The organism is Variovorax beijingensis, from assembly GCF_007828835.1.
Classification (GTDB): domain Bacteria; phylum Pseudomonadota; class Gammaproteobacteria; order Burkholderiales; family Burkholderiaceae_C; genus Variovorax; species Variovorax beijingensis_A.
On record NZ_VIVL01000009.1, the window covers coordinates 1 to 221,249 of the forward strand.

Annotated in this window: 207 protein-coding genes and 4 tRNA genes (1 of these 211 running past the window's edge); 111 read left to right on the forward strand and 100 right to left on the reverse strand. The window is 67.6% G+C overall.

Annotated elements, in window-relative coordinates; all coding sequences use genetic code 11:
* Nucleotides 1–372 precede the first annotated feature (372 nt).
* Nucleotides 373–1,257, reverse strand: a complete 885-nt coding sequence (locus FB547_RS23155) for a hypothetical protein (protein ID WP_145746005.1) — start codon at nt 1,255–1,257, stop codon at nt 373–375.
* Nucleotides 1,258–1,679: 422 nt separating this feature from the next.
* On the opposite strand from FB547_RS23155, the gene FB547_RS23160 reads away from it, so the two are divergent.
* The 6 genes from FB547_RS23160 (at nt 1,680) to FB547_RS23185 (ending at nt 5,930) form a co-directional block, all read left to right on the forward strand.
* A complete protein-coding gene (locus FB547_RS23160) occupies nt 1,680–1,928 on the forward strand; it encodes a hypothetical protein (RefSeq protein ID WP_145746006.1) in 249 nt (82 codons plus the stop codon).
* On the forward strand, nt 1,929–2,180 hold the full coding sequence (locus FB547_RS23165) for a hypothetical protein (protein ID WP_145746007.1): 252 nt from the start codon (nt 1,929–1,931) through the stop codon (nt 2,178–2,180).
* A gap of 184 nt (nt 2,181–2,364) precedes the next feature.
* Nucleotides 2,365–3,213, forward strand: coding sequence for a helix-turn-helix domain-containing protein (locus tag FB547_RS23170; protein ID WP_145746008.1), 849 nt, complete (start codon nt 2,365–2,367; stop codon nt 3,211–3,213).
* Nucleotides 3,210–4,571, forward strand: coding sequence for a replicative DNA helicase (locus FB547_RS23175; RefSeq protein ID WP_261380370.1), 1,362 nt, complete (start codon nt 3,210–3,212; stop codon nt 4,569–4,571). The genes FB547_RS23170 and FB547_RS23175 overlap by 4 nt, the downstream gene beginning before the upstream one ends.
* Before the next feature lie 145 nt (nt 4,572–4,716).
* Nucleotides 4,717–5,238, forward strand: coding sequence for a hypothetical protein (locus FB547_RS23180; RefSeq protein ID WP_145746009.1), 522 nt, complete (start codon nt 4,717–4,719; stop codon nt 5,236–5,238).
* Nucleotides 5,238–5,930 carry a hypothetical protein gene (locus FB547_RS23185; RefSeq protein ID WP_145746010.1) on the forward strand — a complete coding sequence of 231 codons (693 nt, stop codon included), beginning with the start codon at nt 5,238–5,240 and terminating at the stop codon, nt 5,928–5,930. Before FB547_RS23180 ends, FB547_RS23185 begins: the two co-directional genes overlap by 1 nt.
* Before the next feature lie 148 nt (nt 5,931–6,078).
* Here FB547_RS23185 and FB547_RS23190 read toward each other — a convergent pair whose 3' ends face one another.
* Together FB547_RS23190 and FB547_RS23195 are read right to left on the reverse strand one after the other, a co-directional pair.
* Nucleotides 6,079–6,543 carry a hypothetical protein gene (locus tag FB547_RS23190; protein WP_145746011.1) on the reverse strand — a complete coding sequence of 155 codons (465 nt, stop codon included), beginning with the start codon at nt 6,541–6,543 and terminating at the stop codon, nt 6,079–6,081.
* Between the two features lie 359 nt (nt 6,544–6,902).
* Nucleotides 6,903–7,568 (reverse strand): DUF4124 domain-containing protein, encoded by a 666-nt coding sequence (locus FB547_RS23195; protein WP_145746012.1) that lies wholly within the window; start codon nt 7,566–7,568, stop codon nt 6,903–6,905.
* A gap of 488 nt (nt 7,569–8,056) precedes the next feature.
* Between FB547_RS23195 and FB547_RS23200 the strand changes: the two genes are divergently transcribed.
* The 8 genes from FB547_RS23200 (at nt 8,057) to FB547_RS23235 (ending at nt 18,827) form a co-directional block, all read left to right on the forward strand.
* Nucleotides 8,057–8,398, forward strand: a complete 342-nt coding sequence (locus tag FB547_RS23200; protein ID WP_145746013.1) for a hypothetical protein — start codon at nt 8,057–8,059, stop codon at nt 8,396–8,398.
* Nucleotides 8,399–8,488: 90 nt separating this feature from the next.
* Nucleotides 8,489–9,202 (forward strand): DUF6988 family protein, encoded by a 714-nt coding sequence (locus FB547_RS23205; protein ID WP_145746014.1) that lies wholly within the window; start codon nt 8,489–8,491, stop codon nt 9,200–9,202.
* 195 nt (nt 9,203–9,397) lie between these two features.
* Nucleotides 9,398–11,317 carry a hypothetical protein gene (locus tag FB547_RS23210; protein ID WP_145746015.1) on the forward strand — a complete coding sequence of 640 codons (1,920 nt, stop codon included), beginning with the start codon at nt 9,398–9,400 and terminating at the stop codon, nt 11,315–11,317.
* A 313-nt stretch (nt 11,318–11,630) separates the two neighbouring features.
* Complete coding sequence (locus FB547_RS23215) at nt 11,631–14,390, forward strand: class I SAM-dependent DNA methyltransferase (RefSeq protein WP_145746016.1); 2,760 nt, start codon at nt 11,631–11,633, stop codon at nt 14,388–14,390.
* A complete protein-coding gene (locus FB547_RS23220) occupies nt 14,387–15,154 on the forward strand; it encodes a hypothetical protein (RefSeq protein ID WP_145746017.1) in 768 nt (255 codons plus the stop codon). Before FB547_RS23215 ends, FB547_RS23220 begins: the two co-directional genes overlap by 4 nt.
* A complete protein-coding gene (locus FB547_RS23225; protein ID WP_145746018.1) occupies nt 15,141–17,246 on the forward strand; it encodes a DEAD/DEAH box helicase in 2,106 nt (701 codons plus the stop codon). Before FB547_RS23220 ends, FB547_RS23225 begins: the two co-directional genes overlap by 14 nt.
* Nucleotides 17,239–18,426 carry a GIY-YIG nuclease family protein gene (locus tag FB547_RS23230; protein WP_145746019.1) on the forward strand — a complete coding sequence of 396 codons (1,188 nt, stop codon included), beginning with the start codon at nt 17,239–17,241 and terminating at the stop codon, nt 18,424–18,426. Before FB547_RS23225 ends, FB547_RS23230 begins: the two co-directional genes overlap by 8 nt.
* 74 nt (nt 18,427–18,500) lie before the next feature.
* Entirely contained in the window at nt 18,501–18,827 is a 327-nt protein-coding gene (locus FB547_RS23235; protein WP_145746020.1) for a hypothetical protein, read from the forward strand.
* A 135-nt stretch (nt 18,828–18,962) separates the two neighbouring features.
* Here the strand turns inward: FB547_RS23235 and FB547_RS23240 are convergent, their stop codons facing one another.
* From FB547_RS23240 to FB547_RS23275, 8 genes are all read right to left on the reverse strand, one after another.
* A complete protein-coding gene (locus tag FB547_RS23240) occupies nt 18,963–19,808 on the reverse strand; it encodes a hypothetical protein (protein WP_145746021.1) in 846 nt (281 codons plus the stop codon).
* Nucleotides 19,805–20,533 (reverse strand): hypothetical protein, encoded by a 729-nt coding sequence (locus FB547_RS23245; protein WP_145746022.1) that lies wholly within the window; start codon nt 20,531–20,533, stop codon nt 19,805–19,807. Before FB547_RS23245 ends, FB547_RS23240 begins: the two co-directional genes overlap by 4 nt.
* A gap of 487 nt (nt 20,534–21,020) precedes the next feature.
* A tRNA-Thr gene (locus tag FB547_RS23250) sits at nt 21,021–21,096 on the reverse strand.
* Nucleotides 21,097–21,121: 25 nt separating this feature from the next.
* Nucleotides 21,122–22,135 carry a class 1 fructose-bisphosphatase gene (locus FB547_RS23255; RefSeq protein ID WP_145746023.1) on the reverse strand — a complete coding sequence of 338 codons (1,014 nt, stop codon included), beginning with the start codon at nt 22,133–22,135 and terminating at the stop codon, nt 21,122–21,124.
* Nucleotides 22,136–22,159: 24 nt separating this feature from the next.
* Entirely contained in the window at nt 22,160–24,856 is a 2,697-nt protein-coding gene (pepN, locus tag FB547_RS23260) for an aminopeptidase N (RefSeq protein WP_145746024.1), read from the reverse strand.
* Complete coding sequence (locus tag FB547_RS23265; protein ID WP_145746025.1) at nt 24,840–25,529, reverse strand: HAD family hydrolase; 690 nt, start codon at nt 25,527–25,529, stop codon at nt 24,840–24,842. The genes pepN and FB547_RS23265 overlap by 17 nt, the downstream gene beginning before the upstream one ends.
* A 3-nt stretch (nt 25,530–25,532) precedes the next feature.
* Nucleotides 25,533–26,637, reverse strand: a protein-coding gene (gene prfB / locus FB547_RS23270; RefSeq protein WP_145746026.1) for a peptide chain release factor 2 whose coding sequence is annotated in 2 segments (ribosomal slippage) — nt 25,533–26,555 and nt 26,557–26,637 — 1,104 coding nt in all. Because the reading frame shifts where the segments join, the coding sequence is not laid out codon by codon here.
* 191 nt (nt 26,638–26,828) lie between these two features.
* A complete protein-coding gene (locus FB547_RS23275) occupies nt 26,829–27,641 on the reverse strand; it encodes a MetQ/NlpA family ABC transporter substrate-binding protein (protein ID WP_145746027.1) in 813 nt (270 codons plus the stop codon).
* Nucleotides 27,642–27,876: 235 nt separating this feature from the next.
* Between FB547_RS23275 and FB547_RS23280 the strand changes: the two genes are divergently transcribed.
* The 4 genes from FB547_RS23280 to FB547_RS23295 all read left to right on the forward strand — a co-directional run bounded on the left by FB547_RS23280 (nt 27,877) and on the right by FB547_RS23295 (nt 31,069).
* Complete coding sequence (locus tag FB547_RS23280; RefSeq protein ID WP_145746028.1) at nt 27,877–28,749, forward strand: methionine ABC transporter ATP-binding protein; 873 nt, start codon at nt 27,877–27,879, stop codon at nt 28,747–28,749.
* On the forward strand, nt 28,742–29,404 hold the full coding sequence (locus FB547_RS23285; RefSeq protein ID WP_055803217.1) for a methionine ABC transporter permease: 663 nt from the start codon (nt 28,742–28,744) through the stop codon (nt 29,402–29,404). Before FB547_RS23280 ends, FB547_RS23285 begins: the two co-directional genes overlap by 8 nt.
* Before the next feature lie 35 nt (nt 29,405–29,439).
* Entirely contained in the window at nt 29,440–30,261 is an 822-nt protein-coding gene (locus FB547_RS23290) for a MetQ/NlpA family ABC transporter substrate-binding protein (RefSeq protein WP_145746029.1), read from the forward strand.
* Between the two features lie 115 nt (nt 30,262–30,376).
* Nucleotides 30,377–31,069, forward strand: a complete 693-nt coding sequence (locus tag FB547_RS23295) for an aspartate/glutamate racemase family protein (RefSeq protein ID WP_145746030.1) — start codon at nt 30,377–30,379, stop codon at nt 31,067–31,069.
* Between the two features lie 13 nt (nt 31,070–31,082).
* On the opposite strand, the gene FB547_RS23300 is transcribed toward FB547_RS23295, so the two are convergent.
* Nucleotides 31,083–32,012, reverse strand: a complete 930-nt coding sequence (locus FB547_RS23300) for an alpha/beta fold hydrolase (RefSeq protein WP_145746031.1) — start codon at nt 32,010–32,012, stop codon at nt 31,083–31,085.
* Nucleotides 32,013–32,127: 115 nt separating this feature from the next.
* Between FB547_RS23300 and FB547_RS23305 the strand changes: the two genes are divergently transcribed.
* The 4 genes from FB547_RS23305 (at nt 32,128) to FB547_RS23320 (ending at nt 34,743) form a co-directional block, all read left to right on the forward strand.
* Nucleotides 32,128–33,189 carry an aldo/keto reductase gene (locus FB547_RS23305; protein WP_145746032.1) on the forward strand — a complete coding sequence of 354 codons (1,062 nt, stop codon included), beginning with the start codon at nt 32,128–32,130 and terminating at the stop codon, nt 33,187–33,189.
* On the forward strand, nt 33,186–33,677 hold the full coding sequence (locus tag FB547_RS23310) for an aminoacyl-tRNA deacylase (protein ID WP_145746033.1): 492 nt from the start codon (nt 33,186–33,188) through the stop codon (nt 33,675–33,677). Before FB547_RS23305 ends, FB547_RS23310 begins: the two co-directional genes overlap by 4 nt.
* A gap of 71 nt (nt 33,678–33,748) precedes the next feature.
* The gene (plsY, locus tag FB547_RS23315) at nt 33,749–34,384 is read left to right on the forward strand and encodes a glycerol-3-phosphate 1-O-acyltransferase PlsY (protein ID WP_145746034.1); all 636 of its coding nucleotides are present in this window, start codon (nt 33,749–33,751) and stop codon (nt 34,382–34,384) included.
* A gap of 5 nt (nt 34,385–34,389) precedes the next feature.
* Complete coding sequence (locus FB547_RS23320) at nt 34,390–34,743, forward strand: RidA family protein (protein ID WP_145746035.1); 354 nt, start codon at nt 34,390–34,392, stop codon at nt 34,741–34,743.
* A 9-nt stretch (nt 34,744–34,752) separates the two neighbouring features.
* On the opposite strand, the gene FB547_RS23325 is transcribed toward FB547_RS23320, so the two are convergent.
* Nucleotides 34,753–35,397, reverse strand: coding sequence for a TIGR02281 family clan AA aspartic protease (locus tag FB547_RS23325; RefSeq protein WP_145746036.1), 645 nt, complete (start codon nt 35,395–35,397; stop codon nt 34,753–34,755).
* Nucleotides 35,398–35,404: 7 nt separating this feature from the next.
* Complete coding sequence (locus FB547_RS23330; protein ID WP_015866547.1) at nt 35,405–35,890, reverse strand: YajQ family cyclic di-GMP-binding protein; 486 nt, start codon at nt 35,888–35,890, stop codon at nt 35,405–35,407.
* Nucleotides 35,891–35,933: 43 nt separating this feature from the next.
* Between FB547_RS23330 and murB the strand changes: the two genes are divergently transcribed.
* Nucleotides 35,934–36,986 (forward strand): UDP-N-acetylmuramate dehydrogenase, encoded by a 1,053-nt coding sequence (gene murB / locus FB547_RS23335; protein ID WP_145746037.1) that lies wholly within the window; start codon nt 35,934–35,936, stop codon nt 36,984–36,986.
* Nucleotides 36,986–37,825 (forward strand): glycine-rich domain-containing protein, encoded by an 840-nt coding sequence (locus FB547_RS33365; RefSeq protein ID WP_186454234.1) that lies wholly within the window; start codon nt 36,986–36,988, stop codon nt 37,823–37,825. Before murB ends, FB547_RS33365 begins: the two co-directional genes overlap by 1 nt.
* 84 nt (nt 37,826–37,909) lie before the next feature.
* Here FB547_RS33365 and argG read toward each other — a convergent pair whose 3' ends face one another.
* The 4 genes from argG to FB547_RS23360 all read right to left on the reverse strand — a co-directional run bounded on the left by argG (nt 37,910) and on the right by FB547_RS23360 (nt 40,738).
* The gene (argG, locus tag FB547_RS23345) at nt 37,910–39,250 is read right to left on the reverse strand and encodes an argininosuccinate synthase (protein WP_145746038.1); all 1,341 of its coding nucleotides are present in this window, start codon (nt 39,248–39,250) and stop codon (nt 37,910–37,912) included.
* Nucleotides 39,251–39,270: 20 nt separating this feature from the next.
* The gene (locus FB547_RS23350; RefSeq protein WP_015866543.1) at nt 39,271–39,597 is read right to left on the reverse strand and encodes a pyrimidine/purine nucleoside phosphorylase; all 327 of its coding nucleotides are present in this window, start codon (nt 39,595–39,597) and stop codon (nt 39,271–39,273) included.
* A gap of 135 nt (nt 39,598–39,732) precedes the next feature.
* On the reverse strand, nt 39,733–40,323 hold the full coding sequence (locus FB547_RS23355) for a hypothetical protein (RefSeq protein WP_145746039.1): 591 nt from the start codon (nt 40,321–40,323) through the stop codon (nt 39,733–39,735).
* 58 nt (nt 40,324–40,381) lie between these two features.
* Complete coding sequence (locus FB547_RS23360; RefSeq protein WP_145746040.1) at nt 40,382–40,738, reverse strand: ArsC family reductase; 357 nt, start codon at nt 40,736–40,738, stop codon at nt 40,382–40,384.
* Nucleotides 40,739–40,795: 57 nt separating this feature from the next.
* On the opposite strand from FB547_RS23360, the gene folC reads away from it, so the two are divergent.
* From folC to FB547_RS23405, 9 genes are all read left to right on the forward strand, one after another.
* The gene (gene folC / locus FB547_RS23365) at nt 40,796–42,103 is read left to right on the forward strand and encodes a bifunctional tetrahydrofolate synthase/dihydrofolate synthase (RefSeq protein ID WP_145746041.1); all 1,308 of its coding nucleotides are present in this window, start codon (nt 40,796–40,798) and stop codon (nt 42,101–42,103) included.
* A gap of 62 nt (nt 42,104–42,165) precedes the next feature.
* Nucleotides 42,166–43,026: an SPOR domain-containing protein gene (locus FB547_RS23370; RefSeq protein WP_145746042.1), complete on the forward strand. Its 861-nt coding sequence runs from the start codon at nt 42,166–42,168 to the stop codon at nt 43,024–43,026.
* 18 nt (nt 43,027–43,044) lie between these two features.
* Nucleotides 43,045–43,530 carry a CvpA family protein gene (locus FB547_RS23375; protein WP_145746043.1) on the forward strand — a complete coding sequence of 162 codons (486 nt, stop codon included), beginning with the start codon at nt 43,045–43,047 and terminating at the stop codon, nt 43,528–43,530.
* Nucleotides 43,531–43,542: 12 nt separating this feature from the next.
* Nucleotides 43,543–45,045 carry an amidophosphoribosyltransferase gene (gene purF, locus FB547_RS23380; protein WP_145746044.1) on the forward strand — a complete coding sequence of 501 codons (1,503 nt, stop codon included), beginning with the start codon at nt 43,543–43,545 and terminating at the stop codon, nt 45,043–45,045.
* 11 nt (nt 45,046–45,056) lie between these two features.
* Nucleotides 45,057–46,283, forward strand: coding sequence for an O-succinylhomoserine sulfhydrylase (locus tag FB547_RS23385; RefSeq protein WP_145746262.1), 1,227 nt, complete (start codon nt 45,057–45,059; stop codon nt 46,281–46,283).
* A gap of 4 nt (nt 46,284–46,287) precedes the next feature.
* A complete protein-coding gene (gene gltX / locus FB547_RS23390; protein ID WP_145746045.1) occupies nt 46,288–47,676 on the forward strand; it encodes a glutamate--tRNA ligase in 1,389 nt (462 codons plus the stop codon).
* Nucleotides 47,677–47,748: 72 nt separating this feature from the next.
* Nucleotides 47,749–47,824 (forward strand) — tRNA-Ala (locus FB547_RS23395).
* 52 nt (nt 47,825–47,876) lie between these two features.
* Nucleotides 47,877–47,952: transfer RNA gene (locus FB547_RS23400), tRNA-Glu, on the forward strand.
* Nucleotides 47,953–48,021: 69 nt separating this feature from the next.
* A tRNA-Asp gene (locus FB547_RS23405) sits at nt 48,022–48,098 on the forward strand.
* A 59-nt stretch (nt 48,099–48,157) separates the two neighbouring features.
* On the opposite strand, the gene FB547_RS23410 is transcribed toward FB547_RS23405, so the two are convergent.
* Together FB547_RS23410 and FB547_RS23415 are read right to left on the reverse strand one after the other, a co-directional pair.
* Entirely contained in the window at nt 48,158–49,396 is a 1,239-nt protein-coding gene (locus FB547_RS23410; protein ID WP_145746046.1) for a phosphatase PAP2 family protein, read from the reverse strand.
* Nucleotides 49,397–49,507: 111 nt separating this feature from the next.
* Complete coding sequence (locus tag FB547_RS23415; RefSeq protein ID WP_261380371.1) at nt 49,508–50,962, reverse strand: ArgE/DapE family deacylase; 1,455 nt, start codon at nt 50,960–50,962, stop codon at nt 49,508–49,510.
* Between the two features lie 175 nt (nt 50,963–51,137).
* Between FB547_RS23415 and FB547_RS23420 the strand changes: the two genes are divergently transcribed.
* Nucleotides 51,138–51,722 carry a YSC84-related protein gene (locus tag FB547_RS23420; protein ID WP_145746047.1) on the forward strand — a complete coding sequence of 195 codons (585 nt, stop codon included), beginning with the start codon at nt 51,138–51,140 and terminating at the stop codon, nt 51,720–51,722.
* Here FB547_RS23420 and FB547_RS23425 read toward each other — a convergent pair.
* A complete protein-coding gene (locus tag FB547_RS23425) occupies nt 51,703–52,557 on the reverse strand; it encodes a plasmid replication/partition related protein (RefSeq protein ID WP_145746048.1) in 855 nt (284 codons plus the stop codon). The two genes, FB547_RS23420 and FB547_RS23425, sit on opposite strands and share 20 nt — an antisense overlap.
* A gap of 304 nt (nt 52,558–52,861) precedes the next feature.
* On the opposite strand from FB547_RS23425, the gene FB547_RS23430 reads away from it, so the two are divergent.
* The 11 genes from FB547_RS23430 (at nt 52,862) to FB547_RS23480 (ending at nt 81,645) form a co-directional block, all read left to right on the forward strand.
* Complete coding sequence (locus FB547_RS23430) at nt 52,862–53,407, forward strand: sigma-70 family RNA polymerase sigma factor (protein WP_145746049.1); 546 nt, start codon at nt 52,862–52,864, stop codon at nt 53,405–53,407.
* 96 nt (nt 53,408–53,503) lie between these two features.
* Nucleotides 53,504–53,707, forward strand: coding sequence for a DUF4880 domain-containing protein (locus tag FB547_RS23435; protein ID WP_145746050.1), 204 nt, complete (start codon nt 53,504–53,506; stop codon nt 53,705–53,707).
* A 101-nt stretch (nt 53,708–53,808) separates the two neighbouring features.
* Complete coding sequence (locus FB547_RS23440; RefSeq protein ID WP_145746051.1) at nt 53,809–54,069, forward strand: MbtH family protein; 261 nt, start codon at nt 53,809–53,811, stop codon at nt 54,067–54,069.
* Between the two features lie 5 nt (nt 54,070–54,074).
* A complete protein-coding gene (locus tag FB547_RS23445; RefSeq protein WP_145746052.1) occupies nt 54,075–54,812 on the forward strand; it encodes a thioesterase II family protein in 738 nt (245 codons plus the stop codon).
* Nucleotides 54,790–55,479, forward strand: coding sequence for a 4'-phosphopantetheinyl transferase family protein (locus FB547_RS23450; RefSeq protein WP_145746053.1), 690 nt, complete (start codon nt 54,790–54,792; stop codon nt 55,477–55,479). Before FB547_RS23445 ends, FB547_RS23450 begins: the two co-directional genes overlap by 23 nt.
* The gene (locus tag FB547_RS23455) at nt 55,476–56,468 is read left to right on the forward strand and encodes a TauD/TfdA family dioxygenase (protein ID WP_145746054.1); all 993 of its coding nucleotides are present in this window, start codon (nt 55,476–55,478) and stop codon (nt 56,466–56,468) included. Before FB547_RS23450 ends, FB547_RS23455 begins: the two co-directional genes overlap by 4 nt.
* Nucleotides 56,469–56,488: 20 nt before the next feature.
* A complete protein-coding gene (locus FB547_RS23460) occupies nt 56,489–61,804 on the forward strand; it encodes a non-ribosomal peptide synthetase (protein ID WP_145746055.1) in 5,316 nt (1,771 codons plus the stop codon).
* Nucleotides 61,804–66,366: a beta-ketoacyl synthase N-terminal-like domain-containing protein gene (locus FB547_RS23465; protein WP_145746056.1), complete on the forward strand. Its 4,563-nt coding sequence runs from the start codon at nt 61,804–61,806 to the stop codon at nt 66,364–66,366. Before FB547_RS23460 ends, FB547_RS23465 begins: the two co-directional genes overlap by 1 nt.
* Nucleotides 66,363–69,704 (forward strand): non-ribosomal peptide synthetase, encoded by a 3,342-nt coding sequence (locus FB547_RS23470; RefSeq protein WP_145746057.1) that lies wholly within the window; start codon nt 66,363–66,365, stop codon nt 69,702–69,704. Before FB547_RS23465 ends, FB547_RS23470 begins: the two co-directional genes overlap by 4 nt.
* A complete protein-coding gene (locus tag FB547_RS23475; RefSeq protein ID WP_145746058.1) occupies nt 69,704–77,575 on the forward strand; it encodes a non-ribosomal peptide synthetase in 7,872 nt (2,623 codons plus the stop codon). The genes FB547_RS23470 and FB547_RS23475 overlap by 1 nt, the downstream gene beginning before the upstream one ends.
* Nucleotides 77,572–81,645: a non-ribosomal peptide synthetase gene (locus tag FB547_RS23480; protein ID WP_145746059.1), complete on the forward strand. Its 4,074-nt coding sequence runs from the start codon at nt 77,572–77,574 to the stop codon at nt 81,643–81,645. Before FB547_RS23475 ends, FB547_RS23480 begins: the two co-directional genes overlap by 4 nt.
* Before the next feature lie 77 nt (nt 81,646–81,722).
* Here the strand turns inward: FB547_RS23480 and FB547_RS23485 are convergent, their stop codons facing one another.
* From FB547_RS23485 to fhuF, 5 genes are all read right to left on the reverse strand, one after another.
* On the reverse strand, nt 81,723–83,891 hold the full coding sequence (locus tag FB547_RS23485; protein WP_145746060.1) for a TonB-dependent siderophore receptor: 2,169 nt from the start codon (nt 83,889–83,891) through the stop codon (nt 81,723–81,725).
* Nucleotides 83,892–84,073: 182 nt separating this feature from the next.
* Complete coding sequence (locus tag FB547_RS23490; RefSeq protein WP_145746061.1) at nt 84,074–85,405, reverse strand: lysine N(6)-hydroxylase/L-ornithine N(5)-oxygenase family protein; 1,332 nt, start codon at nt 85,403–85,405, stop codon at nt 84,074–84,076.
* A gap of 36 nt (nt 85,406–85,441) precedes the next feature.
* Complete coding sequence (locus FB547_RS23495; RefSeq protein WP_145746062.1) at nt 85,442–86,482, reverse strand: GNAT family N-acetyltransferase; 1,041 nt, start codon at nt 86,480–86,482, stop codon at nt 85,442–85,444.
* A complete protein-coding gene (locus FB547_RS23500) occupies nt 86,479–87,324 on the reverse strand; it encodes a formyltransferase family protein (RefSeq protein ID WP_145746063.1) in 846 nt (281 codons plus the stop codon). The genes FB547_RS23495 and FB547_RS23500 overlap by 4 nt, the downstream gene beginning before the upstream one ends.
* Nucleotides 87,325–87,418: 94 nt before the next feature.
* Nucleotides 87,419–88,264 carry a siderophore-iron reductase FhuF gene (gene fhuF, locus FB547_RS23505; protein ID WP_145746064.1) on the reverse strand — a complete coding sequence of 282 codons (846 nt, stop codon included), beginning with the start codon at nt 88,262–88,264 and terminating at the stop codon, nt 87,419–87,421.
* Between the two features lie 133 nt (nt 88,265–88,397).
* On the opposite strand from fhuF, the gene FB547_RS23510 reads away from it, so the two are divergent.
* A complete protein-coding gene (locus FB547_RS23510; protein WP_145746065.1) occupies nt 88,398–90,089 on the forward strand; it encodes a cyclic peptide export ABC transporter in 1,692 nt (563 codons plus the stop codon).
* Nucleotides 90,086–90,322 (forward strand): hypothetical protein, encoded by a 237-nt coding sequence (locus FB547_RS23515; RefSeq protein ID WP_145746066.1) that lies wholly within the window; start codon nt 90,086–90,088, stop codon nt 90,320–90,322. Before FB547_RS23510 ends, FB547_RS23515 begins: the two co-directional genes overlap by 4 nt.
* Nucleotides 90,323–90,339: 17 nt before the next feature.
* On the opposite strand, the gene FB547_RS23520 is transcribed toward FB547_RS23515, so the two are convergent.
* From FB547_RS23520 to FB547_RS23540, 5 genes are all read right to left on the reverse strand, one after another.
* Complete coding sequence (locus tag FB547_RS23520) at nt 90,340–90,555, reverse strand: iron dicitrate transport regulator FecR (RefSeq protein ID WP_145746067.1); 216 nt, start codon at nt 90,553–90,555, stop codon at nt 90,340–90,342.
* A 15-nt stretch (nt 90,556–90,570) separates the two neighbouring features.
* Nucleotides 90,571–91,188 (reverse strand): RNA polymerase sigma factor, encoded by a 618-nt coding sequence (locus FB547_RS23525; protein WP_145746068.1) that lies wholly within the window; start codon nt 91,186–91,188, stop codon nt 90,571–90,573.
* A 237-nt stretch (nt 91,189–91,425) separates the two neighbouring features.
* Complete coding sequence (locus tag FB547_RS23530; protein ID WP_145746069.1) at nt 91,426–92,130, reverse strand: glutathione S-transferase N-terminal domain-containing protein; 705 nt, start codon at nt 92,128–92,130, stop codon at nt 91,426–91,428.
* Nucleotides 92,131–92,176: 46 nt separating this feature from the next.
* Complete coding sequence (locus FB547_RS23535; RefSeq protein WP_145746070.1) at nt 92,177–93,067, reverse strand: phosphate/phosphite/phosphonate ABC transporter substrate-binding protein; 891 nt, start codon at nt 93,065–93,067, stop codon at nt 92,177–92,179.
* Nucleotides 93,068–93,164: 97 nt separating this feature from the next.
* Nucleotides 93,165–94,004, reverse strand: coding sequence for a hypothetical protein (locus FB547_RS23540; protein ID WP_145746071.1), 840 nt, complete (start codon nt 94,002–94,004; stop codon nt 93,165–93,167).
* Between the two features lie 228 nt (nt 94,005–94,232).
* On the opposite strand from FB547_RS23540, the gene FB547_RS23545 reads away from it, so the two are divergent.
* Nucleotides 94,233–94,886 carry a DUF1345 domain-containing protein gene (locus FB547_RS23545; RefSeq protein WP_145746072.1) on the forward strand — a complete coding sequence of 218 codons (654 nt, stop codon included), beginning with the start codon at nt 94,233–94,235 and terminating at the stop codon, nt 94,884–94,886.
* Here the strand turns inward: FB547_RS23545 and FB547_RS23550 are convergent.
* Genes FB547_RS23550 through FB547_RS23560 form a run of 3 tightly spaced genes read right to left on the reverse strand, consistent with a single transcriptional unit; the run spans nt 94,861 to nt 97,950 of the window.
* Nucleotides 94,861–95,829 (reverse strand): DMT family transporter, encoded by a 969-nt coding sequence (locus FB547_RS23550; protein WP_145746073.1) that lies wholly within the window; start codon nt 95,827–95,829, stop codon nt 94,861–94,863. The two genes, FB547_RS23545 and FB547_RS23550, sit on opposite strands and share 26 nt — an antisense overlap.
* Nucleotides 95,830–95,856: 27 nt before the next feature.
* Entirely contained in the window at nt 95,857–96,351 is a 495-nt protein-coding gene (locus tag FB547_RS23555) for a methylated-DNA--[protein]-cysteine S-methyltransferase (RefSeq protein WP_145746074.1), read from the reverse strand.
* Between the two features lie 6 nt (nt 96,352–96,357).
* Nucleotides 96,358–97,950 (reverse strand): DNA-3-methyladenine glycosylase 2 family protein, encoded by a 1,593-nt coding sequence (locus FB547_RS23560; RefSeq protein WP_145746075.1) that lies wholly within the window; start codon nt 97,948–97,950, stop codon nt 96,358–96,360.
* A 112-nt stretch (nt 97,951–98,062) separates the two neighbouring features.
* On the opposite strand from FB547_RS23560, the gene FB547_RS23565 reads away from it, so the two are divergent.
* Both FB547_RS23565 and FB547_RS23570 read left to right on the forward strand, forming a co-directional pair.
* Nucleotides 98,063–99,445 (forward strand): phosphomannomutase/phosphoglucomutase, encoded by a 1,383-nt coding sequence (locus FB547_RS23565; protein WP_145746076.1) that lies wholly within the window; start codon nt 98,063–98,065, stop codon nt 99,443–99,445.
* 5 nt (nt 99,446–99,450) lie between these two features.
* Nucleotides 99,451–100,833: a 3-deoxy-D-manno-octulosonic acid transferase gene (locus FB547_RS23570; RefSeq protein WP_145746077.1), complete on the forward strand. Its 1,383-nt coding sequence runs from the start codon at nt 99,451–99,453 to the stop codon at nt 100,831–100,833.
* Between the two features lie 31 nt (nt 100,834–100,864).
* Here FB547_RS23570 and FB547_RS23575 read toward each other — a convergent pair whose 3' ends face one another.
* The 4 genes from FB547_RS23575 to FB547_RS23590 form a co-directional block, all read right to left on the reverse strand.
* A complete protein-coding gene (locus FB547_RS23575) occupies nt 100,865–102,400 on the reverse strand; it encodes a TolC family outer membrane protein (RefSeq protein ID WP_145746078.1) in 1,536 nt (511 codons plus the stop codon).
* 21 nt (nt 102,401–102,421) lie between these two features.
* Nucleotides 102,422–102,760: a rhodanese-like domain-containing protein gene (locus tag FB547_RS23580; protein ID WP_145746079.1), complete on the reverse strand. Its 339-nt coding sequence runs from the start codon at nt 102,758–102,760 to the stop codon at nt 102,422–102,424.
* Nucleotides 102,761–102,774: 14 nt separating this feature from the next.
* Entirely contained in the window at nt 102,775–103,452 is a 678-nt protein-coding gene (locus tag FB547_RS23585; protein WP_145746080.1) for a protein-L-isoaspartate O-methyltransferase family protein, read from the reverse strand.
* Nucleotides 103,453–103,542: 90 nt separating this feature from the next.
* Nucleotides 103,543–104,220 (reverse strand): TetR/AcrR family transcriptional regulator, encoded by a 678-nt coding sequence (locus FB547_RS23590; protein ID WP_145746081.1) that lies wholly within the window; start codon nt 104,218–104,220, stop codon nt 103,543–103,545.
* A gap of 99 nt (nt 104,221–104,319) precedes the next feature.
* Between FB547_RS23590 and msrA the strand changes: the two genes are divergently transcribed.
* From msrA to FB547_RS23610, 4 genes are all read left to right on the forward strand, one after another.
* Nucleotides 104,320–104,871, forward strand: a complete 552-nt coding sequence (gene msrA / locus FB547_RS23595) for a peptide-methionine (S)-S-oxide reductase MsrA (protein WP_145746082.1) — start codon at nt 104,320–104,322, stop codon at nt 104,869–104,871.
* A gap of 24 nt (nt 104,872–104,895) precedes the next feature.
* Nucleotides 104,896–105,294: a hypothetical protein gene (locus FB547_RS23600; protein WP_145746083.1), complete on the forward strand. Its 399-nt coding sequence runs from the start codon at nt 104,896–104,898 to the stop codon at nt 105,292–105,294.
* Between the two features lie 78 nt (nt 105,295–105,372).
* Nucleotides 105,373–107,481: a TonB-dependent receptor gene (locus FB547_RS23605; protein WP_145746084.1), complete on the forward strand. Its 2,109-nt coding sequence runs from the start codon at nt 105,373–105,375 to the stop codon at nt 107,479–107,481.
* A 46-nt stretch (nt 107,482–107,527) separates the two neighbouring features.
* Entirely contained in the window at nt 107,528–108,478 is a 951-nt protein-coding gene (locus FB547_RS23610) for an AEC family transporter (RefSeq protein ID WP_145746085.1), read from the forward strand.
* A 68-nt stretch (nt 108,479–108,546) separates the two neighbouring features.
* Here FB547_RS23610 and FB547_RS23615 read toward each other — a convergent pair whose 3' ends face one another.
* The gene (locus tag FB547_RS23615; RefSeq protein WP_145746086.1) at nt 108,547–108,930 is read right to left on the reverse strand and encodes a hypothetical protein; all 384 of its coding nucleotides are present in this window, start codon (nt 108,928–108,930) and stop codon (nt 108,547–108,549) included.
* Between the two features lie 18 nt (nt 108,931–108,948).
* On the opposite strand from FB547_RS23615, the gene FB547_RS23620 reads away from it, so the two are divergent.
* Nucleotides 108,949–110,160 (forward strand): OmpA family protein, encoded by a 1,212-nt coding sequence (locus tag FB547_RS23620; RefSeq protein ID WP_145746087.1) that lies wholly within the window; start codon nt 108,949–108,951, stop codon nt 110,158–110,160.
* Between the two features lie 115 nt (nt 110,161–110,275).
* On the opposite strand, the gene pdxH is transcribed toward FB547_RS23620, so the two are convergent.
* Complete coding sequence (gene pdxH / locus FB547_RS23625; RefSeq protein WP_145746088.1) at nt 110,276–110,956, reverse strand: pyridoxamine 5'-phosphate oxidase; 681 nt, start codon at nt 110,954–110,956, stop codon at nt 110,276–110,278.
* A gap of 50 nt (nt 110,957–111,006) precedes the next feature.
* Here pdxH and FB547_RS23630 point away from each other — a divergent pair, with 50 nt between their 5' ends.
* Nucleotides 111,007–111,579 (forward strand): NTP transferase domain-containing protein, encoded by a 573-nt coding sequence (locus FB547_RS23630; protein ID WP_145746089.1) that lies wholly within the window; start codon nt 111,007–111,009, stop codon nt 111,577–111,579.
* A gap of 4 nt (nt 111,580–111,583) precedes the next feature.
* Here the strand turns inward: FB547_RS23630 and FB547_RS23635 are convergent, their stop codons facing one another.
* Both FB547_RS23635 and FB547_RS23640 read right to left on the reverse strand, forming a co-directional pair.
* Nucleotides 111,584–112,126 (reverse strand): superoxide dismutase family protein, encoded by a 543-nt coding sequence (locus tag FB547_RS23635; RefSeq protein ID WP_145746090.1) that lies wholly within the window; start codon nt 112,124–112,126, stop codon nt 111,584–111,586.
* On the reverse strand, nt 112,123–112,851 hold the full coding sequence (locus tag FB547_RS23640) for a gamma-glutamylcyclotransferase (protein WP_145746091.1): 729 nt from the start codon (nt 112,849–112,851) through the stop codon (nt 112,123–112,125). Before FB547_RS23640 ends, FB547_RS23635 begins: the two co-directional genes overlap by 4 nt.
* Nucleotides 112,852–112,977: 126 nt before the next feature.
* On the opposite strand from FB547_RS23640, the gene FB547_RS23645 reads away from it, so the two are divergent.
* From FB547_RS23645 to FB547_RS23660, 4 genes are all read left to right on the forward strand, one after another.
* Complete coding sequence (locus FB547_RS23645; protein ID WP_145746092.1) at nt 112,978–113,529, forward strand: OmpA family protein; 552 nt, start codon at nt 112,978–112,980, stop codon at nt 113,527–113,529.
* A gap of 170 nt (nt 113,530–113,699) precedes the next feature.
* A complete protein-coding gene (edd, locus tag FB547_RS23650) occupies nt 113,700–115,526 on the forward strand; it encodes a phosphogluconate dehydratase (RefSeq protein ID WP_145746093.1) in 1,827 nt (608 codons plus the stop codon).
* A gap of 16 nt (nt 115,527–115,542) precedes the next feature.
* On the forward strand, nt 115,543–116,178 hold the full coding sequence (gene eda, locus FB547_RS23655) for a bifunctional 4-hydroxy-2-oxoglutarate aldolase/2-dehydro-3-deoxy-phosphogluconate aldolase (RefSeq protein WP_145746094.1): 636 nt from the start codon (nt 115,543–115,545) through the stop codon (nt 116,176–116,178).
* Nucleotides 116,179–116,185: 7 nt separating this feature from the next.
* A complete protein-coding gene (locus FB547_RS23660; protein ID WP_145746095.1) occupies nt 116,186–116,914 on the forward strand; it encodes a haloacid dehalogenase type II in 729 nt (242 codons plus the stop codon).
* A gap of 28 nt (nt 116,915–116,942) precedes the next feature.
* Here FB547_RS23660 and FB547_RS23665 read toward each other — a convergent pair whose 3' ends face one another.
* From FB547_RS23665 to FB547_RS23695, 7 genes are all read right to left on the reverse strand, one after another.
* On the reverse strand, nt 116,943–118,004 hold the full coding sequence (locus FB547_RS23665) for an acyltransferase family protein (RefSeq protein ID WP_145746096.1): 1,062 nt from the start codon (nt 118,002–118,004) through the stop codon (nt 116,943–116,945).
* Nucleotides 118,001–119,158 (reverse strand): hypothetical protein, encoded by a 1,158-nt coding sequence (locus FB547_RS23670; protein WP_145746097.1) that lies wholly within the window; start codon nt 119,156–119,158, stop codon nt 118,001–118,003. Before FB547_RS23670 ends, FB547_RS23665 begins: the two co-directional genes overlap by 4 nt.
* A gap of 279 nt (nt 119,159–119,437) precedes the next feature.
* Complete coding sequence (gloA, locus tag FB547_RS23675; RefSeq protein WP_145746098.1) at nt 119,438–119,878, reverse strand: lactoylglutathione lyase; 441 nt, start codon at nt 119,876–119,878, stop codon at nt 119,438–119,440.
* 279 nt (nt 119,879–120,157) lie between these two features.
* Entirely contained in the window at nt 120,158–120,838 is a 681-nt protein-coding gene (locus FB547_RS23680) for a glutathione S-transferase family protein (protein WP_145746099.1), read from the reverse strand.
* A gap of 103 nt (nt 120,839–120,941) precedes the next feature.
* Nucleotides 120,942–121,625, reverse strand: coding sequence for an ABC transporter ATP-binding protein (locus FB547_RS23685; protein ID WP_145746100.1), 684 nt, complete (start codon nt 121,623–121,625; stop codon nt 120,942–120,944).
* Nucleotides 121,622–123,289, reverse strand: coding sequence for an ABC transporter permease (locus FB547_RS23690; protein WP_145746101.1), 1,668 nt, complete (start codon nt 123,287–123,289; stop codon nt 121,622–121,624). The genes FB547_RS23685 and FB547_RS23690 overlap by 4 nt, the downstream gene beginning before the upstream one ends.
* A gap of 34 nt (nt 123,290–123,323) precedes the next feature.
* A complete protein-coding gene (locus FB547_RS23695; protein WP_145746102.1) occupies nt 123,324–124,385 on the reverse strand; it encodes a Fe(3+) ABC transporter substrate-binding protein in 1,062 nt (353 codons plus the stop codon).
* A 324-nt stretch (nt 124,386–124,709) separates the two neighbouring features.
* Between FB547_RS23695 and FB547_RS23700 the strand changes: the two genes are divergently transcribed.
* Entirely contained in the window at nt 124,710–125,087 is a 378-nt protein-coding gene (locus FB547_RS23700) for a hypothetical protein (protein ID WP_186454235.1), read from the forward strand.
* Here the strand turns inward: FB547_RS23700 and FB547_RS23705 are convergent, their stop codons facing one another.
* From FB547_RS23705 to FB547_RS23715, 3 genes are read right to left on the reverse strand one after another with little or no spacing between them, the layout of a single operon-like run.
* The gene (locus tag FB547_RS23705) at nt 125,088–125,657 is read right to left on the reverse strand and encodes a hypothetical protein (RefSeq protein WP_145746104.1); all 570 of its coding nucleotides are present in this window, start codon (nt 125,655–125,657) and stop codon (nt 125,088–125,090) included.
* Nucleotides 125,658–125,696: 39 nt separating this feature from the next.
* Nucleotides 125,697–126,392 (reverse strand): nitroreductase, encoded by a 696-nt coding sequence (locus tag FB547_RS23710; protein WP_145746105.1) that lies wholly within the window; start codon nt 126,390–126,392, stop codon nt 125,697–125,699.
* Between the two features lie 17 nt (nt 126,393–126,409).
* Nucleotides 126,410–126,958: a PaaI family thioesterase gene (locus tag FB547_RS23715; RefSeq protein WP_145746106.1), complete on the reverse strand. Its 549-nt coding sequence runs from the start codon at nt 126,956–126,958 to the stop codon at nt 126,410–126,412.
* Nucleotides 126,959–127,011: 53 nt separating this feature from the next.
* Here FB547_RS23715 and FB547_RS23720 point away from each other — a divergent pair, with 53 nt between their 5' ends.
* Genes FB547_RS23720 through FB547_RS23730 form a run of 3 tightly spaced genes read left to right on the forward strand, consistent with a single transcriptional unit; the run spans nt 127,012 to nt 130,140 of the window.
* Nucleotides 127,012–127,509 (forward strand): MarR family winged helix-turn-helix transcriptional regulator, encoded by a 498-nt coding sequence (locus FB547_RS23720; RefSeq protein ID WP_145746107.1) that lies wholly within the window; start codon nt 127,012–127,014, stop codon nt 127,507–127,509.
* Nucleotides 127,502–128,737: an MFS transporter gene (locus tag FB547_RS23725; RefSeq protein WP_145746108.1), complete on the forward strand. Its 1,236-nt coding sequence runs from the start codon at nt 127,502–127,504 to the stop codon at nt 128,735–128,737. The genes FB547_RS23720 and FB547_RS23725 overlap by 8 nt, the downstream gene beginning before the upstream one ends.
* Nucleotides 128,734–130,140, forward strand: coding sequence for an MATE family efflux transporter (locus FB547_RS23730; protein WP_145746109.1), 1,407 nt, complete (start codon nt 128,734–128,736; stop codon nt 130,138–130,140). The genes FB547_RS23725 and FB547_RS23730 overlap by 4 nt, the downstream gene beginning before the upstream one ends.
* A gap of 25 nt (nt 130,141–130,165) precedes the next feature.
* Here the strand turns inward: FB547_RS23730 and FB547_RS23735 are convergent, their stop codons facing one another.
* The 5 genes from FB547_RS23735 to FB547_RS23755 all read right to left on the reverse strand — a co-directional run bounded on the left by FB547_RS23735 (nt 130,166) and on the right by FB547_RS23755 (nt 134,707).
* Entirely contained in the window at nt 130,166–130,492 is a 327-nt protein-coding gene (locus tag FB547_RS23735; RefSeq protein ID WP_145746110.1) for a hypothetical protein, read from the reverse strand.
* A gap of 158 nt (nt 130,493–130,650) precedes the next feature.
* Complete coding sequence (locus tag FB547_RS23740) at nt 130,651–131,388, reverse strand: aldolase (protein ID WP_145746111.1); 738 nt, start codon at nt 131,386–131,388, stop codon at nt 130,651–130,653.
* A gap of 34 nt (nt 131,389–131,422) precedes the next feature.
* Nucleotides 131,423–132,064 carry a 2-dehydro-3-deoxy-6-phosphogalactonate aldolase gene (locus FB547_RS23745; protein WP_145746112.1) on the reverse strand — a complete coding sequence of 214 codons (642 nt, stop codon included), beginning with the start codon at nt 132,062–132,064 and terminating at the stop codon, nt 131,423–131,425.
* Complete coding sequence (locus FB547_RS23750) at nt 132,061–132,969, reverse strand: 2-dehydro-3-deoxygalactonokinase (RefSeq protein ID WP_145746113.1); 909 nt, start codon at nt 132,967–132,969, stop codon at nt 132,061–132,063. The genes FB547_RS23745 and FB547_RS23750 overlap by 4 nt, the downstream gene beginning before the upstream one ends.
* Nucleotide 132,970: 1 nt before the next feature.
* Complete coding sequence (locus tag FB547_RS23755) at nt 132,971–134,707, reverse strand: IlvD/Edd family dehydratase (RefSeq protein WP_145746114.1); 1,737 nt, start codon at nt 134,705–134,707, stop codon at nt 132,971–132,973.
* Nucleotides 134,708–134,858: 151 nt separating this feature from the next.
* Between FB547_RS23755 and FB547_RS23760 the strand changes: the two genes are divergently transcribed.
* The 5 genes from FB547_RS23760 to FB547_RS23780 all read left to right on the forward strand — a co-directional run bounded on the left by FB547_RS23760 (nt 134,859) and on the right by FB547_RS23780 (nt 139,942).
* On the forward strand, nt 134,859–135,602 hold the full coding sequence (locus FB547_RS23760) for a FadR/GntR family transcriptional regulator (RefSeq protein ID WP_145746115.1): 744 nt from the start codon (nt 134,859–134,861) through the stop codon (nt 135,600–135,602).
* A gap of 97 nt (nt 135,603–135,699) precedes the next feature.
* Nucleotides 135,700–137,085 (forward strand): ABC transporter substrate-binding protein, encoded by a 1,386-nt coding sequence (locus FB547_RS23765; RefSeq protein ID WP_145746116.1) that lies wholly within the window; start codon nt 135,700–135,702, stop codon nt 137,083–137,085.
* A gap of 43 nt (nt 137,086–137,128) precedes the next feature.
* Entirely contained in the window at nt 137,129–138,007 is an 879-nt protein-coding gene (locus tag FB547_RS23770) for a carbohydrate ABC transporter permease (RefSeq protein WP_145746117.1), read from the forward strand.
* Complete coding sequence (locus FB547_RS23775) at nt 138,004–138,855, forward strand: carbohydrate ABC transporter permease (RefSeq protein ID WP_145746118.1); 852 nt, start codon at nt 138,004–138,006, stop codon at nt 138,853–138,855. Before FB547_RS23770 ends, FB547_RS23775 begins: the two co-directional genes overlap by 4 nt.
* Nucleotides 138,856–138,874: 19 nt before the next feature.
* Nucleotides 138,875–139,942: an ABC transporter ATP-binding protein gene (locus FB547_RS23780; RefSeq protein WP_145746119.1), complete on the forward strand. Its 1,068-nt coding sequence runs from the start codon at nt 138,875–138,877 to the stop codon at nt 139,940–139,942.
* A 10-nt stretch (nt 139,943–139,952) separates the two neighbouring features.
* Here FB547_RS23780 and FB547_RS23785 read toward each other — a convergent pair whose 3' ends face one another.
* Nucleotides 139,953–140,966: an endonuclease/exonuclease/phosphatase family protein gene (locus tag FB547_RS23785; protein ID WP_145746120.1), complete on the reverse strand. Its 1,014-nt coding sequence runs from the start codon at nt 140,964–140,966 to the stop codon at nt 139,953–139,955.
* 128 nt (nt 140,967–141,094) lie between these two features.
* Nucleotides 141,095–142,888 carry a DEAD/DEAH box helicase gene (locus FB547_RS23790; RefSeq protein WP_145746121.1) on the reverse strand — a complete coding sequence of 598 codons (1,794 nt, stop codon included), beginning with the start codon at nt 142,886–142,888 and terminating at the stop codon, nt 141,095–141,097.
* A 299-nt stretch (nt 142,889–143,187) separates the two neighbouring features.
* Here FB547_RS23790 and ettA point away from each other — a divergent pair, with 299 nt between their 5' ends.
* A complete protein-coding gene (gene ettA / locus FB547_RS23795) occupies nt 143,188–144,849 on the forward strand; it encodes an energy-dependent translational throttle protein EttA (RefSeq protein WP_015866459.1) in 1,662 nt (553 codons plus the stop codon).
* Nucleotides 144,850–145,032: 183 nt separating this feature from the next.
* Here the strand turns inward: ettA and FB547_RS23800 are convergent, their stop codons facing one another.
* From FB547_RS23800 to FB547_RS23820, 5 genes are read right to left on the reverse strand one after another with little or no spacing between them, the layout of a single operon-like run.
* Complete coding sequence (locus tag FB547_RS23800) at nt 145,033–145,872, reverse strand: hypothetical protein (RefSeq protein ID WP_145746122.1); 840 nt, start codon at nt 145,870–145,872, stop codon at nt 145,033–145,035.
* Nucleotides 145,869–146,288 carry a carboxymuconolactone decarboxylase family protein gene (locus tag FB547_RS23805; protein ID WP_145746123.1) on the reverse strand — a complete coding sequence of 140 codons (420 nt, stop codon included), beginning with the start codon at nt 146,286–146,288 and terminating at the stop codon, nt 145,869–145,871. The genes FB547_RS23800 and FB547_RS23805 overlap by 4 nt, the downstream gene beginning before the upstream one ends.
* Nucleotides 146,206–146,697 (reverse strand): MerR family transcriptional regulator, encoded by a 492-nt coding sequence (locus FB547_RS23810; RefSeq protein ID WP_145746124.1) that lies wholly within the window; start codon nt 146,695–146,697, stop codon nt 146,206–146,208. The genes FB547_RS23805 and FB547_RS23810 overlap by 83 nt, the downstream gene beginning before the upstream one ends.
* Before the next feature lie 34 nt (nt 146,698–146,731).
* Nucleotides 146,732–148,126, reverse strand: coding sequence for a TAXI family TRAP transporter solute-binding subunit (locus FB547_RS23815; protein ID WP_145746125.1), 1,395 nt, complete (start codon nt 148,124–148,126; stop codon nt 146,732–146,734).
* Nucleotides 148,127–148,133: 7 nt separating this feature from the next.
* Nucleotides 148,134–149,183 carry a P1 family peptidase gene (locus FB547_RS23820; RefSeq protein ID WP_145746126.1) on the reverse strand — a complete coding sequence of 350 codons (1,050 nt, stop codon included), beginning with the start codon at nt 149,181–149,183 and terminating at the stop codon, nt 148,134–148,136.
* Between the two features lie 41 nt (nt 149,184–149,224).
* Between FB547_RS23820 and FB547_RS23825 the strand changes: the two genes are divergently transcribed.
* The gene (locus tag FB547_RS23825; protein ID WP_145746127.1) at nt 149,225–150,523 is read left to right on the forward strand and encodes an NAD(P)/FAD-dependent oxidoreductase; all 1,299 of its coding nucleotides are present in this window, start codon (nt 149,225–149,227) and stop codon (nt 150,521–150,523) included.
* Nucleotides 150,524–150,541: 18 nt separating this feature from the next.
* Here the strand turns inward: FB547_RS23825 and FB547_RS23830 are convergent, their stop codons facing one another.
* From FB547_RS23830 to FB547_RS23845, 4 genes are all read right to left on the reverse strand, one after another.
* On the reverse strand, nt 150,542–151,009 hold the full coding sequence (locus FB547_RS23830) for a DUF411 domain-containing protein (RefSeq protein ID WP_145746128.1): 468 nt from the start codon (nt 151,007–151,009) through the stop codon (nt 150,542–150,544).
* Between the two features lie 13 nt (nt 151,010–151,022).
* Nucleotides 151,023–151,301, reverse strand: coding sequence for a hypothetical protein (locus FB547_RS23835; protein ID WP_145746129.1), 279 nt, complete (start codon nt 151,299–151,301; stop codon nt 151,023–151,025).
* A 61-nt stretch (nt 151,302–151,362) separates the two neighbouring features.
* Complete coding sequence (locus tag FB547_RS23840) at nt 151,363–152,355, reverse strand: glycerophosphodiester phosphodiesterase (protein ID WP_145746130.1); 993 nt, start codon at nt 152,353–152,355, stop codon at nt 151,363–151,365.
* Nucleotides 152,352–152,936 carry a DUF1439 domain-containing protein gene (locus FB547_RS23845; RefSeq protein ID WP_145746131.1) on the reverse strand — a complete coding sequence of 195 codons (585 nt, stop codon included), beginning with the start codon at nt 152,934–152,936 and terminating at the stop codon, nt 152,352–152,354. The genes FB547_RS23840 and FB547_RS23845 overlap by 4 nt, the downstream gene beginning before the upstream one ends.
* A gap of 154 nt (nt 152,937–153,090) precedes the next feature.
* On the opposite strand from FB547_RS23845, the gene FB547_RS23850 reads away from it, so the two are divergent.
* Nucleotides 153,091–154,056 (forward strand): DUF72 domain-containing protein, encoded by a 966-nt coding sequence (locus FB547_RS23850; protein ID WP_145746132.1) that lies wholly within the window; start codon nt 153,091–153,093, stop codon nt 154,054–154,056.
* Nucleotides 154,057–154,075: 19 nt separating this feature from the next.
* Here FB547_RS23850 and FB547_RS23855 read toward each other — a convergent pair whose 3' ends face one another.
* The 7 genes from FB547_RS23855 to FB547_RS23885 form a co-directional block, all read right to left on the reverse strand.
* Nucleotides 154,076–154,846 (reverse strand): amino acid ABC transporter ATP-binding protein, encoded by a 771-nt coding sequence (locus tag FB547_RS23855; protein WP_145746133.1) that lies wholly within the window; start codon nt 154,844–154,846, stop codon nt 154,076–154,078.
* Nucleotides 154,830–155,483 (reverse strand): amino acid ABC transporter permease, encoded by a 654-nt coding sequence (locus FB547_RS23860; protein WP_145746134.1) that lies wholly within the window; start codon nt 155,481–155,483, stop codon nt 154,830–154,832. The genes FB547_RS23855 and FB547_RS23860 overlap by 17 nt, the downstream gene beginning before the upstream one ends.
* A gap of 18 nt (nt 155,484–155,501) precedes the next feature.
* Entirely contained in the window at nt 155,502–156,158 is a 657-nt protein-coding gene (locus tag FB547_RS23865; RefSeq protein ID WP_145746135.1) for an amino acid ABC transporter permease, read from the reverse strand.
* 31 nt (nt 156,159–156,189) lie between these two features.
* Nucleotides 156,190–156,990, reverse strand: coding sequence for a transporter substrate-binding domain-containing protein (locus tag FB547_RS23870; RefSeq protein WP_145746136.1), 801 nt, complete (start codon nt 156,988–156,990; stop codon nt 156,190–156,192).
* Nucleotides 156,987–157,760: a GntR family transcriptional regulator gene (locus FB547_RS23875; protein WP_145746137.1), complete on the reverse strand. Its 774-nt coding sequence runs from the start codon at nt 157,758–157,760 to the stop codon at nt 156,987–156,989. Before FB547_RS23875 ends, FB547_RS23870 begins: the two co-directional genes overlap by 4 nt.
* Before the next feature lie 170 nt (nt 157,761–157,930).
* Complete coding sequence (locus tag FB547_RS23880) at nt 157,931–158,908, reverse strand: Bug family tripartite tricarboxylate transporter substrate binding protein (protein WP_145746138.1); 978 nt, start codon at nt 158,906–158,908, stop codon at nt 157,931–157,933.
* A 45-nt stretch (nt 158,909–158,953) separates the two neighbouring features.
* Complete coding sequence (locus FB547_RS23885) at nt 158,954–159,394, reverse strand: OsmC family protein (protein WP_145746139.1); 441 nt, start codon at nt 159,392–159,394, stop codon at nt 158,954–158,956.
* A gap of 228 nt (nt 159,395–159,622) precedes the next feature.
* Between FB547_RS23885 and FB547_RS23890 the strand changes: the two genes are divergently transcribed.
* From FB547_RS23890 to FB547_RS23900, 3 genes are all read left to right on the forward strand, one after another.
* Complete coding sequence (locus FB547_RS23890) at nt 159,623–161,314, forward strand: long-chain fatty acid--CoA ligase (RefSeq protein ID WP_145746140.1); 1,692 nt, start codon at nt 159,623–159,625, stop codon at nt 161,312–161,314.
* 75 nt (nt 161,315–161,389) lie between these two features.
* Nucleotides 161,390–161,917 (forward strand): thermonuclease family protein, encoded by a 528-nt coding sequence (locus FB547_RS23895; RefSeq protein WP_145746141.1) that lies wholly within the window; start codon nt 161,390–161,392, stop codon nt 161,915–161,917.
* 77 nt (nt 161,918–161,994) lie between these two features.
* On the forward strand, nt 161,995–163,920 hold the full coding sequence (locus FB547_RS23900) for a PhoX family protein (RefSeq protein ID WP_145746142.1): 1,926 nt from the start codon (nt 161,995–161,997) through the stop codon (nt 163,918–163,920).
* A gap of 24 nt (nt 163,921–163,944) precedes the next feature.
* Here the strand turns inward: FB547_RS23900 and FB547_RS23905 are convergent, their stop codons facing one another.
* Nucleotides 163,945–165,291 carry an NAD(P)/FAD-dependent oxidoreductase gene (locus tag FB547_RS23905; protein WP_145746143.1) on the reverse strand — a complete coding sequence of 449 codons (1,347 nt, stop codon included), beginning with the start codon at nt 165,289–165,291 and terminating at the stop codon, nt 163,945–163,947.
* A 178-nt stretch (nt 165,292–165,469) separates the two neighbouring features.
* Between FB547_RS23905 and egtB the strand changes: the two genes are divergently transcribed.
* The 5 genes from egtB (at nt 165,470) to FB547_RS23930 (ending at nt 169,487) form a co-directional block, all read left to right on the forward strand.
* Nucleotides 165,470–166,726, forward strand: a complete 1,257-nt coding sequence (gene egtB, locus FB547_RS23910) for an ergothioneine biosynthesis protein EgtB (protein WP_145746144.1) — start codon at nt 165,470–165,472, stop codon at nt 166,724–166,726.
* Nucleotides 166,727–166,729: 3 nt separating this feature from the next.
* Nucleotides 166,730–167,743, forward strand: coding sequence for an L-histidine N(alpha)-methyltransferase (gene egtD / locus FB547_RS23915; protein WP_145746145.1), 1,014 nt, complete (start codon nt 166,730–166,732; stop codon nt 167,741–167,743).
* 159 nt (nt 167,744–167,902) lie between these two features.
* Complete coding sequence (locus FB547_RS23920; RefSeq protein ID WP_145746146.1) at nt 167,903–168,187, forward strand: DUF427 domain-containing protein; 285 nt, start codon at nt 167,903–167,905, stop codon at nt 168,185–168,187.
* The gene (locus FB547_RS23925) at nt 168,184–168,936 is read left to right on the forward strand and encodes a 2OG-Fe dioxygenase family protein (RefSeq protein ID WP_145746147.1); all 753 of its coding nucleotides are present in this window, start codon (nt 168,184–168,186) and stop codon (nt 168,934–168,936) included. The genes FB547_RS23920 and FB547_RS23925 overlap by 4 nt, the downstream gene beginning before the upstream one ends.
* 107 nt (nt 168,937–169,043) lie before the next feature.
* On the forward strand, nt 169,044–169,487 hold the full coding sequence (locus FB547_RS23930; protein WP_015866434.1) for a universal stress protein: 444 nt from the start codon (nt 169,044–169,046) through the stop codon (nt 169,485–169,487).
* Here FB547_RS23930 and FB547_RS23935 read toward each other — a convergent pair.
* Nucleotides 169,471–170,148, reverse strand: a complete 678-nt coding sequence (locus tag FB547_RS23935; protein ID WP_145746148.1) for an RluA family pseudouridine synthase — start codon at nt 170,146–170,148, stop codon at nt 169,471–169,473. The genes FB547_RS23930 and FB547_RS23935 overlap by 17 nt on opposite strands.
* Nucleotides 170,149–170,321: 173 nt before the next feature.
* Here FB547_RS23935 and FB547_RS23940 point away from each other — a divergent pair, with 173 nt between their 5' ends.
* A complete protein-coding gene (locus FB547_RS23940; protein WP_145746264.1) occupies nt 170,322–171,515 on the forward strand; it encodes an MFS transporter in 1,194 nt (397 codons plus the stop codon).
* 18 nt (nt 171,516–171,533) lie between these two features.
* Here the strand turns inward: FB547_RS23940 and FB547_RS23945 are convergent, their stop codons facing one another.
* The 3 genes from FB547_RS23945 to FB547_RS33370 are packed head-to-tail and all read right to left on the reverse strand — an operon-like array spanning nt 171,534 to nt 172,272.
* Nucleotides 171,534–171,815 (reverse strand): 2Fe-2S iron-sulfur cluster-binding protein, encoded by a 282-nt coding sequence (locus tag FB547_RS23945; RefSeq protein WP_145746149.1) that lies wholly within the window; start codon nt 171,813–171,815, stop codon nt 171,534–171,536.
* Complete coding sequence (locus tag FB547_RS23950; protein WP_145746150.1) at nt 171,812–172,126, reverse strand: VF530 family DNA-binding protein; 315 nt, start codon at nt 172,124–172,126, stop codon at nt 171,812–171,814. The genes FB547_RS23945 and FB547_RS23950 overlap by 4 nt, the downstream gene beginning before the upstream one ends.
* Complete coding sequence (locus FB547_RS33370) at nt 172,123–172,272, reverse strand: hypothetical protein (protein ID WP_015866429.1); 150 nt, start codon at nt 172,270–172,272, stop codon at nt 172,123–172,125. Before FB547_RS33370 ends, FB547_RS23950 begins: the two co-directional genes overlap by 4 nt.
* A 93-nt stretch (nt 172,273–172,365) precedes the next feature.
* On the opposite strand from FB547_RS33370, the gene FB547_RS23955 reads away from it, so the two are divergent.
* Complete coding sequence (locus FB547_RS23955; RefSeq protein WP_145746151.1) at nt 172,366–172,884, forward strand: GNAT family N-acetyltransferase; 519 nt, start codon at nt 172,366–172,368, stop codon at nt 172,882–172,884.
* A 100-nt stretch (nt 172,885–172,984) separates the two neighbouring features.
* Nucleotides 172,985–173,893 carry a DUF808 domain-containing protein gene (locus FB547_RS23960; protein WP_145746152.1) on the forward strand — a complete coding sequence of 303 codons (909 nt, stop codon included), beginning with the start codon at nt 172,985–172,987 and terminating at the stop codon, nt 173,891–173,893.
* 34 nt (nt 173,894–173,927) lie between these two features.
* On the opposite strand, the gene FB547_RS23965 is transcribed toward FB547_RS23960, so the two are convergent.
* Together FB547_RS23965 and FB547_RS23970 are read right to left on the reverse strand one after the other, a co-directional pair.
* The gene (locus tag FB547_RS23965; protein ID WP_145746153.1) at nt 173,928–174,131 is read right to left on the reverse strand and encodes a hypothetical protein; all 204 of its coding nucleotides are present in this window, start codon (nt 174,129–174,131) and stop codon (nt 173,928–173,930) included.
* Nucleotides 174,132–174,161: 30 nt separating this feature from the next.
* Nucleotides 174,162–175,349 carry a YncE family protein gene (locus FB547_RS23970; RefSeq protein ID WP_145746154.1) on the reverse strand — a complete coding sequence of 396 codons (1,188 nt, stop codon included), beginning with the start codon at nt 175,347–175,349 and terminating at the stop codon, nt 174,162–174,164.
* A 101-nt stretch (nt 175,350–175,450) separates the two neighbouring features.
* On the opposite strand from FB547_RS23970, the gene FB547_RS23975 reads away from it, so the two are divergent.
* From FB547_RS23975 to FB547_RS23985, 3 genes are all read left to right on the forward strand, one after another.
* The gene (locus tag FB547_RS23975) at nt 175,451–175,723 is read left to right on the forward strand and encodes a DUF2164 domain-containing protein (RefSeq protein ID WP_145746155.1); all 273 of its coding nucleotides are present in this window, start codon (nt 175,451–175,453) and stop codon (nt 175,721–175,723) included.
* Nucleotides 175,724–175,796: 73 nt separating this feature from the next.
* The gene (locus tag FB547_RS23980) at nt 175,797–176,222 is read left to right on the forward strand and encodes a hypothetical protein (protein WP_145746156.1); all 426 of its coding nucleotides are present in this window, start codon (nt 175,797–175,799) and stop codon (nt 176,220–176,222) included.
* Between the two features lie 58 nt (nt 176,223–176,280).
* The gene (locus FB547_RS23985) at nt 176,281–177,078 is read left to right on the forward strand and encodes an enoyl-CoA hydratase/isomerase family protein (RefSeq protein ID WP_145746157.1); all 798 of its coding nucleotides are present in this window, start codon (nt 176,281–176,283) and stop codon (nt 177,076–177,078) included.
* A 16-nt stretch (nt 177,079–177,094) separates the two neighbouring features.
* On the opposite strand, the gene FB547_RS23990 is transcribed toward FB547_RS23985, so the two are convergent.
* Together FB547_RS23990 and FB547_RS23995 are read right to left on the reverse strand one after the other, a co-directional pair.
* On the reverse strand, nt 177,095–178,198 hold the full coding sequence (locus tag FB547_RS23990; protein WP_145746158.1) for a M14 family metallopeptidase: 1,104 nt from the start codon (nt 178,196–178,198) through the stop codon (nt 177,095–177,097).
* A gap of 37 nt (nt 178,199–178,235) precedes the next feature.
* Complete coding sequence (locus FB547_RS23995) at nt 178,236–179,567, reverse strand: MFS transporter (RefSeq protein WP_145746159.1); 1,332 nt, start codon at nt 179,565–179,567, stop codon at nt 178,236–178,238.
* Between the two features lie 133 nt (nt 179,568–179,700).
* On the opposite strand from FB547_RS23995, the gene FB547_RS24000 reads away from it, so the two are divergent.
* On the forward strand, nt 179,701–180,606 hold the full coding sequence (locus FB547_RS24000; RefSeq protein WP_145746160.1) for a LysR substrate-binding domain-containing protein: 906 nt from the start codon (nt 179,701–179,703) through the stop codon (nt 180,604–180,606).
* Here the strand turns inward: FB547_RS24000 and FB547_RS24005 are convergent, their stop codons facing one another.
* Nucleotides 180,607–181,269 (reverse strand): glutathione S-transferase, encoded by a 663-nt coding sequence (locus FB547_RS24005; protein ID WP_145746161.1) that lies wholly within the window; start codon nt 181,267–181,269, stop codon nt 180,607–180,609.
* A 114-nt stretch (nt 181,270–181,383) separates the two neighbouring features.
* Between FB547_RS24005 and zigA the strand changes: the two genes are divergently transcribed.
* Entirely contained in the window at nt 181,384–182,577 is a 1,194-nt protein-coding gene (gene zigA / locus FB547_RS24010; protein WP_145746162.1) for a zinc metallochaperone GTPase ZigA, read from the forward strand.
* Between the two features lie 12 nt (nt 182,578–182,589).
* On the opposite strand, the gene FB547_RS24015 is transcribed toward zigA, so the two are convergent.
* A complete protein-coding gene (locus FB547_RS24015; RefSeq protein ID WP_145746163.1) occupies nt 182,590–183,057 on the reverse strand; it encodes a Fur family transcriptional regulator in 468 nt (155 codons plus the stop codon).
* A 108-nt stretch (nt 183,058–183,165) separates the two neighbouring features.
* On the opposite strand from FB547_RS24015, the gene FB547_RS24020 reads away from it, so the two are divergent.
* From FB547_RS24020 to FB547_RS24050, 7 genes are all read left to right on the forward strand, one after another.
* On the forward strand, nt 183,166–183,837 hold the full coding sequence (locus FB547_RS24020; RefSeq protein WP_145746164.1) for an alpha/beta hydrolase: 672 nt from the start codon (nt 183,166–183,168) through the stop codon (nt 183,835–183,837).
* Nucleotides 183,834–184,133 (forward strand): putative quinol monooxygenase, encoded by a 300-nt coding sequence (locus FB547_RS24025; RefSeq protein WP_015866417.1) that lies wholly within the window; start codon nt 183,834–183,836, stop codon nt 184,131–184,133. The genes FB547_RS24020 and FB547_RS24025 overlap by 4 nt, the downstream gene beginning before the upstream one ends.
* 120 nt (nt 184,134–184,253) lie before the next feature.
* Nucleotides 184,254–185,810, forward strand: coding sequence for a glutamate--cysteine ligase (gene gshA / locus FB547_RS24030; protein ID WP_145746165.1), 1,557 nt, complete (start codon nt 184,254–184,256; stop codon nt 185,808–185,810).
* Between the two features lie 180 nt (nt 185,811–185,990).
* The gene (locus FB547_RS24035) at nt 185,991–186,371 is read left to right on the forward strand and encodes a response regulator transcription factor (RefSeq protein WP_145746166.1); all 381 of its coding nucleotides are present in this window, start codon (nt 185,991–185,993) and stop codon (nt 186,369–186,371) included.
* Between the two features lie 106 nt (nt 186,372–186,477).
* On the forward strand, nt 186,478–187,428 hold the full coding sequence (locus FB547_RS24040) for an SDR family NAD(P)-dependent oxidoreductase (RefSeq protein WP_145746167.1): 951 nt from the start codon (nt 186,478–186,480) through the stop codon (nt 187,426–187,428).
* A gap of 74 nt (nt 187,429–187,502) precedes the next feature.
* A complete protein-coding gene (locus FB547_RS24045; RefSeq protein ID WP_145746168.1) occupies nt 187,503–187,934 on the forward strand; it encodes a nuclear transport factor 2 family protein in 432 nt (143 codons plus the stop codon).
* Entirely contained in the window at nt 187,924–188,370 is a 447-nt protein-coding gene (locus FB547_RS24050; protein WP_145746169.1) for a MerR family transcriptional regulator, read from the forward strand. The genes FB547_RS24045 and FB547_RS24050 overlap by 11 nt, the downstream gene beginning before the upstream one ends.
* Before the next feature lie 9 nt (nt 188,371–188,379).
* Here FB547_RS24050 and FB547_RS24055 read toward each other — a convergent pair whose 3' ends face one another.
* From FB547_RS24055 to bamE, 3 genes are all read right to left on the reverse strand, one after another.
* Nucleotides 188,380–188,739 (reverse strand): HPF/RaiA family ribosome-associated protein, encoded by a 360-nt coding sequence (locus FB547_RS24055; RefSeq protein WP_145746170.1) that lies wholly within the window; start codon nt 188,737–188,739, stop codon nt 188,380–188,382.
* 99 nt (nt 188,740–188,838) lie between these two features.
* On the reverse strand, nt 188,839–189,267 hold the full coding sequence (locus FB547_RS24060; RefSeq protein WP_145746171.1) for a CBS domain-containing protein: 429 nt from the start codon (nt 189,265–189,267) through the stop codon (nt 188,839–188,841).
* A 145-nt stretch (nt 189,268–189,412) separates the two neighbouring features.
* Nucleotides 189,413–190,012 (reverse strand): outer membrane protein assembly factor BamE, encoded by a 600-nt coding sequence (gene bamE, locus FB547_RS24065; RefSeq protein ID WP_145746172.1) that lies wholly within the window; start codon nt 190,010–190,012, stop codon nt 189,413–189,415.
* Between the two features lie 205 nt (nt 190,013–190,217).
* Here bamE and ylqF point away from each other — a divergent pair, with 205 nt between their 5' ends.
* Together ylqF and FB547_RS24075 are read left to right on the forward strand one after the other, a co-directional pair.
* The gene (ylqF, locus tag FB547_RS24070; protein WP_145746173.1) at nt 190,218–191,189 is read left to right on the forward strand and encodes a ribosome biogenesis GTPase YlqF; all 972 of its coding nucleotides are present in this window, start codon (nt 190,218–190,220) and stop codon (nt 191,187–191,189) included.
* Nucleotides 191,190–191,224: 35 nt separating this feature from the next.
* The gene (locus tag FB547_RS24075) at nt 191,225–191,674 is read left to right on the forward strand and encodes a Fur family transcriptional regulator (RefSeq protein ID WP_145746174.1); all 450 of its coding nucleotides are present in this window, start codon (nt 191,225–191,227) and stop codon (nt 191,672–191,674) included.
* 14 nt (nt 191,675–191,688) lie between these two features.
* Here the strand turns inward: FB547_RS24075 and FB547_RS24080 are convergent, their stop codons facing one another.
* The gene (locus tag FB547_RS24080; protein ID WP_145746175.1) at nt 191,689–193,311 is read right to left on the reverse strand and encodes a DUF4139 domain-containing protein; all 1,623 of its coding nucleotides are present in this window, start codon (nt 193,309–193,311) and stop codon (nt 191,689–191,691) included.
* 220 nt (nt 193,312–193,531) lie between these two features.
* Between FB547_RS24080 and FB547_RS24085 the strand changes: the two genes are divergently transcribed.
* Nucleotides 193,532–193,951, forward strand: a complete 420-nt coding sequence (locus tag FB547_RS24085) for a PaaI family thioesterase (protein WP_145746176.1) — start codon at nt 193,532–193,534, stop codon at nt 193,949–193,951.
* On the opposite strand, the gene FB547_RS24090 is transcribed toward FB547_RS24085, so the two are convergent.
* Nucleotides 193,887–195,134 carry an acyltransferase family protein gene (locus FB547_RS24090; RefSeq protein ID WP_145746177.1) on the reverse strand — a complete coding sequence of 416 codons (1,248 nt, stop codon included), beginning with the start codon at nt 195,132–195,134 and terminating at the stop codon, nt 193,887–193,889. The two genes, FB547_RS24085 and FB547_RS24090, sit on opposite strands and share 65 nt — an antisense overlap.
* Nucleotides 195,135–195,292: 158 nt before the next feature.
* Between FB547_RS24090 and FB547_RS24095 the strand changes: the two genes are divergently transcribed.
* The 4 genes from FB547_RS24095 (at nt 195,293) to FB547_RS24110 (ending at nt 199,658) form a co-directional block, all read left to right on the forward strand.
* On the forward strand, nt 195,293–196,198 hold the full coding sequence (locus tag FB547_RS24095) for a LytTR family DNA-binding domain-containing protein (RefSeq protein WP_145746178.1): 906 nt from the start codon (nt 195,293–195,295) through the stop codon (nt 196,196–196,198).
* Nucleotides 196,199–196,369: 171 nt separating this feature from the next.
* A complete protein-coding gene (locus tag FB547_RS24100; protein ID WP_145746179.1) occupies nt 196,370–197,572 on the forward strand; it encodes an ammonium transporter in 1,203 nt (400 codons plus the stop codon).
* 67 nt (nt 197,573–197,639) lie between these two features.
* Nucleotides 197,640–198,608: an MBL fold metallo-hydrolase gene (locus FB547_RS24105; RefSeq protein WP_145746180.1), complete on the forward strand. Its 969-nt coding sequence runs from the start codon at nt 197,640–197,642 to the stop codon at nt 198,606–198,608.
* Nucleotides 198,609–198,722: 114 nt separating this feature from the next.
* The gene (locus FB547_RS24110) at nt 198,723–199,658 is read left to right on the forward strand and encodes a succinylglutamate desuccinylase/aspartoacylase family protein (RefSeq protein WP_145746181.1); all 936 of its coding nucleotides are present in this window, start codon (nt 198,723–198,725) and stop codon (nt 199,656–199,658) included.
* A 39-nt stretch (nt 199,659–199,697) separates the two neighbouring features.
* Here the strand turns inward: FB547_RS24110 and FB547_RS24115 are convergent, their stop codons facing one another.
* Nucleotides 199,698–200,591: a M23 family metallopeptidase gene (locus FB547_RS24115; protein ID WP_186454236.1), complete on the reverse strand. Its 894-nt coding sequence runs from the start codon at nt 200,589–200,591 to the stop codon at nt 199,698–199,700.
* A 64-nt stretch (nt 200,592–200,655) separates the two neighbouring features.
* Between FB547_RS24115 and FB547_RS24120 the strand changes: the two genes are divergently transcribed.
* Entirely contained in the window at nt 200,656–200,958 is a 303-nt protein-coding gene (locus tag FB547_RS24120; RefSeq protein WP_225612871.1) for a hypothetical protein, read from the forward strand.
* 55 nt (nt 200,959–201,013) lie between these two features.
* On the opposite strand, the gene FB547_RS24125 is transcribed toward FB547_RS24120, so the two are convergent.
* The gene (locus tag FB547_RS24125; protein WP_145746183.1) at nt 201,014–202,828 is read right to left on the reverse strand and encodes a glutamine--tRNA ligase/YqeY domain fusion protein; all 1,815 of its coding nucleotides are present in this window, start codon (nt 202,826–202,828) and stop codon (nt 201,014–201,016) included.
* Nucleotides 202,829–202,962: 134 nt separating this feature from the next.
* On the opposite strand from FB547_RS24125, the gene FB547_RS24130 reads away from it, so the two are divergent.
* Entirely contained in the window at nt 202,963–203,313 is a 351-nt protein-coding gene (locus FB547_RS24130) for a hypothetical protein (protein ID WP_145746184.1), read from the forward strand.
* A 91-nt stretch (nt 203,314–203,404) separates the two neighbouring features.
* On the opposite strand, the gene FB547_RS24135 is transcribed toward FB547_RS24130, so the two are convergent.
* From FB547_RS24135 to FB547_RS24155, 5 genes are read right to left on the reverse strand one after another with little or no spacing between them, the layout of a single operon-like run.
* Nucleotides 203,405–204,250: a LytR/AlgR family response regulator transcription factor gene (locus tag FB547_RS24135; RefSeq protein WP_145746185.1), complete on the reverse strand. Its 846-nt coding sequence runs from the start codon at nt 204,248–204,250 to the stop codon at nt 203,405–203,407.
* The gene (locus tag FB547_RS24140; protein WP_145746186.1) at nt 204,247–205,314 is read right to left on the reverse strand and encodes a sensor histidine kinase; all 1,068 of its coding nucleotides are present in this window, start codon (nt 205,312–205,314) and stop codon (nt 204,247–204,249) included. The genes FB547_RS24135 and FB547_RS24140 overlap by 4 nt, the downstream gene beginning before the upstream one ends.
* A complete protein-coding gene (locus tag FB547_RS24145; protein ID WP_145746187.1) occupies nt 205,311–205,613 on the reverse strand; it encodes a 2TM domain-containing protein in 303 nt (100 codons plus the stop codon). The genes FB547_RS24140 and FB547_RS24145 overlap by 4 nt, the downstream gene beginning before the upstream one ends.
* Entirely contained in the window at nt 205,610–206,563 is a 954-nt protein-coding gene (locus tag FB547_RS24150) for a sterol desaturase family protein (RefSeq protein ID WP_145746188.1), read from the reverse strand. The genes FB547_RS24145 and FB547_RS24150 overlap by 4 nt, the downstream gene beginning before the upstream one ends.
* Nucleotides 206,564–206,594: 31 nt before the next feature.
* Nucleotides 206,595–207,116: a DUF6622 family protein gene (locus tag FB547_RS24155; protein WP_145746189.1), complete on the reverse strand. Its 522-nt coding sequence runs from the start codon at nt 207,114–207,116 to the stop codon at nt 206,595–206,597.
* A 227-nt stretch (nt 207,117–207,343) separates the two neighbouring features.
* On the opposite strand from FB547_RS24155, the gene FB547_RS24160 reads away from it, so the two are divergent.
* From FB547_RS24160 to FB547_RS24175, 4 genes are all read left to right on the forward strand, one after another.
* The gene (locus FB547_RS24160; RefSeq protein ID WP_145746190.1) at nt 207,344–208,681 is read left to right on the forward strand and encodes an efflux RND transporter periplasmic adaptor subunit; all 1,338 of its coding nucleotides are present in this window, start codon (nt 207,344–207,346) and stop codon (nt 208,679–208,681) included.
* A gap of 49 nt (nt 208,682–208,730) precedes the next feature.
* Nucleotides 208,731–211,838 (forward strand): efflux RND transporter permease subunit, encoded by a 3,108-nt coding sequence (locus tag FB547_RS24165; RefSeq protein WP_145746191.1) that lies wholly within the window; start codon nt 208,731–208,733, stop codon nt 211,836–211,838.
* Nucleotides 211,835–215,071, forward strand: coding sequence for an efflux RND transporter permease subunit (locus tag FB547_RS24170; RefSeq protein WP_145746192.1), 3,237 nt, complete (start codon nt 211,835–211,837; stop codon nt 215,069–215,071). The genes FB547_RS24165 and FB547_RS24170 overlap by 4 nt, the downstream gene beginning before the upstream one ends.
* A 159-nt stretch (nt 215,072–215,230) precedes the next feature.
* On the forward strand, nt 215,231–216,739 hold the full coding sequence (locus FB547_RS24175) for an efflux transporter outer membrane subunit (RefSeq protein WP_145746193.1): 1,509 nt from the start codon (nt 215,231–215,233) through the stop codon (nt 216,737–216,739).
* A 90-nt stretch (nt 216,740–216,829) separates the two neighbouring features.
* Here the strand turns inward: FB547_RS24175 and FB547_RS24180 are convergent, their stop codons facing one another.
* The gene (locus tag FB547_RS24180) at nt 216,830–217,195 is read right to left on the reverse strand and encodes an SPW repeat protein (RefSeq protein ID WP_021008268.1); all 366 of its coding nucleotides are present in this window, start codon (nt 217,193–217,195) and stop codon (nt 216,830–216,832) included.
* Nucleotides 217,196–217,304: 109 nt separating this feature from the next.
* Nucleotides 217,305–218,171 (reverse strand): MurR/RpiR family transcriptional regulator, encoded by an 867-nt coding sequence (locus FB547_RS24185; protein ID WP_145746194.1) that lies wholly within the window; start codon nt 218,169–218,171, stop codon nt 217,305–217,307.
* Nucleotides 218,172–218,308: 137 nt separating this feature from the next.
* On the opposite strand from FB547_RS24185, the gene FB547_RS24190 reads away from it, so the two are divergent.
* The 3 genes from FB547_RS24190 to FB547_RS24200 form a co-directional block, all read left to right on the forward strand.
* Complete coding sequence (locus FB547_RS24190) at nt 218,309–219,643, forward strand: aspartate aminotransferase family protein (RefSeq protein ID WP_145746195.1); 1,335 nt, start codon at nt 218,309–218,311, stop codon at nt 219,641–219,643.
* Nucleotides 219,644–219,704: 61 nt separating this feature from the next.
* Nucleotides 219,705–220,619, forward strand: coding sequence for an amino acid ABC transporter substrate-binding protein (locus FB547_RS24195; RefSeq protein WP_145746196.1), 915 nt, complete (start codon nt 219,705–219,707; stop codon nt 220,617–220,619).
* A gap of 13 nt (nt 220,620–220,632) precedes the next feature.
* Nucleotides 220,633–221,249, forward strand: the 5' portion of a protein-coding gene (locus FB547_RS24200) for an aspartate/glutamate racemase family protein (protein WP_145746197.1). It continues 37 nt past the right edge of the window; the window shows 617 of its 654 coding nt (coding positions 1–617); its start codon is at nt 220,633–220,635; the stop codon falls past the right edge of the window.

Below are 221,249 nucleotides of genomic sequence, written 5' to 3' on the forward strand. Positions count from 1 at the left end.
TCTGTCATCTCTACATGTCCATGTTGCTCTACATGGACACGTAGCCTCACAGCTCATCGTTCACTCAACAAGGGCGTGGTTAATTGACCGCATACGCAAGCCACGCTATGAAGGATGTCAAATGAGCACCGAGGAAAACAAAGGATATGATTGTTGCTCGACTCCCGGGCTCTCCACCACTAGCTCATCGTGGATTCACTGTGAGGTAGTGATGGAGAGATAGGCGGCAATTGGGACTCCTCCGGCTCGTAAAGCCGGGGGCGCCGGGTGAATCGATTGAATCGACAGTCGCAAACTCGCTGTGCTGGGGTATCCCAGGTCTCTGGTCGATGGAAGGGCTTTGCTTAAAGTTCTGCTGTTGGCGATCAGTTTTCAGTCTGCCGCAACCAAGCTCTGGTAGTGCGCGTAGCAGGAACTGCACAAGTAGTCGGATCGGCCATCCTCATCGTTCCACAGAGTTGCGTCGGAGACCAACTCGTCGGCCCCGCAGCGCAAGCAGTCGACCGTGTAGTTCGACTCGCCGCAGTACTGGCACTTGACCTCGCCGTCGATCCTTGCGCCAGTGTCCCGCTCTCCGCAGAACTCACAGTCATGAGTCTCCCCATCCTGAGTAGACGCTGCCGCCTTGGCCCTTGCCTCACCTAGCGACCGCCTGTACTCGTCGGATAGCTCTTCAAAGAGCGGTAAATTGCCCTTGGTGACGAATGCAGAGAGGTCGTCATCGAAGTGATCGTGGAAGTCTTTGATCGCTTCAACCAGCCGACCCATAGTTGCCCGAACTGTTGCGACATCCATGTCGAATCGACTGTGCTCGATTTCGTTCCTGAGCTTCTTCAACCAGAGCAGGTCAGCCTCGAAGTCCTTGCCGATCGGATCGCCTGAGTTCTTCAGGAATTGCACCGCATCCCAGAGCCCAATGGTCATCTCGCGGTCCAGCGGTTTCGCGGTGAACGGGTTCTTGTAGATAAGGAGCGGGTGCATCTGCGCGATGTGTGACTTAAAGAGCAACTCGATCGAGTGCGACAAGTGCTGGATCGCGAACTTGTAGGCCTTGACGTTTCCGCCAGTCCCCTCCTTGAACCGCGTGAGCGCCTCGTTAAAGCTGTCCAGGGCGTTTTCATGTAGGTCTAGCTTGTGGCTTGCGGGTGCTTGCACTTTCGGCCCGTCTTCCTCAATCCACCGCTTAGTAAAGCTCATCTTCGCGCCCTTCTTTCGTTGATGGCGATCATCGTACAGTCCGCAGGCCTCGGATGACATCACCACGGACGCCTACGGGTCGGCCGGGCGCGCACACGTAGTGATTGGCCTGTAGTGAGTCAGCGACGAAGGTCTGATAGCTTTTTTGACTTTGTCTGCGTACTGAAATCACTTGTCGGAGGCAGCGCACACGTTGTCCCGCGGCTCCGATAGCGCGAGCGCCTCAGGCGCATAAAGACAGCATATCGCGATCGCGCACCAACTCACCACTTGCGCGATCGACATCGATCGATTGAGCCTCATCGTTCGGTTCCTCCTGCTGGCTGAAGGTTGTTGTCTTCCGGAGTGCTGTCTATGCATCAACGAGGATCAATAAACACCGCAAGCTGCACCAACACCCCCTTAGTGTTTTGTGATTCTCTGCGCATGCGAATACTCGGCAACCATCACGACTACGCCTTAGGGCAGAAAGATGGTTCCGAATGGAGACCGCAACCCACCACAGCGCCGGCACCCGGCGCGCGAGAACGGAATGCAAGCTGTACCCGCCGCTGGAAACTGTGACACGCCCGACGGTGCCGACCGAACAGGCCGGCTATTACCTGGACCGCCGCCCGCAGACGATGCGCGGCTGGGCTTGCTTGGAGAATGGTCCGATTCGCCCGATCCGCGTGCATGGCCGTCTGGCCTGGCCGGTAGCGGAAATCAAGCGCGCGCTCGGGGTGGCTTAGATGTCGGCACCCCACAAGAGCGCAAGCCCCGTTGCAGCGGGGCTTGTCGCACCGAGCGCCGCCACCGCAAAGGACTTCGCAACGGTCACGGCGAAGTTCGCCATCAAGGGCCACGTCCTGCAGCGCAACGTCCGCGCCGACGATGGCTGCGTGATGTTCACTGTGAGCCGCTGGGGCCAGTCTCGGAGCTTCACCCACTGGAATGACGTTTACGCCTTCCTGGCCCAGATCCAGATCGGGGGTGCGACGTGAACCTGCCCACCTATCGCCAGATCGCTCGCCGCACGCGCCTGATCTCTCATTTCCGCGATGGTCTTACTCGCGCAACGGTGTTGGACGACGCCGAGTTGGCCGCGGCCTGGGCCCGTGCGATAGCGCGAGCGGGGCGCCTCTCGGCCCAGTTCGCGACGCATGCGGCACCAGCGGGAGGTCATAAATGAGCATCCTCGTGATGAGCCGCGTTTGGCAGGAATCCAGCCACTCCGGCGCGCACTTGCTGATGATGCTCGCCATCGCGGACTTCGCCGACGACCAGGGCCGCGCGTACCCCAGCGTGTCCACGCTGGCGCAGAAATGCCGCGTGAAGCCGCGCGCCGCGAACTACTCCCTCGCAGACCTCAAGGAAAGCGGCGAGCTGGAGATCAAGATCGGCCGCGGCCCGCGCGGCGCCAACCTCTATCGCATCGCGCTCGACCGTCTTGGCGCTGGTCGCGAGGATCGCCGACCCTTGCAACACGTTGCACCCATGCAGCCGGGTGCACCCCTGCAATCTATTGCACCCCCGCAATGCGCTGCACCCCTGCAACCGGGTGCGCAGACCCCTGCAACCGGGTGCATGTTCCCCCTGCACCCCGTTGCACCCAAACCGTCATTGAACCATCAGGAACCGTCAGTAGAGGCTACCGCCTCGGTCGGCAGTGGGCTGCCGCCGTGCCAGACGCAGGCGCTGCCCGACTGTCCGCACCTTCGGATGATCGACCTCTTTGCCAAGCATCTGCCCGAGTTGCCCCAGCCGAGGCCCGAGCTTTGGCAGGGGAAGAACGCAGAGGCGATGCGGGCCCGGTGGAAGTGGGTAATGACCGCAAAGCGCACCAACGGCGAGCGGTACGCGACCACCGCGAATGAGGCCCTGGACTGGTTCGATCGCTTCTTCCAGAACGTCGCCGGCTCCGCCTTCCTCACTGGCCGCAACGGAAAGTGGGCCTGCAACCTGGGCTGGCTCATGAAGGCTGACAACTTCACCAAGGTCGTGCAGGGCAACTACGAGAACAAGGAGGCGGCTTGAACCACGACCATCAAGCCATCGACGCCATGGCCGTGCTGGAGGCCGAGCACAGCCTGATCGGCGGGCTGCTGCTGGACAACGGCGCTTGGGATCGCATCGGCGACACGGTGAAGACGGAGCACTTCTACTCCGACCGCAACCGCATCTTCTTCGCCGAAATCTCGCGCCAGATCATCGCTGGCAAGCACTGCGACGTGGTGACGACCGGCACGGCGCTCAACGACCCTGAGGCGTTCGCCGATCTGAACGCGATGGCGCAGTACGTGCCGAGCTCGGCCAATGTCCGGCGATATGCGGCGCTGATCGTGGAGCGCTACCAGAGTCGGCAGTTGATGGCCGTGAGCAATGAGATCACGGAACTGGCGCAGGACCATGGGCGCAGCATCGAGGAACGCATCGAGGCCGCTCAAGGCCAACTTGCGAAGCTGATCGGCGAGGCGCCGCGGGACGAGTGGATCGGCGTCGCTGAGGGCATGGCGCTGCACGCGTCGTTGCTGGAGGACCGGGCCGAGGGCAAGACGACCGCGATGTCGACCGGCTTGGCCGACTTGGACGAATACCTCGAAGGTGGGATCCGCCCCGGCGAGCTGGTCATCATCGGCGCGCGGCCGAGCCAGGGCAAGACAGCGTTGGCCATGACCATCGGCATCAACATGGCCGAGCGCTACGCGGTGGCGATGCTGTCGATGGAAATGCCGCACATGGAGGTGCGCGACCGCCTGACGGCCATGATCGGCCGCGTCAGCCTGTCGGCTGTGAAGCGCCCGAACCGTGGCGCCGGCTTGCAGTGGGATCGGGTGGTGGAGGGTGTGGAGCGCGCCCGCAGCCTGAAATTCGTGGTGTCCGACCAAGGTGGCCTGAACATCAATCAGGTGCGCGCGAAGGCCCGGAACGTGAAGCGCCTGCACGGCTTGAACGTGATGATCGTGGACTACATCGGTCTGATGTCGGGCCTGGACGGCAAGCAGTCGCGCGCCTACCAGCTCGAGGAAATCAGCCGCGGCCTGAAGACGCTGGCCAAGGAGCTCGACATTGCAGTGGTGTGCCTGGCACAGGTGAATCGCAAGGTTGAGGAACGCGTGGACCAGACCGCGGGTCTCAGCGATCTGCGCGACTCCGGCGCGATCGAGCAGGACGCCGACATCATCCTGTTCATCAACCGACCGGTCCAGGCCAAGCCCGACCTCGGGCCGGAGTGGCAGTACTACGCCAAGCTCAGCGTGGCGAAGAACCGGCAGGGGCGCTGCGGCGCGCTGAGCTTGAGCTACATCGGCGATCAGACCCGGTTCGATAGCTGGGAAGGGCCGGTGCCAACGTCGGCCGCCGGCGGCGTGCGGCGCGGGAGGGTGGAACTTTGACCAGGATCGTCCCTGGTCGACCTGCAGAGCATCAAGCGCCCCCATGTGGATTGCCAATCACCAACGTTTTCAAGAGCATGACCTAATGACCGACGCACCCCCAATCTCCGGCTCGCTTCCTTCTTCTTCTCAAGGAGATTCACCCATGACGATCGAGCTGCTTAAGCGCGCGGGCGAAGTCGGCGGCGAGGCCGCTCTCGTTCTCCTGTTCCGATCAGAGGCTTCGACCGGAAAGATGTTTGAAGACCGGATCCCGCCGCTCAATCCGGCGATCGACACCTTGGAATGCGACTTCCATCTCCTGTATGGTCGCGCCGACCTCGTCATCAGCCATGCCGACCACAGCATCACGGTGATCATTGCCCGTGACGGGGCTCGCGGTCATGAGCACGTCGCCGCCGGGATCGGCGTGGCGTCGCTCTGCGCAGCCCAACTCGCCCTGATGCGACCGACCGCCGAGATCCGCAAGGCTTTGCTTTGGGCTTCGGCCGGGCAACCACTGCTCGACGGTGTGGTCGAGGCCGCCTGCGAGGCCGCGAACGTGATCCCGCTGTCCTGGTCGACGATGGCGGTACACCTTGCGGACGCTGAGAAATCCGTCAACCAGTTCCTCTCCGGCGCCGCGCATCGCGCCGATGTGCACCTGGACGCGAAGGGAATTCACTGATGGGCCGCGCCACGATCGAACCTAAGAAGACGGGCACCGACTGGCCAGTCATCGAGGCGGACTACCGCGCGGGCATCAAGTCGTTGCGCCAGATCGCCTCTCAGCAAGGCGTGAGTGAAGGTGCGATCCGCAAGCGTGCCAAGAAGGAAGACTGGCAACGCGACCTCGCCGCCAAGATCCAAGCCAAGGCCGAGGCTTTGGTACGCAACGAAGCGGTACGCAGTGAGGTACGCAGCGCAACCCGCGTACCGGAACACGTCGTGATCGAGGCCAATGCCGTCGGAGTGTTCGAGGTCCGGATCAGCCAACGCACCGACATTCAGCGCGCCGGCCGCCTTTTCCGCTCGCTCCTGGCCGAGTTGGAAGCCCAGACCGACAACCTCGCCCTGTTCCAGCAGCTCGGCGAACTGCTCGACCAATCTGGACCCGACGACAACGGCAAACACCGTCGCGACCTGCTCAACGAGCTCTACCAGAAGATCATCAGCACCGTCGGCCGCGTCGACTCGTCCAAGAAGCTCGTCGAAATGCTCGAGAAGCTGGTGCGCATGGAGCGCGAGGCATTCGGCATCGAAGGCGCCGGCTCCAACGGCGATGACCCGCTGACCTCGCTACTGGCCAGGATCGGGCGCAGTGCCATGCCTGTCGTTCAAGAAGTGCCGAACGATGACGACCAGGCGTCCGCACCATGAGCGAAGCAGTAGCGAGCTGCTGTGAGCCGGGGACTGATCAGCGCCGCGGGCCCAGCTAGCGCCGCGCACCGGCGCGCGGAATCATCACCCGGGGCAACGCCCGCAACGACGAGAGCAGCACGGCGGCATGGCGCAACTGCTGTGCCGCTCACTCTCCAGGTTGGTTCAGGTCTTGCGCTCCCCTGGTCGAAAAGCGAAGCGACTGGACGATTGCCTTTCCCCGAACCAGTGCGTCGAACGACGCCCTGACGCTCGCGAGTTGCCCTGATGTCGTCAGTGTCAGCAAGGTGGTCCACTCGTCGTCATTGACCACCGCATGAATCTCCACGCCGGTTTTCTTGAAAACCGAGATCTTGGCAACTCCAGCGCTCTCCTCCGCATTGACGACCTTCACCCAGTTCGGGGGATAGCAACTGACATTTAGTTTTGCAGACCGCTCGCCGTTGATGGGCTCAAGGAGCTCCACTGAAAAGATGATTTCTCGAGTACGAAACTCGGCGAACTTGCCATTCGTAGAGGTGAAGGTACTGAAGTCGATGTCGGACTCCCATCCCGTAAACCTTCCGGTCCGGGTGAGTCCGGCCTTGCGGGCTGGCTTGTGTCTGTTCGACATGGAGAGCTCCTGGAGGATGAGGTGCAATGCTGCACCCGCTGGGAGCCCTGCGTCTACTGGCGTCGGCTGGTGAATGCCGCCCCAGGGACGCGCTTCTTCATCGCGTCGGTCTTGCCACGGCGTGAGCGCCACGGGTCCGACTGATCGTCCGCAGGCGCAAGGCCTCGCTCAAGCAGCATGGCCACGCAGCCGGGGCAGAGTTGCATTACGCCGTGTGTGGTCTGTGCTGTTGCTAGAGAGGCGACCCGGCTGCAGCGACAGCGGCCCAACGGGCCAGGAGCTGACACCTCTCCTGTGAGCATCAACGGCTTCATGATTGTTGCAGGCAGAACCTCGGTGGCAGGTGGCAGGTGAATAGATTAGTTGCAAGTCACCCAGCCACTCTTCGACGAGGTGCAGAACTTCCCATCCGACCGCCAAAACTTGCTGCCATCGCCAGTGCGGTTGTATCGGTTCCCGGCTCCATCCGAGCAGCCGGAGGCAGTGCAGTTAGTGAGCCGACCTGGCGCTCTACTTGCGGCTGCCGCAGCATCCTGGCGCGCGCGTTCTGCTTCAACCTCGTGGCGCTGATCGGCGGGACCTCCGCCACCATAGTAGCCGCGGCGCGCTGACCAGTTCGGATTACGGGCTCGCTCGCCCCCGATGCAGCCTTTGCGCGTGGAGTGGGTCTCGCAACCTTCCATGTCCTCAATCGCTTCCTGGTGCGACTCCTTCGGCGGGGCTTCGATCCCCCTTCGCCGCTCTACGGTCGGCTGGCGCTCTTGGGCTGGACCATCGAACATTTCTTGGTGCTGCTGTAGCGTGCGCGCCAGGCTCGCCCTGTTGCGCTGGGCTTGGTAGGCCTCTTCTTCCTCCGTTCGCCGCATCGTGGCCCCATCACCGAGCACCTGCCCGCCACGCTGCGAGGCCATGCATGGCTGCTGGGAATAGCTGATCTTGCCGGTGGCATCGACGCACTTGTGAACCTGAGCATCGGCACCAAAGCACGCGCCCAGGATGCCGACCGCAACCAACCATTTGTGCATGCTTCTTCTCCTCGCTGTTCCATCGCTCACGTGCGGAGGCCCGATTCTTTGACTTGGCCCCTCTGGCGCTACTGTAGCCGTAGCGTGGCGTTGTCCGACGGCACTATGCGGCCAGCAGCAATGCACTCTTGCGTCAGATTGATTTGCGATTTACATTAATCAAATGATGGAACCAAAGCAAACCCGAGGAGGCCCGCGACCTGGCAGCGGAAGGAAGCCGCTACCCGAGGGCGAATCCATGATCCCGGTGATGGTGCGGATGAAGCCGACACAGAAAGAAAAGCTCGACCGGCTCGGCGGCGCGGCTTGGGTCCGCGATCGCATCGACAAGGCGAAAGAACCACCGAAGAAGGAGTGACTGCCGCGCCTCAGAGGTGTCCCGAATTTTCAGGGCACCTCTGAGGCACAAAAAGCGACGGCCCAAGGTGCTGGACACACCGAGGACCGTCTAACCAAAACCGTGCAACCCCTGAAAGGAAACGCACACCATGGCTACTTCAATTATCACAAGAATCGATAAATCCGCGAGCTCAACGACCAACGTTTTGCCTTTTGCGCGCCGGACAGCGCTGGCTTCACCGGACCAGCAAGAGATCATCGACCTCTTAGCCGCCGAGTTGGCGCGCGCCCAGCGAGGGGAGATCGGTGGCGTCATGCTGATCACCTCGACGAGTATTAATGGTGACGATCACATCGACATCCGCGGCCTGTTCTCGCACCGGCTCGAACGCGCCTCTTGCGCACTCACGAAGAGTCTGGATGCATTGATGGCCCATATCCTGGGCGGCGGCACGGACTTCGCTGATCTCGGAAAGACGGGGCGATCGTGAGCGCCGTCGTCAGCAATCCCAAGGCACCTAAGCAGAACGCGCGCGGGCCCGATCATCGTGGAGGTGACGGGGCTTTTCATCTTCCACCAGATGATTGCCCTGGCCATCGAAAATGCGCGCAAGCACACTCCAATCTTTGTAGCCATGCCTATCGAACGAATCCTCCGACGCTCCGAAGAACTCGATGACGCCATCGTCCAATTGCTGGATCTCGACGACTACCCCGTCTACGGTGAAGATGCACCGCGCATGGGCCTGAGCGTCACCGCAGCGTCGCTGGCAATGGAACATGCGCGAGCGCTGCGCAACCTGGTCGCGGGTGGGTTCGTGTCGTCCGCGGTACCGCTCATGCGCCTGCAGTACGAAGCTACCGCCCGCTCGGCGTGGCTGCTGTTCGCCGCCAGCGATGAGCACGTTACCCTTGCGGCGGCACCACTCACCGCCGAGGCCGACGAGGCGGCACGGAAGCTGCCACTTGCACGGGACATGATCAAGCAGCTACGGAACGCCTCGGTTGCGGTGCCCGCCGCCGCAGCACCTGCTGCGATGCTGGGAAGGTTCGATGACATGCAGCGCCACGCGCTGAACTCATTCGTGCACGGCGGCATCCACGCGCTGCACCGTCACCAGGACGGCTTCCCGGTACAGATCGTCCGGCAGTTGATCGAGTGTTCGAACGGCCTGGTCACGATCAGCGCCATGATGCTGGCCATCCTCACCGGCGACCGACTCTTGGCGACCCGGATGAACAGGGTCCACGTCGGCTTCGAAGACTGCCTCACGCCGATCCTGTCGTCGTACTGACGGCTCGTTGGCGGCGGCCCAGCGTCGTTGATGCAACGACCTCGCTGTATGCAGCATGGCACGCACTGGCAGCAGTCAATCTGATGCGGTTCTGCAACGATGCGGCACTACGCCCCCCCTTCGTGTTTGATGTGGTCGTGCGCTCGGGCTGAAATGCCGTAGGCATTTCAAACACCCGAAACTCGAAGGGCACCCATGACCATCACTCAACAACCAACGCGCAAGCACATTCCAGCTCCAAAGGCCCCTGGCCTCGGCTTTCGGGTCCGCAAGGATGGTGCCGCCAATGAGGTTCCGGCCTCGCACCGGGACGCCAAGTCGTTCGTGCATGGCGGTGCGATTCGTGGCCCAGGCACGCGCACCAGCGACTCGGTGCCGATCTGGGCATCCAATGGAGAATTCATGCTGCCCGCTGACACGACCGCGGCGGTTGGCAAGCAGAAGCTGCAGGCACTCGTCGATGCCACCCATACGCCTGTCGGCGGCGCGGTTCGCAAGAACGGCATGGTGGCCAAAGCGAACGGGGGCTTGATCGACCCGATCAAGCAAGAACCTGTCGGCATCGCACCCGCAGGGCTCGATATTCAGAATCGAGCTGCTTCGGAAGTCGCCGCCGCACCCGATATGGCTCCAGGTGGCTTCCATGCTGTTGCGGCCGCGTCCCCAGGCCTTGGCGTGAAGCAGATCGGCAGCGTCAGCATTCCGGCACCCCTGCCGATGTTGACCGCTTCGCTGCCGCCGAGTCCCCAGGCCGTGCAGTTGGCGGCCAATGAAACGGCTGCCGCGAAGCCCGCGCCCGCCACGTCGCCAGTCTCTGCCATGGCGCCGCAGCAAACCGGTGCGGCGTTCGGGATCTACCCGAACCCCAACAGTCGCTTCTCATCGCACGCGAACGACAAAGCCCTCGCACGCGGTGTGATGGCCACGGGCCCGTCCGCCTTCCAGCCTGCGACACCGCTGTCTGTGGCGCCGCTGCGCCTGAACAACCTCACCGACCCGCGCAGCACGCAATTCGCCGGGGCGCCTGGCGCACGTGCTCCAGGCTTGCCCGATGTGCCGCGCGTAGACAACGCGATGGCGCCTCCCGCCGTCGGCGGTGCAGCAGCGTCGGCCGTGCCAGTCGCGCCGACCGATGCTTCTGCCGCGGGCGCAGCGGCGGCCGGACCCGTGGGCGCGCAGCCCAGCGCCGTGGCCTCCGGTGCTGTGCGGCGCGCGGGCACCGCGTACTCCGGCATCAACGTGTCGGGCGATGTCTCGATCAACGGCCGCGAGGCCGGCGGCGGTTCGATGTCGATGCCCACTGCGAACTTCGTTGGTGGCGCGCCTGGCGTGGCGGCCACTGCCGCGCAGGTCGAGCCCGGCGCTGGCCTTTCCGTGATCGGCACGGGCCCGGCAGAGAACGGCATGGGCAGCGCGGCGCGCGAGAAGTTCTTCGAAGACGCGAACCTGCGCACCGCCGCGGCACGCAGCAGCTGGTCGCCGCGCGCCGGCTACCAAGGCGACCCGATCGTGGTCAAGGCAGCGCTCGCGCCGATCGAGAACCGCCAGCGCACGGCGGAAGGCGCGATGCGCGAAGCTGGCGAGTCGGCTCGCGCCACCCAGCGCGACGCCGGCGAGACCGCGCGGCTCGGCATCCGCGAAGCGGGTGACGACCGACGCGCCGCCGCCACGAACGCGCGCTTGGGCGTTCGCGATGCGATCAACCGCGACGAATTCGGCCTGAAGAAGACGGCGGCCGAGTTCGACAACCGCGGCCGGGCGCGTCTCGAGGCCGCACAGCTCGAGCTCCAGAAGGCGACCACGCCCGAAGCCGTCCGCACCGCCACGCAGAAGGTGCTGGCGCTCGGCGGGAAAGAGGCGAACGCCAACCGCTACACGGTCATCCCTGGTGGCCAGACCGTCGATCCCGCCACCGGGCAGGCTGTGCGTGAGGCGTCGACCGTGCTGGACAACCAGACGGGACAACTCATTCAGCCGAGCGGCGCACCCACCGCAGTGCGCACTGTCCCGCCCGAAGCTATCGCCCGCCTGAAGGCCAACCCCAACCAGGCCGCGCTGTTCGATCAGAAATACGGCGCCGGTGCATCTGCTCGCGTGCTCGGCCAACAGAAGTAAGCATGTATGTCCAATCCCTTCGGTTAGTTCGACGCGTAGCCTGCGGTCATGGGTCGCCGGACCTCTACGTCGTCGGGTGCAGCGTTATCAATAGGCTCGATGCGGCAACCCTTCCCGGGCTTTGTCTTTTCCCCGCCAGGGCGCGGGTGACATAGCTAGGGCTGCAAGCGCCGATCCTCGCCGTAGCGGCGTCGGCCAAGTCCTCCTGCGCCTTGATCGATACTGCAGGTTGTGAGGGGGATCGTTCGATGCCTCTAATATCCCGCTGCAACCGCGGCGCCGGCAGATCGGTGTCGCCCCAGAATTCGAGTGCATGAACGCTGTAGAGATCGAAGAGGCCTTATCGACCCTGGCCGTGGAACCATTTGATGGCGCGGAGTTTCCGTTCGCCTTCCTGACAGCCTTTGGCAACAAGGAAACGACCATCAAGAGGCTGCGCAAAGGCGACACCAACGCCTCGGACGTGCCGGGCGGGGTGCTCCAGCGCAACAACATCCACATTGCTACGTGCGCGCCCGGCGCCGTCCACGCCACTTTGCAGGCGTTGCGGGCCAGCGCGAAGACCCAACAAGCCAAGGCCAAGTTCCTCCTGGCCACCGACGGACAGACGCTCGAAGCCGAAGACCTGACCAGCGGCGAGGCTCTGGCGTGCGAGTTTCCGCAGTTCCCCGACCACTTTGGCTTTTTCCTGCCGCTGGCCGGCATTTCCACCATCAAGGAAATCAAGGACAACCCCGTCGATGTCCGCGCGACCGGACGCCTGAACAAGCTGTACGTCGAACTGCTGCAGAACAACAAGGACTGGGCCACCGACGAGCGGCAGGTGGATATGAACCACTTCATGGCCCGCCTAGTGTTCTGCTTCTTCGCCGAAGACACCGACATTTTTCAAGGCTCACGCCTGTTCACGCGAACCTTGGAGCAGATGACCGAGCGCGACGGGTCGAACACCCACAACGTGCTCGAAGCTGTCTTCCGCGCCATGAACATCCACGTAGACGACCGCCCTGCGGCCCAGCTTCCCCGTTGGGCGGAGCAGTTCCCCTACGTTAACGGCGGCTTGTTCTCGGGCAACACCGATGTGCCCAAGTTCACCCGCACGGCCCGCTCCTACCTGCTGCGCGCCGGCGAGTTGAACTGGAAGGAGATTAACCCCGACATTTTCGGGTCGATGATTCAGGCGGTGGCCGACGACGAAGAGCGCGGCGCCCTGGGCATGCATTACACGAGCGTGCCGAACATCTTGAAGGTGCTCAACCCGCTGTTCCTCGACGACCTTCGCGCCCAGTTGGAGGCCGCCGGGGACAACAAGGTGAAGCTGTTGAACCTGCGCAAGCGCATGTCGCGCATCCGCGTGTTCGACCCGGCCTGCGGCAGCGGCAACTTCTTGGTGATTGCCTACAAGCAGATGCGCGCGATTGAGGCGGTAGTCAATCAGCGTCGGGGCGAGTCCGATCTGCGGACGGAGATCCCATTGACCAACTTTCGCGGCATTGAGCTGCGTGACTTCCCAGCGGAAATCGCGCGATTGGCGCTGATCATCGCCGAGTTCCAGTGCGACATGCTTTACCGCGGCCAGAAGGAAGCCCTAGCCGAGGTTTTGCCTTTGGACTCACAGAATTGGATCACCTGCGACAACGCGCTGCGGTTGGATTGGCTGGCTATCTGTCCCCCCACGGGAACGACCGTCAAGCTCGTAGGGGATGACCTCTTTGATACACCGACTGACCAAGCGGAGATCGATTTTAAAAACGAGGGCGGAGAAACTTATATTTGCGGCAATCCACCCTACAAGGGAAGGAATAAAAAAGGCGAATCGGAAAAGGCCGATGCCGCCTATGTTTTCTCGGCTTTTCGTGGCTCATACGCATCGTTGGACTATGTCGCAAACTGGGTCTTTAAAGCGGCACAGTACTGCAACGCCACCAGCGCGTCTGCTGGTCTCGTTGCAACGAAGACCATTTGCGAGGGAGAACAAGTTGCTCTCTTATGGCCCCTGGTATTTGATCTCGATATGCGAATCTCATTCGCCCATACCTCTTTTCACTGGTCTAATCTCGCGGCCAATAAGGCTGGCGTAAGCGTTGTTATCGTCGGGATTTCACCAAAAGACCAAGGCACGCCTTGTCTATTGATCTCGGATAATGTGGCTAGAGAAGTTGAGGCAATAGGTCCTTACCTAGTTCCTAATACGACTGTAGTTGTCTCCGGTAGGAGCGAGCCGATCTCAGCAATCGGTCAGATGTACTTGGGAAATATGTCTAAAGACGGTGGAAATCTGATCTTTAGCAAGGATGAAGCGCGACGATTAGTGGCCCAAGATGGCGTGAATCCTTCACTCGTTCGAGACTATTTTGGCTCGGAAGAGTTAATTCATTCAAAGCCGAGAGCCTGCCTTTGGGTGGAGGATGAATCACTTGAATTGGCAATGAAGAGCGGAGCCGTAGTTAAAATTCTGGACAAGGTTCGAGAGTTCCGTCTTGCAAGTGATGCGCCTTCGACTAGGGCTAAAGCTACGGTCCCTCATCGTTTCATCCAAAAGTCTGCCAAAAATGGCGATCGGGCTATTGTAGTTCCCAGTATTTCCTCTGTAAATCGACCATACCTCCCTGTTGACTATTTTCAGGCCGGTCCAGTTATAAGTCACAAATGCTTTGCGCTCTATGATGAGCCGCTTTGGAATTTGGCATTAATTGCTTCAAAGATGCATTTGGTGTGGATTGATGCCGTTTGTTCAAAGCTTAGAGCGGACTATTCATATGGCAACAAACTTGGATGGAATACATTTCCAATCCCGTTGTTGACCGAGCAGAATAGGATGGATTTGTCTCGCTGTGCGGAGGAAATTCTCTTGGCTCGCGAAGTGCACTTCCCGGCAACTATTGCCGACCTATATAACGCAGAAAAGATGCCGGAAAACCTTCGTCAGGCCCATGATCGGAACGACGAAGTGCTCGAGCGCATCTATATCGGCCGGCGTTTTCGAAACGACACCGAGCGGCTGGAAAAGCTGTTCGACCTCTACACCAAGATGATTGCTCAGGCTGGGCCGAAGACTGGAAGAGCCAAATGAGCCTGCTTGCTTTTCAAATGTGGGAGCCAACGCGGCAAACCTGGATGGCGGAGCATCGCTTCTATTTCGAGCAGGCCCGCAAACGCCTGCTGACCCAATTCGACAACATCGAAGCAGAAGCCAACAAGGCAGCCGAGGAATATCTAAAGCAAACTTCGAGGTTCTTCAACCCTGACTCCGACGATGTAGGCGACTTTTACGAATCAGCCAACGACAAGGGTATTGAGTTCTACCTGTTGTTGAGGGACATGCTGGAACGGACCCGACTGAGTGTCATTGCGGGGATGTATCACGAATGGGACAAGAAGCTGCGAGAGTGGCTTACTAAAGAACTGCGCAGTTGGCACCATGGCGACAATCTCGTGAGGGCCATTTGGAAGGCCGACATTTCTTCAGTGTTCGACCTGCTTCTCGTGCTCGATTTCGATGCCAGCGCCGTCACCGGATACGAGCGACTGGACGCAATGCGGCTGGTGGTGAACGTGTTCAAGCATGGAGACGGGACTTCACTCGATCAACTGAAGGAAAAGTATCCGGAATTCGTTCTCGACCCGATTGGCGGGGACGACGAATATCGATCCCACTTCCTCGATCACACCAACATGAAGGTCACGGAAGGACATCTCGAGGAGTTTTCGGCCGCCATTTTGGGATTTTGGCAAGCAGTTCCCAAGGAAATGTGGGTCAAGCAGGAAGAGGTTGAAGTCCCCATGTGGTTCGAGAAGGCATATCTAAAGGACAGAGCAGAACATGAGCGCGCCTGAAAATCCGACCAACCAATATACCGTCCCCTCTGTTTCAATTGCTACGGCGCGCACGGGGGCGTCCGGGAAGGTCAACGCCCTGGGCATGCGCCCGATGCAAGAGCGCGCTTACGCCAAGCGCGGCGAGCAATACCTGCTTATCAAGTCGCCGCCGGCGTCGGGCAAGTCCCGGGCACTGATGTTCATTGCCCTGGACAAGATCCAGAACCAGGGCTTGAAGCAGGCCATCATCGTCGTGCCCGAGCGCTCCATTGGGGGCAGCTTCGCCGACGAAAAACTGACCGAGCATGGATTCTGGGCGGACTGGGTAGTGCGGCCGCAATGGAACCTGTGCAACGCGCCCGGCGAAGACAACGGCAAGGTGGCGCCATCCAAGGTCAAAGCCTTGGGCGCGTTCCTGGCCAGCGCAGACACAGTGCTGGTGTGCACCCACGCTACGTTCCGGTTTGCTGTGGACGAATTCGGCATTGAGGCCTTCGACGGCCGGCTGATCGCCATCGACGAATTTCATCATGTCAGCAGCAACCCGGACAACAAGCTGGGTAGCCAGTTGGGCCAGCTCATCACCCGCAACCAGGTTAACGTGGTGGCCATGACCGGCTCCTACTTCCGCGGCGATACCGTGGCAGTGCTGGCGCCCGAAGACGAGGCGCGGTTCGAGACAGTGTCCTATACCTACTACGAACAGCTCAACGGCTACACCTATTTGAAGTGGTTGGACATCGGCTATTTCTTCTACACGGGCCGGTATCTGGACGCCATCATGAAGGTGCTGGACCCGTCGCAGAAAACCATCGTCCACATCCCGAACGTCAATGCACGAGAGAGCCTGAAAGACAAGCACAAGGAAGTTGACGAGATTTTGGGAGCCTTGGGGGAGTGGAAGGGCCGGGATGAAACCACGGGGTTTCACCTGATCGAGCTTAAGGACGGTCGAACAATCCACGTGGCCGACCTGGTCGACGACAGCGACGCGTCCCGCCGCTCCAAGGTGCTGTCCGCATTGAAGGACCCCGCGCAAAAAGATAACCGGGACAACGTCGACATCATCATTGCCTTAGGGATGGCCAAGGAAGGGTTCGACTGGATCTGGTGCGAGCACGCGCTGACCATCGGCTACCGCAGCAGCCTGACCGAAATCGTGCAGATCATCGGCCGGGCCACCCGCGATGCGCCAGGCAAGGAGCGCTCACGCTTCACCAACCTCATCGCCGAGCCGGCCGCGGACGAGGCAGTGGTGGTGGATGCGGTGAACGACACCTTGAAGGCGATCGCGGCCAGCCTGCTTATGGAGCAGGTATTGGCTCCGCGTTTTGAGTTCACACCGAAGAACCAAGGCCCGAAGGACGGGTTCGACTACGGCGAAGGCGGCTACCAGGAAGACAAGTCCAACCTGGGCGTGAACGCCAAGACCGGCGAGGTCCACGTGGAGATCAACGGACTGGCCGTGCCCAGGTCCGCTGAAGCGGCACGCATCTGCCGCGAGGACTTGAACGAAGTCATCACTGGGTTCATCCAGGACAAGACCGTCCTGGAGCGCGGTCTGTTCGACAAGGACAACACGCTGCCGGAAGAATTGACCCAGGTGCAGTTGGGCAAGATCGTGCGCGACCGCTATCCCGACCTGAGCGAGGAAGACCGGGAGGCAGTGCGCCAGCACGCTATCGCCGTGCTCAACATCACCCAGCAGGCCAAACAGAAGTTGGCCGAAATGGACGCCAAGGGTGAGCAGGGAAACACCTCGCTCATCGACGGTGTGCGCAAGTTCGTCAACGTGCGGGATCTGGACATCGACCTCATCGACCGGATCAATCCGTTCGACGCGGCCTACGCGGTGCTGGCCAAAGCCATGGACGAGAAGGTGCTGCGCCAGGTTCAGGCCAGCATCGCCGCCAAGCGCGTGGCCATTCCCCTCGACGAGGCCCGCGACCTAGCCAAGCGGGCGCTGCTGTTCAAGAACGAGCGGGGCCGGGCGCCGGACATCAATTCGTCTGACGCCTGGGAGCGCAAGATGGCCGAGGGCGTGGCCGCGCTGGCGCGCCACCTGGCCCAGCAGAAGGCGGCCGATGCGCGAGGAGGCACGAATGGTTGATATGGAAGACGAAGACCTATTGGCCGCGCTAGGCGTCGAAGTCGCGCCCCTCAACACTGGCAGTCACACACCGCAGGAAGAACGCCTCATCGCTGGGTTCGAAGACATCCTGCGCTTCGTCAAGACTCACGGCCGGGCTCCGGAGCACGGCGAAGAGCGCGACATTTTCGAACGGCTCTACGCGGTGCGGCTCGACCGCCTGCGCGCCCTCACGTCCGCGCACCCGCTGCTCGCGCCCTTGGACACACACGGCCTGCTAGCGGCATCGTCCAGCCGGACCACGCCCGAAGTGGCCGATGGGCTGGACGACGAAGCTTTGCTGGCCGAACTGAGCCTGGCTGGCGACGGTGGCAGCGACGACATCACCCAATTGCGACACGTCCGTTCCTTCGAAGAGCGCAAGGCTGCCGAGGACATCGCCAACCGCACAAAGTGCGAAGACTTCGAGCGCTTCCAGCCGTTGTTCGAGCGGGTGGAGAACGACCTCAAATCGGGGGTACGAAGGACGCTGCGATTCGGGCGCGACGCCAGCGTGGCAGAGGGCAATTTTTTCATCTTGGGCGGGCAGGTGGTTTACGTCGCCGAGATGGGGGAGACGTTCCGCACGCCCAACGGCGAGCCCGACGCCCGCCTGCGCGTGATCTTTTCCAATGGGACCGAAAGCAACCTGTTGCAGCGCTCCCTCCAGCGGGCGCTCTACAAGGACGAAACGGGACGCCGCATCACCGATGCGGACGCTGGTCCCCTATTCGCCGACAAGATGGAGCCGGACGACATCGTCCATGGCACCATCTACGTCCTTCGCAGTCTGTCCGACCACCCGTTCGTGGCCGAGCACCGTGAGTTAATCCACAAGATTGGCATCACCGGCGGCAAGGTCGAGACTCGCATCGCTAACGCCGCCACGGATGCCACCTACCTGCTGGCCAAGGTCGAGATCGTGGCCACCTATGTGCTGTCGAACCTCAACCGCACCCGCTTGGAGAACCTGTTTCACCGCATCTTCCAAGAGGCGCGGCTGGACCTGACGATCGAGGATCGGTTCGGCAACCCGGTCCAGCCGCGTGAGTGGTTCTTGGTGCCGCTCCATGTCATCGATGAGGCGGTGCGGCGGATCCAGGATGGGTCGATTACCGATTACGTCTATGCCGCATCGCAAGCGGCGCTGGTGCGTCGCTGACGCGAAGCATAAGGGCGATGTCGCAAAGCACTGCGACGCATCAAGCGCGGCATCCTGCCGTAGGAGGATCGAGCATGGCATTCATGACGTTGTTGGCAATCGATGAGTGGGTGACGGAAAAGGGCGGAGGCGAGACCGGCGAGGCAGCGCTCCGCACTTCGCTCGCTCGCGGCGACTTCAATGACAACCGAACCATAGGCCTCGTGAAGGAATGGTTGCGGTGCGAGGAAGAAAAGCGCCTCGACGAGTACTCGCGTAGCGCCGTTGGCGCGGCCGTGCGGTCGGCCGTGGCTTCGGAGCGGTCAGCCAAGTACACCCTGTGGGCGGCTGTTGCGGCGCTCGTCGCTGCTGCTGTTGCAATTGTCCCAGTCGTGAGCGGTTGGTTTCGAACTTGCGGGTGAGGGCGGTTGAGCTGGTTTCGTGTTACACGGACGGTCAATCGGTCGAATAGACGCGGTGCCTTCCATGGAAAGCGCTAATGAAAAAGCCCGCGCGCGGCGGGCCAAGTCCAGAGGTGAGCAATACTCAGAGGTCGCTCAGGCGCTTGCTACTTCAATAACTCGATCCGCACCCTCGAGGGCGGTGTGCACCGCATACCACTGCATGTGCATGGCATCGACCTCATCCTCGATTTCCTTTCGATTGATGCCAAGCTGATCCCTTTGCTTGCTGCCAAGGGTTGCATCATCCGGGCGCGGCACCGCAGCAATCAGTGCAGCTTGCACTATTCCCGAAATCTCTCGGGCACGCTGTAGTTCAAAGATGCGCGCTCTCGCATCGCGCACGCTTGGATTTTGGCGGACCGGGTGCAGAACTACGAAGTGCATCACGATCTTGGGCGACAGGAAGCCAAACCGAACGGGCTGACCGCCTTCGATTAGCGTGCTCGGACGGCCGAAATATCGCAGCAAGTCGGGCCGGCGCAGCGCAACGGTGTCGCGCACCTCGGTGCTAAATCGCCGATTGACTTCTTCGTTCTGAGGCGCATCGGCCTCGTCTGCGTCGTCGAGCTTGTCGAGGTTCGCTAAGCTGCTGTACAGCAAGGCGGCAGTGCGTAGCAAATCAGCGGCCGACGAGGCGCTCGTCTCCCGCAATGGTCCCGGATGCAAGCCGCCCAGCGAAACATTCAACGACTCGGCACCGTCCACCGTTGCGGCCGCGGCCTGATATAGCCCCAGGCCGTAATCGATCAAGCGCCGCGCAGCGGCCGACGAGGCGCCGTAAAGTGAATCGAGCACGTCATCGCGAATGATCCGCGCGCTGGACCATCTACCGCCGTATCGATGCAGCACGCCAACCATGATGCGCTCGCCCGTACCCGCGACGGGCTCCCAGAAGAGTGGACGCCACGGCGTGAGTGCGGGTGAAAGTGCTTGCATCAAGGTGATAGTAAGTCGTGCGGCTGGGGAAAGCGAGCTAGCACCAGCATTCCCAAGCGCGCAACGCGGTCAGCTACGAAGTTCGCCTTTTCGAAGCTCCCGACGGCATCCGACGTGGCCAGTGCGGCGGTCTCGATATGGGAACGATCGAGAGCCAAGGACTGAGCGATGGCTGAAGCCTGAACCATGTCCGCACTGCCCACCATTACGGCCATCGTCGCTAGCTTGTTCAGGTCATCCATGTGCGCGCCCTCGCCAAGTGCCATGGCGTGGTCTATCCAAGTCTCTGCCGCGCCATCCCACAGGATGTTGCCGAGATTGCGGTCTCGATTGTCGATCGCCTCGTCGGCAGCCAGCGCCAAAGGCGTGCTCGCGAAGCTGCTCGTAAGCTCCGCTGCCAGCTTGATGGCAGCGTCGCGCAGCGGCCCTTCAGGCAGCGCGTTGATGCCGAGGCGCTGCTTGAGGCTTGGATAGCCGGCATCGGCGCTGGCGAAAGCGATCCCGCCGTCAACCTGCACGACATACGGGGTCGGCACATCCAATCCCCACGCCTTCAGCAGCAGTGCGCTGAAACACTCCGCAGCGACATGCCCGAGAGGTGCGCGCTTGAGAACAGCGGCGTGCAACGTGCCGTCTGGCAGAGTAAGGACGCAGCGCTTCGCATCGGTGATGCCGTCGCCGGCGTCTGACTCGCTGCCTTCCACCAAGGTGGCCACCTCGATTTTCATTCGCTATCTCCTGACGGTTGGCCGTCGCGATGATTTAATTGGTCGTCTGGCTCGCCATCATCTCGACCAGCCGCAGCCGGTCAAGTTTCTCCCCTTACAGACGACCTCGCCGAAAGTGTCATTTTCGATGCGCGAGTGACCGTCGTGGACGTGGGCATGAATGCCAAGCTCTTGAGGCCGCTCGGCGGTCCAGACCGCGGCCGGAGTGGACGCCCACGCCTCCTTAGCGATACGGCTGATGAAAACATTTTTGGGAATCCGTGCAGCCAGGGGTGGGCGGCCCAGTCGCACCATCAAGTCTCCACAGCTTGCGTCGCGGTGTTGATTCGTCGATCTACAAACATGCCGCTCCTCGCGTTGTTCTGACCCGAAGTGCAAGTGCGCAGAAAACTCGGAACCAATAGCCCCGTGGCTACATGGTGGCTACATGACACCACAAAGCAAAAAGCCCGCTATCTTTTCGATAGCGGGCTTTCCTTACTGCGATTGGTGCCGGAGAGATGAATCGAACACCCGACCTTCTCATTACGAATGAGCTGCTCTACCGACTGAGCTACACCGGCGAAGCCTCGGATTATAGCAACACCGTCAGGCCTTTTCGGCGTGGTACTTGGTCAAACGCTCGACTTCGTTACGCGAACCCAACATCACGCTCACGCGCTCGTGCAGTTTGGTGGGCTTCAGGTCGAGGATGCGCTGCTTGCCGTTGGTGGCCGCGCCGCCGGCCTGCTCGACCAGCCAGCTCATCGGGTTGGCCTCGTACATCAGGCGCAGCTTGCCGGCCTTTTCGGGCTCGCGCTTGTCCCACGGGTACATGAACACGCCGCCGCGCATCAGGATGCGGTGCACGTCGGCCACCATGCTGGCAATCCAGCGCATGTTGAAGTCCTTGCCGCGTGGGCCTTCCTTGCCGGCCAGGCATTCGTCGATGTAGCGCTTCATGGGATCGTCCCAGTGGCGCATGTTGCTCATGTTGATCGCAAATTCCTTGGTGTCGGCCGGAATCTGGATGTCCTCCTGCGTGAGCACGAAGCTGCCTTGCTCGCGGTCGAGCGTGAACATGGCCACGCCGTTGCCCACGGTGAGCACCAGGGTGGTCTGTGGGCCGTAGATGCAGTAGCCGGCCGCCACCTGCTGGGTGCCGGGCTGCAGGAAGTCGGCTTCCTGCACGCCGGGGGTGTCATCGGGCTTCTTCAGCACGCTGAAGATGGTGCCGATGCTCACGTTCACGTCGATGTTGCTGCTGCCGTCGAGCGGGTCGAACATGAGCAGGTATTCGCCCTGCGGGTAGCGGTTGGGCACCACGTAGATGCTGTCCATTTCCTCGCTGGCCATGGCCGCGAGGTGGCCGCCCCATTCGTTGGCCTCGATCAGCACTTCGTTGGCGATGATGTCCAGCTTCTTCTGGATCTCGCCCTGCACGTTCTCGCTCTCGGCAGTGCCTAGCACTCCCCCCAGCGCGCCCTTGTTGACGGCCTGGCTGATGCTCTTGCAGGCGCGGGCCACCACTTCGAGCAAGAGGCGCAGCTGGCCGGGAATAAGGCCGTCGGCGCGCTGCTTTTCGACGAGGTAGCGGGTGAGGGAGATCTTTTGTTGAGCCATGTGCTTTCTGTGTTCCTTGCTTGTTCAGTTACCGGCCAGGGCGCGGGTCACCACTTCGTGGGTGTCTTTGCTGAGGTCGGGCTTGGCCGCCACGCGGGCGATGGCTTCACGCGCGGCGCTGCGGTAGGGTTCGGCCAGCTTGCTCCAGCGGTCGAGCGCGCGGGCGAGGCGGGCGGCCACCTGGGGGTTGATGGCGTCCAGCTCGATGACGCGCTCGCTCCAGTACACGTAGCCGGCGGCGTCGGGGCGGTGGAAGGCGCCGGGGTTGGCGCTGCAATAGCTGAAGATCACGCTGCGGGCGCGGTTGGGATTCTTGATGGAGAAGTCGGGGTGCTTCATCAGCTGCCTGACCAGCGGCAGGATGTCGCCGCCGCGGTCGGGCGCGCCGGCCTGCAGCGAGAACCACTTGTCGATGACCAGGGCCTCGTCCTTGAAGAGAGCGTGGAAGCGCGCCAGCGCCTGCGCGGCCAGGGTGTGGCCGGACGACACCAGCGCGTTGAGCGCGTTGAAGCGGTCGGTCATGTTGCCGGCGTCCTTGAAGCGCTGCAGCGTCTTGCCGGGCCACACGGTGTCGCCCGAGGAGCGCGCCGCCAGGCACAGGAAGTTGAGCGCCATGCCGGCCAGCGCGCGGCGGCCCGACGAGGTCGGGTCGGGCGTGTAGGCGCCGGTGTCGTGGTTCTCTTCATACGCCCACTGCCAGTCGGCGAAGAGGGCGGTGGCCAGCTGGGCGCGCATGGCTTCGCGCACCAGGTGCACGCGCTGCGGATCGACCACGTCGAGCTGCTCGGCAATGTAGGTTTCCGACGGCAGCGTGAGCACCAGTTCCTTGAAGGCGGCGTCGAGCTGGGGGTTGCGCAGCACGCTGCGCATGGCGTCGATGTAGGCGTCGTTCAGCACCGGGGTGGTTTCGGTCGCCCGCGCCGCAATGCCCTGCAGCGCGGCGCGCAGGCCCAGGCGCTGGCCGGCTTCCCAGCGGTTGAACGGGTCGGGGTCGTTGGCCAGCAGGGTGAGCAGCTGGGCGTCGGTGTACTCGAAGTCCAGGATCACCGGCGCGCTGAAGCCGCGCAGGATGGAAGGCACGGGCTCGGCGTCGAGGCCCACGAAGGTGATCTGCTCGCCGGCGCGCGAGAGCACCAGCGTGCGGGTGCCGCGCGTGACTTCGTTTTCGCCCTGGAGCTGCAGCGGCAGTTCGCGGCCGCTCGCATCGAGCAGGCCGATGTTCACCGGAATGACGAAGGGTTCCTTGGTCGCCTGGCCCGGCGTGGGCGGGCAGCTTTGCACCACGCTCAGGGTGTAGCTGCGGTTCTGCGCGTCGTACACGCCGTGCGCGGCCAGGCGCGGCGTGCCGGCCTGGCTGTACCAGCGCTTGAACTGGGGCAGCAGGCGGGCGAGTTCCGAATCGGGGTTGGCGTCGGCAATGGCCTGGGCGAAGTCGTCGCAGGTCACGGCCTGGCCGTCGTGGCGTTCGAAGTAGAGCGTGATGCCGCGCTCGAAGCCCTTGCGGCCGACCAGCGTCTGCATCATGCGCACCACCTCGGCACCCTTTTCGTAGATGGTGACGGTGTAGAAGTTGCTGATCTCGATGTAGCTGTCGGGCCGCACCGGGTGGGCCATGGGGCCGGCGTCTTCGGGGAACTGGGCGGTGCGCAGCACGCGCACGTCCTCGATGCGCTTGACGGCGCGGGCCGAGGGGTCGGCGCACAGGTCCTGGCTGAACTCCTGGTCGCGGAAGACGGTGAGGCCTTCCTTCAGCGACAGCTGGAACCAGTCGCGGCAGGTGACGCGGTCGCCGCTCCAGTTGTGGAAGTACTCGTGGCCGACCACGCTTTCGATGTTGCTGTAGTCGGCGTCGGTGGCGGTGGCCTGGTTGGCCAGGACGTACTTCGTGTTGAAGATGTTCAGGCCCTTGTTTTCCATGGCGCCCATGTTGAAGTCGCTGGTGGCGACGATCATGAAGCGGTCCAGGTCCAGCGGCAGGCCGAAGCGGGCCTCGTCCCAGAGCACGGAGTTGACCAGCGAGTTCATCGCATGCTCGGTCTTGTCGAGGTCGCCGGCGCGCACGTACACCTGCAGCAGGTGCTCCTTGCCGTTGCGCGCGGTGATGCGCTGCTCGCGCGCCACCAGCTTGCCGGCCACCAGCGCGAACAGGTAGCAGGGCTTCCTGAAGGGGTCGACCCACTTGGCGAAGTGGCGGCCTTCGGGCAGCTCGCCTTGCTCGACGAGGTTGCCGTTCGACAGCAGCACCGGGTAGGCGGCCTTGGCGGCGCGCAGCGTCACGGTGTACATCGCCATCACGTCCGGACGGTCGAGAAAGTAGGTGATGCGGCGGAAGCCCTCGGCCTCGCACTGCGTGAAGAAGGTGTCTTCGCTCACGAACAGGCCCATCAGCTTGGTGTTCTTGATGGGGCAGCAGGTGGTGAAGATTTCGAGCTCGAAAGCGTCGGGCAAACCGTCGATCACGAGCTGGTCGCCTTCCATGCGGAACGATGCGCCCTGGCCGTTGACCAGCACGCGCGCCAGGTTCAGCTCGTCGCCGTCCAGGCGCAGGGGCTGGGCCGGCGCGTCGGGGTTGCGGCGCAGTTGCATGCGGTTGAGCACGCGGGTCTTGGCGGGGTCGAGGTCGAAGGTGAGGTCGACGGTGTCGATCCAGAATGCCGGGGCGGCATAGTCTTCGCGGCGAATGGCAATCGGTTGCCCTTGGGCGTCACGCTGCAGCAGCATCGAGTGTCTCCAGAAAATTCGAATGGGCGAGTTCGTCGTAGTCGCGAACGGCGGCAATCACATGGGGGCCGGCAAGCTCGGCGGCGGTATGGGTGCTGCACACGGCCACGGCACGCATGCCGCCGCGGCGCGCGGCCTCGATGCCGAAGGGGGCGTCTTCAAAGACGATGCAGCGCTCGGGCGCCACGCCGATGCGGCGCGCGGCTTCCAGAAAGATCTCGGGCGTGGGCTTGCCGGCAAAGCCTTCGTCGCCGCCGACGATGGCCAGCGGCAGCGGGTCCATCTTCAGGCGCGACATCGCAAACTCGATGTTGTGCCGGTCGCCGGCCGTGCCCACGGCCACCTTCAGGCCGCGTGCCACGGCGGCCCTCGCAAAGGCGGTGAAGCCGGCCACTTCGGTGAAGTTGTCGTGGAAGAGGGCGCGGTAGATCTCTTCCTTCTCGTGCACCAGGCCCAGGCACTCGTCGTCGGAAAGTTCGCGCTCGAACAGCTGCCGCATGCTCTCGGTACCGGTGCGGCCCGTGGTGCGCGCGAGGATCTCGCTCACGTCAAGCTTCACGCCGTGGCGCTCTGCAAACTCCACCCACGAGCGCGCATGCCAGGGCATGGAGTCGATCATGGTGCCATCCATGTCGAAGATCAGGGCTTCGACCTTCCCGTGCGTCAGGCTCATCGGTTACACGCCTTGCTTGAGGGAGGCTTCGATGAACACGTCGAGGTCGCCGTCGAGCACCTTCTGCGTGGCCGAGACTTCGACGTTGGTGCGCAGGTCCTTGATGCGGCTGTTGTCCAGCACGTAGCTGCGGATCTGGTGGCCCCAGCCCACGTCGGTCTTGCTGTCCTCGAGCTTTTGCTGCTCTTCCTGGCGCTTGCGCATCTCGTGGTCGTACAGGCGCGAGCGCAGGCGCTTCCACGCCACGTCGCGGTTGCTGTGCTGGCTGCGGCCGTCCTGGCACTGCACCACGATGCCGGTGGGGATGTGCGTGAGGCGCACGGCCGAGTCGGTCTTGTTGATGTGCTGGCCGCCCGCGCCGCTGGCGCGGAAGGTGTCGGTGCGAACGTCGGCCGGGTTGATCTCGATCTCGATGGAGTCGTCGATTTCCGGGTACACGAAGATGCTCGCAAAGCTGGTGTGGCGCCCGCCCGACGAGTCGAACGGCGACTTGCGCACCAGGCGGTGCACACCGGTCTCGGTACGCAAGAGGCCGAAGGCGTAGTCGCCCTCGACCTTGATGGTCGCGCCCTTGATGCCGGCGGTGTCGCCCGGGGTTTCGTCCTCGATCTGCGTCTTGAAGCCCTTGCGTTCGGCGTACTTCAGGTACTGGCGCAGCAGCATGCTGGCCCAGTCGCAGGCCTCGGTGCCGCCGGCGCCGGCCTGGATGTCGACGAAGGCGTTGAGCGGGTCGGCCGGGTTGTTGAACATCCGGCGGAATTCGAGCTGCTTGATGTCGGCTTCGAGCGCGGCGGCGTCATCGGCGATGGACTGCAAGCCGTCCAGGTCGCCTTCTTCCTTCGACATCTCGTAGAGCTCGGTGTTGTCCGACAGGCCGCTGGTGAGGCGGTCGAGCGTGACGACCACGTCGTCGAGCGACTTCTTCTCGCGGCCCAGTTCCTGGGCCTTTTTGGGGTCGTTCCAGACGTTGGGATCTTCGAGCGATGCGTTGACTGTCCTCAGTCGTTCAGCTTTGGCATCGTAGTCAAAGATACCTCCGTAAATCCGCAGTCCGGGCGCTCAGGTCTGCAAGCGTTGCGCCGATCTGGTTGATTTGTTCTGCGTCCATGGGGTGTCCTGACTGTGTTCGGGGGAAACCGGGCATTTTCTCATGGACCGATAACCCACCCAGGAACGGCGCTGTATTGCTCCTTCCCTCTTTGGGGGAAGGCTGGGATGGGGGCGCGCAGGGCGCCCATTGCGAGTGCCGCTTGCCCCACCCCAACCCTCCCCCCGGGGGGAGGGAGAAGAGAAAGAAAGTCAGAACGCCGGGACCAGCGAGCCCTTGAACTGCGTCTCGATGAAGCTCTTCACCTCCGGCGACTGGTAGGCCGCCACCAGCCGCCTGGCCCAGGGCTTGTCCTTGTCGGCGCGGCGCACGGCGATCAGGTTGGCATAGGGGCTCTTCGCGGCCTCCTTGATCACGGCGTCCTTGTTGAGCGACAGGCCTGCCTTCTCGGCATAGTCGTTGTTGATGGCGGCAATGGTCAGGTCGTCGAGCGAGCGCGGCAGCTGGGCGGCATCGAGCGGCACCAGCTTGAGCTTCTTTGGGTTCGAAACCACGTCCAGCGGCGTGGCCGTGTTGTTCTTCACCGCCTCGGGTTTCAGCGTGATGAGGCCGGCCGACTGCAACAGCAACAGGGCGCGGTTACCGTTCGACGGGTCGTTCTGGATGCCGACCGAGGCGCCCTCGGGCAACTGGTCGATCGTCTTGATCTTGCGCGAGTAGAAGCCCAGCGGCGCGGTGATGGTGAGGCCCACGGGCACGATGTCGAAGCCGCGTGCCTTGTTCTGGTTGTCCAGGAAGGGCTGGTGCTGGAAGGCATTGGCATCGAGGTCGCCCGAGGCCAGGGCCGCGTTGGGCAGCTGGTAGTCGTTGAACACCACGACCTGGATGTTCAGGCCGTCCTTGGCGGCGACCTTCCTGACCACTTCGAAGACCTGCTCGGCGCTGCCGACGGAAACGCCGACCTTGACGGTGTTCTTGTCTTGCGCAAGCGCGGCGTTGCCGGCAAGAAGGGCGGCGGCCAGCGTGGCAAGGGCGAGGGTGCGGCGGCGGAAAGTGGTGTGCATGTTGTTGCGCGAAATCAAAAAAGGAGGGCGCGAATGTGGCATTGCCCGGCGCATTTGGGAACGAACCAATGGGCATATCGATATGGCGTCTGCGCCGGGCAATTCGGGCGTCTTATGCGTTTTCATGCATATGCATGAGACGATTTGTTCGTTCCCTTTTGGCGCCTTTGTTTTCATACTCGGCCCCTTTTCGCGAACCTTTGTGGCCGGCTCCGCGCCCGCCGCTGCCTTTTTCATGAGCAACCTTTCTTCCGATGCGGGCCGCGGCAACGCGCAGCCCGTGATCCGTCTTCAATCCGTGCAGAAGTCCTTCGCACTGCCCAGCGGCGAGGTGTTCGACGCCGTACAGTCGCTCTCGCTCGACATCCACCCCGGCGACGTGTTCGGCCTGATCGGCAAGAGCGGCGCGGGCAAGTCGACCTTGCTGCGCCTCATCAACCTGCTGGAGCGGCCCGATGCGGGCCGGGTCTTCGTGGGCGGGCGCGACCTCACGACGCTCTCGCGCCGCGAGCTGCGCGACACGCGCCAGAACATCGGCATGATCTTCCAGCAGTTCAACCTGCTGCAGAACGCCACGGTGTTCGACAACGTGGCCTTCCCGCTGAAGATCCATGGCCGCCATTCCAGGGCCGAGATCGATGCGCGGGTCCGCGAATGCCTGGCCCTGGTGGGCCTGGCCGAGAAGATCGACACCTACCCGGCGCAGCTCTCGGGCGGGCAAAAGCAGCGCGTGGCCATTGCGCGTGCGCTGGCGCCGCGGCCGCAGGTGCTGCTGTGCGACGAGCCCACCTCGGCGCTGGACACCGAAACCACGCGCGCGCTGCTCGAAACGCTGCGCGACATCAACCAGAAGATCGGCGTGACCATCGTGATCGTCACGCACGAGCTCTCGGTGGTCGAGGTGCTGTGCCGCAATGTGGCCATTCTGGAGAAGGGCCGGCTGGTGGAGCAGTTCGCGGTGGTCGATGCGCCGAGCGAAGAGCGCAAGACGGCGCTGGGCCGCGAGATCGACGCGCTGGTGCGCCGCCGCGAACGCGAGGCGCGCGAACCCATCGAGCCTCACCCGCCGTCGCTGCAGCGCAGCCCGCAGGAGGTGGCCTATGTTTGAGAACATCGCGCCCATCCTCCCCGAGCTGTGGACCGCCACGGGCCAGACCTTCCTGATGCTGGCCATCGGCCTCTCGGCCGCGGTGCTCATCGGCGGGCCGCTGGGCATCCTGCTGTTCCTGCTGGGGCCGGGCCAGTCGCTCGAGAACAAGCCGGCGTTCCTGGTGCTCAACTGGATCGTGAACACCGTGCGCTCGTTTCCTTTCATCATCCTGCTGGTGGCGCTGGTGCCGTTCACGCGGGTGATCGCGGGCACGTCCATCGGCCCGCTGGCGGCCGCGGTGCCGCTGTCGTTCGCGGCCATTCCGTACTTTGCGCGGCTGGTCGACCAGTGCCTGCGCGAAGTGCCGCGCGGCGTGATCGAGGCGGCGCATGCCATGGGCGCCTCGGAGCTGCAGATCGTCTGGCGCGTGCTGGTGGTCGAGGCGCGCTCGGGCCTGGTGCTCGCGCTCACGGTGCTGGCGGTGAGCTTTCTCTCCTACTCGGCGATTGCCGGCGTGGTGGGCGGCGGCGGCATCGGCGACCTGGCGATCCGCTATGGCTACTACCGCTTCCAGACCGACGTGATGGTGCTCACCGTGGCGCTGCTCGTGGTGCTGGTGCAGATCCTGCAGTTCGTGGGCAACACCACGGCGCGCAGGCTGGACAAGCGTTGAATCTTTTTTCTCTCGTTCCTTCCTTTTTTGATTTCATGAAAACCGCTCTGCTACGCCGCTCCGTCCTTGCCCTGTCCCTGCTTGCCCTGTCGTTCGGCGGCCTTTCACCGGCGCAGGCCCAGGAAGCCAAGAAGAACCTCGTGATCGGCGGCACCGCCGGCTCCAACTACGACCAGCTCAAGTTCGGCATCGTGCCCATCCTCGAAAAGAAGGGCTACAAGGTGAAGCTGGTCGAGTTCAACGACTACGTGCAGCCCAACCTCGCGCTCGCGCAGGGTTCGCTCGATGCCAACTTCTTCCAGCACCAGGTCTATTTGAAGAAGTTCTCGGCCGACCAGAAGCTCGACCTTGCCGAACTGGTGCAGGGCCCGATCGCGCCGCTGGGCGTGTACTCCACCAAGCGCAAGACGCTGGCCGAGGTGAAGGAGGGCGACCGCTTCACGCTGCCCAATGACCCGAGCAACCTGGCCCGCGCATTGGTGCTGCTGGAGCAGAACAAGCTGATCACCATCAAGCCCGGCGTCGATCCGCTGCGCGCATCCGAGAAGGACGTAGCCGAGAACCCGAAGAAGCTCAAGTTCATTCCGCTCGAGGCCGCGCAGCTGCCGCGCTCGCTGGGCGATACCGAATACGCCATCGTCAACGGCAACTTCGCGATCTCGTCGGGCCTGAAGCTCAACGAAGCCGTGGTGCTCGAGAAGACGCCCGACTACTACCTGAACGTGGTGGCCGTGAAGAGCGCGGACAAGAACGCGCCCTGGGCCAGGGACATCGCCGAGGCCTACCGCTCGAAGGAATTCAAGGCCGTGGTCGACAGCAAGTTTCAGGGCTATGCCAAGCCCAGCTTCCTGCAGTAATTCTTCTTAGGCAATCGAGGGGGCCGATGCTCACGGGCAACGGCGCCGCCGAAGAAAACCGGGTTTTCCGGGCCGGCCCGGCGCGCTCCGGCCGTCGGGCTTGTAGCATGTGCGGATGACCCAGCACATCGGAATCGTCGGGTGTTCCGCCGAAGGCGCGGCGCTCTGCTACCAGACCATCTGCGTGGAGGGGGCCGAGCTGCTCGGCCCGCATGCGCATCCCGAAGTGGCTATGCACACGCCCTCGCTTTCCGACTACATGGCGCACATCTACCGCGGCGACTGGCATGGCGTGGGCGAGGTGATGCTTGCCTCGGCGAGCAAGCTGGCCAAGATCGGCGCTGACTTCCTGGTCTGCCCTGACAACACCATTCACCAGGCGCTGCCCTTCATCGAGGCGCGCTCGCCGCTGCCCTGGCTGCACATCGCCGAGTGCGTGGCCGACGAAGCGGTGCAGCGCGGTTTCCGGCGCCTCGCCATCACCGGCACGCGCTGGCTGGTGGACAGCGAGGTCTATCCCGAGAAGCTCTCGGCCAGGGGGCTCGAATACGTCCGGCCCACGGCCCTGGAGCGCGAGGAAATCAACCGCATCATCATGGACGAGCTGGTCCGCGGCGTCTTCACGCCCGACGCGGTCCTCGCGTTCCGGCGCGTGATCCAGCGCATGAAGGACGAAGACGGCTGCGATGCCGTGGTGCTCGGCTGCACCGAGATTCCACTCATCATGAACGACGTGAATTCGCCGCTGCCCACGCTCGACTCCACACGACTGCTGGCGCGCGCGGCGCTGCGGCGCGCCACGGCCTGACGCGCCGGCCGGCTCAGCCGGCCAGGAACTGCTCGATCAATCCGGCCACGCGCTGCGGCTGGTCGTGGTGCAGCATGTGGCCCGCCTCGGCCACCTGCTCGATGCGCACCGAAGGCACGGACTTCAGCCGCTCGTGGAATTCTTCGAGCGTGTAGCGGTTCTTCCACCAGCCCTGCAGGCTGTCGTCGGCAGCCTCGACCATCAGCGTGGGGGCCGAGATCCGCGCATAGAGCGCCAGCGTTTCGTCGACCCTGAAGATGTTGGCATTGATGATCTTGTGCGCGGCGTCGCCGAGGATCTGCCAGCGCTCGCTGCCGTCGGCCTGCACCTGGAGCGCGGACCAATGGCTCGCGAGCCAGCCGGCCTTGTTGGGCGTGAGGCGCGGGTTGGTCTTCATGAGCCGCCGCGCCACGCCGTCCACGCCCGAGTAGCCCGCCAGCGCCATCTCGCCGCGGTGCAGGCGCTTGAGCTCGTCGATCCACTGGCCGTAGCGCGCGGGCGCTTCCTCGGGCTTGCGCGCCGGCATGCCGAAGCCTTCGAGGTTGACGAGGCGCCGGATGCGCCCGGGCCGGGCGCCCGCGTAGTGCATGGCGACATTGCCGCCCATGCTGTGGCCGACCAGGTCGACCGGCCGCGCCGCGTCGCCTTCGCCCGCGTAGTGGTCGAGCAGCCATTCGAGATCGGCCAGGTAGTCGGGCAGCCAGTAGTTGTCGACACCGCCGCCGTCGGTGAGGCCGAAGCCGCGCCAGTCGGGCGCGACGATGAAGCGCTCTTCGGCCAGTGCGTCGACCACGAACTGCCAGGAGGCGGCCACGTCCATCCAGCCGTGCAGCAGCACCAGCGGCGGCCGTGCGGCCGAGGGCTCGCCCCAGAGGCGCACGTGGTAGCGGAGGTTGCGCACGGGCACGAATTCGCTGCGCGAGGGACGAAGGGCTTGGTACATGGGCGCCGATGATAAGGAGCCCGGCGATGGGGCGCAGTCCGGCACAGGACAGCGCCCGCTCGGGTTTTAGGCCCTCGGCCAGCGTATCGGGGAGGAGGGCGGTAGCATCCCGCGCATGAAAAAAATCCAACTCGGCCAGAGCGACCTGCACGTCACCCCGATCTGCCTGGGCACCATGACCTTCGGCGAACAGGTGGACGAGCCCACGTCCCACGCCATCCTGAGCCGCTCGCTCGAGCGCGGCGTCGATTTCATCGATACGGCCGAGATGTACTCGGTGCCCACGCGCCAGGAAACCTACAGCGTCACCGAAACCATCATCGGCAACTGGTTCGCGGCCAACCCCGGTGCGCGGCAGAAGATCACGCTCGCCACCAAGGTGGCCGGTCCGCTGCGCAACACGCCATGGGTGCGCGAAGGCGTGGGCATGACGGCGGCCGACATCGTGGCCTCGTGCAACGCGAGCCTGAAGCGGCTGAAGACGGACGTCATCGACCTGTACCAGATCCACTGGCCCGAGCGCCACGTGCCGGCCTTCGGCAATGTCTACTACGACCCGGCCAAGGAGGTCTCGCAGACACCGATCCGCGAGCAGCTCGAAGCCCTCGGCGGGCTGGTGAAGGCCGGCAAGGTGCGCGCGATCGGCCTGTCGAACGAGACGCCCTACGGCGTGCACGAGTTCGTGCGGCTGGCCGAGCAGCACGGGCTGCCGCGCGTGGCCACGGTGCAGAACGTCTACAACCTGGCGAGCCGCGGCGTGGAGAACGGCCTGGACGAGACGATGCACCGGCTGGGCGTGTCGCTGCTGGCGTATTCGCCGCTGGCCTACGGCTTGCTCACCGGCAAGTACGACCGGAGCGGCATCACCGGGCCCGATGCGCCCGAGGCCGCGCGCATCACGCGCTACGAGTCGGTGCGCAAGCTGCGCTGGGGCCGCCCCGATGCGCTGAAGGCCGCGCGCCTGTACAACCAGCTCGCGCGAGACAACGGCCTCACGCCGGTGCAGCTTGCGCTGGGGTTCTGCTACACCAAGTGGCAGGTGGCGAGCACCATCATCGGCGTGACGACGCTGGCGCAGCTCGACGAAGACATCGATGCCTACGGCACCACGCTCTCGCCCGAGGTGCTGGCCGAGATCGACAGGATCCGTTGGGAGATCCGGGATCCGGCGGCGTGAGCAAGAAGGCCCACGTTTCCGAAACCCCCGCGACGCAGCTGCTGCGCGCGAACAAGGTCGCCTTCACCGAGCATCCGTACGAGTACCTGGAGCACGGCGGCGCGCAGCACAGCGCTGCCGTGCTGGGCTTCGATCCCTTCACGGTGGTGAAGACGCTCGTGATGCAGGACCAGGACGCCAAACCGCTGATCGTGCTGATGCACGGCAACCGCACCGTGTCGACCAAGAACCTCGCGCGGCAGATCGGCGCCAAGTCGGTCGAGCCCTGCAAGCCCGAGGTCGCGCAGCGCCACAGCGGCTACATGGTGGGCGGCACCTCGCCCTTCGGCACGCGGCGCCGGATGCCGGTCTACATCGAGTCGACCATCCTCGAACTGCCGAGGATCGCGATCAACGGCGGGCGGCGCGGCTACCTGGTGGGCATCGACCCGCAGGTGTGCATCGCCTTGCTGGGCGCCACGCCGGTGCAGTGCGCGCTGGCAGAATAGCCGGCGCGGCGCAGCCCGGCCCGGGCCGGCGCCGCTGAACAAGAACAACCATTCCCCCGCGGAGCGCCGCCTTGAGCTTTCACCTGCCGTCCCTCATCGCCATCGTGGCCTCGTACCTGATCGGCTCGCTGTCCTTTGCGGTCATCGTGAGCAGGGCGCTCGGCATGGCCGATCCGCGCAGCTACGGCAGCGGGAACCCCGGTGCCACCAACGTGCTGCGCTCGGGGAACAAGGGCGCGGCGCTGGCCACGCTGCTGCTCGATGCGCTCAAGGGCTGGCTGCCGGTGTTCCTGATCCGGCATTTCGGCGCGCAGTGGGGCCTGGGCGAGGGCGTGGCCGCGCTGGCGGGCCTGGCGGCCTTCCTGGGCCACCTCTATCCCGTGTTCTTCGGCTTCCAGGGAGGCAAGGGCGTGGCCACCGCGGCGGGCGTGCTGGTGGGCATCGCACCCTGGCTGGGGCTGGCCACTGGCGCCACCTGGCTGATCATTGCGGTGTTCTTCCGCTATTCGTCGCTGTCGTCGCTGGTGGCGGCCTTCTTTGCACCGGCCTATTACCTTTTGGGCGGAAACATTGCGTGGCCGCTCGACCGCACGGTGCTGATTGCGATCATCATCATGAGTCTGCTGCTGATCTGGCGGCACCGCGAAAACATCCGCCGGCTCGCGGCCGGCACGGAGTCGAAACTCGGCTCGAAGAAAAAGGCTTGAACATCATGGCATCCATCACCCGCTTCCACGTCGGCCCGCGCCTGTCCGAGACGGCTGTGCACAACGGCACCATCTACCTTGCGGGCCAGGTGCCCGACGACACCACGCAGGACATCCGCGGCCAGACCTCCCAGGTGCTGGCGATGGTCGACCGCCTGCTGGCCGAGGCCGGCAGCGACAAGTCGCGCATCCTCATGACGCAGATCTTCCTGGCCGACATCAGCGACATCACGGCCATGAACGAGGTGTGGGACGCTTGGATTCCCGCCGGCAACACCCCGCCGCGCGCAACGGTGCAGGCCAAGATGGCCAATGCGGCCTACAAGATCGAGATCGTCGTCACGGCCGCCCAGGCCTGACGCGGACGGTCAATAGCGTTTTTCCAGGACCATCTGGTCCGCGTCGCGGCGCATCGAGAAGCGGTTGATGAAGCTGTTGCCCAGCAGCACGAAGGGCATGGGCTGCGGCGAGACGATGGCGTCGATGTCGTACACCTCGACATCGCCCACGCGCACCGATTGCAGGCGCAGCCGATAGCCCGCCGCCTGCCCATTGGCGGTGTTCATCACGACGCGCTGGCCCTTGCTGTAGTCCAGGCCGATGCGCTGGGCGTCGTCGGCCGACAGGGCGATCGACGTGGCACCCGTGTCGAGCATGAAGGTGACGGGGCGGCCGTTGATGGCGCCCTGCGTCATGAAATGGCCGCGGCTGTCGGCCGGCAGCACGATGCGGCTGCCCCCGCCGCCCGAACCGCCCCCGCCGCCGATGCTGACCGGCGTGTCCATGCGCAGGTTGACGCGCTTGCCCTCGAGCTCGACCACCGCCTGCTCGGCCTGCAGCGACACCAGCTTCACGCCCTGGAAGGTCTCGCCGACCGCCACGGTCTTGGGAGGTGCGCCGTTCACGATCAGGATTGCGCGGCTGCCGATGGTGCCGGTCAGCATCACGGAGCCGGCCGCATGCGCCCCGGCAGCGGCAGCCAGGAGCTGCGCTGCGACGACGAGGGCTTTCATCCGCGGCTCAGTCGCGGAAGTTGTTGAAAGACAGCGGCATGTCGGGCACGTCCTTCTTGATGAGTGCCATGGCAGCCTGCAGGTCGTCGCGCTTGGCGCCGGTGATGCGCACCGCGTCGCCCTGGATCGCGGCCTGCACCTTGAGCTTGCTGTCCTTGATGATGCGGGTGATCTTCTTGGCCTGCTCGGACTCGATGCCGCTCTTGACCTTGATGACCTGCTTGACCTTGTCGCCGCCGATCTTCTGCACGTCGCCCTTGTCGAGGAAGCGCACGTCGACGCTGCGCTTGGTGAGCTTGGCGCGCAGGATGTCCTCGACCTGCACGAGCTGGAACTCGGCGTCGCCGATCATGGTGATTTCCTTGTCCTTGAGCTCGACGGCGGCGGCCGTGCCCTTGAAATCGAAGCGCGTTGCGATTTCCTTGGCGGTGTTTTCGACCGCATTCTTCACTTCGGGCAGATTCGGTTCGCAGACGGTATCGAACGACGGCATGGGCTCTCCTGAATTCACGGGTGCTGGATGCGACAATTCTCCCATGATCGTGGAGAACAACGTCCCGCTGCAGCCGTACAACAGCTTCGGCATCGTCGCGCGCGCGCAGAACCTGGCGCGCATCGCCAGCGAGGCGGACGTGGCCGAGCTGCGGGCCGACCCCCGCTGGCGCGACGCGCCCCGCTTCGTGCTGGGCGGCGGCAGCAACATCGTGCTCACCGGCGACGTCAAGCCGCTGGTGCTGAAGGTCGAGATCAAGGGGCTGCGGCTGGTCGAAGAGACCCCGCGCGCCTGGATCGTGGAGGCCGGCGCGGGCGAAATCTGGCACGACGCGGTGCAATGGATGCTCGAGCATGGCTATCCGGGGCTCGAGAACCTGGCGCTCATTCCAGGCACGGTGGGCGGCGCGCCGGTGCAGAACATCGGCGCCTACGGCGTCGAACTGCAGGACCGCTTCGATTCGCTCGATGCCATCGACCTGGACACCGGGCGCAGTTTCACGCTCGATGCCGCCCAGTGTGCCTTCGGCTACCGCGACTCGGTGTTCAAGCACGTGCGCAGCGGCCCCAACGACTTCGGCCTGTCGGGCCGGGCGCTCATCACCCGCGTGCGCTTTCGCCTGCCCAAGCCCTGGAAAGCCGTGGTGGGCTACCTCGACCTCGAGCGCAAGATGGCCGAAACCGGCAACTTCACGCCCAGCGCCACCGACGTGTTCGACTGGGTCTGCGCCATCCGCCGCGCCAAGCTGCCCGACTGGCGCGTGCTCGGCAATGCCGGCAGCTTCTTCAAGAACCCCACGGTCACGCCCGAGCAGTGCGCCGACATCATCGCGCGCGACCCCAAGATCGTGCACTACCCGATGGACGACGGCAGCATCAAGCTCGCGGCCGGCTGGCTCATCGACGCCTGCGGCTGGAAGGGCAAGTCGGTCGGCAATGCCGGCGTCTACGAGAAGCAGGCGCTGGTGCTGGTGAACCGCGGCGGCCTCGAGAACCCGGTCACGGGCGGCGAGGTCATGACCCTGGCCAAGGCCATCCAGACCAGCGTGTACGAGCGCTTCGGCATCCGGCTGGAACCGGAGCCGGTGGTCGTCTGATGGACCTCGACTTCCTGCACCTGAACTACCGGCGGCGCATTGCCGCTTTGATCTGGACCCGGCGGGCCGTGGTGGTGGGAGCCTTCGTTTCGGTGTTCTTCGCCTTGCGCCACGGCCGGCTGGCGCTGGTGCCGTTGATCCTGGCCGCCTGGGCGCTGGCAGCCGCGCTCGGTTTCATGGAAACCAGCCTGCGCCGCCAGTTCATCCGCGAGGCCCGGCTGCCGCCCTTCCTGGCCCGCAAGCTGCGCGCGGCCCACCCCGGGCTCAGCCAGCGCGACGCCGAACTGGTGCTGCGCGGGCTGCGCCAGTTCTTCATGGCGCATCTGCGCAGCGGCCGCAAGTTCGTCGCCATGCCGTCCAAGGTGGTCGACACGGCCTGGCACGAATTCATCCTGCACACGCAGGGCTACCAGAACTGGTGCAAGGCGGCCTTCGGCGGCATGCTGCACCACAGCCCGGCCGAGGTGCTGGGCAAGGACCCGAAGCGCAACGACGGCCTGCGCCGCAGCTGGTACTGGGCCTGCAAGGAGGAAAGCATCGATCCGCGCACGCCGGCGCGCCTGCCGCTCTTGTTTGCACTCGACGTGAAGTTCGGCATTCCGGGCGGCTTCGACTACGTGCCCGACTGCAAGGCCGTCGACCGGCATGCCGGCTCGGATGCCCACTGCGGCAGCAGCTTCGGCGAGTCGTCGTCGGATGGCGGCAGTTCGGGCGATGCCGGCGGCTTCGGCGGCAGCGAATCGAGCAGCGGCAGCGGCGATGGCGGCGGGGGAGGGGATTCGTCCGGCGGCGACGGCGGCGGTTGTGGCGGCGGCTGCGGAGGCGGCGGCGGCGATTGACCGGCGGGCGCGCACCCCAGCGCACCAATGCAAACGGGCCCGCGAGGGCCCGTTCGTCATTGGAAGAGAAAAAAGCGCGTTGGCTTACTTGGTCTCGTCGTCGTTCGAAAGCCGCGGCACGGCGGTGCCCTGGCCCGGCGACAGCAGCCCGGTACGGGTGTAGATGGCCAGCTTCTCGCGCGTGTCGACGATGTCAAGATTGCGCATCGTGAGCTGGCCGATGCGGTCCAGCGGCGTGAACGCGCCCTCGACCTTTTCCATGCTCAGGCGCTCGGGCTTGTAGGTGAGGTTGGGCGAGACGGTGTTGAGAATCGAGTAGTCGTTGCCGCGGCGCAGCTCGATCGTCACTTCGCCGGTGATGGCGCGCGCCACCCAGCGCTGTGCGGTCTCGCGCAGCATGATGGCCTGCGGGTCGAACCAGCGGCCCTGGTAGAGCAGGCGGCCGAGCTTGCGGCCGTGGTCGCGGTACTGCTCGATCGTGTCTTCGTTGTGGATGCCGGTGACCAGGCGCTCGTAGGCGATGAACAGCAGCGCGAGGCCGGGCGCCTCGTAGATGCCGCGGCTCTTGGCTTCGATGATGCGGTTCTCGATCTGGTCGCTCATGCCCAGGCCGTGGCGGCCGCCGATGCGGTTGGCTTCCAGGATCAGCTCGACGAGGTTCGCGTGCTCGACGCCGTTCAGGGCGACCGGGCGGCCTTCCTCGAAGCGCACGCTGACGGTTTCGCGCTTGACCTCGACTTCGTCCTTCCAGAACGCCACGCCCATGATCGGCTGCACGATCTGGATGCCGCTGTCGAGGTTCTCCAGGTCCTTGGCCTCGTGCGTGGCGCCGAGCATGTTGGAGTCGGTGCTGTAGGCCTTCTCGGCCGACATCTTGTAGCCGAAGCCGGCCTTCGTCATGAAGGCCGACATCTCGGCGCGGCCGCCGAGCTCGTCGATGAACAGCTGGTCGAGCCAGGGCTTGTAGATCTTGAGGTTCGGGTTGGTGAGCAGGCCGTAGCGGTAGAAGCGCTCGATGTCGTTGCCCTTGTAGGTGCTGCCGTCGCCCCAGATGTGGACGTCGTCTTCCTTCATGGCCGACACCAGCATGGTGCCGGTCACTGCGCGGCCGAGCGGCGTGGTGTTGAAGTAGGTGACGCCGGCGGTGGTGACGTGGAAGGCACCGGCCTGCAGCGCGGCGATGCCTTCGTTGGCGAGCTGCGCGCGGCAGTCGATCAGGCGCGCGTTCTCGGCGCCATAGAGCATCGCCTTGCGCGGGATCTCGTCGTAGTCGGGCTCGTCGGGCTGGCCGAGGTTGGCGGTGTAGGCGTAGGGGATCGCGCCCTTCAGCTTCATCCAGTGCAGTGCCGCGCTGGTGTCCAGGCCGCCCGAAAAGGCAATGCCGACCTTCTGGCCGGCGGGAACGTTTTGGAGAATGGTCGACATGTGGGTGTCCGGTTCGCGGTTCAGCCGAAGTGGCAGATGTAGCTGTAGGGCTCGCCAGTGACCCGGATCTGGAAGCTCGAATTGCCCGGCACGCTGAACTTCTGTCCGGCGCCCGAGGCGATCCATTCGGTGGTTCCCGCCAACTGGTATTCGCAGCTGCCGGCGGTGCCTTCCATGATTTCGGGCGCGCCGGTGTTGAAGGTCAGGGTGGACGGAAGGATCACGCCGACCGATTTCCTGGTGCCGTCGGCCAGCGTGAGACTGTGGCTCACGCACTTGCCGTCGAAATACACATTGGCCTTGGTCGCCACTGCGGCGCTGTTGAGAGTGTCGGTAGTCGTCGTCATTGGAGGGCGCCGGCGCATGCGCGGTCGGCTGGTCGAGGACGCGCCACCACGGCGGCGCACCCCTTGGGGGTTGGAAAAGTCCTCGATTTTAGGGCTTGGCCGGCACGGCCGGCCGGCCGTACCGCTGCGGGCGGCTCAGCGCCAGTGGCGGTAGCCGTATCCGCGATAGCCGCCCCAGCCCCGCGAGTAGCCGAGATTCAGCGAAATGCCGACCGGCGGGTATGCGTAGGGATAGGCATAGGGATAGGTGTAGGCAGGCTGCACGTAGACCGGCGGCGCGTAGACCGGGGCCGGCTGTACATAGACCGGCGCCGGTGCATTGGAGACCACCACGCCAGGTTCGGGCACGACGTTGTCCCAGGCCGAGCCGCCTGGTTGCGCGTATTGCGGCTGCTGCTGGTACTGCTGCTGGCCGCTGTTGTTGGCCTCGACCGGGTAGGGCTGCAACTGCGGCTGCGGCGCGACCGGCGAGGTCGTCACGCCATAGGCGCTGACCTCGACCGGGATGGTCGCGCCCGGCCGGCTGTTGGTGCGGGTGGTGTACTGGCGGCCGTTGTATTCGTAGGTGACGTTGTAGCTGACGTCGCTGCCGGTCGTTTCGCGGACCGGGGTCGCGGAAATCACCCGGGCCTGGACCACCTGCTGGGCCTGCGCGACACCGGCGCCCGTCGCCAGCAGGCCGGCCACGGAAAGACCCGCGAGGGTGCGAAAAACGTGCTTGTTCATGGTGTGCTCTCCTGCAGATCGGGGTTGGAGGCCGGCCGGCGAGGCGGGGTTCCGGCGTTTACACGGCGTTCACGGTGGCCCAGGTTTCGGCATCGAACCCTGCCGTAACGCCGGTTTTCGGCCCCCAGTTGACCACCGGCCGCTTGATCAGGCTGGGGTTGGCCAGCAGCACGGCCCGCGCCGAAGCGGCGTCGACCACCGCGTTGCGGGTGGCTTCGTCGAGCTGGCGCCAGGTGGTGCCGCGGCGGTTCACCAGCGCCTCCCAGCCGGGCTTCCTGAGCCACTGGTCGAGCTCGGCCTCGGGCACGCCCTGCTTCTTGAAATCATGGAAGGTGTAGGCGACGCCGTGGTCGTCGAGCCAGGCGCGGGCGCGCTTGACGGTGTCGCAATTCGGAATGCCGTAGAGGGTTGTCATGGATGCCAATGATGCCGATAAAACGTGGGGCGCCGGGCGCTTTCCGGGTCGGCGACAATGCCGGGCTCCATGGAAACCCTTAACGACTGGCTCGCGCGCGCCGAGCAACTCCATCCGAAGAACATCGAGCTCGGCCTCGACCGCGCCAAGGAGATGGCCGCCCGCATGGGCCTGCGCTTCGACTGCCCGGTGATCACCGTGGCCGGCACCAACGGCAAAGGTTCGACCTGCGCCATGCTCGAATCGATCCTCACGCATGCCGGCTATCGCACGGCGGTTTTCACGTCGCCGCACCTGGTGCGCTTCGAGGAGCGGCTGCGGCTGGCGGGCGAGGCGGTCGATGCTTCCAAACTGATAGCAAGCTTCGAGGCGGTGGAAGTGGCCCGGGGCGACATGCCCCTGACGTACTTCGAGTTCACCACCCTGGGCATCCTGCGCTGCATGATCGAAGAGAAGCCCGACGTGGCCATTCTCGAGGTCGGGCTCGGCGGCCGGCTCGACGCGGTCAACATCATCGACACCGATTGCGCGGTCATCACCAGCATCGACCTCGACCACATGGACTATCTCGGCCCCGACCGCGAAAGCATCGGCTTCGAGAAGGCCGGCATCATGCGCCCGGGCAAGCCCGCCATCGTGAGCGACCCGATGCCGCCGCAAAGCGTGGTCGACCATGCGGCGGCCATCGGCGCCGACCTCTGGCGCTTCGGGCACGATTTCAATCTGTCGGGCGACAAGCAGCAGTGGGGCTGGTCGGGCCGCGGCCGGCGCTACAGCGGGCTGGCCTATCCGGCGCTGCGCGGCGCCAACCAGCTGCTCAATGCCGCGGGCGTGCTTGCGGCGCTCGAAGCACTGCGGCCCCGGCTGCCGATCACCGCGCAGGCGGTGCGCACGGGGCTCGCGATGGTCGAGCTGCCCGGCCGCTTCCAGATCGTTCCGGGCGAGCCCGCGCTGGTGCTCGACGTGGCGCACAACGCCCATGCGGTGGCGGCGCTGGCCGAGAACCTCGACGCGATGGGTTTCTACCCCACCACGCACGGCGTGTTCGGCGTCATGGCCGACAAGGACCTGGCCCCGATCCTCGCGCGCGTCGGGCCGATGATCGACCGCTGGTACTTCACCGATCTGCCGACGCCGCGCGCCGCCAAGGCGAGCGATCTGCTCGCGCGCTGGCAGGCGCAGAACACCCGCACCGACGTCTCCGGCAGCGTGCATGCGAGCCCGATGGAAGCACTGCGCGCAGCCATCGAGCACGCGGACCCCGCTGATAGAATCGTGGTCTTCGGATCGTTCTTCACCGTGGGTGGCGTGCTGGAGCATGGCACTCCGCGGCTGCAAGCCAAACACCTGCTGCCCGGCGGCTGATCGCCGGCCCGTCCGCACCATCTGGCACACACCTCGCTGCACTCCTTCAGGGATCGAACTTCATGGCGTTTTTCAAGTTCCGCACGCGCGGCCCGCAAGGCAACGAAGGACGCAGCGCACCGGCCGCCGTCCCCGCGGAAAGTGTCGAAACCATGCGTCGCCGTGCGCGCCACCGGCTGGTGGGCGCGGCGGTCCTGGTGCTGCTTGGCGTGATCGGATTTCCGCTGCTGTTCGACACCCAGCCGCGCCCCATTGCGGTCGACATTCCGATCGAGATTCCCGATCGCAACAAGGTCAAGCCATTGCCGGTGCCCGCCACGCCTGCGCCCGCCGCACCGGCGACCGGCGCGGCCGACCCCGGCACCCGCGTGGCCACGGCACCGTCCGGGAGCGGCGGCATGATCACCGAGCGTGCCGACGGCACCGAAATCACCGACTCCGGCAAGCCGGCGGCCAGCACGCCTGCGGCCGAGACGCGGCCCGCGGCCGAAGCCAAGCCGGAGCGCAAGCCCGAGCCAAAACCCGAGCCGAAGCCGGAACCCAAACCCGAGCCGAAGCCCAAGCCGGAAGCCAAACCCGAACCCAAGCCCGCAGCCCCCAAGCCGGCCTCGGCCGACGACGGCAACCGCGCGCGCGCCCTGCTCGAAGGCAAGCCGTCCAACACCAGCACCAAGCCCGCCGCGTCCGAAGACGGCGGCCGCTTCGTGGTGCAGGTCGGCGCCTTTGCCGATGCCGACAAGGCCCGCGAAGTGCGGCAGAAACTCGAGAAGGCCGGTCTCAAGACCTATGTGCACGTGGCCAAGACGGCCGATGGCGAGCGCACGCGTGTGCGTGTCGGCCCGTTCGGCTCGCGTGCCGAGGCGGACAAGGCCGCCGAGAAGGTCAAGGGCTTGTCTTTGTCGGCCGCGATCCTCACGTTGTAGTAGCCATCGCCCGCCGCCGTGGCCCTGCTCGACTGGATTGCTGTCACGCTCGTTCTCGTGTCGATGCTGTTCGGCCTGGTGCGGGGCCTGGTGTTCGAGGTGATTTCGCTGGCGGGCTGGGTGGCTGCATTCATTGCCGCCCAGTGGCTGGCGTCGGATGTGGCGGCCTGGCTGCCCTTCGGCGACCCGCAGGCCACCTGGCGCTATCCGCTGGCCTTTGTGCTGGTGTTTGTTGGCGTGGTATTCGGCGTGGGCCTGGTGGCGGCGCTGACGCGCAAGCTGATTGCGGCTGTCGGCCTCAGGCCGGTGGACCGGATATTGGGTGGGGCCTTCGGAGCGGCGCGGGGCGTGGTTGCCCTGCTCGTGCTGGCGGTCATTGTTCATTTGCTGGCGTTGAGCGACAGTGCCTGGTGGCACGAATCGCACAGCGCCAATGTTCTCGATGCGGCATTGCAGGGCCTGAAACCCGCGCTGCCTGAAAAGTTGGCAAGCTACCTGCCCTGAGAGGAATCGTTCATGTGTGGAATCGTCGGCGTTGTCAGCAACGCACCCGTCAATCAGCTGCTCTATGACGCCTTGCTGCTGCTGCAGCACCGCGGCCAGGATGCGGCCGGCATCGTCACCCTGCTGGAGCGCAAGTTCTTCATGCACAAGGCCAAGGGCATGGTGCGCGACGTGTTCCGCACGCGCAACATGCGCGCGCTGCCGGGCAGCGTGGGCCTGGGCCAGGTGCGCTACCCGACCGCGGGCAACGCCTACAGCGAGGAAGAGGCACAGCCCTTCTACGTGAACGCGCCCTTCGGCATCGTGCTGGTGCACAACGGCAACCTGACCAACGCGCATGCGTTGCGCTCGGAGCTGTTCTCCACCGACCACCGCCACACCAATACCGAGAGCGATTCGGAAGTGCTGCTCAACGTGCTCGCGCACGAGCTCGAGCGCGCGTCGCGCGGCGTGCCGCTGAATCCGGCCGAGGTGTTTGCCGCGGTCAAGAACATGCACAAGCGCCTGCGCGGCTCCTATGCCGTGGTCTCGCTGATCGCCGGCCACGGGCTGCTGGCCTTCCGCGACCCGTACGGCATTCGTCCGCTCTGCATGGGCCGCAGTGCCGACGGCACCGTGATGGTGGCCAGCGAATCGGTGGCGCTCGAGGGTTCGGGCCACGTGTTCGAGCGCAACATCGCGCCGGGCGAAGCCGTGTTCATCGACCTGCAGGGCAATGTGCATTCGATGCAGTGCGCCGAGGCACCCACGCTCAACCCCTGCATCTTCGAGTTCGTCTACCTGGCAAGGCCCGACTCGGTGCTCGACGGCATCTCGGTGTACCAGGCGCGGCTCAACCTGGGCGAAACGCTGGCCAAGCGCGTGGTGTCCACCGTGCCGCCGAACCAGATCGACGTGATCATTCCCATCCCTGAATCGAGCCGCCCGAGCGCCACGCAGCTCGCACACCTGCTGGGCATTCCGTACCGCGAAGGCTTCGTGAAGAACCGCTATGTCGGCCGCACTTTCATCATGCCGGGGCAGGGCGTGCGCAAGAAGTCGGTGCGCCAGAAGCTCAACGTGATCGCCAGCGAGTTCAAGGGCCGCAACGTGCTGCTGGTCGACGACTCCATCGTGCGCGGCACCACCAGCCGCGAGATCGTGCAGATGGCGCGCGACGCCGGTGCGCGCAAGGTCTACCTGGCCAGCGCGGCACCGCCCGTGCGCTACCCCAACGTCTACGGCATCGACATGCCCACCAAGGACGAACTGGTGGCGCACGACCGCACGGTCGAGCAGATCCGCGAACTGATCGGCTGCGACGCGCTGATCTACCAGGACGTCGACGCCATGAAGCGTGCCATCGGCTCGCTCAACCCCAAGCTCGACGGCTTCGATGCCTCCTGCTTCGACGGCGTGTACGTGACCGGCGACATCGACACCGAAGCCATCTCGCGCATGAACGGCAACCGCCCGCGCGTCGAAGAGACCGAAGAGGATTCTTCGCGCCTGGCGCTTCCCAACCACAGCGAGTGAGAGCAGACGAAGTGACCGACGAAGAACGAACACTGCCGCCCGGGTTGCATCCGGAGACGCTCGCGCTGCGCACCGGGCTCGCGCCGAGCCAGTACGGCGAGCATTCCGACGCGCTTTTCCTGACCAGCGGCTTCGTACAGCCCGACGCCGAAACCTCGATGCGCCGTTTCGCTGGCACAGAGCCGGGCTTCACCTACTCGCGCACCTCGAATCCGACCGTGACCAGTTTCGAGCAGCGTATCGCGGCGCTCGAAGGTACGGAAGCGGCGATCGGCGCCTCCACCGGCATGGGCGCGATCCTCATGATGTGCATGGGCCTGCTCAAGGCCGGCGACCACGTGGTCTGCTCGCGCTCGGTGTTCGGCTCCACGCTGAACCTGTTCGGCAAGGAGTTCGCCAAGTTCGGCGTCGAGACCACCTTCGTGTCGCAGACCGACGTGGCCGAATGGCGCGCAGCCGTGAAGCCCAATACCAAGCTGCTGTTTGCCGAGACGCCGACCAACCCGCTGACCGAGGTCTGCGACATTCGCGCGCTGGCCGATGTGGCGCATGCGGCGGGCGCGCTGCTGGCGGTCGACAACTGCTTCTGCACGCCGATCCTGCAGCGTCCGGCGGCGCTGGGCGCCGATCTCGTCATCCACTCGGGCACCAAGCACCTCGACGGCCAGGGCCGCGTGATGGCGGGCGCGATCTGCGGTCCCTCGAAGCTCATCGTCGACGTGTTCGGGCCCATTGTGCGCACCGCCGGCATGGCGCTGGCACCGTTCAATGCGTGGGTCGTGCTCAAGGGCATCGAGACGCTCGGCATCCGCATGAGGGCGCATTGCGCGAACGCGATGGACATTGCTCAATGGCTCGAGAAGCAGCCGGGCATCGCACGCGTCTACTACCCCGGGCTCGCCTCGCATGCGCAGCACGAACTGGCGATGCAGCAGCAGTCGGGGCAGGGCGGCGCGGTGGTGTCGTTCGACGTGGTCGGCGACTCGCCAGAGATGGCGCGCGCCAATGCCTTCCATGTCATGAACAGCACGCGCGTGGTGAGCCTTGCCACCAACCTCGGCGACGTGAAGACCATCATCACGCACCCGGGCACCACCTCGCATGGCCGCCTCACCGAGGCGCAGCGCCAGGCGGCTGGCATCGGCCAGGGGCTGATCCGCCTCGCGGTCGGCCTCGAGCACGCCGACGACATCAAGGCCGACATTGCGCGCGGTCTGAGCACCCTGAATCCACGATAACGAAATGACCGGCAAAGTTCGCACCCGCATCGCTCCGTCTCCCACCGGCTTCCTCCACCTGGGCACGGCACGCACCGCGCTCTACTCATGGGCCTATGCGCGCCACCATGGCGGCGAGTTCGTGCTGCGCATCGAGGACACCGACGTGGCCCGCTCCACGCAGGACTCGACCGACCAGATCCTCGCCTCGATGCACTGGCTCGGCCTGGACTACGACGAAGGCCCGATCTACCAGATGCAGCGCCTCGAGCGCTACCGCGAAGTCATCGCGCAGATGCTCGCGGCCGGCACGGCCTACCACTGCTACTGCACGCCGGCCGAGCTCGACGAGATGCGCGAGGCGCAGCGCGCGCGCGGCGAGAAGACGCTGTACGACCGCCGCTGGCGCCCCGAGCCCGGCAAGGTGCTGCCGCCCGTGCCAGAAGGCGTGCCGCCCGTGGTGCGCTTTTGCAACCCGCCCGAAGGCGACGTGAGCTGGAACGACCTCGTCAAGGGCGAGATCACCATCAACAACCGCGAGATCGACGACCTCATCATCCTGCGGCCCGACGGTGTGCCCACCTACAACTTCGCGGTGGTGGTCGACGACTGGGACATGGCCATCACGCATGTGTTCCGCGGCGACGAGCACATCAACAACACGCCGTGGCAGATCAACATCTTCCGCGCGCTTGGTGCGCCGCTGCCTGCGTTCGGCCATGTGCCGGTCATCCTGGGCGACGATGGGCAGAAGCTCTCCAAGCGCCGCGGCGCGGTGAGCGTCACCGCCTATGAAGAGAACGGCTACCTGCCCGAGGCCATGCTCAACTACCTTGCGCGCCTGGGCTGGAGCCACGGTGACGACGAGCTCTTCACGCGCGAGCAGATGGTGAGCTGGTTCGACGGCTCGCACCTTTCGAAGAGCCCCGCGCAATGGGACGCCGCGAAGCTCGCATGGGTCAACGCGCAGTACATCAAGGCCAAGGCCGACGCGGAGCTCGCGCCGCTGGTGGCCGCGCAGCTGAAAAAGCGCGGCATCGAGGCCGACGATCGCCTGCCCGCCATCTGCGCGCTTTTCAAGGACCGCTGCGAAACCACGGTCGCGCTGGCCGACTGGGCCGCCGCGTTCTACGCGGACGTGACGCCGGGCGAAGCCGACCTCGCGCAGCACGTGACCGATGCGGTGAAGCCCGTCATCGCCGCGCTCGCCGAGAAGCTCGCGAGCGTTGCGTGGGAAAAAGCTTCGATCGCTGCGGCCATCAAGGAAGTTTTGGCCGCGCATTCGGTGAAAATGCCCGTGTTGGCCATGCCGGTTCGCGTCCTCGTGATGGGAACACCGCAGACGCCATCCCTCGATTCGGTGCTCGCAATCTTTTCTCGTGAAAAAGTTGTCGAGCGTTTGAAAAGGGCCTGATTTTTCGGTCTATAATTTGAGGCTCGACAGCGACGCAGGGTGATTCTGAAAAGAAAAGCCTGAAAGTCAAATGGGGGTATAGCTCAGCTGGGAGAGCGCTTGCATGGCATGCAAGAGGTCATCGGTTCGATCCCGTTTACCTCCACCATCAAAAGTGTCGAGAAGATAAGTGCTGATCGCAGCACGGTTCCTAAGGTTTTGACCCTATCGTCTAGAGGCCTAGGACACCACCCTTTCACGGTGGCTACCGGGGTTCGAATCCCCGTAGGGTCGCCAGTTTCGCGCAAGTGAAGCAGGCACAAGTCGTCAGCACTTGGCTCCGCAAGGAGTGAACGTTGTCTACCAGGAGTGGTAGTTCAGTTGGTTAGAATACCGGCCTGTCACGCCGGGGGTCGCGGGTTCGAGTCCCGTCCACTCCGCCAGTCAAAGAGCGGGTTGCATCAGAAATGGTGCAACCCGTTTTTCTTTGGGCTTCTTCGCGCTATGCGTACGAGCGCTTGATGCCGCCGGGAGCCGAATCCCGGCTCCCACCCAGTCTCGCCTGCAGGAGGGCCAGGAGCGCGAGCACCGGCAGGGCCAGTTCCAGGATTTCCTCGAAGCTGAGCATCAGGTAGCTGCGAAAGGCCGCTGCTGAAGAGCCGGCGGTGAACAGGTCTGGGTGCTGTCCTGCGAGGAAAGCGGGCAGCTGATCGAGGATGATCGCAGCCCCGATGACCGCGACGAAGGTCAGCGAGGTCGTGGCTTCGGGCCGCCATTGCCGCCAGGCGCGCATCGCACGGCTTGCGGACCAGGCGCGTCCGGCCAGCCACCCGGCTGCAATGGCGACGGGCGCGAGGGCGGCCATTGCCGCAAGAACGTGCGAGCGCGGTGCTTCCAGCAAGCTGGTGCCCCAATGCGCCAGATGCCAATCCGCCTCCCGGGCAGCGAACGCAAGAAGCAGGACGCAGATGGCCACGCGGTCCGGCCGCGAGAGAAACGCCACGCGAACCATCAAGACGCACAGCACCGCGGCCAGGTGCAGGAGAACCGTGCTTTTCTCGACGGGCCCGTTTTCCTCCAGCACCGCCGGTCCGATCGCCTGCGGCGTGTTCAGGCCGACCCAGGCAGCGGCGAAGACGAACACCAGCACCAGGCATGGCCCGGCCCTGCCGTCGGCCAGGACGCGCAACGGCCGCGCCAGGGTTGCTGCAACGTGGGGAGCGAGCTTGGGCGCAATCGCCTGCATCGCAAACAGCGCCGCGGCAATGGCCGCACCCAGCAGCGCACCTGCCGCGACATCGAACGGAAAATGAATGCCGACATGGATGCGAGCCCAGCCCGTGGCCACGGCCGCGCCAAGAGTGACGAGCCCGACGTCGCGCGTCGAGCGCTGCCGCAGCAGCATGAAGGCCATGGTGAACATCACCGAGGCATGCGTGCTGGGCAGCCCCGCGCGCAGGCCGTGGGGAACGTGCGCAGGGCTCAGCCCCATCATGAAGGGACGGGGCATGCCCACGGAGGCAGCGATCTCCTGCGAGATCAGTGAAGCCGCACCGCCGGCGGCCAGCACCGCCAGCACGCAAGGCCGCTGCGCGACCCGCCGCCACGCGACCCAGGCAAGAACCACTGCACACGCCCACGACGAACCCAGCGCGATGGCCGACGCCAGCTGAAGCATTGCGGGCGAGGGAGCGAAGCCCGCCGCAAGTGCATCGAAGAGTGCGAGATTCAGCGGATGCATCCTTTTTGATTCACTTTCCTTGCGGGTTCGGGTCGTCCACGCGAACGACGTGGCTGCATCGTAAAACGAGCTTCGCCACGCGGCTATGACACAACACTTCTTCGGTCTCGATCAATCGATGCGGTCGACGCCGCACCAGCGCGCCATGAACACCGCCAGCACGGCGCTCACCTGCACCAGGCTGTCGATGGAAACCCACTCGTCGATGCCGTGGATGCTGGAGCCCGTGGGGCCATAGCAGACCGCGGGCGTCTGCCCATAGATGTTGAAGAACTTCGCGTCCGTCGTGCCCGTGAAGGCCGTGGGTTCGAGTGCCTGCCCGACGATGTCCTGGTGGCACTTCGAGAGCTCGGTGACGATCGGCGAATCCAGGTCGAGGTCGAAGCCGTCGGCCTGGAAGCCTTCGTAGATCAGCCGGTAGCGCAGGCTCTCGCGAGCCGGATGCGCGGCGTAGGCGGCAGCCAGCACGGCCTCGACTTCGGCCTTGGCGCGGGCCACGTTCATGTCGGGATAAAAGCCGATGCGGATGTTGCTGCGGCATGCCGAGGGCACCGACGAAGCCCATTCGCCGCCCTGGATCTTCCCGAGGTTGAAGTTGATCGGATGCGCGTGATGCGCGTAGCTGCGATAGCGATTGGCAGGCTCGTTCCAGCGCTGCTCGAGCTTCTTGAGTTCCGAGAAAAGGTACAGCGAGAAGTCGATTGCGCCGACACCGGTCTGGGCCACCGAGGCGTGCACCGGCTTGCCCAGCACCTCGAGCGCGAACCACAGCACGCCCATCTGGCAGGTCATCACGCCGCCGAGCGGCTCGGGGATGATGGCCGCGTCGGCACGGTAGCCCTCGACCAGACAGGCCAGCGCGCCGTTGCCCGTGCACTCCTCTTCCACCACCGACTGAAAGTACACCGGCGATGCCGGTTCGAGCCCGAGCGATTGCAGCGCCGCATACGCCATCGTGTAGGCCGCAATGCCGGCCTTCATGTCGGCTGCGCCGCGGCCGTAGAGCCGGTCGCCCTCGATCACGGGTTGGAAAGGCGGGTGCGTCCAGAGCAGCTCGGCGCCGGTCGGCACCACGTCGATGTGGCCGTTGAAGATCAGCGAGCGGCCCTTCTGCGGCCCGCGGGGCTGATGAATGCCCACCACGTTGGTGCGCCCTTCGTACGAGGCGATGGAGGGCGAGTAGCCCGGATGCCGGCGGATCTTTTGCTCGTCGATCTCGAACTGGTGGACGCGCAGGCCCAGCTTCGCGAAGGACTGGGCCATGAAGGCCTGTGCATCTTGCTCGTGCCCCAGCAGCGAAGGATGCGCAACGAGCTGCTCGAGCATTCGAACGGCCGGCGCGCGCAGCGCGTGGGCGGCCTCCACGATGGCGGCTTCGCTGATCCGGTCTTCGGCGGGCTGGGGCATGGCGTCGGGGCCGCCTGCGTTGGCGGCGCTGGAAGAAGGAGCTTCATTCTTCCACGCCGCGCAGGCGCGTGACGGAACCATGTTGGCTGCGCCCTGGTAATTCTCGCGCGCATGGCCAGGCGGCGCCCAAGGGCTCCAGCCGCCAATCGGCCCAGTCATGGGGCGGCCGATCGGGCCCATCGTTCCTGGATGGCTCGACTTCGCGTAGGCCGTTTTCCCAAGTCGGCTTCAGCGGTATTTTGCGGTCTTAGCATGAGTGTTCGAACAGGCTGCCGAGGCCGCGAAAGAAAGCGCCTCGGCCTTTCCATCGTTCCAGCCAGCAAAGGAGAGCGTCATGCGATCCATCCAGTTCCGAAGCCTTGCGCTTGCGTGTGCCGTTGCAGTGGGCGGTGCCGCGGTGGTGGGCTGCACCACCACGCGGCCCCAGGACCAGGCCAGCAGCGCTTCCACGCGTGCATCGATCGATGCCCAGGTCGACGCCGCATTGTCCAAGTTGTACGACACGGTCAAGGGCTCGCGCGAGGTTGTTTCCTCATCCAGCGGCGTGCTGGTGTTTCCCGCCGTGGTCGGCGCCAGCATGGGCATCGGCGCCGAATACGGCCGGGGCGCGCTGCGCGTGAACGGCCGCACGCAGGCCTACTACAGCACCACCGCCGGCTCGATCGGCTTCCAGGCCGGCGCCCAGTCGAAGGCCGTGATCTACGTGTTCACCACGCAGGCCGCGCTCGACAAGTTCCGCAACAGCAAGGGATGGACGGCCGGGGCCGATGCCACCGTGGCCGCCGCAACCATGGGCGCGAACGGCAGCATCGACACCAACACGCTGCGCCAGCCGGTGGTCGGCTTCGTCTTGACCAATGTGGGGCTGGAAGCGGGCGTTTCGCTGTCGGGCGCGAAGATCACCGAGATCCGGCTGTAGCCAGCTGCGCCTGCAGTTCGGCGACTTGCTGGCGCAGGCCCTCGTTCTCGGCCGTGAGTTCGGCTACGCGCTGTTCCAGCAGCTGAACAGTGTCGGGCTGCCTGGCGGATGGATCGGCCGGATCCGATTCGGCCGACTCCTCGCGCGGCTTGCGCTTGGCCTCGCGAACCCGCTTGGCGGCCTGCCTGAGTTCGTCCTTGCCCGCATTCGCCGCCGACACCTGCTCTTCGGCAGGCAGGCTCGCCACGGCCGCCGCCGTGTTGATGGAGATCACGCCCGACTTCACGGCCGCCACCAGTTCAGGCGCGGCCTGCTTCTGGATCTTCTCGATCATCACGACCTGGTTGCTGCTCAGCCGCGCGGCCCTCGCGATGGCTTCGCGGCTGCTCAAGGGGGCAGGCGGGGGCAGGACCGCGGCGCTGCCGGCAGACGCCTCGGCAGCGGGCGCATCGGCATCGAAGGGCGCGCCGTCGCCGTCCGACGGCGCCGTCTCGGCCAAGGCGCGCGCACGGCGCTCGTCGACGATGTCTTTCTTCCTGAGTGCCAGCACGCCGCGCAGGAAGTCCGAGATGCTGCGCCGCCCGAGGTGCTGGTCGATCATCCACAGGTGCACGTCCTCGATGGTCTTGAAGCGCGTGTTCTGCACCGTCTGGAACGGCAGCCCGTGCTTCTGGCAGATGCCATAGCGGTTGTGGCCGTCCACCAGCACGTCGCCCCACAGCACCAGTGCGTCGCGGCAGCCTTCGGTGAGGATGCTGCGTTCCAGCGCCTCGTGCTCCTCCGGAGTCAATGGATCGATATAGGCTTTGAGTTCTTCGTTGACGACGATGTTCATGGGGCAGGGATCGGGGAAAGGGGCGGAATTCTAGTTGCGCGGTGGACCCGATCATCCTGCCGTCATGCAGGCGCTCCACCATCGATGAGCGGACCGGCCGATTTCCGGCGCTCGCCTGTCTCGCTTTTGCGTGCTCAAACGTCTAACGGATATGGGACACGAAGAGGGCGGGATATCGGGTTTTTTTGTACCCACAAGTAGTAATAGTTCTCATTTGCATTGAATACTTCAGGAGTAGCGCCTTCATGTTCACCTGTCTGCATCCTCGCCGACGTTCTCTTGGGCGATCCGTGCCCCGCCTCGCATGATGCGAGAGCCGATCGACAGCGCGCTGCACCTTTCGGAGCCCACGCTCGCGGAGGTCTTCATCGCGAATCGTGCTCAGCTCCTGCGCGTGGCGCGAAGAATCGTTCGCACCGCGGAGCTGGCCGACGATGTCGTGCAGGACGCCTACCTCAAGATCACCGACGGCCCTTGCGTACGCAAGGCCGATCGGCCGATCGGCTATTGCTGCCAGGTCGTGCGCAATGTCGCGCTCGACTGCTGCCGGCGCCACACCGTCGAGGCCACCTACCGCACCTTCGATGTCGATGTCGAAGTGCTCGATGTCGCCGGCGCGCCCACCCCCGATCGCCTGATGCGCGAACGCCAGGCGATCCAGGCCATCGACAAGGTGCTCGCCGGGCTCCCAGCGCGCACGCGCCTGGTGTTCGAGCTCTACCGGCTCGAAGGGCTCACCCAGCGCGACATCGCGCAGCGCCTGGGATGCGCGCTTGGACTGGTGAACGGCCTGATTGCCGAGGCGGCGCAGGCGATCAGGGAATGCGGCCGCCTGCTCGAGGACGACTGAGCCTTTGCACGCCCGTGGGCTTGGTGTAGGGTAAAAGCCTTAACCCCCGCGCGACGTGCCGATGTACTGTCGCGTGATGCCTCACACCCTTCACGCATGACACAAGAACAGGACGACCCCATCTGGAGCACCGCTTGGCAGTGGGTGCAGCGCGAGTACGACCACGAGAGCTTCGATGCCCGCGCGCGGGCCGAGATGACGGCCTGGCTTCTTGCCGATCCCCTGCACCGCAAGGCCTACGACAGAGCCGCCCGGCTGTGGCTGCTGGCCGGACTGGTGCCGCCGGCAGCAGCGGAGTGAACAGATCGTGTCCTGAAACGTCTTGTTGATCAGGAGCGACGAGATGGCCAGCCGGCCGTCGACTCGCCTTTCATCCTGTTCAACCGCATAAGGACGCACCCATGTCGACGAGTTGCTTCGATCGCGAAGACGAGACCTTCATCGTTCTGGTCAACCACGAAGACCAGTATTCCATCTGGCCCCACTGGAAGGCCGTACCGAAGGGCTGGACGGCGGTAGAAGGCGTCAAGGGCGACAAGAAGACCGTGCTTGCCCACGTCGAGCAGAACTGGACCGACATGCGTCCGCGTTCGCTGCGCGAGTGGATGGCGCAGCAGAACCCGGCGACTGGAGGAATCGCAGCCCAAGCCGCGGCGGGTTGACGCGCGTGGACGCGAGCGTCTCGCTGCTGTGCCTGCCTTGTGCGGGCGCCAGCGCAACGATGTACCTGCGCTGGCGGCGGCTGCTGCCGCGCTGGCTCCGCATCGTGCCCGTGGAGTTGCCCGGCCGCGGGGGCCGGCTGTCCGAGCGCCTGGTCCGGAACTTCGATGAGCTCGTTGCGCAGGTCTGCGCGGAGCAGGCCGAGGCGCTGCGCGGCGAGTTCGCGATCTTCGGCCACAGCATGGGATCGTTGCTGGCCTACGGCATCACCCGCCGGCTGCAATCGTTGGGGCGCCCATTGCCGCTTGCGCTGCTGGCTTCCGGCAGCTGTGCGCCTTCGCGGCGCGATCCTGCGCGCTTCGCAGGCAAGACCGACGACGCATCGCTCACGGCTGAGTTGCGCAGGCAGGGCGGAACGCCCGAGGAAGTGTTCGCGAGCGCGGAGCTCATGCGCATCACGCTCGACATGCTCGGCGCCGACTACCGCGTGTGCGAGAGCTTCCGGTACCGCGAAGATGCGCCGCTGCCCATGCCCGTGCATGTCTTTGCCGGGCGCGAGGACGACATCGACGCGGCTTCCGTCCATGCATGGTCGGCCGAGGCGGGGGGTGTCTTCACGCTCGATTGGTTCGACGGCGGCCACTTCTTCATCCGGCAGCGCGAAACAGCATTCCTGGCCGCGCTCACAGAGCGACTCGGCCAGGCCGTTGCAGGAGAGCGCCATGCGTCCCGTGTCCTGGCCTGACCCGCGTCCCGCAGGCATCGAGGTCTACCGCCTCGACTTCGACCTGGACGCCGATGTCTCGGCCGAGCGCCAACTGCTGGCATTCGCCGAGCGCGCGCAGGCCGACAGATATGCGCGCACCGCCGACCGCGTGCGCTTCACGGCCACGCGCGCGGCCCTTCGCGGCCTGCTTGCGCGGCGCGTGGGCTGCCAGCCGGCCGACGTACGGTTCGCGGCGGGCCTGTACCGCAAGCCCTTCCTCGACGTGGCCGGTGGCGATGCGACGCTCTTCAACGTCTCGCACTCGGGCGCTCATGCACTCATCGCGCTCGCCGATCCCCGCGTGGTCAGCGCGGTGGGCATCGACATCGAGGCCTGCAGGAGCGACGTCGACGCCGAGGCCGTCGCTTCGCTCGCCTTCACCGGCAGCGAACGCCGCGCGCTGCAGGAAGCTGGCGATCCGCTGCAGGCCCTCTACAGCCGCTGGGTGGGCAAGGAGGCGGTGCTGAAGGCCGTCGGCGTCGGCGTGGCCGAGCACCTTCAATCCATCGGCATCCACTCCGGTGCGAACGGGCGATACGTCCTCGAATGCGCCGTTGCCGAATGGTCCGGTCTTCAAGCCGTGGCGCTCGATGCGCCCACGGGCTATGCCGCCGCGCTCGCGTGGCGTGCCAAGGAATCGACATGAATGAAACGCTCACACGGTTCGTGCGCAGCAAGGCGCCCGCCGGCTCCGACCTCCCGGTCCTCATGACACCCGCGCATGCCGGCGAAAACCTGCTCTCGGCGGTGCAACGCCTGCGTCCGCAGATCGAGGAGTCGCTCCTTGTCGCCGGCGGCGTGCTGCTGCGCGGCTTCTCGGTGCCGGCGGTGGAAACTTTCCAGCAGTTCGCCTCGTCGTTCGGCCATCCGCTGCTGAAGTACGAGTTCGCCTCCACGCCGCGCTCCGCGGTGTCGGCCTCCACCGGCGCAGGTGTCTACACCTCGACCGAATACCCGGCGCACCAGAGCATCCCGCTGCACAACGAGCAGGCCTACACGCGCGAGTGGCCGATGAAGATCTGGTTCCACTGCGTGACCGCCTCGCCCGAGGGCGGCGAGACACCCATTGCCGACAGCCGCGCCGTCTACCGCCGCATGCCCGGGCACATCCGCAAGCGCTTCGAGCCCGGCATCCTGTACGTGCGTAACTTCGGCGAGATGGACGTGCCATGGCAGAAGGTGTTCAACACCGAAAGCCGCGTCGAAGTCCAGGCCTTCTGCGAGCGCTCGGGCATCTCGTGGGAATGGAAGGACGACGGCGGCCTGCGCACCCGGCAGCTTTGCCAGGCCGTGGAGACGCATCCCGTGACCGGCGAGCAGGTGTGGTTCAACCAGGCCCACCTGTTCCACGTCTCTGCGCGCGAGGCCGAGGAGCGCGAAGTGCTCGAAGAAATCTACGGCATCGAGAACGTGCCGCGGAACACCTTCTTTGCCGACGGCTCGACCATCAGCGATGAGATCTTCGCCGAGGTGCGCGCCGTGCTCGATGCGGAGACGGTGGCCTTCCCGTGGGAGGAGGGCGACGTGCTGATGCTCGACAACATGCTGGTGGCGCATGCGCGCTCGCCGTTCAAGGGGCCGCGCAAGGTGATCGTGGCCATGGCCGAGCCGCACGGCAATCTGGGCCGCTTCTAGAAAAGCAGGGAGTCCGCAGGATGGAAAAGAAAACGCAGGCGCTGCAGGCGCCGATCTCGCCGCGCCCGAAGAACTTCGTGGCGCACCTCCACACACTGGCCGACACGCGGCACGACGACGTCTGGCTCACCGTTGTGAGCGCGGCGGATGGCGAGGACCACGCGGAGCCGATCAGCTACGGCGCCTTCGAGCGCCGCGTGCGCGCACTCGCGGCCCGGCTGCAGCAGCAGTTCGCCAGGGGCGAGCGCGCCCTGGTCATGCTGGACAACGGCGACCACTACGCGGTGAGCATGCTGGCCTGCTTCTACGCGGGCGTGATCGCGGTGCCGGTGTTCCCGCCGGAATCGGCGCGCCCGCAGCACCTCGCACGGCTGAGCGGCATCGCCGCCGATTCGCAGGCGCGCTGCGTGCTGACCTCCGACGCCATGGCACGCGCGATGAATGCAGCGAGCGCGGGCTCGCGCCAGTTCGGCGATGCGGACATCGTCGCCGTCGACACCGTGGACATCGCGCTGGCCGAGGGATGGGCCCCCTTCGAGCCGGCCGGCGGCGACGTCGCCTTCCTGCAATACACCTCGGGCTCCACCGCGGCGCCCAAGGGCGTGATCGTGACGCACGGCAACCTGATGGCCAATGAGGAGGCGATCCAGCGCAGCATGGGTGTCGGGCCGGGCGACAGCTTCGTCTCCTGGGCGCCTCTCTATCACGACATGGGTCTGATCGGCGGACTGTTGCAGCCGCTCTACAGCGGCATTCCGCTGGTGCTCAGCTCTCCAGGTTATTTCCTGGAGCGCCCGGTGCGCTGGCTCGAACTGATCTCGCGCCATCGCGCGACGCTCAGCGGCGGCCCCGACTTTGCCTACCGCCTGTGCCTGGAGCGCGTGAAGGACGCGCAACTGGCCCGGCTGGACCTGTCGAGCTGGCGCGTGGCCTACACCGGCGCCGAACCCGTGCGCGCCGATACCGAAATCGAGTTCATCTCGCGCTTCGCACCCGCGGGTTTCGACCCGGCGGCCGTCTATCCCTGCTACGGCCTCGCCGAAGCGACGCTCTTCGTCACCGGCGGCCGCCGGGGCGGCGGACTGGTTGCGCCCACGTTTTCCGCCGCCGGCCTCGCCAGCGGCGCAGGAACACCGGCGGACGATGGCACGACGCTGGTCGGCTGCGGCGATGTTGCGCCCGGCCATCGCCTCGAGATCGTCGATACCGAATCGCTCTCGGCCGCGGCCCCCGGAAAGATCGGCGAGATCTGGACCTGCGGCCCGAGCATCGGCCACGGCTACTGGGGCAAGGAGCGCGAGACGCGCGAGACCTTCGTCGAGCGGGACGGCCAGCGCTGGCTGCGCACTGGCGACCTCGGCTTCATGCACGAGGGCCAGCTCTACGTCACCGGCCGCATCAAGGACCTGATCATCGTCCGCGGCCACAACATCTACCCGCAGGACATCGAGCGGCTCATCGAGGCCGAGGTCGATGCCGTGCGCAAGGGCCGCGTCGCGGTCTTCGCCACGCAGGGGCCGGGAGGCGAGGGCATCGGCGTGGCCGCCGAAGTGTCGCGCAGCATGCAGAAGCTGGTGCCGGCCGCGGCGCTGGTCGATGCGCTGAGTGCCACCGTGGGCGAAGTGTTCGGCGAGACGCTGTCGGCCGTGCTGTTGCTCAATCCGGGGGGCATGCCCAAGACCACCAGCGGCAAGCTGCAGCGCAGTGCCTGCCGTGCGGGCTGGCTCGACGGCAGTGCCGACGCGTATGCCGTCTACCAGCACGGCGCCTTTGTGCGCGGAGGCCCGGTCGAGGCCGTTGCCGAGGCGCCGCTCGACGAAGTCGAGCAGGCCGTCGCCGCCATCTGGCGCGAGGTCTGCAGGTATGGCGACGACCGTGCGCTCGGCCGCGATGCCCACTTCTTCAACTGCGGCGGTAGTTCCCTCACCGCCACGCAGGCGGCTGCGCGCATCGGCGCGCGCTGGCAGATCGGCTTTCCCGCGCGCAGGCTCTTCGAGCAGCCGCGCCTTCGCGATTGCGCGGCGGCCATCCGCGAACTGCAGCTGCAGGGCGTGCACCCGCAGCCCGCGCCGATCGCCGTTCTCTCCGCGGAGCGGCGGCTGTTGCCGCTGCCGCTCTCGCACGCGCAGGAGCGCCAGTGGTTCCTCTGGCAGATCGATCCCTCGAGTGCGGCCTACCACGTGAGCGGCGCGCTGCGCCTCACTGGCGCCTTGCGGGTCGATGCGCTGCAGTCGGCCTTTGATGATCTCGTGGCGCGACATGAATCGCTGCGCACGGTGTTCAACGCCGGCGTCGATGGCAGCGTGGAGCAATGGATCAAGCCGGCCGGCTCGGTGCCGCTGTCGCTGGTCGACCTGCGCGGCCCCGAGGCCGAAGCCGATGCGCAACTGGAAGAAGCCATGCGGCGCCTCAAGGCCCAGCCCTTCGACCTCACGCAAGGCCCGCTGCTGCGCGCCGCGTTGATCCGCATCGCCGACGAGGTGCATGTGCTCGCCGTGGTGATGCATCACATCGTGTCCGACGGCGCCTCGATGCAGTTGCTGATCGACGAACTGGCCGCAGGCTACGCCGCGCACCTGAAGGGCAATGCCGTGCGCGTGCCCGCGCCGCGAATCCAGTACGCCGACTACGCGCTCTGGCAGCGCGAGTGGCTGGCGGCAGGCGAGGGCGAGCGGCAGCTGGCCTGGTGGCGCGCGCAACTCGGCGACACGCACGCCGTGCTCGACCTGCGCACCGACCACCCGCGCAAGCCGCAGGCCGGCTACAGCGCCGCGCGCCATGCCTTCGAACTCCCGGCGAGCCTGCTCGCGCAGTTGCGCAAGACCGCGGATGGCGGCAACGCCACGCTCTTCATGGTGCTGCTGGCGGGCTTCCAGGCGCTGCTGCACCGCTACACGGGGCAGGAAGAAATCCGCATCGGCGCGCCGATTGCCAACCGCAACCGCGTGGAATCCGAAGGCGTGGTCGGCCTGTTCGTCAACACGCTGGTGCTGCGCAATCCGATCCATGGCCGCCTCGGCGCATCGCGCGTGCTCGCGCAGGCACGCGATGCAGTGCTGGGCGCACAGGCGCACCAGGATCTGCCCTTCGAGCAGCTCGTGCAGATGCTGCAGCCCGAGCGCAGCCTGAGCCGCACGCCGCTGTTCCAGGTGATGTTCAACCACCTGTTCGAGGACTACCGCGCGCTCGGCCAGTTGCCCGGCATCGCCGCGCAAGACCATGCGCTGCCCGATCTCGCGGCCCAATTCGAGCTCACGCTCGAGGCGCGCGAGCGGCCCAGCGGCCAGCTCTCGCTCGCCGTGATCTACGCGGCCGAGCTGTTCGAGCCCGACACCATTGCGCGCATGGCCGGCCACTACGTCGCGGTCCTGCAGGCGCTGGCCGATCGTCCTGATCAACCCGTCGGCGACATCGCGCTGCTCGGCGCGCCGGAGCAGGCACGGCTCGCGCAGTGGGGCGTGAATGAGCATCGCGAGCCGCAGCCCGAGCCCGTGCACCGCATGATCGAGCGGCAGGCCCGCACGCAACCTGATGCCACCGCGCTGCTCTACGCCGACGAGTCGCTCGGCTTCGCGGAACTGAACCGCCGCGCCAACCGGCTGGCGCATCGGCTGATCGCGCTGGGCGTGAAGCCCGAGGTGCTCGTGGGCATCGCGATGGGGCGCTCAATCGAAATGGTCGTCGCCATCCTGGGCGTGCTGAAGGCGGGCGGCGCCTATGTGCCGCTGGACCCCGAATACCCCGCAGAGCGCCTAGCCTACATGGTGCAGGACAGCGGCATCGGCCTGCTGCTCACGCAGAGCAGCCTCGCCGATTGCGTGCCCGACCGTCGTGGACTCACGGTGCTGGAGGTGGACGCCGCCGATTTCAGCGCCGAGCCCGAGAGCGATCCGCAGGTCGGCCTGCACATCGAGAACCTCGCCTACGTGATCTACACCTCCGGCTCCACCGGCAAGCCCAAGGGCGCGGCCATCCGCCACAGCGCGCTGCACAGCTGCATGGCGTGGATGCAGGGCATCTACAAGCTCACGCGCGCCGACACCGTGCTGCACAAGGCGCCGTTCGGTTTCGACGTGTCGGTGTGGGAGCTGTTCTGGCCGATGACCGCGGGCGCAAGGCTGGTGGTGGCCAACCCCGGCGATCACCGCGACCCTGCGCGCCTGGTCGAACTGATCCAGCGCCACCAGGTCACCACGCTCAACTTCGTGCCCTCGATGCTGCAGGCCTTTCTTGCGCACGAGGGCATCGAGACCAGCACGCGCCTGCGCCACATCATCTGCGGCGGGGAAGCGATGCCGGCCGAGACGCAGAAGGAAACGCTCGAGCGCCTGCACGGCGCGGGCCTGCAGAACCTCTACGGCCCCACCGAGACCACGATCCACGTGACGCACTGGGCCTGCCGCAACGACGGCCGGAGCCAGGTGCCCATCGGCAAGCCGATCAGCCACACCAGCACCCACGTGCTGGATGCCGATCTCAATCTGGTGCCGCAAGGCGTGGCGGGCGAGCTGTACCTGGGCGGCGTCAGCCTCGCGCGCGGCTACCTGAAGCGGGCCGGCCTGAGCGCCGAGCGCTTCGTGGCCGATCCGTTCGACAGCGCCGGCGGCGGGCGGCTCTACCGCACCGGCGACCTCGTGCGCTGGAACGGCGAAGGGCAGCTGGAGTATCTGGGCCGCATCGACCACCAGGTGAAGATCCGGGGCTTTCGCATCGAGCTCGGCGAGATCGAGGCGCAGCTGCTTGCACAGCCCGCCGTGCGCGAAGCCGTTGTAATCGCCAAGGAAGGCCCCGCCGGTGCGCGGCTGGTTGCCTACCTCGCGCCGCATGCGGGCGAGGCCATCGACACCGCGGTGCTGAAAGACCGGCTTGCGCAGGCGCTGCCCGACTACATGGTCCCGCGCGCCTTCGCGGTGCTCGATGCATTGCCGCTGAACGCCAACGGCAAGGTGGACCGCAAGGCACTGCCCGAGCCGGCTATTGCCGGCGGCCAGGCCTACGAGGCGCCGCAAGGCCATGTTGCGCAGACGGTGGCCGCGGTGTGGTCCGAGGTGCTGCAGGTCGCGCAGGTCGGCTTGCACGACAACTTCTTCGACCTGGGCGGCCACTCGCTGCTGCTGATCCGCGCGCACCGGCTGCTGGAAGACCGGCTGCACACCGCCATCCCCGTGGTCAATCTCTTCAAGTACCCCACCGTCCAATCCTTGGTCCAGTGGCTGGAGCAGGCCCCCGCGCGCGCCGCCGCATCGGCCACCGCGGCCGCGGCCGGCGACGACCGGGCCCTGCGCCAGCGCGCCGCCATGCTTCAACGCCGCAAAGCGGCAGAGAGAGTCAACTGATGTCCCAACCCTTCGAACCCTCCGAGCCGAGCGGCATCGAGATCGCCATCGTCGGCATGACCGGGCGCTTTCCCGGCGCCGACGACGTGGACGCCTTCTGGCGCAACATCCGGGACGGCGTGGCCTCGGTCTCCCGTTTCACCGACGAGCAGCTGCGCGCGCAAGGCGTGCCACAGTCGCTGCTGGACGATCCCGACTACGTGAAGGCCGGCGTGATGTTCGAGGGCTTCGACAAGTTCGATGCCGGCTTCTTCGGCTACTCGCCGCGCGAGGCCGAAACCCTCGATCCGCAGCAGCGCATCTTCCTGGAGTGCGCCTGGGCCTCGCTGGAGCACGCGGGCTGCGATGCCGCCCGCTGGCCGGGCAAGGTCGGCGTGTATGCGGGCGAGGGCGCCAACGTGTACCTCATCCGCAACCTGCTGCCGTCGTTCGGCCTCGGGGCGGCAAGCGGCATCGCCGATCTGCTGGGCCTCATGAGCGGCAACTCGGGCGGCTCGCTGTGCACCCGCGTGTCGTACAAGCTCGACCTGCGCGGTCCCGCGGTCACGGTGCAGACCGCCTGCTCCACATCGCTCGTCGCGGTTCACACGGCCTGCCAGGCGCTGTTGAGCCACGACTGCGACATGGCCCTGGCCGGCGGCGTGTGGCTCAACCTGCTGCAGGAAGGTGGCTACCGCTACCAGGCTGGCGCCATCCTTTCGCCCGACGGCCACTGCCGCGCCTTCGACGCCAAGGCGGCCGGCACCGTCATCGGCAGCGGCGCGGGCATCGTGGTGCTCAAGCGGCTGGACGACGCGCTGCGCGACGGCGACACCATCCATGCGGTCATCAAGGGCACCGCAGCCAACAACGACGGCTCCGCCAAGGTCGGCTTCACCGCGCCCAGCGTGGACGGTCAGGCCGAGGTGATCCGCGCGGCACAGCTCATCGCGGGCGTGCCTGCCGACACCATCGGCTACATCGAGGCGCATGGCACCGCGACCACGCTCGGCGACCCCATCGAGTTCGCCGCGCTCACGCAGGCATTCCGCGCCGAGACCGCGCGCCGCGGCTTCTGCGCCGTGGGTTCGGTGAAGACCAACATCGGCCATCTGGACGCCGCAGCCGGCGTGGCCGGGCTCATCAAGACGGTGATGGCGCTCAAGCACCGCATGCTGCCGCCCAGCCTGCACTACGAAAACCCCAATCCGCAGATCGATTTCGCCTCCAGCCCGTTCTACCTCAATGCGCAGCTGCGCCCGTGGCCCGAGGGCGAGGCACCGCGCCGTGCGGGCGTGAGCTCGTTCGGCATCGGCGGCACCAACGTGCACGTGGTGCTCGAAGAGGCGCCGGCAGTTCCCGCGGCACGGACCGCTTCCGGCTGGCAGGTGCTGCCCGTGTCGGCAAAGGACGAAGCAGCGCTGGTACAGGGCCGATCGCAACTCGCGGCGCATCTGCAAGCCCATCCGGAACTGGCGCTGGGCGATGTGGCCCACACGCTGCAGAGCGGACGCCGCCCCTTCGCGTGGCGCAGTGCCGTGGTGGCCAGCCAGCCGGCGACGGCCTCGGAAATGCTGGCTTCGCCGATGACACCCTTGTCGCGCGTGCCCGCCGCCGCGCCCGAGGTGGTGTTTCTGTTTCCGGGCGGCGGTACGCAGCATGCACGCATGGGCGAGGCGCTCTATCGGGACAGCGCCGTGTTCCGCGAAGAGTTCGACCGCTGCGCGGCGTTGCTGAAGGCCGGCACCGGCATCGACCTGCTCGCGCTGGTGTTCCCGGCCGACGGCGACGAAGCCGCAGCGAACGAGCGGCTGTTCCGCATCGAATACGCGCAGCCCGCGCTGTTCGCCGTCGAGTACGCGATGGCGCGCTGGTGGATGAGCTGCGGCGTACAGCCCGCGCTGATGCTTGGACACAGCCTTGGCGAATACGTGGCGGCCTGCCTGTCGGGCGTGTTCTCGCTCGAAGACGCGCTGCGCATCGTCGCCGCGCGCGGCCGCCTGATGCGGACGCTCGCAGCGGGTGCGATGACGGCGGTGTCGCTGCCCGAATCGGCGCTGGCCGAATTCCTTCGCGACGGCTGCGACCTGGCGGCGGTGAACGGCGAGCAGCTCTGCGTGCTGGCCGGCCCGGTGGACGCCATCGAGCGCGCGGAGGAGGCCTTGCGCGCGCGCCAGCAACTGCCGCGCCGCCTGCATGTGGCCATCGCCTCGCATTCGAGCCTGGTCGATCCCATCGTGGCCGAGCTGGAGCAGCTGATCGCTTCGCTGCCGCGCCATGCGCCGCGCATTCCCTTCCTGTCGAACGCGACCGGCCAGCCGATCACCGAAGCAGAGGCAACCAGCCCGGCGTATTGGGGCCGCCATCTGCGCGGAACCGTGCGCTTCGCGGACGGCCTGCGCGAGATCTTCGCCGCGCCCGGCCGCGTGGTGCTCGAGGTGGGCCCCGGCGAGACGCTTGCGGGCCTCGCGCGCCAGCATCCGCAAAGCCGCGAGGCCGCGGGCATCTGGGCGAGCCAGGCCCACCCGCAGCAAACGGCGCGCAACGCCCAGCAACTGGCCATTGCCGTGGCCGGGCTTTGGACCGCGGGCGTCGACATCGACTGGGCGGCATGCCGCGCGGAGGGCGCAAGCCGTCGCCGCGTGCCGTTGCCCACCTATGCCTTCCAGCGCAAGCGCTTCTGGATCGAGGCGGACGAGGCCGCGCAGCCTGCGAAGAGCACCTCGCCGAGCCTCTTCTACACGCCCCGCTGGGAGCGCAGCGCACCGCTTGTACCCGCAGAAAAGCAGGGCGCGCGCGCAGGTTGCACGCTGGTGCTGGGCGATGCAAACAGCTTCACCGACCGGCTCTCGCGCACCCTGCGCGAGCGCGGTGAAAAAGTGGTGCTGGCCTTGCGCGGGCCGCGCTTTGCCCGCACCGCGCCGGGCCAGTACGCCCTGCGCGCAGCCGAGCGCTCCGACCACGAAGCACTGCTGCGCGAGGTCGAAGCCGAAGCCGGGCCGGTGCTGCGCCTGCATCACCTGTGGAGCCTGGACGGCGACCGGCCCGCGGCATCGCACGCGCAAGTCTTCGAGGCCGGCTACTTCAGCCTGCTCGCACTCGCGCACGGGCTCGATGCGGTAGGCGCAGCGGGCCGCGAAACCATTGCGCTCAATGTGGTGACCGACCGGGTCGAAGACGTTGCCGGCACCGAGCCGCTCGCACCCGAGAAGGCCACGCTGCTCGGCCTCGCGAAGATCCTGGGCCAGGAGTACCCGTCGATTGCCTGCCGCGTCGTGGACGTGGTGCTGCCCGCAGCCGAGAGTGCAGCCGAGGCCGAGCTCGCGCGCCGCGTGGCCGACGAGGCATGGGCGGCGCCCGACGAATTCCTGGTGGCCTACCGCGGCCCGCATCGCTGGCTCAAGCGCTATTTGCCGCTGTCCGATGTGCCCGCGCCCGCCGCAAGGCAGCGCCTGCGCGAAGGCGGCGTCTATCTCATCACCGGCGGCATGGGCGGTGTCGGCCTTGCGATGGCACGCTACCTGAGCCGCACCTGGAAAGCGAAGCTCGTGCTGCTCGGCCGCACGCCCCTGCCCGGGCGCGGCGATTGGGAGCGCCTCGTCGCGGATGCTGCCCAGCCCGTGGTGCTGCGGCGCAAGCTGCAGCAGCTGATCGATCTCGAAGCGGACGGCGCCGAGGTGCTGCCGCTCGCGGCCGACGTGAACGATGCCGCGCAGCTGCGCACCGCGCTCGCGGCCGTGCACGCACGCTTTGGCGCAGTCCACGGCGTGGTGCATGCCGTCGTGCACCCCGACCGCGGCATGATCGCCCAGCGCACGCCGGCACTGGTCGAAGCGGCCTTCGCGCCCAAGATCGCGGGCACGCTCGCGCTGCTCGATGCGCTGCGCGCCGAGCCGCTGGACTTCGTGCTGTTCTGCTCGTCGATCTCGGTGCTCATCGGCGGCCTCGGCCGCAGCGACTACGCCGCTGCCAATGCCTACCTGGACGCACTTGCCACGGCAAGCCGCCGCAGTTCGCCGCTGCCGCTCTTCTCGGTCAACTGGGACGCGTGGCGCGACGTTGGCGTGGCCGTGGACATGGACCTGCCCGAGGGCGTGGGCCTGGACGAACGCACCGGCGTGCTCGCTTTCGAGCGCATCGCCAACGGCCCCGACCTGCCGCAGACCATCGTGTCCGCCTCGCCGCTGGCACAGCGGCTCAGGCCGCTCGACGACCTGTTCGATTCCCTCGACGACGCGCCCGCAGCCGAGCTGCGCACCGGCCATTCGCGCCCCGTGCTGCAGACGCCGTATGCCGCCCCTGAAGGCGAGCTGGAAGGCGTGCTTGCCGGCTTCTGGAGCGATGCGCTGGGCATCGTGCCCGTGGGCGTGCACGACAACCTGTTCGAGCTGGGTGGCGATTCGCTGCTCGCCATTCGCCTGCTGGCCCGCGTACGCAAGGCCTACGGCGTGGAGCTGCATCCCGCCGCGTTCTTCAAGGCGCCGACCATCGCCGAGCTGGCGACCCTGGTCGAGCTGCGCCTGATCGAGGACATCGAACGCGAAGCCGAAACCGCAGAAACCACCGAAGGCAGCGCACCATGAGCGAGACCCAGAACCTTTCCGAACGACGCGCCCGGCTCACGCCGGCGCAACTGAGCCTGCTGCAGCAGCGCCTGAAGCGCGATGCGGCCCCGGCGCCTGCGCGCGCGGCAATCGCGCGCGGCCAGGACGATGGCGCCGGGGCCGTCGCGCCCGTGTCCTTCGCGCAGCAAGGGCAGTGGTTCCTGTGGCAGTTGAACCCGGGCAACACCGCCTATCACGTCGGCGGCGGGCTTGGCTTCTCGGGGCCGCTCGACATCGCTGCCTTGCGCGATGCCATGCAGGCGCTCGCGGCGCGGCACGAGGCGCTGCGCACCGTCTTCCGGTCGGGGGCGGGGGGACTGCCCGAGCAATGCATTCAGGCGGCGGTCGAGATCGCAATTCCCTTCATCGACCTGGCCGCACTCGACGCAGCGGCGCGCGAATCGCGCTACGCCGAAGTGGTGGCGGACGTCTGCCGCACACCTTTCGACCTGAGGGCCGGGCCCTTGCTGCGCGGCACGCTGCTGAAGATGGCGGAGGGCGAACACCAGTTGCTATTGATGATGCATCACATCATTTCCGATGCCTGGTCGGTCGAACTGATGCTCGACGAGCTGGCCCAGCTTTATGCGATGCGCGTTCAGGGCCTGCCGGCATCGCTGCCGCAACCGGAAATCCGCTACGTCGACTTCGCCCGTTGGCAGCGCAAATGGCTGGACGACGGCGAGGGCGAGCGCCAGCTCGCCTACTGGCGCGGCCGGCTCGGAGAGAGCCACCCGGTGCTCGCGCTCGCCACCGACCGGCCGCGCGCCGCGGACGTGGACTACAGCGCGGCGCAGCACACGCTGGACATACCCGCCCAGCTCGTGGAGGCGCTGAAGCGCCAGTCCCGCGAGCAGGGCGGCACGCTGTTCATGGCCTTGCTCACCGCGTTCCATGCCTTGCTGTTTCGCCACACCGGGCAGCCGGAGATCCGCGTCGGCGTGCCCGTGGCGGGGCGCGGCCGGCCGGAGACCTCGGGCGTCATCGGCGCCTTCATCAACACCGTGGTGCTCGATGCGCGCATGCACGGACAGCTGCGCCTGGCCGACCTGTTGCAGCAGGTGCAAGGCGTGTCGCTCGAAGCGCAGGCGCACCAGGACCTGCCGTTCGAGCGGCTGGTGCAGGCCCTGCGGCCCGAGCGGGGGCATGCGGGCTCGCCGCTGTTCCAGGTGATGTTCAACCACCTGGGCCAGGGCGATCGGCCGTTGCAAGGCTGGCCCGCACTGCGCGTGCGCCGGATCGATCTCGCCCAGCGTGCCGCGCCGTTCGAGCTCACGCTGGAAACCATCGAGCGCGCAGATGGTGGCATCCAGGCCAGCTTCCGCTATGCGGCGGAGCTTTTCGAGCCGCAGACCATGGAGCGGCTTGCAGGCCACTATTGCCGCGTGCTCGAAGCCTTGGCCACGCGCCCCGCATCGACGCTGAACGAGCTCGATCTGCTGGGCGATGCGGAAAAAGTGCAGCTTGGCCGGTGGAGCGTCAACACGCACAGCCACGGCGAGGCCGTGCCGGTGCACCGCCTCATCGAACGGCAGGCGGCCCGGCGTCCGGATGCGGTCGCGGTGCTGTTCGGCGACGTGTCGCTCAGCTACGGCGAACTCAACCGCCGCGCCAACCAGCTCGCGCACCGGCTGATCGAAGAGGGCGTGGGCCCCGAAGTCAAGGTAGGCATTGCGCTGGAGCGCAGCCTGGAGCTGGTGACAGGCCTGCTCGCGGTCCTGAAGGCCGGTGGCGCTTACGTGCCGCTGGACCCCGAGTACCCGGCGGAGCGCATCGCCTACATGGTCGAAGACAGCAAGCTCGGCCTCGTGCTCGCGCACAGCAGCCTGGCCGATCGCCTTGCGCTGCCGGCCGGCGTCCCGGCGCTCGCGCTCGACAAGCTGGACCTCGGGAGCATGGCGCAGACCGACCCCGTGGTCGCGCTCAACGGCGAAAACCTCGCCTACGTGATCTATACCTCGGGCTCCACCGGCCGTCCCAAGGGTGCGGCCAACCGGCACGCCGCATTGCACAACCGGCTGGCATGGATGCAGGCGGCCTATCCCATCGACGGCGCGGACACCGTGCTGCAGAAAACACCGTTCAGCTTCGACGTGTCGGTGTGGGAGTTCTTCTGGCCGCTCATGGCCGGCGCGCGGCTGGCCGTGGCGGCGCCCGGCGATCATCGCGAACCCGCACGCCTTGCACATCTGATTCAGCGCCACAGCGTGAGCACGCTGCACTTTGTGCCCTCGATGCTGCAGGCCTTCCTGGCGCACGACGGCATCGAGGCCTGCACGAGTCTGCGGCAGATCGTCTGCAGCGGCGAGGCATTGCCTGTCGAGGCGCAACTGGGCGTCTTCAAGCGGTTGCCGCAAGCAGCGCTGCACAACCTCTACGGTCCTACCGAGGCGGCCATCGACGTCACGCACTGGACCTGCCGCAGCGACGGCCGCAGCCAGGTGCCGATCGGCCGGCCCATTGCCGGCACGCAGGCCTTCGTTCTCGATGCCGACCTCAACCTTGCAGCGCCGGGTGTGGCGGGCGAGCTCTATCTGGGCGGCATCGGGCTTGCACGCGGCTATGTGGAACGCGCGGGGCTCACGTCCGAGCGCTTCGTGGCCGACCCTTTCGGCACGGCCGAGGGCGCCCGCCTGTACCGCACAGGCGATCTCGTACGATGGAACAGCGAAGGGCAGCTCGACTACCTCGGGCGCATCGACCACCAGGTGAAGATCCGCGGCTTTCGCATCGAGCTCGGCGAGATCGAGGCCCAGCTGCTCGCGCAGCCCGAAGTGCGCGAGGCTGTCGTCGTTGCGAGCCAGGGTTCGGGTGGCGCGCGGCTCGTGGCGCATGTCTCGGCGCAGGCCGGCCAGGCCGTCGACGCCGCGCAGCTGCGCGAGCGCCTCGGCCGCGTGCTGCCGGACTACATGGTGCCGGCCCTCGTCGTCGTGCTGGACAGCCTGCCGCTCAACCCGAACGGCAAGGTGGACCGCAAGGCGCTGCCGCAGCCCGAGCTGGCGAGCGCGCGCGCCTACGAAGCGCCGCAGGGCGAGGTGGAAGAAGCGCTGGCCGCCATCTGGGCCGAAGTGCTCGGCGTGGCGCGCATCGGCCGCCACGACAACTTCTTCGAGCTCGGCGGCCATTCGCTGATGTCGGTGCAGCTGGTGGCCCGCGTACAGCGCGCAATGCATGCGGAGCTCTGCGTGAAAGACGTCTTCCAGCATCCGGTGCTCGCCGCCATGGCGGGGCTCGTTGCCGCAGCGGCGGCCAGAAAGCCCGTCGCCCAATCCCTTTCGGACATTGATTCCTTCATCGACAGTTTGGAGATCGCTTGATGGAAATCACGGCAACCCACCTTCACATCGGCAAACGCTTCTCGGGCCTCGCCCCCGCGCAGCGCCGCGCGGTCTACCAGAAGATCCGCGCGGAGGGCCTGGCCATCGGGCAGTTTCCGATTCTTGCGCGCGATGCGGCTGCGCAGGCGCAGTGCCCCGCCTCGTATGCGCAACTGCGCCAATGGTTCCTGTGGCAGCTGGAGCCCGGCAGTTCGGCCTATCACATCTCGGGCGGTCTCAAGCTCAAGGGCCGGCTCGACCGGCAGGCGCTGCAGGCCAGCTTCGACGCCTTGCTCGAACGCCATGAGTCGCTGCGCACGGTGTTCCAGGCGGATGCCGGCGGCCATGTCGAACAGCGGATACGGGGGGGCGCGACGCTGGAGATTCCGCTGACCGATCTTTCGGGCCTGGAGGCTGAGGCCTGCGACGCCCGCGCGCGGGAAGAGGCCGTGCGCCTGGCCGAAACGCCCTTCGATCTCACGGCCGGGCCGCTGCTGCGCGTCGCACTCATCCGCCTGGCCGCCGACGAGCACCTGCTGGTCGTCGTCATGCATCACATCGTGTCGGACGGCTGGTCGATGCAGATCCTGGTCGACGAATTCGTCGCGCAATACCGTGCGCGCGCGGCCGGGCAGGCGCCGCGGCTCGCCCCCCTGCCGATCCAGTATGCCGACTACGCGCTGTGGCAGCGCCACTGGCTCGAAGCCGGCGAGAAGGATCGCCAGCTCGGCTACTGGAAGGCGCAGCTGGGCGCGGCGCATCCGGTGCTGCAGCTGCCCACGGACCACGCGCGGCGCAGCGACGGCAAGTACAGCGTTGCCCGCCACGAGTTGGCGCTGCCGCAGCCCCTGGCCGATGCGCTGCACCGGCGCGCGCAGGCCGAGGGCAGCACGCTCTTCATGGTGCTGCTCACTGCGCTGCAGGTGCTGCTGCACCGCTACACCGCGCAGCAGGACATCCGCGTCGGCGTGCCCGTGGCCAACCGGCACCGGGTGGAGTCGGAGCGCGTCATCGGCTTCTTCGTCAACACGCAGGTGCTGCGCAATGTGCTCGACAGCCGCACCAGCCTGCGGCAGGCACTGCAGCAAACCCGCGAGGCGGCACTCGGCGCACAGGCCCATCAGGACCTGCCGTTCGAGCAGCTGGTCGAAGCCCTGCAGCCCGAACGCAGCCTGGGCACGGCACCGCTGTTCCAGGTGATGTTCAACCACCAGCGCCGCGACAACGCGGCGCTTGCCACGCTGCCTGGCCTCACGCTGGAAGACTATGAGATCGGCACGCAGGTGGCCCAATTCGAGCTGACCCTGAGCACCGTCGAAGATGCGCAGGGCCACCTGCAGGCGAGCTTTCATGTGGCGCAGGAGCTGTTCGACCCCGAGACCGCCGCCCGCATGGCCGCGCATTACCTGGGCGTGCTGCGCGCGCTTGCCGAACGGCCCGAGCAAGCGGTGGGAGACATCGACCTGCTCACCGCGGGTGAAAAGGAACGGCTCGCGAACTGGGGCGTGAACGGTTCCGGTGATCGCAGCACCGAGCCTGTGCACCACCTGATGGCCCGGCACGCGAAGACCAACCCGGATGCGCCCGCGCTGCTCTTCGGCGACGAGGTGCTGAGCTACGGCGAACTCGACCGGCGCGCCAATCGCCTGGCGCACCGGCTGATCGCGATGGGCGTGAAGCCCGAGACGCGCGTCGGCATCGCGGTGGAGCGTTCGCCCGATATCGTGGTCGGCCTGCTCGGCATCCTGAAGGCCGGCGGCGCCTATGTGCCGCTCGATCCGGAGTATCCCGCCGACCGCCTGGCCTACATGGTGGAGGACAGCGGTATTGCGCTGCTCGTCACGCAAAGCCATGTGATGGCGGGCCTGCCGCTGCGGGACGGCCTTCGCGTGCTGCAGCTGGACACCGCCGACCTGGCCGGCGAGCCCGACAACGCACCCGATGTGCCCGTGCATGCGGGCAACCTCGCCTACATCATCTACACCTCGGGTTCGACCGGCATGCCCAAGGGCGTGATGGTGTCGCACGGACCGTTCGCCGCGCACTGCGTGGAAACCGCGGTGCTCTATGAAATGGGCCGGCAGTCGCGCGAGCTGCACTTCCTGTCGTTCTCGTTCGACGGGGCGCACGAGCGGCTTTTTACGGCGCTGTGCTGCGGCGCATCGCTGCTCCTGCGCGATGCCTCGCTCTGGAGCGCCGAGCAGACGCTCGACGCCATGCAGCGCCACGGCGTGACCAATGCCGGCTTCCCGCCGGCCTACCTGCGGCAACTGGCCAACTGGGCGCGCGACACCGGCCGCTGCCCACCGGTGCACCTGTACTCCTTCGGCGGCGAGGCAATGTCGCGCGAAGGTTTCGACGCCGTGTGCCGGCACCTGAAGCCCGCGCTGCTGATCAACGGCTACGGCCCGACCGAGGCGGTCGTCACGCCGATGCTGTGGAAGGTCGCAGGCACCGCGACTTTCTCCGAGGGCTATGCGCCCATCGGCCGGCCCGTGGGCAACCGCAGCGCCTACGTGCTCGACGCGGACCTGAACCTGGTGCCGCGCAACGTGGCTGGCGAGCTGTACCTCGGCGGGGAGGGGCTGGCGCGCGGCTACCTGCACCGCGCGCCGCTCACGGCCGAGCGCTTCGTGGCGAATCCCTTCGATGCGCAAGGCGGGCGCCTCTACCGCACCGGCGACTGGGTGCGATGGCGCGACGACGGGCAGCTCGAATACCTGGGGCGCATCGACCATCAAGTGAAGATCCGGGGCTTTCGCATCGAGCTCGGCGAGATCGAGGCGCAACTGCTGGCCCAGCCCGAAGTGCGCGAAGCGGTGGTGGTCGCAAGGCCCGGGCCGAGCGGTGCGCGGCTGGTGGCTTATGTGTCGCCGCGGGACGGCCGGCTCGCCGACGCGGCCGTGCTGAAGGAGCGGCTTGCCCGCGCGCTGCCCGACTACATGGTGCCGGGCACGCTGGTGGTGGTCGATGCGCTGCCGCTCGCCCCGAGCGGCAAGGTCGACCGCAAGGCGCTGCCGGAGCCGACCGCCGAACACGGCAAGGCTTTCGAGCCGCCGCAGGGCGCAGCCGAAGAGGCCATTGCGGCGGTATGGACCGATGTGCTGGGTCTCTCGCGCGTGGGCCGCGACGACAACTTCTTCGAGCTCGGCGGCGATTCGATCCTGAGCCTGCAGATCGTGGCGCGCCTGCGGCTGGCGGGCTGGAAGGTCGCGCCCAGGCAGATCTTCGAGCGGCAGACGGTGGCGCAGCTCGCGGCTGTCATGGCACCGGCCGATGCGTTGCTTGCCCCGGTGGGCGATGTGCAGGGTGAAGCCCCGCTGTTGCCGTTCCAGCATGCGTTCTTCGGGATGGACATGCCGGTGCGCGCGCATTGGAACCAGGCAGTGCTGCTGAAGAACCGCGAGCCGCTGCAATTGCCGGCCTTCAGGCAGGCGCTGCGCGCGGTGGTGCAGCAACACGACAGCTTGCGCCTGCGCTACCGGCAGGACGCCGGCGGGCTGTGGCACCAAAGCTATGAGACCGTGCCCGAAGACCAGTTCGCGGAGCTGGTGTGGGTGCGGCGCGCGGCGGATGCCGCGCAGGTGGCGCCGCTGTGCGAAGAGGCGCAGCGCAGCCTGGACCTGGCGCACGGCCCGCTGGTCCGCGCGCTCGCCGTCGAGCTGCCGGATGGCGACTCGCGGCTGTTGCTGGTCGTTCACCATCTGGTGGTCGATGGCGTGTCGTGGCGCATCCTGCTCGAAGACCTGCAGGCCGCGTACCGGCAGAGCCTTGCGGGCCAGGCCATTGCGCTGCCCGCTGCGGGCAGCAGCTGCAAGGACTGGGCCGTCGCGTTGCAGGGTTATGCAAAGGCCCATGGCGGCGAGCTCGCCCACTGGCAGGCGCTGGCCGACGTGCCGGCTGCGCTGCCATGCATGCGTCCGCATGGATCGAACACCGCGGCCGACCAGGAGAGCGTCGAGTGGCGGCTCGACAAGGCCACCACGGAGGCGTTCCTGAAGGATGCACCCGCGGCCTACCGCACGCAGGCCAACGACCTCCTGCTGACGGCACTGGGCCGCGCGCTGTGCGCGTGGAGCGGGCACGACAGGCTGCTGGTCGACCTGGAAGGCCACGGCCGTGAAGACCTGTTCGCGCACATCGACCTGTCGCGCACGGTCGGCTGGTTCACCGCGCTGTTCCCTGTGGCGCTCGATCCGCTCGGCGCAGAAGGCGAGGCGCTCAAGCGCGTGAAAGAAAACCTGCGCCGCGTTCCGTGCAAGGGCGTGGGGCATGGTGTCTTCAAGCACCTCGGCGATGCCGCGCAGCGCGAGGCGGTGCGCGCGCTGCCCAAGGCGCAGGTGGTCTTCAACTATCTGGGCCAGTTCGACAACAGCGGTGCCGATGCGCAGGCGCAATGGAGCCTCGCGCAGGAGCCCAGCGGCGCGCCGGTGGATGGCGCCGCGCCGCTCACGCACGAGTTCTCGATCAACGGCCAGGTCTACGGCGGCGAGCTCTCGCTGCGCGCGAGCTACAGCCGCGCACGCCACGACCGCGACGCGGTCGTGGGCTGGATGCAGCGCTTCCGAGAGGAACTCGAAGCGCTGGTGCGGCATTGCACAAGCGGCGCCGAAGGGGTGACGCCGGCGGATTTTCCGCTGGCCGCCATCGACCAGCCGCAGCTCGACGCGCTGGCGCTGCCGGTGGCAAACCTTGCGGACCTGTACCCGCTCTCGCCGATGCAGGCCGGCATGCTGTTCCACAGCCTGTTCGCGCCCGGCGGCAGCGCTTACCTGAACCAATTGCGCGTGGACATCGACGGGCTCGATGCCGAGCGCTTCAAGGCGGCTTGGCGCGCAGTGCTCGAGCGGCACGAGGTGCTGCGCACCGGATTCGTCCAGGGCGAAGCTGGGTGGCAATGGGTGGCAAGGCAGGTCGAGGTGCCGCTGGCCGAACACGACTGGCGGGGGCGCGTCGATGCGCCCAGGGCCCTGGACGCGCTGGCCAACGAGCAGCTTGCGCAGGGTTTCGACCTCGCGCGGCCGCCGCTGATGCGGCTCGTGCTGGTGCGCGTTCGCGATGACCGGCACCACTTCGTCTGGACCATGCACCACCTGCTGCTCGACGGCTGGAGCACGTCGCAGCTCATGGGCGAGGTGCTGCGGCACTACGCGGGCGAAGCACCCGCGGCCCCCGGCGGGCGCTATGCCGACTACATCGCGTGGCTGCAAGGGCGCGACGGCGCTGCCGACGAGCACCACTGGCGCCAGGAACTCGCCTGCCTCGAAGGTCCCACCTGGTTGGCCAACACCTTGCCCAAGCCAGTGGTCGAACAGGGCGGGCACGGCATGCACCGCCACGAGATCGACGCGCCGCGCACGCGCACGCTGCTCGAAGCGGCCCGGCGCGAACGCGTGACCCTCAACACGCTGGTGCAGGCCGCGTGGGCGCTTCTGCTGGCACGCCATACGGGACAGCGCAGCGTGAGCTTCGGTGCCACCGTGGCGGGCCGGCCGGTGGATCTTCCCGGCGCGCAGCAGATGCTGGGCCTGTTCATCAACACGCTGCCGGTGATCGCCACGTTGCAGCCGGACCAGCGCGTGGGCGATTGGCTGCGGGCGCTGCAGGCGCGCAACCTCGCGGCGCAAGACCACGAGCACACGCCGCTCTACGAAGTGCAGCGCTGGGCGGGGCAGGGCGGACAGGACCTGTTCGACAGCCTGGTGGTGTTCGAGAACTATCCGCTCGATCAGGCGCTGAAACAGCAGGCGCCCGGCGGCCTGCGCTTCGGCGAGGTGCGCAACCGCGAGGAAACGAACTATCCGCTGACCCTTTCCGTGCACCAGGGCGACACGCTGGTGCTGAGCTACAGCCACGCGCGCAGCCAGTTCGACGAGGCAGCGGTGGGCGCGCTGGCCGCGCACATGGACAGGCTGCTCGGGCTGCTGGCCCACGCGCCGGACGCGCGGCTGGGGGACATGGGGCTTGCGGACACGCTGCCGCCGCCGGGTGAGGCGATGCGCAATACAAGGGGCGATGTCGAACCCGTGCACCGCTGGATCGAGCGCCAGGCCAAGGCAAATCCGCAGGCCATTGCGCTCGTGCTCGGCGATGAGACGCTCGGCTACGGCGAGCTCGACGCCCGTGCGAACCGGCTGGTGCACCGGCTGGTCGCGCTCGGCGTGAAGCCCGAGGTGAAAGTCGGCATCGCGGTCGAGCGCTCCATCGAGATGGTGGTGGGCCTGCTCGCCATCCTGAAGGCCGGCGGCGCCTATGTGCCGCTGGACCCCGAGTACCCGGCCGACCGGCTGGCCTACATGATCGAGGACAGCGCGATCCGCCTGCTGCTCACGCAAAGCCATGTGAAGGCGAAGCTCCCGGCGGGCGATGCCCTGCAGGTGCTGGAGCTCGACACGCTCGACCTGCGCGCCGAACCGGCGCACGCACCCGAAGTGGCGGTGCACGCCGACCACCTCGCCTACGTGATCTACACCTCGGGATCGACCGGCCGCCCCAAGGGCGCGCAGCTCACGCATCGCAACGTGGCGCGCCTGCTGGGTGCCACCGACGGCTGGTTTCGCTTCGGCGCACAGGACGTGTGGACGAATTTCCATTCCTACGCGTTCGACTTCTCGGTGTGGGAAATCTTCGGTGCGCTGTGCACTGGCGGCAAGCTGGTGATCGTGCCGTACTGGGTGAGCCGCTCGCCCGACGACTTCGTGGCCTTGCTGCGCGCACAGCGCGTGACCGTGCTGAACCAGACGCCATCGGCCTTCCGCCAGCTGACCCACAGCCCGGCGCTGGAGGATGGCGAACGCCTTTCGCTGCGTTGTGTGATCTTTGGCGGCGAGGCGCTGGAGCCGGAGAGCCTGCGGCCCTGGATCGATCGCTTCGGCGATGCGCAGCCGCAGCTGGTCAACATGTACGGCATCACCGAGACGACGGTGCACGTGACCTACCGGCCCATCGTGCGGTCCGATCTCGACCAGAAGCGCAGTCCCGTGGGCGTGTGCATCCCGGACCTCGGGCTGTGGGTGCTGGACAGCGACCTCAACCCGCTGCCCGTGGGCGTGCCGGGCGAGTTGCACGTGTCCGGCGCAGGCCTGGCGCGGGGCTATCTCAACCGCGCCGGCCTCAGTTCGGAGCGCTTCATCGCCGCACCCTTCGGTGAGCCGGGCAGCCGGCTGTACCGCACCGGCGACCTGGTGCGCTGGCGTGCAGACGGCCAGCTCGACTACCTCGGGCGCATCGACCACCAGGTGAAGATCCGGGGCTTTCGCATCGAACTCGGCGAGATCGAGGCGCAGCTGCAGGCCCAGCCCGAGGTGCGCGAAGCGGTGGTCCTGGCCAAGGACGGCCCGGCGGGGGCGCGGCTCGTCGCGTATGTGTCGCCGCGGGCCGGCCGGGAGGTGGATGTCGCGGTGCTGCGCGAGCGGCTCTTGCAGCACCTGCCCGACTACATGGTGCCCTCGGCCATCGTGCGGCTCGACGCGGTGCCGCTCAACGCGAACGGCAAGGCCGACCGCAAGGCGCTGCCCGATCCGGAACTCGCGAGCGACACGGCCTATGCCGAGCCGCAGGGCGAGGCCGAGACCGCGCTCGCGGCGATCTGGTCCGAGGTGCTGGGCGTGGAGCGCGTCGGGCGCCACGACAACTTCTTCGAGCTCGGCGGCCATTCGCTGCTGGCGGTGCAACTGGTATCGGGCGCCAAGCGGCGCTTCGGCATCGAGCTGCCGCTGCGCACGGTGTTCGAGCAACCCTCGCTGATGGCATTCGCCGCCGCCGTGGCCGCGGTGGCCACTGAACCGCCAGCCGGCGCCACGGTCTCCCAGGACCGCGGCGTCGAGCGCATCGATGCCCTCCTGGGCGAACTGGAGATGGAAGACCTATGAGCCTGGAAATGACCGCGCTCTCGCGCCGCTTCGCTGCCTTGCCTGCGGCCAGGCAGCGCGTGTTTCTCGAGAAGCTGCGCGCGAGCGGCGTGGGTTTCGACGCGCTGCCCATCGTGCCGCGCGATCCCGCGGCGCCGGTGCCGGTGGCCTATGCGCAGCGCGCCCTGTGGCTGGTGTGGCAGCGCGCGCCGCAGTCGCCCGCGTACAACCTGTCGGGGCGGCTGGCGCTGCCCCTGTCGTGCACGCCGCAGCAGGTGCAAGCCTGCCTCGCCCAACTGGTGGCGCGGCACGAGGTGCTCTGCACCACCTACCCGGCCGGCGCCGAAGGGCAGCCGCTGCAGCACATCGACCCCGGGCATCGCTTCGGCTGGGCGGTGCGCGAATGGACTGGCTCGCGCGCGGACAGCGAGCGCGAGCTTGCGGCTGCCGCCACCGAGTTCGGCGCGCGGCCGTTCGATCTGGAGCATGGCCCCGTGTTCCGCGGCCAGCTGAATGTCTTTGCCGACGGCGCGCCCGAACTCTTTCTCGCGGTGCATCACATCGCGGCCGACGGCCAATCGGTGGCGCTGCTCGTCGCCGAGCTGCAGGCGCTGCTCGCCGCGCCCGCGGGGAGTGCACAGCCTGCGGCGCCGGCCCTGCAGTACGCCGACTACGCCGTGTGGCAACGCCAGTGGCTCGAAGCCGGCGAACTCGAAAGACAAACCGCGTACTGGCGCGAACAACTGCGGGGTGCGCCGCAAAGCACGCCGCTGCCGCTGGACCGTCCGCGCCAAAGGGCGCGCGATGCGCGCGGCGGGCAGATCAGCTTCGCGCTGCCGCCGGATGTGTCGCAGCGCCTGAAGGAGCTGGCGCGCAAGCAGGCCGCATCGCCGTACATGGTGGCGATCGCGCTGCTCGGCCTCCTGGTCTACCGCTACAGCGGCGAGCGTGACGTGTGCATCGGCTCGCCGTCGACCACGCGCGACCGCCCCGAGCTGGCTGCCCTGGTGGGCCACTTCACCAACGTGCTGGTGCTGCGCATGAAGGTGGACCCCGCGGCCGACTTCGTCGCGCTGCTGTCGCAGGTGCGCGAGCGCGTGCTCGAAGCCAAGAGCCACCAGGACCTGCCGTTGGACATGCTCGTCGAGGCGTTGGCGCTGGAGCGTACGCCGGGGTTGCATCCGCTGTTCCAGATCAAGTCGACGCAGCAGGCGGCGGGGGCTGTGCCCGCCGATCCGGCGGCTGCCGCGCACGGCATCGGCGTGGACGAAGTGCACTTCGACCTGAGCTTCGACCTGGTTGACGCCGGCGGTGCACTGTCCTTCGTTCTGGCGTATGCCGTGGACATCTTCGACCATGCGACCATCGAGCGGCTGGCCGATGCGCTGCGCAGCCTGGCGGCGCAGGTTGCGGCCGATCCGGCGCGCGCGTTGAGCGGCATGCAATTGGCCGGCGATTCGAGCCTGCGCGGGGAACGCGCCTGCTGGCCCGCCGACAACGTGCTGGCCCTGTTCGACCAGGCGGCCGCAAGGCGCCGCGGCGCGACGGCGCTCACCTTCGGCGACCGCGCGCACAGCTTCGATGAACTGGCGCGCGCTGCCGGCCACTGGGCCGCCGAGCTCGAAAGCCGCGGCATCGGTACCGAGCAGCGCGTGGCCGTCTGCATCGAGCGCACGCCCGAATTCGTGCTGGCGGCGCTGTCGGTGCTGAAGGCCGGGGGCGTCTACGTGCCCATCGACCCGGCGCTGCCACAGCAGCGCATCGACGAGCTGCTGGCCGATTGCGGCGCTGTGCTGGTGCTGGTGTCCGGCGGCAAGCCGCGGCAGGCCGCGCTGCCGTGCCTGCAGGTGGGCTTCGACGTGCCGGGCGGCTTCGTGCCGCACCGTGCACGTGCGGTGCATCCTGCGCAGGCCGCCTACCTGATCTACACCTCGGGATCGACCGGCCGGCCCAAGGGCGTGGTCGTTCACCACGGCGCGCTGGCCAACTACGTGCAGGGCGTGCTCGAGCGGCTGGCGCTGCCCGAGGACGAGAGCTTCGCGATGGTGTCCACCGTCGCGGCGGACCTGGGCCACACCTCGCTGTTCGGTGCGCTGTGCTCGGGCGGTGCGCTGCACCTCGTCTCGAGCGACGCGGCCTTCGATCCCGATGCATTTGCGGACGGCATGGCGAAGACGCGCGCCGGCGTGCTGAAGATCGTGCCCAGCCATCTGAAGGGCCTGCTGAACGCGCAGCGCGCGGCCGCGGTGCTGCCGTCGCATACGCTCGTGCTGGGCGGCGAGGCGACGGACGCCGCGACGCTGCAGGCCATTCGGGCGCTGCGGCCGGACCTGCGCATCTTCAACCACTACGGGCCGACCGAGACCTCGGTCGGCATGCTGACGCATGCGGCGCCGGCGCAGGCCGACGGAGCCGGCAGCCTGCCGCTGGGCAAACCCATTGCGAACATGGACGCCTGGGTGCTCGACGACGCATTGCAGCCCGTGCAGCCCGGCATGGCGGGCGAGCTCTACATCGGCGGTGCCGGCGTGGCGCGCGGCTATCTTTCACGCGCCGGTCTTTGCGCCGACCGCTTCGTTGCTTCCCCCTTCGGCGACGGCCAACGCCTGTATCGTGCGGGGGACCGCGTGCGCCAGCGCAGCGACGGCACGCTGGAGTTTCTGGGCCGCAGCGACGACCAGGTGAAGATTCGCGGCTACCGCGTCGAGCCGGGCGAAGTGGCGGGCCGCATCCGCGAACTCGATGGCGTGGCCGATGCAGTGGTCGTTGCAGAGCAGGGCGCGCAGGAGAGCACAGTGCTGCGCGCCTACGTGGTTGCCGGACCGGGCGGTTCGCCCGACGTGGAACAGCTGAGGCACGCGCTGGCGGACAGCCTGCCGGCGTGGATGGTGCCCGAGCGCATCGTGCTGCTCGACGCGCTGCCGCTCACGGCCAACGGCAAGATCGATCGCAAGGCGCTGCCGCGCCCGGCGCAGCCCGAGCCCGCGCGGCTTTTCGACGCCCCGCGGGGCGCGACCGAAGAGGCGCTGGCCCGCATCTGGAGCCAGGTGCTCGGCGTGGACCGCATTGCACGCGGCGACAACTTCTTTGCGCTGGGCGGCGACTCCATCCTGAGCTTGAAGCTGGTGGCGCGCATCCGCAAGCAGTTGCCCGGCGGCGGCCAGCTGAGCCTGCCGGATGTGATGCAGGCCAGCAGCCTCGGCAGCCTCGCCGAGCGGCTGCGGCAGAAGTTCGAGGGTTCGCATGATGCCGTCTGCCTGAGCGCGAGCGGCACCGGCGTGCCGCTGTTCTGCCTGCCGGGACTCATCGTGAACACGCGCGAGTTCCTGCCGCTCGCGCAGGCGCTGCAGGGCGAGCGCGTGGTGTACGGCTTCGTGAGCCACGTCTACACGCGCAAGCGCTGGCGCGGGTTCGATCTGCAGGCGCTGGCCGCCGAGTACGCGAGCTTCATCCTCGCCACGGCCACCGAGGGGCGCTGCGCGCTGCTGGGCTGGTCGTCGGGTGGCGACCTGGCCTTCGAGCTCGCGCGGCAACTGCAGGGACGCATCGAGATCGTGTTCACCGGCATGCTGGACGTGTTCGAGACCGCGCCGCTGCGCGCCTCGACGCCGCTCGATGCTGCCCGGCGCGCCCAGGCCGACGAGGTGCTCTCGGAGTGGCTGGGCCGCTCGGAAATGGCCGGGCACTGGAAGGCGCTCTTCGCCCGCATGGACGACGAGGAACTTGCCTGGGTGGCCGAGCAGGTGCTGGATCCGGCGCAGCCGCTGCCGCTCGACGGCACCGGCGACGAGGCGGCCGAGTACCTGTTGTGGACGACGCTCGACAAGCGCGTGCAGGCCGCGCGCTACACCTATGCGCGCTCACCGCTGCCGCTGCACGTGTTCCTCGCGGACAGCTCGCTGCGCCGCGAGGAGACGCTGCGCAACTGGGCCGACCACGCGCCGGTGGTCTCGGCCGAAGTGCTGCCGCAGGCCGATCACCTGGACATCGTTCGCCATCCCGCGCTGTGCGCTGCGCTGAAGGGACTGCTGCGCGAGGCCGATGCGGCGCATGGCGCCGTGCAGGCAGGCCTGGCCGCGCAATCGGCCTGAGCCGAAAGGAACCACGCAAAAAAGGGGCGCAGCGCCAGCTGCGTCCCTTTTTTTGCGTTTGGAGGCCGCTGCGCGGCTTACCAGCGGTAGGTGGCCGTGGCCGTGACCTTGCGCTGGTCGCCGTAATAGCAATTGCCGTACTGGTCGCAGTTCGCGAAGTAGGTCTTGTCGGTCAGGTTGCGCACGTTCAGCGCAAGGCTCCAGCGGTCGATGTCGTAGCCGATCATCGCGTCGAACAAGGTGTACGAAGGCACCTGGATCGGCGCCTTGTTCAGGTCGCCGCGGTTCGAGCCGTTGAAGCGTGCGCCCAGCCCGACCTTGATGCCGTTGTCGAAGCGGTAGTCCGCCCAGAGCGCGGCGCGGTGCCTGGACACCGCGAGCAGCGGCGTGCCGATCTCGCTCGGCGTGCTGCTGGCCGTGATCTCCACCTTGGGCGTGTAGGCGTAGGACACCGTCACGTTCATGCGCTTGACGGGCTGGAAGGCCGCTTCGAGCTCCAGGCCGCGTACCAGCACCTCGCCGGTCTGGCGCGGGCGGAAGTTGGCATCGGCGGTGATGTAGTTCTGGCGGCGCAGGTCGAAGATGGCGGCGCTGTAGCTGTCGGTGGTGCCCACGGGCTGGTAGCGCACGCCGGCTTCGTACTGGCGGCCGGTCTCGGGCTTGAACGGGCTCTTGGTGTCCGGGTTCAGACGCGCCGAGGGCGAGAACGATTCGGAGTAGCTCAGGTAGGGCGCCCAGCCGCTCGGGAAGGTGTAGACCAGGCCGCCGCGCTTGGTGAACTTGTGCTCGGGGATGTCGCTGCGCGTGCCGTCCAGGTTGCTGTGGATGATCGTGGAGGCGCGGTCGTAGCGGCCGCCGAGCGTGAGGCTCCAGCGCTCGCCCCACTTGATCTGGTCCTGGATGTACAGGCCGGTCTGCGTCAGGCGGGTGTTGGCGTCCACATAGGGCGCGGGCACGAAGAACGGACCGCCGTACACGGGCGCGTAGATGTTGATGCTCGGTGCGCTGCCGCCGCTGTAGCTGGCCTGCTCGATGCCGGTGCGCTGGTGGTCCAGGCCGATCAGCACCTTGTGCTTCCAGTCGCCCGAGACGAAGTTGGCTTCGAGCTGGTTGTCCAGCGTGAAGGTCGAGACGCTCTCGCGGCTGCCCGAGATGCTTCGGCGCAGCATCTGGTAGTTGCGCGGATCGGAGACATTGCTGTTGAGCGGCACGATCGCGCGGCCCTGCACGGCGCCGTAGTCGACGTCGAGCCGGCCGTAGCGCAGGTTCTGGCGCGCGGTGAACGTGTCGTTGAAGCGGTGCTCGAACTCGTAGCCGACCATCCACTGGTTCACGTCGAAGTGGTTGAAGTTGGGGTCGCCCACGAAGAGCGAGTCGGGAATGTAGTTGCCGAAACGCGTGGGAATCAGCGAGCCGACCGTCGGGCGCCCGCGCGTGTACACGCCGCCACGCACGCGGTTGAAGTGCGACAGCAGCGTGAGCGTGGTGTCCGCGGAGGGGCGCCAGGTGAGCGAGGGCGCGATGTAGAAGCGGTCGTCGTCCATGCTGGCGGCCGGCAGCTTGCTGTCGCGGCCGACGGCCGTGAGGCGGTAGCTGAGCTTGCCTTCGGCATCGATGGGGCCGGAGAAGTCGGCGGCGATCTGGGTGCGGTGGTTGCTGCCCAGTTGCAGCTGCACTTCGCGCAGCGGCTCGGTGGTGGGGCGCTTGCTCACCACGTTGACCACGCCGCCGGGGCTGGCCTGGCCGTAGAGCACCGAGGCCGGTCCGCGCAGCACTTCGATGCGCTCCATGCCGTAGGGTTCGATCTGCCAGACGCCCCAGTTGCCGTTGTTGCGCAGGGGCATGCCGTCCAGGTAGAAGCCCGGCGCGTAGCCGTCGAAGCCGCGGATCGAGATCCAGTCGTAGCGCGAGTCGGCGCCGAAGACGGTGGTGCTCACGCCGGGGGTGTAGCCCAGCGCGTCCTTCACGGTGGTGGCGCCGATGGCGGCCGCGCGGTCGGCCGTGACCACCGAGATCGACTGGGGGGTTTCCAGGATCGGGGTGTCGGTCTTGGTGCCGGTGGCGCTGCGCTTGGCCACGTAGCCGCTCACATGGCCCTTGGCCGATGCTTCCGTATCGGCCGTGACGGTCACCGCCGGCAGGTTGCTGTCCTGCGAGAAGGCGGGGGCCGCCCAGAGGGTGCAGGCGGTTCCGAAGGCCGAGGCAAGCGCGGCGCTCAGCAGGCGGGGTCGGGGCAGGGGACGCATAGGTTGAGGTACTCCAGGGGCAGTGAAAAAACGACGTGTTCGGGTTTCAGCGCAAGGCCTGCCGTATCCCGCAGTTCTGGCGCTTCCGTACATGAGACGTTTGAACTACAAAAAGAGAGACACCCTGTACCAAATGCTTCAGCACGTACCCGCCACGCGCACCGCCGCGCCTCGGCGGCGGCCTAGATGCGGACGGCCTGGCGCTCGCTCCGGCCGGCGTTGGCGGCGCTGGCCGCGCCCGCCGTGCCCGGCATCGCCGGAATGGCCTTCAGCAGCGCGCTGCCGATCTCCCCCGTGCGCACCGAGGTCACCGACAGCAGCGTGTCGCTCAGGCCGTGCGAGGACTCGCAGGCGCCCTGCAGGAAGATGGCGGGGCGGAAGTCCCCGGTGCTGCGCACGCGGTAGTGGCGGTCCACCGAGAAACCATCCAGGTACGGCGCGAGGGGGGTCAGCAGTTCCTTGTGCTGCTCGCGTGCGTAGCCGGTGGCGAGCACCACGGCGTCGTAGCGCGAGGTGCTTTCGCGGCCGGTGTTCCGGTCGCACATGGTCAGGTGGATGCCCTCGGCCGTGGCGTGGGCGGCGTGGATGTCGTGCCGGCGCAGGAAGCGCATGCGGTTTTCGCCGCGCACCTTCTGCTGGTAGAACATCTTGAAGATCTGCTGGATCAGTTCCAGGTCGGCCACTGCGTAGTTGGTGTGGCCGAATTCCTCGAGCAGGGCGGCGCGCTCGTCGTCGGGCCGGCTGTACATGTAGTCGGTGAACTCGGCGTTGAACACCTCGTTCACGAAGGGGCTGTCGTCCGAGGGGCGGATGGAGCGGGCCCGCATGACGAGGTCGACCTGCGGCGCATGGGGGCGGCCCTGCAGGTCCATGAAGATCTCCGCGGCGCTCTGGCCGGCGCCGACGATGGCGATTCTTTGCGCGCCGTCCTGCGCGGCGATGCCCTGCAGGTAGCTGCTCGAATGGAACACGCGCGGGTCGCTGCGCAGCGCTCGGAAGCAGTCCGGAATGTTGGGCATGCCGCCGATGCTGACCACGAGGTTGCGCGCGAGGCGCTCGCTCACGTGTCCCGTGCGGTCGTGCGAGCGCACGCGCAGCAGCGTCACGTCGCCGCCGTGGGCCTCGCGCTCGGGCAGCACCTCGAACACTTCCTCGCCGTAGACGCAGGCATCCTCGAACTGCGCGGCGGCCCAGGCCAGGTAGTCGTTGAACTCGTGGCGGCTCGGGAAGAAGGTCTTCAGGTTGATGAAGTCCTGCAGGCGCCTTTTCTCGTGCAGGTAGTTGATGAAGGTGAAGCGGCTGGTCGGGTTGCGCAGCGTGGCCAGGTCCTTCAGGAAGGAGATCTGCATGTGCGCATGCTCCAGCATCATGTCCTTGTGCCAGGCGAAGGTGGGCTGCTTCTCGATGAACATTGCGTCGAGCCGGCGCCCCTCGCGCCGCTTCTCGTCGAGCGCGATCGCCAGCGCGATGTTCGAGGGGCCGAAGCCGATGCCGATGACGTCGTGAATGACCATGGCGGATTCCTTTTTGCTGCGAAGCGGTTGAGCGGGTTAAACGGGCGTGGCGGACGCGGCTGCTGCAGCCGGCGCGTCGCTGCGCGGCAGCCAGAGGCTGTCGATGAAGTAGCGTTCGCGCAGCATCATCACGAGCTGTGCGCGCTTGTGCGGCAGGTCGAACTCCTTCACCTTGGCGTAGCCCGACTTGTCGAGGTTGCGGATCTGCTGCACGTGGTCGATGCGCGGCTCGCCCACGGCGCGCTGGGTGCGCGGGTCGCACAGGAAGATGTAGTGCGAGATGGAGGTGAGCCACGCGGTGGCACAGGCCTTACCGCGGAACGACGGCTCGCCGACCAGCACGTGCCAGCCGCGGTCGTAGTCCTGCACGTCGTAGAAGGGCGCGATGCGGCTTTCCTTGGCCCAGTACATCTCGAAGTAGGCAAAGGGCTCGCCGTCGAAGCTCGCGATCATCGAGTACATGTGCGGGTCGCGGTCGATGCCCGAGAGGTAGGCGCGGTGCTTGTCCAGGTCGCCTTCCTCGTCCCAGATCTCGGCCACGTCGGGGTCGTTCATCCAGCGGTTGAAGATGCCCAGGTCGCGCTCGAGGTCGATGCTGCGAAACGAGAAGGTCTTGCCGAGCCACGGAATGAAGCGCTGGTAGAGCACGCCGCGCGGCTTGGGCGTGCGCAGCGGATGCACCTTGCCGTTGGTGAGCGCATAGCGCTGCGCCATCGGGGCATGCACGGTGGGAAGCCACAGGCGCGGCTGCTGCCAGAGCATGTCGCGAAAGGCGCGCACGCCGCCGTCCGGCGACGCCAGCAGGACGCCGGTGTGGGTCAGCTCCTCGGCCGGCGCGGGCACCGCCACCGCGAGGCTCTTGTGCGCGGGGCGGTACTCGAAGGCGGCTTCCAGCGCCGCGAGCAGGTGAGGGGTGGAGGCCGCACTGCCGTCGACCCATTGGAGCGCGGCATCGGCCCCGCCGGCTGCGAGCTTCCAGAGCGAGCGGCTGCCGCCCTGGCGGCTGCGCACGGCGAGCATCTCGCCGTCCAGGGTGATGTCGTGCGGCGTGCCGTCGGCGTAGGAGGTGAGGGTCATGGGGTTCCTTCGGTGGACCGGTGGCTCGCGAGCAGGGCCAGGCCCTGGTGGAGTGCCGGAAAGAGGCTGTGGTTGAAGTTGTTCCAGCGCAGCTCGAGGATCGAGTCCGCGGGGTCGATGTGCGTGCCGAGCACGTCGTGGATGACCTCGCCGGAGTCGATGCCGTTGTCCACGTAGTGCAGCGAGGCGCCGGTCTTCAGGAGCAGCGGCGCGGGGACGCTTTCCATCGTCTGCCAGTTCACGACCTTGCGGCCCTTGGCGCCGTGCAGCGCATCGAGCGTGGCGCAGGCGCCGCGGCGCTCGTAAGGCGACTCGATGCGCGTGATGCCGGGGTGGATGTTGACGATCCTGCGGTGAAAGGGCGCACCCGGGCGCACGAGTTCGTCCAGGATGACCAGGAGCCCGTCGAGCACGACGATGTCGGCCTGCAGCGTGAGCAGCTTGTCCAGCAGGCGGCGCTCGAAGGCGCTCTTGGCGGCGGGTCGCTCTTTCGCGTCGAGCGGAAGCCGCCGGTACTCGGACGGCACCGCGTGGAGCATGCCGTTGAGCAGCTTGCCCTGCGCCTTCAGGTCGCCTGGAAAGATCCACTGGCGGCCGGGCTGGCAGGAGAAGCCGTAGTCCTGCAGCGCCGCGCGGTCCCGCGGCGAGCCTTCGTCGTCGTCGTAGACGATGCCTTCGAGCGAATAGGCCTCTCCCAGCGAGCTTTCGTCCAGTGCCTTGGCCAGGTATTCGAGCGGGGACGCCATGTAGCGCTGCGTGCCCTTGAAGTCGATGTACTGGCCGGCCTTGTCGGCGGCCGCGTTTCTCAAGGACAGGATGTAGACGAGCTTTGCCTGGGACATGGGTGTGGCGTGAAGGATGGATCGGCGTTGGAGTTGGCTTGGGAACAAGCGGGCGTGGGGCCTTCAGGAGAAGACGTGGCAGCGCGCCATCTGTTCACGGCTGCAGGATTTCGCCGGCGCTCTTGCGGTGCTGCGGCGCGAGCGGGCAGGCGCCGCAGTAGTCCTCGCACGGAAGCAGGTAGTAGAGGCAGCACTGGCGGTGCAGCTTGACCGGCCGGCCCTGGCCGGCGTCGACCGGCCGTACCTCGCGGCAGCGGGCGTGCAGCGGGTTGACCGGCCGGGCCTCGTCCGGCCAGGCGGGGTGGTGCAGGAGGCGGTCGCGGTCGTGCGCGATGTGGGCTGCACCGCCGGTCGCGGCCAGCGCCATGTCGAAGATCGGTTCGAGGTGGCGCGCGGTGTTGCCCCACAGAATCTTGGGCGCAAGCCGCGTGAGGCTGCACAAGGCGAAAAAAAGCGGTTGCAGGTGCTGCCACAGCAGCGGCGCATAGCGCTGCGCGGTGTCCGCGCCGCGCAGCGCATCGCCCGGATGCAGCACATGAAAGCTCGAGGGTGCGCCCTTGTCGTCGAGCCGCACCCAGATGTGCTCCGCCGAAACCGGAAACACATGCTGCAGCACGCTGGCGGCCGCCACCACGGGCGGCAGCAGCGCGGAAAGGTAGTCCAGGCTCCACGCCGAGGCGACCGGCCGCAGGTCGCGCGCGCCGGCCGCGCCACGTGCGCGGGCGTGAAGGCGCAGCACGTCGGCCAGGAGCGAAGGCGAATGCGCCAGGTCGGCCACGCGCAGCGCGCCGGCCGGTACCGCGTCCGCGCACTGCAGCCGTTCGGCATGCACGGCGAGTGCGCCCGGGAACAGGGGTTCCAGCAGCGCGATCACGAGGCGGCCTGCAAGAGGTGCGGGGAATGCATCCCTTGAAGACGGTTTGGCGGCGGTGGTGTTCATCCGTCACATCGCATGAACATTGCCGGGACCCAGCCGTCTATGCAGTAAGCGGCGTGCAGCCGCCCGGGCGATGTCGACAGGGCATGGCCGTTTTCAAGCCGTTTTGCCCCGGGTGGGCGGAAAGAGCCTTTGCATGACACCGACCACCACGGCCCCCCGTGGCCACACCTCCGAGCTCGGGCGCCTGCTCAAGCCGTTTCTTCCATGGATTGTCCTGTCCGCGGTCACCGGCATCAGCGCGGGTGCGGCCACCGTCGCGCTGCTGGGCACCATCAACCAGGTGCTCAACCGCGAGGGCGGCATGGCGGGCGGGCTGCTGCTGACCTTCGTCGGGCTGTGCGCGGTGGCGCTGCTGGGGCGCATGGCCTCGGACGTGTCGACCAACTTCGTCGGCCAGCGGCTGGTGGCACAGGTGCGCAAGAGCCTCGCGCAGAAGATTCTCTCGGCGCCCATCGATGCGCTGGAGCGCTACCGCACGCATCGGCTGATGCCGGTGCTGTCGCAGGACGTGGACATGATCAGCGACGTGGCCTTCGTGCTGTCGTCCACGCTCATCGCGTTCGCGATTGCGCTGGGCTGCCTGGCGTACCTCGCGTACCTGTCGCTGCCGCTGTTCTGCCTGCTGGCGGTGGCGCTCGCGATCGGCGCGACCATCCAGACGCGCGCGCAGGTGCGCGCCGAAGCGGGTTTCTGGAAGGCGCGCGAATACGAGGAGCAGCTGCACAAGACCTACCGCGCGATCAGCGAAGGCGCGAAGGAATTCCGCATGCACCGCGCGCGCCGCACGCGGATGTTCGGCGGGCAGATCGAGCGCATCGTGGACAACATCCGCACCGTGAACGGACGCGCCATCAACACCTACGTGATGGCGACGGCCTTCGGCTCGGCGCTGTTCTTCCTGCTGATCGCGCTGATCCTGGGCTGGGCCGCGTTCCGGCCGACCGAGCCCGCGGTGCTGAGCGGCTTCGTGCTGGTGATGCTGTTCCTGAAGGGACCGGTGGACCAGATCGCGGGCGCGCTGCCGGGCGTGGGCCGGGCCAAGATCGCGTTCCGGCGCATCGCCGACCTGTCGGCGCGCTTTGCAACGCCGGAGTCGCACCTGCACCTGGAGCGCGCCTCCAACGGCGTGATGCTGAACCGCGAGATCGCCATGCGCGGCGTGCGCTACGGCTTCGATGCGCCCGAGGGCGGCGAGGCTTTCACGCTCGGGCCGATCGACCTGTCGCTGCGGCCCGGCGAGATGGTGTTCATCGTGGGCGACAACGGCTCCGGCAAGACGACGCTGATCAAGCTGCTGCTCGGCCTCTATGCACCGCACGGCGGCGAAGTGCTGCTCGACGGCGGCGTGGTGACGCCGGAAGGGCGCGACGACTACAGGCAGCTGTTCACGACGGTGTTCTCGGACTTCTACCTGTTCGAGGATCTGGCGGCCGGCGAAGAGGGCGCGGGCACGGCCACGCTGCCGCAGACGGCGCTGCCCTACCTGGAACGCCTGGAAATCGCGCACAAGGTGAGCGTGAAGGACGGCGCCTTCACCACCACCGATCTTTCGACCGGGCAGCGCAAGCGGTTGGCGCTGGTGCATGCGTACCTGGAAGGCCGCCCGGTGCTGGTGTTCGACGAATGGGCCGCCGACCAGGATCCGGCCTTCCGGCATCTGTTCTACACGGAGCTCTTGCCCGAACTGCGCGCCAAGGGGCATCTGCTGGTGGTGATCTCGCACGACGACAGGTACTTCCACCTGGCCGACCGCGTGGTCACGATGCGCGCCGGAAAGATCGAGGAGGACAAGGCGTACGTCCCGCTGGAAAGCCTGGCTGCATGATGCGTGACCGTGTGCCCGACGATCCCGCTTTCGACGCCGCGTGGACGCTCTTTTGCACGCTGCACGATGCGCCCTCGCCGGAGCGCGCCGAAGAGCTCATCCGCTGGCTCGGCGTGGACCCCGGGAACATCTGCGCGCTGAACGACGTGCTCACCCTCTGGGCACTGACCGGGGCCGCGCTGATCAAGCCTGTGCTGGAACAGGCGTGCCACGAAGAGGGGCGCTTGCAGTGAGGGCAAGGGCGCCCACGCTACTTCCGCAGCCCGCGCAACTGCGCAGCCATGCCGCCGAGGGCATCCCAGCGGCGGCGCGCTTCCTGGGCCGCGGCCGCATGCTCCGCCGACCGGCTGCGCCACCGCGCAAGCGCCAGGCGGGCCGCCATGGCGGCGTCGTGCGCAGCGATCTCGCTCTCCACGATCAGCGCGAGGGCACGCTCGATGAGTTTCTCGTTCGGGACGCTTGCCACGATGCGGCCGGCCCGTCAGGCGAAGTCTTCGGCGAAGCTTGCGTCGAAGCCCGGGCGCGTCGAGATGACCGGCTGCTCGATCAGCTCCGAACGCAGCCGGGCGAAGACGCGCGAGCAGTCGATGGCAGCGCGCAGCAGGTGCTTGGCGACCGCCATTTCGGTGATCTTCAGCTGCTGGGCGATTTCGGCGCGCGTGTGTCCGTAGGCCCGGAACAGCAGGAACACTTCGCGCCGCCGGGGCGGCAGCTTTTCAAGCGTCTCGACCACGCGCGCCAGCACCTGCTGCTGCGCGGCGATGTATTCGCAGGACGGCACCACCTGGCGCGAGCCCGAGTTGAAATGCGTGCTGACCCAGTCCTGTGCCACCTTGCGGCGGCGCGCATCGTCCACGCACAGGTTGCGCGCCACGCGAAAGAGCAAGGCGCGTGGCGATTCGATGCCGGAGCCCTGGGTGCTTTCAGGGGCCGCGTCGATGCGGATGTCGCCGCCCTTCATCTTGAGCGCGTGCGCATACACGCGCTCGAAGCTGGATTGCGCGATGTCCGCCGCATAGTGCGGGTCGCGCAGGTCGCGCGTCAGTTGCCGGCGCAAGTCCGCATAGTGAGCTACCAGTTCCTGGACGAGGTCGCGCATCCGATCGCCTTCTCGCAAGCATCAACGTGTTGGTTTCCCTGGGCCGGCCACCGGCGCGTGGTGCGGGTGGTTCGGATGATTGAATAAGAATTATTCTTATTGAAGTGTAACCTCAACCGCTTCTGGGCGAAGCTGGAAAAGGCGAGGGAACCCCGTGCGCGTGCCTGAAAAAGACACTCGAATCGGAAAGTGAGTAGCTTTGTTTTCGTTCGGGGCGCGCTGCGCCCCGAAGGCCGGTCAACCGCGTTTGGGAATGCCCAGACCCTTCACGACGGCCGGCCGCGCGACGAAGGTTTCGAGCACCCGCGCCACGTTCTTGAACTCGCTGAAGCCCACCAGCTCGCCCGCTTCGTAGAAGCCGATCAGGTTGCGGATCCACGGGAACGAGGCGATGTCGGCGATGGTGTAGTCGTCGCCCATGATCCATGCGCGATTGGCCAGGCGCTTGTCGAGCACGCCGAGCAGCCGCTTCGATTCGGCCACATAGCGGTCGCGCGGGCGCTTGTCCTCGTAGTCCTTGCCGGCAAACTTGTTGAAGAAACCGAGCTGGCCAAACATCGGACCGATACCGCCCATCTGGAACATCAGCCACTGGATGGTTTCGTAGCGGCCGGCGGCATCCTGGGGAATCAACTTGCCGGTCTTGTCGGCCAGGTACAGAAGAATGGCGCCCGACTCGAACAGCGCGAGCGGCTTGCCGCCGGGCCCGTCGGGGTCGAGGATCGCGGGAATCTTGTTGTTCGGATTGAGCGAGAGGAATTCCGGCGACATCTGGTCGTGGCTCTCGAAGCTCACCAGGTGCGGCTCGTAGGCGAGGCCGGTCTCCTCCAGCATGATCGAGACCTTCACGCCGTTGGGCGTGGGCAGCGAATACAGCTGCAGCCGGTCAGGGTGAAGCGCGGGCCATTTTTGGGTGATGGGAAAGCGGGACAGGTCGGTCATGGGTGGTTCATGAAAAGCGGAGTTGGAACGCCGCGCCCGCAGGGGGTCAGATGCCCAGCCAGGTCATCAGGGCCGTTTCGACCTCGGCCGAGGGTGCGACAAAGCCAGTGTAGGTCGATGTGGCGAGCGCGCGCTTGCCGGCATCGCTTTGCGCAAGGCCCAGCAGGGCGTCGCGCGCCGCGCTGGCCGTGGCGGCATCGAGCTTGCGCGACACCAGCCATTGCTTGATGGGAACCGCGCGCGATTCCGCGCAGACGTTGCCGCCGCCCTCCTTCCAGGTCTTGACCACGCCCGATGCCGCCGTGGCGCCATAGGCGGCGAAACCGTTCTGCACGTAGAACGGCACCGCGTCCTGGTAGCGCGTGTTGGTGAGCTTGAGCGCGGCGGGCTGCAGGCCCTGCTCGCGCAGCATCGCGCGCGTGATCACCGAGGTGATCGAATCCGCGTCGGGCATCACCAGCCCCTTGCCGGCGATGCTCTTCCAGTTGGAGATGGGCTGCGGCTCCTTGCACAGCAGCGACACCTTGTAGGCCGTGAAGCCGCTGGTCCAGGCCAGCGCCTGGTAGCGGCCGCTCTTGACGGCCTCGAGCGCCACGTGGGCCGGGTGGATGAAGGCCAGGTCGACCTGCTGCTCCTTCAAGGCCTCGCGCGCGCTGGCGTAGGAGATCAGCACCTTGATGGTCACGGGCTGCTTCAGTGCCTTGCTCAGCACTTCGGCAATGGGCTCGAAGCGCGGTGCGATCTGGCTTTCGGCGGCCTGGTAGCTCACGCCTTCGGTCACGCCGATGACCAGCGCGTGCGCCGGTACGCCCGCTGCCAGCAGCAGCGCTGCCGCCGCCGGGACGGCAAGGCGAAGCGAGCGTGGTTTGCGGATGCCGCGCGCACTGGCGGCGCAACCGCCGGGTTTGTTGGAGCGGATGGGGGCTGGGATGTACATCAAAAGATCATAGGGGCCCGCGCGCGGCAACCGATGATCGCAAGCACCTATGCGCGCAGCCGCCCGCCCATGGCATGGCGCCGCGCCGCCGCGGGCCTCAGAACCGCGCCTTGAGGAAGGCCGAGGGACCGTGCAGCTTGACCTTGACGCGGGTCTCCGCCGTGCTGCTGTCGCGCGCCATGTCGATGTTGGTGGCGCCATAGGCCAGCACCACGCCGACGTTCTTCACGGGAAACCACTCCACGCCTGCCGTGGCGTTGTAGATGCTGCCGTGAAAGCGGCCGCCGCCCTTGCGCACGCCGGAGAGGTCGGCAAACAGGCGCAGGTCGGGAGTGATAGCATGCCGCACGCCGACCTCGAGCAGCGGCGCGATCGCGTCATCGCTCGAGTCTTCGTTCAAGGTGCGGACCCGTCCGTTCACCACGATGTTGGCGTTGGTGCCGACGCCGATGCGGTAGTAGGCCGCGCCGGCGCCGAGTCCGAACACCGTGTTGCCCGAGCCGAGCCACCATTTGTACGAGAGCTTGGCGAAGTCGAGCTTCACGTTGAGGTTGGCATTGCCCACCGCGGTCACGCTGCCGAAGCCGCCGAAGGAATCGCTGCCCGAGGCCTGGCCGAAGTAGTCGCGCTTGTAGCGGTAGTAGTCGAAGGAGATGCCATGGCTGTCGCCGATCAGCAGGTCGGCCGTGATGCGCGGCATGGTCACGCGGCCGGGCTCGAGGTCGCGCGTGCGCAGCGCGCCGTACGGCGAACTGACCGATGCGTTGAATTTCGGATCGGCGCTGAAGGCCCCCACCGAGAAACTGAAACGGTCCAGCGCGGGCGACGGATCGGCCCAGGCCAGTGCGGGCGCAAAGAGAAATCCAACGCTAGCCAGTGCGCCCAGCTTCGTCAGCCTTGCGGGGCTGGCAGGCGGGCAGGTGCGGAACAACAGCATGGAGAGGTCCTTAGGAGAGGAGAAGAAAGAAGGCAAAAAAATACGCCTCGGGCTCGACACGCAATTTGTGTGCGCGCCGGGCATCCGGGCGGTTGCTCCCTGTTGTTGACCGCCAAGTTAATAGCGCCTTCGCGCAACGCCCATGCGCCGATTGCCGTTGTGCGTGTAGGACGGCATTGATGCCGATGCGGGGCATGTCCCAGAAAGTACTAGAGGTAAGCTTTGAACATGCACAAGCACCTTTCCGCGACGACCGGCCCGCAGCGGCTTTTCTATGGCGGCGTGGCCGGGATCGCGGTCGCCGCCGTCTCCTGGCCGCTCGACGCGATGGCGCGCGGGCTTGCGGGCTGGTGTGCCGCTGTCGCGGTCTACCAGGTGCTCACGTGGTGGCTGGCCGATACCTTCGATGCGCGGCGCACCCGCGAGCGCGCCCAGTCGCTGGACCAGCCCAACGTGCTGATCCTGGTGTCGATGCTGGTGCTGATCGGCGCGAGCGTGGTGGCCATCGCAATGCTGCTGCAGCAGGTCAAGCTGATGAGCGGGCCGGTGCGGGCGGGGCACATCGCGCTCGGGCTGGTGGCGCTGGTGGGCTCGTGGCTCATGATGCACACGATCTACGCCTTCCACTATGCGCATCGCTACTACATCGACCGGCGCGACGGCTCGCCGGACGGCGGGCTGGACTTCCCGGGCAAGGATGAGCCCGACTATTTCGATTTCCTGTACTACGCCTATGTGGTCGGCATGACCACGCAGGTGTCCGACGTGCAGGCCACCTCGCGCGAGATGCGGCGCCTCACGCTGGTGCACAGCGTGCTCGCCTTCGCCTTCAACATGCTGGTGCTCGCGCTGTCGGTCAACGTGGTCGCGGGGGCGATGTAGCGGCCGAGCCGCCCGCGCACGGCCACAGCTTCACGAGGCCGGTGGACAGCGCCACGCCGCAGACGATCACGCCCGCGCAGATCAGCATCCATTGCGTGATGTTTTCGCCCAGGAACACGGCGCCGTAGAACACCGCGAACACCGGCACCAGGAAGGTCACCGTCAACGCGCGCGCCGGTCCCGCGTTGGCGATGAGCCGGAAGAACAGGATGTACGCGAGGCCGGTGCATGCGATGCCCAGGGCCAGCAACGCCAGCCAGGCGCGCAGGCTCGGCATCTGCGCGGGCCAGAACCAGAGCGCCGGAAGCGCGAGGAACAGCGTGGCGCCGATCTGGCTGCCGGTGGCGGTGGCCAGTGCGGGTACGCCGCCCAGGTAGCGCCGCGTGGCGCTGGCCGCCACGCCGTAGCTGGCGCAGGCGCCCAGGCAGGCCAGCACGGCCCACAGAGCGGCGTTGCCGTTGGCGTCGGCGTGCAGGCCCGCGCTGCGGCTCGCCAGCATGGCGACGCCCGCGAAGCCGATGACCAGGCCGACGATGCGCGAGCCGTCGGGCCGGTCGCGAAACCAGGCCCACGCCACCAGCGCGCCGAACATCGGCACCGTGGCATTGATCACCGCCGCCAGGCCGCTGTTGATGGCCAGCAGCGCAAAGCAGAACAGCGCGAACGGAATGCCCGAATTCAGCACGCCGATGGCCATCGAGGCCTTCCAGTGCTGTGCCAGCGCCGCGCCGTGGCCGCGCATGAACAAGAGCGGCAGCAGGAACAGCGTGGCCACCGCCACGCGCACCGCAGCCGCAGGCAAGGCGCCGAACTCGGCCGCGCCGATGCGCATGAAAAGAAAGGACGCTCCCCAGAGCGCGCCGAGCAGCACGAGGTCGATGAGCCAGGCCTTGGGCTTCGGCGACGGATGGGCGGTGGTGTTGTCGTTCGTTGTCGTGCTCATAAGGTCTTCGCAGCCCTGCGGCGGGCCCTATTTCGATTCGAGTTCCAGCAGCGCAGTCTTGCGGTGGAGCCCGCCAGCGTAACCGGTCAGCGAGCCGTCGGCGCCCAGCACGCGGTGGCAGGGCACGATCACGCTGATCGGGTTGCGCCCGACGGCCGCGCCCACCGCGCGCACCGCGGCCGGGTTGCCCACGTTCACGCTCAGCGCGCCGTAGGTCATGGTCTTGCCCGCCGGAATAGCGAGCAGCGCCTGCCACACGCTTTGCTGGAACGCGGTGCCGTGCGAGAGGTCGAGCTTCACGTCGAAGGTGTCGCGCCTGCCCGCGAAGTAGTCGCGCAGCTGGGCGCCGGCCTCGACCAGCGCGGGATGATCGTCCTGGGTCTGCCAGCCCGTGGTGTCGGGCCAGTGGCGCTGCTGGTCGAACCAGACGCCCGCCAGGCCTTCGTCGGTGGCCGCCATCGTGATGCCGCCGAGCGGCGTGTCGATGTGCGAGGTGTAGATGACTTTGCTCTTGAACTTCATGACATTTCAGGCGGAGGCGCCTGCCGTTGTGAGGTTGTTGAAAGAAGGGGCCGCCGCAGGCGGAGCCGCAGCCGTGGCCGGCGTCGGCGCATGCCAGGCGCGCAGCACCGCATAGCTGCGCCAGGGCCGCCAGGCCTGCGACGCCTGGCTGGCCGCGCGTTCGGTGCTCACGCCCAGCGCCTTCTGCAGCGCCACGTCGCCCGCGGGAAAGGCGTCGGGCCAGCGCAGCGCGCGCATCGCGATGTACTGCGCGGTCCAGGCGCCGATGCCGGGCAGCTCCTGCAGCGCGGCAATGGTCGAGGGCACGTCGGCGCCCGCATGCAGCGCCAGCCTGCCGCCGGCGACCTCGCGCGCGATGGCCTGCAGCGCGGCCTGGCGCTGCCGCACGATTCCGAGCTTGCCGAGTGCGTCGCCGCTCGCGCCCGCCAGTGCCGCGGGCGTGGGAAACAGGCGGTCGAGGCCTTCGATGGGCGTGGCGATGGGTTCGCCGAAAGCCTCCACCAGCCGCGAGCCCAGCGTGCGTGCCGCGGCCACGGTGACCTGCTGGCCCAGCACCGCGCGCACCGCCAGTTCAAAGCCGTCGACCGTGCCCGGCACGCGCAAGCCGTCGCCGTGCGGAAAGGCCTCGTGCAGCGCCGCGTTGATGGCCATCGGCTCGGCATCGAGGTCGAGCATGGCGCGCGCGCGGCTGATCACGATCGGCAGCACCGCGGCGAGCGAGTCGCTGACCGACAGCAGCATCTGCTCGCGCGCCATGTCGAAGCGCAGCTGCAGCCAGCCGGCGTGCGCCTGTCCGCCCTGTTGCACGCTCAGCGTCCGGGCCAGGTGAACGAAAGCCGGGGTGCTGCCCTTGGCGGGCTCCTTGCCATCGGCCGTGGTGGCCAGCTCGACGCCACGCAGCGCGCGCCGCGCAAAGAAGCCGAGCATCGCGTTCACGTCGTAAGGTGGCCGAAAGCCCAGCCGCACCTCGATGGCCTTCCCCTGGCCCCCCTCGGCGCCGCCGGCACGCCGCAGCGCGCTCGGGTTGAGGCCATAGTGCTCCAGGAACGCAGCGTTGAAGCGGCGCACGCTCGCAAAGCCGCTGGCCAGCGCCACCTGCGTCATCGGCAGGCGCGTGTCGGCGATCAATTGCTTGGCGGCCAGCAGGCGGCGCGTCTGCAGGTATTGCAAGGGCGAGACGCCGAACTGCGCCTCGAAGATGCGCCGCAGGTGGCGGTCGCTCACGCCGAGCCGTGCGGCGATCTGCGCTGCGCCCGGCCCATCCTCGGACCAGGCATCGGGCTCGTCGATGAGCCGGGCGGCCTGCAGCGCGAGGATGCGCGAGGCATCCTCGGTGGACCAGCTCGCCGCCCGCGGCGCGAGTTCGGGCCGGCAGCGCAGGCAGGGGCGGAAGCCCTCGGCCTCGGCCTGCGCCGCGTGGCGGAAGAACCGGCAGTTCTCGCGCCGCGGCAGCTTCACGCGGCAGACCGGCCGGCAGTAGATGCCGGTGGAGGTCACCGCGGTGAAGAACGAGCCGTCGAAGCGCGCATCGTGCGTCTTCATCGCCAGGTAGCAGGCGTCGCTCTCGAGTGCTTCGGTGGATGCGTGAGGAGTAGGCATGGGCAAATGATACGGTTTCGACTCGTTTCAACTGGCCGTTTTCGGACATGTGGGCACCGGAGCGCTTGCCTACAATGGCCCGTTCTCAAGAACCTACAGGGAATGCTTCTTCATGCAACTCAGTGCGTCGATTTTCAAGGCCTATGACATCCGAGGCGTGGTGCCCGTCACGCTCGATGCCGAGGTCGCGGAAGCGCTCGGCCGGGCTTTCGGCAGCGCCGCCCGCGCCGCCGGTGAAAAGACCGTGGCCGTGGGCCGCGATGGCCGGCTCTCGGGACCCGCGCTCGTCGAAGCATTGATCAACGGCCTGGTGGCCACCGGCGTCGAGGTGATCGACGTGGGCGCGGTGACCACGCCCATGCTCTACTTTGCGGCCCACACGCTGTGCACGAGCGGCATCCAGGTCACGGGCAGCCACAATCCCAAGGACTACAACGGCTTCAAGATGGTGCTGGCCGGGCGCGCCATCTACGGCGACGAGATCCAGGGCCTGCGCAAGGTCATGGAAGACGGCACCGCCAGGCTCGCCCCCGGCGGCAGCGTGCGCAAGGTCGACGTGACCGAGGCCTACACCCAGCGCATCGTCGGCGACATCAAGCTGGCCCGTCCGCTGAAGATCGTGGTCGATTCTGGCAACGGCATTGCGGGCGCCTCGGCGCCGGCCATCTTCCGCGCCATAGGCTGCGAAGTGACCGAACTGTTCAGCGAGGTCGACGGCAACTTTCCCAACCACCACCCCGATCCGAGCAAACCCGAGAACCTCAAGGACCTGATGGCCGCACTGGCCGAAGGCGACGCCGAACTGGGCCTGGCCTTCGACGGCGATGGCGACCGCCTGGGCATCGTCACGAAAGACGGCCAGAACATCTTCCCCGACCGCCAGATGCAGCTCTTTGCGCAGGACGTGCTCTCGCGCGTGCCGGGCGGCACCATCGTGTACGACGTGAAGTGCTCGCAGCGCCTGGCGCCGGCCATCGAGGCCGCGGGCGGCAAGCCGATGATCTTCAAGACCGGCCATTCGCTGATCAAGGCCAAGATGAAGGAAATCGATTCGCCGCTCGGCGGCGAGATGAGCGGCCACATCTTCTTCAAGGAGCGCTGGTTCGGCTTCGACGACGGTACCTATGCGGGCTGCCGCCTGCTCGAGATCCTGAGCAAGACGCCCAATGCGAGCGACACGCTCAACGCCTTGCCCACGAGCTTTTCGACGCCCGAACTCAACGTGAAATGCGCCGAAGGCGAGCCGCATGCAGTGGTCGAAAAACTCGTCGCAGGCGCGAGCTTCGCGGCACCCGCGGTGGTCTCGACCATCGACGGCCTGCGCGTCGACTGGCCCGATGGCTTCGGGCTCATTCGCGCCTCCAACACCACGCCGGTGCTGGTGCTGCGCTTCGAGGGCCAGACCGATGCGGCCCTCAAGCGCATCGAAGCCGAGATGCTCGCGCTCCTCAAGACCGTCAAGGCCGACGCGACGCTGGCCGAAGCGTCGCACTGAGCACCGTGCGTTCGCTGCTGCTGCGTCTCTACGGCGCCTTCACCACCGCCGTGCAACCGCTGGTTCGCCGCAAGCTGCGGCGCCGGGCGGTGGCCGAGCCCGGCTACGGCGTGGCCGTCGAGGAGCGCTTCGGCTATTACGACGATGCCACCACCGGCGAGGGCCAGTGCTGGGTGCATGCGGTCTCGCTCGGCGAAACGCGCGCGGCCGCCATCCTGATCGCGGAACTGCGCAGGCAGTACCCAGGCATACCGATCCTGCTCACGCACGGCACGGCCACGGGCCGCGAAGAAGGCGCCAAGCTGCTCGAACCCGGCGACACGCAGGTCTGGCAGCCCTGGGACATGCCCGGCGCGGTGAAGCGTTTTCTCGACCGTTTCCAGCCGCGCATCGGCGTGCTGATGGAAACCGAGGTCTGGCCCGAGATGGCCGCCGCCTGTGCCGAGCGCCGCATCCCGCTGGTGCTGGCCAATGCGCGGCTCAACGAGAAATCGCTGGCCGCGGCCGAACGTCTCGGCTGGCTCGCGCGGCCCGCGTACTCGGCGCTGGCTGCCGTGTGGGCGCAGACCGAGGCCGACGCGCACCGGCTGGTGTCGCTGGGCGCCAAGGTGGCCGGCATCTACGGCAACCTGAAGTTCGACGCCTCGCCCGATGCGCGCCAGCTGGCCGCGGCCGCGACGCTGCGCGAGCGGCTGCCCAAGCCGATGGTGGTGCTCGCGAGTTCGCGCGACGGCGAGGAGCGCATGCTGCTCGACGTGCTCAGGCGCTTCGGCGCCACCGCGCCCGTGCCGCCCGAGCAGGGCGCCATCCGTTCGATTGCCAAGCGCGTGCACGACGTGCAGTGGATGATCGTGCCGCGCCACCCGCAGCGCTTCGACGAAGTGGCCGCGCTGATCGAAGCCGAGGGCTTTGCGGTGGCGCGCCGCAGCGCCGCGGGCGAGCCGTCGGACGCCGAGATCTGGCTGGGCGATTCGCTCGGCGAAATGGCGCTGTACTACGGCCTGGCCGACGTTGCGCTGCTCGGCGGCAGCTTCGAACCGCTGGGCGGGCAGAACCTGATCGAGCCGGCCGCCTGCGGCTGTCCGGTGGTCATGGGCCCCTCCACCTTCAACTTTGCCGAAGCGGCGCAGCTTTCGCTGGCGGCCGGGGCCTCGCTGCGCGTCGAGAACATGGAGCAGGCGGTCACCGCGGCGCTCAAGCTGGTCGAGAACCCCGAACGCCGCGCCGCCATGGCCGAGGCTGCGCTGTCATTCTCGTCGTCGAACCGCGGCGCCGCCGAACGCACCGCAGCCGCGGTGCTGGCGATCGCGCAGGCGGCGGATCCCGTGGCGTCGGAACACGCGCCGCTCGAAAGCGAAGCGCCGCGCGCCGAACCCACACTCGACTGAGTGTGCATGGCTCCTGGGAGGGAGAAAATCCTCAGCGTACTGGGGGATTGAGGATGACCGGCGGCGGCGGTGCCGAAGGCATCGTGGGTGCCGGCGGATTGAACGGCTGCACCGGCACCGGCGGCACCACGGGAATGGGTGGCGGCGTCACGGGCACCGAAGGCGCGGCCTGCGGCCTTTCGCCGGGCGCTGGCGGCACCGTGCTGCCATTCTTCGCCAGCGTCGCGTTGATCGCGTTCATGTCGTCGACCGTCAGCGTGCCGTTGGCCTGGCGCAGCTTCAGGTTGCCCAGCAGCACGTTGTAGCGCGCCTGCGCGAGATCGCGCTTGGTTTGGTAGAGCTGGCTCTGCGAATTGAGCACATCGATGTTGATGCGCACGCCCACCTGGTAGCCGAGCCGGTTGGCATCGAGCGCGCTCTGGCTCGAGGCCTCGGCCGCTTCGAGCGCCTTGACCTGGCCCGCGCCCGACACCAGCCCGAGGTAGGCCGCGCGCGTGGCCTGTGCGACGCTGCGGCGGGTGCCTTCGAGCACGCTGCGCGACTGGTCCTCGAGCGCGAGCGTTTCCTTGATGCGGTTCTCGGTGGCAAAGCCGGCGAAAAGCGGCAGGTTGAACACCACGCCGACCGACGCTGCATCGATGCGCGTGCCCACGGTGCTGGTGCTGGTGCCGTGGGGATTGCGCGTGATGTTGTAGCCCAGGTTGGCGTCGAGCGTGGGCTTGTGGCCGGCTTCGGCCTTGCGGATTTCGAGCCCGGCCACGTCGAGCCCGAGCCGCGCCTGGCGGATGGCCGGGTGCGCTTCCTCGGCCTGCGCCACCCAGGCTTCGATGTTGGCCGGCGTGGCGGCCGGCAGCACCACCGGCTGCGCCAGCGGCACCGGCACGCTGCCCGGGCGGCCGACCAGCTGGTCGAGCACCACCTTCTTCACCTGCAGGTCGTTTTCGGCGGCGATCTCCTGCGCAATGACGAGGTCGTAGCGGGCCTGGGCTTCGCGCGTGTCGGTGATGGTGGAGGTGCCGACCTCGAAGTTGCGCTTGGCCGACGCGAGCTGCTCGGCCACCGCCACCTTCTGCGCGCGCACCAGCGTCAGGCTGTCCTGGCTCGCGAGCACGTCGAAGTAGGCCTGGCTCACGCGCACGATCAGGTCCTGCTCGGAAATGGTGAGCACCGCCTGTGCGATCTCGGCCTGGCGCTTGCCCTGCTCGTAGGTGGCCCAGTTGGCGGGCCGGTACAGCGGCTGCGTGGCGTTGATGCCGATGTTCTGCGTGGTGAAGTCGCGCGGCGTGGTCGTTCCGCGGCCGGCGCCGGTGAGCGTGTCGATGTCGAGGTTGTTGCGCGTGGCGCCGGCCGTGAGCCCCACGGCCGGAAGGATGCCGGCCTTGGCCTGCGCGGCGCGTGCCACGCTCGCGTCGTACTGGGCCCGCGCGCCCTGGTAGGTGGCGTCGAAGCCGCGCGCGGATTCGTAGAGTTCGTTCAGTGTCTGGCCTTGGGCCGGCAGCGCGAGCAGGGTGGCAAAGAGACTTGCAAGCGCTGCGGAAAGAGGCAAAAGCCTGGGCCTGAAAGGCATTGAACGTCCTTGAAGAAAGAATCAGTAGCGCGGCACGGAGGGATCGTGCTGTGCCGACCAGGCGTCGATGCCGCCGGCCACGTTGGCCAGCTCGGCAAAGCCGTTCTGGCTCAGGAACGCCGCCACGCGCTGGCTGCGCGCACCGTGGTGGCAGAGGCAGGCGATGCGCTGGCCCTCGTCGAGTTCGGCAAGCCGTGCCGGAATCTCGTTCATCGGGATGGCCACGAGCGTGAAGCCCTGCGGCGCAACGCTGGCCGTCTGCAGCTCCCAGGGCTCGCGCACGTCGAGCAGCACGGGCGGCGCCTCGGGATGCTCCGCAAACCAGGCGGCAAGATCGGCGGGGCGGACTTGGTCGATCATTCGGTGGCGCCCGTTCAGAACGAAAAGCGCGAGGGCTCGGGGAAGTTGAGCAGCCGCGGCGCCACGGTGTCCCAGGGCTGGATGGTGTCCCACTTGCTTTCGCTGCTGCGGGTGACGATGTGGGCGCGCATCATCGGCTCCTCGCCCACGATGGCGGCGAGGCGGCCGCCCACCTTGAGCGAGCCGAGCAGGTTCTGCGGAATGCGCGCCACCGAGCCGCTGAGCACGATCACGTCGAAGCTCGGACCGCTTGGCAGCGGCACGGCGCCGTCGGCGTTGCGCACCTCGACATTGGCCACGCCGTTCTGGCGCAGCGTCTCGGCGGCGCGGGCGGCCAGCGCGGGGTCGATCTCGAGCGACAGTACCTGGGCCGCGCGGTGGGCGAGCAGGGCGGCCATGAAGCCCGATCCGGTGCCGATCTCGAGCACCGACTCGTGCTTTTGCACGTGCAGGTCCTGCAGCATGCGCGCCTCGACCTTGGGCGAGAGCATGACCTGGCCGGGAACGGAGCCGTCGCCGAGCGGAATCTCCATGTCGAAGAAGGCCAGCGCGCGGTGCTCGGGCGGCACGTAGTCTTCGCGCCGGATCACAGCCAGCAGGTCGAGGATTTCCAGATCGAGCACATCCCAGGGCCGGATCTGCTGTTCGATCATGTTGAAGCGCAGGCGCTCGAGGGAGGGGGTGGGGTTCATGGGAGGCTTTTCCTTGTGGGGCTCAGGACAAACCTTCAATTTTAGGTTGCGCGGCGCAAGCCCGCGGCTGGCCGGCGATGCATTTGCGCGTCATGCGGCGGCTCCGGGCTGCCGGGTGAGGCCGTAGAGCACGGTCTCGGCCTGTGTGGCGAGGTATTTTTCGGGGTCGAGCGAGGTTTCCGCGTCGACGCAGACCATGGCCGAGTGCTTCCACAGCATCAGGAAGACCATCGGCGCCACCACCGCGTAAATGGCGTGGTCGACGTCGACCGGCGCGAATTCGCCGCGGTCGATGCCGCGCTGCAGGATGCGCCGCAGCAGCGAATGGCCCGGCCGCACCACCTCCTTGCGGTAGAACTCGGCCAGCTCGGGAAAATTGGTGCCTTCGCTCATCATGAGCTTGGTCAGGCCCGAGGCCTTGGTCATGCCCACGCGCTCCCACCAGACGCGCATGCAGTAGCGCAGCATGTCGGCCGTCGTGCCCTCGAAGGCCTCGAACTCGTCGTTCCACTCGGCAAACCGGCCCCCGAGGTTCTCGATCACCACGGCCTTGAAGAGCTCTTCCTTGCTCGGAAAGTAGAGAAAGAGGGTGCCCTTGGAGACGCCCGCGCGCGCCGCCACTTCCTCGGCGCGGGTGGCGGCAAAGCCTTTTTCGACGAACAGGTCGAGCGCCGCTGCCAGCAGTTCGCCCGGACGCGCCTCCTTGCGGCGCTCGCGCTTGGCGCGCACCGGGCAGATCTTGTCGGCAAAGAATCGGGGGGTGGGCATGATTTAATGACTCGCGGGTTAGTAATGTAGTGACCAGCATCCAGCCCGTCAAGCCGCGACAATATCGGGTTCGCTTTTTCCCCACCTGCCGGAGCAGCCATGTCCTCTTCATCGTCGCCCACTGAAACCATCGTGCTCGGCGGAGGCTGCTTCTGGTGCACCGAGGCCGTGTTCGACCGGGTGCAGGGCGTGGTGGACGTCGAATCGGGCTACTGCAACGGCCAGACGGTCAACCCGAGCTACGAGCAGGTCTGCACCGGCCGCACGGGGCATGCGGAGGTGGTGAAGGTGGAATTCGACCCCGCGGCCATCAGCCTGCGCGAGATTCTCGAGATCTTCTTCGTGGTGCACGACCCCACGACCCTGAACCGCCAGGGCAACGACGTGGGCACGCAGTACCGCAGCGGCATCTACTTCACGGGCGACGCGCAAAAGCAGGTGGCCGAGGAGGTCATCCGCGAGATCGAGGCAAGCAAGACCTACAGCACGCCCATCGTGACCGAGGTGGCGCCGCTCGCCAACTACTCGGCGGCCGAGGCCTATCACCAGGACTACTTCCTCAACAACCCGAACCAGGGCTACTGCGCCTTCGTGGTCGGCCCCAAGGTCGAGAAGTTCCGGAAGACCTTCGCATCGCGCGTCAAGGCCTGAGCTTCCTTTTCAGCCCTGCTTCCCGTGCACGTCGCCAGCCCCATCCCGACCCGGACGATCGCGTCGACCCGCGCGATCGCCATCGCGCTGATGGTTGCGCTGTGGTTCGCGGGCACGCTGGGGCTGATCCACCGGACGCTGCACGTGCCCGGCCTGGCGCAGGCCCACGCGGCGGCATTGGCGGCGCACCCGGCGGTTGCGCACGAGCATGCGGCCCATGGCATCGGCGACCTGTTCGGCCATCACTCCGATGCCGAGTGCCGGCTCTACGACCAGCTGTCGCATGGCTCGGGCGCGCCTGGCGTGCCGATGGTGATGCTGCCGGTGCTGCTGCCGTCGGCCACCTTTGCCTATCTGCAGGGCGAGGCCATCGCCCGCTGGGTTGCGCTGTTCGACGCGCGCGGCCCGCCTTCCACTCGCTGAATCCCGCTGTGTTCCGGTTGCTGCCCCGCGTTTGATGCGGATGGCGGCGGCCGCCCCTTGGTTCAACGAGTGTTCATCATGATTCCCAAATTCCGTCGCAACGCCATCGGCGCTGCCATTCTTTCGCTGGCTTCCTTCGCGGCCATGGCCCAGGTCCAGCCCCAACCGGTACCCCAGGCGCAGCCCGCCGAAGCGGCCGCGCCGGTCCTGCCGGAGATCGCCGTCACCGGCAATCCGTTGGGCGCGAGCGAACTGATCGCACCCACCACCACGCTCTCGGGCGACAGGCTCCTGATGCGCTCCGAATCGACGCTCGGCCAAACGCTCGACAACCTGCCCGGCGTGAGCAGCAGCTACTTCGGGCCCAATGCGAGCCGGCCGATCATCCGCGGCCTCGACGGCGACCGCATCCGCATCCTGCAGAACGGTGGCGGCGCGCCCGACGCCTCGTCGCTGAGCTACGACCATGCGGTGCCGATGGACGCGCTGGTCACCGAACGCGTCGAGGTGCTGCGCGGCCCGTCGGCGCTGCAGTACGGCGGCAGCGCGGTGGGCGGCGTGGTCAACGTGATCGACAACCGCATTCCGAGCGAGCCGATCAACGGCTTCGGCGGCCGTGCCGACCTGGGCTTTTCCACCGGCAACAAGGAGAAGAACGGCGGCGTGGTGCTCGAAGGCGGCAACGACCGCTTCGCGCTGCACGTCGATGCGTTCAACCGCGACTCCAAGGACGTCTCGGTGCCCATCGACCTGGAATGCAGCAAGCCCGGGCGCCCCTGGCTCGCGCGCAAGATCTGCAATTCGGCCAACGAGGCGCACGGCGGCGCGGTGGGCGGCACGCTGTTCTTCGACCAGGGCTGGATCGGCGCCTCGGCCAGCACCTACCGCAGCACCTACGGCACCGTGGCCGAGGACGACGTGACCATCGGCATGAAGTCCGACCGCCAGGCGATCGAGGGCGAGTGGCGCCCGGGCGGCTTCATCAGCAGCATCCACGCCAAGGCCAGCCACACCAACTACCGCCACACCGAGTACGAAGGCCGCGAGGCCGGCACCACCTTCTCGAACCTGAGCAACGACCTGCGCATCGAGGCGCGCCACCAGAAGATCGGCAACTTCGAGGGCCTGGTCGGCTTCGCGAGCGAGAGCAACCGTTTTGCCGCGGACGGCGCGGAAGCCTTTGCGCCGCACAGCCGCACGCGCTCCAACGCGCTGTTCCTGTATGAGGAACTCGGCACCTCCTGGGGCCGGCTGAGCTTTGGCGCGCGCACCGAGAAGGTCCGCGTCACCTCGCTCGGCTATCCGGACGACCCGACCGTGACGCGCTTTGCCATCGGCGAGCGCACCTTCAATCCGCACAGCGCGGCCGTGGGCGCGCTCGTCAATCTCACGCCGCAGTGGCAGCTCACCTCGAACCTGGCCTACACCGAGCGGGCACCGAAGGACTACGAGCTGCTCGCCAACGGCCCGCACGTGGCAACGGCGGCCTGGGAGGTCGGCAATCCGAACCTCGACAAGGAAAAGTCGGTCGGCTTCGACGTCGGCGCGCAATGGAAGTCGGGCGCCAACACGGCCCGCGTCAACGCCTACGTCACGCGCTTTCGCAACTACATCGGCCTGACGGCATCGGGCCGCACGCTCGACGAAGAAGGCCAGGTGGTGACCGACCCCGAAGCCACCGACACGCTGGCCGAGTACCTCTACAGCGGCGTGCGCGCGCGCTTCACCGGCATCGAGGCGAGCGGCAACCTGCGCCTCCTGGGCACCGACGGCTTCGCGCGGCTGGCTGACGCCGCGACGCTCGACCTGGAATGGCGCGGCGACGTGGTGCGTGCCAAGAACCTCGACACCGGCGAGCCGCTGCCGCGCATCGCGCCGTTCCGCGCGGGCGCGACGCTGGCCTACGGCAACGGCCCCTGGAGCGCGCGCTTCGGTTTCGACTACAACGCGGCGCAGCGCCACGTGCCCAGCGTGGGCGCGCGCGAGACCGACGCCTACACGCTGTGGAATGCCTCGATCGCCTACCGCATGAAGGTGCAGCGCGCCAACCTCACCTGGTATGCGCGCATCGACAACATCACCAACAAGCTGGCCTACAGCCCGACGTCGATCCTGACGACGACGGTGTACCCGAACGCGCCGCTGCCGGGGCGTTCGCTGAAGGTCGGGCTGCGCGTGACCTTCTGAACGAACCCGCCGGCGCTGCCTGCCGGCATGAGGCTATCCTCGGCGGGTGAATTCGTTCGTCATCTCTTCGCTGCTGCCGGTCGTCGTCCTGATCGCGGCAGGCTACCTGGCCGGCCGGCGCCGCTGGATCGGCGGCAACGCCGTCAAGGACCTTTCCAACCTGATCTTCCTGCTGCTTGCGCCCGCGCTGCTTTTCCGCGCGATGAGCACGGTGCACGTGCAGGAGCTGAGCCTGAAGCCCGTGGCGGCGTATTTCATCGCCTCGGGCCTGCTGTTTGCGGGCACGCTGGCGCTGCGCGGCTTCAACCGCACGGCGGCCGTCATTGCGCTGGCCAACACCTACAGCAACACGGTGATGATCGGCATCGTGCTGGTCGGCCTGGCCTATGGCGAGCAGGGCATGGTGGTGCTGCTCACGCTGATCTCGCTGCATTCGCTGGTGCTATTGACCAGCGCCACCGTGGTGCTCGAGCTGGCCGTGGCGCGCGAGCATGCGCAGCGGGAAGGCCACGAGCAGCGCCCCATGGCGCGCACGGTGTTGCGCGCACTGCGCAACGCCATCATCCACCCGGTGCCGATGCCGATCATCGCCGGGCTGCTGTTTGCGCAGACCGGGCTCGCGATGCCCGAATTCCTCGACAAGCCGATCCTGCTGCTCGGCCAGGCTTTCGGTCCGGTGGCGCTGGTGATGGTGGGCATCACGCTCGCGCTGACGCCCGTCGGGCGGCACTGGCGCGAAGCGACGGGGCAGGCGCTGGTGAAGAACCTGCTGCATCCGCTGCTGGTGGCCGGCATCGGCTGGCTGCTGGGCGTGCGCGGCATACCGCTCACGGTGATGGTGGTGGCGGCGGCGCTGCCGATCGGCGCCAACGTCTTTCTCTTTTCGCAGCGCTACCGCACCTCGGAAGACCTGGTCACGGCCAGCGTCGCGGTGTCGACGGTGCTCGCGCTGGCGACGCTGACGCTGGTCATGACGCTGGTGCAGTGGCTGCCTTGAGGCTTTTCCCAGCCTAGGCCATTCGGCAGGGTGGCCATTTGGCGAGATGGCGGGCGGCGCCTCTCGCTCTACATTTGCCCGCTGATGAAATACCCGCCGCGGTCTTCGCCGTTTTCCGCCATGGCGCCGATTGCGATGGTGATCGCGCTGTGCGCCATGCCGGCGGCCGCCGATACGAAGCCGTGCCGGACGCCCTGCCTTTCAGCCGCCGTGCCGCGCGAACCGGCGCCGGCCGGGCCGCCCGCGGCCAGCTCGGTGGAGCCCAAGCCGGCGCCCGCGCCGGCTTCGAAGCCGAGCGCCAGGCCCAAGCCGCAGGCGGTGGCCGTGGTCGCGCCGCCGCCGACAGCGGAGGTGGAGAAAGCCCCGGCCCCGAAGAGGCCGCCGCCCTCCAGGCGCTGCAGCGAAATCAACATGCGCGCAGCGGTGGGGGAGCCGCTGTCGGACGAGGACATGAAGATCTTGAGGAGCCAATGCTGATGACGAAGACCATCCACCCGATCCGCACGGCGCTGCGCGCGCTCGCGCTGTCGTGCGCCGCGCTGCTTTGCGCTGCCTGCGCGCACCGGCCGGCGCCGGGCAATGCCATGCCTTTCGATCAGGCCGTCAACCAGGCCGTGGACGACCTGATCGTGCAGACGCAGAAGCTGCCGGCCTTCCTGGCCAAGGTGGAGTCGTCGATCAAGCAGAGCCGCATCGTGATCGATCCGCTGCTCGAAGGCGCGAGCGGCCAGCAGACCGAGGTCACGCGCGTGGCGGAGCAGCGCATCGTGCAGCGCATGCAGTCGCAGTTCAAGCAGTTCACCGTCACGCCCTTCAACAACACCGAGATCGAGCGCGCGCAGTACGTGCTCAACGGCACGCTGGTGCGCGACAAGGATTCATCCGACGGACGCTACCGCTTGAACCTGGCGTTGACCGAGATCAAGAGCGGCGTGGTCATCGCGCAATCGGTGGCGCGCATCAGCGATGCAACGCTCGACACGCGGCCCACGGCCTTCTTCCGCGACAGCCCGGTGAACGGCAAGGACCGCGGCGTGGAAGGCTACATCCGCACTGCCGAAACGCAGCCGGGACAAGCCGCCGATGCGCTCTACCTGGAGCGCCTTCCCACGTCGACCGTGCTGCAGGAAGCCACCGCCGCCTACGAGGCCGGCCGCATGAGCGAGGCGCTCAGCCGCTACGAGGCCGCTTCGCGCCGGCCCGACGGCCAGCAGCTGCGCATCTACAGCGGCCTGTATCTCACGCAGGCCCAGCTCGGCCGGACGGCCGACGCGGAGAAGACCTTCGGCACCCTGGCGCGGCTCGGGTTGGAAACCAACAACCTGAGCGTGAAGTTCCTGTTCAAGCCCGGTTCGACCGATTTCCTGGCCGACCCGAAGATCAGCGCCGCCTATCCGATGTGGCTGCGGCAGATCGCGCGCCAGGCGGCGCAGATCGACGCCTGCGTGGTGGTCACCGGCCACACGAGCCGCACTGGTTCGGAGTCGGTCAACGAGCGCCTGTCGCTGCAGCGCGCGCTCAGCGTGAAGACCCGGCTGGTGGGCGAGGCGCCGCCGCTGTCGAAGAAGCTGCGCGAGTCCGGCATGGGATTCCGCGAGAACATCGTGGGCACCGGCGCCGACGATGCGAGCGATGCGCTCGACCGCCGCGTCGAGTTCAAGGTCGCGCCCTGCGAGGCTTGACCCACCCCCGTAGCTGCTCACTTCGTGTAGCCGCCCCCCCATCAAGGGAGCAACACCAACGGCCCGGCAAAGCCGGTTCAGCGGTGTTCCGCGAAAAAGACGGAGAAGCTCAGGCTCAGGGGGCCAGGCGTTCGCGCACCCAGTTGCTGCCTTCGAGCCGGTAGCGCAGCCGGTCGTGCAGGCGGCTCTTGCGGCCCTGCCAGAATTCCCAGCGGTCCGGCACGAGCCGGTAGCCGCCCCAGTGCGGCGGGCGCGGCGGCGAGAGCAGGTGCTTGGCGGCGGCCACGGCCGCGTTCTTGACCAGTACGTCGCGGCCGCTGATCACTTCGCTCTGCGGGCTGGCCCAGGCGCCGATGCGCGAATCGAGCGGGCGGCTCGCAAAGTAGGCGTCGCTTTCCTCCGCGCTCGCCTTTTCCACGCGGCCCTCGATGCGCACCACGCGTTCGAGCTCGACCCAGTGGAACTGCAAGGCTGCGTACGGATTGCCCGAGAGTTCGCGGCCCTTGCGGCTTTCGTAGTTGGTGTACCAGACGATGCCGCGCGCGTCATAGCCCTTGATGAGCACGATGCGGCTCGAAGGCCGCAGGTCGCCGCCCACGGTGCACAGCGTCATCGCGTTGGGCTCGGGCACCTGCGCATCGATGGCTTCGCCGAGCCAGCGCTCGAACTGCCTGAGTGGATCGTCGGCGCTGTGCGTCTCGCCGAGCTCGGCGCGCTCGTAGCTCTTGCGCAGTGCGGCCAGCGCTTCGCTGGTGGGAGGGGAAGAGGAAGAACTCATGTCGGCATTGTTGCGCATGCGCCGCCGCCGAAAGGCACCCCGGGGCATTCCGCGCACATACTCGGCGCATGGCGACAAAGGCGAATTCTCCGTGCGTGATCGTGCTGGCCTCGGGCCGCGGCGAGCGCTTCATCGCGGCCGGCGGCACGGGCCCCAAGCTGCAGGCGCCGCTGGCGGGCAAGCCGCTGCTCGAGCGCACGCTGGATGCGGTGCGCGCGAGCGGCCTGCCATGGCGGCTCGAAGACGCCGGCCATCCGGGCATGGGCGACTCGATTGCCGCCGCGGTGCGCGCCACGCCGGACGCCGCCGGCTGGCTCATTCTCCCGGGCGACCTGCCGCTGGTGCGCCCCGAGACGCTGCGGGCCGTGGCCGGCGCGCTGGCCGGCCGGGTGCGCGCTGTGCAGCCGCAATACAGGGGCGAGCGCGGCCATCCGGTGGGCTTTTCGGCCGGCTGCGGCGCGCAGCTCGCGGCGCTGAAGGGGCCGCTGGGCGCAGCCTCCATCCTGAAGGCGATGCGTGCCATCGATGCGGTGGCCGACCTCGCGGTGGACGACGTCGGCATCGTGACCGACATCGATACGCCCGAGGCCCTGGCCGCTGCCGAGGCGCTCTGGCTGGCGCGCTTCCCGGGCCAGCCCTAGCCGCTCAGCGCCGCGCGATCACTGCGCAGGCGGTGCGCGGGCCGGAGTTGCCGGCCGGCTGGGTGGTGAAATCGTCGCGGTCGCGGTGCACCACGAGCGCGCGGCCCACCACGTTGTTGGCGGCGCCTTCGGTCAGCGAGATCGTGTGAACGTCGACGCTGAAGCGCGCCACGCCGCTGCCGTCGGCCACCAGGCTCGGCAGTTCGCCGGCATGGCTGCCCGGCGCGCTGAACTTGCCGTGTGTGCCGCCCGTGGGATTGAAGTGGCCGCCCGAGGCGTTGCCGTTGTCGCCGCAGTCGCCCTTTTCGTGGATGTGGAAACCGTGCTCGCTGCCCGGCGCCAGGCCGCGCACCTCGCCGGCCACGCGCACGCCATGGTCCAGCGCGGTGAAGATCACCGTGCCCCGCGTGGGGTTGGGCGAGATCGCGGCCGTGGGCATCAGTTCGGCGGCCGCGCTCGGCTTGCCGCCCATCATGCTGCCGCAGGCCGAAAGCAGGGCGCTGGCGAGAAGGGCGGTGCCGGTGGCGACGAAAAGACGATGGTTCATGGTTTTTCCTTGGACGGTCCGGAGGATTGTTGGGGAAGGGGGGAAGAAGAAGATTTGTCCGGAGACCCTGGAACATATACCGGAGGCTGCGGCATCCCGCAATCGGTCGCCGCCCCGGCCTGCGCCTGCCGCTCCTGTTCCTCCTGCCGCTCCTGCGCGAGCGCGACCAGCCGCGCCAGCGCCGCATCGTGGATCGAGTGGCGGCGCAGCTCCAGCAAGGTCTGGCGCGCATAGTCGAGCGAGCTGCCGTAGCGGCCGACGGCATGCGTGAAGATGTGGCGGTAGCGCTCGTCGCTGAGCTCGCCGGTGAAGTTGGGGCTGCGCCTGGACAGCGTGAAGGCCAGGGCGCGCACCGGGCCTTCGGGCGTGTTGCACTTGAGCCACCGGGGGTCGTACACGCCGGTGGGCATTTCGCGCAGCCAGAGCCTGCGCAGCGTGTCGAGCCCGTGGGCCGACGGCACGCGGAACACCATGCCGCGGCAGCTGCCGCCCGACAGCAGGCCGAAGACGAGGCCGGGCGTCTGGACGCTGCCGCGGTTGATGCGGCTCCACATCTTGAGCGCGCGATGCCAGCCGTGCACCCAGGCCGGCCGGCGCTCCACGAAATCGAAGTCGGGCCGCCAGATCAGCGACCCATAGCCGAAGAGCCACAAGTCGTCGCGCCCGCCCCAGTCGGCAATGGCCTGTTCGAGCATCGGCTGCGGGTCGCGCAGCGGCCTGGGCATGGGGTCCAGGCCCGGCGGTCCGGGATCGGGTGCGGGGCCCGAGGGGGCGCCGCCTACAATTTCGCGATCATGGTTCACCGCACCATTATTTACCGGCCCCTTTCTTCTTACGGAGTACGACCCCTCATGAGCGACGACGACAGCCAGCAAAACTTCATCCTCGGATTTCTCCTGGCATTGATTGCGCTGGTGATTTTCTTCGTGCTGGGCATCGTGCTCTGGCACAAGAGCCATGGGCCGGCAACGGGCGGCATGCCCGCCGTCGCGGTGGCCGCGGTGTCTGCAGGGCCGGCGACCACCACCACGGTGGCTGAAGTGACCGAGACGGTGACGGTCGTCATTCCCGACGGAGCCAGCATCCGCGTGGCCGACGGCGTGGTGAACTTCTACTTCGCCAGCGGCAGCGCCGACCTGGCGCCCGGCGCGGCCGAGGCGCTGGCCGCCGTCATCAAGGGCGTGGAAGGCGGGCGCAAGGCCGTGGTCTCGGGCTTCCATGACACCACGGGCGACGCGGCCATCAACGAGCAGCTCGCGAAGAAACGCGCCGAAACAGTCCGTGACGTGCTGGTGGGCCTGGGGGTGCCGGCCGACAAGGTCGATCTGCAGCGGCCTGCCATCACCGCCGGCTCGGGCAACGACGCCCAGGCGCGGCGCGTGGAAGTCAAGCTGGTCGACTGAGCCAGCAGCGGGGGCGGCGGGAAAGGGCCGTGGGGGCCCGCCAATCCGTATTGCCGGAGTGCGGATTTCCATCGGCCTCGGTCGCAGGGTCTTGGTACCATTGACTTCCACGTCGAAGGTCGCAAAAGCGACAGTGGCCAGATGCTGGCAGCACGACCGAAACCATCCCCATGAGCACACATCCCACCGTCCTTGACGTCACCGATCGCATTCGCGAGCGCAGCCAGGGGCCGCGCAGCGCTTACCTCCAGCGGCTCTCGGAAATCCGCAACCGCGACAGGGGCTCCGACCGCATGGGCTGCGCCAACGTCGCGCACGCCGTGGCCGGCATTCCGGCCAACGACAAGTTCAAGGTGGTGACGGAGCGGGCGCCCAACATCGGCATCGTCACTGCCTACAACGACATGCTCTCGGCCCATGCGCCGTACCAGGGCTACCCCGACATCATCAAGCAGGAGGCGCGCAGCCTCGGCGCCACCGCGCAGGTGGCCGGCGGCGTGCCCGCCATGTGCGACGGCGTGACCCAGGGCACACCCGGCATGGAGCTGAGCCTGTTCAGCCGCGACGTGATCGCCATGGGCACCGCGATCGCGCTCACGCACGACATGTTCGACGGCGCGCTGCTGCTGGGCGTGTGCGACAAGATCGTGCCGGGCCTTTTGATCGGCGCGCTGCATTTCGGGCACCTGCCCACCGTGTTCGTGCCCGCCGGCCCCATGCCCTCGGGCCTGTCGAACGGCGAGAAGTCGAAGGTGCGCGAGCAGGCGGCGCAGGGCCTGGTCGGCCGGCAGGGCCTGCTCGACGCAGAGATGGCGGCCTACCACACCATGGGCACCTGCACCTTCTACGGCACGGCCAACAGCAACCAGATGCTGCTCGAGGCCATGGGCCTGCACGTGCCGGGCACCGCCTTCATCCAGCCCGGCGACGCCATGCGCGAGACGCTCACGCGCGAGGCCGTCCGCACGGTGCTCGGCCGCGCGGGCGAGGCGAAATTCAGTTGCCCTCCGATCGGGGAAATGGTCGATGAGCGCTGCATCGTCAACGCCATGGTGGCGCTGCTGGCCACCGGCGGCTCCACCAACCACCTGATCCACTGGGTGGCCGTGGCGCGCTCGGCCGGCATCGTGATCGACTGGGACGACTTTTCGCGGCTGTCCGACGTGGTTCCGCTGCTGACGCGCGTCTATCCCAACGGCAGTGCCGACGTGAACGCCTTCCAGGCCGCAGGCGGCCCGGGCTTCGTGATCGGCGAGCTGCTCGATGCCGGCCTGATGCACGCCGACGTGCTCACGGTGCGTGCCGGCGGCATCCGCGAGTTCGCGAACATCCCGTCCCTGGCGGACGACAAGCGCCTGGTCTGGACCTCCGCCGCGCCTTCCAGGGATGAAGCCGTCGCGCGGCCCGTGGAGAATCCCTTCAGCGCCACCGGCGGGCTGAAACTGCTCAACGGCAACCTGGGGCGCAGCGTGATCAAGGTGTCTTCGGTGCCCGACGACCGCCACGTGATCGAGGCGCCGGCGCGCGTCTTCGATTCGCAGGCCGCGCTGCACCAGGCCTTCACCGCCGGCGAGCTCGAGCGCGACGTGGTCTGCGTGGTGCGCTGGCAGGGGCCGCAGGCAAACGGCATGCCCGAGCTGCACAAGCTCACGCCGCCGCTGTCGGTGCTGCAGGGCAAGGGCTTTCGCGTGGCGCTGGTCACCGACGGCCGCATGAGCGGCGCCTCGGGCAAGGTTCCGGCGGCCATCCATGTTTCTCCGGAAGCCGCCGCGGGCGGCCCGCTCGCCAAGGTGCGCGACGGCGACGTCGTGCGCCTGGATGCCGTGGCGGGCACACTGGCGGTGCTGGTGCCCGACGACGAATGGGCCGAACGCGAGATCGCCAAGCTGCCCGAGGCCAAGCGCATCGCCGACGGCCATGGCCTGGGCCGCGAGCTGTTCGCGGGCATGCGCCGCAATGCGCTGACGGCGGAAGAGGGCGCATGCTCGTGGCTGTGAACATTGGAGCAATGAAATGACAGACAAACTCACCGCACTCGAGGTCATGCGCGATGCACCGGTCATTCCGGTGATCGTGCTGCACGACGTGAAACATGCCATTCCGCTGGCGCGCGCGCTGGTGGCCGGCGGCATCCGCATGCTCGAGGTCACCTTGCGCACGCCGCAGGCGCTCGAATGCATCGAGGCCATCGCCAGGGACGTGCCCGAGGCCGTGGCCGGCGCGGGCACCATCCGCAGCGCGGCCGATGCGCAGGCCTCGGCGCTGGCCGGCGCGAAGTTCGGCGTGAGCCCGGGCTATACGCGCGCGGTCGGCAAGGCCTGCCACGACCTCGGCCTGCCGCTTTTGCCCGGCGTGGCCACCGGCAGCGAGATCATGACGGCGCAGGAAGACGGCTACACCGAACTCAAGTTCTTTCCCGCGCTGCAGGCGGGCGGCATTCCCATGCTGAAGGCGTGGCAGGGCCCGTTCGGCGACGTGACCTTCTGCCCGACCGGCGGCATCCATGCGGACAACGCGGCCGAGTTCCTGGCGCTTTCGAACGTGGCCTGCGTGGGCGGCTCGTGGATCGTGCCTGCCGATGCCATCCGCAGCGGCGACTGGGCGCGCATCGAACAGCTCGCACGCGCGGCGAGCCAACTCGCACGCTGATCCGGCCATGCGTGCGGATTTCGACGCCAGTGACCTGAAGGTCATTGCCTTCGACGTTTTCGGCACCGTGGTCGATTGGCACAGCGGCATCGCCGCCGAGGCCGAGCGCGCATTGCCGGGCGTCGATGGCGCTGCCTTTGCGCTCGCCTGGCGTGCGGGCTACCAGCCCGCCATGAGATCCGTGATGGAGCGCATCGCGGCGGGTGAGGGCGGCTTCACGCTGCTCGACGAGCTGCACCTGAGCATGCTCGAACAGGTGCTGCACGACTTCAGCCTGGCCGACCGGCTCGATACCGCCGCCAAGCGCGACCTGAGCCGCGCCTGGCACCGCCTGCCTGCGTGGCCCGATGCGGTGGAGGGGCTCACGCGCCTCAAGAAGAAATTCACCATCTGCACGCTCTCCAACGGCAACATCGGCCTGCTGACCGAAATGGCCAAGCGCGCAGGCCTGCCCTGGGACTGCGTGCTGTCGGCCGAAGTGTTCAAGGCCTACAAGCCCGACCCGCGCACCTACCTTGGCGTGGCGGGCGTGTTCGACGCGACGCCGGGGCAGGTCATGCTCGCGGCGGCGCACCACGACGACCTGGCGGCAGCGCGCACCTGCGGCCTCAAGACCGCCTACATCGAGCGGCCCCATGAATTCGGCCGCGCCCAGCCGAAGGACGTTTCGCCGAACCCGGACAACAACCTGCACGCGCGCGACATCAGGCAGCTGGCCGACCTGCTGGGCTGCTGAACCATCGGCATCTGCGCCGGCGGCGCCGTCACCTGGCCCTGGCTGCGCTGAAGGATTTCGCGGACTTGATCATTCCCCGCATCATCTGCGTGAGGGGGAATTCCACGAACCTGTAGACCATGTGCGAAGCCCAGATCGACGCGATACAGACCGCAACGGAAATGGCAAGGATCTGAGGCACCGAGGTGAAGCCGAGCAGTTTGACCGCGAGGGGGATGGCCACCAGGATGAACGGGTGAAACAGGTACAGCGAGTAGGAGCTGTCCCCGATGGCCAGGATCACGCGCAGCCTGGCCCAGAACGATCCGAGCGATATCAACCCGAAGAAAATCATTGCAGAGGGAATTGCCAGCGCAAATCCCCGGAGTTCGCTGCTGCCAAGGCCTTCCGAAATTGCCAGATGCGCAAGAAATGCTCCGGCGGCCATCAAGACGATCGACACCGGCATGCTCTGCCGGATCAGCCCCTTCTTGAACGCCACGCCAATGGCCACGCCGAAGGCGAACTCCAGGAACAATGAAAAATTCATGATCTTGTAGTCGAGGCCGGAAAGCAATCCAATGAACGACGCAGCGGCCAATACCAGGCACGCGAGATAGGCGTTCTTCGGCCTTGCGGTCGGCAGCGCGACCAGCGCCCACAGGCCGTAGAAAATGATTTCATAGGTGAGCGTCCATCCGTTATTGACCAGGTACGGGGCGGACGTGGGCCACAGGAAGAACGACGCGGCAATGTCGGTGGGCTCCTGGGCATTGCTGTTGATCAGCTTCGGCGCAAGGATGAAGACCAGCAGGGCCAGCAAGGACAGCCCCCAATAAAGGGGAAACACCCGGATGATCCGTTTCTCCATGAACTCCACGTGGGTCATGGTCTTGTTGGCCGTGACAAAGTAGATGATGAAGCCGCTGATCATGAAGAAGATATCGACTCCGATGATTCCGAAATCGAACAGCGGAATGGCTCCACCGGAAAGTGCATGTGCTTTCTGCGCCGCGTGATGGACCACGACCAGCAGCGCCGCAATGCCTCTGCCTGCCTGAATGGATTCGACGTACTGTGGCTGGTCCACCGCAATGGATTGGGATTTCACGAAATTCGATCCTGACGGGTGGGACGGACAAAGAGCGGGTTGTTCGAAATGGCGGCGGCCTGCCTGCGCCGCAGGAGCCTCTTCTCGGCCAGCTCGGTTTTCTGCGCCAGCGCCATGGCGGAAAAGACGAGCGGGCTCACGATCGCGAAGTGGCGCGCAAACGAGCCGAAGTCGGGCTCGAACACCCCTTCGATGATGAGGAAGGACAAAGGCGCAAGGGCCACCTTGCCGGCCTGGACCAGGTTCCTGTTGCCCGACTTCGCGCCCTCGACGACAACCTTCACCATCCATATGAACGTGAAAGGCATGATCGAGATGAACGCCAATTGGCTGACCGAGCCGAAGCGTAGAAGTTCGAGCGGAAATGCCAGCCGGAAGAAGGTGATCGTGGCATTGAGCGCCTGCAGCAGGGCGTTGTCGGAGGCGATGACTGCCTCGATGACCGTTCGCGATCCTTCGGCGCCCACTTCCCGGTTCTCATTGACCGTTGCGCGGGCAAAGTCGAGCGTGGCGCCAAGTGCGATCTGGAAGGTCAGCGCGAGCGCGATATAGACGACGACGATGATGACCAGGAGCCTGAATACGGTGAGCTGCTTTCTGATCAACCGCAGCCCGAGCCACACGGCGCTGACCAGGAGCCAGTACTTTCTGACCACCCAGCCGTAGATCGTCGACGACAGGAACCACGTCAGCCCGAACCCGCTGTGCTGCGCCGCCATGACCGAGAGCAGAACCACGCAGGCCGACAGCATGTCCTTCGAAAGCACCGAAAGAAAAATGGCCCTGATGAATCCCCATCCGAGCGAGACAAAAAATACGCCAAGGGGAATTCGGCTGAATTGGAGTATCGGTATGACAGTCAGCGTGACGCTCAGAAAAGCGCCGGCAATGGGCGCCGTCTTGGCGCTGAGCCCGGCCGATTCCAGCAGGAATGCGCTGCAGGCGTAGGAGTTTCTTTCCTCGATCGTGGTGGAAGTGAGCTGGCACAAATCGGCGCCGAAGAAACTCAATAGCGTTTCTTCATCCGGAAAATTCTGGGCCGCCGTATCGTGGTAGAGAAATGGAATGACACCGACGATCAGGGCGGAAAAGAAAAAGATGATCAGCGATATGGCCGGATCAATTGGCTTGCCGCGTATGCTCAGAATCGTCAATTTTCATTCCGCTTGGAAGGAAGCGCTCATGTAGAAGATAGTTCAAGGAGTAAGGAGCATTCGGCGTCGCGTCCGAATGGACGATCTTGCTGAACTGTGAAGCTCTTTGATCGCGATTCCGGGTATCAGAATGTGATGCGTCCTGCATCAGCACTACCCCTTGAAAATACCAGCAAAGAATATGCCGATCGCCTTTAAAAGGTGATCATTTGTATCCTTAATTCAGCGGCCGCGAAGCGCTGATGGCGGCGCCGGAGCGCGGGCGCCGCTGTGGCCCGGCTAGGACGCGCGCAGGGCGTCCGAGCCGCCGGGGCCGCCGTCGCCGGAAGCCTTCGCCTTGTCTTGTATGAGCTCGATCTTGTAGCCGTCAGGATCGGTCACGAAGGCGATCACCGTGGTGCCGCCCTTCACGGGGCCGGCTTCGCGCGTGACGTTGCCGCCGGCGGCCTTGATCTTTTCGCAGGCCGCGTAGGCGTCGGGCACGCCCAGCGCGATGTGGCCGTAGGCGGTGCCGAGTTCGTAGCTTTCGGTGCCCCAGTTGTAGGTGAGCTCGATCTCGGCCTGCCCGGGGTTGCCGCCGCCGTAGCCCACGAAGGCGAGGCTGTATTTGTACTCGGGGTTCTCCGAAGTGCGCAGCAGGCTCATGCCAAGCACCTGGGTGTAGAAGTCGATCGAGCGCTGGAGGTTGCCGACGCGCAGCATGGTGTGAAGGAGTCGCATCTCGTGGGATCTCTGTTGTTGCGGGGGAAGAATTCCATTGTCGAGGCTAGGGCCTGTTAACGCTATTTCTGGGGATCGCGTTGCCCGGCCAAGGGGCCGTCTGCGGCGTTGCCCGCGCTTGCAAGGCACACGCCTTGCGGCGCACGGGCGCCTTGCAGCCAGCCCCTTGGCCGGGCAACCCGCAGGGAAGGCCAGCCGCAGCGGGCCACGCGTCGTCGCGCGCCTTGATTGGCCCGCTGCGGCTGGCCTTCGCGACCCCAGAAATAGCACTAACAGGCCCTAGGCGAGCGCGAGCAAGTGCGCCTCGTGCTTGCGCAGGAATTCGCGCAGGTGCTGCGGATACTCCGGCACCACCGCGCCGTGCACGCTCGGCCGCGCCGCCAGCGCCTTGCGCCAGGCATTCACCTTGGGCAGGGCATCGAAGATGTGCGAATTGCTGATTTCCTCGAAGACCTCGAAGTAGCGAAAGATCGGCGCGAACACCGCATCGACCAGGCTGAAGTTTCCGCCTGCAAAGTAGGGGCCGGCAACCAGCGCAGCCTCGACGCGCTCGAACTTGGCGGCCAGGGCCAGGCGCTTCTGCTCGAACACTTCGGCGTCGCGCGTGGTTTCGTAGCCCCACAGGTCGCCCAGGATGGCCGAGCCGAACTCCATCCACGCGCGATGCTCGGCGCGGGTGAGCGGATCTTCGGGATGCAGGCGCGGGCCGGGCTGGGTCTCTTCGAGGTACTCGCAGATCACGTTGCTCTCGAACAGCACCGCCTCGCTGCCGTCAGGGCGCTGAAGCCGCAGCAGCGGCACCTTGCCCAGCGGCGAGATGGCAACGAACCAGTCCGGCTTGTTCGCCAGGTCGATCACCACGCGCTCGAAGGGCACGTCCTTTTCGGCCAGTGCGATGGCGGCGCGCTGCACATAGGGGCACAGCAGGTGGCTGACGAGCGTGAGGGGCTTGCTGGACATGACGTTGGGCTCTCCGGGAAAGTTGAAAGTGGGACCGCGGCAATTCTTGCGGCCCCGAACAACCTTTTCCCGAAAAGCCCATTCGCTGAACGGGCGCCTTGTGCTATTTGAGGGTGTCCAGCCAATGCGTGATGCGGCCGCCGTGCATCACGCCGATCCGGTCGGCCATGGCATGGGCCTCGGCTTCGTTGTGGGTGACCAGGATCGCGGTCTGCCCGGCGCGCTGGAGAATGCCGCGCACCTCGGCCGTGAGGCGCTCGCGCGTGCCGCCGTCGAGGTTCGAAAACGGCTCGTCGAGCAGCAGCAGCGCGGGCGAGGGCGCCAGTGCGCGGGCGAGCGCAATGCGCTGCTGCTGGCCGCCCGAGAGCTCATGCGGAAAGCGCTCGCCGGCATCGGCCAGGCCCACCAGCGCCAGCATCTCGGCCACGCGTGCCCGTTGCTGCGCACGGCTCGAGCGGCGCAGGCCGAAGGCCACGTTCCGGCCTGCCGACAGATGGGGAAAGAGCGCGTATTCCTGGAACATCATGCCCACGCGCCGCTGTTCGGGTGGCAGGTGCACCTGGGTGGAGGAGAGCAGCACGTCGCCGAGCCGGATGGTGCCGGCACGCAGCGGCTCGAAGCCCGCGATCGCCCGCAGCACCGTGGTCTTGCCGCAGCCCGAGGGGCCGAACAGGCAGGCGATCTCGCCGGCGCGCAGCGAAAGCGAGAAGTCGTTGACCACGGCATGCAGGCCGCGCGGCGTTTCGTAGGCGAGCTGGATCGATTCGATGGAAAGAAGGGAACTCATTGTGTCTCTGCGGCCGGCGTGCCCAGTTGGTTGCGCGCCAGCAGCACCACCGGCAGCAGGCCGGCCGCCACGATGGCGAGCGCGGCGATCGCGCCTTCTTCGTAGGTGCCGCGGGCGGCCTCGGCATAGAGCCAGGTGGCCAGTGTGTCGAAATTGGCCGGACGCAGCAGCAGCGTGGCCGGCAGTTCCTTCATCGCATCGACGAAGACCAGCAGCGCGCCCGTGGCAATGGCGGGCTGCAGCAGCGGCAGGTGCACGCGCCTGAGGGTGCCGCCGCTGGTTTCGCCCAGCAGCCGCGAAGCCTGCTCGATGGCGGGCGGAATGCGGGCGAGACCGGCCTCGATGCCGCCGACCGGCATGGCGAGGAAGCGGATCGCGCAAGCCGCCACCAGCACGATGCCCGCGCCCATGAGCGGCAGGCCCTGCAGGCCGAGCACGCTGGCCAGCGCGGCGTCGAACGCAAGCGCGGGCGTGAGCAGGCCGATGGCGAGCACCGTGCCGGGCAATGCGTAGCCGAGCGTGGCTGCGCGCCCCTGCCAGCGTGCGCGGTTCGGGCGCGATCCCTGGCTGCGCGTGGCCCACGCCACCACCAGCCCCGCGGCCACGGCCGCCACGGTGACGCCGGCGGCCAGCGTGATCGTGTTGCCCAGACTTGCCAGCAGGCCTTGCGACACGCCGCCGCCCTGGCGCAGCCGCTTGGCGCTTTCCCAGACCAGGTAGAGGGCCGGCGCCACGAAGCCGACCAGCACCGGCAATGACGCGGTGGCGGTGGCGAGCCAGGCGGTGCCGCCGTGCAGGCGCCGCGGCTGCATGGCGCGCATGCGCTGCGCCGAGCCGAAGCGCTGGTGCCGGCGCCCGTTGCGTTCGAGCCAGACCAGTGCGACCACCACGAACAGCATGGCGCAGGCGATCTGCGCCGCACCGGCCAGGTCGGAGCGCGTGATCCAGGTGGTGTAGACCGCCACCGTGAGCGTGTTCACGCCCAGGAATTCGGAGGCGCCGATGTCGTTGAGCGTTTCGAGCAGCGCCAGGCTCAGCCCCACTGCGAGCGCCGGCCGCGCCAGCGGCAGCGCCACGCGAAAGAAGGCGCCGCGCCGGCTTTCGCCCAGCGTGCGCGCCGCTTCCATCAGGTGCGCGGGCTGCGTCATGAACATGGCGCGCGCGGTCATGTAGACGTAGGGATAAAGCACGAAGCCGAGCACGAAGATCGCGCCCGGCATCGAGCGCAGGTCAGGAAGGCGGAACTGGCGCGGGCTGTCGAAGCCCAGGGTCCAGCGGATCGCACCCTGCACCGGGCCGATCGGATGCAGCAGGTCCAGGTAGGCAAAGGCAACGATGTAGGTCGGCATTGCGAGCGGCAGCAGCAGCGCCCAGTTCAGCACGCGGCGTCCCGGAAAGTCGCAGGCCGTCACGAGCCATGCGCAGCCGGTGCCGATCAGCAGCACCAGCGCACCCACGCCCATGAGCAGCAGGGCCGTGTTGAGCGCGGCCTGCGGCAGCACGTGCGCGAACAGCGGCCCCCAGTGCGCGACGCCCGAGCCGAAGGCGAGCCATGCGAGCATGAGCACCGGCGCGAGCACGCCGAGCGCGATGGCCATCGAGGCGAAGCGCCAGAACGGGCCCGCCGCTTGCAGGACTGGCGGCTGGCGCCTCGCGATCAACATCCGGCCACCGGCAAGGCGTGCCCTGCCAGTTTCATCACTGATCGAAACCGACCTTGTCGACCAGCGCACTGGCCTGCTTGCGGTACTTGGCAATCTCGGCCACCGGCAGCGGGTCGGCCTTCAGTTCGCCGATGGTCTCTCCGATGATCGGATCGAGCGCCACGCCCTTGCGCACCGGGTATTCGTAGTTGGTCTGCGCGTAGAGCGCCTGTGCCGGCTCCGATACCAGGAACTCGAGCAGCTTGACCGCGTTGGCGCGCTGCGGGGCATTCTTGGCCACGGCCGCGCCGCTGATGTTGACGTGCGTGCCGCCGCCCTTGGCGCCGGCAAAGGTCGGGCGGACCACCTTGATGGCGTCGCCCCACTTGCGCGCGTCGCTGCCTTCCTTGGCGCTCTTCATCTGGCCGACGTAGTAGGAGTTGGCCAGGCCGATGTCGCAGATGCCGCCCAGGATGTCGCGCGCCACGTCGCGGTCGCCGCCCGTGGCCTTGCGGGCCAGGTTGGCCTTGACGCCGCGCAGCCATTGCTCGGTCTTGGCCTCGCCGTCGTGCGCGATCATTGCTGCGATCAGCGCCGTGTTGTAGGGGTGCTGGCCCGCGCGGATGCAGACCTTGCCCTTCCACTTCGGGTTGGCCAGGTCTTCATAGCGGAAGCTGGTGATCGGCTGGTTCCTGTCGGCGTATAGCACGCGCGCGCGCAGCGAGAGCGCGAACCACTGGCCGTCGGCGCCGCGCAGGTTGGCGGGCACGGCCGATTCGAGCGCGGCCGATTTCACCGGCTGCGTCACGCCGCCGTCGACCAGGTCCATCAGGTTGCCGATGTCCACCGTCATCAGCACGTCGGCCGGCGAGCGCGCGCCTTCGGCCTTGACCCGTTCGAGCAGGCCGTCCTTCACGAACACCGTGTTCACCTTGATCTTGCTCTGCGCGCTGAAGGCCGAGATCAGGGGCTGGATCAGCGCGGCTTCGCGCGTGGTGTAGAGCGTGAGTTCGTCGTTGGCGGCGTGCGCGGGCAGGGCGGCGGCAGCCAGCCAGGCGGCGGCGGTGCCGATCAGTGCGCGGGCGGCGCGGCCTTGGACGCCGGGGCGGTCGGTCATGAAGGATCCTCCAGGTGCAGAGACGTGTTTTGGGGCATCGCCACCGTCAAGGTGACGATGCGAATCATTATCACTGCGTTTGAAGCTGCTTTTTACGTCCTTGCACTTACATGCAGGAAAGAAGCGCGCCGCGGCACGGGGGACCGGAGGATGACTTGCACAACTTTTTAATCGACATCGACCGCGTCGAGAATCTGGCCGTTATCGCTTTGTCCGCAGTCCTGAAGATTGGCTGCAGCATCCACCAGCAGTTCGAAACCTGCTGCTGACCGGCCGTCTTACACACAACCCAAACCAATTCGTTAGGTACTCGCAATGAACTGCGTGACAGTCGAAGAACTGGAGTTGTTGAGCTTCTTCGGAGTCGAGCCCGCTCGGGTCGATCAAGACATACCTTGGCCATACAACGACTTCTCCTACCTGCTCGAGGTGGGCGGGTACACCGTCTCTTTCCGCATTGCCCCGGCCTACAAGGATCTATCCCTGTCGGTTGCCCACAACGGCTCCGAGCTATATAGCGTCAGAAGCGTTTCGATAAAAGACGTCCGATATCACAGGGATGCTGATCGAGAGACATTGGAGATTGCCGTCTCTGACCGAGACACGATCTGGTTCCGGCTTCGCCCAAGCCTGCTCATCACGCAGGAAGCGGGCGAGTGCAGCATTCCATCGATGGCATCTTCCCTGACAAGCATTCCTTGATCAGCGCTGCACGCTCTCGACATAAACGACGTGCGGAGAATAACGGCCAGCAACGCGCACTTGCTCGGATGGACGCAATGAGGACCAAAGCTCCTTGGATATGCAAAGGCCCAAGCGTCCGGTTTCAGGAAAGTCGCGGAGCTGAACCCGGTAGGTGCAGAAACATTTGCCTTTGCATTCGCTGAGGTCTGCCACCTCATAGGTTCGAACCTGATGCCCGCCTCGGCCGGCAATGGAAACAAGGGCAAACACGACCAGGCTCCAGCTATAGAGCGCCAGCAAACTGCTGATCCAGACAGCAAAGTATTTGCTCATCGGCATCGACGAGCCGCGGCGAAAGTGAGGATGTATGCCAAGCGCGATGAGTCGCCGAGATCGATAGGCCATGAAGGTCGTAAATGGCAGGCTGGCGACAAATGCGCTTGCAAGGCACCACAGCTTGGCCCCGGAGGAGAAAAACACGCTGGGCAAATACACAACCAGCAAGCCCATCGGCAGCAGAAAAAACAGCACGACGGCCCACGAAGAATTCTTCAGTTCTTTGGCGCTGGCAGGAAGCAACAGTCCCATGATGGCTGGATATTAGAGGCGGTTGCATTCTCCCGAGTACTAATCCACCCAGCGGCAAACCTGTGCCAGCGGCGCGCGCGACGTGCGGAACCGGTTGGCCGGGTGCGATGGATCCTCGTAGCCGAAGGCAATGCCGCAGACCACCTGGCGATCGTCCGGGATGTCGAACCAGCGATGCAGGAACTTCGAACGCGAGGCCACGGCCGCCTGGGCGATGCTGGCCACGCCCAGGCTGCGTGCCGCCAGCATGAAGTTGTTGACATAGGCGCCGCAGTCGAGCGCTCCATAGGTGCCGAGCAGCGCCTCGGTGGTGACGAGGGCCACGTGCGGTGCGCCGAAGAACCTGAAGTTCTCCTGCGCCTGCCGCTGCGAGGCCTCGCGGTCGCCGCGGGCCACGCCCACACTTTCATACAGCTGGAAGCCGCATTCGCGGCGGCGCTCGCGGTACACGCCGCGGTATTCCGCCGGCGGTGCAATGTCGAATGCGGCATCGGCCGCGGCTTCGTCCGAATCGAAGGCCCGGCGCAGCCGTTCGGTGGCCGCGGCACTGGCCACGATCACCTGCCAGGGCTGCGAGTTGCACCATGAAGCGGTGCGCTGTGCCAACTGAAGGATCGCATCGATCGTCTCGCGCGCGACGGGTTCGGCAAGGTAGCCGCGGCAGCTGTAGCGCTCGGCGAGGAGGGTCTCGAAGGCTGGCACGGGCGAGGGGTCGCGAGGGATGGAGGAGGGCATGGACTGCGGCCGATCGATCAGCGTGGCGAGGGGGTCTCGAACACCAGGCAGGTGGTGGTGGCGTGCGCATACAGCGTGCCGTCGGGCCCCACGAGCCGCGCTTCGGCGGTGGCGAGCTGCCGGCCGCAATGGATCACCTTGCCCTCGGCGCGCACCCGCTGCACCTTGGGCGTGAGGCCCTTCACATAGTTCACGCTCAATTCGGCGGTGGTGTAGGCGCGCCCCGCCGGCATCATGGTGTGGACCGAGCAGCCCAGCGCCGAGTCGAGCAAGGTCGCAATCCAGCCGCCATGGATGGTGCCGAGCGGATTCAGGTGTTGCGCAAGCGGCGTGCCCTGGAACACGGCCCGGCCCGGGCTGACTTCCAGCAGGGCGAAGTCGAGGGTCTTGGCGATGGCGGCGTAGGGGATTTCGGCGCGCAGCATCGCTTCCATCATTTCGAGCCCGGTCTTGCCGGCGACCTGCTCCGGGCGTGCCAGGCCAGGTCCCGGCCCCGCTTCCAGGCGCTGGACGATCTCAGCCTCCTGGGCGATCCAGGCGTTGAGGGTGGCGTGCGGCTCGGCCATGAGAAAACTCCTTGATAGTTGCATATACAATTATTGTAGCTACAATGAACGGCATGAACGCTGCTCTGAAGCCTCCTCAGCTGAGGCCCCAAGGATGTACCAATTTCCGCCTGCGCCGGCTCTCCAGGCTAGCCTCGCGCCTCTACGACACGCATGTCGCGCCGAGCGGGCTCAAGACCACGCAGTATTCGCTGCTCTCGCACGTGCTGCATCTCGGGCCGCTGCGGCCGGTCGACCTGGCGCGCGAGATGAACGTCGACGCCTCCACGCTCACGCGCAATCTCAAGCCGCTGCTGGCGGCGGGCTTCCTGGTGCAGACGGAGGGGCCCGATGCCCGCAGCCGCATGCTGGCGATCACCGACGCAGGCCGCGACAAGCGAGCCGAGGCACAGCGCCTGTGGCACGGCGCGCAACTGGCGCTCAACGACATCCTCGGCACCGAGCGCGTGCTGGCGCTGCATGCGCTGCTCGACGAGAGCCTGGAGCTGCTGCAGCGCGCCGGGCTGGGCGATGGACAACCGGAAGACGCAACGGGAGCCGGCGATGAATGAAACCCCTCTGCGGCGCCATGCGCTCTGGCTCGTGCTGCTGGCGGCCGCGGGCGCCTTCGCACTCACGATGGGGGTGCGCCAGACGATGGGCCTGTTCCTCTCGGCGCTCAACACCTCGACCGCGCTCGGCATCGGCAGCATCAGCCTGGCGTTCGCATTCGGGCAGCTCTGGTGGGGCCTCACGCAGCCGTTCGCGGGCGCCGTGGCCGACCGCATCGGCACCGGGCGCGTGGTGTTCCTCGGTGTGCTGCTGGTCGCCATCGGCACGCTGATCACGCCGCTGATGACGAGCACCGCCGGCCTGATCTTCGCGATCGGCGTGCTGGCCGCCGGCGGCGCCGGCATGGCCGGCCCTTCGGTGCTGATGGCCGCGACCACGCGCCTGGTGCCGGCCGAGAAACGCGGCCTGGCCACCGGCTTGGTCAACGCCGGCGGCTCCTTCGGACAGTTCGCGATGGCGCCGATCGCCGTCGGCCTGACGGCCGCCGTGGGCTGGGCCGGTGCCATGCAGTGGCTCGGCGTGCTGGTGCTGCTGGCGCTGCCGGCGGCATGGGTGCTCAAGGGCAACTCGAACGCAATGGCCGCGGCCTCGGCGGCCGCATCGGGCACGAAGCCGCTGAGTGCGCGCCAGGCCATCGGCCAGGCGCTCGCGACGCCCAGCTACCGCTACCTGAGCCTGGGCTTCCTGGTCTGCGGCTTCCACGTCGCCTTCCTCGCCACGCACCTGCCCGGCGTCGTCGCGGCCTGCGGGCTGCCGGCCGAGGTCGGCGGCTGGGCGCTCGCGATGATCGGACTCTTCAACATCGTCGGCAGCCTGGCCATGGGCTGGGCCGTGGGGCGCTGGCGCATGAAGTCGCTGCTGTCGCTGGTCTATGCCACGCGCGGCATCGCCGTGCTGGTGTTCCTGCTGGCGCCGAAGACGACCGTGGTGATGCTGGTGTTCGCCGCCGTGATGGGCGTGACCTTCCTGTCGACCGTGCCGCCGACCGCCGGCCTGGTCGCCAAGATGTTCGGCCCGGCCAACATGGCGATGCTGTTCGGCATCGTGATGCTGGCGCACCAGGTCGGCGGCTTCCTGGGCGCGTACCTGGGCGGCTACGTCTTCCAGGCCACGGGCAACTACGACATCGTCTGGTACATCGACATCGCGTTCGCCGCGGGCGCGGCGCTGCTGCACCTGCCGATCCGCGAAGCGCGGCTGGCGCGTGCGAAGCTGGTGGCGGCATGAGCGGAGGACTCGATCCGCGCACGCGCATGCTGCTCGAGGCGCCGATCGTGCCGACCCTGCTGCGCCTGGCTGCGCCCAACGTGCTCGTGATGGTGGCGCAGGCATCCGTCGGGCTCATCGAAACCTACTTCGTCGGCAAGCTGGGCACCGATGCGCTGGCCGGCATGGCGCTGGTGTTCCCCATCGTCATGCTGATGCAGATGACCTCGGCCGGCGCCATGGGCGGCGGCATTGCCTCGTCGATCGCCCGTGCGCTGGGCGCGCGCCGCCGCGGCGACGCCGATGCGCTGGTGTGGCATGCGGCGGTCATCGCGATCGGCTTCGGCCTGTGCTTTTCGCTTGCGCTGCTGGCCGGCGGGCGATGGCTCTACGCCATCATGGGCGGCACCGGCGCAGCGCTCGACGCGGCCCTGACGTACTCGAACTGGGTGTTCGCAGGTGCGGTGCTGGTGTGGCTCTTCAATTCGCTCTCGGCCATCATCCGCGGCACCGGCAACATGGCGGTGCCGGCGAACGTGACGGTGGCGGGCGTGGTGTTCCTTATTCCGGCGTCGCCGCTCCTGATCTTCGGCTGGGGACCGCTGCCGGGCATGGGCATCGCGGGCGGCGCGATGGCGTTGCTGCTGTACTACCTGCTGGGTTCCATCGCGCTCATCGTCTACCTGCGCTCGCCGCGCAGCCTGCTGCGCCCCACGCTCTCCGCACTGAAGCTGCGCTGGCCCCTGTTCCGCGACATCCTGCGCATCGGGCTGGTGGGTGCGGTGTCGACGGTGGCGACCAACCTCTCGATCGGCATTGCCACGGCCTTGACGGGGCACTTCGGTTCGGGCGCGCTGGCAGGCTACGGCACCGCCTCGCGGCTCGAGTACCTGCTGGTGCCGCTGGTGTTCGGCCTTGGCGCGCCGCTGGTCGCGATGGTGGGCACCTGCATGGGCGCGGGGCAGCGGGAACGCGCGCTTCGCGCCACCTGGGCCGGCGCGGCGCTGGCCTTTGCGCTCACCGAAACCATCGGCCTCGCCGCGGCGCTGTTCCCGCGCCCCTGGCTGCTGCTGTTCGGCAGTGACCCCGCCATGCTCGAAACCGGCGCGCACTACCTGCGCGTGGTGGGACCGTTCTATGGTTTCTTCGGCGTCGGACTGGTGCTGTACTTCGCCTCGCAGGGGGCAGGGCGCCTGCTGTGGCCGGTGCTCGGCAACATCGCGCGGCTCGCGGTGGCCGGCGCGGGCGGCTGGCTGGCCCTGCGCTGGGGCGGCGGACTGGCCGGCGTGTTTGCGGCGCAGGGCGCGGCGCTGGTGGTGTACGGCATCGTCATTGCCTCGGCGATTGCCGGCGGTGCCTGGTTCGGCCGCGTGGGCAGGCCGCGCACGACCCGCGGCCTGCTGCGGCGCGTGGCGCAGGCGTGAACCGCTTCAGGCCGGCACCGTCGGATCAGTAGCGGTAGGGATTCTCGGGCCGGCGGTCGTAGCGGTTCGGCACGCCGTCGCCGTCGTAGTCCCTGCGGCCGTAGCGGCGCTCTTCCCAGTGGCGATGCCGATGTTCGTAGCGGTCGCGTCCGTGGTAGTAGCCGGGGCCGTAGTAGTGATGCCGCGGGGGCGGCGGCGCGTAGTAGTGGTGGCGCGGCGGAGGCGGTGGTGCGGGCACCACATACACCTGGGCCTGGATGAAGCGGCCGCCGGTCTGTGCCTGTGCCGGGGCGGTGAGTGCAGCCAGCGACAGCAGGGCCGCGGCGCCAATGGCGAAAGTGAGCTTTTTCATGGCAACTCCAGTGGAGTGGTTGGAAGCCCTATCGTCGTGGCCCCGTGTGAACGCTTTGTAAGGCTGGAGCGAAATCGGATGAAGAGCTGTAAGCCGCTGCGCGGCCATTGCGCGATTCTGCGCGGCTCTTTCGCGGTCCGGAATCGGCCGAACGGACGTCAGCCGCGTGGCGGAGGCAGCAGCCGCCGCAGCGCCTCGAAGAACAGGTCCGACTGCTCGCGTTCGCCCTGGATCTGCGCCGCCACATGCGCGGCCAGCCGGGCATCGACGGGAACCAGCGGGCGCCCGGTCGATTGCGCAATCACCTGGTGCAGGCTCGCGCGTTCGAGGTAGTAGAGATCGTCGTAGGCATGCGCAATGCAGGCGCCCGCCACGATCACGCCATGGTTCGCGAGAAAGGCAATGTCCTTGCCCGCCATGGCGCGCGCGATGCGCTCGCCCTCGGCATCGTCGAGCGCGAGGCCGTTGTAGACCGCATCGACGGCGATGCGGTTCATGTAGCGCATGGCGTTCTGGCTCAGCGTGGGATCGAGCGCGCGCTCGGCCGTGAGCGTGAGCGCCGTGGCGTAGGGCATGTGGCAGTGCAGCACGACCGCATGGCCCGTGAGGCGGTGCACTGCGCCATGGATGAAGAGCGCGGTCGGCTCCACCCGGTGGCGCCCCGCGAGCACTTCGCCGTGCACGTCGATCAGCACGATGTCGTCGGCGCCGATCTCGCTCCAGTGCAGGCCGCGCGGATTGATCAGGTAGCGGTCCTGCGCGCCCGGCAGCAGCACGCTGAAATGGTTGCAGACCCCTTCGGACAATCCGTGGTGGGCGGCCGCGCGCAGCGCGAGCGCAAGGTCTTCGCGCAGCTTGCGCACGGCGGGGCTGGCGTAATCTGAATCGGCGGACATCGACGCTCCCTCGTGGACGTTGGAAAGAAGACTTTCAGATGGCGGCCGCGCCCGTGAAGGCCGCGACGAACCGCTGCGCATCGGCGCGCACGGCCGAGGCCTGCTTGCCCGGCTTGTAGAGCGCGGAGCCGATGCCGAAGCCGGCCGCGCCGGCCGTACGCCATTCGGCCATGTTGGTGGGCGTGATACCGCCCACGGGCATCACTGGCGTGCCTTGGGGCAGCACCGCGAGCAGGGCTTTCACCACCGCGGGCGATGCGAGTTCGGCCGGGAACAGCTTGAGTCCGGTCGCGCCCGCGGCCAGCGCGCCGAAGGCTTCGGTCGGCGTCATCACGCCGGGCAGGCAGACCATGCCGAGCCGCACGGCTTCGGCGATCACCTCCGCATTGCAGTTGGGCGAAACGACCAGCTCGCCGCCGGCCGCATGCACATAGCGCACCTGCTGCACATCGAGCACCGTGCCGGCGCCCACCAGGGCCTGCGGAAAGCGCGTGCGCATCAGCGTGATGCTGGCGTAGGGCTTGGGCGAATTGAGCGGCACCTCGAGCAGCCGGAAGCCCGATTCGACGATGGCATCGCCCACGTCGCCGGCCTCGGCAGGTGTAAGCCCGCGCAGGATGGCAACCAGCGGCAGCGCGCGCATCGCGGCTTCGAATTTTTGTTGCGGTGTGGTCATGGCGGATTTCTGTCTGCGTCGAGAAAGCCGGACAGCGCATGCAGCCCGGCCCAGGTGGCTTCGGCGCCGAGCCTGCGGGTGGCGATGCCGGTGGCGCTCAGCGCGAGCGTGTAGCGCTGCGTCAGTGCGGGGGAACCGATCAGCACAACCTCGCCGAAGGCATGCAGCGACTGCGTGCGCAGTTCTTCGCCAATCAGGAGGCCCGAGAGGTAGCTGGCGAGTTCCTGCGTGGGCATGCGCTCGAACAGCGCCAGCGTGCGCGCGCCGAATGCGTTGTGCAGCAGGCCCTGGCCGTTGTCGGCACGTGCGACGCCCTGCACGAAAGCGGCTTCGTCGAGCGGCGCATCGGCATCGAGCGTGCGCGCAAGAATCGAATGTTGGCTCAGCAGCGCGTAGAACTCGCCGGTCATGAAGGTGCGAAAGCCCGTGACGCGGCCCTTCTTGACCGTAGCCCACTTGTTGTGCGTGCCCGGCAGAACGAAGACGCCCTCGTCGACGTCCATCAACGCCATGGCGCCGAAGATCTGCACTTCCTCGCCGCGCATGACATCGGGAACGCCGTCATGCTCGTCGTTGAGGCCCGGCACGATGGAGATGCGCGAGCCCGGCCGCACGTCGATGTCGATGATGCTGCGGCCCACCTCGACACGGCCCGCGGGGCAGGCGCAATACGGTGCCTCGACCCAGCCCTGCTTGCTGCCGGCCATGCCGGAGATCAGGCAGCGCGCGCCTTCGAGGCGCATCCAGTCGCCAAACAGCGCTTCGAAAACCGCGGGGAACCCGCCTTCCGGCACCTTGAGGATGCCGCGCGCATCGCTGCGCTCTTCGAGCACCTTGCCGCCGGCATCGAGCAGCGCGCCGCGCAGTGAGCTCGTGCCCCAGTCGATGGCGACCAGTCTTGTCATGTCAGTGATTGTCGCGCGGCACGAAGGCCCCGCGGCGACCGCGCAGGAAGGCCAGGTCGGCCCCCTGGTCGGCCTGCAGCACCGTGTCGACGTACAGCTTCCAGTAGCCCGAGTCGAGCGGCGCCTTGGGCGCGACCCACTTCTCGAGCCGCCTTGCGAGCTCTTCGTCGCTCACATGCAGATGCAGCTTGCGGTTGGGCACGTCGAGCTCGACGATGTCGCCGTCCTGCACCAGCGCGAGCGGCCCGCCCGCGGCCGCCTCGGGGGCGGTGTGCAGCACCACGGTGCCGTAGGCGGTGCCGCTCATGCGCGCGTCGCTGATGCGGACCATGTCGGTGATGCCCTTGCGCAGCACCTTCGGCGGCAGCGGCATGTTGCCCGACTCGGCCATGCCCGGGTAGCCGCGCGGGCCGCAGTTCTTCAGCACCATGACGCAGTGCTCGTCGATGTCGAGGTTCTCGTCGTCGATGCGCTTGTGCAGGTCGTCCGCGTTTTCGAACACCACCGCGCGGCCCTTGTGCACCAGCAGCTCGGGCGTGGCGGCACTGGGCTTGATGATGGCGCCGTTGGGGGCGAGGTTGCCGCGCAGCACGCAGATGCCGGCCTTGTCCTTGAAGGGTTCGGCCAGCGGGCGGATCACCTGCGGGTTGTAGTTCTCGGCGTCCTTCACGTTGTCCCACAGCGTCTGGCCGTTGGCCGTGATGGCGTCCTTGTGCAGGTACTGCGCGATCTCCTTGATGACCACCGGCAGCCCGCCCGCGTAGCAGAAGTCTTCCATCAGGAAGCGGCCCGAAGGCTGAAGGTCGACCAGGCAGGGCAGATCGGAAGCCAGCCGGTCGAAGTCGTCGAGCGAGAGATCCACGCCGATGCGCCCTGCGATGGCCAGCAGGTGGATGACGAGGTTGGTGGAGCCGCCGATGGCCGCATTGACCTTGATGGCGTTCTCGATGGCCTGTCGCGTGAGGATCTTCGACATGTGGAGGTCTTCGTGGACCATGTCGACGATGCGCCGGCCGGCCATTCGCGCCAGCACGTTGCGCCGGCCATCCACCGCAGGGTAGGCGGCATTGCCGGGCAGGCCGATGCCCAGCGACTCGACCATGCAGGCCATGGTGCTCGCGGTGCCCATGGTCATGCAGTGGCCGTGGCTGCGGTGCATGCAGCTCTCGGCTTCGAAAAAGTCCTGCAGCTTGAGCGTGCCGGCGCGCACCTGCTCGCTCATCTGCCACACGCCGGTGCCCGAGCCCAGCTCCTGGCCGCGCCACTTGCCCGAAAGCATCGGGCCGCCGGAGACGCCGATGGTCGGCAGGTCGACGCTGGCCGCACCCATCATGAGCGCGGGCGTGGTCTTGTCGCAGCCCATGAGCAGCACCACCCCGTCGAGCGGATTGCCGCGGATGCTTTCTTCCACGTCCATGCTCGCGAGGTTGCGGTACAGCATGGCGGTGGGGCGCAGCAGCGTTTCGCCGAGCGACATCACCGGGAATTCGAGCGGGAAGCCGCCCGCTTCATACACGCCGATCTTCACCTGCTCGGCGAGCGTGCGGAAGTGCGAGTTGCAGGGCGTGAGCTCGCTGAAGGTGTTGCAGATGCCGATGACCGGACGCCCGTCGAACTGGTCGTGCGGCACACCCTTGCCCTTGACCCAGCTGCGGTAGATGAAGCCGTCGCGGTCATGGCGGCCGAACCATTGCTGGCTGCGCAGGTCTTCGGGTTTTTTCTTGGGGGAATTGCTCATCGGTTTGTCTCCGTTTACGACCGCTTACGGCCCCAAACCTCAGGGTTTGTCCTGCCGATCGGCCATTTCAATCATCATATGATAAGTGCGAACAACATGCCGGACCCTTAGTGTTTTCGAGCGTCGGCATAGCAAATTTCACATCACGCACATGATCAAGAACATCCACGGTCGCACGCTCGAACTGCTCGGCGAAGCTGTCGTGGCCGGCCGCTATGCGATCGGTGCCTCGATCCCGGCCGAACCCATTCTGGGCGAGGAGCTCGGCGTGAGCCGCACCGTGGTGCGGGAAGCCATCAAGTCGCTGGCGGCCAAGGGCCTGATCGTGACGGGGCCCAAGGTGGGCACGCGGGTGCTGCCGCAGGACAAGTGGAACTGGTTCGACCCCGACGTCATCACCTGGCAGTCGCGTGCCGGGCTCACGCCCGAGTTCCTGCGCGACCTGCAGGACCTGCGGCGCGTGGTCGAGCCGGCGGCCGTGCGGCTTGCGGCCGAGCGGGCCAGCCCGCAGGACATCGAGGAAATAGAGCGCGCCTACGCCGGCATGAAGGAAGCCGTGGAGAACGGCGGCGACTACGTCACCTTCGACCTGCGCTTTCATACCGGCCTCTTGAGCGCGGCGCGCAACCGCATGCTCGCGCAGATGAGCAAGGCGCTCAACGCACTGCTTCGCACCAGTTTCGAGATATCGACCAGCAAGCCCGACGGGCCCGCGCTTTCGCTGCCGCTGCATCGCGCGGTGCTCGATGCGGTGATTGCACACGATCCGGCCAAGGCCGAGCAGGCGGTCATCCGCCTCATCGACGGCGCGCGGCAGGACATCGAAGACGTGATCGGCTCGCGCCGCCGGCTGCCGCGGCTCGGCCGTCCGCCGCCGCGGCTGAAGGCCCACTAGCCGGGCCCGGGGCCAGGTGCGAGCCCGCGCAGGTCGCAACAGATTTTTTCACCCACGCTCGTGTTCGAGCATTTCCACCGAAGAAGAAGGAGACACCATGAAAGTCGTCAAGTCGCTGATAGCGCCGACGTTGTTCGCGCTGGGGTTGTTGGCGTCGGCAGGTCCCGCCGCCGCGCAGGAAAAGCTCACCGTCTGGTGGGTGAAGGGCTTCTACAAGGCTGAGGACGATGCGCTGTTCGCCGCCATCAAGAAGTTCGAGGAGAAGAACAAGAACGTGAAGATCGAGCTGTCGCAGTACCCGATCCAGGACATGATCCCCAAGACCGTGTCCGCGCTCGATTCGGGCAGCCCGCCCGACGTGGCCTATGCCGACGTGTACGACTTCCAGGTCACCGGCAAGTGGGCCTTCGACGGCAAGCTCGAAGACCTCGGCAGCGTGCTCACGCCCATCAAGGACCGCTTCGCGCCCAACACGATCGAGACCACCTACCTCTACAACGACCAGACCAAGAGCAAGGCCTACTACGCCTTCCCGATCAAGCAGCAGACGATGCACATCGAGTACTGGCGCGACATGCTGGCGGAGGCGGGCTTCAAGGAGTCGGATATCCCGACCACCTGGAAGGAGTACTGGTCGTTCTGGTGCGAGAAGGCTCAAACCGCCAGCCGCAAGGCAAGCGGCAAGCGCACCTTCGGCATCGGCATGCCGATGGGCGTGGATTCGAGCGACTCGTTCTATTCGTTCCTGACCTTCATGGACGCCTACAACGTCAAGCTGGTGGACGACAACGGCAAGCTGCTGGTCGACGACCCGAAGGTGCGCACCGGCCTGATCGGCGCGCTGACCGACTACACCACGCCCTACACCAAGGGCTGCACGCCGCCGTCGTCGACGAGTTGGAAGGACCCGGACAACAACGTCGCGTTCCACAACAAGACGACCCTGATGACGCACAACGCGACCATCTCCATCGCCGCCAAGTGGCTCGACGATTCGGACAATGCCTCGCTCACGCCCGAGCAGCGCGAGGAAGCGCGCAAGAACTACACCGAGCGCATCCGCACGGCGGGTTTCCCGAGCAAGCCTGACGGCAGCAAGATGGTGTACCGCACGGCCGTGAAGACCGGCGTGGTGTTCAAGGACGCGAAGAACAAGGCGCGCGCCAAGGAGTTCGTCTCCTTCCTGATGCAGGAAGAGAACCTGACGCCGTACGTCGAAGGCTCGCTGGGCCGCTGGTTCCCGGTGACCAAGGCCGCGCAGCAGCGCGATTTCTGGAAGGCCGATCCGCACCGCCTGTCGGTCTACAACCAGTACGCCGCCGGCACCGTGACCTTCGAGTTCACCAAGAACTACAAGTTCACCGTGCTCAACAACGAGAACGTCTGGGCCAAGGCCATGAGCCGCGTCGTCACCGACAAGGTGCCGGTGGACAAGGCCGTGGACGAGATGATCGCGCGCATCAAGACGGTGGCGGCGCAGTAAGCCGCGCACACGCGACACCCGAAACCACCAGCAGCTGCATGCCATGAGCGCCACTGCCACCGCCGCCGCGTCGACCCCGACGCCTGTCGTCAATCCCGGAGCGCGGCATGCGCGCTGGCAGTTCTGGGGCGCGGTCATGGTCGTGCCCTACCTGCTGGTGTTCGTGGTGTTCGTGCTGTACCCGGTGGGCTACGGGCTCTGGCTCGCCCGCCATCCGCAAAGCTACGTGAAGCTGGTCGAGGACCCGATCTTCTTCCGCTCGGTGATCAACACGGCCATCTTCCTGGTCGTGGCGATCAATCTCAAGATGCTCGTGGCCCTGGTGCTCTCGGGCTTCTTCGTGACATCGCGCTGGTGGATCAAGATCGTCTCGGCGATCTTCATCCTGCCATGGGCGATGCCCTCGATTCCCACCATCCTGTCGATCCGCTTCATGCTCAACCCCGAGTGGGGCGTGATCAACAGCACGATCTTCCGCCTGACCGGCGCCGACGGCCCCAACTGGCTCAACGATCCTGCGCTGGCCCTGGCCTTCGCGATGGTGGTCCATGTATGGAAGTCGCTGCCGTTCTGGACCCTGATCCTGGTGGCGGGGCGGCTCGCCATCCCATCCGAACAATACGAGGCGGCCTCCGTGGACGGCGCCTCGTCGTGGCAGAAGTTCCGCTTCGTGAGCTGGCCGGCGCTGAAGACGCTCTACATCACCTCGACCATTCTCTCGATGATCTGGACGCTGGGCGACTTCAACAGCGTCTACCTGCTGACCGGCGGCGGACCCGCGGACTTGACGCATGTGCTCGCCACGCTGGGTATCCGCTATCTGCGCCTCGACCAGGTCGACCTGTCGATGGCGTCCATCGTGGTGGCCTTGCCGCTCGTTCTCCCGCTCGTGTACTTCATGATGAAGAGGCTCTCGAAATGAAGCGCTGGACTCCGAAAGCCGTGCTCACCGAGGCCCGGCTGCTGCTCATCGGCATACCGGTGCTGCTGTGGACGCTGATTCCGGTCTACCACATGGTGCTCTTTGCCATTTCGTCGAAGGACTCCGCGACCTCGGGCCACCTGTGGCCCAAGAATCCGACGCTGGACAACTTCCGCATCGTGTTCCAGCAGAAGCACTTCTACCTCGACCACTTCTGGCTGCAGCTCGGGAACTCGCTGCTGATCGCGCTCACGGTAGGGGCGCTGACGCTCTTCGTCGCCACCACGGCCGCCTTTGCGATCAGCCGGCTGCGCGTGCGGGGCGGCCGCACGGTGATGAACCTGGCGCTGTTCACGTACTTCATTCCCGCGGCCTTCCTGGCCGTGCCCATGTACAAGACCATGGGCAACTACGGCCTGCTCAACAGCCAGTGGGCGCTGATCCTTGCCATGGTGACCATCGCCTCGCCGTACTGCATCTGGGTGCTCAAGCAGGCCTCCGACAAGCTGCCCTACGAGCTTGACGAAGCCGCGCGCATGGACGGCGCTTCGCCGCTGCAGCTGTTCCGGCTGGTGTACCTGCCGCTGATGGTGCCGTCGCTGGTGGCGGTGGGCACCTATTCGCTGCTGCTGGCATGGAACGAATACCTCTACGCCTTCCTGCTGCTGTCGAACGACAGGAGCGTGACGCTGGCGGTGGCGCTCGGCAACTTCCTTTCGGCCGACGATTCGCCGTGGGAACTGCTGATGGCCACCGGCCTCATCTATGCATTGCCGCCCGCGGCGATCTACTACGCCTTCAAGCGCTACATGGTGGGCGGACTCACCGCCGGTGCCGTCAAGAGCTGAGCGAACCCTGGGAACAAAAATGGCATCCGTATCCTTTCGCAATATCCAGAAATCCTTCGGCAAGGTCCAGATCATCCAGGGCCTGAGCTTCGACATCACCGACGGCGAGTTCGTCGTGCTGGTCGGGCCTTCGGGCTGCGGCAAGTCGACCCTGCTGCGCATGCTCGCGGGCCTGGAGGACATCAGCGGCGGCGAGATCATGATCGACAGCCGCGTAGTCAACGACCTCGAGTCGAAGGACCGCGACATCGCCATGGTGTTCCAGAGCTACGCCCTCTATCCGCACATGACGGTGGGCGAGAACATGGGCTTCAGCCTGCGGCTGCGCAATGCCGAGAAGTCGGTGACCGACGAGCGCGTGTCGCGGGCCGCGAAGATCCTCAACCTCGACGCGCTGCTCGGGCGCTATCCGCGCGAGCTGTCGGGCGGCCAGCGCCAGCGCGTGGCCATGGGGCGCGCCATCGTGCGCGACCCCAAGGTGTTCCTGTTCGACGAGCCGCTATCCAACCTGGACGCCAAGCTGCGCGTGGCGATGCGCGCCGAGATCAAGGCGCTGCACCAGCGCCTGAAGACCACCACCGTCTACGTGACGCACGACCAGATCGAGGCCATGACCATGGCCGACCGCATCGTGGTGATGCACGACGGCATCGTCGAGCAGATCGGCACGCCGCTCGACCTGTACGACCGTCCCGACAACCTGTTCGTCGCGCAGTTCATCGGCTCGCCGTCGATGAACGTGATCGAAGGCACGGTGCGGCGCTCGGGCGGCGAATGCCATGTCGAGGCGCATGGCGCGCGCTGGCCCGTGCCGCCGGGCACCTCGGCGCCCGACGGCCAGCCGGTGCACTACGGCATCCGCCCCGGCGACATCACGCTGGGCGGCGGCAGCGGCGTCGATGCGCGGGTGATCGTGGTCGAGCCCACGGGCGCCGAAACCGAACTGCTGGTGCAGGTCGGCGAAGCGAAGCTGGTGCTGGCGGTGCATGGCCGCGTCGACGTGCAGCCCGACCAGACCGTGGGCCTGGCGATCGATGCCGACCGCGTGCACCTGTTCGACCGCCAGAGCGGCCGGCGCATGCCCTGAACCTTGCCCGTCAGCCGGTGCGCAGCCGCAGCAGCGCGCGCACGAAGCCGTGGTCCGAGCGCGAGCGGTCCCGACCTTCGTGCAGGTGGTCGTTGAAGTAGTCGACCCGGCGCACGTCGCCCAGGCTGCGCCGGCTCGTCGCAACGAACTCCTCGCTCACGAAGATCTGGTCGAGCACGGCCGGAAAGCCCTGGTGGATGTGCGAATAGGCCACGTCCTTCTTGAGCGCTGATTCGCCCTGCATCTCGTAGGCGTTGAACAGCGCCACGTCGCGCGCGGCCTTGTCGTAGGCCACTTCGGAGGTGGCGGCCACCAGTTGCGTGGTGACGCTGTGCGGGTCGTCGTTGAAGTCGCCCATCACCACCAGGGGCGTGCTGGTGCCCTGCAGCAGGTCGATCACGATGCAGCGCAGGGCCGCCGCCTCGACGCCGCGCATGACGAGCGAGCGCAGCGAAGCCATCACGCCGACCTTGCGGTCCTCCCGGTCTTCCAGGGCATTGCCCTGCGCGTCCTGCAGGAACTTCGGCCGCTTGGACTTGAGGTGCACCGTGAGCACGTGCACCTGCTGCCCGTGCTTCATGCGCAGCGTGGCCAGAAGGGGCGGGCGCTCGAAGCGCATGTGCGGGCCCAGGCCCGGCACCTCGACCCCGAAGCCAGGCGGAAAATCGACGAAGGAGCGGACCTCGTCCACCTGCAGCCGCGTGGCAATGCCGACCCGCGGCGTGCCCTGCGCGCCGTTGTGCGGCGGCGTGTTCTCCGCGCCGGGAACCGAGACGAAGTCGTAGCGCAGCCCGCTGCGCGCAATGGCGGCCTTCAGCGCGCTTTCGTCCCAGACCTCCTGCACCGCGAGCACGTCGGCATTGAGCGCATGGAAGCGCTCGCCGGTCCAGGCGATCTTGCGTTCGTAGTCGCGTTCGTCGTAGGCGTCCTGGTTCTCGTAATACACCCGGTGCGGGTTCGCGAGATTCAGCAGGTTGCAGGTGGCAACGAAGAGCGTGGCGTAGTTGGGCGGGATGTCTTGCATGGCACGCGATTGTGTCCGCAGCGGGCGGCAGTCGGGAGGCGCCGCGCCGGCGGCGCAAAAGACAAAGGGCACCGAAGTGCCCTTTGTCTTTGTCGCGGGGCAGATGTTCCATCTACCCGCTGCGCCGGTCAGCGCCCGAACGAGCGTCCGCCGCCGCCGGAGCGGTTGCCACCGCCGCCGCCGCCGTAGCCGCCACCACCCGAACGGCCACCACCGCCGGAGCGGTTGCCGCCGTAGCCGCCACCGCCGCCGCCCGGGCGTCCGCGCCCGCGGCCGCCACCCATGTGGTCGACGCTGGTGCGCAGCGGATCCGGCTGGCCGTCGCCGCCGGCGACCGCTTCGGCGCGCAGGTGCGCGACCTGGTTGGCCTGCGTCGGGCTGTGGCTGTTGCCGTGATGGCGCGGCTGGCGCTCGTCATGCGGCAGGTGATTTTGCGGCGCATGGTGCGGCGCGCGTGCCGGGCCTTGCGGTCCGCGGCCTTGTGCCGGGCGGGCGCCCTGGCCGCGCGGGCCCTGGCCCTGTCCCTGGCCGCCGCCGTTGGCATTGCGGCCCTGGCCGCCACCGCCCTGGCCGCCACCGCGGCGCTGGCCGTTGCCGCCACCACCACCGCCTGCGCGTTCGCCGCCGCCCTGGCCGGCCTTGTTCTCGCGGATGCGCTGCAGCATCTCGGTGCGGGCAGCCTTGGCGGCCGCCTGCATCACGTCGCGGCTCGGCGGGCGGCCGGCACCGCCCCAGATCGTCTGGCGACCCATGGCGATCGGCTCGGCGCGTTCGCCTTCCTCGGGGCCGAAGCCTTCGACGAACTGCACCGGAATCGTCTGCTTGGTGAAGCGTTCGATTTCCTGCATGAAGCCTTCTTCGTCCATGCAGACGAAGCTCACGGCCTCGCCGCTCGAACCGGCGCGGCCGGTGCGGCCGATGCGGTGCACGTAGTCTTCGCTGACGTTCGGGATTTCGTAATTGACGACGTGCGGCAGCTCGTCGATGTCGATGCCGCGGGCCGCGATGTCGGTGGCCACCAGGGCGCGGATGTCGCCGCTCTTGAAGCCGGCCAGCGCCTGGGTGCGGGCGCTCTGGCTCTTGTTGCCGTGCAGCGCCATTGCCTCGATGCCGTTCTTGGTGAGGAATTCGGCCACGCTGTTGGCACCGAACTTGGTGCGCGTGAACACGAGCACCTGGCTCCACTTGTTCTCGTTGATGATGTGCGCGAGCAGCGCCTTCTTCTTGCCGCGGCCTACCGGGTGGATCACCTGGGTGATGCGCTGCACGGTGGTGTTGCGCGGCGTGACCTGGATGCTCTGCGGGTTCTTGAGCAGCGTGGCGGCCAGGTCGCGGATCTCGTCGCTGAAGGTGGCCGAGAACAGCAGGCTCTGCTTTTCCCGGGGCACCAGCGCCAGGATCTTCTTCACGTCATGGATGAAGCCCATGTCGAGCATGCGGTCGGCTTCGTCCAGGATCAGCATCTGGACCTGGCTCAGGTCGAGCATGCCCTGCTGCTGCAGGTCGAGCAGGCGGCCGGGGGTGGCCACGAGGATGTCGACGCCCTTCTTGAGCTTGCTGATCTGCGGGTTCATGCCCACGCCGCCGAAGATCACGGTGGAGTCGAGCTCCAGGTACTTGCCGTAGGTGCGCACCGATTCTTCGACCTGGGCCGCGAGTTCGCGCGTGGGCGTGAGCACCAGCGCGCGGATGCCGATGCCGCCGAACTTGTTGGTGGCGCTCGCGCCCACGCTGAGCTTGTGCAGCATGGGCAGCGTGAAGGCAGCGGTCTTGCCGGTGCCGGTCTGGGCGCCGCCCAGGAGGTCGTGGCCTTCGAGGACCGCGGGAATGGCTTGCGCCTGGATGGGGGTGGGGGTGTCGTAACCGTGCTCGTGCACAGCCTTCAAGATGGCGGGAGCCAGCTTCAGTTCGTCAAAATTCATTGGAAACAATAAGCGCCATACACGGCGCAGTGGCATCGGCCCGCTTGGCGTCTTTTGTGACGCCGAGCCAGTCAAGGCTGATGAAGGTCAGGGGTGGGAGCCGGAAAGTCCGCCCTCGCAAGAGGGTTGAAAGGCGCTTTCTTCGTCCCCGGCAGAGAGCCGGTGTTGCGGGCAACTGGACCCGGCAACGGTGCCTATTGTCGCATGAGTCGATAATCCATGGTTTGCCGCGTTCGAAAGCTTCTTCGGGCGCCCGCACTTTTCCCCCAATTTCCGCTACCCAAGGTAACTATTCACAGATGGCTCAATACGTCTATTCGATGAACCGCGTCAGCAAGACCGTGCCACCCAAGCGGCAGCTCTTGAAAGACATTTCGCTCTCTTTCTTCCCCGGCGCCAAGATCGGCGTGCTCGGCCTCAACGGCTCGGGCAAGTCGACGCTGCTCAAGATCATGGCGGGTGTGGACAAGGAGTTCGAGGGCGAGGCGCTGCCCATGCCGGGGATGACGATCGGCTATCTGGAGCAGGAGCCCAAGCTCGACCCCGAGCACACGGTGCGCGAATCGGTCGAAGAGTCCATGGGCGCGGTGTTTGCGGCCAAGGCGCGCCTCGAAGAGGTGTACATCGCCTATGGTGCCGAAGACGCCGACTTCGACGCGCTGGCGGCCGAGCAGGCCCAGCTCGAAGCCATCATCGCCACCGCCGGCACCGATTCCGAACATCAACTGGAAATCGCCGCCGATGCGCTGCGCCTGCCGCCGTGGGACGCGAAGATCGGCCTGCTGTCAGGCGGCGAAAAGCGGCGCGTGGCGCTGTGCCGCCTCCTGCTGTCCAAGCCCGACATGCTGCTGCTCGACGAACCCACCAACCACCTGGACGCTGAATCGGTGGAGTGGCTCGAAGTGTTCCTGCAGCGCTTCACGGGCACAGTGGTGGCCATCACCCACGATCGCTACTTCCTCGACAACGCGGCCGAGTGGATCCTGGAAATGGACCGCGGCCGCGGCATTCCCTGGAAGGGCAACTACAGCACCTGGCTCGAGCAGAAGGGCGAACGCCTGGCGCAGGAGCAGAAGAGCGAGGAAGCCCACGCCAAGGCGCTGAAGAAGGAACTCGAATGGTCGCGCCAGAACCCGAAGGCGCGCCAGGCCAAGAGCAAATCGCGCCTGGCCCGCTTCGAAGAGCTGAGCGACATGGAATACCAGAAGCGCAACGAGACGCAGGAAATCTTCATTCCGGTGGCGGAGCGGCTGGGCCAGCAGGTGTTCGAGTTCCACAACGTCAGCAAGTCCTTCGGCGACCGCATGCTGATCGACAACCTGAGTTTCACCGTGCCGCCGGGCGCGATCGTCGGCATCATCGGCCCGAACGGCGCCGGCAAGTCGACGCTGTTCAAGCTGCTCGCGGGCAAGGAAAAGCCGGATTCGGGTGAGGTCGTCATCGGCCAGACCGTGAAGATGGCCTTCGTCGACCAGCACCGCGACGAGCTCGCCAACAACAAGACCGTGTGGGAAGACATCTCGAACGGCCTGGACATCATCAACGTCGGCAAGTTCCAGATGGCGAGCCGCGCGTATGCGGGCCGCTTCAACTTCAACGGCGCCGACCAGCAGAAGAAGGTCGGCACGCTGTCGGGCGGCGAGCGCGGCCGGCTGCACCTGGCCAAGACGCTGATTGCGGGCGGCAACGTGCTGCTGCTGGACGAACCGTCGAACGACCTGGACGTGGAAACCCTGCGCGCGCTCGAAGACGCGCTGCTCGAGTTTGCCGGCACCGTGATGGTCATCAGCCACGACCGCTGGTTCCTCGACCGCATCGCCACGCACATCCTCGCGGCCGAAGGCGACAGCCAGTGGACCTTCTTCGACGGCAACTACCAGGAGTACGAAGCCGACAAGAAGAAGCGCCTGGGCGAAGAGGGTGCCAAGCCCAAGCGCATGCGCTACAAGGCGCTGAAATAGGCTCGCCCCCAGTCTTCGCGCACTTCGTGTCGCGCGCGCCTTCCCCCTACCGGGGGCAACACCGGAGGCCCGGCAAAGCCGGTTCCTCGGTGTTTCTGAAAGAGACCTCAGGGTGCCTCGACAAGAGCGCGTGGTTCCGCAAGGGGCGGCGCGCTTTTTTCATGGGGCGGGCAAGCCGGCGTCTCAACGCGGCCGCGCCAGCCGAAAGGCCGCATTCGCTCCCCATGTGGCGACCAGCAGGTTGCCGTCGGGGGTGCGCGCAAGGCCCACCGGGCTGGACAGGCCGTCGGCCAGCACGACGCGGCCTCCTTCGCGGTCGATGCGGCTGACTGTCGTGCCGCCGTAGTCGACCACATAGGCGGCAGTGCCCTCGGGGTCCGCGACGATGCCGGGGCCCGGGCTGCGCAGCCCGTCGTGGATGCTTCGCGCGCGTCCGTCCGGCCCGACCAGCGAGATGCCGCCCGCGATGTTGCTGACCATCAGCTCGCCGCCCGGCAGTTCGACCGCGCCGACCGGCGTTTGCAGTCCCTGCGCCGCGACTTCGATCCTGCCGTCGGGATGCGCCGCGAGGATCTCATTGGTTCGGCGGTTGGCGATCAGCAGCCGGCCCTTGCGGTCGAAGCTCAGGCCCGCCGGCGTTGCCAGGCCGCTCACGAACACGCTCTGCCTGCCGCCGGGCGTGAAGCGCCACACCAGGTCCTGGCTGTAGGACGCGACGAAGATGTCGCCGGAAGGGCCGATCGCCAGCCCGCTGGGGCCGCTCAAGCCCGATGCGAACACCGAGCGGGCACCGTCGGGCGCAAAGCGCAGCACCGTGCCGGCCGACCAGTTGGCGATATAGAGATGGCCTGCCGCGTCGTAGGCCATGCCGACCGGCGAGGACAGCTCGTCGTGCGCGGGGCGTTTTTCCAGCGTCCAGGCCGGCGGGGCGGGCGTTAGCGCCGAGGTGGTCGCATGGGTCGCGGTCGCAAGCAGCGCGAGGCCGAGCAGAGGCAGGCGGATGCGAAAACTGCGGTGTTTCATACGGGCTCTCCCACCGGGGCGTCGGCAGCAAACACCTCGCGCGCGGCCGCGAGGCCGTTGAGCGCAGCCGGAAAGCCCGCGTACACCGCCATCTGCATGATGGTCTCGACAATCTCGGTGCGCGTGACGCCGACATTGAGCGCGCCCTGGATGTGCACCTTGAGTTGCGGCGCGGCATTGCCCATGGCCGTGAGCGCGGCCACCACCGCGATCTCGCGCGAACGCAGGTCGAGGCCGGGGCGCGAGTAGATGTCGCCGAACGGAAACTCGATCAGGAGGCGCGCGAAATCGGGTGCGATGCCGGCCAGGCTCTCGACCACCTTGACGCCGCCTTCACCGTCGATCTGCTGGAGCTTGGCGAGCCCGCGCTCGTAGCGCAGGTTGTTGTCGTTGTGGCTTGCTTGTGTGTTGGTCATCGCTCGTCTTTCCTTCGGGGGCTGTGCCCGGTGACGAGGGACGCTTCCTGTCGATGGCGCGGTAGTGCGCGATCTTCAGCGACAGCGCCTGCATGGATTGCTGCAGCGCCGCCACCTTGGCCTGGACCTCGGCCAGATGCTGTTCGAGCATCTGCCGCCGCTCCCCGACACTGGCGTCCCCCTGGCTTCGAAGCCTGGCGAACGCCTGCATGCCCTGGATCGGCATGCCGGTCTCGCGCAGGCGCAACAGGAAGGCCAGCCAATCCATGTCGGCGCTCGCATAGCGGCGCTGGCCGCCCGGTGCACGGGGCACCGCGGCGATCAGTCCGATGCGTTCGTAGTAGCGCAGCGTGTCGGCCGTGAGGCCGGTGCGCCGCGCGACTTCCGCAATGGTCAAGTGGGCTTCCATGGCGGGAATTCTCGAAGTTGGAGCGCGCTCCAAGTCAAGCGCTTTTTGCGGTTTCCGCGGAGGGCGCGGTCCGGGGCGCGAAATCGCCGGGCTGCGGCCAGCGCATCTGCACGCGCTTTTGCACCGTGTGGATGTTGTTGCGCAGCGCATAGAGCTCGTCGGCATACGACAGCGGAACGGCCACCTTGTTGACCACGCGGTCGAGCTCCTCGAGTTCGTCGAGCAATTCGTCGCGCCCGCCCTGGCGTGCATCGACCTTGGCCTCGATGTCGCGCAGCCGCGCATACCAGCGGAACACGCGGCGGCGCACGCGGAACTGGTAGAGCGGCGGCACCACGCGGCTCAGCGGCAGCATCAGCACCAGGAGGCCGCCGAGCACCAGCCACATGCGCTCGATCAGGTTGCTGGCCCAGAACGGCAGGTAGCGCTGCCAGAACGGCGGCGTGCCGTTGATGGCGCGGTCGCCCTCGGGGCTCACGGGCAGTTCGCTGGTGCGTGTGTTGGGAAAATCGCGCGCGCGGTTGAACCAGCCGGCGTCGCTGTGCACGCTTTGCGCGGCCTGCGCGAAGAGCTGGCGCAGCGCGGAGTGGGTCTTGTCGCGCGAAAGCAGCGAGGTGGTGGCCGCGAGCAGCGAGACGTCCGTAGGCGGCAGGTCCTTCGACAGGTCGACCACGCCGCGCGGCAGCGTGACCGCCGAGAGAAACGGAAAACGCCGCGTGTACGCATCGGCCTGGCCGAAGTCCATGAGCTTGATGTCGGGCGCGCGCAGCAGCCGCTGCACCTGCGGCGACTGCGGCGCCGAGGACAGCACGATGGCATCGAGCAGGCCGGCCTGCAGCGCTTCGGCCGCGGCCGCCTGTTCCAGGTTGGAAAGCAGCAGCGCATCGGGCTCGAGGTGGTTGGCCTTGAAGAGCCTTTCCATGATCTCGGGCAGGCCGCTGCCCGCCAGGTCGACGTTCACGCGCAGGCCGCGCAGCTGGGCGAGCGAAGTCAGCGTGGCCGTCTTGCGGTCGATCTTCTGCGCGCTGTCGGCGCGGTAGAAGAGCCAGATCGGCTCGAAGAACAGGCTGCCGAGCGAGGTGAGGCCGGCTTCCTCATCGGCCACCGGGTCGGCGCTGCCGCCGCGCACGAAGCCCACGTCGGCGCCGCCGCTGCGCAGCAGTTCGAGGTTTTCTGAAGAGCCCGTGGTGGCCTTGAGCTCCACCTCGATGCCGCTCGCCTTGAGCAGCTCGGCATAGCGCTTGCCGAACTGCGAATAGGCGCTGCCGGTCGGCCCGGTTGCCAGCGTCACGTGCTTGGGCGGCTGCGGCTGCAGCCACCAGTAGGCGGCAATCAGCAGGCCGATCACGAGGAACACGACGGGGCCGGCCGATGCGATCAGGTCGCGGATCGACAGCAGGATCAGCTTCAGTGTCTTGGGCATGGCCATGGGGTACTCAACCTTTCGTTGCGGCGAGGTCGGCCGCGCATGGCACGTGCAGCTCGCCGACGGTGACGGAGCGCGCTGCCAGCACCGCGCGCAAGGTGGCACGCGCCACCGCCTCGGCGGCCATGGTGCCGAGCACGGTCATGCCGGGCCTGGATTCGGAAGAAGGGCCTTCGAGCGGAATGCGGCCGGTGGCCAGCGCAAACAGCGTGTCGCCGTCGCTCATGGTGTGCACCGGGTTGATGGCGCGCGCCAGGCCGTCGTGCGCCACGCTCGCAAGGCGGTTGGCCTGCACCTTCGTCAGCACCGCGTCGGTCGCGATCACGCCGAGCGTGGTGTTGGTGCCCGCGAGCAGCGGCTGGGGCAGGTCGCCGCGCAGCAGGGCGCGGCGGGTGTCGAGCAGCGCAAGGCCGTCTTCGGTGCGCGCGCCGGCCACCGGCTGCGCGGTGTCGGGGTCGATCACGTCGCCCAGCGCATTGACCGCGATGAGCGCGCCCACCGTCACGCCGCCCACGGTGACCGAGGCGGTGCCGATGCCGCCCTTCATCGCGCGGTGCACGCCGAAGAGCTTGCCCACGAGCGCGCCGCTGCCGGCGCCCACATTGCCTTCTTCCGGCGCATCGCGGGTGGCCGCCTCGCAGGCCGCATAGCCGGCCGCGGCATCGGGGCGGATGCGCGCGTCGCCCATGGGCAGGTCGAACAGCACGGCGGCCGGCACGATCGGCAGGGTGCCGAAGCGCACGTCCATGCCGATGTTGCGTTCCTCGAGCCAGCGCATGGCGCCTTCGGCCGCGGCCAGTCCCCAGGCGCTGCCGCCCGCCAGCATCACGCCGTGCACCTGCTGCACCAGGTTGCCGGGCGAGAGCAGGTCGGTCTCGCGCGTGCCCGGTGCGGCGCCGCGCACGTCGACCCCGGCCACCGCCCCTTCGCGCGCGAGGATCACGGTGCAGCCCGTGGGCCGGCGCGTGTCGGAAAAATGGCCGACTTCGATGCCGGCCACATCGGTGATGGCGCCGGAAGACGAAGCAGGAGAAGAGGAAGCGGATGACGGAGCGGGCATGGCGGCCGATTATGGGACCGCGCCCTCTACGATAGGCCCCCATGACAGTTGCAAGAAGTTTCTCCGCCGAGGGCGCGGGACGCCATGTGGTCGTGATCGGCGCAGGCGCCGTGGGCAGCGCGACCGCCATCGAGGCCTTGCGCGCCGGCCTGCGCGTGACGGTGGTGGAGCCCGGCGAGCCGGGCGGTCCGCAGGCCACGAGCTACGGCAATGCGGGCTGGCTCTCGTCCCATTCCGTGGTGCCGCCCGCGCTGCCCGGTGCGTGGCGCAAGGTGCCGGGCTGGCTGGCCGATCCGCTGGGGCCGCTCGCGCTGCGTTGGCGCCATCTGCCGCGGGCCTTGCCCTGGCTGCTGCGCTACCTGGCCTCGGGCTGGACCGAGGCGCGCGTGCAGCGCACCGCCGACGCATTGCGCACGCTGCTGGCCGATGCCCCGGCCCTGCATGCCCGGCTCGCCGCCGAGGCCGGGGTGCCGCAGCTCATCGAGCAGCGCGGCCTGCTGCATGCCTACCGGTCGCGCGAGGAGTTCGAGGGCGACGCGCTCGGCTGGCGCGTGCGCCGGCGCACCGGTGTGCAGTGGGAGGAGTGGCCGGCGGCTGAATTGCGGCAGCGCGAACCCGACCTCGACGCGCGCTACACGCTCGGCATCTTCGTGCCCGAGGCCGGGCACTGCCGAAATCCGGGGGCCTACGTGGCGGCGCTCGCGCGGCATGCGCAGGAGGCCGGTGCGCAGCGCGTGGCGGCGCGCGCCACCGGTTTTCGCATCGAGGGCGGGCGGCTGCGCGCGGTGCGCACCGAGGCCGGCGAGATCGCCTGCGACGCCGCCGCCATCTGCGCCGGTGCGCGCTCGGGACCGCTGGCCGCAGCGGCCGGATCGCCGGTGCCGCTCGAATCGGAACGCGGCTACCACGTGGTCGTCGAAGGCGCTTCGGCGGGGCCGCGCACGCCGACCATGGTGGCCGACGGCAAGCTCATCGCGCACTGGATGGACGGCGGCCTGCGCGCGGCCGGCCAGGTCGAGATCGGCGGGCTCGAGGCCGCGCCCGACTGGCGGCGCGCCGAGATCCTGCACCGGCACCTGCGGTCGATGTTTCCGGCGCTTGGCACCCAGCCGCCGGAGGCGGTGGCCGTGAAGCACTGGCTCGGCCACCGGCCCAGCATGCCCGATGGGCTGCCCTGCATCGGCGCATCCGCGGCCAGCACGGACATCGTGCTGGCCTTCGGGCATGGGCACGTCGGCCTGTGCGGCTCGGCGCGCACCGGCAGGCTCGCGGCGCAATTGCTCGCGGGCACCGCGCCCGAGACGGCGCTGGCCCCTTTCGATCCCGCCCGCTTCAGCTGACGCGCGGCGCGGTCTTCCTCAGCGGTAGCTCTGGAAGACGCGGCTGCCGCCGTCGGCCAGCACCAGCAGAACGTCGTAGGGATCGTGCCGATCGCCGTAGGCGGCGCCGTCCATGCCCGGCGATCCCACCGGCATGCCGGGCACGGCGAGGCCGATGGCTTTGGGCTTTTCGCGCAACAGCCTGTGCACCTCGCGCGCGGGCACGTGGCCTTCGAGCGCATAGCCGCCGACCAGGCCGGTGTGGCATGAGCCCAGCCTGGCGGGAACGCCGAGCCGGGTGCGCGCGGCGCTGTTGCCAGCGTCGTGCACGCGGGTCGCGAAGCCGTTGGCCTCGAGGTGCCTGACCCAGTCCTGGCAGCACCCGCAGTTCGGGTCCTTCCAGATCTCGACCATCGGCGCGGCGGCCGATGCGGCCAGCGGCCATGCCGCCGTGGATGCGAACGCGAGCAGCGGGGCGGCGCGCAGAAGAAGGGTGCGTCTTTGCATGGCTTTTTTCTCCTCAGGACACCAGCTGCGCGCGGGCCTTGCCGGCCCACGCCTGCAGGTTGTCGAGCAGGTCTTTCTGGCTGAAGGAACAGCTCTCTTCGCTGAACAGCGCGCTCGACTCGAGCCGGTCGAGCAGGTTCAGCAGCACCTCGCCATAGCGCGGCGGCAGCGCCGCGAGCAGTTCGCTGCTCGCACGCGCCTCGTTCGAGAGCGCGGCGACCGATCCGCCGCCGCCTTGCAGCGCCGCGATTCCGCTGCTGACGGCTTCGAGCTGCCGTGCGGCGGTGCTCATAAGGCAACCTCCGCGCTACGCGCTGCGGTGCGAGCCCCCTTCGGAGCGGCCGGGCGGGGGCTCATGACGAAGCCTTTCCAGGTGGCGGCAGCGAGAGGCCGCGTTCGCGCATCAGGTCGCGCAGCACGTCGGGGTAGTCGGTGATGATGCCGTCCACACCCCAGTCCATCAGCCGCAGCATGTCGGCGCGCTGGTTCACGGTCCAGGGCAGCACCTTGAGGCCGAGGCCCTGCGCTTCCTTGATGGCGGGCCGTGTCAGGTCGTTGTAGGCGGGCGACCAGATGACGGGCCCGCCCGCCGTGCCGGCCGCGGCCTTGACCAGCTGCGGCGTCGAGGCGAACTGCGCGGCGTCGAGGCCGGCCGTCCAGCGGCTGTCCTTGAGCGTGCGCGGGGAGCTCAGGTAGGCCCGCGGCAATTGCGGCGCAAGCTGGCCGACCAGCGCGAGCGTGCGCCAGTCGAAGCTCTGGACGGTCACGCGGCCGCCCATCTGCGCCTTGTCGATCTCGGCGAGCAGGGCGCGCACCATCGGCTCGGGCGCGGCGGTCTCGTCGGGCTTGGTGGGATCGATCTTGGTCTCGATGTTGAAGCGCACCGTGGCGGCCGCGGCGCCGCGTGCGCGCACCTGCTCGAACAGTGCGGCCAGGGTCGGAATGCGCTCGCCGTCGCGCGGCAGCTGCAGCGCGAACTGCTTGCCGTAGCTGCTCGCGGGGTTCAGCCGGCCGACGTCGTAGCGCTGCAGTTGCACCAACGTGAGAGAACGGAGGGTGGGGCCGGTCTTCGATGCGAGCCAGGCGCCGTTCGCGTCGCGTGTGTGGTCGGCGTTGAGCGCGGTGTCGTGCGAGATCACGACCACGCCGTCGGCCGTGAGCCCGATGTCCAGTTCGAGCGTGCTCACGCCCAGGTCGATGGCGTTGGAGAAGGCCGCCAGCGTGTTCTCCGGTGCGAGCCCGCGCCCGCCGCGGTGCGCCTGCAGGTCGAAGTGCTGCTTGGCCGTGGGGAGAATGGCCGTGCAGCCCGCGATGAGCAATGCGGCGGCAAGCAGTGGGTATTTCATTTCAGCTGCACCTTGATGCCGTCGTCCTGCACCGTGATGTCGCCGATCTCGTAGGTCTTGCGTCCCACCGTGAGCTCGTCGGCCGTAAAGCTGCGCAGCACCTGCCCCTGCAGCAGCTCCTGCGCCACCACCGCGCCCACCTGCTGCAGGCGTTCCGCATCGCGGCCCTGCACGCCCTGCAGCTCGAGGCGCTCGGCCTTGGGCCGGTCCAGGCGCAGCGCGCGCGCTGCGGCGTCGTAGCGCAGCGCGCTGCTGACCGAGACCACGCCCTGCACCGGCGAGGCAGCCAGCAGGGGGCTGGCAATGGTCAGCGTGGCCGTGATGGCCGCGCGGTTGCTGCGCGCGTCCAGGCCCAGCTGCGGGTCGCGCAGCCCGACCATGAAGATCTCGGCATAGCGCTCGGCCACCGGAAAGCGCTTGGCGATCTGCGCCTGCAGTTCGTCGCGCGTGGCGGTGTATTCGCTGGTGAAGAAGTTGAAGCCGGCCAGCGCGCAAAGCGGCGCCTGCAGGGCCGCGGCGCCGCACAGCGCGCGCAGCATCCAGCGGCGGGAAGTGGTGAAGGGCAGGGAGCGGATTTGCATACTGCTCGGAGCTTGCCACAGCCCGCGGGGTTCCGGGGAGTCCGGGCCTCCGGCCGGCGCGCCGGGCGCATGCTGCTATGCGGACAGGAAAATCTCCTACGCCACGGCGCCGTTCGGCAGGCCACGTTCGAGGCTCCGGAAAAAAAGACCAACGATGCAGGGCACGACGCGAATCGGGATCTCTGGCTGGCGCTATGCGCCATGGCGCGGCCGCTTCTATCCCAAGGGTCTCCCGCAGCGGCTCGAACTCGACTTTGCCTCCCGCATGCTGCCCACCATCGAGATCAACGGCTCGTTCTATTCGCTGCAGCGCCCGGTGTCGTACCAGGCATGGCACGACGCGACGCCCGACGGTTTCGTGTTTGCGGTGAAGGGGCCGCGCTACATCACCCACAACCTGCGGCTCAAGGAACCGCACGGTGCGCTGGCCAACTTCTTTGCATCGGGCGTGTTCGCATTGGGCGCCAAGCTGGGCCCGATTCTCTGGCAGCTGCCGCCGTCGTTGGCCTACGACGCCGGTCGGATCGAGGAATTCCTGGCGCTGCTGCCCAGGGATGGCCGTTCCGCCCTCAAGCTCGCGCGCCAGCACAACGAGAAGCTTGCCGACGACCGCGCGTTGCTGAAGGCACCCGCGAAGCTGCGCATCCGGCACGCGGTGGAAGTGCGCCATGCGAGTTTTGCAAATCCGGACTTCATCGCGATGCTGCGCCGCCATGGCGTCGCGCTGGTGGTTGCCGACACGGCGGGGCGCTGGCCGCTGCTCGAAGACCTGTGCGCCGACTTCGTCTACCTGCGGCTGCACGGCGACAAGGAGCTTTACGCGAGCGGCTACGACGATGCCGCGCTCGACCGCTGGGCAGAGCGCATCGATGCCTGGCGCCATGGACGCCAGGTGAAGGACGCAAGGCTGGCCGTACCTTCGCGCCGGTTCTCCGGGCGCAAGGGGCGCGACGTGTTCTGCTATTTCGACAACGACGTCAAGGTGCACGCGCCCTACGATGCCGCGCACCTGGCGGCCCGGCTCGGCGTGGCCACCGGGCTGGGGGCAGGCGACCGCTTCGAACTGCCGCCGGACATGGCGGTGCGAAAGCCGGCGCGCGCGCGGCCGGGCAGGAAGTAGCGCGGCGCTGCGTACCGCCTCAGTCGTGCAGCGACGAAAGGAATTGCTTCAGCTCGGCCGTCTGCGGATTGCCGAACATTTCTGCCGGTGGTCCCATCTCGTGCACGCGGCCCTGGTGCATGAAGATCACGCGGTCGCTCACCTTGCGCGCAAAGCTCATCTCGTGCGTGACCATCAGCAGCGTCATCCCTTCGTCGGCCAGCGACTCCACCACGCGCAGCACCTCGCCCACCAGCTCGGGGTCGAGCGCCGAGGTGATCTCGTCGCAGAGCAGCACGGCCGGTTCCATGGCCAGCGCGCGGGCGATGGCCACGCGCTGCTGCTGGCCGCCCGAGAGCTGCTCGGGCATGGCGTCGAACTTCTCGGCCAGGCCCACGCGTTCGAGCAGCTTGCGCGCCTGCGATGCCGCCTCCATGCTGCTGCGCTTCTTCACCAGCGTGGGTGCGAGCATCACGTTCTTGCCGACCGTGAGATGCGGAAACAGGTTGAAGCTCTGGAAGATCATGCCCACGTGCTGGCGCAGCTCGCGCATCGCCATGGCGCTCTCGTGCAGCAGCGGCTTGCCGTCGACCGTGAGCGAGCCTTCCTGGAACACCTCGAGCCCGTTGATGCAGCGCAGCAGGGTGCTCTTGCCCGAGCCGCTCTTGCCGATGATGGCAATGACCTCGCCGCGCTTCACGTCGAGGTCGATGCCCTTGAGCACCTCGTTGGCGCCGTACGATTTGCGCAGCGCGGTCACGCGCACGATCGGCGCGGCGGAGGTCTGGTGGGATTCAAAGACGGCGGCCATGGGATTTCCTCTCGAGATTCTTGGCGTACAGGCTCACCGGGAAGCACAGTACGAAGTAAAGCAGCGCCACGCAGCTGAACACCACGAAGGGCTTGAAGGTGGCGTTCGAAATCATGCTGCCGGCCTTGGTGAGTTCGACGAAACCGATCACCGAGGCGAGCGCCGTGCCCTTGATCACCTGCACCAGGAAGCCCACCGTCGGCGCGATCGCGATCTTCACCGCCTGCGGCAGGATCACGTGGCGCATCTGCTCGCTGAAGCTCAGCGCCAGGCTGCCCGAGGCTTCCCACTGGCCCTTGGGAATGGAGGCCACGCAGCCACGCCAGATTTCGGTGAGGAAGGCGCTGGTGTAGAGCGTGAGCGCCACGCTGGCCGCGGTCCACGCCGACACGTCGACGCCGAACAGCGCGATGCCGAAGTACGCGAGAAACAGCTGCATCAGCAGCGGCGTGCCCTGGAACAGCTGCACATAGAGGCCGACGGCGCGGCCCATGGCGCTGCCGCCGCGCAGCCGCAGGAACAGCAGCAGGGCGCCCACCAGCCCGCCGCCGATGAAGGCGATGAGCGAGAGCACGACGGTCCAGCGCAGCGCCATCAGCAGGTTGCGCAGGATGTCCCAGAGAGAAAAATCGACCATGGTGGTGGCGTCCTGCGTTCAGCGGCCGAAGAAGAATCTCGGCCCGGCCCAGTTGAGCAGCCTGCGCAGCGCAACGGCCAGCGCCAGGTAGAGCAGCGTGGCGACGATGAAGGCCTCGAAGGCGCGGAAGTTGCGGCTCTGGATGAGGTTGGCGGCATAGCTCAGTTCCTCGGTGGAGATCTGGCCGCACACGGCGGAGCCCAGCATCACGATGATGATCTGGCTCACCATGGCGGGCCACACCTTCTTGAGCGCCGGCGGCAGCACCACGCGGGTGAACACCTGCACCTTGTCGAGCGCCAGGCTCACGGCCGCCTCGATCTGCCCCTTGGGCGTGGCCTCGATGCCGGCGCGGATGATCTCGGTGGCGTAGGCCCCGAGGTTCATCACCATCGCGATCACCGAGGCCACCTCCGGCGTGAGCTTGACGCCCGCCGCAGGCAGCCCGAAGAAGATGAAGAACAGCTGCACGATGAAGGGCGTGTTGCGGATCAGCTCCACATAGCTGCCGACCACCCAGCGCAGCCACACCGGCCCGCTGGCGCGCGCCCAGGCGCAGGCCACGCCCACGGCCATGCCGATGACGGTGGCGATGGCCGTCAGGCCGACCGTCCACGCGATGCCCTTGGCGAGCAGCCGCCAGTCGACGAGAACTGCACCGAAGTCGAATTCCATGGCCGCGCCTTTGTTCGAGGTTCAGCGGCGCTCAGACCGGCAGGTCGCCGGCGGCCTTGCCGAGCCACTTCTTCGACATGGCGTCCAGCGTACCGTCCTTCTTGGCGGTGGCAATGATCTCGTTGACCTTGGTCTTCAAGGCGGTTTCGCCCTTGGCCACGCCGACGAAGCAGGGGCTGTCCTTCAGCAGCAGCTTGAACTCGGCGCTCACCTTCGGATTCTTGGCGAGCATGTCGCCGGCGACCGCCGCGCTGGTGGCGATGGTTTGCGTCTGGCCGGCCACGAAGGCCGCGATGGTTGCGTTGTTGTCCTCGAAGCGGCGGTAATCGACGTTCGGCGGCGCCACCTTGTTCAGCTCCTGGTCCTCCATTGCGCCGCGCGTCACGGCAACGGTCTTGCCGGCCATGTCGGCAAAGCTGGTGAGCTTCATGCTCTTGGCCGCATACACGGCCTGGAAGAAGGGCGCATAGGCCGAGGTGAAGTCGATCACCTTCTCGCGCTCGGCGTTCTTGCCGAGCGTGGAGATCACGAGGTCGGCCTTGCGGGTCTGCAGGTAGGGAATGCGGTTGGCGCTGGTCACGGGCACCAGCTCGACCTTGACGCCCAGCTTGGCGGCGATCAGCTCGGCCATCTCGATGTCGAGGCCTTGCGGCTTCATGTTCTTGTCCACCGAGCCGTAGGGCGGATAGTCGGTGGGCACGGCGATCTTGATGGTCTTGGCCTTCAGCACGTTGTCCAGGGCATTCTGGGCCTGTGCGCCGCCGGCGGCGGCCAGCATGGCGATGGATGCAAGCGCGAGCGAGAGATGGCGTTTGGACGAAGAGAAAGTCATAGCAGGGCTCCTAGGTAAGTCGATGAATCGGTGTCGTCGGGGGAGGGCGTGGCGGCCTTGCGCCGCCTGGGAACGGCCGCGGTTTTCTTCTGCTGCAGCGGCGCCAGCGCGTCGCGCAGCTGCGCCAGCGGATCGGTGGGCGCCTGCACGCGCAGGGCCGACTGCACCGTGCCGATGTGCGCGGCCATCAGCGCCTCGGCGGCGGCATGGTCGCCTCGCTCGAGGGCGGCGACGATCTGCACGTGGTCCTCGCAGGACTGCACGGCGTCGTGCGTGGACTGGTAGAGCATGGCGATCAGCGTGGTGCGCGCGGTGAAGTCGCGCAAGGTGTCGGCCAGCAGCGTGTTGCCCAGGCATTCGGCCAGGCACACGTGGAAGTCGCCGAGCAGGAAGCTGCGGTTGCCGACGTCGCTCTCTTTCAGTGCGGCCTTTTCACGCTGCAGGTGCGCCTTCAGCTGGCGCAGCGCGGCCTTGTCGATCTTGCCGGTGCTGCCCGTACTGCGGATCAGGCCGAGCTCGATGACGCGGCGCGCCTCGAAGGCTTCGCGCGCCTCGTCCTGCGAGGGCTCGATCACGAACCAGCCGCGCCGTGCGCTCACCGTGACGATGCCGCGCGCCGCCAGCCGGGTGAGCGCCTCGCGCACGATCGTGCGACTGCAGTCGAACAGCATGGCGAGCGGCTGCTCGCCCAGGCGCGAGCCCGGTGCGAGCTTCTGCGCCATCACCGCCTCGACGATGCGTGCACTGATTTCGGATGCGGATGTAGACATTGGCATGCATACCAGCAGCTTTTGTGCCAACTGGTATGCAAGATCTGTGCACCGAAATGGGCCGGCGCTGCGTGCCGGTGGTGCGTGGCGCGCGGCTCGGGGCGCTGCTGCTCAGGGCGCGATCCCGCCGATGGGGATATTCGCGCAGGGGAGTACCCGGTGGCCTGTGATCAATCCATCCGCGCGCCCGAAGCCTTCACTGCCTTGTCCCAGCGCGGCGTCTCCGTGGCCAGGAAGCGCGCGAAGTCCTCGCTGCCCAGATAGGCCGGGTCCGCGCCCTGGCTCACCATCCGGTCGCGCACCTCGGCGCTCGTCAGCACCTGCCTGAAGGCGTCGCTGAGTCTGGCGACCACGTCCCTGGGCGTGTCCTTGGGTGCGAAGAAACCGTAGAAGCCCACCACCTCGAAGCCCTTGACGCCCGACTCGATCACCGTCGGCACATCGGGCAGCGCGGGGTTGCGTTCGCGGCTGGTCACGGCCAGCGCGCGCACCTTGCCCTGCTTGTGGTAGTTGGCCGCCTGCGGAATCGATTCGGCCATGAACTGCACCTGCCCGGCCATCAGGTCCGTGAAGGCCGGGGCGCTGCCGCGATAGGGGATGTGCACCATGAAGATGCCGGTCGCGGTCTTGAACATCTCGGGCACCAGGTGGCTGATGCCGCCGTTGCCGGCCGAGCCGTAGTTGACCTGGCCGGGCCGTGCCTTGGCGTAGTCGACGAACTGCCGCAGGTTCTGCACCGGCAGCTTGGGCGTGACCAGCAGGGCGAGCGGCTGCATCGCGGTGCGTGCAATGGGCACGAAGTCGCGCTGCGTGTTGTAGGGCAGCTTGCTGTAGAGCGCGCCGTTGATCACGGCCACGCCGGTGTTGGCCAGCATCAGCGTGTAGCCGTCGGCCGGGCTCTTGGCGACCGCGTCGGCGCCCACCGAGCCGCCCGCGCCGGGCTTGTAGTCGACGATCAGCGGCTGGCCCAGCACCGCCTGCAGCTTGTCGGTCAGAAGGCGCGCATGCTGGTCGAGCGGGCCGCCGGCCGGAAAGCCGATGACGACCTTGATCGGCTTGTCGGGGTAGGCCGCCAGGGCGGCGCCACCGATGCCGAACGAGGCGATTGAAAAAGCCGCCAGGAGGGCGGCGCGCACGGGTCGGGTCATGGATCGTCTCCTCTTTTTCAAGTGGAGACGATCATAAGCAGCGGCTCAGCCCGCGAGCGTGGCCTTCAGCGTGATCTCCGGCACGCTGGCCAGCGCCTTCGACAGCGGGCAGCCGGCCTTGGCGGCGGCCGCGATCTGCTGGAACTTCGCCTCTTCCAGGTTGGGCACGGCGGCGTCGAGCTCGAGTGCGATGCGGTCGATCTTGAAGCCCTCGCCGTCCTTGACCAGCCGCACCGCGGCCTTGGTGTCGATGCGGGTGGCGGTGAAGCCCTCCTTCTCCAGCGCGAAGGCAAAGGCCATCGTCAGACAGGCCGCATGGGCCGCGCCGACGATCTCCTCGGGGTTGGTGCCGCGCTTGTCGTCCTCGAAGCGGCTGGCGAAGCCGTAGGGGTAGTTCTTGAGGGCGCCGGTCTCGGTACTGACCTGGCCCTTGCCGGTCTTGCCGGCGCCTTCCCAGTGAACGCTTGCGTGCTTGTCTGCTGCCATGAAAACTCTCCTTCATTCGGGTGACGGGTGGTGGGAGACGCAGGTATCGCGCGGAACGCCGCGCTTGTCTGTAGTCGCAGGGCGCGTGCGATGAAGATTGCGCGATGGCGGGCAGGCGTCGCCAAGGTGACGCTCCCGGGGGCTTCCCCGATGGGAGCGGCGCGCGGCTCGGCTTAGGCTGCGGCCTGTCTTCCTTCCCTCTCTCTCCTTCTCCCGCCTGCCTTGACCATGCAACCACGCCCGCACTACAAGTTCTGGCCCAAGCGCCTGCCGCATTCGATCACCGTTCCCGCCACCTCGCTGTGGCACAACCTCGCAACCTCGGCGGCGCGCTATCCGGACAAGGCCGCGCTGGTCTTCTTCGGCCGGGTGCTGAGCTATCGCGATTTCGCCGAGCAGGTCGAGCGCCTGGCCGGCACGCTGCACGCCCTGGGCGTGAAGCGCGGCGACCGCGTGGTGCTGGACATGCAGAACTGCCCGCAGCTCGTGATCGCGCATTTCGCGATCCTGCGCGCCAATGCGGTGGTGGTGCCCGTCAACCCGATGAACCGGGCCGAGGAGCTCAAGCACTACATCGTCGACCCCGACGCCAGGGTGGCCATCACCACCGGCGACCTGGCCGGCGAACTTGCCAAGGCCAGCAACGCGCTGCCGCCCGCGCAGCAGCTGGCCCACATGATCGTGACCCAGTTCACCGACGCCTTCGATGCCGATGCGAGCGGCGACGACGCTCCCGCGCCGGCCTGGAAGGAGTGGCTCGCCACGCGCCATCCGCTGCCCGAACTGGCGGGCGGCAAGGCCATGGCCTGGACCGATGCGCTGGCCGCGGGGCATGCCGCGCCCGAGCACGTGGTGGGCGCCAACGACATGGCGCTGCTGCCCTACACCAGCGGCACCACCGGTCTGCCCAAGGGCTGCGTGCACCACCATTCAAGCCTCATGCACAACGCGGTGGCCAGCCAGCTCTGGGGCCAGGCCACCTCGGAAGCGGTGGTGCTGGCGGTGGTGCCCATGTTCCATATCACGGGCGTGGTGAGCATGATGCACACCTCCATCCTCGCGGCGGCCACGCTGGTCATCATGCCGCGCTGGGACCGCGAGGTGGCGGGCCGGCTCATCTCGCGCTGGAAGGTCACGAGCTGGACCAACATCCCCACCATGGTGATCGACCTCATGGCCAGCCCCAACTTCGCGAGCTACGACCTGTCGAGCATCACGCACATCGGCGGCGGCGGCGCGGCCATGCCGCAGGCCGTGGCGCAGCGCCTCTTCGAGCAGTACGGCCTCAAGTACCAGGAGGGCTACGGCCTCACCGAAACCGCCGCGCCTTCGCACACCAACCCCTCGGACCACCCCAAGCAGCAGTGCCTGGGCATTCCGTTCATGAGCACCGATGCGCGCGTGGTCGACCCCGACACACTGGCCGAAATGCCCATCGGCGAATCGGGCGAGATCATCATTCATGGCCCCGAGGTGTTCCAGGGCTACTGGAAGCGCCCCGACGCCACCCAGGCGGCTTTCGTCGAGTTCGAGGGCAGGCGCTTCTTCCGCTCGGGCGACATGGGCCGCATGGACGAGGACGGCTACTTCTTCATGACCGACCGCCTGAAGCGCATGATCAACGCGAGCGGCTTCAAGGTCTGGCCGGCCGAGGTCGAGCTGCTGATGTTCCGCCATCCCGCCATCCAGGAGGCCTGCGTCATTTCCACCCGGGACGACTACCGCGGCGAATCGGTCAAGGCCGTGGTGGTGCTGCGCGCCACGCACAAGGACACCACCGAGCGGCAGATCATCGACTGGTGCCGCGAGAACATGGCGGTCTACAAGATCCCGCGCAAGGTGCAGTTCGTCGACGCGCTGCCCAAGAGCGGCAGCGGCAAGGTGATGTGGCGGCTGCTGCAGGAAGACGAAAACAAATGATTCAGCCGGGCGGGGCGGGCACTTCGCGCCGAGAATCGACGCTCCTTGCACCCTGTGCGTTCCGTTCCTGCCTGCATGCGTTTTCGCCCGGTTTTTTCTCTTCTTCTTTTTGCATTCGTCTCTCTGCCGCTGCTGGCTCGCGCCGAGCCCCGCAGTTGCCTGGTGGTCGGCATCAGCGACGGCGACACGCTCACCGCGCGCTGCGGGCGCGCCGGCTCCTATGAGCAGATCAAGGTGCGCATCGCCGCGATCGATGCGCCCGAAAGCAGGCAGCCCTATGGCCAGCGCAGCCGGCAGGCGCTGAGCCGGCTCTGCTACGCCGTAGAGGCGCAGATCACGCCGCGCGACACCGACCGCTACGGGCGCACCGTGGCCGACGTGGCTTGCAACGGCGAGGACGCCGCAACCCGCATGGTGTCCGGCGGCTGGGCCTGGGTCTACGACTACGACGGCATCGCGACCAGGCGCGGCGGCGGGCTCTTCAAGCTGCAGGACGCCGCGCGTGCGCAAGGCCTGGGGCTGTGGGCCGATTCGAAGCCGACGCCGCCCTGGGACTGGCGGCGCGAGCGGCGCGAGCACCACTGGAGCGACGCCTTTTTTTGAGCCCCCGGCCGCTGTCATGGCGGATTCATGCGGGCGCGAGACCATCATGGGTTCTCGCAACCCATGACGACAAGAAGATGGCCAAAGATTTCGAGCAAATGGAGGACTCCAATCCCTCCGCCAATCCCACCATCCACGAAGTTTCCGACCCGCAGCGCCGCGTGTTCGTGCGCGGCGGCCTGGCGGCGGCCGTGGCGGGCCTTTTCGGTCCCCTGGCGGCCGGCACGCTGGCCGGCTGCGCCAGCACCGGCCCTTCGGTGAGCACGCTGGGCCGGGCCATCGGCTTCAAGAGCGTGCCCATGGCCGCCGTCGACCGCGTCGTCGTGCCCGAGGGCTACAGCGCGCAGGTGCTCTACCGCTGGGGCGACGCCACCGGCATCGCTGGCCAGATGCCCGCATTCAAGACCGATGGCTCCAACACCGCGGACGAACAGGCCCTGCAGGCCGGCATGCATCACGACGGCATGGCCTTCTTTCCGCAGGGCGGATCGAACCGCGGCCTGCTGGTGCTGAACCACGAATATGTCGACGACGGCCTGCTGCATCCGGACGGCATGAAGACCTGGACGGCCGAGAAGGTGCGCAAGTCGATGAACGCGCATGGCGTCTCGGTGATCGAGCTGCAGCGCGAAGGCACGAAGTGGACGCAGGTGCTGCCGTCGCGCTTCGCGCGCCGCATCACCGCGCTCACGCCGATGACGCTCACCGGCCCCGCCGCCGGCCACCCCATGCTGCGCACCGCGGCCGACCCCACGGGCACGCAGGTGCTCGGCACCTACAACAACTGCTCGAACGGCCAGACGCCCTGGGGTACCTACCTGACCTGCGAGGAAAACTTCGCGGATTACTTCGAAGGCACCGACACGCCCGACGCGCACCAGAAGCGCTGGGGCATCAAGAAGGGCAACGGCGCCAAGTACCGCTGGCACGAGCACGACGCGCGCTTCGACGTGGCGAAGCACCCGAACGAATCCAACCGCTACGGCTGGGTGGTCGAGATCGACCCGCAGGACCCGGCCTCGACGCCGCGCAAGCGCACCGCGCTCGGCCGCGCCGCGCACGAAGGCGCCGCCACCGCGCTCACCAACGACGGCCGCGCGGTCATCTACATGGGCGAGGACTCGCGCTTCGAATACATCTACAAGTTCGTGAGCCGCGACAGGGTGCAGCCCGGCGGCGCGGCCGCCAACCGCGACCTGCTCGACCACGGCACGCTGTACGTCGCCCGCTTCGACGTGGACGGCACCGGCGAGTGGCTGCCGCTGGTGCAGGGCAGGAACGGGCTCGTCGCCGACAAGGGCTTCGCGACCCAGGGCGACGTGCTCATCAAGGCGCGCCAAGCCAGCGACCTGCTGGGCGCCACCAGGATGGACCGTCCCGAATGGACCACCGTCGATCCGCTGACGAAGGAGGTCTATTGCACCCTCACCAACAACAGCAACCGCGGTGCGCCGGGCCAGCCCTTCATGGACGCGGCCAATCCGCGCTCCAACAACACGATGGGCCAGATCATCCGATGGAAGGAAAGCGGCGACCTCGATGCGACGAAGTTCGCCTGGAACCATCTCGTGCTTGCGGGCGACCCGAAGCAGCCGCGCTACGAAGCGCAGGGCAACATCAAGGGCGACGCCTTCGGCAGCCCCGACGGCCTGATGGTCGATGCACGCGGCGTGCTGTGGATCGAGACCGACGTCTCGACCTCCACGCTCGGCAAGGGCGAATACGCCAACCTGCCGAACAACCAGATGCTGGCCTGCGACCCGACGAAGGGCGAAATCCGCCGCTTCCTGCTCGGGCCGGCCGGCTGCGAGATCACAGGCCTCACGGCCACGCCCGATCTGCGCACGCTCTTCATCAACATCCAGCATCCGGGTGAGCCGGCCAACGAGCGCAGCGACCCGGAACGTCCGCTCGCCGTGTCGAAGTGGCCGGACGGCGCCGGGCGCCCGCGCTCGGCAACGGTCGCCATCACGAAGAACGATGGCGGTGTGATCGGAACCTGAGGCGGGAAGGGGCAGGGCGCGCCGCTAGGACTCGCTCCTGCCCTGCACGTCCGCCACCACGCGCGCATTGCGCTGGAAGCTCCAGTAGGCGCTGGCCCAGTCCATCATCACCACGATGCGGTTGCGGAATCCGATCAGGAAGTACGCATGCGCGAACAGCCAGAACAGCCATGCGAGCCGGCCGCTGAAGCGCAGCGGGCCGAGGGGCGTTTCCAGGTCCACCACCGCCGAGTTGCGGCCGATGGTGGCCAGGTTGCCGTAGTCCCGGTAGCGGAAAGGCACCGTCGGCTCGCCCGCGATGCGGCGAAGAATGTTGGCGGCCGCCGCGCGGCCCATCTGCTTGGCGCCGGGCGACACGCCGGGCACCGGTTTGGGCGGCTTGCCGGGCGCGTAGCTCAGGGCCGCGGCCAGGTCGCCCACCACGCTGATCTCGGGATGGCCCGGCAGGCTCAGGTCGGACTCGACCTTGACGCGGCCGGCGCGGTCGCATTCGGCGCCGGTCGCCTCGCCCAGCATGCGCCCCAGCGGCGAAGCTGCGACGCCTGCCGCCCACACCACGCAGCTGGTGTCGATGCGGTAGCCGGTGGCGGGTGCGCCGTCGGCGCCACCGCCGGACTGCACTTCGAGCCCGCCGGCGTCGATGGCGGTCACGCGCGCATTGAGCCGCACTTCGACGCCGAGTTTTTCCAGTTGTTCGAGCGCCTTCTGGCTGAGGTTCTCGGGCATGGCCTGCAGCACGCGCGGTCCGCCTTCGATCAGCAGCACCTGCGCGCTCCCGGGGTCGATGTGGCGGAACTCGCCGGCGAGCGTGTGCTTGGCAATCTCGGCCAGCGTGCCTGCCATTTCGACCCCCGTCGGGCCGGCGCCGATCACCGCGAAGGTGAGCAGGGCGCGGCGGCGCTCCGGGTCGGTTGCGGTTTCGGCCGCCTCGAACGACATCAGCACGCGGCGGCGGATCTCGAAGGCGTCGGCCAGCGTCTTCAGGCCGGGCGCGACGGGCGCCCATTCGTCATGGCCGAAATAGCTGTGCGTGGCGCCGGCCGCGACGACCAGATGGTCGTAGCTCACCAGGCTGCCGTTGGCCAGCCGGACCGCGCGCGCGGCCGGATCGATGGCACTCACTTCGCCGAGCAGCGTGGTGATGCGCGGCTGCCGGCGGAACAGGGCCCGCACCGGCGCCGCGATCGACGGCGCAGCCAGGCCGGCGGTCGCCACCTGGTAGAGCAGGGGCTGGAACAGGTGGTGGTTGGTCTTCTCGATCACCGTCACGTCCACGTCGGCGCTTTCGAGCCGGCGCGCGGCTTCGAGTCCACCGAATCCGCAGCCGACGATGACGACATGGGGGCGGGCGGAGGCGTTGGTCGTTTGCATCGAACAGATGATACGCAGCCGCCCTGCACGCCGGCCGATCTTGTGCCAAAGTGGCTCCCCCCACCGATGCCTGCATTGCGGCGCGGCGTGACACGGCGCTTCAAGGGCGCGAACTTGTCCTACGCGCTGCTGCAACGGCCATCGGCTACAAATTGCGGTTGACCCGACTGGAGACACCATGACGCTTTCCCGGCCGATCACCCAGGCGGCAAGCGCGCTGCGCGGCAAGTTCCGCGAAGTGCGCGCCGCCAGCCTGGCACTCGCCGCGCCGCTCTCCGCCGAAGACCAGTGCATCCAGTCGATGCCCGACGCGAGCCCGACCAAATGGCATCTCGCGCACACGACCTGGTTCTTCGAGACCGTGCTGCTCCAGCCGCATGCGGCGGGCTACCGGCCTTTCGACGAGCGGTTCCATTACCTCTTCAACTCGTACTACGAAGCGCTCGGCCCGCGCCATCCGCGCCCGCAGCGGGGGCTGCTCACGCGCCCTTCCGTGGACGAGGTGCATGCCTACCGCACCCATGTCGACGAGGCGGTGCTCGCGCTGCTCGACGCCGGCGCCGGCGAGCGCGACTGGGCGGCCATCGAGCCCATCGTCACGCTCGGGCTGCACCACGAACAGCAGCACCAGGAGCTGCTGCTCACCGACATCCTGCATGCCTTGTCGTGCAATCCGCTGTTGCCCGCCTACCGGCCCGCGACAGGGCCCGCGCTGCGGTTGGCTGCCGTGCCGCCGGCCATGCGCTGGCTACCGCAGCCCGGCGGCCTGGTGCAGGTGGGCCATGAAGGGCCGCAGCGGGGCTTTGCCTTCGACAACGAGACGCCGCGCCACGCGGCCCTGCTGCAGCCCTGTGCCATTGCCGACCGGCTGGTGAGCTGCGGCGACTATGCGCAGTTTATTGCCGACGGTGGCTACCAGCGCCCCGAGCTCTGGCTCTCCGACGGCTGGGCGGCGGTGCAGGCGCAGGGCTGGCGCCATCCGGCCTATTGGCTGGCCGCCGACGATCCCCGGCTGCAAGCCCAGCAGCCGCAGGGCGGATGGCAGGTGTTCGGCCTGCATGGCGTGCGGCCGATGGAGGCCGATGCGCCCGTGTCGCAGCTGAGCTTCTACGAGGCCGCAGCCTATGCCGAATGGGCCGGTGCGCGCCTGCCGACCGAATTCGAATGGGAAGCGGCCTTCGATGCGCCTGGCATCTCGCAAATGACGGGCCACGTCTGGCAGTGGACGCGCTCCTCCTACGACCCGTATCCCGGATTCAGGCCCATGCCCGGCATCGCGGCCGAATACAACGGCAAGTTCATGGTGGGCCAGCTGGTGCTGCGTGGCGGCAGCGTGGCCACGCCGGCCGGGCACACGCGGCCCAGCTACCGCAATTTCTTTCCGCCGGCGGCGCGCTGGCAGTTCTCGGGGCTGCGGCTCGCGAAAGACATCTGAATCATGCGCAATCCAAGCTCCTCGTCCTCCCTGTCGTTTGCCGCCGCCCAACAGCAGCAGCGCCACCCTGTCGCACCCGCCGCCCCGGAAAGTGCGGCGCTCTCCGAGTTCGGCCGCGAGATGCGGGCGGGCCTTGCGCGCAGGCCGCGCAGCATTTCGCCCAAGTATTTTTATGACGCCGCGGGGTCGCAGCTGTTCGACCGCATTTGCGAACTGCCCGAGTACTACCCCACGCGCACCGAGCTGCGCATCCTCGGCGAATGCGCGGGCGAGATCGCCGCGCAGGTGGGGCCGGGCGCCGAGATCGTCGAGTTCGGCGCCGGCTCGCTCACCAAGGTGCGGCTGTTGCTCGATGCGCTCGAGGCGCCCCGGCGCTACCTGCCGATCGACATCTCGGGCGAGCACCTGGCGGCCGCGGCCGAGCGGCTCAAGGCCGACTATCCGGAGCTGGCGGTGCAGCCGATTGCGGCGGACTACACCATGCCGCTGGTGCTGCCCGCGCCGCTCGCGGGTGCGGGCAAGCGGGTGGGCTTTTTCCCCGGCTCGACGATCGGGAATTTCGAGCCCGACGAGGCGCTGGCCTTCCTGCAGCTCGCGGCGCGCATGCTGCGCGGCGGTGGGCTGCTGATCGGCGTCGACCTGGTGAAGGACCCGGGCCGCCTGCATGCGGCCTACAACGATGCGCAGGGCGTGACCGCCGCGTTCAACCTCAATTTGTTGCGGCGCGCCAATACCGAGCTCGATGCGAACTTCGACCTCGACGGCTTTGCGCACGCGGCGTTCTACAACGCGCCGAAGCAGCGCATCGAGATGAACCTGGTGAGCCGGCGGGACCAGATCGTCTCGCTGAACGGCGAGCGCTTTGCGTTCGAGGAAGGGGAGACCATCCACACCGAGTACTCGCACAAGTTCACCGTGGAAGGGCTGCGGGCTTTGGCGGTGAAGGCGGGGTTCCGGCCGGGGGCGGTGTGGACGGATCCGGAGAGGCTCTTCAGCGTGCATTGGCTTTCGGCCTGATTTTGGTTCCGGGGCCGGGGCGAGTCCCGGCCCCGAACCTCAACCGGCATAACCCAGGCCGGAATCGTCCGCCAAACGCAACGGGCACAATACCCTTCCCCGCGCGGCCCCGCACCCGCCAAGTGCGCCCCCCGCCACCCCCGTTGGAGTGCAAAGACCATGAAAGCAACCTGGAACGGCGTCACCATCGCCGAAAGCGACGACACCGTGCTTGTTGAAGGCAACCACTATTTCCCGATGAGCTCGCTCAATCGCGACCATGTGACCTTCAGCAACCACAAGACCACCTGCGCCTGGAAGGGCACGGCCAGCTACTACTCGCTGCTGGTCAATGGCGAGCTCCACACCGACGCCGCCTGGTACTACGCCGACCCGAAGCCCGAAGCCGAGGAAATCCGCGATCGCGTGGCGTTCTGGAAGGACGTGAAGGTCACCGCGTCGTGACCACGGCCGCATTCGCCCCACCATTCATCCGGCCCGCCGAGCTGCAGGCCGCGCTGCGCGAGCAAGGCTATGCCGTGTTGAGCCCGCAAGGCGTGAGCGACTGGCTGGGCGTGCCGCTTGCGCAGCTCGAGGCGCTGCATGCCGACTGGAACGATCTCCCGCCGGATGAATACCTGAAGGACGGCGGGCGCTATCGCACGCGGCGCCACGCCTGCTTCACGGTCGAAGGCGATTCGGTCGCGCAGGCGCCGCACCGCGCGCACTGGCAGCCGGTCGAATACAACGCGCTGCATGGCGGCATGCAGCGATGGTTCGCGCCCATGCATGAAGCCACCGTGGCGCAGCCGGCCTGGCAGCGCCTGCTGCAGCGCCTGGGCGAAGCCGCGAGCGGCATGCGCGGCGCAGCGGCGGCGCAGCCCTGGTTCGTCGAGGCGCACCAGTTCCGCATCGACACCGCGGGCGGCATCGGACGGCCCACGCCCGAAGGCGCGCACCGCGATGGCGTCGACCTGGTGGCGGTGGCACTGGTCGGGCGCAGCGGCATCAAGGGCGGTGAAACGCGCGTGTTCGAAGCCAGCGGCCGCCGCGGCGAGCGCTTCACCATGACCGAGCCCTGGACGCTGCTCCTGCTCGACGACGCGCGCGTAATCCACGAGTCCACGCCGATCCAGCCGCTCGAGGAGGGCGGCGCAGGCTGGCGCGACACGCTGGTCGTCACCTGCCGCGCCGGAGGTTTCCAGGGGGATTGATCCCGCTGGCTTGAGTCCTACAGCCATCGCCCGGCGCAGAGGTTAAATTCGGGGCCCGGCCCGGTTGCGAGCCGCGCCTGTCCGCGAACGAAAAAGTGAGGTCCGCCATGTTCAATCACATCCTGGTTCCGATCGACGGCTCCGAAACTTCCATGCTCGCGGTCAGCAAGGCCAGCGGCCTGGCGCTGGCGTTCGGAAGCCGCATCACGCTGATCCACGTGATCGACAACTATCCCTTCATCGGCGTGGGTGCGGACTATGCGCTGGGCCAGAACGAATACCTGGCCGCAGCCACCGCGAGCGCGAATGCGGCGCTCGCGCGCGGCGTGGCGGCGCTCGCCGCCGAAGGCCTGCACAGCGACCAGCGCGTGATCGACGGCCACGTGGTGCACGAAGGCATCGTCGACACCGCCATCGCCATCGCGGCTGACCTGATCGTGATGGGCTCGCACGGGCGCAGCGGCATCGAGAAGCTGCTGCTGGGCAGCGTCACGCAGCGCGTGCTGCAGGACGCGCCGATGCCGGTGCTCGTGGTCAAGGGCGGGCTGTAGGAAAAGAGGCGCCGAAGAAGTCCGGCGGGCTCTGCAGGCACAAGGCCTGCTGCGTGACCGGATGCACGAAGCCCAGCTCGCTGGCGTGCAACAGCAGGCGCGGCGCACGCGCCTGGACGTCGGCATTGCCGTAGAGCGCATCCCCCAGGATCGGATGGCCGATCGACAGCAGGTGCACGCGCAATTGATGCGAGCGCCCCGTGAGCGGCTCCAGCAGCAGGTGCGTGGCCTCGGTCTTTCCATCCGGCGCTGAAGACGAAGACAGCGCACGCCAGCGCGTGAGGCTGGGCTTGCCGGCCGGGTCCACCTTCTGCAGCGGACGGTTGGGCCAGTCGGCCATCAGCGGCGCATCGATGACCGACCATTCCTCCTGCACCGGCAGCGCGCCGTCCACGATGGCCTCGTAGCGCTTGTGCACGCGGCGCTCGGCAAAGGCGTCACCGAGCGCCCGCTGCATGGCGGCGCCGCGCGCCATCAGCACCAGGCCGCTGGTCGCCATGTCGAGCCGGTGCACGACCAGCGCGTCGGGCCAGCGCCGCATGGCGCGCGCGCTCAGGCAGTCCTGCTTGTCTTCGCCGCGCCCGGGCACGCAGAGCAGGCCGGCGGGCTTGTTCAGCACCAGCAGGTGGGCGTCTTCGTGGATGAGGTCGATGTCCGGCATAGGTAGACGGGAGTGTAGGGAGCAGAGCCCGCGTTCACTGCTGCACCTTGGCGCTGCGCTCATGCGAAGCTCATGAAGCCTCGGCTATCCTCGAGCAGATGTCCGGCCCTGCCTCCCCCGTTCCCGCTCCCGTTTCCCCGGGCTTCACCGAACTCCGGCGCGAGCGCGCGTTCATGCAGATGTGGGTGGCGCGGCTGTTCGGCACGGCGGCCTCGCAAATGCTGCTGGTGGCCATCGGCTGGCACATGTACGAGCTCACCGGCAGCGCCTGGGACCTCGGGCTCGTGGGCCTCTACCAGTTCGTGCCTGCCTTGCTGCTCGCGCTGCTGGCCGGCCATGTGGTCGACCGCCACCATCGCGGCCGCATCGTGGCGGCCTGTTTTGCGGTGCAGGGGCTGGTGGCGCTGGTGCTGCTGCTCGCGGTGGTGCAGCGCTTCGACACGCGCGGCCTGCTGCTGGGGCTGTCGCTGGTGCTGGGCGCGGTGCGGGCCTTCCAGATGCCGGCGCAGCAGGCGCTGACGCCATTGCTGGTGCCGCCCGCCATGCTGCCGCGCGCCATGGCTTTCAGTTCGGCCGGCATGCAGGGCGCGATCATCGGCGGGCCGGCGCTCGGCGGCCTGCTGTTCGTGGCCGGCATGGCGGTGGTGTATGGCGCCAGCGTGCTGTGCTTCGCGGTGGCCTGCGCGCTGGTGCTGCGGCTGCGCTATGCCTACACGCCGGCCGCGCGCGAGCCGGTCACGCTGGCCACGGTGTTCGCGGGCGTCGATTTCATCTGGAAGCGCAAGCCGGTGCTCGGCGCCGTCTCGCTCGATCTTTTCGCGGTGCTGCTGGGCGGCGCGGTGGCGCTGCTGCCGATCTACGCCAAGGACATCCTGCACACGGGGCCCTGGGGGCTCGGCCTGCTGCGCGGTGCGCCGGCCGTGGGCGCGCTGGCGATGTCGATCGCCCTCACGCGCCGGCCCATCGAGCGCAACATCGGCCGCACGCTGCTGATGGCCGTCGGGCTCTTCGGGCTCTGCATGGTGGTGTTCGGCATTTCGCGCAGCTTCATCGTTTCCCTGGTTGCGCTGGCGGTGTCCGGCGGGGCCGACATGGTCAACGTGGTAATCCGCCAGACCCTGGTCCAGCTCGAGACGCCCGATGCGATGCGCGGGCGGGTGAGCGCGGTCAATTCGATCTTCATCGGCGCGAGCAACCAGCTGGGCGAATTCGAGTCGGGCGCCACGGCGGCGCTGCTCGGCCCGGTGGGCTCGGTGGTGGTGGGCGGCGTCGGAACCATGATGGTGGCGCTGGGCTGGTTCAAGCTGTTTCCATCGCTGGCGCAGCGGGACCGGCTGGTGGTCGCGATGCCCGCGGCGGCCAAGTAGAGCGCCGCGCCGCGGCGGTCAGAAGACCGAAAACGCCAGGGGCGCATCGATCGTGAGGTCGCTCTGCGCCTCGGCCACGCAGGGCAGGATCCAGCCCTCGGCCTTTTCCTCGGCGCTCAGGCCGGGCCATTCGATGATGTGGCGGATGGATCCCGACACCAGCTGGCAGATGCAGGTGCGGCAGGTGCCGTTGCGGCAGGAGCTCGGCATCTCGATGCCGGCCGCCTCGGCCGATTTCAGCAGCGTGGTGCCGGCCTCGGCGTCGAAGCCGAGGCCCGACGGTTCGAGCCGGACCCTCATCGCTGCGGAGGCTGTGGTTGCTGCTGCTGCGGCTGCTGCTGCTCGCGGCGCTGTTCGCGCAGCATGAAGAGATAGAGGCTTTCGACCTTCTCGCGCGCCCATGGCGTCTTGCGCAGGAACTTGAGGCTGGAGCCCACGCTCGGGTCGATGGCGAAGCAGCGGATCGGAACGAGTTCGCCGAGCCGCTCCCAGCCGTAGTGATCGGCCAGCGCCGTGACGATGGCCTCGAGCGTGAGCCCGTGCAGCGGGTTGCGGGGCTGGGCCGGCTTGGCGGGCGCCGGGGCCGGCCCGGCGGGGGCCTCGTCGGTCACTTGTTCTTGAGCTTGCCGCGCGGGATCACCGCCGTGGTGATCGTGCGCACGGGTTCGATGCCGCCGGTGCCCACCGGCTTGGGCGGCGAAGTGTCCTTCTTCGGTTTCTTGGCTTCCTTGTTTGCGCGCTGTTGACCCTTGGCCATATCGACTCCTTTTGATGCTGCGTATGCGGCGTAGTAGCGGGCAGTTTAGCGGTGCGGCGACAATACGCAGTTCCTTTTGATTTCCCCGCATCCATGTCAGATCACGAAGTTCGCCCCGCCACCATGCGCGACGCCAAGGCCGTCGCCGAAGTCCATGCCCTGGCCGCCAAGGCTGCCTACGAAGGCATCCTGCCCGAAGAAGAGCTGCGCGTGCTGGCGCCCACCTCGCGCGAAGCCAAATGGCGCGAAGCCATCGAGTTCAGCGAGCCGCAGGTGCAGGTGGCGGTGCAGGACGGAGAAATCGTCGGCTTTGTCGGCTTCGACCGCTCGCGCGATCCCAAGACACCGTCCACCACGGGCGAGATCTGGGCCCTGTACGTCAAGCCCGAGCATTGGGGCCAGGGCATCGGCGTCGCCCTCTGGGACGCCGCGCGCGAAGGCCTCGAGGAAGAGGGCTGCACCACGGTCACGGCCTGGGTGCCCATCCGCAATGACCGCGCCATGCGCTTCTTCGAACTCGCCGGCTTCAAGCGCGAAATGAAGACCGCCAAGACCACCGCGCTGGGCACCGTGCGGGTCGAAGAGATCCGCCTCAAGCGCAGCGTCGCCTGAAGCCTGACGCCCGACGGCCGCCCGCGTACGGGTATTGCCGGCGCGCGCCGCGGTTGCGGCTAAGCTCGCCGCTTCTTTTTTCCCCACACCGACCCTTGCCATGGCCACCAGCCTGCTTCTGCTGCTCGACGACATCGCCACCGTCCTGGACGACGTCTCGGTCCTCACCAAGGTGGCCGCCAAGAAGACGGCCGGCGTGCTCGGCGACGACCTTGCGCTCAATGCGCAGCAGGTCTCGGGCGTCAAGGCCGACCGCGAGCTGCCGGTGGTCTGGGCGGTGTGCAAGGGCTCGTTCGTCAACAAGCTCATCCTGGTGCCCGCGGCGTTGGCCATCGGCACCTGGCTGCCCTGGCTGGTCACGCCGCTGCTGATGGTGGGCGGTGCCTTTCTTTGCTTCGAGGGTTTCGAGAAGCTCGCCCACAAGTTCCTGCACAAGCAGGAGCACGAGGCCGACACCGCGCGCCATGAGCGCGCCGTGGCCGACGAGGCCGTCGACGTGGTGGCGGCCGAGAAGGACAAGATCAAGGGCGCGGTGCGCACCGACTTCATTCTGTCGGCCGAGATCATCGCCATCACGCTGGGCACCGTGCAGGGCCAATCCTTTGTCACGCAGCTCACCGTGCTTGCGGGCATTGCGCTGGTCATGACCATCGGCGTCTACGGCCTGGTGGCCGGCATCGTGAAGCTCGACGACGCGGGCCTCTACCTGAGCCGGCAGGCGGGCAAGGCCGCGCAGGCCCTGGGCCGCGGCATTCTCGCGGCCGCGCCCTGGCTCATGAAGGCGCTGTCGGTGGCCGGCACCGCGGCCATGTTCCTGGTGGGCGGCGGCATCCTGGTGCACGGCGTGCCGGCCCTCGGCCATGCCGTGGAAGACTGGGCCAAGGCCACCGGCGGCGTGTTCGGCGCGCTCGGGTCGATGGGGGTGAATGCGGGCATCGGCATCGTGGCGGGCGCCATCGTGCTGGCGTGCGTGGAACTCGCCGGCAAGCTGCGCGGCAAGAAGGGCTGAGCCCCGCCGGCTGCAGGGCCGGCCCATTGCCGCTCTATTTGCCGCGCTGGAACAGCCCGACCGCCACCAGCGCCACGCCCAGCACCAGCGCGAACCAGCCGACCAGGTACGCACCGGCCACCATCTCGAACCAGCGCGTGCCCTGCAGGAAGCGCGGCGCCAGCAGGACGGCGGCGCCGATCACGAGGCAGAGAATGCCGCGCTCGAGCGTGCGGAGTTGTCGTTTGGGTTGCGCCATGGCTTCTTCGCTTGGGGATGGTGGGTTGCGTCAGTGCGACATTGTCCCGCGCATTGCGGCCGGATGGCCCTGCAGCGGGAACGACTTGCCCGTGGGCACCAGCGTGTCGCCGTCCACGCGCAGGATCGTGATGTCCTGGTCGATGAAGTTGCCCACGTAGAGGTACTTGCCGTCGGCGCTCCACACGGCGCCTTCGGGCAGGCCGCGCACCACCACCTCGTTGGCGCGCGTGACCTTCTTGCCATCGATCTTCAGCAGCACCACCGAGCCGTTGCGGTTGTAGAAGTAGGCGTTCTTCGCCGAGTTGCTGCCGCGCAGGATCACGACCACCGCATGCTTGCCGGTCGGGCTCACGGCCAGGCCCTCGGGCCCGTCGCCGACCACCACCTTGTCGACCACGCGCGGCGGCGCCGCTTCGAGGTCGATCACGCTGACCGTGTCGACCTGCCCGTCGGAGGCGCCCGAGCTGCCGTTGTCGGCCGTGAGCGCGAGCTTGCCGTCGGGCGTCACGTCGACGTTGTAGGGCCAGAGGCCGGCCGCGAGGTCGACCTTGTTGTAGCTGACCTTCTCGCCGTTCACCTCGAGCAGCGCGATCTTGTGGCTGGTGAACTTGGCCGCCAGCGCGCGCTTGCCGTCGGGCGTGAAGCGCACGTGCGCCACCGAATCGCCCATGGCGACGGTGTCGATCAGCGTCACCTGCTTGCCCGCGATGCGCAGCACGCTGACCGAGTTGTCGGCGCGGTTGGCCACCAGCGCGAGGTTGCCGGCGCGGTTGATCGACAGGCCCGAGGGCTGCTTGCCCACGGTGAGCGTGTCGAGCAGCCTGGGCGGGGTGGTGCTCAGGTCGAGCACGAAGAGGCGGTTGTCAGGCACCTGCCTGCGGATGCCGTTCTCTTCCACCACGTTGAGCGAATTGGCCACCAGCGCCAGCGTTTCGCCGGGGGTGATCGCGAGGTTGACGGGCGGGCCGGCGATGGTGTTGTCCAGCTGCAGGCTGCCGACCAGCCTGGGCGCCAGCGGATCGGTGCCGATGTCCAGCACCTGCACCGTGTCGCGCCCCATCGGCGCGAGGATCACGGCGCCGGCGTCGCTCCACGACTGCTTCTCGTCGTTGGCCACCAGCATCAGCTGGCGCTGGGGCACGGTGGGGGTCAGGTTCGTGCAGCCCGTGAGGGCGGCCAGGGCAAGCGCGGCCAGTCCGGCTGGATGGAATTTCATGAGGCGGTCTCCGTGTTGTAGGTCTTTGTGCGGCGGGCCGCAGGCGCCCGCAGCGCATGGTAGCGGCACAATCGATCGATCCACCATCGAGAGCGGCACGCATGACCATCGAGATCTCCAAGGAAGCCCGCCAGCAGGCGATCGCGTCGATCGAGCGCTACTTCAACGAGAACATGGAAGAAAAGATCGGCAACATCGCGGCCGGCGCGCTGCTCGGCTTCTTTCTTGAAGAGGTCGGCCCCATCGTCTACAACAAGGCCGTGGCCGACGTGCAGGAGCGGCTGCAGTCGCGCATCTCGGAGGTCGATCTCGAAGTGCACGAGGACGAGTTCCAGTACTGGCGCAAGTTCGAACGGCAGAAAAAGAGCCGGTAGCCTGCGCCGGGCGTCGTGCGCACGCATCGTCCGGCGTTCAAAGATGCTTCCAAACGTTGCAGAATCCCAAGCCATGCAACCACACCGTCCCATTTCGCGTTTTGCGCCTTCTTCGCTGCTGCGCACCCTTGCCGCCTTGCCGCTCGTCCTGGCCGCTTCCCTCGCGGCTGCCCAGCAGGACCCGGCGTCGTTCCCGCTGGATTCGGTCGGCTACCTGAACGAGGAGCTGCCGCGCATGGAGGCTGCCATCGCCGCCAGGGACCGCAGCTTCTTCCACGGCGCGATGGCCCGCACGGTGGAGTTCTCGGAGCGCTGGGGCTTCAAGGCGCAGGCCAATCCCGACCTGGCCAAGTACCCGATGTGCACCGAGGCGGTGATGGACTACGTGGTCGTCGGCATGTGCAGGCTCAATCCCGCGAGCGACGGCTGCGAGCCCGGGCTGGCGCCGCGCTTCGAGGCGAATGTGCAGCGCTGCCGCGAGGTGGCGGCGCGAAAATAGGCGTCCCGTCCTTCGACGCCAAAGAAAGTCCCCGCAGGCGCTGCGGGGCGGAGACACCATGGACTACTCCCGCTACCAGACCCTCGCCATCACGCGCCGCGGCGCCAACGGCGCGGTGCTCGACATCCAGATGCGCGCGGCCAACGGCAAGCTGCCCACGGCCGGCCACGACGGCCATCGCGAACTGGCCGAGATCTGGCGCGACGTGGCGGCCGACGACACGGTGCGCTGCGCGGTGCTGAGGGGCGAGGGGCTGGGCTTCTCGGGCGGCGGCGACCTGGCCATGGTGCAGGACATGACCACCGACGACGCGGTGCGCCAGCGCGTCTGGAAAGAAGCCCGCGACCTGGTCTACAACATCATCAACTGCGACAAGCCCATCGTGAGCGCAATGCACGGCCCGGCCGTGGGCGCGGGCCTGGTGGCGGGGCTGCTGGCCGACATTTCCATCGCGAGCAAGGACGCGAAGATCGTCGACGGCCACACGCGCCTGGGCGTGGCGGCGGGCGACCATGCGGCCATCGTCTGGCCGCTCCTGTGCGGCATGGCCAAGGCCAAGTACCACCTGCTGCTGTGCGAACCGGTGAGCGGGGAAGAGGCCGAGCGCATCGGCCTGGTGTCGCTCGCGGTGGACGAGGCCGATCTGCTGGCGCGTGCCTACGAAGTGGCCGACCGGCTCGCCGCCGGCAGCCAGAGCGCGATCCGCCTCACCAAGTACGCGCTCAACAACTGGCTGCGCCAGGCCGGGCCGACCTTCGACGCCTCGCTGGCGCTCGAGTTCATGGGCTTCGCGGGCGCCGACGTGCGCGAAGGCGTGGCTTCGCTGCGCGAGCGGCGCGCGCCGAACTTCGGCTGAAGTTCGGCCCGCTGGGTCAGGCCTTCTTCAGGCCTTGCAGCGTCTGCAGCAGCACCACGCGCGTCTGCCCCAGCACCATGCCCTTCCATTCGTCGTTGTCGCAGTAGAACGCGTCGCGCAGCTGCTGGCGGATCTCGCGCCTCTGCGCTTGCGGCGCTTCGGGGTGGCGGCGCAGCCAGGTGTCGGCGCGCAGGCGGGTCAGCACCTCGCCGTCGGGCAGCGTGCCGAACTCCAGGCCCATGGGGGCGACGCTCGCGTTCGGGCATTCGTCGTAGGCAATCGATACCACCGGCCCCGACACGTCGGCCGAGGCCGAGTCGCCGGCAAAGGGCGCGAACACGTCGGCACCCCACCAGGCATGCGCCTGGGCGAGGTCGGCCGGCGCATTGCGGCCCGGGTAGATCTTTTCGCCGTGTCCGTAGGGGCCCAGGCCGGTGTGGATGTCGATCCAGCCGATGTGCGTGGCCGACGCGGCGTAGCTGCGCAGGATTGCGCGCATCGTGCGGTTGCTCCACGAGGGCGCTGTGCCGCCGTAGAAGAGGCCGTCGGGCGAGCTGTACTGGCCCCTCGTGACGGCCGCGCGGAAAGCGCGCATGCCGTGCTTTTCGACATAGGCCGCCATGGCAGCTTCGTCGGCGGGTGTCGGCGGCCAGGTGGCGGGCAGCACCAGCGGCTCGACCTCGGCGTACTCCGCATTCACCGGCAGCGGCGCGCCGAAGTCGATGTGGTTGCGGTTCAGGTCGATGTTGTCTTCGTTGGTGCGGTGCAGGTGCGAGAAACCGTGCGGGTTAACCGCGTGCACAAGCAGCAGCGCCACGCCCGCCTGTTCGAGCCGGCCCAGCAGGTCGGCGTCGTTCAGCGTGGCCACCTGCGCGCCCGAGCCGCAGAAGCCTTCGGGGCCGTGCGTGCCCGAGGTGATGAGCAGCAGCTTCTTCGCGTTCCTGGTGCCGATCAGCGCCACGTCGGTCGCCAGTTCCTCGCCGAGCGCGCCGCGATGCGTCGGCAGCACGAAGGATTCGACCGCGGCGCCGCGCATTGCCGCGGCATCGAGGAACTTGGCGCGCGCTTCGGCGTAGGTGCCCGAGAAATGACGGGTGGCGGCAGTGGAGGGGGTGTGCATGGGGGCTCCTGTGCGTGGATGTCGTGAGTGTTGTTCGTCAGGCGGCTGCGTGTGCGCCGGCCGCATCGATGTCGCGGCCCGTGTGGTCGCGCAGCCAGACGAGGCCGAGCAGCGACACCACCGTCATCGCCACAAGGTACCAGGCCGGCGCGAGCTTGCTGCCGGTGGCATTGAGCAGCCAGGTGCTGATGAAGGGCGCAAAGCCGCCGAACAGCGCCACGCCCACGCTGTAGACCAGCGACATGCCGCTCGCGCGCACCGCCTTCGGGAACATCTCCGGCAGCATCGTGATGCCCGGCACCGTCTGGACCACGAGGCCGACGCTCAAGACGCCGAGCACGATGAACAGCACGGCAGGTGTCGGCGAGGCGTTGAGCCACAGGAAGCCCGGATAGATCAGCACCGCCAACGCCATGCGGCTCCAGAGGATCAGCGGCTTGCGCCCGACCACGTCCGACAGCCGCCCCACCAGTGGCGCCAGCGCGAACGAGATCAGGCCCGTGAGCGCAGCGCCGAACAGCGCCACCGAGGGCGTGAGCCCGAGTTCGCGCACCGCATAGGTCGGCATGTAGAAGGTCACCACATAGGCGGCCGTGGTGCCGCCGACCAGCGAGAGAATCGCGGCCAGCACCGTCCGGCCGTGCCGCGTGCAGACGATCTTCAGGCTGCTTTCGCGCGGCGCGACGGCTGCCTCCGGCGAGATGTGCAGCGACTCCTCGAGGTGGCGGCGGATGTACATGCCCACGGGTGCGATCAGCATGCCCAGCACAAAGGGCACGCGCCAGCCCCAGCTCTGCATGGCCTCTGGCGTGAGCGAGAAGCTCAGGCCGCCCACCACCACGGCGCCGAGCATCACACCCAGGCCCTGGCTCGCGAACTGCCAGCTGGCCATGTAGCCGCGGTTGGCCGGCGTGGCGTGCTCGACCAGCAGGGTGGTCGATGCGCCCACCTCTCCGCCGGCCGAGAAGCCCTGGATCAGCCGCGCCAGCACGATGACGATGGGCGCGGCTACGCCGATGGCCGCATAGGTGGGCGTGAAGGCGATCAGCGCGCAGCCCAGTGCCATCAGGAAAATGGTGAGCGTCATGGCCTTCTTGCGGCCCGCTCGGTCGGCGTACGCGCCAATCACGATGCCGCCCAGCGGCCGCATGATGAAACCCACGCCGAAGCTCGCCACTGTGAGCAGCAGCTGGCCGTAGGAATCGAAGGTCGGGAAGAACAGCTTGCCGATCACCAGCGCGAGAAAGCCGTAGACGGTGAAGTCGAAGAACTCCAGGCCGTTGCCGATGGTGGTGGCGACGATGGTGCGGCGCCGGCTGGCGCTCGTGGCGGCGGGGATCGCGGAGTTCGCGGGGAAAAGGGCGCTCATGTCTCTCCAGTGTCTTGTTGCAATGGCAGGCCGGGGGAAGTGCCTGATCGGCGTCGGATGCTAAAGAGTGGGTCCGCTGCTGAAAAGACAATAATTGGGCGATGACGATAACTTTTGGTTGTCATTCCCTCCGATGAAACCCAATCAGCTGCATGCCTTCGTGGCCGTGGTCGAGCAGATGAGCATCCGCGCTGCGGCGCGCGTGCTGGGGCTTTCGCAGCCCGCGGTGACCAAGATCGTTCGCGAGCTGGAGCGCGAGGTGGGCGCGCCGCTGGTGGAGCGCAGCGTCAAGGGCGTGCGGCTCACCGAATACGGCGAGGCCTTTGCGCCGCGCGCGCGGCTGCTCCTGGCCGACATGCGGCGCGCACGCGACGAGATCGCGCAGATCCGCGACGGCGTCAAGGGCACGGTATCGATGGCCGTGAGCGCCTCGTTCGCGCTCACGGTGCTGCCCGTGGCGTTCAAGGATTTCCACACCCGCCTGCCCGCGGTCCATGTGCAGTTCAGTGAGGCCGTGCTGCCGATGATGCTGTCGCGGCTGCGCGAGGGCTACCTGGACTTTGCGGTGGCCCATGTGGTGCCCGGCACGCTCGACGCGGAGTTCGAGGCGCTGGAGCTCTTTCCGGTGCAGCTGGTGATCGGCATGCGCGAGCGGCATCCGCTGCGCGCGAGCCGGTCGCTGCGCGAGCTGTACACGGCCGAATGGATACTGCCCGGCGACGGCGACCACTTCAGCGGCCGCGACACGATCTCGCCGCTGCTGCCGCTCGGCCTGCCACCGCCAGCACGCGTGATCCAGGGGCAGTCGGTCACCGTGGCGCTGGCACTGGTGGGCACCATGGACCTGATCGGCATGTTCGTGGAGCCGCTGGTGCGCCTGACCTTCAAGCGCCACGGCATCCGCCGGGTCGAGGTGGAGGAGCCGCTGCCCGTGCTCAGCGTGTGCGTGATACGCCGGCGCGGCCAGTTGCTGACGCCGGCCGCGCGGCACTTCGTGGAGTGCATCCAGCGCGCTTCCTTGGCTGCGATGAATGCCTGATCAGGCCGGCGGGTAGGCGGCACCCGCTTCGCCCGGAACCCAGGGCGCGTACTTGTGCATCGCACGCTCGAACAGCGGCGAGGCGGTCCAGCCCGCGAGCCAGGCGCGCAGCAGCGGCCAGGGCTGGCTCTCGAACCATGCCGGCTCGACCATCGCGAACTGCCGCACGAAGGGCATGACGGCGGCATCGGCCAGCGCCGCCCGCGCGCCGAAGAGCTGCGGCCCGGCACTGGCGAGCCGAGCTTCCAACTGCAGCAGGAACTGCGCACCCAGCTCGCGCGCGCCGCCGGCGGGCGCGTCCGCGAAGCGGCCCGGGTATTTGTAGCGGTCGAGCTGCGGCTTGAAGTGGTTGTCGCATGCGGCGACGAGCACGAGCATGCCGTCGAGCGTGCCCGCCTCGGGCGCGAGCCAGCGCAGCGGATCGTTGCGGCGCAGCGTCCACAGCATGATGTCGAGGCTCTGCTCCAGCACGGTGGCGTCGGGCAGCACGAGCACCGGCACCGTGCCCTTGGGCGAGGCGGCGAGCATTTCTTGCGGCTTGTTCTTCAGCACCACTTCGCGCAGCTCGCAGCGCTCGCCGCTGGCGGCCAAGGCCAGCCGGGCGCGCATCGCGTAGGGGCAGCGGCGAAAGCTGTAGAGGATGGGCAGGCGAGGGTCTTGCATCGAGCGCAGGAGTCTATGCGCGCGGCAGCGCCGGTGGAAGACCGGTCGTACTCAAACGCAACTGTGTTGCGATGGTTCATATAATGCAATTCTGTTGCATATAGGGCCATCCCCATGACCGACCGCCTCCCCGTCACCGTGCTGTCCGGCTTTCTCGGCGCCGGCAAGACCACGCTGCTCAACCACATCCTGCACAACCGCGAGGGCCGCCGCGTGGCGGTCATCGTCAACGACATGAGCGAGGTCAACATCGACGCGGCGCTGGTGCGGAACGGCGGCGCCGAGCTCTCGCGCACCGACGAGAAGCTGGTCGAGATGAGCAACGGCTGCATCTGCTGCACGCTGCGCGAAGACCTGCTGCTCGAAGTGGGCCGGCTCGCGAGGGAAGGGCGCTTCGACCAGCTGGTGATCGAATCGACCGGCATCTCCGAGCCGCTGCCGGTGGCCGAGACCTTCACCTTTGCCGGCGAGGACGGCAAGAGCCTGGCCGACGTGGCGCGCCTGGACACCATGGTGACGGTGGTCGATGCCTTCAACTTCCTGCGCGACTACGGCTCGCCCGACAGCCTGGGCCAGCGCGGCCAGTCACTCGGCGACGAGGACACGCGCACCGTGGTCGACCTGCTGATCGAGCAGATCGAGTTCTGCGACGTACTGGTGGTCAACAAGACCGACCTCGTGAGCGCCGAGGAGCGCGAGCGCCTGGCGGCCATCCTGCGCAGCCTCAATCCGCGCGCGCGCATCGAAATTGCCGCGTTCGGCCGCGTCGCGCTCGACCGCGTGCTGGACACCGGCCTGTTCGACTTCGAGCAGGCCGAACGCGCGCCCGGCTGGCTGGCCGAACTGCGCGGGGAGCACCCGCCCGAGAGCGAGGCCTACGGCATCCGCAGCTTCGTCTATCGCGCGCGCCTGCCGTTCCATCCCCAGCGCTTCTGGGAACTGGTGCAAGGCGAGTGGGAGGGCGTGGTGCGCTCCAAGGGGGTTTTCTGGCTTGCGAGCCGCGCCACGCGGGCCGGTTCATGGTCGCAGGCGGGCGGTGCCTGCCGCTATGGCGTCGCAGGCCTGTGGTGGGCCGCCGTGCCGCGCGAACACTGGCCGGCCGACGAGGAAGCGCTGGAAACCATCCGCAGGAACTGGGACCCGGCCACCGGCGATGCCCGCCAGGAGCTGGTGCTGATCGGCATCGGCATGGACGAGGCCGCCCTGCGTGCGCGGCTCGATGCCTGCCTGCTGACCGAAAGCGAAATGCGCCACGGCGCTTCGTCGTGGGCGAATCTGCCCGATCCTTTTCCGTCCTGGAACGTGTAGCCGGTCCGGGGCTCAGCCCCTGCATTCCCCGCAGGTGCCGTGCAGCGTGAGCGCGGTGTGGCGGGTGTCGATGCCCTGCTTGCGCAGCTCGCGGCCGAGCCGGCTCATCACCTTGGGCAGCTCAGGATCGGAGGGCAGCGCGAGCACCTTGTGGCACTGGTCGCATTCGAAAGTGTTGCCCGAAGCGGCTTCCACGTGGCGCGAAAAGCGGTTGACGCGGTCCGCGCCCACGCGCCGGTCGCACAGGCCGGCGTCGACCAGGCGGTCGAGCACGCGGTACACCGTGACGCGGTCGGGCGCCTCGCCGGCGGCGGCGGTGTAGGCGGCCACCACATCGTCGTGTGTGAGCGGCTGCGAGGCGTGCTCCAGCAATTCGAGCACGGTCTGCGCGGCGCGCGTCACGCGCAGCCCGCTGCTGCGCAGCAGGGCTTCGCTGGCGGACGCCGTCGCGGCGATGGAGGGCTTCGGATGCGGGCTCATTGGTTTTCCTGGAACCGACATTGTGTTGCATTCCGTGAGCCCGCGCCCTGGGCGGCCCGAATGCGCTAAGGTCTGGTTTTTCGCGTTCCTGAATACCTTCTACCGACCATGTCCAGATCCCCGATCGAAATCGAGACCGCTCCGAATCCCACCGCCACGGTGATCGTGATGCACGGCCTGGGCGCCGACGGGAACGATTTCGTGCCGATTGCCAACGAGCTCGACCTTTCGAGTGTGGGCCCGGTGCGCTTCGTTTTTCCCAATGCACCGGTGATCCCCGTCACCATCAACGGCGGCTACCGCATGCCGGCCTGGTACGACATTGCCGTGGCCGACCTGGCGGCGCGCGAGGACGAGGCCGGCCTGCGCCGCTCGCAGGCCACCATCGAGGCCTTGATCGCCAACGAGAAAGCCCGCGGCATCGCGGCCAACCGCATCGTGGTGGCGGGCTTCTCGCAGGGCTGCGCCATGGCGCTCCTGACCGGGCTGCGCCACACCGAGCGGCTGGCCGGCATCGTCGGCCTCTCGGGCTACCTGCCGATTGCCGCCACCACCGCGGCCGAGCGGCATGCGGCCAACCACGACACCCCGGTTTTTCTGGCCCACGGCCGGCAGGACCCGGTGGTGCCGCTCGAACGGGCCCTGCAGTCGCGCGACGCGCTCACCGCGCTGGGCCATCCCGTCGAGTGGCACGAATACACGATGGCGCACTCGGTCTGCATGGAAGAAATTGCCGACCTGAACCGGTTTCTTCTGCGCGTGCTGGAGACAAGAAAATGATCCTCGTCATCGGACACGCCATGGCGAAACCCGAAACCCTGCAGGCGATGCTGGCCATCAGCGTGGAGCACGTGCTGCGCTCGCGCACCGAGCCCGGCTGCATCTCGCACGAGGTCAGCGCCGACGTGCAGCAGCCGCTGCGGCTCAGCTTCGTGGAGCGCTGGAGTGACATGGCGGCGCTGAAGGCGCATTTCCGCGTCGAGGCGTCGCGCGCCTTCGGCAAGGCGCTGGCCGCCATGGCCGACGGCACGCCGCAGATCTCCATCTACCAGTCGGAAGAGATCGAGCCCGCATGAGCCAAGCTATCAAAACAATAGCGGCGCGCAGCATAGCGGAAGGCGGGATTCCCTGCACGAGCAGCGCCGGCGCGGCCGTGCTACCTTCCAGCCCCTCAGAGATTGACGGGTCATAACAATATGAGCAGCAGATTGCAGGAGAGGCTGGGTGCGCTCTCAGCCGCGCGGTTGAAGGGCATGCGGCGCGGCATCGAGAAGGAAAGCCTGCGCGCGCTGCCGGACGGCAAGCTCGCGCTCACGCCGCACCCGCTGGCCCTGGGATCGGCGCTGACCCATCCGCACATCACCACCGACTTCAGCGAATCGCAGCTCGAGCTCATCACCGGCGTGCATGCCAGCGCCGAGTCGGCGCTGGAGGAGCTCACGCGCGTGCACCAGTTCACCTACCGCGTGCTCGCCTCGCTCGGCGACGAGCGCCTCTGGGTGTCGAGCATGCCCTGCGGCCTGCCGACCGACGAGACCATTCCCATCGGCCGCTACGGCTCCTCGAACGTCGGGCGTGCCAAGAGCGTCTACCGCATGGGCCTGAGCCACCGCTACGGGCGGCGCATGCAGACCATCTCGGGCATCCACTACAACTGGTCGCTGCCCGACGTCTCCAGCGAACAGTATTTCGCGCTCATCCGCAATTTCCGGCGCCATGCCTTCCTGCTGCTGTACCTGTTCGGCGCTTCGCCCGCGCTGTGCTCGAGCTTTGTCGCGGGGCGCCCGCACGAGCTGCAGCCACTGGGCGACGGCAGCATGTTCATGCCGCATGGCACGTCGCTGCGCATGGGGCGCCTGGGCTACCAGAGCGACGCCCAGGCCTCGCTGGCCGTGAGCTACAACAGCCTCGAGGGCTACGCTGCCTCGCTGCAGGACGCGCTCACGCGGCCCTGGCCGGCCTACGAGGCCATCGGCATCCGCAATCTCGGCGGCGACTACAACCAGCTGGCCACCAGCCTGCTGCAGATCGAGAACGAGTTCTACGGCACGATCCGGCCCAAGCGCGTGATCCACCCCGGCGAGCGCCCGCTGCATGCGCTGCGCGAGCGCGGCGTCGAGTACGTCGAGGTGCGGCTGATGGACCTCGATCCCTTCGAGCCGGTGGGCATCAACGCGCAGACCATGCGCTTTCTCGACGTGTTCCTGCTGCAGTGCCTTCTGAGCGACAGCCCGGCTGATACGCCCCAGGAAATCGCCGAGCTGGCCCACAACCAGCACCTCACGGCGGCGCGCGGACGCGAACCGGGCCTGCAATTGCTGCGCGGCGGGCGCGAGGTGGGGCTGGCCGACTGGGGCATCGAGCTGGTCGAGCAGTGCCGGCCCATCGCCGCCGCGCTCGACGCCGCGAGCGGCGGCACGCAGCATGCCGACGCGGTGCGCGCCGCGCTGGTCGCCCTGCAGAATCCCGGCAGCCTGCCTTCGGCGCGCGTGCTGGCGGCGGTCGAAGAGCGGCACGGCAATTCCTTCATCGGCTTCGTGCGCGCGCAGGCGGAGCAGACCCGCGCCACGCTGCTGGCGCTGCCGTTCTCGGCCGAGCAGCAGGCCGAATTCGAGCGCATGACCGAGGAATCGATCCAGGAGCAGAAGCGCATCGAAGCCGCCGACACCATGCCGTTCGAGATCTACCGGGAGCAGTACGTGTCCCCCGCGCGCCTGGGGCTGGGCCGCGGGCGGGTGGCCGTCGCGGCCTGACCGTCCAGCGCGTCCCACTGCCACACGGCCCGCCTGACGACAGGCGCGAGGCGCGATGGCCTACAGGCATTGGCCGGCATCGCCCACCGTGCGCGCTGCCACCGCGGCGACCATGGGTGGCATGCATTCCGAACGCTTCAGATTTTCACTCCGGCCCGTGGCTCGGCCGGAGATTGCGGCATGACTTTCAAGGCCTACCTTGTCGAGGACAGCCCTCTCATCCGCGAAAACCTCGTCGGCTTCCTGCACGACGTGGCCGACGCGGACGTGGTGGCCTGCGCCAGCAGCGAGGAAGAGGCCGTGCGCTGGCTCGACAATCACCGCGACGACTGGGACCTCACCATCGTCGATCTTTTCCTGCAACGCGGCAATGGCCTGGGCGTGGTCAGGGCCTGCCGCGGCCGCGCGGCCAAGCAGAAGGTCGTGGTGCTGAGCAACTACGCCACCTCCGAAATGCGCCAGCGCTCCGCGCAGCTGGGCGCCGATGCCTTCTTCGACAAGTCGGCCGAGCTCGACCAGCTGGTGGCCTACTGCGAAACGCTGCGTCACGCGCGCGACTGAGCCCGCTTCCGGGCGGCCCCGCCGGGACGCCTTTCTGGGGTAAAACGCCACGCGGCCGTCGTGGCGGCCTTCGGCACACCCATTCCCAAGGAAAGAAAGCAGCGAGATGAGCAACAGCACCATCGACTTCAAGGGCCGCGTGGCCATCGTGACCGGCGCGGGCGGCGGCCTGGGCCGCCAGCATGCGCTGGCCCTGGCGGCGCGCGGTGCCAAAGTGCTGGCCAACGACCTGGGCGGTGCCCGCGATGGCTCCGGCGCCTCGGTGAGCGCGGCGCAGGCCGTGGTCGACGAGATCGAGGCCGCAGGCGGCCAGGCCATGGCCAACGGCGCCTCCGTCACCGATTTCGAGGCGGTGCAGGCCATGGTGAAGCAGGCGGTCGACGCCTGGGGCCGGGTCGACATCCTGGTCAACAACGCCGGCATCCTGCGCGACAAGAGCTTTGCCAAGATGGAGCTCGCCGATTTCAAGCTGGTGGTCGACGTGCACCTGATGGGCGCGGTGAACTGCACCAAGGCCGTCTGGGCGCTCATGAATGAGCAGAAGTACGGCCGCATCGTCATGACCACCTCGTCTTCCGGCCTCTACGGCAACTTCGGCCAGAGCAACTATGGCGCCGCCAAGCTCGCGCTGGTGGGGCTCATGCAGACACTGAGCATCGAAGGCGCGAAGAACGACATCCGCGTCAACTGCCTGGCGCCGACGGCGGCCACCCGCATGACCGAGGGACTGATGCCGCAGGAAGTGCTGGACGCGCTCAAGCCCGAGGCAGTGGTGCCCGCCATGCTGGTGCTGGCGGCCGAGAACGCGCCGAACCGCACCATCCTCTGCGCCGGCGCCGGCACCTTCGAGGCCGCGCACATCACGCTGACGCAGGGCGCCTGGCTCGGCATCGGCGTGGACACGCCCGAGCAGCTGGCCGCACGGCTCGCCGAGGTGACCTCGCGCGAGGGCGAGATCGTGCCGCAGAGTGGTTCGGCCCAGGGCAGCAACGAGGTCGGCAAGGCGATGGCCAACGCCCGCAAAGGCTCATCCGCAATCCGGTCCATGGCCGCTTGACCTCGAGTGCACTCGAGCATTTCCAATGGGTTTCGCCGGGCCTTCCGGTTCATTCATTCCCCAGGAAAGCAGCCATGAACACGACAGACGACAGCAGGGCGCTGGTGCAGCGCATCCATTCCGAGCTGGACCAGGGCAACGGCCAGTTCTTCATCGACAGCCTGGCCGACGACGCCCGCTGGACGCTCCAAGGCAGCACGCCGTGGTCGCGCACCTACGCGGGCAAGGCCGCCATCCGCGAAGAGCTGCTCAAGCCGCTGTTCGCGCAGTTCGCCGGGCCCTACGTGAGCAGGACCGAGCGCATCATTGCCGAGGGCGACCGCGTGGTGGTGCTGTTCAGCGGCGACGTGCCCACCCGGGCCGGCAAGCGCTACAACAACCGCTACTGCTACATCTACCGCATCGAAGGAGGCAAGGTGAAAGAGCTGACCGAGTACTTCGACACCGCACTGGTCGAGCAGGCGCTCGAGGCGCCGCCGGCGGCGGTTCCTGCCCATGCCGGCTGAGGGCGGCGCGCCCTTTCACATCGGGGAGCTGGCACAGCGCACCGGCCGCACCGTGCATGCCATCCGCTGGTACGAAACGCAGGGCCTGGTGCCGGGCGTCGTGCGCGACGATGGCGGACGGCGCCTGTACGGCGAGCTGCACGTCGGCTGGCTCGACCTGATGGACCGGCTGCGCCGCACCGGCATGTCGATTGCGGGGATGCGCGAATACACCGCGCTGGCGCTGCAGGGCAAGGCCACGCTGCGCCAGCGCCGCGACCTGCTTGCCGCGCACCGCGCGCGCGTGGCCGAGACCATTGCGGACTGGAACCAGGCGCTGTCGCTGGTCGAGCGCAAGATCGATTTCTACGACGACTGGATGCAAAGCGGCCACCGGCCGCCCCTGCTGCCCGCTGAAGCGCCGCGCGCGCCGCCGCCCCGGCGAAAGGCGCGGTAGCCCGGTTGCCTACTCCGCGATGAAGCCCGTGTCCTTGCGGATCGAATCGCGGTCGCGGTGGTTGTTCAGGCGGCCCAGCGTGTTGTCGAGCAGGCGCTTGAGCTTGTCGGCTGCGCCGCGGAAGGCTTCGTCGAGGGTGGTGGCGTGCTGGGTGACGGCCAGCGGCTGATGGTGGGCCAGGCGTGCTTCCATTACGCAGCACTTGTCTCCGGCGCCGGCCTTGTCGTGGTTCTCGTCGCTCAGATGCACTTCGACGCGGGTGACGTCGTCGACGAAGCGGCCCAGCTGCTGTTTGATCTCGGCGTCGGCCCAGCGCTCCAGCGCGTCCTTGTTGTTGACACCATTGCTCGTGTTGACCTGGATCTGCATGCCTTGTCCCTGATGATGGATGAACGAGCCTCTACTGTGCGCCCTAAACGCCCCAGGTACGCGTAGGCATGTTCCCCAACCCCCGGAACGGGGCGGGATTCAGCTCTGGATATAGGTCGTGAGCTGCGCGATGGTTGCCTCGTGGTCGGCAATGATGTCGTCCATCAGGTCCTGGATGGAGATCATGCCCACCACCTTGGTGCCATCGACCACCGGCAGGTGGCGGAACTTGCGCTGGCTCATCAGCGCCATGCAGGCGCGCGTGCGGGTCTGCGGGGTCACGGTCATCACGTCGGGCGTCATGATCTCGCGGACCTTCATCTCCTTGGAGTTCTTGCCTTGCAGCGCCACCTTGCGGGTGTAGTCGCGTTCGGACAGGAAGCCCACCAGCCTGTCACCGTCCATCACCATCAGCGCGCCCACCTCGAAGCGCGCCAGCGTGGCCAGCGCATCGAACACGCTGGTGTCGGGCGAGGTGCGCCAGGCCGCGGAATCGTGGCGCTTGAGCAGTTCGGAGACGGGTTTCATCGCGGTAACTCCATCAAAAAGGTTCGACTTCGACCGGCGCGTCCATGCGCCGCACTCGGTCAAATGATAGGGGCGGAACCTCCTCCGCGATGCAAAAACCTCCAGGAGATTGCGTGTGCCGCGCCGGCACGCGCACCCACGCGAACTAAGGTGTTGCTGCGAGCACGCGGCTGAGCGCCACCGGGTCGCCCACCACGGCCTTGACCAGGCCCTTGTCGTCGAAGCTCACCTGGTACTCCGACCAGCTGTCGCGCCAGTAGCGCCAGATGGGCGCATCGAGGCTGGGGTTCTCGCTGGCCACCGGATAGCCGATGGCCATCAGCACCTGTTCGCGCGTCATGCCGGGCGCCACTTTTCCGGCCATGATGGCGTCGCGCACGGCGGGCGGGAAGGCGGCCATCTTCAGCTTGGGATCTTCGGTCACCACGTAGCGCTGCGCGAAGTCGATCAGGGTGATGTTGCGGCTGTAGTCGTTCTTGATGCGCTGGGGCTTGCCCGCGAGATCGAGGTTGAACCAGCGGAAGTCGTAGCCCGTGATGCGCGCCGGCGTGCCCACGGCCACGATGCTGGTGCCCTGCTCGTCGTAGTTGATGTCGCTGATCGAGTTGCCGTAGGTGCGCATGTTGCAGCACAGGTAGCCGCTGACCAGCGGGCCCGGCGGCGGCGAGGGACGCTGGGCGTGGACGACGGTCGCGGGAACGACGGTGGCTGCCAGCAGGGCGGCAGCGGCAAGGCGCTTGAACATGGATTTCCCTCGGTACTTATTGAAAATGGCTGCGCATGCAGCGCGCGGATTCTAGAGGGCGCAGTGCGCCCAGGCGCAGGCAAAATGGGCCCGTGCAGCTACAGAAAGCGTAGCGGCGTGATTTGCCGCACAGCGCGGTCCACAATGCGCACCCGGCCTTCAGGCCCGCACCTTCCCCCACAGAGCGAAAGAAAGAACACCCTCGATGGCGATCCAGTGGTTCCCCGGGCACATGTACACGACCCAGAAGGCCATCACCGAGCGGGTGAAGGACATCGACGTGGTCATCGAGCTGCTCGACGCGCGCCTGCCCGGCTCCAGCGCCAACCCGATGCTGGCCGAACTCACGGCTGGCCGGCCCACGCTCAAGGTGCTCAACAAGCAGGACCTGGCCGACCCCGCGCGCACGGCGCTCTGGCTTGCGCACTACAACGCGCTGCCGGCCACGCGCGCCATTGCGCTCGATGCGAGCCTGACCACACCCGCACAGGCCATCGTGCGCGCCTGCCACGAGCTCTCGCCCAACCGCGGCGGCATGGCCAAGCCGATGCGCGTGCTGATCTGCGGCATTCCGAATGTCGGCAAGTCGACGCTCATCAACACGCTCACCGGCAGCCGCAAGGCCAAGACCGGCGACGAGGCCGGCATCACCAAGCTCGAGCAGCGCATCACGCTGGCCGACGATTTCTACCTGTGGGACACGCCCGGCATGCTGTGGCCGCGCATCGTGGTGCCCAAGAGCGGCTACAACCTGGCGGCCAGCGGTGCCGTGGGGCGCAATGCCTTCGACGAGGAAGAGGTGGCGCTCGAACTGCTCAACTACCTGAAGGCGCATTACGCGGCGGGCATCACCGAACGCTTCAAGCTGGCCGAGTACGACGCCGCCGCCATCGCTGCCATGAAGGACGAAGAGGTGCTCGACGCCATCGGCCGCAAGCGCGGCGCGCTGCTGGGCAAGGGCCGCGTCAACCTGCAGAAGGCCGCCGAGATCGTGATGCACGAGTTCCGTGCGGGCAACCTCGGACGCATCACGCTCGAGACGCCCGAGGAGTTTGCGCAGTGGCTCGCCGAGGGGCTGCGTGCCGATGCGGAGCGTGCAGCAAAGAAGGCGGCGCGCGGCAAGAAGCGCAAGCCGGCCGCCGAGTCCGCCGAGGGCGAAGGGCCACGGCCGGACTGACCGGCCGCAGGCCGCCCGCCCACTATCATCGAGCCATGCAACGCCTCACGCGCCAACGCAACGCTGTCTTTTCGGCCTTCAGCGACACCGGCCTGGTGCTGACCGCGCCGGAAATCCTCGAGCGCGCCCGTGCCATCGTGCCCGAGATCAGCCTCTCCACCGTGTACCGCCAGGTGTCCATGCTGCTGGCCGACGGCGAGATCGCCAAGGTCGAGCTGCCGGGCGAACCGGCGCGCTACGAAGTGGCCTGCAAGCCCGATGCGCACCCCCATTCGCACCATCACGGCGAAGAGGCCGACCACCACCATCACTACTTTCACTGCAGCAGCTGCGGGCAGGTCTTCATGCTGCATGCCTGCCCCGGGCCCATGACCGACCTCGTGCCCAAGGGCTTCCAGGTGAAGAGCCATGAAGTGACGCTGCATGGCGTGTGCGCGGCCTGCGCCGGTGCCACCCGCAAGACGCGGACGCCCAGGGCCCACTGACGCTCGGCGGCAGGTCAGCGCATCTGCAGGCGCGCGTCCTTCGGATAGCTGATGGTGTAGTCGGCCGCGACGCGCGCGGTCTTGCCGGCATCCAGATCGAAGCGCCACATGGCCAGTCCAGGCTGCTTGTTCCAGGCCAGCTCGGCGGGCTGCGGCGAGAACTGCGCGGCCACGCGCACCTGTTCGTCCACCGAAACGGGAGCCGCCTCGAGCACCTGCACCGCGATCGGCGTGCGGTGGCGGTTCTCCACCACGTAGGCGCGCTGCACCTTGCGCTCGGCGCGCGAGCCGGCAAAGCCTCCCGTGCCCTGGCTGTCGTTCTCGGGCTCGGCCTGCACGCGCACCAGTTCGTCGCGGCCGAAGGACAGCGTGAGCCTGGCGTCGCTCGGCGCGCTCCAGCGGCCGCTGCCGACGAAGTTGCCGTCGCGGTAGAGCTGCAGCGCACCGGCCGGCCAGACGCCCGCCGGCTGCGCAAGCTCGGCCACCAGGAAGGCGCTGGCGTCCACGCGCGGGCTGGTGCGGGCCGCGAGCTTGGCCGTGTCTTCGTGCTGGCCCAGCGCCAGCGTCACGCGCTGGCTGCTGGAGGGCACGTCGATGCTCTGGGGCACCGCGAATTCGGTGGCAAAGCTGTTGTCGAACACGTTGACGTCGAACAGAGGCTCCGTGGCTTCGGCCATGGCGCGCCGGTCGGCGGATGCGGCGGGCGCGGGCGCCGCCATCATCGCGGGCATGCCCCCCTGGACACGCGGCGGCGGCTCGATGCCGATGCGCCACGCGCTGGGCGCGCGGCCCGCGGTCTCGCGGCGCGGCTGGCCGGTGGAGAGCACCAGCTTCACGCCGCGCCAGTCTTCGCCCGTGGCCTGCGCCACCAGCGCCTGGCGCTCGATGCGCACCTTGCTCGTGGCGGTGTCGAGCAGCGCGCGGTAAGTGGGCGTCCAGCCGGGGCCGGCGACCTGGTAGCTCAGCTTCACGTCGGCATCGGCGCTGGCGGCCAGCGTCACGGTCACGGCCATCACCTGCGCGCCATGGCCTTGCGAGCGCTTGCGTTCGGCCAGCAGCGGGTTCAGCTGCCGGTCGATGTCGGCCTGCCTGCGCTGGATCTGGTGCTGCTTGAACAATGAGTCCTGCCCGGTGCGGCGCATCGCCTCGGCCATCGCGGCGAGGTTGCGCGCATCGATCGGCGTGCGAGCGCCCTGGGCCGATTCGCCGCTGCCGCCCGAGAGCCCTTTCAGGTAGCCCGTCACCATGCCGAGCGCGTCGTTCTCGGCCTGCAGCGCGGCTTTCTGGTCCTCGAGCTCGCGGATGCGGCCATCGAGCGCGCTGGTGGCGCAGCGGGGCGACAGTTCGCGCGCCTCGCTCAGCACCGAGGTCTCGCCCACGCGCACCGATGCGCCGGCCGACACCTGCAGGCTCTGTACATCGAGGCCCGCGGGCAGGCAGGCGAAGGTGACCGACCGGCTGCCGGCCGCAATGCGCGCGACGCGCTCCACGGTGGCGCTGCCGGGGTAGACCTTGACCTGGGTGATGCGCGAGTTGTCGGCTGCGGGTTGCGCGTGGGCGCCGGCGCTTGCCGCCAGCCAGGCGATGGCGGCGAAGCTGGCACGGAGAAGAAAGAAGGCGGTGGAGGGTGCTTGCATGGAGAACCTTCGGAAGTGGATGGATGGCTTGTCTCCACTCATACGGCCGGGCTCGTCCAACGGGGTTAAGTCATTGCGGATTTTTTCGTCGCGGGCATTGCTGTCGCCAATGCAACCGCGGCGGCGCGGCCGGTCGCACGCGCGACGACCCGCGGCGGCTGCGCTTCATAAAGTGGGTCGTGCGCATCGCCGATGCATTTCTGCCCCGAGGAGACTTTCCATGCTCGACACCATCCAGGCCATCAACAAGACCGCCGCCTTCAACCGCTGGGCCGGCTTCGAAGTCACCCGCGCGGCCGAAGGCGAAGCCGAACTGCGTATGCGATGGCGCGAGGAAGACATGGGCCAGTACGCCGGCTTCCTGCATGCGGGGCTCATCGGCGCCATGCTCGACACGGCCTGCGGCTTCGCGGCCGCCACGGTGGCCGGCCGCGTGCTGGCCTCGCACTTCTCGGTGAACTGTTTGTCGCCCGCGCTGGGCCGTGCCTTCATTGCGCGCGGCAAGGTGGTGAAGGCCGGACGCAAGCAGGTGTTCGCCACCGCCGAACTCTATGGCCAGGGCGATGGCGACAGCCTCAAGCTCGTGGCGACGGGGAGCGCCATCCTGGTTCCGGTGCAAGAACCTCCGCCGGCGAAGTGACTGCGGCCCTGCCGCCGGCGCGCCGGGGCTTGAGCCCGAACAGCGGCCGCAGCCAGTTGAAGCGGCGGATCAGCCCGTCGGTGAGCAGCCAGCAGCCCACGATGGTCAGCACGACCAGCAGCGTGGGCTCCAGCACCGGCCCCAGCGCGAGCGGAGCCAGCAGCGCAATGCCCGCGATGATCAGCGTCTGGTGCAGCACGTACCACGGGTACACCGACTCGTTGGCCCAGCGCAGCCACGGCCACGGTCGGTTCAGGTGGCGGTGTCCGTGGCCGAGGATGGTGGCGACCGCCAGCCACAGGTAGAGCACGCGCAGGCTGTCCATCGGCACGCCGGAAGGCGGCCCCTTGGCGCCGAGCCTCAGCGCGATGAAGGTGGCGATCGCCGCCGCAGCCAGTGCCAGCGACACCCGCCGCAGGCGCTCCAGTTCGCGCCACACGCCCGTGTCCACACCCATCCAGTAGCCGTACAGGAACACGGTGAAGTAGATGCTGTGCAGGTGAAAGTCGCGGATCAGGTTGTGCGTGGGCGGAAAGTGCCGGGCCAGCAGCATCGTCCAGGCCAGCAGCGGAAGCGCCGGCAGCAACAGCAGCTTCCAGCCGCGCAGCCCGTTGAAGCGGCGGCGCATCCATTGGCCGGCCGGCGACTTCCACAGCGGCAGCGTCAGCGCGATGAGCGCCGTGTAGCTGAACAGGTAGGGCAGGTACCAGAGGTGGTTCCAGGTGATGCCGAACTCCGCGCCGTCGAAGGCCGCTTTCGGCCACGGATCGCCCATCGAAAGATAGCGCAGCAGGAAGGCGCCGAAGCCTGGCGCCACCAGGCCGCTGGCCACGCCCTGCGCATAGGCCTGGTAGGGCACGACCACCACCGCCATGCCGAAGGCCAGCGGCAGCATCAGCCGCACGCCTCGGCTGCGCAGCAGGCCCCAGGTGCCCTGGTGGCGGCTCAGGAAGCCCAGCGATACCCCCGAGACCAGGAACACCAGGTCCATGCGCCAGAGGTTGAGCATGCGCATCGGCCACTGCAGCCATTCGGCTGCATGCGGGCTCTTGAGATGCCAGGGCCAGTCGGCCACGTAGTACATCGCCACGTGGTACAGGATGACCAGCAGGAAGGCCAGCGCGCGCAGCGCGTCGATGTCGTGCCGGCGGTCGGGCAGGGTGGCTGGGGTCGTCGTGCTCATCGGGGGCTCCTCGAAAACGCGGGAAGGACGCCCGATGGTTGCGTGCACCCGCCGCGCGCGGCCTGCCCAAGGGATGGATCGCGGGCTTTTTGTGACGAGCGGCGCCCTCCAGGGACGAAATCCGCCCGCCCGGCCCGGGGATCGCGAGAATCCCGGGCATGGCAGATTCCCGGAAGAACCTGTACGAGCGCTACGAACCCATCCGCCGCCGCGTGGAAGTGGGCTTCTGGATCGTCTTCATGGCGCTGCAGGCGGTGTTCAACACCACCGTGGCGCTGATCGACGCGCGCGACCGTGCCGTGCCCCGCGCCGCCTGGGAAATCGTCACCTGGGAGGTGTCGAGCCATCTCGTGCTGCTGGCGCTGGTGCCGGCGGTGGTGGCCATCCAGCACCGGCTGTCGCCGCTCGCGCGCACCCACCTGCTGCGCTACCTGGGGTGGCACCTGGCCGCCAGCGTGGTCTTCAGCGTGGTGCATGTGGCGGCGATGTTCGCGCTGCGCGCGATGGTCTATGCGGCCGTGGGCGAGCGCTACGACTTCGCCGGCTGGACCGGCCGCTGGGGTTACGAATACCTGAAGGACGTGCGCGCCTACCTGTCAATGGTGTTCGGCATCTGGGCCTACGGTGTGTTCATGCTGCGGCTGCAGGGCGAGGCGCGCGTGCTCGACCCGCCCGAGGCGGCGGCAGCAGCGGCCGCCGAGCCCGCCGAAGCCCATCAGGCAACTGCGCCGCCCGCGCGCCCCGAGCGCTTCCTGGTGCGCAAGCTGCGGCGCGAATTCCTCATTGCCGCGAGCGACATCGACTGGCTCCAGGCCGAAGGCAACTACGTCGGCCTGCACGTCAACGGCCACGACTACCTTCTGCGCGCCACGCTCACCGATTTTCTGGCGCAGCTCGACCCCGCCCATTTCGTGCGCGTGCACCGAAGCCATGCGGTCAATCTCGGCCGCATCAAGGAAATCGAGCCGCTCGACGGGGGCGATGCCCGGCTGCACATGCACGATGGCAGCACGGTGCCGTGCAGCCGGCGCTATCGCGAGGCCTTGCGCGCCGGGGCGGGCTGACTGGGGCCGATCCGTCCTGTTCCGGTGCGAACGCTGCACTGGGAACGCCCATTTCCACCTGTGACGCACCACTAATGAGCTTTTAGGCACCATTTTTGCTTTCTTGCGGCGCTGGCCCGAGCAATTCGGGTGCATGCACCAATTCAAAACCAAAAACTGCAAGAAGCTCCAATGGACGCACTCAAACAGGGCGCAGACGCGCTGTTCATCCTTCTCGGCGCGATCATGGTGCTGGCCATGCATGCCGGTTTCGCCTTCCTGGAACTGGGCACCGTGCGCAAGAAGAACCAGGTCAATGCGCTGGTCAAGATCCTGGTCGACTTCTCGGTCTCGACCATCGTGTACTTTCTCGTGGGCTATGGCGTGGCCTATGGCACCCACTTCTTCGTGGGGGCCACCGAGCTTGCGGCCAGGAGCGGCTACGAGCTCGTGAAGTTCTTCTTCCTGCTCACCTTTGCGGCGGCGATTCCGGCGATCATTTCGGGCGGCATCGCCGAACGCGCCAAGTTCTGGCCGCAATTGATCGCTACGGCGGTCATTGTCGGTTTTGTCTATCCGCTGTACGAGGGCATTGCCTGGAACAAGGCCTTCGGCATCCAGGCCTGGATCGCCTCGGCCACGGGCAGCGAGTTCCATGACTTTGCCGGTTCGGTCGTGGTGCACGCGGTGGGCGGCTGGCTCGCGCTGCCGGCCGTGCTGCTGCTGGGCGCGCGCCGCAACCGCTACCGCGGCGACGGCTCGCTGAGCGCGCATCCGCCCTCGAACATTCCCTTTCTGGCGCTGGGCGCCTGGGTGCTGTGCGTGGGCTGGTTCGGCTTCAACGTGATGAGCGCGCAGAGCATCGACAAGATCTCCGGCCTGGTGGCTGTCAATTCGCTGATGGCAATGGTCGGCGGCACGCTGGTGGCGCTGGCGCTGGGCAAGAACGACCCCGGCTTCGTCTACAACGGCCCGCTCGCCGGGCTGGTGGCCGTGTGCGCGGGTTCCGACCTGATGCATCCGCTGGGCGCGCTGGTGGTGGGTGGCGTGGCCGGCGCCATCTTCGTGGTGATGTTCACGCTCACGCAGAACAAGTGGAAGATCGACGACGTGCTCGGCGTCTGGCCGCTGCACGGCCTGTGCGGCACCTGGGGCGGCATCGCGGCGGGCATCTTCGGCACCCAGGCGCTGGGCGGCATCGGCGGCGTGAGCGTGTGGGCGCAGCTCATCGGCACCTTGATGGGTGTGGCATGGGCGGCGCTGGCGGGCGCGGCGGTCTACGGCGCGCTCAAGGCCACGCTGGGGCTGCGCCTCACGCAGGAAGAGGAATACGACGGCGCCGACCTGTCGATCCACCACATCTCGGCGACGCCGGAGCGGGAGGTCAATTGGTGAGTGCTGCGCGGTAGATCGGCTTGGGCTATTCTCGGCGCCCTTTGCAACCGCCCGAGGAGAAGAACCCATGACAACATCCACCCGCTGGCTGCGCCGCGGCATTGCCGCAATGGCCGGCAGCATGCTGATGCTTTCGTTTGCAGCCTACGCCGGCGCCCCGCAGGTCAAGACCCAGGCGCCGGGCTTCTACCGCACGATGCTCGGCGACTTCGAGGTGACGGCGCTGTTCGACGGCACCATCGACCTGGAGCCCAGGAAGCTGCTCACCAACACCACGCAGGCACAGGTCGGCAAGCTGCTCGATCGCGGCTTCGAGAAAGACACTGTGCCCACCTCGGTGAACGGCTATCTCATCAATACCGGCAGCAAGCTGGTGCTGGTCGACACCGGTGCCGGCGGCCTGTTCGGCCCCACGCTCGGCAGCCTGCAGGCCAACCTCAAGGCTGCGGGCTACCAGCCCGAGCAGGTCGACGACGTGCTCATCACCCACATGCACGGCGACCATGTCGGCGGCCTCGTGCAGGACGGCAAGCTGGTGTTCCCCAACGCCACCATCCACGCCGGCCAGGAAGACGCCGACTTCTGGCTGGACAAGGGCAACCTGGAGAAGGCCTCCGCCGAGATGAAGGGCTTCTTCCAGGGTGCGATGGCCTCGCTGAACCCGTATGTGGAGGCCGGCAAGTTCAAGGGCATGAAGGGCAGCACCGACCTGGTGCCCGGCATCAAGGCCGTGCCTGCCCACGGCCACACGCCGGGCCACAACATCTACGTGGTCGAGTCCAAGGGCCAGAAGCTGGTGCTGTGGGGCGACCTGATGCACGTGGCCGCCGTGCAGTTCGCGCAGCCGCAGATCACCATCTCGTTCGACGTCGACTCGAAGCCGGCGGCGGCGGAGCGCAAGAAGGCCTATGCCGATGCGGCCAAGGGGCGCTACCTGGTCGGCAGCGCGCACCTGCCGTTCCCGGGGCTGGGCCATGTGCGGGCCGAGGGCAAGGGCTATGTCTGGGTGCCTGTGGATTACCAGCAGCTGCGATAGACAGCCAGCCGGCTGAAGGTTGAACGGCGCGGGCAGGTGTTGTCGCGCCAGCAGCACGAATGTGCGCGCTGTAGCAAACTCGCCCGACCGCTCCGTTCCACACCCCACGCCAACATGACCCAATCTCCCCCCGCCCTCGAAGTCCTCCCGCGCGACCTCTCCGCCTACCGCAAGGGCAACGTCGGCATCGACTACGTGCACCGCTTCGAGTCCGGCAAGCCGGGCCCGCACGTGCTGATCAACGCGCTCACGCACGGCAATGAAATCTGCGGCATGACCGCCGCCACGCACCTGCTCGACACCCAGGTGCGCCCGAAGATCGGCACGCTCACCGTGAGCTTTGCCAACGTGGAGGCGTACGAATCCTTCGACCAGGCGCTGCCTTTCGACAGCCGCCAGCTGGTGCACAACCTCAACCGCATCTGGTCGCCCGAATGGCTCGACGGCACCGAGGACAGCCCAGAGCTGCGCCGCGCCCGCGCGCTGCGCCCGGTGGTGAGCGCGGCCGACCACATCCTGGACATCCACTCCACCAGCCAGCCGGTGATTCCGTTCTGGGTGTATCCCGCGTTCGATCGCAATGCCGAAGCGGCGCTGGCCATCGGCCGTCCGTCGGTGCACCTGGTCATGCCCGACGGCCTGGGCTCCGGCACCCCGCTGATCCAGCATGGCCGCCACGGCCTGCCCGATGGCAAGGGCGTGGCGCTGGTCGCCGAATGCGGCCAGCACTTCCTGCGCTCGGCGTCCGAGCTGGCCACCGCCATCTCGCTCGACTTTTTGGCGCACTTCGGCCTCATCGACAAGGACCCCGCCGTGCCGGCACCCGGCCCGCAGCGCCGCTTCGAACTGCTGCAGACCCACGTCATCAAGTCGGAAGACTTCGCGTTCGTGCGCCCGCTGATCGGCTTCGAGACCTTTGCCAAGGGCGAGCTGATCGCCACCAACGGCCCGGACGAGATCCGCGCGCCCTGCGACGAGTGCACGATCTTCATGCCCGCGCAGCGGGTGATCGTGGGGCGCGAGGCGGTGTACCTGACGAAGCCGATCTGAAGCGAGCCGTTTGGCAGACCCGGGCGGGCCAGTCCGTGTCTAGGCGGCGATAAACAGCGCCGGATCCACCATCGCCCGATTGAGCATCACGGACCAGTGCAGATGCGGCCCCGTCACGCGCCCGGTGGCGCCCACGGCCGCCAGCTGCTCGCCGGTCCTCAGCACATCGCCCACCTTTGTGTCGATGCGGCTCAGGTGGCAATACATGGTCAGCAGGCCACCGCCATGGTCGAGCCACACTGTGCCGCCGTTGAAGAAATAGTCGCCGGTGTCGATCACGCGTCCCGGCAGCGGCGCCAGCACGGGCGTGCCGGTGCCGGCCGCGATGTCCATGCCGCTGTGCGGATTGCGCGACTGGCCGTTGAACACGCGGCGCAGGCCGAACGAACTGGAACGGCGGCCCGGCACGGGGACGCGCATCTGCAGCGAGGCATCGGGCCGCAGATCGGTGAAGGTGGCCATCACGGCGGCCAGGTGCGCGCGTTCGCGTTCGTAGCGTGCCTCGTCCTCGGGCGACAGGTCGACGGTGCGCGGCGGCACCGTCAGGCGCTGCTCGCGGTATTGCTTGGGGCTCACCGTGTAGGCGATCTGCTTTTCATTGCCGCCCTCGTACCGTACGGCGATGCTCGCCTCGCCCGGAACGGCCGCGAGCGGAATGCCCACCAGTGCGGTCCACTCGATGGCATCACCCACCACCAGCAACGGCACGTCGCCGGAGAAGGCCTTCGGGCGCCGGGCCGCCGGACCGAGCGACAGGCGGGCCACGCCGCCCGGTACCTGGGATGCATGCGGCCAGACCTCCGGCGGCTTCTTTCGGGGCGAGGGAGCCGCACCGGCGTGCGTCGAGGCCAATGCCATGAGGCCGAAGGTGCCGAGCAGGGCGCAGCGGCGGTCGAGGCCGGTCGAGCGGGAATCGGGAAGCGAGGGATGCATGGCGTTGAACTCAAGGCTTGCGAAGCGAACAAACAAGGGCGCAGCGAACACAAGGGGACCGGAAATGAACATCCGAGCACTGGGCCGATGGGTCTTGATGGTAAGCGCGGCCGCCGTGGCCGCCGGGTGCAACAGCACCGCGATCCGTGTAGGCGGCGCGCCCGAGGCGAGCATCAGGAACTGCGTGGCCGCGGCCGCGCGCGAATTTCGCGTGCCGGCGTCGAGCGTCATTGCGGACAAAGGCACGACGCCGCGCGACGGCGTCTACACGGTCAACCTGAAGATCGGCGCGCAGGGGCGGCCGGCGCTGTGCACGACGGATGAAAACAGCGCGGTGCTGGGCGTGGTCTACAAACGGCACGAATGAATGACAAAAAAGCCGGCGCCATCGCGGCCGCCGGCTTTGTGCAGACAGAGGGCGGCTACTTGCCCCAGCTGTCCCGCATGCCCGCAGCGCGATTGAACACGCGCTTGCCATCGGCACTTGCCTTCGCATCGAGCACGAAGTACCCGTGCCGCTCGAACTGGAACGCCACACCGTCCTGCGCCTTGGCCAGCGACGGTTCGACGTACGCGGAGCAAACCTCCAGGCTCGCCTTGTTGAGTTCGTCGAGCAGATCGCCGCTGCCGGGATTGGCCGCCGCGAACAGGCGCTCGTAGAGCCGCACCTCGGCCTCGACCGCATCGGCCGCGGCCACCCAGGTGATGTTGCCCTTCACCTTGATGGCGTCCGCGCCGGGCGTGCCGCTCTTGGTGTCGGGCACCAGCGTGGCCTGCACTTCGACGAGCTTGCCGTTGGCATCGCGCGTGGCGCCGGTGCATTCGATGACGTGGCCGTACTTCAGCCGCACCTTGTTGCCGGGGAAGAGGCGGAAGAACCCTTTGGGCTGCACGTCCTCGTAGTCGGTGCTTTCGATCCAGACCTCGCGGCCGAGCTTGAACTCGCGCTTGCCCATCTCGGGGTGGTGCGGATGCACAGGGGCGGAGCAGTCGTCGAGCACCTCGTCGCCGCCCATCAGTTCGCCCCAGTTGGTGATCACCAGCTTGACCGGGTCGAGCACGGCCATGGCGCGCGGCGCGATGGGGTCGAGGGTGTCGCGCAGCGCGGCTTCCAGGCTCGCGTAGTCGATCCAGCCGCCGGACTTGGTGGTGCCGCTGCGTTCGCAGAACAGGCGCAGCGCCTCGGGCGTGTAGCCGCGGCGGCGCAGGCCCGCGAGGGTGGGCATGCGCGGGTCGTCCCAGCCGTCGACGTGCTTTTCCTCGACCAGCTGGCGCAGCTTGCGCTTGCTGGTGAGCACGTGGGTGACGTTGAGGCGCGCGAACTCGTACTGGCGCGGATGCGGGCTGGCGATCAGGCCGCCTTCGGCCAGGCGGTCGAGCAGCCAGTCGTAGAAGGGGCGCTGGTCTTCGAATTCCAGCGTGCAGATGGAATGGGTGATCTGCTCGAGCGCGTCCTCGATGGGGTGCGCAAAGGTGTACATCGGGTAGATGCACCACTTGTCGCCGGTGTTGTGGTGGGTGGCCCGGCGGATGCGGTAGAGCGCGGGGTCGCGCATGTTGATGTTGGGGCTCGCCATGTCGATCTTCGCGCGCAGGATGGCGGCGCCGTCGGGCAGCTGGCCGGCCTGCATGGCGCGGAAGCGGGCGAGGTTTTCTTCCACGCTGCGGCTGCGGAACGGGCTGTCGGTGCCGGGCGTGTTGAAGTCGCCGCGGTTGGCGCGGATTTCCTCGGCGCTTTGCTCGTCCACGTAGGCCAGGCCCGCGCCGATCAGGTATTCGGCGGCGCGGTACATGAAGTCGAAGTAGTCGCTCGCGAAGTATTCATGCGGCTGCAGGGTGCCCGGGGCGCTCGGGCGGTCGGCCAGGAAGGTTTCGTAGCCGAGCCATCGGACGGCATCGCGGATGGAGTCGACGTATTCCTGCTCTTCCTTCTCGGGGTTGGTGTCGTCGAAGCGCAGGTGGCAGACGCCGCCGTATTCCCTGGCCAGTTCGAAATTCAGCCAGATGCTCTTGGCATGGCCGATGTGCAGGTAGCCGTTGGGCTCGGGCGGAAAGCGCATGCGCACCCTGGCCGGGTCGGCCATGCCCTGGGCGTGATGGGCGGCGTCGCCGGGCGAGCCACCCCATTTGCGGCCAGAATAGGCCCCCTGCGCAAGGTCGTTTTCGATCACGTGGCGCAGGAAATTGCTCGGTGCAGCGGCTGTTTTTGCGCTGTCTTTGTCGGTCGGGGAGGTCATTGCGGCATTCTAGAACGCACCCCCTGCCAGTTACCTTTGGCTACGTTCTTCACATTGCGGCGGGCAACCGCTTTGCATTTGGCGCGTTCAATACACACATGGGCGGGAAACGCCCCAACAAGGAGTCCAACATCATGAGCCTCACACGTTCAACCTTCTTCAAATGGGCCGCCGCGGGTGCCGTGGCAGCCGGTGCATTGTTTGCGGCCACCTCGGCCAGTGCCCGTGGCGACGTGAGCTGGTCGATCGGCGTGGGTCTGCCAGGAGTTGCCGTGGGCGTGGGCGCTCCGGCCTACTACCCGGCCCCGGTCTATGCGGCCCCTGCGCCGGTGTACTACGCACCGCCGCCGCCCGTGTACTACCGTCCGCCGCCGCCGGTCTATTACCGTCCGGCCCCGGTGTACTACGCGCCGCCGGCTTACTACGGACCGCCGCGCTACTACGGTCCGCGTGGCTACTACCACGGCCATCGCCACTGGCGTTGAGCGGTTCCGCAGGCGGCAAACATCCGCCCAATAAGAAAGGCCGACCTTCCGGGGTCGGCTTTTTTTATGCGCCCGCGCCGTGCCCGCCATTTCACATGGCGCGAAACAGGTGGCCGTAGAGCCGGCTGACAGGGATTTTTTCGGGCCGGCCGCGCAGGTCGAGGTGCAGCTTGCCGGCCTCGTCGCGGTGCACGGCCTCGATGGCCGAACTGCGCACCACCACCGCGCGATGCACCTGCCAGAAGGTTTCGGGATCGAGCTGGGTCAGCAACTGCTTGAGCGGCGTGCGGATCAGGTATTCGTGCGCGGCGGTCAGCACGCGGATGTATTTGTCGGCGGCCTCGAAATACAGCACCTCTTCGATCGGAACCATGCGCACGGTGCTGCCGCCGGCGTCGCTGGCGGCGATCATCTTCAGCAGGGCGGTGGAAGTGGCGGGCGGCGCCGACGCGCCGTTGCCTGCTGCGGCGGCAAGCACCTCGCGCCATTGCGCAAGCGTGCGCTCGAGCGCCTCGTCGGCGGCGGCGGGCGCTGGCTTTGCCTGCTGCTGCGCAGCCAGCGCCTGCTGAAGCCGCAGCACGGTCTTGCGCAAACGCTCGGGCTGCACGGGCTTGAGCACGTAGTCGATGGCCTGGGTTTCGAAGGCGCGGGCGGCATATTCGTCGTACGCAGTCACGAAGACCAGCTGCGGCATGGGCGCCTCGTCCACGGGCCAGCGGTCGGCCAGCTCGGCGGCGGCGCCCAGGCCGTCGAGGCCCGGCATGCGGATGTCGAAGAACAGCACCTGTGGCAGCAGGCGCATCGCCTCCTGCACGGCGCTGCGGCCGTCGCCCGTGGTGGCGAGCACCTGCAGTCCGGGCCATGCGGCGCCGAGTTCGGCCTTGAGGGCCTGGGCGAGCAGCGGTTCGTCTTCGGCGATGAGGGCGGTGGGATTCATGGACGGGGCTGCAATGGAAAGCTGAGTGTGGCAAGGGTTCCGCCCGAAGGCCCGGCGGCCAGGCTCATGCGGCCCTGGTCGCCATACACGGTGGCAAGCCGTTCGCGCACCTGCTCGAGCCCGAAGCCGCTGCCTTCGGAAGTTTGCGCTGCATCGAGGCCGACGCCGGTATCGCGCACTTCGATGATCAACCGGCCGTCGAGCTGCCGCGCACGCACATCGATCGCACCGCCTTCGACCTTGGGTTCGAGCCCGTGGCGGATGCTGTTTTCGACCAGCGGCTGCAGCAGCAGCGGCGGCACCGGCGCGTCGCGCAGTTCGGCGGGCAGATCGAGCGTGTAGCGCAGGCGCTCGCCCATGCGCACGGACATCAGCTCGAGGTAGTCGGCCAGCCGTTCGAACTCGGCCGCGAGCGGATGCGCAAGTGCGCGCGAGCCGCTGAGCGTCATGCGCAGGTAGTTGTTGAGGCGGTCGAGCATGGCCACGGCGCGCGGCGGATCGGTGGTGATCAGCACGCGCAGGTTGGCCAGCGTGTTGAACAGCATGTGCGGCTCGAGCTGGGTCTCGAGCAGCTTGAGCCGCGCCTCGGTGGCGTTGCGCTGCGCCAGCTCGATCTGGCTGCGCAGGTGCTTGCTCCGGCCCAGGCTGTAGAAGAAGAAGCACATGCAGACGGTGGCCGTCACGGTGATGACGATCGTGGTTGCGAGCTTGCGTTCCGTGAAGCTGCCGAAGTCGAGCAGGGGCTGGTGGGTCCATGCGTCGCCGATGGCGTTGCCCCCGAGGAAGCCCACGGTCACGCCGCCCGCCACCAGCAGATAACCCCAGGGGCCGGACGGCCAGAGGATCTCCCGGTGGCCGCTGATCAGCAGCCGGCCCACGTCGATGAAGAGCCAGCTGATCAGCCCGATCGACAGCGAATACACCATCTGCGCATCCCAGTTCCCGTGCTGCGTGATGGCCAGCGCGGCGGCAATGAAGCAGCAGAACACGACAGTGATCAGGCCATGCCGCAGCATGCCCCGGACATTCTCCGCGCGGAAACGGGGGAGCGCTTCGGCACTCATCCGCGCGTTCCGGAGCGCAGCGCCCGCCGTTCGCGCTCCACCAGCCGGTCATGGAAGCTGCCGCCGGGCGCAACGAACCAGATCACGGCGCCGTGGATCAAGAGGCCCAGGCCCCAGCCCATGAGCGGATACACGGCCCAGGTGTGGCCGCGCGATGCGGAGAGCGCCACCAGAGCGAGGTTCACCAGCATATAGACGAAGGCGTGGATGTACCAGCCCATCTTGGCGCCGGCGCGGCGGCGGGCGAGCTTTTCGATGTCGGGAAGAGACGAATCCGAACGGGATGCAACGGGGTTCATGACAGCTCCTTGAACTGGACGGGAATGAGAGTGGCGGCGGTTGATGACGGTGATGATGGCGGCTGCAGCGCAGCCCGCCGCCGCATTTCCTCGGTCGTCTCGCCCGGCCCGTCGGGGCGCCAGCCCGGCGGCTTGAGCAGGTAGCCGGCGAAAGCCCGCACCGAGCGCGCCGAGCGCAGGTCGCGCAGCAGCGCCCGCCAGTGGGTGAACTCGATCTCGAAGAGGTTGTTGGAGGTGATCGGCCTCACCAGCCCATAGCGGCAGGGCAGGTCGGCGCGCTCCGGAATGTAGGTGCCGAACAGGCGGTCGAACACGATCAGCACGCCGCCGTAGTTGCCGTCCAGGTACTCGAGGTTCGAGGCATGGTGCACGCGGTGGGCCGATGGCGTGTTGAGCACCCATTCCAGCGGGCCGAGCTTCGGAATCCAGGCCGCGTGGATCCAGAACTGGTACAGCAGGTTCAGCGTGAGCATCAGCAGGATCACCTTTGGCGGCATGCCCAAAAGCGGCGCGAGCATGAAGAAGGCGAGCGTGCCGGTGAGCTTGCCCGTCCAGCCGAAACGGTAGGCGGCCGACAGGTTGAGCTGGTTCGGCGAATGATGGATGGCATGCGTGCACCAGAACCAGCGCACCCGGTGAGCCGCGCGGTGGTACCAGTAGTAGCAGAACTCCTGGCCGATGAAGCAGGCGACCCAGCCGCTCCAGTGGCCCATGGGCAGCGTGAAGAGGCGGTGGTTCCAGAACCAGTCCATGGCCCCGGTCCAGAAGGCGAGCGGCAGCAGCCAGCGCAGCGGGTACTCGCGCACCAGGAAGTCGACCACCGAAACGCCGGCGGCCTTCCAGTCGTAGCTGCGCCATCCATTGCGCCACGACAGCACCAGCGCCTCTGCGATGGAGGCGGCCAGCACCACCGAGACGGCAATCTTGAGGATCAGAAAGAGCACTGTCATGGCGGTTCCTGGAGTGTGGCCGGCGGCGATCTTAGGCTGCGCGGGCGGCCACGGCCATGGCGTCGCTACGGATCGCCAACTTCCACAGCCGCACCGCCCGCGCCGCGAACACGCCACTGAAGGCGCCGTACACCATGGGAACGGCGACGCTGAAGCCGGCCTGCTGCCGCAGCTCGGGGTGCATGGCCAAGGCCACGCCCACCGCGTACTTGGTGAAGAAGATGCCCATCATCAGCAGCAGCGGCACCACGCTGCCGGCCAGATGGAATTCGCGGGTGGCCCGGTCGTAGCGCGTGCTGGCGGGCAGCGGCTGCTGCAACACCACCAGCACCAGGGCGGCCGCCGCCACGGCCCAGCCGAGCAGGGCGCCGGGCGAATCGCCGAAGGCCGAGATCACGCCGGCCAGCGAAAGGCCGGTCATGGCAATCGGCATCAGCGTGACCTTGGCCAGGCTGACGCTGCCGGACATCAGCTGCTTGCAGCCAAGCCACAGGAGCAGCACGAAAACGGCGAAGACCCACTTCGGGGTGTGAAGAATGATTTGCAGCAGCATGGCGTTTCTCCGGTTGAAAAGACGATTCGATGGAGCGGACTGTGCCGGCGCCCCCGCGCCGCCGCCAGGCTCCTGCGACGAAATGCGGAGCGGCGGCGCGAGCTGCGGCGAACCGGCGCGAAATGCAGCCCTTGTCCGCAGCTTTACCGGCGCTTTACGGTTCATAAGACAGGCGCGCTACGATGCGGCGCTCCACTAGCGGCTGTACTTGCGCACTGCCACACCCCATGGAATCACCGAACTCCGAGCCTTCTTCCGGCGATTCGCCTGCTGTCCAACCGGCAACCCCACCTTCTTCGTCCCCCCCTGCACGGCCACCCTCGCGCCGCAGGCTCTGGCTCGGCAGCCTGATTGCGCTGGTGCTGCTGCTGGTGCTGGGGGGCGGCGCCTGGTATCTGATCAACCGCAAGGGCAGCCCTGCCGGCGGACCGGGCTTCGGCGGCGCGACCGTCACGGTGGGCCATGCGGCGGCGCGCGAGATCGAATTGCCGGTGACCATCGATGCGCTCGGCACGGTCACGCCGCTCGCGACCATCACGCTCAAGGCGCAGGTCGGCGGCGTGCTGACCGAAGTGCTGTTCACGGAAGGGCAGACCGTGGCAAAGAACCAGCTGCTCGCCCGCATCGATCCGCGGCCCTACGAGCAGGCGCTGATGCAGGCCCGCGGCACGCGCCAGCGCGACGAGGCGCAGCTCGATGCCGCGCGCGTCACGCTGGCGCGCTACCGCACCCTGCTGGGACAGGACTCCATCGCCCGGCAGGACGTCGACACCCAGGCCGCGCTGGTCCGCCAGCTCGAAGGCACTGTCACCACCGACCTGGCGGCCGAGGCCGCCGCCAAGCTGAACCTCGACTACACCCGCATCACAGCGCCGGTGGCCGGCCGCATCGGCCTGCGCGCTGTGGATGCGGGCAACACCGTGACGGCCAACGCGGCCACCGGCATCGCGGTCATCACGCAGATGAACCCGATCGACGTGCAGTTCTCGATGCCGCAGGACCGCGTGCCCGACATCCAGGCGCAGCTTGCCAAGGGCGAGCCGCTGCCGGTCACCGCCTTCGACCGCACCCGCGCGGCAACGCTCGACACGGGCACCTTCTCTACGCTCGACAACGTGGTCGACACCACCACCGGCACGGTGAAGGCCAAGGCGCGCTTCGGCAATGCGCAGACCACGCTGTTCCCGAGCCAGTTCGTCAACGTGCAGATGCTGCTGCGCAAGGTGCGCGCGGTGGTGGTGCCGGTGACGGCGGTGCGCACCGGCCCCAATGGCGACTACGTCTATGTGATCAACGAGGACCGCACGGTGTCGATGCGCGCGGTGAAGCGCGGCGAGGCCAACGTCGAGGTGGTGGCCATCACCTCGGGCCTGAAGGCCGGCGAGAACGTGGTGACCGAGGGCGGCGACCGCATCAAGGACGGCGCGGTCGTGCAGCTGCAGGGCGACCGGCCCGCGGCAGGCCCGCGCGGCGGCGCTTCCGGGCCGCGCGGTGCGGCCTCGGGCCCGCGCGGACAGCGCGGCGAAGGCGGTGGAGAGCGGCGGCGCCAGCGTCCGCCGCAATGATGAAGAGCAGCCGCCACAACAACCCCCGGAACAAGCGAGCGCGTTCGCGATGAGCCCCTCCCGCCCCTTCATCGAACGGCCGGTGGCCACGGCGCTGCTGATGGTGGCCATCGTGCTGGCCGGCCTGGTGGGCCTGCGGCTCTTGCCGCTGGCCGCGCTGCCGCAGGTCGACTACCCGACCATCCAGGTGCAGACCCTCTACCCCGGCGCCAGCCCCGAGGTCATGAGCCGCACCGTCACGGCTCCGCTCGAGCGCCAGTTCGGCCAGATGGCGGGGCTCAACCGCATGAGCTCGGTGAGCTCGGCAGGCGTGTCGATCGTCACGCTGCAGTTCGCGCTCGACCAGACGCTGGACGTGGCCGAGCAGCAGGTGCAGGCCGCCATCAATGCCGGCGGCTCGCTGCTGCCGGCCGACCTGCCGGCGCCGCCCGTGTACGCCAAGGTGAACCCGGCCGACGCACCCATCCTCACGCTGGCCGTGAGCTCCCAGACCATGCCGCTCACCGAGGTGCAGAACCTCGTGAACACGCGGCTCGCGCAGAAGATCAGCCAGGTCAGCGGCGTGGGGCTGGTGTCGCTTTCGGGCGGACAGCGGCCGGCGGTGCGCATCCAGGCCGACACCAACGCGCTCGCGTCGGTGGGCATCGGGCTGGACACGCTGCGCAGCGCCATCAGCGCGGCCAATGCCAACAGCGCCAAGGGCAGCTTCGACGGACCTCGTCGGGCCTACACCATCAATGCCAACGACCAGCTCGTGACGGCGGACGACTATAAGAACCTGATCGTCGCGTGGAAGAACGGCGCGCCGGTGCGCATGACCGACGTGGCGCGCGTGGTCGACGGCGCCGAGAACACGCAGCTGGGCGCCTGGGCCGCATTGCGCGCGGGAGAACAGCGGCCTGTGCTCTACCCGGCCATCATCCTGAATGTGCAGCGGCAACCGGGCGCCAATGTGATCGGCACGGTCGATGCCATCAAGAAGCAGCTGCCCGAGCTGCAGGCCTCGCTGCCGGGCTCGCTCAAGGTGGAGGTGCTGAGCGACCGCACCACCGGCATCCGGGCCTCGGTCTCGCACGTGCAGCTCGAGCTCGGGCTGGCCGTGGTGATGGTGGTGCTGGTGATCTTCTTCTTCCTGCACAGCGTGCGCGCCACGGTGATTGCCAGCCTGGCGGTGCCGATCTCGCTCGTGGGCACCTGCGGGCTGATGTACCTGCTGGGCTACAGCCTCAACAACCTGAGCCTGATGGCGCTGACCATTGCCACCGGCTTCGTGGTGGACGACGCGATCGTGATGATCGAGAACATCGCGCGCTACCTGGAGGAGGGCGATCCGCCGTTCAAGGCGGCGCTCAAGGGGGCCACGCAGATCGGCTTCACCATCATCTCTCTCACGGTGTCGCTCATCGCGGTGCTGATTCCGCTCTTGTTCATGGGCGATGTGGTGGGGCGGCTGTTCCGCGAGTTCGCGGTCACCTTGGCCATCACCATCCTGATTTCCGCGGTGGTGTCGCTCACGCTGGTGCCGATGATGTCGGCGCGCTGGCTCAGGCCGCAGGCGGAGGAGGGCGGGCGCTTCGGTGCCAGCGTGCAGCGCTTCTTCGATGGTGTGATTGCCCGCTACGACGTGTGGCTGCAATGGGTGTTGCGCCACCAGCCGCTGACACTCATCGTGGCGGTGGCCACGCTGGCGCTGACCGTGCTGCTCTACGTGGTGATTCCGAAGGGGCTGTTCCCGACCCAGGACACCGGGCAGCTGCAGGCGCGCATCGAGGCCGCGCAGGATGTGTCGTACACGCGCATGGCCGAGCTGCAGCAGCAGACCGCCAACGCGATCCTGGCCGACCCCGAGGTGGCCAGCGTGAGCTCGGTGGTGGGCGTGGATGCGGCCAACAACACGGCGCTGAACACCGGCAGCATGCTCATCAACATGCGCGCCGACCGCGGCAACCAGGAAGCCACGATGCAGCGCCTGCGCGAGCGCGTGCGGGCCGTGGCCGGCGTGACGCTGTACCTGCAGCCCACGCAGGACCTGACCATCGACGCCGAGACCGGCCCGACCGAATTCCGCGTCTCGCTCGAAGGGGTGGACACCAACACCGTCGATGCCTGGGCGCAGAAGCTGGTGGAGCGCCTGCGCACCGAACCGCTGGTGCGCAACCCCACCACCAACGCTGGCGCGAAGGGACTGGCCGCCTACGTGGACATCGACCGCAACACGGCCTCGCGCCTCTCGGTCACGGCCAGTTCGGTGGACGACACGCTCTACAGCGCGTTCGGCCAGCGCATCGTCTCGACCATCTTCACCGAGACCAACCAGTACCGCGTGATCCTCGAAGCGCAGCGCGAGGCCCTGGCTTCGCCGCAGCTGCTGGGCAACCTGCAACTGCGCACCGGCAGCGGCGGCGCCACCACGCTGTCGTCGATTGCCACGGTGCGCGAGCAGGCCGCGCCGCTGCAGGTGACGCATGTGGCGCAGTATCCGGCCGCCACCGTGGGTTTCGACACGGCCGACAACGTGGCACTCGGAAAGTCGGTGGCGGCCATTCGCGCGGCGGCCAGGGAGATCGGCATGCCCGCGAGCATGACCATGACCTTCCTGGGTGCGGCGGGGGCCTACGAGAAATCGTTGTCCAACCAGCTGTGGCTGATCCTGGCGGCGGTGGTGTGCGTGTACATCGTGCTGGGCGTGCTGTATGAGAGCTACATCCATCCGCTGACGATTCTCTCGACGCTGCCCTCCGCCGGCGTGGGTGCGCTGCTGGCCTTGATGGTCACGGGCAACGACCTGGGCGTGATCGGCATCATCGGCATCATCCTGCTGATCGGCATCGTCAAGAAGAACGCGATCATGATGATCGACTTTGCCATCGACGCCGAGCGGCGCGAGGGCAAGTCGCCGCACGAAGCCATCCACCAGGCGGCGCTGCTGCGCTTCCGGCCGATCCTGATGACCACGCTGGCGGCGCTTTTCGCGGCGCTGCCGCTGATGTTCGGCTGGGGCGAGGGCGCCGAGCTGCGGCGGCCGCTGGGCCTGGCCATCTTCGGCGGCCTGGTGGTGAGCCAGGTGCTCACGCTGTTCACCACGCCGGTGGTCTACCTGGCCTTCGACCGGCTGGGCCGCCGGTTCGGACGCAAGCGGGAGGCCGCGGCTGCATGAACCTGTCCAGGCCTTTCGTCGAACGCCCGATCGCGACGGTGCTGCTGACCATCGGCATTGCGCTGGCCGGGATCGCGGCGTTCTTCGTGCTGCCTGTGTCGCCGCTGCCGCAGGTCGACTTTCCCACCATCTCGGTCACGGCCAGCCTCTCGGGCGCCAGCCCGAGCACCATGGCCTCGAGCGTGGCCACGCCGCTGGAGCGCCGCCTCGGCGTGATCGCGGGTGTCAACGAACTCACCTCGACCAGTTCGAACGGCTCGACCCGCATCAGCCTGCAGTTCGATCTCAAGCGCAACATCGACAGCGCCGCGCGCGAGGTGCAGGCAGCCATCAACGCGGCGCGGGCCGACCTGCCGGCCACCCTGCGCAGCAACCCGATCTACCGCAAGCGCAACCCGACCGCCGCGCCCATCGCGATCCTGGCGCTCACGTCCAGGACGCGCACGCCGGGCCAGATCTACGAGGCCGTGTCCAACATCGTGAGCCAGAAGCTCTCGCAGGTGGAGGGCGTGGGCGAGGTCGAGATCGGCGGCGGCTCGCTGCCGGCCGTGCGGGTGGAGCTGGAGCCTTTCTCGCTCAACCGCTTCGGCATCAGCAGCGAGGACGTGCGCGCCGCCATCCAGGCCAACAACGCCAATCGGCCCAAGGGCGCGATCGAGAACGACGAGCGCCGGCTGCAGATCTACACGCCCTCGCCGGGCCGCCATGCGGTGGAGTACCGCGACATGGTGATCGCCTGGCGCAATGGTGCGGCCGTGCGGCTGGGCGATGTCGCGCGGGTGATCGACAGCGTGGAGAACACGCGCACGCTGGGCCTGTTCAACGGCCAGCCCGCGGTGATCGTGCTGGTCACGCAGGAACCGGGCGCCAACATCATCGACACCGTGGACGGCGTGCGCGAACTGCTGCCCGAACTGCGCGCGCAACTGCCGCAGGACATCGAGGTGCAGGTGGCCTCCGACCGCACCAACTCCATCCGCGCCTCGCTGCGCGAGATCGAGGCCACGCTCATGATCTCCATCGCGCTGGTGGTGCTGGTGGTCGGCCTGTTCCTGCGCCGGGCGCGCGCCACCATCATTCCGGCGGTGGCCACGGTGGTGTCGCTGCTCGGCACCTTCGGCGTGATGCACCTGCTGGGCTACAGCCTCAACAACCTGAGCCTGATGGCGCTCACCGTGGCCACCGGCTTCGTGGTGGACGACGCCATCGTGGTGCTGGAGAACACCAGCCGCCACATCGAGGCCGGCATGGGCCGCATCGAGGCGGCCCTGCGCGGCGCGCGCGAGGTCGGTTTCACCGTGCTGTCGATCAGCCTTTCGCTGGTGGCGGTGTTCATTCCGCTGCTGTTCATGGATGGGCAGATCGGCCGGCTGTTCCGCGAATTCGCGGTCACGCTGTCGGTGGCGGTGCTGATCTCGCTGGTCATTTCGCTCACCACCACGCCCATGCTGTGCGCCATGCTGCTGCGGGCCGAGGAGCCTGGCGCCAGGCCGCCGGGGCGCCTGGCGCGCATGGCGGAGAGCGTGTACCAGTGGAGCCTGCGCACCTACGCCCACAGCCTGGACTGGGCGCTCGCGAGCAAGACCGTGGTCATGGTGGTGCTGCTGGCGGTCATCGGGCTCAACGTGTACCTGTTCTCCGCCATTCCCAAGGGCTACTTCCCCGAGCAGGACAACGGCCAGCTCAATGCGGGCCTGCGTGCGGACCAGAGCATTTCGTCGCTGGCGCTGAGCGAAAAGCTGCGCCAGGCGGTCGACATCATCCACAAGGACCCGGCCGTGGACACCGTGGTGGGCTTCGCGGGCGGCAGCCGCTCGGGCGGCGGCTTCATGTTCGTCAACCTGAAGCCGCTGTCGCAGCGCACCGAGAAGACCGCCGCGGTCATCAACCGGCTGCGGCCGCAGCTCAACCAGCTCACCGGCCTGCGCGTGTTCCTGAGCCCGGTGCAGGACCTGCGCATGGGCGGGCGCTCGAGCAACTCCACCTACCAGTACACGCTCAAGGGCGACAACCTGGCCGACCTGCGCACCTGGACCGCCAAGCTGGCCGACCGGCTGCGCCAGGAACCCGCGCTGACCGACGTCGACAGCGACCAGGCCGACAACGGCGTGGAGACCTACGTCGACGTCGACCGCGACAGCGCCGCGCGCCTTGGCGTGACCTCGGGTGCGGTCGACAACGCGCTCTACAACGCCTACGGCCAGCGCTCGGTCGCCACCATCTACGACGAGCTCAACCAGTATTCGGTGATCATGGAATGGGCGCCGCGCTACCAGCGCGCGCCCGTGGTGCTGAAGGACCTGTACGTGCCTTCGACGCTCACCACCAGCACCAGCGCGAGTGGCGCCACCACGGTGAGCTCGCTCGCCAACACCACCGACGCGAGCACCGGCACCTCGACCACCACCTCGGCCAACCCCGGCCTGCGCACCGCTTCCACCGGCCAGGCGCTGGCGGCCAACACCACGCTGATGGTGCCGCTCTCGGCCATTGCCAAGGTCAGCGAGCGCGCGGTGCCGAGCTCCATCGACCACCAGGACACCGAGCTTGCGAGCACCGTCTCGTTCAACCTGGGCGAAGGCGTCACGCTGCAGGACGCGCGCCGCATCGTCGCGCAGGCCGAGGCCGACATTGCGATGCCCGTCAACGTGCGCGGCAGCTTCCAGGGCACGGCGCTCGCAGCGCAGCAGTCGCAGGGGCAGCAGCTGGCGCTCATCCTGGCGGCGATCGTGGTGATCTACATCGTGCTCGGCGTGCTCTACGAAAGCCTGATCCATCCGATCACGGTGCTGACCACGCTGCCTTCGGCGGGTGTGGGCGCGGTGCTGGCGCTGCTGCTGTTCCGCATGGATTTCTCGATCATTGCGCTGATCGGGCTCTTCCTGTTGATCGGCATCGTGAAGAAGAACGCGATCCTGATCATCGACTTTGCGCTCGATGCCGAGCGCGCGCGCGGCATCTCGGCCGTGGAAGCGGTGCGCGAGGCCTGCCTCTTGCGCTTCCGGCCGATCCTCATGACCACGCTGGCCGCCGCGCTGGGTGCGCTGCCGCTGGCCATCGGCTTCGGCCAGGGCGCCGAGCTGCGCCAGCCGCTGGGCGTGGCGATCATCGGCGGCCTGATCGCGAGCCAGCTGCTCACGCTGCTGACGACGCCGGTGGTCTACGTGCTGCTCGACAAGCTGCGCCGGCGCTCGGGCAACGAACGGCACCTGAGCCGCGCCGCAAGCATATGACCCACCCCCGTCCCTCGCTCACTTCGTGTAGCTCGACTCCCCCCTCAAGGGGGCAACACCAGCGGCCCGGCAAAGCCGGTTCCGCGGTGTTCCTGGCCTGGGGCTGCGTGGTTTCAGCCGCCGCGGGCAAAGCGGTCGCGTGGTGAAAGACCCGGAAGAATGAATGAAGCTGCCATGACACACCGACAACGCATCCTTTCGCATCTGCCCGGCAGGCTGTCCGCCCTGGCATTGGCCGCTGTGCTGGCCGGCTGCGCCGTAGGGCCCGCCTACGAAGTACCAACCTCGGCCGCACCCGCCGGCTGGAAGGAGCAGAAGACCGCCGAGGGCTGGCTGCCCGCCGCGCCGGCCGATGCGCTCGACCGCGGCGAATGGTGGAAGCTTTTCGGCGACGCCACGCTCGACGAGCTGGCCGCCCGCGTGCAGGTGTCGAACCAGAACATCGCCGCGGCCGTGGCCAACTACGCACAGGCCCAGGCGCTGGTGCGGGGCGAGCGGGCCGCGCTGTTTCCCACGGTGTCGCTCGACGGCAGCGGCCGGCGCAGCGGCAACGTCGGCGGCACCAGCAATGCGTCCAATGCCTTTTCGGCGACGCTGGGCGTCGACTGGGCGCCCGATGTGTGGGGGCGTCTGCGGCAGGCCGTGAGCAGCGCGCAGGCCAATGCACAGGCCAGCGAGGCCGACCTGGCGTCGGCGCGGCTGTCGGCCGTCGGCGACCTGGCCACCAACTACTTTTCGCTGCGCGAGGCCGATGCCGAGATCGTGCTGCTCGACCAGACCATCGAGGGCTACCAGCGCGCCTTCGAGATCACGAGCAACCGCTACAAGGCCGGCATTGCCGCGCAGACCGACGTGTTGCAGGCGCAGACCCAACTCGTGAGCGCACAGGCCGAACGCGTGGGCCTGCAGCGCACCCGGGCCACGCTGGAGCATGCCATTGCCATGCTGGTGGGCGTGGCGCCGGCCGATTTCAGCCTGCCCCCGGCGCAGTGGACGCCCACGGTGCCCGGCATTCCTACGGGCGTGCCTTCCACGCTGCTGCAGCGCCGGCCGGACATTGCGGCGGCCGAGCGCGCGGTGGCCGCGGCCAACGCGCAGATCGGCATTGCGCGTTCGGCGTACTTCCCCAACTTCGGCCTCAGCGCCTCGGTGGGCAGCAGCGCGAGCCGGGTGAAAGACCTGTTCAACGCATCCAATACGCTGTGGGCGCTGGGCCTGTCGGTGGCGCAGGTGGTGTTCGATGCGGGTGCGATCGGCGCCAGCGTCGATTCGGCCAAGGCGGCCCACGAAGCCAGCGTGGCGCGCTACCGCCAGACCGTGCTCACCGCCTTCCAGGCGGTGGAAGACCAGCTCACCGCAGGCGCCGCACTGGCGCAGCAGGAAGGCCTGCGGCGCGAAGCCTCGGCCGCAGCCGACAAGACCGAACAGCAACTGCTCAACCGCTATCGCGCGGCCCAGGTGAGCTACACCGAGGTCGTCACGGCGCAGGCCGCCGCCCTCGGCGCGCGGCGCACGCTGGTGCAGTTGCAGGTGAATCGCCAGACCGCCGCGGTGGCGCTGATCCAGGCCCTGGGCGGCGGCTGGCAAGCCGGCTCGACGGGCGAAACCTTGTCGTCCGCGCCGCCGACGGCGCAGGCTGCCCCTTCTCCGCAGAGCGGAGTGAAGTAGCTGCCCGGGGAGGGGCGGCTGCCCCGTCCCCCTCAGCCCCGCTGCGCCAGGCGCGCGGGGCCGCTTCTCACGACGCGATCGCCTGCGCGCTCAATGCGCGTGGCGATCCATGCTCCCGCCGAGGTAGTCCTTGTCGGTGACAAGCACCCACAGCGCGAGCACCAGGATGGCCGCAGCCACGAGCACCGCGTTGACCATCGCCTTCTCCACGGTGGCAAAGCCGAGCACCCAGGGTGACACGGCCAGCCAGATGGCGAGCGCGCCTTCGGTCCACTCTTCCCATGCACGCGGTACCAGCGTTGCGCCCAGCGCCACGGCGCCCAGCAGGACACCCGTCGCCACTGCGCTCCACATCGCGGCTGTGACGCCCTGGAAGCCCAGGACCCAAGGCGAGATGATCAGCCACGCGCCCAGGGCGACGTTGACCGGATCTTGCCAATGCTTCACTTGCTTCATGGTCATTACCTCCTGTCGCGACACACAACCGCGACAGCGGTTGGACCGCGCCGATCCGGCGGGGTTCCGCGATGCGGCACTGCAGCATGCAATCGGATCCGATCTGTGCCTAGCCCCCGCGCGCCACCGGCGCCACCAGATAGGCGCCCGACTCGAACAATTGCGCCTCGGCCTGGTCGATGCGCCGGATCACCGGCTTGCCCGCGCGGCTCGCGAGCAACTCGACCAGTGCTTCGGTCACGGCCACGCCAGCCGCCACCGAGGGAAAGAACGAGGGGCTGTTGATCGTGAAGAGCAGCGTTTCGTCCGCCAGCAGCGACAGCGGCGAAGCCACGCTGTCTGTGATGGCCACGATGCGGCAGCCGGCGGCCCGGGCCGCCTCGGCCACCTGCAGCGCCTCGCGCGAGTAGGGCATGAAGCTGGCCACCACCAGTGCGTCGCCCTTGGCGAAGGCGCGCTGCTGCATTTCGAGCGAACCGCCCTGGCCATCGACCAGGTGCACGCTGGCGCGGAAGAGCCGGTAGACGTAGACGAACGAGAACGCGATCGGAAAGCAGGCCCTGAAACCCGCCGCATGCACCGCGGGAGCCTTCTCGATCAGCGCGCAGGCCTTTTGCAGCGCCTGCTCGCTCTGCTGGTGCGTGGCTTCCAGGTTGCGGCGCTGCACCTCGAACATCTCGGCCGTGAGGCTGCGGTCCTGCGCGCGGCCGATGAGCTGCTTGGCGCGCCCGCCGTAGGTTTCGCTGCCCAGGCCCATGTCGCCGGCAAAGGCTTCCTTGAGCTGCGGCCAGCCCGCATAGCCCAGGTGCTGCGCAAAGCGCACCAGCGTGGCGGGCGTGCTCTGCGCGCGCGTGCCCACGCTGCGCATCGAGGCGGTCACCACCTCGTTGGGATGGTCGAGCACATAGCGCGCCACCTGTTGCAGCGCGGGGCTCAGTTCGTTGAAACGCTGGCGGATCTGCTCTCTGGCGCCCATGGCGGTGTCTCTCTTCTGGCGGTCGTTGGAACGAATGTACCGGACGTGGGACGACGGAACAGTTGACGGAACAAATGTTCCAGATAACAATATCGTGGAAACGTTAGTTCCAAACACGATTCCGCCGGCCACCCGTCATGACGCACGTCTTCCACCGCCACCTTCGCCACACCCCGCCGGTTGCCGCCGGCTCCAGCGGCATGTTCATCCGCGATGCCGAAGGGCGCGAATACCTCGACGCCTCGGGCGGCGCGGCCGTGTCTTCGCTCGGCCACGCGCACCCCGAGGTGCTGGCCGCCATGCATGCGCAGCTCGACCGGCTGGCGTATGCGCACACCAGTTTCTTCACCAGCGAAGTGGCCGAGCAGCTGGCCGACGAGCTGGTCGCTTCCGCCCCCGAGGGCATGAGCCACGTGTACCTGGTGAGCGGCGGCTCCGAGGCGGTGGAGGCGGCGCTCAAGATGGCGCGGCAGTATTTCGTCGAGACCGGCCAGCCGCAGCGCACGCACTTCATCGCGCGCCGCCAGAGCTACCACGGCAACACACTGGGCGCGCTGGCCGTGGGCGGCAACGCGTGGCGGCGCGAGCCGTTCGCGCCCATCCTGGTGCCGGCCACCCATGTGGCGCCGTGCTATCCGTACCGCGAGCAGCGTGCCGATGAGAGCGCCGAGCAGTACGGCCTGCGGCTCGCGGCCGAGCTCGAAGCAGCCATCCTCGCGCAGGGCGCCGACCGCGTGATCGCCTTCGTGGCCGAAACGGTGGGCGGTGCCACGGCCGGCGTGCTCACGCCCGTGCCGGGCTACTTCAAGGCGGTGCGCGCGGTGTGCGACAAATACGGCGTGCTGCTGATCCTCGACGAGGTGATGTGCGGCATGGGCCGCACGGGTTCGCTGCACGCCTGCGAGCAGGAGGGCGTGGTGCCCGACCTCATCACCATCGCCAAGGGCCTGGGCGGCGGCTACCAGCCGGTGGGCGCGGTGCTCGCGCAGCGCAGGATCGTCGAGGCCATGTCGAAGGGCAGCGGCTTCTTCCAGCATGGCCACACCTACCTCGGCCATCCGATGGCCTGCGCGGCGGCGCTCGCGGTGCAGCAGGTGATCCGGCGCGACGGCCTGGTCGCCAAGGTGCGCGAAGACGGCGCAGCCTTCGGCGCGATGCTGGCCGAGGCGCTCGGCGGCCACGCGCATGTGGGCGACATCCGCGGCCGCGGCTTCTTCTGGGGCATCGAGCTGGTGGCCGACCGCGCGAGCAAGGCACCGTTCGATCCGGCGCTGAAGGTCCATGCGCTGGTCAAGAAGGAAGCCATGGCGTGCGGCCTGCTGTGCTACCCCTTCGGCGGCACGGTCGATGGCCGGCAGGGCGACCACGTGCTGCTCGCGCCGCCCTTCATTGCCACGCGGCAGCAGCTGCAGGACATCGCGGCCCGCCTCGCGGCTTCCATCGATGCGGTGACGCGCGCCGCCGCGCGCTGATCCTTTCGTTGCCGATTTTCTTTCGTCTGTTTTCTTCAACGCCGTTCCGAGGAGCGCTTCCATGCCCAAGCTTCGTCTGCCGATCCCTTTCGGTGCTGCCGCTCTCGCGGTGGCCTTTGCCGCCCTGTTGCCGCACGCAGCCGCGCAGGCCCAGGAGAACGACACGCTCGCCAAGATCAAGGCGAGCGGCGCCATCACCTTCGGCTACCGCGAGTCGTCGTTCGGCTTCTCCTACCTCGACGGCAACCTGAAGCCGGTGGGCTACAGCATCGAGATCTGCAACCGCATCGTCGAGGCGGTGAAGACCGAGTTCAAGCTGCCGGCCATCGAGATCAAGTACCAGGCCGTGACCTCGGCCAACCGCATTCCGCTGGTGCAGAACGGCACGGTGGACATCGAGTGCGGCTCCACCACCAACCTGGTCGAGCGCCAGAAGCAGGTGGCGTTCTCGCCCGACATCTTCCGCTACAACGTGCGCATGCTGGTGAAGGCCGATTCGGGCATCAGGAGCATTGCCGACCTGCAGGGCAAGACGGTGGCCACCACCACGGGCACCACCTCGTTCCGCCTGCTGCGCGAGGCCGACAAGGGCCGCAACCTCGAGGTGAACAACCTGGGCGGCAAGGACCACAGCGATTCCTTCCTGCTGGTGGAAAGCGGCCGTGCGCAGGCCTTCGTGCTCGACGACATCCTGCTGGCCGGCCAGATCGCGAATGCGCGTAATCCGAAGGACTTCATCATCACCGGCGAGAGCCTGCGCACCGAGAACCAGTCGCTCATGTTCCGCAAGGACGATCCGGCCTTCAAGGCACTGGTGGACCGCGTGGTGTCGGGCATGATGAAGTCGGGCGAGATGGAAAAGCTCTACAACAAGTGGTTCATGTCGCCGATTCCGCCCAAGGGCATCAACATCAACTACCCGCTCAATGCCGAGACGAAGGAGGCCTTTGCCAACCCCTCGTCCAAGGGCATCTGACCAATCCTGCCGCATGACCCGCATCGCCCTGATCCACGCCCTCTCGCACTCGGTTGCGCCCATCAACGCCGCCTTCGAGCGCGACTGGCCCGAGGCCGTGCGCATGAACCTGCTGGACGACAGCCTCTCGGCCGACCTCGCGCGCAACGGCCGCGGGCTCGACGCGGCGATGCATGCGCGCTTTCAGCAACTCGCGCAGTACGCGGTCGACACGGGTGCCGAAGGCATCCTCTTCACCTGCTCGGCCTTCGGGCCCTGCATCGAGGCGGTGGCGCGGCGGCATGCGGGCATGCCGGTGCTCAAGCCCAACGAGGCGATGGTGGCGGAGGCCGCGCAAGGGCAGGGCCGCCTCGGGCTCATCGCCACCTTCGCGGCCACGCTGGTATCGATGCCACCGGAGTTTCCGGCCGGCACCGCACTCGAGCCCGTGCTGGCCGAAGGCGCGCTCGACGCGCTCAACGCCGGCGACACGCAGCGGCACGACGCGCTGATCGCCGCCCAGGCGGTGGCGCTGCGCGAGCGCGGCTGCACGCGCATTGCGCTCGCGCAGTTCAGCATGGCGCGCGCGCGCGCCGCCTGCGAAGAGGCCAGCGGCCTGCCGATACTCACCACCGTCGACAGTGCGGTGCG

What these genes read in the sequence shown, in the direction of transcription:
- FB547_RS23155 (WP_145746005.1), bottom strand. Translation starts at nt 1,257, where the DNA reads ATGTCATCCGAGGCCTGCGGACTGTACGATGATCGCCATCAACGAAAG.
- FB547_RS23160 (WP_145746006.1), top strand. Translation starts at nt 1,680, where the DNA reads ATGGAGACCGCAACCCACCACAGCGCCGGCACCCGGCGCGCGAGAACG.
- FB547_RS23165 (WP_145746007.1), top strand. Translation starts at nt 1,929, where the DNA reads ATGTCGGCACCCCACAAGAGCGCAAGCCCCGTTGCAGCGGGGCTTGTC.
- FB547_RS23170 (WP_145746008.1), top strand. Translation starts at nt 2,365, where the DNA reads ATGAGCATCCTCGTGATGAGCCGCGTTTGGCAGGAATCCAGCCACTCC.
- FB547_RS23180 (WP_145746009.1), top strand. Translation starts at nt 4,717, where the DNA reads ATGACGATCGAGCTGCTTAAGCGCGCGGGCGAAGTCGGCGGCGAGGCC.
- FB547_RS23185 (WP_145746010.1), top strand. Translation starts at nt 5,238, where the DNA reads ATGGGCCGCGCCACGATCGAACCTAAGAAGACGGGCACCGACTGGCCA.
- FB547_RS23190 (WP_145746011.1), bottom strand. Translation starts at nt 6,543, where the DNA reads ATGTCGAACAGACACAAGCCAGCCCGCAAGGCCGGACTCACCCGGACC.
- FB547_RS23195 (WP_145746012.1), bottom strand. Translation starts at nt 7,568, where the DNA reads ATGCACAAATGGTTGGTTGCGGTCGGCATCCTGGGCGCGTGCTTTGGT.
- FB547_RS23200 (WP_145746013.1), top strand. Translation starts at nt 8,057, where the DNA reads ATGGCTACTTCAATTATCACAAGAATCGATAAATCCGCGAGCTCAACG.
- FB547_RS23205 (WP_145746014.1), top strand. Translation starts at nt 8,489, where the DNA reads ATGATTGCCCTGGCCATCGAAAATGCGCGCAAGCACACTCCAATCTTT.
- FB547_RS23210 (WP_145746015.1), top strand. Translation starts at nt 9,398, where the DNA reads ATGACCATCACTCAACAACCAACGCGCAAGCACATTCCAGCTCCAAAG.
- FB547_RS23215 (WP_145746016.1), top strand. Translation starts at nt 11,631, where the DNA reads ATGAACGCTGTAGAGATCGAAGAGGCCTTATCGACCCTGGCCGTGGAA.
- FB547_RS23220 (WP_145746017.1), top strand. Translation starts at nt 14,387, where the DNA reads ATGAGCCTGCTTGCTTTTCAAATGTGGGAGCCAACGCGGCAAACCTGG.
- FB547_RS23225 (WP_145746018.1), top strand. Translation starts at nt 15,141, where the DNA reads ATGAGCGCGCCTGAAAATCCGACCAACCAATATACCGTCCCCTCTGTT.
- FB547_RS23230 (WP_145746019.1), top strand. Translation starts at nt 17,239, where the DNA reads ATGGTTGATATGGAAGACGAAGACCTATTGGCCGCGCTAGGCGTCGAA.
- FB547_RS23235 (WP_145746020.1), top strand. Translation starts at nt 18,501, where the DNA reads ATGGCATTCATGACGTTGTTGGCAATCGATGAGTGGGTGACGGAAAAG.
- FB547_RS23245 (WP_145746022.1), bottom strand. Translation starts at nt 20,533, where the DNA reads ATGAAAATCGAGGTGGCCACCTTGGTGGAAGGCAGCGAGTCAGACGCC.
- FB547_RS23255 (WP_145746023.1), bottom strand. Translation starts at nt 22,135, where the DNA reads ATGGCTCAACAAAAGATCTCCCTCACCCGCTACCTCGTCGAAAAGCAG.
- pepN (WP_145746024.1), bottom strand. Translation starts at nt 24,856, where the DNA reads ATGCTGCTGCAGCGTGACGCCCAAGGGCAACCGATTGCCATTCGCCGC.
- FB547_RS23265 (WP_145746025.1), bottom strand. Translation starts at nt 25,529, where the DNA reads ATGAGCCTGACGCACGGGAAGGTCGAAGCCCTGATCTTCGACATGGAT.
- FB547_RS23275 (WP_145746027.1), bottom strand. Translation starts at nt 27,641, where the DNA reads ATGCACACCACTTTCCGCCGCCGCACCCTCGCCCTTGCCACGCTGGCC.
- FB547_RS23280 (WP_145746028.1), top strand. Translation starts at nt 27,877, where the DNA reads ATGAGCAACCTTTCTTCCGATGCGGGCCGCGGCAACGCGCAGCCCGTG.
- FB547_RS23285 (WP_055803217.1), top strand. Translation starts at nt 28,742, where the DNA reads ATGTTTGAGAACATCGCGCCCATCCTCCCCGAGCTGTGGACCGCCACG.
- FB547_RS23290 (WP_145746029.1), top strand. Translation starts at nt 29,440, where the DNA reads ATGAAAACCGCTCTGCTACGCCGCTCCGTCCTTGCCCTGTCCCTGCTT.
- FB547_RS23295 (WP_145746030.1), top strand. Translation starts at nt 30,377, where the DNA reads ATGACCCAGCACATCGGAATCGTCGGGTGTTCCGCCGAAGGCGCGGCG.
- FB547_RS23300 (WP_145746031.1), bottom strand. Translation starts at nt 32,012, where the DNA reads ATGTACCAAGCCCTTCGTCCCTCGCGCAGCGAATTCGTGCCCGTGCGC.
- FB547_RS23305 (WP_145746032.1), top strand. Translation starts at nt 32,128, where the DNA reads ATGAAAAAAATCCAACTCGGCCAGAGCGACCTGCACGTCACCCCGATC.
- FB547_RS23320 (WP_145746035.1), top strand. Translation starts at nt 34,390, where the DNA reads ATGGCATCCATCACCCGCTTCCACGTCGGCCCGCGCCTGTCCGAGACG.
- FB547_RS23325 (WP_145746036.1), bottom strand. Translation starts at nt 35,397, where the DNA reads ATGAAAGCCCTCGTCGTCGCAGCGCAGCTCCTGGCTGCCGCTGCCGGG.
- FB547_RS23330 (WP_015866547.1), bottom strand. Translation starts at nt 35,890, where the DNA reads ATGCCGTCGTTCGATACCGTCTGCGAACCGAATCTGCCCGAAGTGAAG.
- murB (WP_145746037.1), top strand. Translation starts at nt 35,934, where the DNA reads ATGATCGTGGAGAACAACGTCCCGCTGCAGCCGTACAACAGCTTCGGC.
- FB547_RS33365 (WP_186454234.1), top strand. Translation starts at nt 36,986, where the DNA reads ATGGACCTCGACTTCCTGCACCTGAACTACCGGCGGCGCATTGCCGCT.
- argG (WP_145746038.1), bottom strand. Translation starts at nt 39,250, where the DNA reads ATGTCGACCATTCTCCAAAACGTTCCCGCCGGCCAGAAGGTCGGCATT.
- FB547_RS23350 (WP_015866543.1), bottom strand. Translation starts at nt 39,597, where the DNA reads ATGACGACGACTACCGACACTCTCAACAGCGCCGCAGTGGCGACCAAG.
- FB547_RS23355 (WP_145746039.1), bottom strand. Translation starts at nt 40,323, where the DNA reads ATGAACAAGCACGTTTTTCGCACCCTCGCGGGTCTTTCCGTGGCCGGC.
- FB547_RS23360 (WP_145746040.1), bottom strand. Translation starts at nt 40,738, where the DNA reads ATGACAACCCTCTACGGCATTCCGAATTGCGACACCGTCAAGCGCGCC.
- folC (WP_145746041.1), top strand. Translation starts at nt 40,796, where the DNA reads ATGCCGGGCTCCATGGAAACCCTTAACGACTGGCTCGCGCGCGCCGAG.
- FB547_RS23370 (WP_145746042.1), top strand. Translation starts at nt 42,166, where the DNA reads ATGGCGTTTTTCAAGTTCCGCACGCGCGGCCCGCAAGGCAACGAAGGA.
- purF (WP_145746044.1), top strand. Translation starts at nt 43,543, where the DNA reads ATGTGTGGAATCGTCGGCGTTGTCAGCAACGCACCCGTCAATCAGCTG.
- gltX (WP_145746045.1), top strand. Translation starts at nt 46,288, where the DNA reads ATGACCGGCAAAGTTCGCACCCGCATCGCTCCGTCTCCCACCGGCTTC.
- FB547_RS23410 (WP_145746046.1), bottom strand. Translation starts at nt 49,396, where the DNA reads ATGCATCCGCTGAATCTCGCACTCTTCGATGCACTTGCGGCGGGCTTC.
- FB547_RS23415 (WP_261380371.1), bottom strand. Translation starts at nt 50,962, where the DNA reads ATGACTGGGCCGATTGGCGGCTGGAGCCCTTGGGCGCCGCCTGGCCAT.
- FB547_RS23420 (WP_145746047.1), top strand. Translation starts at nt 51,138, where the DNA reads ATGCGATCCATCCAGTTCCGAAGCCTTGCGCTTGCGTGTGCCGTTGCA.
- FB547_RS23425 (WP_145746048.1), bottom strand. Translation starts at nt 52,557, where the DNA reads ATGAACATCGTCGTCAACGAAGAACTCAAAGCCTATATCGATCCATTG.
- FB547_RS23430 (WP_145746049.1), top strand. Translation starts at nt 52,862, where the DNA reads ATGATGCGAGAGCCGATCGACAGCGCGCTGCACCTTTCGGAGCCCACG.
- FB547_RS23435 (WP_145746050.1), top strand. Translation starts at nt 53,504, where the DNA reads ATGACACAAGAACAGGACGACCCCATCTGGAGCACCGCTTGGCAGTGG.
- FB547_RS23440 (WP_145746051.1), top strand. Translation starts at nt 53,809, where the DNA reads ATGTCGACGAGTTGCTTCGATCGCGAAGACGAGACCTTCATCGTTCTG.
- FB547_RS23450 (WP_145746053.1), top strand. Translation starts at nt 54,790, where the DNA reads ATGCGTCCCGTGTCCTGGCCTGACCCGCGTCCCGCAGGCATCGAGGTC.
- FB547_RS23455 (WP_145746054.1), top strand. Translation starts at nt 55,476, where the DNA reads ATGAATGAAACGCTCACACGGTTCGTGCGCAGCAAGGCGCCCGCCGGC.
- FB547_RS23460 (WP_145746055.1), top strand. Translation starts at nt 56,489, where the DNA reads ATGGAAAAGAAAACGCAGGCGCTGCAGGCGCCGATCTCGCCGCGCCCG.
- FB547_RS23465 (WP_145746056.1), top strand. Translation starts at nt 61,804, where the DNA reads ATGTCCCAACCCTTCGAACCCTCCGAGCCGAGCGGCATCGAGATCGCC.
- FB547_RS23470 (WP_145746057.1), top strand. Translation starts at nt 66,363, where the DNA reads ATGAGCGAGACCCAGAACCTTTCCGAACGACGCGCCCGGCTCACGCCG.
- FB547_RS23475 (WP_145746058.1), top strand. Translation starts at nt 69,704, where the DNA reads ATGGAAATCACGGCAACCCACCTTCACATCGGCAAACGCTTCTCGGGC.
- FB547_RS23480 (WP_145746059.1), top strand. Translation starts at nt 77,572, where the DNA reads ATGAGCCTGGAAATGACCGCGCTCTCGCGCCGCTTCGCTGCCTTGCCT.
- FB547_RS23485 (WP_145746060.1), bottom strand. Translation starts at nt 83,891, where the DNA reads ATGCGTCCCCTGCCCCGACCCCGCCTGCTGAGCGCCGCGCTTGCCTCG.
- FB547_RS23490 (WP_145746061.1), bottom strand. Translation starts at nt 85,405, where the DNA reads ATGGTCATTCACGACGTCATCGGCATCGGCTTCGGCCCCTCGAACATC.
- FB547_RS23495 (WP_145746062.1), bottom strand. Translation starts at nt 86,482, where the DNA reads ATGACCCTCACCTCCTACGCCGACGGCACGCCGCACGACATCACCCTG.
- FB547_RS23500 (WP_145746063.1), bottom strand. Translation starts at nt 87,324, where the DNA reads ATGTCCCAGGCAAAGCTCGTCTACATCCTGTCCTTGAGAAACGCGGCC.
- fhuF (WP_145746064.1), bottom strand. Translation starts at nt 88,264, where the DNA reads ATGAACACCACCGCCGCCAAACCGTCTTCAAGGGATGCATTCCCCGCA.
- FB547_RS23510 (WP_145746065.1), top strand. Translation starts at nt 88,398, where the DNA reads ATGACACCGACCACCACGGCCCCCCGTGGCCACACCTCCGAGCTCGGG.
- FB547_RS23515 (WP_145746066.1), top strand. Translation starts at nt 90,086, where the DNA reads ATGATGCGTGACCGTGTGCCCGACGATCCCGCTTTCGACGCCGCGTGG.
- FB547_RS23525 (WP_145746068.1), bottom strand. Translation starts at nt 91,188, where the DNA reads ATGCGCGACCTCGTCCAGGAACTGGTAGCTCACTATGCGGACTTGCGC.
- FB547_RS23530 (WP_145746069.1), bottom strand. Translation starts at nt 92,130, where the DNA reads ATGACCGACCTGTCCCGCTTTCCCATCACCCAAAAATGGCCCGCGCTT.
- FB547_RS23535 (WP_145746070.1), bottom strand. Translation starts at nt 93,067, where the DNA reads ATGTACATCCCAGCCCCCATCCGCTCCAACAAACCCGGCGGTTGCGCC.
- FB547_RS23540 (WP_145746071.1), bottom strand. Translation starts at nt 94,004, where the DNA reads ATGCTGTTGTTCCGCACCTGCCCGCCTGCCAGCCCCGCAAGGCTGACG.
- FB547_RS23545 (WP_145746072.1), top strand. Translation starts at nt 94,233, where the DNA reads ATGCACAAGCACCTTTCCGCGACGACCGGCCCGCAGCGGCTTTTCTAT.
- FB547_RS23550 (WP_145746073.1), bottom strand. Translation starts at nt 95,829, where the DNA reads ATGAGCACGACAACGAACGACAACACCACCGCCCATCCGTCGCCGAAG.
- FB547_RS23555 (WP_145746074.1), bottom strand. Translation starts at nt 96,351, where the DNA reads ATGAAGTTCAAGAGCAAAGTCATCTACACCTCGCACATCGACACGCCG.
- FB547_RS23560 (WP_145746075.1), bottom strand. Translation starts at nt 97,950, where the DNA reads ATGCCTACTCCTCACGCATCCACCGAAGCACTCGAGAGCGACGCCTGC.
- FB547_RS23565 (WP_145746076.1), top strand. Translation starts at nt 98,063, where the DNA reads ATGCAACTCAGTGCGTCGATTTTCAAGGCCTATGACATCCGAGGCGTG.
- FB547_RS23575 (WP_145746078.1), bottom strand. Translation starts at nt 102,400, where the DNA reads ATGCCTTTCAGGCCCAGGCTTTTGCCTCTTTCCGCAGCGCTTGCAAGT.
- FB547_RS23580 (WP_145746079.1), bottom strand. Translation starts at nt 102,760, where the DNA reads ATGATCGACCAAGTCCGCCCCGCCGATCTTGCCGCCTGGTTTGCGGAG.
- FB547_RS23585 (WP_145746080.1), bottom strand. Translation starts at nt 103,452, where the DNA reads ATGAACCCCACCCCCTCCCTCGAGCGCCTGCGCTTCAACATGATCGAA.
- FB547_RS23590 (WP_145746081.1), bottom strand. Translation starts at nt 104,220, where the DNA reads ATGCCCACCCCCCGATTCTTTGCCGACAAGATCTGCCCGGTGCGCGCC.
- msrA (WP_145746082.1), top strand. Translation starts at nt 104,320, where the DNA reads ATGTCCTCTTCATCGTCGCCCACTGAAACCATCGTGCTCGGCGGAGGC.
- FB547_RS23605 (WP_145746084.1), top strand. Translation starts at nt 105,373, where the DNA reads ATGATTCCCAAATTCCGTCGCAACGCCATCGGCGCTGCCATTCTTTCG.
- FB547_RS23615 (WP_145746086.1), bottom strand. Translation starts at nt 108,930, where the DNA reads ATGTCCTCGTCCGACAGCGGCTCCCCCACCGCTGCGCGCATGTTGATT.
- FB547_RS23620 (WP_145746087.1), top strand. Translation starts at nt 108,949, where the DNA reads ATGCTGATGACGAAGACCATCCACCCGATCCGCACGGCGCTGCGCGCG.
- pdxH (WP_145746088.1), bottom strand. Translation starts at nt 110,956, where the DNA reads ATGCGCAACAATGCCGACATGAGTTCTTCCTCTTCCCCTCCCACCAGC.
- FB547_RS23630 (WP_145746089.1), top strand. Translation starts at nt 111,007, where the DNA reads ATGGCGACAAAGGCGAATTCTCCGTGCGTGATCGTGCTGGCCTCGGGC.
- FB547_RS23635 (WP_145746090.1), bottom strand. Translation starts at nt 112,126, where the DNA reads ATGAACCATCGTCTTTTCGTCGCCACCGGCACCGCCCTTCTCGCCAGC.
- FB547_RS23640 (WP_145746091.1), bottom strand. Translation starts at nt 112,851, where the DNA reads ATGCCCAGGCCGCTGCGCGACCCGCAGCCGATGCTCGAACAGGCCATT.
- FB547_RS23645 (WP_145746092.1), top strand. Translation starts at nt 112,978, where the DNA reads ATGAGCGACGACGACAGCCAGCAAAACTTCATCCTCGGATTTCTCCTG.
- edd (WP_145746093.1), top strand. Translation starts at nt 113,700, where the DNA reads ATGAGCACACATCCCACCGTCCTTGACGTCACCGATCGCATTCGCGAG.
- eda (WP_145746094.1), top strand. Translation starts at nt 115,543, where the DNA reads ATGACAGACAAACTCACCGCACTCGAGGTCATGCGCGATGCACCGGTC.
- FB547_RS23660 (WP_145746095.1), top strand. Translation starts at nt 116,186, where the DNA reads ATGCGTGCGGATTTCGACGCCAGTGACCTGAAGGTCATTGCCTTCGAC.
- gloA (WP_145746098.1), bottom strand. Translation starts at nt 119,878, where the DNA reads ATGCGACTCCTTCACACCATGCTGCGCGTCGGCAACCTCCAGCGCTCG.
- FB547_RS23680 (WP_145746099.1), bottom strand. Translation starts at nt 120,838, where the DNA reads ATGTCCAGCAAGCCCCTCACGCTCGTCAGCCACCTGCTGTGCCCCTAT.
- FB547_RS23685 (WP_145746100.1), bottom strand. Translation starts at nt 121,625, where the DNA reads ATGAGTTCCCTTCTTTCCATCGAATCGATCCAGCTCGCCTACGAAACG.
- FB547_RS23690 (WP_145746101.1), bottom strand. Translation starts at nt 123,289, where the DNA reads ATGTTGATCGCGAGGCGCCAGCCGCCAGTCCTGCAAGCGGCGGGCCCG.
- FB547_RS23695 (WP_145746102.1), bottom strand. Translation starts at nt 124,385, where the DNA reads ATGACCGACCGCCCCGGCGTCCAAGGCCGCGCCGCCCGCGCACTGATC.
- FB547_RS23705 (WP_145746104.1), bottom strand. Translation starts at nt 125,657, where the DNA reads ATGGGACTGTTGCTTCCTGCCAGCGCCAAAGAACTGAAGAATTCTTCG.
- FB547_RS23710 (WP_145746105.1), bottom strand. Translation starts at nt 126,392, where the DNA reads ATGCCCTCCTCCATCCCTCGCGACCCCTCGCCCGTGCCAGCCTTCGAG.
- FB547_RS23715 (WP_145746106.1), bottom strand. Translation starts at nt 126,958, where the DNA reads ATGGCCGAGCCGCACGCCACCCTCAACGCCTGGATCGCCCAGGAGGCT.
- FB547_RS23720 (WP_145746107.1), top strand. Translation starts at nt 127,012, where the DNA reads ATGAACGCTGCTCTGAAGCCTCCTCAGCTGAGGCCCCAAGGATGTACC.
- FB547_RS23725 (WP_145746108.1), top strand. Translation starts at nt 127,502, where the DNA reads ATGAATGAAACCCCTCTGCGGCGCCATGCGCTCTGGCTCGTGCTGCTG.
- FB547_RS23730 (WP_145746109.1), top strand. Translation starts at nt 128,734, where the DNA reads ATGAGCGGAGGACTCGATCCGCGCACGCGCATGCTGCTCGAGGCGCCG.
- FB547_RS23735 (WP_145746110.1), bottom strand. Translation starts at nt 130,492, where the DNA reads ATGAAAAAGCTCACTTTCGCCATTGGCGCCGCGGCCCTGCTGTCGCTG.
- FB547_RS23740 (WP_145746111.1), bottom strand. Translation starts at nt 131,388, where the DNA reads ATGTCCGCCGATTCAGATTACGCCAGCCCCGCCGTGCGCAAGCTGCGC.
- FB547_RS23745 (WP_145746112.1), bottom strand. Translation starts at nt 132,064, where the DNA reads ATGACCACACCGCAACAAAAATTCGAAGCCGCGATGCGCGCGCTGCCG.
- FB547_RS23750 (WP_145746113.1), bottom strand. Translation starts at nt 132,969, where the DNA reads ATGACAAGACTGGTCGCCATCGACTGGGGCACGAGCTCACTGCGCGGC.
- FB547_RS23755 (WP_145746114.1), bottom strand. Translation starts at nt 134,707, where the DNA reads ATGAGCAATTCCCCCAAGAAAAAACCCGAAGACCTGCGCAGCCAGCAA.
- FB547_RS23760 (WP_145746115.1), top strand. Translation starts at nt 134,859, where the DNA reads ATGATCAAGAACATCCACGGTCGCACGCTCGAACTGCTCGGCGAAGCT.
- FB547_RS23765 (WP_145746116.1), top strand. Translation starts at nt 135,700, where the DNA reads ATGAAAGTCGTCAAGTCGCTGATAGCGCCGACGTTGTTCGCGCTGGGG.
- FB547_RS23770 (WP_145746117.1), top strand. Translation starts at nt 137,129, where the DNA reads ATGAGCGCCACTGCCACCGCCGCCGCGTCGACCCCGACGCCTGTCGTC.
- FB547_RS23775 (WP_145746118.1), top strand. Translation starts at nt 138,004, where the DNA reads ATGAAGCGCTGGACTCCGAAAGCCGTGCTCACCGAGGCCCGGCTGCTG.
- FB547_RS23780 (WP_145746119.1), top strand. Translation starts at nt 138,875, where the DNA reads ATGGCATCCGTATCCTTTCGCAATATCCAGAAATCCTTCGGCAAGGTC.
- FB547_RS23785 (WP_145746120.1), bottom strand. Translation starts at nt 140,966, where the DNA reads ATGCAAGACATCCCGCCCAACTACGCCACGCTCTTCGTTGCCACCTGC.
- FB547_RS23790 (WP_145746121.1), bottom strand. Translation starts at nt 142,888, where the DNA reads ATGAATTTTGACGAACTGAAGCTGGCTCCCGCCATCTTGAAGGCTGTG.
- ettA (WP_015866459.1), top strand. Translation starts at nt 143,188, where the DNA reads ATGGCTCAATACGTCTATTCGATGAACCGCGTCAGCAAGACCGTGCCA.
- FB547_RS23800 (WP_145746122.1), bottom strand. Translation starts at nt 145,872, where the DNA reads ATGAAACACCGCAGTTTTCGCATCCGCCTGCCTCTGCTCGGCCTCGCG.
- FB547_RS23805 (WP_145746123.1), bottom strand. Translation starts at nt 146,288, where the DNA reads ATGACCAACACACAAGCAAGCCACAACGACAACAACCTGCGCTACGAG.
- FB547_RS23810 (WP_145746124.1), bottom strand. Translation starts at nt 146,697, where the DNA reads ATGGAAGCCCACTTGACCATTGCGGAAGTCGCGCGGCGCACCGGCCTC.
- FB547_RS23815 (WP_145746125.1), bottom strand. Translation starts at nt 148,126, where the DNA reads ATGGCCATGCCCAAGACACTGAAGCTGATCCTGCTGTCGATCCGCGAC.
- FB547_RS23820 (WP_145746126.1), bottom strand. Translation starts at nt 149,183, where the DNA reads ATGCCCGCTCCGTCATCCGCTTCCTCTTCTCCTGCTTCGTCTTCCGGC.
- FB547_RS23825 (WP_145746127.1), top strand. Translation starts at nt 149,225, where the DNA reads ATGACAGTTGCAAGAAGTTTCTCCGCCGAGGGCGCGGGACGCCATGTG.
- FB547_RS23830 (WP_145746128.1), bottom strand. Translation starts at nt 151,009, where the DNA reads ATGCAAAGACGCACCCTTCTTCTGCGCGCCGCCCCGCTGCTCGCGTTC.
- FB547_RS23835 (WP_145746129.1), bottom strand. Translation starts at nt 151,301, where the DNA reads ATGAGCACCGCCGCACGGCAGCTCGAAGCCGTCAGCAGCGGAATCGCG.
- FB547_RS23840 (WP_145746130.1), bottom strand. Translation starts at nt 152,355, where the DNA reads ATGAAATACCCACTGCTTGCCGCCGCATTGCTCATCGCGGGCTGCACG.
- FB547_RS23845 (WP_145746131.1), bottom strand. Translation starts at nt 152,936, where the DNA reads ATGCAAATCCGCTCCCTGCCCTTCACCACTTCCCGCCGCTGGATGCTG.
- FB547_RS23850 (WP_145746132.1), top strand. Translation starts at nt 153,091, where the DNA reads ATGCAGGGCACGACGCGAATCGGGATCTCTGGCTGGCGCTATGCGCCA.
- FB547_RS23855 (WP_145746133.1), bottom strand. Translation starts at nt 154,846, where the DNA reads ATGGCCGCCGTCTTTGAATCCCACCAGACCTCCGCCGCGCCGATCGTG.
- FB547_RS23860 (WP_145746134.1), bottom strand. Translation starts at nt 155,483, where the DNA reads ATGGTCGATTTTTCTCTCTGGGACATCCTGCGCAACCTGCTGATGGCG.
- FB547_RS23865 (WP_145746135.1), bottom strand. Translation starts at nt 156,158, where the DNA reads ATGGAATTCGACTTCGGTGCAGTTCTCGTCGACTGGCGGCTGCTCGCC.
- FB547_RS23870 (WP_145746136.1), bottom strand. Translation starts at nt 156,990, where the DNA reads ATGACTTTCTCTTCGTCCAAACGCCATCTCTCGCTCGCGCTTGCATCC.
- FB547_RS23875 (WP_145746137.1), bottom strand. Translation starts at nt 157,760, where the DNA reads ATGTCTACATCCGCATCCGAAATCAGTGCACGCATCGTCGAGGCGGTG.
- FB547_RS23880 (WP_145746138.1), bottom strand. Translation starts at nt 158,908, where the DNA reads ATGACCCGACCCGTGCGCGCCGCCCTCCTGGCGGCTTTTTCAATCGCC.
- FB547_RS23885 (WP_145746139.1), bottom strand. Translation starts at nt 159,394, where the DNA reads ATGGCAGCAGACAAGCACGCAAGCGTTCACTGGGAAGGCGCCGGCAAG.
- FB547_RS23890 (WP_145746140.1), top strand. Translation starts at nt 159,623, where the DNA reads ATGCAACCACGCCCGCACTACAAGTTCTGGCCCAAGCGCCTGCCGCAT.
- FB547_RS23895 (WP_145746141.1), top strand. Translation starts at nt 161,390, where the DNA reads ATGCGTTTTCGCCCGGTTTTTTCTCTTCTTCTTTTTGCATTCGTCTCT.
- FB547_RS23900 (WP_145746142.1), top strand. Translation starts at nt 161,995, where the DNA reads ATGGCCAAAGATTTCGAGCAAATGGAGGACTCCAATCCCTCCGCCAAT.
- FB547_RS23905 (WP_145746143.1), bottom strand. Translation starts at nt 165,291, where the DNA reads ATGCAAACGACCAACGCCTCCGCCCGCCCCCATGTCGTCATCGTCGGC.
- egtB (WP_145746144.1), top strand. Translation starts at nt 165,470, where the DNA reads ATGACGCTTTCCCGGCCGATCACCCAGGCGGCAAGCGCGCTGCGCGGC.
- egtD (WP_145746145.1), top strand. Translation starts at nt 166,730, where the DNA reads ATGCGCAATCCAAGCTCCTCGTCCTCCCTGTCGTTTGCCGCCGCCCAA.
- FB547_RS23920 (WP_145746146.1), top strand. Translation starts at nt 167,903, where the DNA reads ATGAAAGCAACCTGGAACGGCGTCACCATCGCCGAAAGCGACGACACC.
- FB547_RS23930 (WP_015866434.1), top strand. Translation starts at nt 169,044, where the DNA reads ATGTTCAATCACATCCTGGTTCCGATCGACGGCTCCGAAACTTCCATG.
- FB547_RS23935 (WP_145746148.1), bottom strand. Translation starts at nt 170,148, where the DNA reads ATGCCGGACATCGACCTCATCCACGAAGACGCCCACCTGCTGGTGCTG.
- FB547_RS23940 (WP_145746264.1), top strand. Translation starts at nt 170,322, where the DNA reads ATGCAGATGTGGGTGGCGCGGCTGTTCGGCACGGCGGCCTCGCAAATG.
- FB547_RS23945 (WP_145746149.1), bottom strand. Translation starts at nt 171,815, where the DNA reads ATGAGGGTCCGGCTCGAACCGTCGGGCCTCGGCTTCGACGCCGAGGCC.
- FB547_RS33370 (WP_015866429.1), bottom strand. Translation starts at nt 172,272, where the DNA reads ATGGCCAAGGGTCAACAGCGCGCAAACAAGGAAGCCAAGAAACCGAAG.
- FB547_RS23955 (WP_145746151.1), top strand. Translation starts at nt 172,366, where the DNA reads ATGTCAGATCACGAAGTTCGCCCCGCCACCATGCGCGACGCCAAGGCC.
- FB547_RS23960 (WP_145746152.1), top strand. Translation starts at nt 172,985, where the DNA reads ATGGCCACCAGCCTGCTTCTGCTGCTCGACGACATCGCCACCGTCCTG.
- FB547_RS23965 (WP_145746153.1), bottom strand. Translation starts at nt 174,131, where the DNA reads ATGGCGCAACCCAAACGACAACTCCGCACGCTCGAGCGCGGCATTCTC.
- FB547_RS23970 (WP_145746154.1), bottom strand. Translation starts at nt 175,349, where the DNA reads ATGAAATTCCATCCAGCCGGACTGGCCGCGCTTGCCCTGGCCGCCCTC.
- FB547_RS23975 (WP_145746155.1), top strand. Translation starts at nt 175,451, where the DNA reads ATGACCATCGAGATCTCCAAGGAAGCCCGCCAGCAGGCGATCGCGTCG.
- FB547_RS23980 (WP_145746156.1), top strand. Translation starts at nt 175,797, where the DNA reads ATGCAACCACACCGTCCCATTTCGCGTTTTGCGCCTTCTTCGCTGCTG.
- FB547_RS23985 (WP_145746157.1), top strand. Translation starts at nt 176,281, where the DNA reads ATGGACTACTCCCGCTACCAGACCCTCGCCATCACGCGCCGCGGCGCC.
- FB547_RS23990 (WP_145746158.1), bottom strand. Translation starts at nt 178,198, where the DNA reads ATGCACACCCCCTCCACTGCCGCCACCCGTCATTTCTCGGGCACCTAC.
- FB547_RS23995 (WP_145746159.1), bottom strand. Translation starts at nt 179,567, where the DNA reads ATGAGCGCCCTTTTCCCCGCGAACTCCGCGATCCCCGCCGCCACGAGC.
- FB547_RS24000 (WP_145746160.1), top strand. Translation starts at nt 179,701, where the DNA reads ATGAAACCCAATCAGCTGCATGCCTTCGTGGCCGTGGTCGAGCAGATG.
- FB547_RS24005 (WP_145746161.1), bottom strand. Translation starts at nt 181,269, where the DNA reads ATGCAAGACCCTCGCCTGCCCATCCTCTACAGCTTTCGCCGCTGCCCC.
- zigA (WP_145746162.1), top strand. Translation starts at nt 181,384, where the DNA reads ATGACCGACCGCCTCCCCGTCACCGTGCTGTCCGGCTTTCTCGGCGCC.
- FB547_RS24015 (WP_145746163.1), bottom strand. Translation starts at nt 183,057, where the DNA reads ATGAGCCCGCATCCGAAGCCCTCCATCGCCGCGACGGCGTCCGCCAGC.
- FB547_RS24020 (WP_145746164.1), top strand. Translation starts at nt 183,166, where the DNA reads ATGTCCAGATCCCCGATCGAAATCGAGACCGCTCCGAATCCCACCGCC.
- FB547_RS24025 (WP_015866417.1), top strand. Translation starts at nt 183,834, where the DNA reads ATGATCCTCGTCATCGGACACGCCATGGCGAAACCCGAAACCCTGCAG.
- gshA (WP_145746165.1), top strand. Translation starts at nt 184,254, where the DNA reads ATGAGCAGCAGATTGCAGGAGAGGCTGGGTGCGCTCTCAGCCGCGCGG.
- FB547_RS24035 (WP_145746166.1), top strand. Translation starts at nt 185,991, where the DNA reads ATGACTTTCAAGGCCTACCTTGTCGAGGACAGCCCTCTCATCCGCGAA.
- FB547_RS24040 (WP_145746167.1), top strand. Translation starts at nt 186,478, where the DNA reads ATGAGCAACAGCACCATCGACTTCAAGGGCCGCGTGGCCATCGTGACC.
- FB547_RS24045 (WP_145746168.1), top strand. Translation starts at nt 187,503, where the DNA reads ATGAACACGACAGACGACAGCAGGGCGCTGGTGCAGCGCATCCATTCC.
- FB547_RS24050 (WP_145746169.1), top strand. Translation starts at nt 187,924, where the DNA reads ATGCCGGCTGAGGGCGGCGCGCCCTTTCACATCGGGGAGCTGGCACAG.
- FB547_RS24055 (WP_145746170.1), bottom strand. Translation starts at nt 188,739, where the DNA reads ATGCAGATCCAGGTCAACACGAGCAATGGTGTCAACAACAAGGACGCG.
- FB547_RS24060 (WP_145746171.1), bottom strand. Translation starts at nt 189,267, where the DNA reads ATGAAACCCGTCTCCGAACTGCTCAAGCGCCACGATTCCGCGGCCTGG.
- bamE (WP_145746172.1), bottom strand. Translation starts at nt 190,012, where the DNA reads ATGTTCAAGCGCCTTGCCGCTGCCGCCCTGCTGGCAGCCACCGTCGTT.
- ylqF (WP_145746173.1), top strand. Translation starts at nt 190,218, where the DNA reads ATGGCGATCCAGTGGTTCCCCGGGCACATGTACACGACCCAGAAGGCC.
- FB547_RS24075 (WP_145746174.1), top strand. Translation starts at nt 191,225, where the DNA reads ATGCAACGCCTCACGCGCCAACGCAACGCTGTCTTTTCGGCCTTCAGC.
- FB547_RS24080 (WP_145746175.1), bottom strand. Translation starts at nt 193,311, where the DNA reads ATGCAAGCACCCTCCACCGCCTTCTTTCTTCTCCGTGCCAGCTTCGCC.
- FB547_RS24085 (WP_145746176.1), top strand. Translation starts at nt 193,532, where the DNA reads ATGCTCGACACCATCCAGGCCATCAACAAGACCGCCGCCTTCAACCGC.
- FB547_RS24090 (WP_145746177.1), bottom strand. Translation starts at nt 195,134, where the DNA reads ATGAGCACGACGACCCCAGCCACCCTGCCCGACCGCCGGCACGACATC.
- FB547_RS24095 (WP_145746178.1), top strand. Translation starts at nt 195,293, where the DNA reads ATGGCAGATTCCCGGAAGAACCTGTACGAGCGCTACGAACCCATCCGC.
- FB547_RS24100 (WP_145746179.1), top strand. Translation starts at nt 196,370, where the DNA reads ATGGACGCACTCAAACAGGGCGCAGACGCGCTGTTCATCCTTCTCGGC.
- FB547_RS24105 (WP_145746180.1), top strand. Translation starts at nt 197,640, where the DNA reads ATGACAACATCCACCCGCTGGCTGCGCCGCGGCATTGCCGCAATGGCC.
- FB547_RS24110 (WP_145746181.1), top strand. Translation starts at nt 198,723, where the DNA reads ATGACCCAATCTCCCCCCGCCCTCGAAGTCCTCCCGCGCGACCTCTCC.
- FB547_RS24115 (WP_186454236.1), bottom strand. Translation starts at nt 200,591, where the DNA reads ATGCATCCCTCGCTTCCCGATTCCCGCTCGACCGGCCTCGACCGCCGC.
- FB547_RS24120 (WP_225612871.1), top strand. Translation starts at nt 200,656, where the DNA reads ATGAACATCCGAGCACTGGGCCGATGGGTCTTGATGGTAAGCGCGGCC.
- FB547_RS24125 (WP_145746183.1), bottom strand. Translation starts at nt 202,828, where the DNA reads ATGACCTCCCCGACCGACAAAGACAGCGCAAAAACAGCCGCTGCACCG.
- FB547_RS24130 (WP_145746184.1), top strand. Translation starts at nt 202,963, where the DNA reads ATGAGCCTCACACGTTCAACCTTCTTCAAATGGGCCGCCGCGGGTGCC.
- FB547_RS24135 (WP_145746185.1), bottom strand. Translation starts at nt 204,250, where the DNA reads ATGAATCCCACCGCCCTCATCGCCGAAGACGAACCGCTGCTCGCCCAG.
- FB547_RS24140 (WP_145746186.1), bottom strand. Translation starts at nt 205,314, where the DNA reads ATGAGTGCCGAAGCGCTCCCCCGTTTCCGCGCGGAGAATGTCCGGGGC.
- FB547_RS24145 (WP_145746187.1), bottom strand. Translation starts at nt 205,613, where the DNA reads ATGAACCCCGTTGCATCCCGTTCGGATTCGTCTCTTCCCGACATCGAA.
- FB547_RS24150 (WP_145746188.1), bottom strand. Translation starts at nt 206,563, where the DNA reads ATGACAGTGCTCTTTCTGATCCTCAAGATTGCCGTCTCGGTGGTGCTG.
- FB547_RS24155 (WP_145746189.1), bottom strand. Translation starts at nt 207,116, where the DNA reads ATGCTGCTGCAAATCATTCTTCACACCCCGAAGTGGGTCTTCGCCGTT.
- FB547_RS24160 (WP_145746190.1), top strand. Translation starts at nt 207,344, where the DNA reads ATGGAATCACCGAACTCCGAGCCTTCTTCCGGCGATTCGCCTGCTGTC.
- FB547_RS24165 (WP_145746191.1), top strand. Translation starts at nt 208,731, where the DNA reads ATGAGCCCCTCCCGCCCCTTCATCGAACGGCCGGTGGCCACGGCGCTG.
- FB547_RS24170 (WP_145746192.1), top strand. Translation starts at nt 211,835, where the DNA reads ATGAACCTGTCCAGGCCTTTCGTCGAACGCCCGATCGCGACGGTGCTG.
- FB547_RS24175 (WP_145746193.1), top strand. Translation starts at nt 215,231, where the DNA reads ATGAATGAAGCTGCCATGACACACCGACAACGCATCCTTTCGCATCTG.
- FB547_RS24180 (WP_021008268.1), bottom strand. Translation starts at nt 217,195, where the DNA reads ATGAAGCAAGTGAAGCATTGGCAAGATCCGGTCAACGTCGCCCTGGGC.
- FB547_RS24185 (WP_145746194.1), bottom strand. Translation starts at nt 218,171, where the DNA reads ATGGGCGCCAGAGAGCAGATCCGCCAGCGTTTCAACGAACTGAGCCCC.
- FB547_RS24190 (WP_145746195.1), top strand. Translation starts at nt 218,309, where the DNA reads ATGACGCACGTCTTCCACCGCCACCTTCGCCACACCCCGCCGGTTGCC.
- FB547_RS24195 (WP_145746196.1), top strand. Translation starts at nt 219,705, where the DNA reads ATGCCCAAGCTTCGTCTGCCGATCCCTTTCGGTGCTGCCGCTCTCGCG.